We start from the raw sequence: 226,867 nt of genomic DNA, 5'->3' as shown, positions 1-226,867 counted from the left end.
GCTGGAGCGCGGTCTGCTGCTGAAGCTCCGGTTCGCCTTCGACCAGTACGTCAACCTGCGCCCGTCCCGGCTCTGGCCCGGCGTGGCCGGTCCGCTCGCGGCGGTCAAGCCCGGCGAGGTCGACCTCGTGGTGGTCCGCGAGGGCACCGAGGGGCTGTACGCGGGCGCCGGCGGCGCGCTGCACCGGGACACCCCGGCCGAGGTGGCCACCGAGGAGAGCCTGAACACCCGGCACGGCGTCGAGCGGGTGATCCGCGACGCGTTCGCCCGCGCCGGCCGCCGGGAGCGGCGCAAGGTCACGCTCGTGCACAAGACGAACGTGCTCACCCACGCCGGGTCGCTCTGGGCGCGCGCCTTCGCCGCGGTGGCCGCCGAGCACCCGGACGTGACCACGGAATACCAGCACATCGACGCCGCAGCGATGTTCCTGGTGACGAACCCGTCCCGGTACGACGTGGTGGTCACCGACAACCTGTTCGGCGACATCCTCACCGACATCGCCGCCGCCGTGACCGGTGGCATCGGGCTCGCGGCCAGCGGCTGCATCAACCCCGAGGGGCGCTACCCGTCGATGTTCGAGCCGGTGCACGGCTCGGCGCCGGACATCGCCGGCCAGGGCGTCGCCGACCCGGTCGCCGCGGTGCTGTCCGCCGCGCTGCTGCTGGACCAGCTCGGCCACGCCGACGCCGCCGCCCGGGTCACCGCCGCGGTCGGCACCGAGCTGGCCGGGCGTACGCCGGGGACGCCGCTGCGAACCGAGGAGGTCGGCGACCGGCTCGCCGCGTACGCCGTAGCCTGACCGGGCCGACCCTGCTGGCGGCCCGGTACCGGGCCGCCAGACCCGTCACCGGGCCCACCCGACCGTCCGGCGCGTCGCATCCGCCGGGGCGGAGCTATCCGCTGAACGACCGTTCGGGGTAAGTTTCTGGCACCAGTGACGTCGGCGTGCGATCCCGCATGCCGTGAACCCGCAGGGAGGTCAGCGCGATGAGCGGTGGTGACATGCTCGATTTCGAGATCCGTCCGAATCCCGCGCCGGTATCCGCCGCCGACCGGGCCGCCCTGCTGGCGAACCCGGGCTTCGGCCGGGTCTTCACCGATCACATGGTCACCATCCGCTACGCCGAGGGCAAGGGCTGGTACGACGCCCGCCTGGAGGCGCGCGCGCCGATCCCGATGGACCCGGCCGCGGCGGTGCTGCACTACGCGCAGGAGATCTTCGAGGGGCTGAAGGCGTACCGCACCGGTGACGCGGTGACGATGTTCCGTCCCGAGGCCAACGCGGCCCGGTTCGCCGCGTCGGCGCGCCGGCTGGCCATGCCGGAGCTGCCGGAGGCGACGTTCGTGGAGTCGCTGCGCCGGCTGGTCGAGGTCGACCAGGCGTGGATTCCCGAGCACGAGGACGCCAGCCTCTACCTGAGGCCGTTCATGTTCGCCAGCGAGGTCTTCCTCGGTGTGCGCCCGGCCAACGAATACCTCTACTGCGTGATCGCCTCGCCGGCCGGTGCGTACTTCGCCGGTGGCGTGAAGCCGGTGACGGTGTGGGTCTCGCCGGACTACACCCGGGCCGCGCCCGGCGGCACCGGCGCGGCCAAGTGCGGCGGCAACTACGCCGCCTCGCTGGCGGCCCAGGCCGAGGCGATCGAGGCGGGCTGCGACCAGGTGGTGTTCCTGGACGCGGTGCAGCGGCGGTACGTCGACGAGCTGGGCGGCATGAACGTCTTCTTCGTCTACGACGACGGCAGCATCGTCACCCCGCCGCTGGGCGGCACGATCCTGCCGGGCATCACCCGCGACGCGATCCTCACCCTCGCCGCCGAGGCCGGGCACGAGGTGCGGGAGGCGCCGGTCGCCTTCGACGACTGGCGGGCCGACGCGGCGAGCGGGCGGCTGCGCGAGGTCTTCGCCTGCGGCACCGCCGCCGTGATCACCCCGATCGGCGGCGTGCGCTTCCCCGACGGCGAGTTCCTCATCGGCGGCGGCGAGCCGGGCCGGGCCACCATGGCGCTGCGGCAGAAGCTCGTCGACATCCAGCGCGGGCGTGCCGCCGACCCGTACGGCTGGGTCACCCGGGTCCTCTGACGGCGCTTCGCGGTGATCGAGGGGTTCGCTCCTCGATCACCGCGAGGCCGGGTCAGTCCAGGAGATGGGTGCGGAGGGACTCCACCTGCGCCTCGGTGACGCCGGCGTGGGTCAGGTAGCCCTCGACGGACCCGTAGCCGGTGCGCAGTTCGGCGAGGAACAGCTCCATCGCCTCGGCCGGCGATTCCAGGAACGGCGGCGGCGGTTCCTCCGCGTCCGGCAGCGTGGCCCGGACCCAGGCGGTGAAGCGCTGCGACGCGGCGGTGCTGAGCGCGTAGTCGGCTACCACGTCCTCGTCGGGCACCCCGAGCACTGCCAGCGTGAGCGCGCAGACGATGCCGGTGCGGTCCTTGCCGGCGACGCAGTGCACCACCACCGGGGCGTTGGCGCTGTCCGCGATCAGCCCGACCGCCTCGGCGAGCCCGGCGGTTCCGGTACGCGCCAGGTCGGCGTACCGGTCGGCCAGGTAGCGGGCCAGGCTGACGCCGGAGGCGTCGAACCGGTTCGCACCCCAGTCGGCGTGCTCGGGGTGGATGTGCCGGTAGGTCAGCCCGTCGTAGTCGGGCACCCGCCCGTCGCGTTCCACCTCGGACGGCCGGCGCAGGTCGATGACGGTACGGATGCCGAGCGCGGTGAACGCGCTCCGGTCGGTCTCGTCGATGCGGTGCAGCGAGTCGGAGCGGTAGAGCCGGCCGCGGCGGACCGTGCGCCCGTCCCGAGCGGCGTATCCGCCGACGTCGCGGAAGTTGAACAGGGCGGGGAAGGGGCTCTGCGGGGCGTCCACATCCGACACGGTAACGGCCGGCGGGGCGTTCGTCCGTCCCCGCCGGCCGTCGCCGGGATGTCAGGCGCGCGGCGGCACGTCCGGCGGCAGCGCCGAGTGGTTCTCGCCGTAGTAGCCGCCCAGCCGGTCCCGGTAGCCCGGTTCGGCGTGGCTGGACTCGTCGTACTCCGGGGCGGCCTTGATCTGGTCCTTCTCCCGGTCGACGTGCACGGTGCGGGCGTCGTGGTCGACGTGGTTCACGGTCCCGGCCGGGAGCATCACCTTCTTGCCGAAGATCCACGGCCCGGTGTCCACGACCAGGTAGCTGTCGTCCACCTCGTGGCTCGCCCGGTCGATCTTGCCGATGGCGCCGTCGGTGGCCTCGACCTTGTAGCCGGTCAGGTCGGCGCTCGCCACACCCGCCTCGTCGCGGTAGCGCCACGGGTCGAAGGCGCCCGCCGGGGCGCCCCCGGCGACCGTGCCCCGGCCGTCGTCGAGGATCGGCTCGGTGCCGCCGTGCGTGGCGCGCGGGTCCAGTCCGTCCATGTGCCGCCTCCCGTCCCCAGGGCCGCGGCCGTCGCGGCGCCGTCGTCAGTCGGGAGGGTTACCCACCCTGTCCGGGCACCAACCCGCCGGCGGCCGGCCCGCCGACGCCGAGGGGCCGGCGCCACGGTGGTGACGCCGGCCCCTCGGGTCGTCGGCCCGTGCGGTGCCGGTCGGGCACGTGCGGGCCGGTCGATCAGGCCAGTGCGGCCTCCGCGTCCAGGGTCACCGCGGCGGCGTGTACGACGGCGGCGATCCGCAGCCCCTCGTGCACCTGCTCACGGCTGAACCCGGCCGCGCGCAGCGTCTTCTCGTGCGACTCCAGGCAGACGCCGCAGCCGGTGATCGCCGAGACGGCGAGGCACCACAGCTCGAAGTCGGTCTTCTCCACACCGGGGCGGGCGATGATCTGCATTCGCAGCCGGGCCGGCAGCGACGCGTACTGCTCGTCGCCGATCAGGTGCTTGGCCCGGTAGTAGACGTTGTTCATCGCCATGACCGCCGCCGCGCCCTTGGCCGCCTCGACCGCCTCGGGCGTGAGGTGACCGGCCGCCTCGGCGGCGATCTCCCGCAGCACCACCGGGTTGCGGGCCGCCACCGCGCAGGCCAGGGCGGTGCCCCACGCCTGCTCCGGCTTCAGCGTCGAGGTGGTGATGGTGGAGCCGAGGTTGAGCCGGATGTCCTTGGCGTACTCGGGCAGGCCCGCCTTGATCGCGTCCAGGCCCATGGTCAGGCCCCGGCGCCGGCGAGAAGAGCCTTGGCGTCGAGCGTCGCGCCGCCGGAGTTCCAGTTGCACGGGCACAGCTCGTCGGTCTGAAGGGCGTCGAGCACCCGCAGCACCTCGGAGACGTTGCGGCCGACCGAACCGGCGGTCACCATGACGAACTGGATCTCGTTGTTCGGGTCCACGATGAAGGTGGCCCGCTGCGCGACACCGTCGGCGCCGAGCACGCCGCAGGCGGAGGTCAGCTCACGCTTGATGTCGCTGAGCATCGGGAAGGGCAGCTCGCGCAGGTCCGGGTGGTCCTTGCGCCAGGCGTAGTGGACGAACTCGTTGTCGACGGAGACGCCGAGCACCTGGGCGTCGCGGTCGGCGAACTCGCCGTTGAGGCGACCGAACTCGGCGATCTCGGTGGGGCAGACGAAGGTGAAGTCCTTCGGCCAGAAGAACACGACGCGCCACTGGCCCTCGTGGGACTTGTGGTTGATCGTCTCGAACGCCTTGTCGGCGTCGAGCGACACGCAGGCGGTGAGTTCGTACTCGGGGAAGTGGTCACCGACAGTGAGCACGGGTCCTCCTTGAGCGTGACCCGGCAGCACCGCCGGGTCAGTAACTGGATCTGTTCAAGATTCTTCCGTAGCCCCGTTTGCGCTCGTGGCGGGCGGTGGCCGGGTGTGAAGACGATCACCGCACGCGCGATCGTCCCGGAATATGGGTTTCGCCTCCCAAAACCGGAGCCGGGGTGGCAGAGTACGGGTCGTGACCAGCTTCGTCCTGATCATTAGCAGCTAGCGCGCCGGCCCTTCCCCCGCCGAGCGCGCAGACCTCCCGCATCCGCGGGGGGTCTTTTTGTTTGCTCCCCAGGGCACGAGAAGAGGACTCCGATGACGTTCCAGGTGTACGACACGACGCTGCGCGACGGCGCGCAGCGCGAAGGGCTCACGTACTCGGTGGTCGACAAGCTGGCGGTGGCCCGCCTGCTCGACGACCTCGGAGTCGGCTTCATCGAGGGCGGCTGGCCGGGCGCGGTGCCGAAGGACACCGAGTTCTTCCGCCGCGCCCGTACCGAGCTGGAGCTGCGGCACGCGATCCTGGTCGCCTTCGGGGCCACCCGCAAGGCCGGCCTCGCGGTCGAGGACGACCCGCAGGTGCGCGGCCTGCTCGACGCCCGGACCCCGGCCGTGGCCCTGGTCGCCAAGGCGGACCTGCGGCACGTGGAGCGCGCGCTGCGCACCACCGCCGAGGAGAACCTCGCCATGATCCGCGACACCGTGTCGTACCTGGTGGCGCAGGGGCGGCGCGTCTTCGTCGACGGAGAGCACTGCTTCGACGGGTTCCGGTTCGACCCGGGCTACACCGCCGCCGTGGCGGAGACCGCGCTGGCCGCCGGCGCCGAGCGGTTCGTGCTCTGCGACACCAACGGAGGCATGCTGCCCTCCCAGGTCACCGCCGTGGTCGAGCAACTGGTGGCGCGGACCGGCATCGCGCCGGAACGGCTCGGCATGCACGCCCAGAACGACACCGCCTGCGCGGTCGCCAACACCATCGCCGCTGTCGAGGCGGGCGTCCGGCACGTGCAGGGCACCGCCAACGGGTACGGCGAGCGCCCCGGCAACGCCGACATCTTCGCGATCGTCGCCAACCTCCAGCTCAAGCTGGGCATGCCCGTCCTACCGGAGGGCTGCCTGGAACAGATGGTGCGGGTCTCGCACGCCATCTCCGAGATCGCCAACATCGCCCCCGACACCCACCAGGCCTACGTCGGGGCCGCCGCCTTCGCTCACAAGGCGGGGCTGCACGCGAGCGCGATCAAGGTCGACCCGTTGCTCTACAACCACGTGGAACCCGCTGTGGTGGGCAACGACATGCGGATCCTGGTGACCGAGATGGCCGGCCGGGCCAGCATCGAGCTCAAGAGCCGCGAGCTCGGTCTGGACCTGGCCGGCCATCCGGACGCCCTGTCCCGGGTCACCGGGCGGGTCAAGGAGCTGGAGGCCGACGGCTGGTCGTTCGAGGCCGCCGACGCCTCGTTCGAGCTGCTGGTCCGCTCCGAGCTGCCGGATGCCGCGCCGGCCCGGCCGTTCGCGCTGGAGTCGTACCGGGTGATCGTCGAGCACCGCGAGGACGGCGCGGTGGTCTCCGAGGCGACGGTGAAGATCCGGGTACGCGGCGAGCGGGTGATCGCCACCGCCGAAGGCAACGGCCCGGTCAACGCGCTGGACGAGGCGCTGCGGGTCGGCCTGGCCCGGCACTACCCGGAGCTGCGCGAGTTCGAGCTGGCCGACTACAAGGTGCGCATCCTGGAGGGCAGCCACGGCACCGGCGCTGTCACGCGCGTACTCGTGGAGACCGCCGGCGCCGGCCGCGACTGGACCACAGTGGGCGTGCACCCGAACGTGGTCGAGGCGAGCTGGCACGCCCTGGTCGACGCGCTCACCTACGGCCTGGACCGGGCCCGGGTGCCGGGCGGGAGCGCGGCCTGACTCACCCGGCCGGCAGGCGCAGCTCGGCCAGCAGCGCGCGGTGGTCGCTGCCCGGCACCGGGTAGGTGCGGGCGGCGCGCACCGCGATGCGCCGGTCCACGAGGACGTGGTCGATGGTGACCGGCGGGATCGGGTCGCCGTCGTACGGGCCCCAGGTGCCGCCGAACCCCGCCCCGGCCGCGTCCGCCGCGTCGGTGTAGCCGGTGGCGATCAGGTCCCGCAGCGCCGCGTGGTCGAGCGTGGCGTTGAAGTCGCCGGCCAGCACGCTCAGCCCGCCGTCCGGGGTGGCAGGCGGCTGGGCGCGCTGGTCGGTCCACCAGTCCGGCACCACGTGCGGGGCGTACGGCGCGGCCGGGTGCGCCGACTCCACCCGCACCGGTGGCGCCCCGGGCAGCGTCACCGTGGCGTACGCCTGGGTGAAGAAGAAGCCCTTGTTGCGCCGGTGGCCGGTGTCGCGCAGCGGGTGCCGGGCGTACACGCCGGAGCCGGTCGAGCCGACCTCGGGGGTCAGCGACCGGTGCGGCAACAGCTCGGCCAGGCCGAGCCGGTCCAGCTCCGCAGCCAGCGGCGGGGTGAGCTCCTGCACCGTGAGGACGTCGACCCGCCGAGTCCGGACCAGGTCCACGAGCGCCGCCGGGTCGGCCGAGCCGAGGCGCAGGTTGGCGGTGAGCAGCCGCAGCGTCGGCCCGTCGGCGGCGGGCCGGTCGCCGGGGACCGCACGGGGCGCCACCGCGCCGATCAGCGCCAGCGCGGCCAGGACCGCGACCACCGCCGGGGTGCGGCGCCGCAGGGCGAGTGCCGCCACCGCCACGACCGGGGCCACGGCGGCGGCGTACGGCGTGAACGCGACCGCCTGCACCAGCGGACCGCGTTCCAGCCCGGTCAGGCGTACCAGCGCCCATGCGGCGACCGGTGCGACGGCGAGCCAGCATGCGGCGGTGGCCGGGCGGCCGCCCCGGGTGCCGGCCCGGGCTGGTCGCGGCATGGTGATCACGACGGTGAGGCTACCCGGAGCCGGGTCGGCGCGATGCCCTCCGAAACAATTTCGTGAATTGTTCCTCGCAATTTTGCGGCCATCTTTGCCGATCGGTCGGACACGCAATAACGCTATTGACCGCCCACATTTTCCGGTGCTAGGTTCCACCTGGTTGAGACGTCGCGACTCTCTGTAGTAAGGCCAGCTCACGAGCGGTGCGCTCCCGAGCGGATACCCGATGATCCGCAATTTGACGCGCGCAGTCGCCGTATCACCACGGTCTACAAAGGGAGAACTCATGGCCACATTCTTCAAGCGGAAGGCGACGGTGGTGGCGCTTGCCGCGCTGTCGCTCAGCCTGGCCGGTGGCGGGATCGCCGCTGCCGCCCAGCCGGAGGCGAAGCCGCAGCCCGGCCCGCGGCACTCCACGGCGCAGCCGCCGGTGACCGCCGTCGAGCGGCAGGCCGCCCGGACCGCGATGCGGGCCACCCTGGCCCCGCCGGCGGCCGGCCAGGTCGCCTGGGCCGTCGTGGCGGCCAACGGCACGCTGTTGCAGCACTCCGGCAACGTGGTGTCCTCGTTCCGGTTCACCCCGGGCATCGGGGTGTCGCCGGGGCAGTACCAGGTGCTGCTGGACTACAACGTGTCCGCCAAGGCGTACGTGGCGACCATCGGCACGAACGACACGGCGAACGTGCCGCCGGCCGGTGAGGTGTCGGTCGCACCCCGCACGCTCACCCCGAACGCCGTCTTCGTGCAGACGCGCAGCTCCTCCGGCAGCGCCTCGGACCGGCCGTTCCACCTGGTCATCGCCAACTGATCCGTCCGGCCCCGCACCGGCCCCCGCTCCGGCGGGGGCCGGTGTCGTGTTCCGTACCCCTCCGGCCGGTGCCGCGCCGCTTCGTGTCGTTCCCGCCCGGCTGGGGAGAAGCTGCCGGTCCGGCCCGCCGACCACCGCCCAGGGGCCGATAATCCGACGTTTGTCGCCGGTCCGGCCCGGGAAGCAAGCACCGTGACGGACATCTCGGACACCCCGGCCAGCGTGCTCAGCCCGGTCGACGCCGACGCGAGCGGCGTCGAGCTGGAACAGACCCTCGTCGAGGTCAAACGCGTGATCGTCGGGCAGGATCGGCTCGTCGACCGCCTGCTCACCGCCCTGATCGCCGACGGGCACTGCCTGCTGGAGGGCGTACCGGGGGTGGCCAAGACGCTGGCGGCGCAGACACTCGCCACAGTGGTCGGTGGCACGTTCTCCCGGATCCAGTTCACCCCCGACCTGGTCCCCTCCGACATCGTCGGCACGCGCATCTACCGCGCCTCCACCGAACAGTTCGACGTGGAGCTGGGGCCGATCATGGCGAACCTGGTGCTCGCCGACGAGATCAACCGGGCCCCGGCCAAGGTGCAGTCGGCGCTGCTCGAGGCGATGGCCGAGCGGCAGGTCTCCATCGCCGGCCGGAGCTGGCCGGTGCCGGACCCGTTCCTGGTCCTGGCCACCCAGAACCCGATCGAGTCCGAGGGTGTCTACCAGCTCCCGGAGGCACAGCGCGACCGCTTCCTGATGAAGGTGGTGGTCGACTACCCGAGCGACGCCGACGAGCTGGCCATCCTCTACCGGATGAGCACCGACCGGCCCACCGCGCGCACCGTGCTCGACCCGGTCCGGCTGCGCGAACTCCAGCGCCGCGCCACCGACGTCTTCGTCCACCACGCGCTCGCCGAGTACGTGGTCCGCCTCATCCTCGCCACCCGCGACCCGGAGCGCTTCGGCCTGCCCGACGTCGCGCCCCTGCTGGCGTACGGGGCCAGCCCCCGGGCCACGCTCGGCCTGGTGGCCGCCGCCCGCGCCCAGGCGCTCATCCACGGCCGGGACTACGTGCTCCCCGAGGACATCCGGGAACTCGCGGTGGACGTGCTGGCGCACCGGCTCGTGCTCTCCTTCGACGCGATCGCCGACGGGATCTCCGGCGAGGACGTGGTGCGCCGCGTGATCGAGGCGGTGCCGCCGCCCCGGCTGGTGAACGGGCCCACCGAGACGGTGAACGACCTGGCGGCGGCATGACCGGCGAGGCCGGACCCGGGCTCGCCGATCTCGCCCCGGACCAGCGGCTGCGCCGGCTGGAGCTGACGGTGACCCGGCGGCTCGACGGGCTGCTGCACGGCCGGTACCGCGGCCTGCTCCCCGGACCGGGCAGCGAGGCGGCAGGCAGCCGCGAGTACCGCCCCGGCGAGGACGAGGTACGCCGGATGGACTGGGCGGTCACCGCCCGGACCACCGTCCCGCACGTCCGGGAGGTCGACGCGGACCGGGAACTGACCACCTGGCTGCTCGTCGACGCCAGCCCCAGCATGGAGTACGGGACGTCCACGCTGGACAAACGGGAACTGGCGGTGGCCGCCGTGGCGGCGATCGGCTTCCTCACCGCGGGAGTCGGCAACCGGCTCGGCGCCCAGGTGCTCACCCCGCGCGGGTTGCGCCGGTTCCCGGCCCGCAGCGGGCGTACCCATCTGCTCGGGCTGCTCCGCGCGCTGCTCGGCGCCCCGCGTACCGGCGACCTGCCGGACTCCGGCGGCGCGGGCGCGGCCGGCGCGGGCCGGACGGACGCGGCGCCGGGCCTGGCCGACGGGCTGGACGGCCTCCAGCGCGTCGCCACCCGGCGCGGGCTCGTGGTGATCGTCTCCGACTTCCTCGACGAGCTGCCCGACGACCCGGACGCGGCGCCGCCGCCGTGGGCCGCCGCGCTGCGCCGCCTCGCGGTACGGCACCAGGTGCTCGCCGTCGAGGTGACCGACCCGCGCGAGCTGGAACTGCCGGACGTCGGCCTGGTCACGCTCGTCGACCCGGAGAGCGGCCGGCACCGCGAGGTGTGGACCGGTGACCCGGGCCTGCGCGAGCGGTACGCGCGTGCCGCCGCCGAGCAGCGCGACCAGGTGCGCCGCACGCTGCGCCGGGCCGGCGCGACCCACCTGGCGCTGCGCACCGACCGGGACTGGTGCGCGGACGTCGTCCGGTACGTGCACGAGCAGCGCCGGCTGGCCACCGTACCGGCCGCGGCCCGCGGAGGTGTCGCATGACCTGGCAGTCACCCGCCCGCCTCTGGCTGCTGCTCGCCGTCGTCGCGCTGGTCGCCGGCTACCTGGTGCTGCAACGGCGGCAGAGCCGGTACGCGGTGCGCTTCACCAACCTGCGCCTGCTCGACCGGGTCGCCCCGCGCCGCCCGGCCTGGCGGCGGCACGTCCCGGCGGGCCTGTTCCTCGCCATGCTGGCGCTGCTCGTGGTCGGGTTCGCCCGGCCCGAGGCGGAGGTGCGGGTGCCCCGGGAGCGGGCCACGGTGATGGTCGCGGTGGACGTCTCCACCTCGATGCTCGCCGGTGACGTGGACCCGGACCGGCTGACAGCGGCCAAGGAGGCGGGCCGGCGGTTCGTCGACGGGCTGCCGGACGAGTTCAACGTCGGCCTCGTCGCGTTCGCCGGCAGCGCGGCGGTGCTGGTGCCGCCGAGCACCGACCGGGAGGCGCTGCACGACGGGATCGGGCGGCTGGCCGAGGGCATCACCGGCGTGCAGGGCACCGCCATCGGCGAGGCGATCAGCACCTCGCTCGGCGCGGTCAAGAGCCTGGACGCCACCGCCGCCAAGGATCCGCCGCCGGCCCGGATCATCATCCTCTCCGACGGTGCGAACACCTCCGGCATGGACCCGATGGAGGCCGCCGACCAGGCGGTCGCCGCGAAGGTGCCGGTGCACACCATCTCCTTCGGCACGCCGGGCGGCTCGGTCGACAGGGGTGGCCGGGCGATCCAGGTGCCGGTGGACGGCCAGACGCTGCGGGCGGTCGCCGAGCAGACCGGCGGGGGCTTCCACGAGGCGTCCACCACCGCCGAGCTGAAGGACGTCTACGAGGACATCGGCACCTCGGTCGGCTACCGCACCGAGCGGCAGGACATCTCGGCCCGCTTCATCGGCCTCGGGCTGGTCCTGGCGATGGGCGCCGCGGCCGGCTCGCTGCGGTGGTTCTCCCGGCTGCCCTGACCCGCACACCACTACCGCACGACATGTGAGGAGCCAGGCATGGCAGTGCAGACCGGACTCGGCGAGCCACGCGGACCGTGGTTCGTCTCGCCGGAGCTGGACCCGGACGGGCGCGGCTACCGGGACGTACCCGGGGGCGGGCCGGAGGCCGGGCGGCGTAGCCTGCGGCACCGGCTGCTGAGCGTGGCGGCGGTGGTGGCGCTCTCCACCGTCTCCGGCGCGGCGGCCGGCACCTGGGCGGCCGACCGGGGCGCGCCGGGACCGGCAGCGGCGTCCGCCGCGCCGGTGCCGGCGGAGCTGATCACCGCCGCCGGCAAGACGGTGCCCGGGGTGGTGTCGGTGATGGTCGGGGGCCGCTCCGGCGCGTCCGCGTCCGGCTCCGGGTTCGCCATCGACAACGAGCAGCACATCGTCACCAACGACCACATCCTGGCCCGGGGCGGTTCCGGCGTGGTGACTGTGGAGACGTCGGACGGGCGGCGCTTCCCGGCCGAGGTGGTGGGCCGGGAGCCGGCCAGCGACCTGGCCGTGCTGAAGGTGCCCGCGTCGGCCGGGTTGCCGCCGTTGCCGCTGGCAAAGGCGAACTCGACGAGAGTGGGGGAGCCGGTGCTCGCGGTCGGGTCGCCGCTCGGGCTCGCCGGGACGGTCACCGCCGGCATCGTCAGCGCGCTCAACCGGCAGGTACGGATCGGCAACGGCCGGCACACGGCGGTGCAGACCGACGCCTCGATCAACCCGGGCAACTCCGGTGGTCCGCTGGTGAACGCGCGCGGTGAGGTGGTCGGCGTGAACACGGCGATCGCCACCATCGACGGCAACGGCTCCATCGGTATCGGCTTCGCCATCCCGATCGACCAGGTCCAGCAGACCGCCGACACCATCATCGGCCGGGGCGGCTGAGTCGTCTGCGCGGCCACCCGCGCGGGCCCGGCCTGGCGCCCGCGCGGGGTTGCCCTGCCGCCCCTCCCGGCGCTGACCTGCACAAGCGTCGCAAGATCGGTGCGAAGTGTCGGATATCCGGCGTGGGATCATTGGGCCATAGAAATATTACGCTGAGTATGAATACTGGCGGAGGTGGAGCAAGCTGTCATTGCGGCCCTCCTCGTGGTGGGCCTGATCATCGGCGCCGGTGTCGGCGCGTCCTACGCGCGTGCGAAACGCGGCTGGACCGACTACCAGACCATCCGGACCAGCGTCCCCGGCGCCCGGCGCAACGCCTGGCTCGCGATCCGGGGCGTCGTCGTCAAGCTCGCGGTGATCGCCCTGCTGCTCGTCGGCGCGGCCGCGTACGCGGCGTCCGGCGGCGGCGAGGAACGGGCCGGTCCCACGCCGAGCGCCACCCCCACCCCGAGTCACCGCGCGGGGCGCTAGCCTCGGGGAGTGGACGACGGACTGCGGGTCACCGATCGGCTCACGGTGCCCGCCGCCGAGCTGCGGGAACGGTTCTCCCGCTCGTCCGGGCCCGGCGGCCAGGGAGTCAACACCACCGACTCCCGGGTGGAGCTGAGCTTCGACCTGGGCGGCTCGCCGAGCGTGCCGGAGACGCTGCGGGAACGGGCGCTGGCCCGGCTCGCCGGCCGCCTGGTCGGTGGCGTGCTGACGGTCACCGCCAGCGAGCACCGCGCCCAGCTGGCCAACCGGGAGGCGGCCCGCGAGCGGATGGCCGCGCTGCTGCGCGAGGCCGTCGCCCCGCCGCCGAAGACGCGCCGGCCGACCCGCCCCTCCCGTGGCGCCAAGGAGCGTCGCCTGGCCGAGAAGAAGCGTCAGTCGCAGCGCAAACGCGACCGCCGGGTGGACGGCGACTGACCGAAAACCTGTTGAGCCGCCGAGCGCGCCGCCCGGAGAATTCCGCCACGTGATCGACTTCTCCGTCAAGCCCACGCTCACCGGCGAGCGGGTGGTGCTGCGCCCGTTCCACGACGACGACCTGCCGGCGCTCGCCGAGATCCTGGCCGACCCGGAGGTGGCCCGGCTGACCGGCAGCCCGGCCGGCGAGGCGTTCGAGCCGTCCCGCCTGCGGGCCTGGTACGGCACCCGCAACAGCCAGGACGACCGGCTCGACCTCGCGGTCGTGGACCGGGCGAGCGGCACCTGCGTCGGCGAGGTGGTCCTCAACGAGTGGGACCGGGCCAACGCGAGCTGCAACTTCCGCACGCTGATCGGCCCCGGCGGCCGCGACCGCGGCCTCGGCACCGAGGCGGTCCGGCTGATCGTCGGGTACGGCTTCGAGCAACTCGGCCTGCACCGCATCGGCCTGGAGGTGTTCGCGTTCAACCCGCGTGCCCGGCGCGCCTACGAGAAGGTGGGCTTCGTCGCCGAGGGGACGCTGCGGCAGGTGCTGCGCGACGGCGACGACTGGGTGGACGCCACTGTCATGTCGATCCTCGCCCCGGAGTGGAACCGGCATCGGGGGCACCCGGAGGGTTGAGTCGGAGGCGTCGAAGCGCTTCAATGCGTACGGGAGCTTCAGGGCCGTCACCGACCACCACGTCACAGTGACAGGAGTCCCTTCCGCATGTCCCGTAACCCCCTGCGCGCCGCGCTGACCGCGCTCGCCGCGCTGCTACCGGTCCTCGCCCTCGGCCTCGCCCTCACCGCCACCACACCCCCGGCCGCCGCGGCGGCCACCCCGGTCCGCGTCATGCCGCTCGGCGACTCCATCACCGGGTCGCCCGGCTGCTGGCGGGCGCTGCTCTGGAACCGCCTCCAGTCCACCGGCCACACCGACGTCGACTTCGTCGGCACGCTCGGGCCGCAGGGCTGCGGTGTGCCGTACGACGGCGACAACGAGGGGCACGGCGGCTACCTCGCGACGAACGTGGCCAACCAGAACCTGCTGCCCGGCTGGCTGTCCGCCACCCGTCCGGACGTCGTGCTCATGCACTTCGGCACCAACGACGTGTGGAGCAACATCGCGCCCGCCACGATCCTGGCCGCGTACTCGAAGCTGGTGGACCAGATGCGGGCCGCCAACCCGGCCATGACCGTGCTGGTCGCGAAGATCATCCCGATGAACCCGGCGAGCTGTCCCGAGTGCGGCCAGCGGACGGTGGCGCTCAACTCGCTGATCGACGGCTGGGCGGCCGGGAAGACCACAGCCGCGTCGCCGATCGTGGTGGTCGACCAGTGGACCGGGTTCAGCACCGCCACCGACACGTACGACGGCGTGCACCCGAACGCCGCAGGCGACCAGAAGATGTCCGACAGGTGGTACCCGGCGCTGGTCGCCGCGCTGGGCCGCACCACGCCCGGCCCGACCACGTCCCCGACCGTCAGCCCCACGCCGTCGCCCACCGTCAGCCCGTCGCCCACGGCCAGCCCGTCGCCCACGGCCGGCGGCTGCACCGCCACCTGGCGGGTCGCCGGTCAGTGGCCTGGCGGCTTCCAGGGGGAGGTGACGGTCCGCAACGGCGGCGCCGCGCCGATCGCCGGCTGGACCGTGCGCTTCCCGCTCTCCGCCGGCCAGCGGATCAGCCAGGCGTGGAGCGCGGACGTGACGCAGAGCGGAACCACAGTGACCGCCCGGAACGCGAGCTGGAACGGCGCCCTGGCCCCTGCCGCCCAGACCACGTTCGGGTTCCTGGCCGACGGTGCCGTCCCGAGCCCGGTGCCGGCAGTGACCTGCGCCGCGAACTGACCCCCGCGCCGGCCGGCCCCGCGCTCAGCGGTGGTCGGCCGGCGCGGCCCGGTCCAGCGCGGCCAGCAGCCGGGCGCGCAGCCCGGCGGCCCGCTCGGCGAACCCGCGCTGGGCGGTGGCGTACTCGGCCCGGCCCTCCGGCGTCTCCACCCGCACCGGCGGGTAGCCCAGGTCGGCCAGGTCGTACGGGCTGGCCCGCATGTCCAGCGCCCGGATCTCCCGGGCCAGCGCGAAGCAGTCCGCCACCAGCTCCGACGGCACCAGCGGCGACAGCTTGTACGCCCACTTGTAGAGATCCATGTTGGCGTGCAGGCAGCCCGGCTGCTCCAGCGCGTGCTGACCCTCCCGGGTCGGCTGGAGCACGTTCAGCGGCCGGGCCGGAGCGGTGAAGAACCGGAACGCGTCGAAGTGGCTGCACCGCACGCCGCGCTCCTCGACCACAGCCGCCGTCGCCGCCGGGCTCAGCCGCAGCGGCCAGGCGTTGTGCCGTACCTGATCCTGGGTCTGCCGGTAGACCATCGCCCACTCGTGCATGCCGAAGCACCCGAACTGCGCGGGGCGTCCGGCGGTGGCGGCGAGCAGCGTACGGATCCAGGTGATCGACTCGGCGCGCCGCTCGCGTACCCGATCGGTGTCGAGGGTGAGCCCGGCGGCGCCCGCTGTGTAGTCCGGGCCGAAACCGGCCGGGTCGGCGTCGCGCAGCACCACGCCCGCGCCCGGGTGCCAGCGGCGCAACTGCGCCGGGCGGTGCGAGTAGTAGGTGAACAGGAAGTCCTCCACCGGGTGCTTCACCCCGGTGCGGCGGCGTTCCAGGTGCGGCGTCAGCCAGGCGTCCACCCGCGCCTCGTGGGCGTGCCGGCGCGCCTGCCAGTCGGCCAGGTCGAGCGCGGGGGCGAGGGCGGCGGTCACACACCCCAGGGTACGACCGCCGCCCGTGCCCGGATCACGCCACGTCCACCCGCACGCCCGCCGAGAAGACGCCGCTGCGCAGCTCCAGCCGTTTCGGCGGCTCGTCGCCGCGCATGGTGAACACCAGCGGCAGCAGCACCCGCCGCCCGGCGGCCACCGGCTGGGAGAAGACGTCCCGGCCGAGGTTCGCCACCCGGGTCGCGTCCTCGTCGGCTGCCACCCAGTTGCCGCTGGGCAGGTACGCCCGCTGCAACTGCCCGTGCCAGGTCTGGTCCTCGGTCGTGAGGTTGCGCACCCCGACCGTGGCCAGGCACGGCCGACCGCCGCCAGGCGCCGGTGGCAGGACGTCGGCGCCGCAGCTCAGCCGGTAGACGGTGAACTCGAACGCGGTCTCGCGCAGCGGCTGGCCCAGCGCGCCGGTGACGCTGCTGCCCACCCACGCGCCGCTCGTCGGCTGCTTCGTGGTGTCCATCGCGGCCACCCGCTGCGTGGCCGACCAGGCCGCCGCGCCCACCACACCGGCCAGCACGGCCGCCGCCACGCCGACCACGAGCCAGACCGGCGGCCTTCGGCGGCGGCTCGCGGGCGACGGCACGGCCGTACGCGGGTAGACCGTGCCGCGCTCGGCCGGCCCACCGGTCGCGCCTGGGCCCGGTCCGCCCTGGCCCGGTCCGGCTCCGCCGGGCATACCGCTTCCGGGGGCGCCGGTGTGCATGGTGCCGCCCGCGGGCGTACCGGTGGGCGTCGCGCCGCCTCCGGGGGCGCCCGTCCCGCCGCGGGCCATGCCGCCGGGTGCGGCGCTTCCCGCCGCGGTGCGCCGGCGGCGGCGCCACACCGCCCACCACACCACACCGGCGGTGACCACCAGCAGCGCCGTGAACGCGGCGAGCAGCACCGGCGGCCGCCGCCAGGCCGGGGCGGCGGTGACCTGCGCCGCCGGGGCCGTCGCGGCGCCCACCCAGGTCGCCGTGGCGCAGTCGAACGGGCGCGTGCCGTCCGAGCCGTAGACACAGGTGGGTGCCGTCACCGAGCGGCCCGGACCGGGGACCGACAGCGCGGTGTGCAGCGTGGTGGTGCTCTTCGCCGGCAGCCGCAGCCGCCAGGTCACCTCACCGGCGCTCATCCCGGCCGGACGGCTGGTCCGCCCACCGCCGGTCACCGTGGTGGCCCGCGACCCGTTCGGCAGCTCCTGCCGGACCATCGTGTCGACGGGTGCCGTGCCGGCGTTGCGGACCTCGATCCGGTAACCCGGCGCCGGGGTGCCCGCCGCGCCCACCGCCACGCTGACCGGGGGCATCGACGGGCGGACCGGTGCCGGGCCGGTGGTCGGCACCGCCGGGGGCACCGCCGGCACGCCGGTCGGGATCGGGGTGGCCGCGGCACCGGGGATGACAGCCGGTGGTGGGGCCGGATGGGCGGGGGCGGCGGCCGCGCGGGGCGTCGCCGGGGACAGCGCCGGTACGGCGGCGATGACGCCGAGGCAGTTCACGAACACTGCCAGGGCCCTGTGGTGTCGTCTCGATGCAGGCATACCAACGAACCTCCGGACCCGAAGCTATGGTCCGGGGCCCGCCGGGCGGGTACGAAGCCGCCATTCCCGCCCTGTCCGGCGCGATCGCGCGTACCCTGTCCGGCTCCTGGCGGTCCGGTGCCGCCGGCGGCCCGCGAGGTGTGGTGCGCGACCGCCGGGGCGTGCCGCCTGCCGGTGTCCGCCGGGCGGCCCGCGGGCGGGGATAGATTGGCCGGGTGCGTATCGCTCGTTTCGCTCATGCCAAGGGAATGTCGTTCGGGGTCGTCGAGGGCGAGCCGGAGGCCGGGCCGCAGGGCCTGACCATCGCCGAGATCGAGGGCCACCCGTTCGGGCAGATCCAGTTCTCCGGCGCCCGCTGGGCGCTCTCCGACGTCCGGCTGCTGTCGCCGATCCTGCCCAGCAAGGTGGTGTGTGTCGGCCGCAACTACGCCGAGCACGCCGCCGAGCACGGCAGCGAGGTGCCGAAGGAGCCGCTGCTCTTCCTCAAGCCGTCCACCTCGGTGATCGGCCCGCGCGACGCCATCCGGCTGCCGATCTTCTCCAAGCAGGTCGAGCACGAGGCGGAACTCGCCGTGGTGATCGGCGCCCCGGGCGCCCGCCGGGCCGACCGGGCCGCCGCCGAGCGGGCCATCTTCGGCTACACCTGCGCCAACGACGTGACCGCGCGGGACCTCCAGCGCTCCGACGGGCAGTGGACCCGCGCCAAGGGCTTCGACTCGTTCTGCCCGATCGGGCCGTGGATCACCACCGGGCTCGACGTCAGCGACCTGGAGATCCGGTGTGAGGTGGGCCGCAACCCGGAGGAGATGGAGGTGCGCCAGCTCGGCCGGACCAAGGACATGGTGTTCGACGTACCGGGCCTGGTGTCGTACATCTCGCACGTGATGACGCTGCTGCCCGGCGACGTGGTGCTGACCGGCACGCCGGCGGGGGTTAGTCCGCTCACCGAGGGGGATACGGTCACCGTGCGGATCCAGGGGATCGGGGAGCTGAGCAACCCGGTGGTCCCCGTCGCCTGATCCGCTCCGATGCCTCGTTTCCGCTGGTCAGGTGGGTTTCGAGGGGTTGGATTTGGCCTGTCGGCACCGGGAGGGTAAAGTTCATTCCCGGCGCCGCAAGGGGCCAATGGGGTATGGGGTAATTGGCAGCCCGACTGATTCTGGTTCAGTTAGTCTAGGTTCGAGTCCTGGTACCCCAGCGCAACCGAGGGTTCGCGAGAACTCTCGGACGCTGGATTCCGGCAGCTCACGCTGACGGAGTGCAATGAAGGTTCTGGCCCCGTCGTCTAGCGGCCCAGGACGCCGCCCTCTCAAGGCGGTAGCGCCGGTTCGAATCCGGTCGGGGCTACAGCACCGACAGCCCGTCCCGTTTCCGGGGCGGGCTTTCTGCTGTCCGGCCACGTGCGCAGGGGGTGACCCCCGGCGGTGGTGCCGGACGGGATGCCGCTAGACTACTGCCACACCGCCCGGCAGGGTGGTGAAGCAGGAAAAGTGCCTGGCCCCGTCGTCTAGCGGCCCAGGACGCCGCCCTCTCAAGGCGGTAGCGCCGGTTCGAATCCGGTCGGGGCTACATCCACGAACGGCCCGTCTCGCAACGCGAGGCGGGCCGTTCCGCATCCCCGCCCCTCCCGCCCCCCTCCCTTCCCACCCCCCCGGCCCTGCCGCGTTGATCATGAAGTTAGCGGCCGTCAGGGAGATCGAAAATGCCGCCAACTTCATGATCAACGCGAGGAGGGCTAGGGGTGAGGGGGGTGGGAGGGCGGGGGGTTAGAGGCCGGAGAGGCGCTGGCCGGCTCGGACGACGGCCATGGCGTGGCGTTCGCCGGGGCGGCGGCCGAGGCGCTCGATCGGGCCGGAGATGCTGATCGCGGCGATCACCCGCCCGGTGCGGTCCCGGATCGGCGCCGAGACGCTCGCCACACCCGCCTCCCGCTCGGCGACGCTCTGCGCCCAGCCGCGCCGCCGCACCTCGGCCAGCGTGCGGCCGGTGAACTTGGAGCGGGGGAGCAGCGGCATGACCGCCTCCGGCGGCTCCCAGGCGAGCAGGATCTGCGCCGCCGAACCGGCGGTCATCGGCAGCACCGAGCCGACCGGGACGGTGTCCCGGAGGCCGCTGGCACGCTCGGCGGCGGCCACGCAGATCCGCTCGTCGGCGCGGCGCAGGTAGAGCTGGGCGCTTTCGCCGGTGGCGTCCCGTAGCGCGGCGAGCAGCGGCTCGGCGGCGGTCAGGAGCACGTCCGGGGCCGCGTTGGCCAGCTCGCCCAGGCGTGGACCCGGGCGCCAGCGCCCCTGGGTGTCCCGGACGAGCATCCGGTGGATCTCCAGCGCCTGTGCCAGCCGGTGCGCGGTGGCCCGGGGCAGCTTGGTGCGTTCAACGAGTTCGGCCAGGCTGGCGCCGTCGACACAGGCGGCCAGGATGACCACCGCCTTGTCGAGAACGCCGACACCGCTCATACTGTGTCCCACAAGCCGAAATTTACCTCCCAGAATTTAGGATGTCCAGATGGTGGGAGTCACTCAACCGAGGACCCTGGCCGAGAAGGTCTGGGACGCACACGTGGTCCGCTCCGCCGCCGGCGAGCCGGACCTGCTCTTCATCGACCTGCACCTGCTGCACGAGGTGACCAGCCCGCAGGCGTTCGACGGGCTGCGTCTGGCCGGGCGCGGGGTCCGCCGTACCGACCTGACGATCGCGACCGAGGACCACAACACCCCGACCGGGTACGACGACCCGGCGTTCCGTTCCCGGCGCGGCGACCTGCTCACGATCGCGGACCCCACCTCCCGCACCCAGATCGAGACGCTGCGCCGCAACTGCGCCGAGTTCGGTGTCCGCCTGCACCCGCTGGGCGACGAGAACCAGGGCATCGTGCACGTCATCGGCCCGCAGCTCGGCCTCACCCAGCCCGGCATGACGATCGTGTGTGGCGACTCGCACACCGCCACCCACGGCGCGTTCGGGGCGCTGGCGTTCGGCATCGGCACCAGTGAGGTCGAACACGTGCTGGCCACGCAGACGCTGCCGCAGGCCCGCCCGAAGACCATGGCCGTGAACGTCGTCGGCGAGCTGGCGCCCGGCGTCACCGCCAAGGACCTGGTGCTCGCGCTGATCGCGCAGGTCGGCACCGGCGGTGGACGCGGTCACATCGTCGAGTACCGGGGCGAGGCGATCCGCGACCTCTCGATGGAGGGGCGGATGACGATCGCGAACATGTCCATCGAGTGGGGCGCCAAGGCCGGCATGATCGCGCCGGACGAGACCACGTTCGCGTACCTGAAGGGGCGGCCGAGCGCGCCCCAGGGCGACGACTGGGACGCGGCGCTGGAGTACTGGCGGACGCTGCCCACCGACGAGGGCGCGACCTTCGACACCGAGGTCACGCTCGACGCGAGCCGGATCACGCCGTTCGTCACCTGGGGCACCAACCCCGGGCAGGGCGTGCCGCTGGGCGCGACCGTGCCGGACCCGGAGGACTTCGTCACCGAGCCGGAGCGGGTCGCCGCCCGCCGCGCGCTGGAGTACATGGACCTCACCCCGGGCACCCCGATGCGCGACCTCGCCGTGGACGTGGTGTTCGTCGGCTCCTGCACCAACGGCCGCCTGGAGGACCTGCGGGCCGCCGCCGAGGTGCTGCGCGGGCATCGGGTCGCCGACGGCGTACGCATGCTCGTGGTCCCCGGCTCCGCCGCGGTCCGCGAGGCGGCCGAGATCGAAGGGCTGGACAAGGTCTTCACCGACGCCGGCGCCGAGTGGCGCTTCGCCGGCTGCTCCATGTGCCTGGGCATGAACCCGGACACGCTGAAGCCGGGCGAGCGCTCCGCCTCGACCTCCAACCGCAACTTCGAGGGCCGCCAGGGCCGGGGCGGGCGTACCCACCTGGTGTCCCCGCCGGTCGCCGCCGCCACCGCCGTGGTCGGCCGGCTGGCCGCCCCCGCCGACCTGTAGAAGGGCAGCCGACATGGACAAGTTCACCACCCACACCGGCACGGCCGTGCCGCTGCGCCGATCCAACGTGGACACCGACCAGATCATCCCCGCCGTGTACCTCAAGCGGGTGACCCGGACCGGATTCGCCGACGGTCTGTTCAACGCGTGGCGGGAGGACCCGTCATTCGTCCTCAACGATCCCGCCCATTCGGGTGCGTCGATTCTGATCGCCGGCCCCGAGTTCGGCACCGGATCCTCCCGGGAGCACGCCGTCTGGGCGCTGCGGGACTGGGGCTTCCGGGCCGTCATCTCGCCTCGCTTCGGCGACATCTTCCGCGGCAACGCGCTCAAGGAAGGTCTCCTTCCGGTCGAGCTGGAATTGAAAGCCGTGGAAGAACTGTGGGATCTCGTGGAATCCGAGCCGACCACGCCGATCACTGTCGACCTCGCCGCCCGTCAGGTCCACGCCGGTGACGCCACCTGGGCGTTCCCGCTGGACGACCACAGCCGTTGGCGGCTGATGGAGGGCTTGGACGACATTGGACTCACCCTCCGGCACGAGGCCGAGATCAGCGCGTACGAGGCCGCCCGGCCGGCGTTCCTGCCCTCGATCGCCTGATCTCCAGCGCTATTCGCCCCCACCGGCGCATCCGGTGGGGGCGAATCCGTTGCGACACAAGGGCTTTTTTCGACCGAATGTTTGTGTCCAGGCAGCACAGGGCATACCGTGCGCGCAGAATGGCTCGCGTCGAGTCAGTTGCACAATCGGGAGGAAGTCGTGAACAAGGCCGAGCTCATCGAGGCGCTCGCCGTTCGCCTGGGGGACCGGAAGACGGCGACGGCCGCGCTCGACGCGGTTCTCGCTGAGGTCCAGGCGGCGGTCACCAAGGGCGAGAAGGTGGCGATCACCGGTTTCGGAGCGTTCGAGAAGCGCGTCCGGGGAGCCCGAACAGCGCGCAATCCGCGGACCGGCGAGGCGGTGAAGGTCAAGAAGACCGCCGTCCCGACGTTCCGGGCGGGCGCGGGCTTCAAGGAGATGGTGGCCAGCGGCAAGGTGCCCAAGGACACCGCCGCCGCGAAGAAGACCACCGGTGCCGCCAAGGCCACCGGAGGCCGGACCACCGCCGCCGCCAAGAAGACCACGGCGGCGAAGGCCACCAAGGCCACCAAGACCACCGCGACCAAGAAGGCCGCGCCGGCGAAGAAGGCCGCCGCGACCAAGACCACGGCGGCGAAGAAGACGACCGCGGCGAAGTCCACCGCGGCGAAGAAGACCACCACCGCCAAGAAGACGACCGCGGCGAAGTCCACCGCGGCGAAGAAGACCACGGCGGCGAAGAAGGCGCCCGCGAAGAAGGCGCCGGCCAAGAAGGCCGCCACCCGGCGCTGACCGGACGGCCCACGAAAGGGCGCCCACCGTTCGCGGTGGGCGCCCTTTCGCATGGGTACGCGTTGACCGCCCGCCGTCGCGCCCCGCAGAATCGCCGTGCCGAAAACCCCCGTCGGTCACGAGAAGAGGCGCCCCGTGCGGCACCGTCACCTCTCCACCCTCACGCTCGCCCTCGGTATCGCGGTCCTGCTGGACGTGTTGCGGGTCTGGCTGCCGTCGGTCATCACCCTGTTCGGCCGGGCCGCCGAGACGCCTGCCGAGCTGCTCGGCGCGTTCGCGCTCGGCTGGTTCCTGCTCGCCCTCGCCGCGCCCACGCTCGTACGCCGCGTCGGCGCCGCCCCGGTCGGACTCGTCGCCGCCGGTGTGCTGGCGGTGGCCCGGCTGGCGCTCACCGCGCAACCCGGCGGCCCGGCCCAGCTCTGGCTGGCCTGCGCCGGACTGTTCGCCGGCCTGGTCTGGCTCGCCGCCGTCGCCGCGTCCGTGCCCCGCCCGGTCGCCGGGCTGGCGCTCGGCCTGGCCGGGAACGCGGTCGGGCACGCCCTGCTCGGCACCGAGGATCTGGTGTGGCGCGGCGGCGTGCTCGCCTGGAGCCTGAGCGCCCTGCTGGTGCTGGCGTTCCTGGCCGCCTCGGCGGCGGTACGGCGGGAGCGGGCCGCCGCTCCGGTACGCGGCGACGCGGCGCGGACGGCCGCCCCGGCGACGGATGCGGCGGACGGCCACGCCGGGCGGCGCGTGCCGACCCCGGGCCGCCGGGCCTGGTTGCTGTGCGGGCCGGCGCTGCTGCTGGCCGGTCAGGTGGCGCTCGCCCCGGCACTCTGGAGCGCCGCCGCCGGCACCGGATCGCCCGACTTCCCCGGCCTCGTCCGCCCCGGAAACGGTGCCCTGCCGGGTGCGCTCGCGGTGCTGCTGTTCCTCGCGGCGGCGTTGTTCCGGGCACCGGCGCTCGTGGCGCGGGTGCTGTGGCCGCTCGCGCTGCTCGCCGGGTCGGTGCTGTTCGTGACCGGGCTGCTCGTGCCGGCGTACCTGCTCACCGCCGCCGGTCTCGGCGGCTGCCTGGCCCTCACCGACACGACCGACGACGGGCGGGCGGGGGCGCGGCGGGGGTGGGCGGCGGTGCTCGGGATGCTGGTGTTCGCGGTGGCCACGGTGGCCTACTACGCCGCCTACGACCTGGGGTACCCCAACGGCTGGGCGCCGGTCGCCACGGCCGTTCTGGTGGCTCTGGTGGCGGCTACGGCACCTCTCCGCCCCGGGCCGACGCCGTCCGGTGCGGCATCAGCCGGCCCGGCGCTGCCCGCAACGGGCCGGGTCGCGGCCCTGGCCGGGCTGACCGCGCTGGCCGGGCTCGCCGCCGTGCTGCACGTGCCGCCCGCGCAGGCCCGGACCACCACGACACCGGCGGCGGTACGGGTGGCCGCGTACAACATCCGGATGGGATTCGGCCTGGACGGGCGGCTGGACGTGGACGCGGTGGCCCGGGAGCTGCGCGGCGCGGACGTGGTGCTGCTCAGCGAGGTCGACCGGGGCTGGTGGCTCAACGGCGGCCACGACACGCTGGCGTTGGCGGCCGGGCGGCTGGGGATGCCGTACGTCTTCGCGCCCGCCGCCGACCCGGTCTGGGGCGACGCGGTGCTCAGCCGTTTCCCGATGCGTTCCGGGCAGACCCGGCGGCTGACCGCACACGGCGCGCCGACCGGGGCGCAGGCCCTCGGCGTCACGCTCGACCTCGGCGGCCGGGAACTGGCGGTGGTCGCCACGCACCTGCAACCGCCGCCCGGCCGGGATCCGGTCGAGCAGGCGGGGGAGGTGGCCGCGTTCGCCGGCCGGTACGCGAACGGCCGTCCACTGGTGCTCGGCGGTGACCTGAACACCGAGCCGGACGACCCGGCGTTCGCCGAGTTCACCCGCTCCGGGCTGGTGGACGCGCTGGCCGCGGCCCGGCCGCTGCGGACCAGCCCGGCCGACGATCCGCGCACCCAGATCGACCACGTCTTCGTGTCGCCGGGCCTGACCGCCACCGAGGTACGCGCGCCGCGCACCGAGGCCAGCGACCACCTCCCGGTGACGCTCACCGTCACGCTGCCCTGAGCCGCCGGACAACCGGTACCCGCCGCGCGGCCGCGGCCCGCCTCACAACCGGTCGGGAAGGACCAGCCGGTCACCGGCGAACGGCAGCAGCCAGCCGCCGCCCTTGGCGGTGGTGAAGTCCTCGTCCACGCGGCCGGTGAGCCGTTCCAGCGCGCCCGGGATCACCTTGCCCTGGCTGCACACGGCCACCGTCCCGGCGGCCTGTGCCAGCGCGGTCAGCCGGGCCGCGGCAGCGAGCGCGCACTCCTCGACCTGCTGGCCCGGCGCCGGTTCGTCGAAGTCGCCGCAGACCTCGATCGGCAGGTCCAGCCGGGCCGCCGCCGGGTCCAGCGTCTGCACGCAGCGCCGGGCCGAGGCGGAGAACAGGCGGGCCGGGCGGACCAGCGCGACGAGCGGGACCAGCGCCCGTGCCTGCGCCCACCCCTGTTCGTCGAGCGGGCGGCCGTGGTCCGGGCCGGTCCAGGTGCCGCGCTTGCCGGCGTGCGCGTGCCGGACCAGCAGCACCGTGGCGGTGACCGGCGGCAGCGCCGCGAACGCGGCGATCACCTCGGCGTCGTGCGGGTAGCTGACCCGGCGTACCGCGTCGTCGACCGGGAACCAGGCCACGTCGTCGACCTCGGTGCCGGGCTGGAAACCGCCGGTGCCGGCCGCCCGCATGGACCAGTAGTCGACCGCCTTGGCGAGACCCTCGCTGCGGTAGCGGACGGTGGGCAGGCGTACCTGCGGCACGGCGCGTACGTCGGACTCCTCGGCCACCTCGCGGACGGCCGCCACGAGCGGGTGCTCGCCGCGGTCCAGCTTGCCCTTCGGCAGCGACCAGTCGCCGTACCGGGGGCGGTGCACGAGGCAGACCTCGACGCCGGCCGGACCCGGGCGCCACACCACGCCGCCCGCGGCCCGGATCCGTACCGGTTCGTCGTCGCTCACCCGCTCACCGTATGCCCGCCCGGCACGCGCCACGGTCAGTCCGCCCGGCCGCCGACCCGGCGCAGCAACAGATCCTGGAGGTGGGTCAGCCGCACGTCGCCGTCCCCGGTACGCCGGTGCCAGGTGCCGTCCGCGGCCAGCTCGAACGCGTCCACGTCGGGATCGAACGCGGCGGTGAGGACGTGGTCCAGTTCGGCCCGGGCCACCGGATCGCTCACCTGCACCAGCGCCTCGACCCGGCGGTCCAGGTTGCGGTGCATCAGGTCGGCCGAGCCCATCCAGAACTCGGCGTCGCCGTTGTTGCCGAACCGGAAGATCCGGGAGTGTTCCAGGAACCGGCCGAGGATCGAGCGGACCCGGATGTTCTCCGACAGCCCCGGCACGCCCGGCCGCAGCGTGCACATGCCCCGGATCAGCAGGTCCACGTGCACGCCGGCCCGCGACGCCCGGTAGAGCGCGTCGGTGATCTCCTCGTCCACCAGGGAGTTCACCTTGAACTGCACGAGCCCCGGCATGCCCAGCCGGACGTGCTCGATCTCCCGGTCGATGCGTTCGATCAGGCCGCTGCGGATGCCCTGCGGCGCCACCAGCAGCCGCCGGAACGCGGTCTGCCGGCTGTAGCCGGTGAGCACGTTGAACAGGTCGGTCAGGTCCGCGCCGATCTCCGGGTCGGCGGTGAGCATGCCGAAGTCCTCGTAGAGCCGGGCGGTCTTCGGGTGGTAGTTGCCGGTGCCGATGTGGCAGTAGCGCCGGATCTGGTTGCCCTCCTGGCGTACCACCAGCGCGGTCTTGCAGTGCGTCTTGAGCCCCACCAGGCCGTAGACCACATGGCAGCCGGCCCGTTCCAGCGTGCGCGCCCAGCCGATGTTCGCCACCTCGTCGAAGCGCGCCTTCAGCTCGACCAGCACCACCACCTGCTTGCCGGCGGCGGCCGCGTCGACCAGCGCGTCCACGATCGGGGAGTCGCCGCTGGTGCGGTAGAGCGTCTGCTTGATGGCGAGCACGTTCGGGTCGGCCGCGGCCTGCTCGACGAAGCGCTGCACGCTCGTCGCGAACGAGTGGTACGGGTGGTGCACCAGCACGTCGCCGTCGCGCAGCGTGGCGAAGACGCTGCGCGGCACCTCGCCCTCGGCCAGCCGCGGATGGGTGGCCGGCACGAACGACGGGTCCTTCAGGTCGGGCCGGTCGGCCTCGCCGTACACCTGCCACAGCGCGGACAGGTCGAGCAGGCCGCGGACCCGCAGCACGTCGTGGCCGTCCATGTCCAGCTCGCGGACCAGCAGCTCCAGCATGTGGTCGGAGATGGACGCGGCGACCTCCAGGCGTACCGGCGGGCCGAACCGGCGCCGGGCCAGCTCCCGTTCCAGCGCCTGGAGCAGGTCCTCGTCGCGGTCCTCGTCCACCTCCACCTCGGCGTTGCGGGTCACCCGGAACAGGTGGCACTCGACCACCTGCATGCCGGAGAACAGCTGGCCGAGGTGCACCGAGATGAGGTCCTCGACCGGCAGGAACCGCACGCCCTGCTGGTCGCGGTGCACTCGGACGAACCGGGGCACGTTGTTCGGCACCTTGACCCGGGCGAACAGCTCCGAGCCGCCGTCCGGGTCGCGCACCGACACGGCCAGGTTCAGCGACCGGCCCGAGATGTACGGGAACGGGTGCGCCGGGTCGACCGCCAGCGGGGTGAGCACCGGGAAGATGTGCTCCCGGAACCAGGTGCGCAGCCGCTCCCGCTCGGCGTCGTCCAGGTCGCTCCAGCGCAGGATGCGGATGTCCTCGGCGGCGAGCTTCGGCAGCACGTCGTCGACCAGGCAGGTGGCGTGCCGGGCGACCAGGCCGGCGGCCTTCTCGGTGATCAGGTCGAGCTGGGTGCGCAGCGGCAGCCGGTCGCCGCCGCGTACCGGCAGGCCGGCGGAGAGCCGCCGCTTCAACCCGGCGACCCGGACCATGTAGAACTCGTCCAGGTTGCTGGCGAAGATGGCCAGGAACTTCGCCCGTTCCAGCAGCGGGGTGCGCGGATCCTCGGCGAGCGCCAGCACCCGGGCGTTGAAGTCGAGCCACGACAGCTCCCGGTTGAGGAAGCGGTCCTCCGGCAGCGGCGGCGCGGTCGGCGGACCGGCGTCCGCGGCGGTCTCGCCGGCCGGGCCGGGGCCCTCCACCGGGTCGAGCGGCTCGTCCAGGCCGGTCGCGCCGGCCGCGTCCGGGTCGGCGCCGAGGCGCTCCTCCGGGGGCCGGGTCTGGCGGAACCGCCCGTCCGGGCCGCGGGTGGGGCGGCCGTTGCGGGGCGTGCCGGGGTTGAGGATCGGCGGCGGGCCGTCGGGGTGCTCGCGAGGGGTGCTCACCACCTCATGATTCCCCGATAAGGGTGAACGGAAAATGAACTCGGGCCAGGTTGTTCACGCCATCGTCGGCAAGGTCACCCGGACCACCTCGCCGTCGGCGTCCCGCTCGATCCGGACACGCTGCCCCAATCGGAGCAGCCGTAACCCGGAGGCGTCGAACGCGCGGGCCGGGAACGCCAGCTCGGTGCCGTCGTCGAGCAGCAGCACGCCGCTGCGGGTCGACGCGTCGTAGGTGGCCACCGTCCCCTGCATGCCAGCACCGTACCGGACCGCTCCGGCGACCCGGGCCAGCAGCGCGGCGGTGCGCGGCCCCACGCCCAGCCCGGCGGCGTCGGCCAGGTCCGCCGGGGTGTCCACGTCCCGGCGCAGGCTGGGCCACTCCCCGGCGAGCGGCAGCGCCCCGCTCGCCGCGTGGGCCGCGGCCGAGCCGGGCCCGAACTGCGGCGCCAGCGGCGCACCGGCCGGCGCGGCGAGCAGCACTGTGCCTCCGCCCGGGGCATCAGCCACGAACCCGCGTACCCCCTGGGTGGCCCGCAGCGCGGCGGCCAGGTCGGCCGGTCGCAGCGCGGGCAGGTCGGCGGTCAGGCCGGCCACGGCGGCGCGCGACCCGGCGACCGCCGCGCCGTGCCGGAACGCCGCGTTCAGGCCGCCACCGGGGTCGGCGGCGACGCGGGCGCCCGCCGCGCCGGCTGCCGCGGCCACCAGGGGGTCGTCGGTGACCACGAGCACCCCGGCCACCGCCGGGCACGCCCGCACCGCGCGCAGCGTGTCGGCCGCCAGGGCCAGTGCCAGCTCCTCGTGGGGTACGCCGGGCAGCGCGCCCCGCAGACGGCTCTTCGCCGCCCCCAGGCGCTTCACCGGCATCACCACGGTCCAGCGGGCCTCAGACACGCCGACCATCCTGCCAGCGGGAGCGCCGGTACCCGCACTGGCCGCAGCGGGGGCGAACAGGCATGATTCTGTGCCGGGGCGCGTGGGCGGATCGAGGAGGCACTGTGGCACGGCGGAGGCTGGGGTTCTGGCGACGACTCGCCGTGGTGCTGGTGAAGCCGCTGATGACGGTCTGGACCCGGCGCACCTGGCGGGGCATGGAGCACCTGCGCCGCGACGGCGGCGTGATCCTCGTGCCGAACCACATCTCGCACGCCGACCCGCTCGTGGTCGCGCACTACATCTACGACGCCGGGCGCTGGCCGCGCTTCCTCGGCAAGGCCAGCGTGTTCCGGGTGCCGGTTGTCGGCTGGATCCTGCACCGCTGCCAGCAGATCCCGGTCGAGCGGGGCACCGTCGAGGCGGTCAAGTCGCTCGACAAGCTCGTCGCCGCGCTGGCCGAGGGCGGCGCCGTGGTGATCTACCCGGAGGGCACCACCACCCGGGAGCCGGACCTGTGGCCGATGAAGGGCAAGACCGGCGCGGCCCGTCTGGCGCTGGCCACCGGCGCCCCGGTGGTCCCGATCGCCATGGTCGGCCCGGAACGGATGTTCGACCCGCGTACGGCCCGGTTCGGGCTGCGCCCGCGTACCCCGGTGACGGTGATCGCCGGGCCGCCGGTGGACCTGAGCCGCTGGGCCGGCGCCACGCCGACCCGGCCGATCCTGGAGGAGATGACGGACACCATCATGCTGCGCATCCGGGATCTGGTCGCGGAGATCCGCGGCGGCACACCACCGCCGCTCTGGCAGCGGCCCGCCCGCACCGGCACCCGGGAGGTCACCGAATGAGCGGGCACGTCGCCGTGCTGGGCGCCGGTTCCTGGGGGACCGCGTTCGCCAAGATCCTCGCCGACGCCGGGCGGGACGTGACGGTCCTGGCCCGCCGGGCCGCCGTGGCCGAGGCGATCCGGACCGGGCGGCACAACCCGGAGTACCTGCCGGGGATCCGCCTGCCCGAGCGGGTGACCGCCACCGGCGACGCCGCCGAGGCGATCGAGGGGGCCGAGGTGGTGGTGCTCTCGGTGCCCTCGCAGACGCTGCGCGGCAACCTCGCCGACTGGACGCCGTACCTGGCGCCGGACGCCACGCTCGTGTCGCTGATGAAGGGCATCGAGCTGGGCACCACCAAGCGGATGAGCCAGGTGATCACCGAGACCGCCGGGGTGCCCGCCGACCGGGTGGTGGTCGTCTCCGGGCCCAACCTGGCCCCGGAGATCGCCGCCGAGCAGCCGGCCGCCACTGTGGTCGCCGGCACCGACAGCCGCCGGACCGCGCTGGTGCAGGCGTCCATCCGGACGCCGTACTTCCGCCCGTACACGAACGACGACGTGATCGGCTGCGAGCTGGGCGGCGCGGTGAAGAACGTGATCGCGCTGGCGTACGGCATCGCCACCGCGATGGGCTTCGGCGACAACACCCGGGCCATGCTGATGACCCGCGGCCTGGCCGAGACCGCCCGGCTGGGCGTGGCGCTCGGTGCCGACCCGATCACGTTCGCCGGGCTGGCCGGCATGGGTGACCTGGTCGCCTCCTGCTCGTCGCCGATGGCCCGCAACCGCACCTTCGGCGAGCACCTGGGCCGGGGCGAGACGCTGGAGCAGGCCCAGGCGGCCACCCGGCAGACCGCCGAGGGCGTCAAGAGCTGCCTGGCCATCCGCGACCTGGCCCGGGCGCACGGCGTCGAGATGCCGATCACCGAGCAGATCGAGCGGATCTGCCACGAGGGGATGGATCCGCGCCTGGCGGTGGACGCGCTGATGAGCCGTACCGCCAAGCCCGAGTCGTACGAGTGAGCGGAGCCGGGATGACGAACGAGGACTGGGGCGACGGCACGCGCAGCGTGCACGCCGGCCTGCCGGACGCGGCACCCGGCCAGCCGTTCCTGCCCGGCCCGGTCTTCGCCGCGCCGTACCACCTGGACCCCGAGCGCGGCCCGTCGGCGGCGGTGGACGGGTACGGGCGGCCCGACAACCCCACCCGGCGGCTGCTGGAGACGGCGATCGGCGAGCTGGAGGGCGGCGACTGCCGGGTCTTCGCCAGCGGCCAGGCCGCCATCACCGGGCTGCTGCTGACAGTGCTGCGCCCCGGCGACACGGTGCTGCTGCCCGCCGACGGCTACTTCTCGGTGCGCTCGTTCGCCTCGGACACGCTGGAACAGCTCGGCGTACGTGTGGTGCTCGTGCCGACGGCCGGGCCGTACCCGTCGTTCGACGGCGTACGGCTGGTGCTGCTGGAGACCCCGGCGAACCCCGGCCTGGACGTCGCCGACGTTCCGGCGGTGGCCGCCGCCGCACGCGCCGCCGGTGCGCTGGTGGCGGTGGACAACACCACCGCCACGCCGCTCGGGCAGCGCCCGCTGGACCTCGGCGCGGACGTGGTGGTCGCCTCGGGCACCAAGGCGCTGACCGGCCACTCGGACCTGCTGCTGGGCTACCTGGCCACCCGGGACGCCGGGCTGTGCGACGCGGCGACCGCCTGGCGCAACGCCACCGGCGGGGTGCCGGGCGCGTTCGACTGCTGGCTCGCTCACCGCTCGCTGGCCACGCTCGACCTGCGGCTGGCCCGGCAGACCGCGAACGCGCGGGCGCTGGCCGACCTGCTCGCGGCACGCCCGGACGTCACCGGTGTGCGCTGGCCCGGCCGGCCGGACGACCCGGCGTACCCGGTCGCGTCGGTCCAGATGCGGCGCGTACCGGGCGTGCTCTCGTTCGACCTGGGCGACGAGCGCCGGGTGGCCCGGTTCCTCGGCGCCTCCCGGCTGGTGGCCGCCGCCACCTCGTTCGGCGGGCTGCACACCACGGCCGACCGGCGCGCTCAGTGGGGCGACGACACGACGCCGGGCTTCGTGCGGTTCTCCTGCGGCATCGAGGACACCGACGACCTGCTCGCCGACGTGACGGCGGCGCTCGACGCGGCGGGCTGACGGCGTGACGGCCACTGGGCTAAGGTGACGGGCAGCCACGGCCCGTGCGGCCCCGACCCGAGGAGGTGAGTCCGATCCACCAGCAGAGGACCGGCGCTCCCTCCGAGTCCGCGTCGCTTCGGGGCTGAGGCGACGCCGGGGGCGCCGACGAGCGCTTCCCGAAAGGCTTGCCATGGCATCCACCGTGTTCACCCCCGACCGTCAGGCCCTCGTCCGGCGGCTGCGCGCCGCCGGTTGCGTCTTCGCCGAGGACGAGGCGGAACTGCTGATCGCCGCCGCCGACTCCGCGCAGTCGCTGACCCGGCTCGTCGACCGTCGCGTCGCCGGCCTGCCGCTGGAACATCTGCTCGGCTGGGCCGAGTTCTGCGGGAGGCGGATCGCCGTCCACCCGGGGGTCTTCGTGCCGCGCGGTCGTACCGCCCTGCTGGTCGACGCGGCGGCGGCGCTGGCCGGGCCGGCACCGGTGGTGCTCGACCTGTGCTGCGGCTCCGGCGCCGCCGCCGTGGTGCTGCACGAACGGCTGACGCCCCGCTGGCTGGCCGCCGCCGACATCGACCCGGTGGCGGTGGCCTGCGCGCGGCGCAACCTCGAACCGCTCGGCGTGCCGGTCTACCAGGGCGACCTGTTCGACGCGCTGCCGGCCGGCCGCCGCGGAACGCTGGACCTGGTGGTGGCCAACGCGCCGTACGTGCCGACCGCCGCGGTGGCCTCGCTGCCGGCCGAGGCGCGCCTGTACGAGGCGCCGGTCGCACTGGACGGCGGCACTGACGGTCTGGCCGTGCTGCGCCGGGTCGCCTCCGGCGCGGCCGAGTGGCTCGCCCCGGGCGGGCACGTCGTGGTCGAGTCGAGCGTCGCGCAGGCCCCGGAGCTGTGCGCCGCGTTCACCGCCGTCGGGCTGGAGCCGACGGTGGTCCGCGACGAGGAGCGGGAGGCCACAGCGGTCACCGCCCGCCGCCCCGGCTGACCGCCGCGGGGGAGTCCTCGCGGTGACGTGGCGGGTGGGCCGGGCGGGAACTAGCCTCGGGTCAGGCGCGGCGGGAGGCGGTGGCGGTGGGCAGCGCAGGTGTGCCGGTGGTGGTGGGGCTGGACAACGGGGGCACGAGCGACAACGCCACAGTGCTGACCGTCGACGGCCGGTTCCTGGTGGACGGGCTGCTGGAGATCCCGAGCGAGGTCGGCGCCGGGCCGGAGGCGGCCGTGGAGGCGCTCGCGCGGGCGTTCGACGGCGTACTGGCGCACACCGGCGTACCGCGTGACCTGGTCCGCGCCGTCGGGCTGGACACGCCCGGCCCGGCCAGCGCCACCGGCGTGATCTCGTCCCGCGGCTCGACGAACTTCTCCCAGCCCGCCTGGCGGGGCTTCGACGTGCGCACCGCCCTGGAACGGCGGCTGGGTCTGCCCGTGGTGTACGCCAACGACGGCAACGCCGCCGCCCTCTACGCCCACCACGTGCACTTCGGCACCGAGGCGATGGCCCGGTCGTCGGTGTCCGCGATCGTCGGCACCGGGCTCGGCGGCGGCGTGGTGGAGTCCGGCCGGGTGGTCGGCGGCGCGGCCGGCATGGCCGGCGAGTTCGGGCACGTGCACATCCCGCTGGACGGACTGGTGGAGCCGGACCAGGCGGCGCCGGTCTGCGCCTGCGGCTTCACCGGGGACGCGGAGAGCGTCGCCTCGCTCACCGCGATCCGGCGCAACCTGCTGCCGTACTGGCTGGCCCGGCACCCGGAGCATCCGCTCGCGGCGGAGGAGCCGGACCGGGCGGCGAAGCTGCTGCGCGGCTACGGCGAACGCGGCGACCCGCTGGCCCGCCTGGTGTTCACCCAGCAGGCCAAGGCGCTGGGCCGGCTGTTCACCATCGCGGCGAACTTCACCGACCCGCACGCCTACTTCGTCGGCGGGGGTGTGGTGGAAGCGGCGCCGGAGTTCCGGGACTGGTTCCTCGCCGCGGTCGCCGAGCACACGGTGCTCCGGGAGGAGCAGCGGGCGGTGGCCACCTTCGCGCTGGTGCCGGACCGGGACATGGCCGGCGCGCGCGGGGTGGCCATCGCGGCGCTGGAGGCGGTGCGCGGCATCGTGACCGCCGCCGCCCCACTCGGCTGACGCCGCCGCCTGACGGGCCGCTCAGCCGGTCAGGCGCGCGGCGGTGCCGCGGTGAACGCGGCCCAGGCGTGCGGCGGGAACACCAGCACCGGGCCGGACGGGTCCTTCGAGTCGCGGACCGCCACCGCGCCGGTCAGCGGCGCCATCTCCACGCACGCGCCCTCGTCGCCGCTGTGGCTGCTCTTGCGCCAGCGGGCCGGTGTGGGGGTCGTGCGGTTCGTGCCGTTCATCTGGTCACCTCTCGTTCAGCAGGCGGAGGAGCTGGTCCCGACTGGCCGCCGGGCTCAGCGCCACGGTCCGCAGGTGCTCCATGATCTTGGCGCAGGTTCGCAGGTCACCCGGCCGGTCGAGGACCATCTGCCCGGCGACTGTCTCCACCGAGGCGATGATCGGGTCCTCCGGGTCGGCGAACTCCAGGATGTGCAGCGATCCCCGGGTGCCCCGGTGGTAGCCGGCGGCCAGTGGGATCACCTGCACCGTGACGTTCGGCAGCTCGGCCATCTTCAGCAGGTGCTGGAGCTGGCCGGACATGACCGAGCGGTCACCGACCGGGCGCAGCAGCGCGCCCTCGTCGATGATGGCGTCGAGGATCGGCGGCTCTGCGCCGGAGAGCCGCTGCTGGCGGTCCAGCCGTAGCTGGACCCGCTGCTCCACCTGCTCGTCGGTGAGCGTGTGCGGCCCGCCGCGCATCACCCCGCGGATGTAGTCGGCGGTCTGGAGCAGACCGGGCACCACCGACGGTTCGAAGTTCGCGATGCCGGTGGCCTCGGCCTCCAGCGCGATGAAGTCGATGGTGCGCTGGTCCAGCAGGTACGAATAGGACACCCACCAGCCCGGCTTGCGGGCGTCCTTCGCCAGCTGCACCGCCGCGGCGATGTCGGCCGGGCCCACGCCGTAGCTGGTGAGCAGCGCGCGCACGGTGGCGGGACTGACGAGCGTCTGCGCGTTCTCGTAACGGGACAGCGTGCTCCGGGTGCTGTTGATCTCGTCGGCCGCGGCCTCCAGGGTGAGGCCGGCGGCCTCCCGGTGGGTCCGCAGGGCGATGCCGAGCCGTCGGGCCCGGGCGGTCTTCGGCGCCATGCATCGATAGTCGCACATCCCGTGGGAACGTGGGCATGAGAGAAAGTCGATGAGAGTTGCATTCACGCCGGTGAACCTGTCAATGTGTGACGGCGTCCTCACCGCCGGTTGTCGTGGCGACGGTGGCGGTGAGCGACCGGAGGGGATGGGGCGCGCGGTGGTCGGATTCTTCACTCCCCCACGATCCGACCGCCGCGTGCCCCTGCCGGTCCACGAGACGGGAGGGGTTCCGCGGTGACCAGGTTCCTCGTGGTCCTGACCGACGTGCGTCCACCGGACGGTGCCCGCCGTGACGAACGGACCAGCCCGGAGCGCCGCCGTCAGGTGGTCGGCGCGAGCAGCCGGGAGGCCGCCGACCGGATCGCCGGCGCGTTCATGGCGCTGGGCATGGTGCGGGCCGGCCGGCAGCGGGTGAAGGTCATCGCGGTGGGCCGCCGGCCCCGGCACCCGGCCTTCTGACGCGCACCGTTCCGTTACTCCCCGTAGATGTCGCCTTGACCGTTTGCCACGCGACTCCGCGTCTCCCCGGGTAACGACCACCGCTTGCGGCAACGCACAGTAAGGTCAGTCGGGTGAGCGCCACCGGCGAGCACGGCCAGCCGCAGTCGCGAACGATGAGGTGACCATGACCACCCCAGGCAAGACCCGTGTGGCGATCGTCTTCGGCGGCCGCAGCCCCGAGCACGGCATCTCCTGCGTCAGCGCCGGCAGCGTGCTGGCCGCGCTCGACCCGGACGAGTTCGAGGTGGTCCCGGTCGGCATCACCCGGCAGGGCCAGTGGGTGCTCGCCAGCGGCGACCCGAGCCGGCTCGCCATCGCCGACCGCAAGCTGCCCGAGATCACCGCCGGCTCCGGCACCGAGCTGGTGCTGCGCGCCGATCCCGCCGTCGGCGGCCTGATGGTGCTCGACCCGGCCCAGGGGCCGGTCGCGCTGGCCGACGTGGACGTGGTCTTCCCGGTGCTGCACGGCGCGTACGGGGAGGACGGCACGATCCAGGGCATGCTGGAGATGGCCGACATCCCCTACGTCGGCGCGAACGTCTTCGCCTCCGCCGCGGCCATGGACAAGGAGTTCACCAAGAAGCTCTGCGCCGCCGAGGGCATCCCGGTCGGCCCGTACGCGGTGCTGCGCGCCGGGATGTCGCTGAGCGACGAGGACAAGGAGCGCCTCGGGCTGCCCGTCTTCGTCAAGCCGTCCCGGGCCGGCTCCTCGTTCGGCATCACCAAGGTCGACGACTGGGCGGACCTGGACGCCGCGCTCGTCACCGCCCGCGAGATCGACAGCAAGGTGCTCGTCGAAGGCGCCGTGGTCGGCCGCGAGATCGAGTGCGGCGTGCTGGAGGGCGAGGCCGGCGGCGCGCCGGAGGCCTCCGTGCTGGCCGAGGTGCGGATGATCGGCGACCGCGACTGGTACGACTTCGAGGCCAAGTACATCTTCGCCGACGAGGTCTGCGAGTACGACGTACCGGCCGACCTGCCCGAGCCGGTGGCCCGGCAGGTGCGCGACTACGCCACCCGGGCCTTCACCGCGCTCGACTGCTCCGGGCTGGCCCGGGTCGACTTCTTCGTGACCCCGCAGATGGACGTCTACCTCAACGAGATCAACACGATGCCGGGCTTCACCCCGACGTCGATGTTCCCGCGGATGTGGTCGGCCAGCGGGCTGGAGTACCCGAAGCTGGTCAACCGGCTGATCCGTACCGCCCTGCACCGCCGCGCCGGCCGCTGACCGCCCGTAGCGCCCCGTCGGCCGCTGGGCCGGCCGGGCGTCAGGCGGAGCAGCCCGAGGGGGCCTGCTTCGCCGAGGGGACCGAGCTGACGATCGTGTCGGAGATCGAGGTCACCCACTGCAACGGCGGCTCGTACGACTTCGGCACCCGCACCCGGATCGGGGTCTCCCGGTCGACCGTGGTCAGCACAGTGGCGTCGGCCTCCTGCGCCGCGTGCCAGCAGACCTGGTTGACCTTCCACACCTCGTCGGTGGGCGGGAACTGCGCCGGGCTGCCGCCGCAGGCCACAGTCAGCGCCGGGTCGCCGTACGCGGCGTTCTGCTCCGGGCCCGCGGTGACCGGGCGCTGCGTCAGGTCACGCACGCTGTCCGGGAGCTGCGACATCAGGGCCCGGCACAGGACGGTCGGGCGCTCGGCCAGCGCCGGGGCGGGCATCTCGACCGGCGCGCTCGACTGGGCCCGAGGGCTCGCCGACGCGCTCGGCCCGGCGTCCGGCGACTCCGGGGCCAGCTTGGCGAACGTGAACCCGGCGACCGCCACGGTCACCGGCACCGCGACGAGCGTCGCCCAGAGCGCGGCACGGCGGGTGGCGCCGTCCCGGCGGGGGGAGGTGTCCTTCTCGTCCACTTACAGCCGCACCACCGAACACGTGAGGGTGCGGGTGATGCCGGGCACCATCTGCACCTTGCTGACGATGAGTTTGCCGAGCTCGTCGACGGTGTTCGCCTCGGTGAGCACGACCACGTCGTACGGCCCGGTGACGGCGTCGACCCGTACCACGCCGGCCAGGTCCGCGATCAGACCGGCCACGTCACGCGCCCGGCCGACCTCGGTCTGGATGAGGATGTACGCCTGTACCACGACTCGACCTCCGTCCGTCGCCTCCGGGCGACCCGAAGGGTGAAACTACCGTACTGAGCGGCCGTGATCCCTATCGGTTGCCGGTCGGACGCGGTGAGCGAGCACACGCCGGTACGGACAGGGGTGGGACGTGCGGAACGACGCAGCGGAGCGAGGGGACGGAATGACTGTCACTGATGTCGGCGAGTTCGGCCTGATCGACCGGGTGACCGCCCGGCTGGCGCAGGGACAGAGCTGCCTGCTCGGCCCCGGCGACGACGGCGCGGTGGTGGCCGCACCGGACCGGCGGGTGGTCGCCTCGACCGACGTGCTGGTGGAGGGGCGGCACTTCCGCCGCGACTGGTCGTCGGCGCGGGACGTGGGACACCGGGCGGCGGCGGCCAACCTCGCCGACATCGCCGCCATGGGCGCCACCCCGACCGCACTGCTGGTCGCGCTCTGCATGCCGGCCGAGCTGGACCCGGCCTGGGCCGAGGAACTGGCCGACGGGCTCGGCGCGGAGGCGGCGCTGGTCGGCGCGAGCGTGGTCGGCGGGGACATGTCCGGCAGCCCGACGCTCACCGTCGCGGTGACGGCGCTCGGCGACCTGGCCGGCCGCGACCCGGTGGTGCGCTCCGGCGCCCGCCCCGGCGACGTGGTGGCGCTGGCCGGGCGCACCGGCTGGTCGGCGGCCGGCTACACCGTGCTGTCCCGGGGTTTCCGCACGCCCCGGCTGCTGGTCGAGGCGTTCCGCCGCCCCGAGGTGCCGTACGCCGCCGGACCCGCTGCCGCCGCGGCAGGGGCCACCGCCATGATCGACGTGTCGGACGGGCTGCTGGCCGACCTCGGGCACGTGGCGACCGCCAGCGGCGTGGCGATCGACGTGAGCCGCGACGCGTTCGAGGTGCCCCGGCAGATGCGGGACGCGGCGCAGGCGCTCGGCGTCGACCCGTACACCTGGATCCTGGCCGGCGGCGAGGACCACGCGCTGGCGGCGACGTTCCCGGCGGACGCCGCGCTGCCCGAGGGCTGGCGGCCGGTCGGGCGGGTGGCGGCCGGCACCGGGGTCACCGTCGACGGTGCCGCCTACAGCGGCCCGCGCGGCTGGGACCACTTCCGGCGGACGGCGGAATAACCGGCACAGCCGCCGGACGGCGGAATAGCCGGCACAGTCGCCGGACGGGGAGACCAGCGGGCCCGGAGTGATCTGCGTCCGACCCCGGGCCGCCGGGCCGGGCCGGGGCCGGCGGCGGTCGTAACCTGGCACGGTGAGCGAGATCGAGATCCGGGAGCGGCGCTTCGACGCGCCCGAGTCGCAGGCGCTGATCCGGGCGGCGCTGGCCGACCTCGGCGCCCGGTACGGCGGCAGCGGCGACGAGACCCCTGTCGACGCGGCCGAGTTCACCCCGCCGGACGGCGCGTTCCTCGTCGCCTACCTGGACGGGCGGCCGGTGGGCTGCGGCGGATGGCGCAGCCACGGCGAGGACGGCGACACGGCCGAGCTGAAGCGGATGTACACCGACCCGGCGGCCCGGGGCCGGGGCGTGGCCCGCGCGGTGCTCGGCGCGGTCGAGCGGTCCGCCCGCGACCACGGCCGCAAGCGGATCGTGCTGGAGTGCGGCGACAAGCAGCCCGAGGCGATCGCCATGTACACCTCGGCCGGCTACGAGCGGATCCCGAACTTCGGCTTCTACAAGGACGCCCCGGGCTGCCTGTCGTACGGCCGCACGCTCTAGCCGACCGAGATGCGGATCTCGCTCGCGGCGCGGCGGGCGGCGTTCGCGGCCTCGTCCGGGGTGGCGCCCCAGGCCATCAGGTGCCCGCTGCGGTGCGCCGAGGAGAGCAGCTCCGGCACTGTCTGACCGACCTTCGTCTCCACCTGCACGTCGAGCACGCCCGGCACGCGCAGCGCGTCGCGCCTGCCGTCCACGGCGGTGACCCGGCCGGGCGGCGCGATCAGGAACTCGATCGCCGCGGCGCCGGTCGCCCGCGCCGGCAGCGCCGGCCGTTCGCCGCGCAGGATCCGCAGGTACGCCTCGATGACGTCCCGCTCGTAGGCGATCGAGATGAGCGCGGTGATCATGTCGCCGGGCATCCGGGCCGCACACTCCACGAGCGTCGGCACGCCGTCGGCGAGGATCCATTCGCTGTGCAGCATGCCGCTGCGGAAGCCGGCCGCCTCGGCGAGACGTACCGCTGCGGCGCGCAGCGCGTCGTGCGCGTCGGCGGGCAGCGCGGACGGCACGGTGTGGCCGGTCTCCACCGGGTAGCGGCCGCCGGCGATCCGCTTGTCGGTGACGTTGGCGAAGACCACCTCGCCCTCGGCCACGAGCAGCTCCACGCTGTGCTCGGTGCCGACGAGCAGTTCCTCGACCAGCACACCCGTGGGCAGGCCGCGCTCGGTGGCCTCGGCCGGGTCGGGCGGGGCGGCGCTGGCCGCCCAGCGGGCCGGCACCTCGGCCGGGTCGGTGATCAGCTGCACGCCCAGGCTGCCCGAGCGGCGGGTGGGCTTGAGCACGCACCGCCCGCCGTGCGCCTGCGCGAACTCCACCGCCCGCGCCGGGTCGTCGACCAGCTCGTACGCCGGGTTCGCGAGTCCGATCCGGTCGGCGAGCAGCCGCATCCGGTGCTTGTCGGAGAAGACGTCGGCGGCCTCGACCCCGGCGCCGGGGAGGCCGAGCCGCTCGGCGAGCCGGGCGGTGGCGCCGACCGCGTACTCCAGGCCGGGCAGGACCAGCCGGGCGTCGGCGAGGCCCGGCTCACGGGCGAGCAGGGCGTCCGGGTCGAAGCCGGTCTGGTACTCGGCCGCGACGAGGCGCCCGATCATCGGCAGCCGCTCGGCGAACCGGGCCAGGTCGCGGCGGGCGATCACGTCCGGCTCCTCGACCAGCACCACGCTGCCGCGCGGCAGTTCCTGGTCGAACCAGCTCAGTGAGCCGAACGACGCGCCCACCACCACCAGTTGCTCGCGACCCAGATCGAGGTCCACCGGTCATCCTCCCCACGGCTCGCGCCGGAACCGGACGGCCGGCGCAGCAGCACCCTAACCGGCTCGTACCAGCGGGTCGCCGTACGGTCGGTCAGGGGTGCGGGGACGGTCGGTGGATACCGGGCGACGGACCGCCGGGACACGACAGAAGCCGGCGGACCCCGAAGGGATCCGCCGGCGACCGACGATGTTCCGGTGGCGCTACCGCGTCAGGCGCGGGTGACCTTGCCGGCCTTGATGCACGAGGTGCAGACCTGCAACTTCTTGGTGGTGCCACCACCGGCCGGGGTACGCACCGACTGGATGTTCGGGTTCCAGCGGCGGTTGGTCCGCCGGTGCGAGTGGGACACGTTGTGGCCGAAGCCCGGCCCCTTGCCACAGACGTCGCACACGCTAGCCACGGGATACTCCTGGGATTGAAACGTTCATGAGGTCGCCGCCAGGCGCTGCCCGGGCAACCTGGTCAGGTTACCCGATGACAGTCGGTACGCCCAACCGGCCCTTTCGCGAGCCCACCCAGCGTACCGGCGTCCCGGCCGGGCCGTCGGCCGGGGCGGACACGCGGCGGACGACCCCGGCGCGTGTCGGTGTGCGCCAGTAGGCTTCCCGACGTGCTGGAGACCCTCGACGCCGCAGCGGTACGCCGCTGGTGCGCGAGCGGGCTGACCGCTCTCCGGGCCCACCAGGGCGAGATCGACGACCTGAACGTCTATCCGGTGCCCGACGGCGACACCGGCACCAACCTGGTGCTCACGTTCACCTCGGCCCAGCAGGCCCTGGCCATGGATCTCGGCACCCTTCCCGACGACGGGCACACCCCGCACGGGCACGCCTTGCGGCTGATGGCCCGGGGCGCGCTGCTCGGGGCGCGCGGCAACTCCGGCGTGATCCTCTCGCAGATCCTGCGCGGCCTCGCCGACACGCTCGCCGCCGTGCCCGCGGTGCGCGGGCGGCAGCTCGCCGACGCGCTGGCCGACGCCACCACCGCCGCCTACGCCGCTGTCGCCCGGCCGGTCGAGGGCACGCTGCTGAGCGTGGTCGCCGCCGCGGCCCACGCGGCCCGCCGGGCGGACAGCGACGACCTGCGCGCCGTGGCCCGGGCCGCCGCCGAGGCGGCGGCGCACGCGCTGGCGCGTACCCCCGAGCAGTTGCCGGAGCTGGCCCGCGCGGGCGTGGTCGACGCCGGCGGGCGCGGCCTGTGCCTGCTGCTGGACGCGCTCGTCGAGGTGATCACGGGGGAGAGCCCGGGGCAGCCGGCGTCCGCGCCGCCCGCCCGCCGCGCGCCGGTCACCGCCGTGCGGGAGAGCGGCTCCGACGCGTACGCCTACGAGGTGCAGTACCTGCTCGACGCGACCGACGAGGCGGTGAACCGGCTGCGCGCCGAGCTGGACGCGCTCGGCGACTCCGTGGCGATCGTCGGCGACGGCGCCGGCACCTGGAACGTGCACGTGCACGTCAACGACATCGGGGCGGCGGTCGAGGCGGGCGTGGTCGCCGGCCGCCCGCACCGGATCGGCGTGACCCGCTTCGCCGACCAGACCGCCCCGGCACCGGGGCCGCAGGTGGCGCTGCCCGACGGGCGGGCCGCCGTGGTGGTGGCCACCGGCGCGGGCATCGCGGAGCTGTTCGCCGCCGAGGGCGCCGTGGTGGTGCCCGCCAACCCGTCCACCGGTGAGCTGCTCGACGCGATCCGGGCCACCGGCGCCGCCCGGGTGGTGGTGCTGCCGAACGACCCGAACACCCAGTCGGTGGCGAGCGCGGCGGCCAAGGAGGCGCACGGCCTCGGCATCAAGGTGAGCGTGGTGCCGACCCGCTCGCCGGTGCAGGCGCTCGCGGCGCTCGCCGTACGCGATCCGAAGCGGCGGTTCGAGGACGACGTCATCGCGATGGCCGAGGCGGCCGGCGCCTGCCGGTACGCCGAGGTCTGCCACGCCGCCCGGGAGGCGCTCACCGTCGCCGGCCCGGCCCGCCCGGGTGACGTGCTGGCCCTGGTCGAGGGCGAGGTGCACCTGATCGGGCAGGATCTGGTCGACACCTGCACCGCAGTGGTGGACCGGATGCTCGGCGGTGGCGGCGAGCTGGTCACGCTGCTCTGCGGCGCCGACGCGCCGGCCGGGCTGGCCGACCGGGTCCGCGCGCACGTCGAGGGGGCCTGGCCGTTCGTCGAGGTGCAGGCGTACGAGGGCGGGCAGCCGCACTATCCGCTCCTGGTGGGGGTCGAATGACTGGTGAAGCGGCCACTGTGGACACGCCGCTCAAGAAGCTGGTCGGCGAGCGCACCGCGAAGGCGCTGGCCGGGCATCTCGACCTGCACACCGCGGGCGACCTGATCTACCACTTCCCGCGCCGGTACGACGAGCGCGGCGAGCACACCGACATCCGCTCGCTCGACGTGGGGGAGCAGGTCACGGTGCTCGCCCAGGTGCAGCGCACAGCGGTGCGCCCGATGCGCCAGCGGCGCGGCAACCTGCTGGAGGTGACCGTCGGCGACGGCTCCGGCGGCGTGCTCACCTGCACGTTCTTCGGCAACCAGGCGTGGCGGGAGCGGGAGCTGCGGCCCGGCCGGTGGGGGCTGTTCGCCGGCAAGGTGACCGAGTTCCGGGGCAAGCGGCAGCTCAACGGCCCGGAGTACGTCCTGCTCGGCGAGGGCGGCGAGGGCGAGGCGGCCGCAAACGAGGAGGTCGAGGAGTTCGCCGGGGCGCTGATCCCGGTCTACCCGGCCGCGGCGGCGGTCCCGACCTGGGTGATCGCCCGCTGCGTCCGCGTCGTGCTCGACACGTTCACCCCGCCGGAGGACCCGCTGCCGGCCACCGTGCGGGCCACCCGCAACCTGGCCGACATCGGCACCGCGCTGCGCGAGATCCACCGTCCGACCAGCAAGGAGGCGCTCTACCGGGCCCGCCGCCGGCTGAAGTGGGACGAGGCGTTCGCCGTGCAGCTCACGCTGGTGCAGCGCAAGCAGCGGGCGGCGGCGTCGCCGGGGCGGGCCCGGCCGGCGAAGGCGGGCGGCCTGCTCGACGCGTTCGACGCCCGGCTGCCGTACGAGCTGACCTCCGGCCAGCAGGTCGTCGGGCGGGAGATCGCCGCCGACCTGGCCCGGCCGCACCCGATGCACCGGCTGCTCCAGGGCGAGGTGGGCTCCGGCAAGACGGTGGTGGCGCTGCGCGCCATGCTCCAGGTGGTCGACGCCGGTGGGCAGGCCGCGCTGCTGGCCCCGACCGAGGTGCTCGCCGCCCAGCACCACAGGGGCATCCTCGACCTGCTCGGCCCGCTCGGCCGGGCCGGTGAGCTGGGCGCCGCCGACGACGCCACGCGGGTGGAGCTGGTCACCGGCTCGCTCGGCGCGGCGGCCCGGCGCCGGGCGCTGGCCGAGGTGGCCGAGGGGCGCGCCGGCATCGTGCTCGGCACGCACGCCCTGCTCTACGAGGGCGTCGACTTCCACGACCTCGGCCTGGTCGTGGTGGACGAGCAGCACCGCTTCGGCGTGGAGCAGCGCGACGCGCTGCGCGCCAAGGCCGAGCAGCCGCCGCACGTGCTGGTGATGACCGCCACCCCGATCCCGCGCACCGTGGCCATGACCGTCTACGGCGACCTGGAGACCTCCACGCTGTCCCAGCTCCCGCAGGGCCGCTCGCCGATCGCCTCGCACGTGGTCCCGGCCGCCGAGAAGCCGGCGTTCCTCGACCGGGCCTGGCGCCGGCTGCGCGAGGAGGTCACGAAGGGCCACCAGGCGTACGTGGTGTGCCCGCGTATCGGTGAGGGGCCAGTGTCGGACGAGGAGCCGCCGCGGGAGGACGACAACGGCCGCCGCCCGCCGCTGGCGGTGACCGAGGTGGCCCCGCTGCTGGCCGAGGGGCCGCTGCACGGGCTGCGGATCGGGGTGCTGCACGGGCGGCTGCCTGCGGACGAGAAGGACGCGGTGATGCGCGCGTACGCCGACGGCGAGCTGGACGTGCTGGTCGCGACCACAGTGGTCGAGGTCGGCGTGAACGTGCCGAACGCAACAGTGATGATCGTGCTGGACGCCGACCGGTTCGGCGTCTCCCAGCTGCACCAGTTGCGCGGCCGGGTGGGCCGGGGCTCGGCCGCCGGTCTCTGCCTGCTGGTCACCGAGGCGGCCGAGGGTTCGTCCGCGCGGGAGAGGCTGGACGCGGTCGCCTCCACCACCGACGGCTTCAAGCTCGCCGAACTCGATCTGGAGCAGCGCCGGGAGGGCGACGTGCTGGGCGCGACCCAGTCCGGCCGGCGTTCGCACCTGCGGCTGCTGTCGCTGCTGCGCGACACCGAGCTGATCCGCGACGCGCGGGCCGAGGCGATCGAACTGGTCGAGGACGACCCGGATCTTTCCCGGCATCCGGCGCTGGCCGCGTCGGTCGCCGCGCTCGTCGACGAGGAGCGCGCCGAATACCTGGAGAAGGGCTGAGGCGCGGGCTCGCACGGCGTCCCGGTGCGGCCTCGCGGGACTGCGGCACGCGCGTCGCGTGCCTAGGCTCGCGCAGATGTCGACACCATCACTCGAACACGGCGTGCTGCTTCTGACCCGGGGCGACGAACTCGCTGTGGACCGGGTCGCCGGAGTCGCCGACGAGGCGTCCGGCCGGCTGTGCACGGCGGCGACGCGGTTCCAGATCGCGTCGATCAGCAAGCAGATGGCCGCAGTGGCGGTGCTGCTGCTCGCCGAGCGGGGGGCGCTGAGCCTGTCCGATCCGGTGGTACGCCGGCTGCCCGGCACGCCGCCGCCGGAGTGGTCCGGCATCACGCTGCACCACCTGCTCACCCACACCTCGGGCCTGGGCCACTGGGAGGACTACCCGGCGATCGACCTGCACGGGCCGGCCGAGCCGGACGAGCTGCTCGACCGGTTCGCGGCGCTGCCGCCGCTGTTCCGGCCCGGCGCGGGGTGGCACTACAGCAGCCCCGGCTACGTGCTGCTGGCCCGGACCGTCGAGCGCGTGGCCGACCGGCCGTACGCCGAGTTCCTCGCCGACGAGGTCTTCGCGCCGCTGGGCATGACCGGTAGCTTCGCCGGCGCGGGCGACGGACGGCCGGACGTGGCGGTCGGACACGTGGGCGGCCGTCCGGTGCCGTCGTGGGACCTGGCGACCGTCAGCATGGGCGCGGGTGACGTCTGGTGCACCGGCGCGGACCTGCTCACCTGGCTGGACGTACCGCGCCGGGGCCGGCTGCTCGCCCCGGACCCGGTGGCGGCGATGACCGCGCCGCACGCGCCCACCGGACGGTCCGACGAGGCGTACGGCTACGGCTTCTTCGTCGGCCCGCTGGCCGGCCGGCGGGCGTTGCACCACTCGGGGGACAACGGCGGCTACAAGGCGTTCGCCGCCTGGCTGCCCGACTCCGACCAGCGGCTCGTCCTGCTGACGAACCGGGCCGAGGTCGATCCGCGAACGATCACGTCGGCGCTCGACACCCCCGAGGCGCGGTGATCCACGCGAGGTTCGGCCGGGCGGGTGGCCGACGCGTCACCGGGCCGGGCGTCGCGTAGCGTCGGGGCATGCGCAGGGAGCGACGGTGACCCGGATCGTGGCCGGCACGCTCGGCGGCCGGCGGATCGCCGCGCCACCAGGCGCCGGCACCCGTCCCACCTCGGACCGGGTCCGTGAGGCGTTGTTCAGCGCCGTGCACTCCCACGTCGACCTGGACGGGGCGCGCTTCGCCGACCTGTACGCCGGTTCCGGCGCGGTCGGTCTGGAGGCGCTGTCCCGGGGCGCGGCCCACGTCCTGCTCGTCGAGTCCGACGCGCGGGCCGCCCGGGTGATCCGGGAGAACATCGCCGCGCTCCGGGCCGCGCCGGCCGCGCGCCTGGTAACCGGCAAGGTCGCCACCGTGCTGGCGGCCGGGCCCACCGACGGGCCGTACGACGTGGTCTTCGCCGATCCGCCGTACGCGGTGCCGGACGCCGAGATCACCGCGATGCTGTCCGCGCTGGTCGACGGCGCCTGGCTCGCCCCGGACGCCCTGGTGGTCGTCGAGCGGTCCAGCCGTACCGGACCGGTCACGTGGGTGGAAGGTGTCACTCCGGAGCGCAGCAGACGTTACGGCGAGACCACTCTTTGGTACGGTCGCCGATCATGAGACGTGCGGTCTGCCCGGGCTCGTTCGACCCGGTCACCAACGGACACCTCGACATCATCGGCCGGGCCAGCCGGTTGTTCGACGAGGTGATCGTCGGAGTGCTGGTCAACCAGTCGAAGCAGGGCCTGTTCACCGTCGAGGAGCGGATCGCCATGCTCCGCGAGGTGACCGCCTCGTACGACAACGTCCGGGTGGAGTCGTTCCGCGGCCTGCTCGTCGACTTCTGCCGCGCCCAGCAGGCGAGTGTGCTGATCAAGGGCCTGCGTGCGGTGAGCGACTTCGACTACGAGCTGCAGATGGCGCAGATGAACATCGGCCTGGCCGGCGTGGAGACGCTCTTCATGCCGACCAACCCGCTCTACTCGTTCATCTCGTCCAGCCTGATCAAGGACGTGGCGAAGTGGGGCGGCGACATCTCCGCCCACGTCCCCGACCTGGTCCGAGCCCAGCTCGCCACCCGCCTCCGCCCCTGACCCCCGCCCGCCCTCCCCCCACCCCCGCGATCTTGCACTTTCGGCCCGGACATTCCTCCCGCAAGGGACGAGTGCCGGGCCGCAAGTGCAAGATCGCCGAGTGGAGGGTGGGGGAGGGCGACGCGCCGGGTGGGGCGGGTGGGGTGCTTGTGGCCCGGGCGCGACATGATGTCTGCAGCGCCGAGACGGGGCGTAGGCCGCATGATGGAGGGCGGCCGACGAAGACAGGAGTGAGGTACCGGTGGACCCGCTCGATCGCATCGACGAACTCATCGCCATGGTGGAGCAGGCCCGCTCCGTCCCGATGTCGCGCAACAACTGCATGGTCGACCGGGGCGAGATGATCGCCACGCTCGACGAGCTGCGCGCGGAGCTTCCCGCGGACCTGCGCCGGGCCGCCGCGCTGCTGGAGGAGCGGGACAAGATCATGGAGGCCGGCAAGCGCGAGGCCGACCGGATCATCAGCGAGGGTGAGGCGGAACACGCCCGGCTGGTCTCGGTCAACGAGATCACCGTCTCGGCCGAGCACGAGGGCGCCCGGATCATCGCCGAGGCGCGGGCCGAGGCGCAGCGCCTCCGCGAGGAGGTGGACGACTACGTCGACACCGCGCTGGCGAACTTCGAGCAGTTCCTCACCCGGGCGCTGGCCTCGATAGAGCGCGGCCGGGACAAGATGCACGCGCTGCGCGAGATCGGCACCTTCGCCGGGGACGAGCCGGACCGCCCGCTACCCTTCTGAGCGGCGCGCAGGCCGGTCGCCGACAGCCGGCTGCCGTCGAGCCGGAGGTGAGCCCCGGTTCGACGGTCCGCCCACCTGGCAGGTAACCTTCTTTGTCGGCCTCTCAACGGCCGGAGTCTGACTATGCCCAAACACTCGCCAAGCACACTCGACCCCAGGTCGCCGCTGGTTCTCGACACGAGGGAACTGCCGCGCCGACCTGGCGCGTTGCGTACGCACAAGCGGGTCGTGCCGGCACCGGCGGACCTCGGCGTGGAGTTGATCGGTGTGCCGGAGGGCGCGGACCTCGACCTCGACCTGAGGTTGGAGTCGGTGTCCGAGGGCGTGCTCGTCTCCGGGACCGTCTCCGGTCCCGTCAAGGGCGAGTGCGGCCGCTGCCTGCGCGAGATCGACGACTCGTTGGCCGTGACGATCCAGGAGCTGTACGCGTACGAGAACAGCGCCACGGACGACACGACCGACACCGACGAGGTGGGCCGGATGCAGGGCGATCTGATCGACCTGGAGCCGGCGTTGCGGGACGCGGTGGTGCTGGCGCTGCCGACGAATCCGCTCTGCCGGGAGGACTGCCCAGGCCTGTGCCCCGAGTGTGGGGTGCACTGGGACGATCTGCCGGCCGACCACAGCCATCAGCAGGTCGACCCGCGTTGGGCGAGCCTGACGCAACTGACCCGTACAGAGGAGTAAGAACCGTGGCCGTCCCCAAGCGCAAGATGTCGCGCAGCAACACCCGCGCCCGCCGGGCGAACTGGAAGGCCTCGGCGGTGGCGACCGTGGCCTGCCCGCAGTGCAAGTCGGCCAAGCTGCCGCACGCCGCCTGCTCCGTCTGCGGCACCTACAACGGCCGTCAGGTCCTCGAGGTCTGACCCGGCCGCCGAGTGACGTCCCCGACCACCGGTCGGGTGACGCGCGCACCAAGGCTCTCGCCCGGTGCCCCGGCTCCCGCCACCGCCGACCGGCTCACGGCCGGCGGACCGTCGGAGCCGGGCACCGCGCGGATCGCCGTCGACCTCCTCGGCGGGGACGATGCTCCCGCCGTCGTGGTTGACGGCGCTCTGCGAGCGGTACGCACGGATCCCGCCCTGCACCTGATGCTCGTCGGCCCGATCGAGGTGGCCGACGAGCTGATCGGTGCGCTCGACCCGGCTCAGCGCGCACGGGTCACGGTCCGCCCGGTGCGGACCGCCGTCGGCATGGCCGACCATCCCACCGCCGCCCGCGGCGAGAGCACGGTACGCACCGCCGTGCAGGCGGTCCGCGACGGGCTCGCCGACGCGGTCGTCTCCGCCGGCTCGACCGGTGCCACAGTCACCGCCGCCGCGCTCGGCCTCGGCCGCTGGACCGGGATCCGCCGCCCGGCGCTCGCCGCCACGCTGCCCGCCGTCGAGGGGCCGGTGGTGCTGCTCGACGTCGGCGGCACGCTCGAACCCGGCCCGGCCACGCTGGCCCGGCACGCCCTCCTCGGCGCCGCCTACGCGTCGGTGGCCCACGCCGTCACCGCACCCCGCGTCGGGCTGCTCTCCGTCGGCCTGGAGACCGGCAAGGGCGACCGGCTGCGCCGCGTAGCCGCGCCCGCGCTCGCCGCCGCGCCGCTGCCTTGCGACGGCCGCTACGTCGGCCTGGTCGAGGGGTACGACATCTCGCTCGGCACCCGCGCCGACGTCGTGGTGACCGACGGCTTCACCGGAAACGTCCTGCTGAAGGCCATCGAGGGCGCGTACGCCATGGCCGGCGGCCCACCGTCACGCGGCGGCGCCCCACGTGCCGCCGCGCTGCTCGGGGTGGGCGGCACCGTGGTGGTGTGCCACGGCGCGGCCGGCTCCGAGGACGTCGCCTCCGGTATCGCGCTCGCGGCCCACCTGTGGCGCCGCGACGCCGCCGGAACGGTCCGCGCCCTGCTCGCCGACATCCCGCACGATCTCGCACCTGACCGACACGACACCGAGGTAGCACCATGACCAACGACAAGCGGCGGCGTGCTCCCGTCGGCCACCTGGAGGCGGCCTTCGGGGTGTCGCTCGACCCGGAACTGCTGGAGCGCGCGCTGACCCACCGCTCGTACGCGTACGAGAACGGCGGCCTGCCCACGAACGAGCGGCTGGAGTTCCTGGGCGACTCGGTCCTCGGCGTGGTGATCACCACAGCGCTGTTCCACAACCACCCCGACCTGCCCGAGGGGCAGCTGGCGAAGCTGCGCGCCAGCGTGGTCAACATGCGGGCGCTCGCCGACGTGGCGCGTGGTCTCGGCCCGGACGGGCTGGGCGCGTACCTGCTGCTCGGCAAGGGTGAGGAGGCCACCGGCGGGCGGGACAAGGCGAGCATCCTGGCCGACACGCTGGAGGCGCTGCTGGGCGCGATCTATCTCCAGTACGGCCTGGACACCGCCGCCATCGTCATCCACCGGCTGTTCGACCCGCTGATGGCCGAGTCGGCGGGCCGGGGCGCGGCCCTGGACTGGAAGACCAGCCTCCAGGAGCTGACCGCCGCGCTCGGGCTCGGCGTGCCCGAGTACCGGATCGAGGGCACCGGGCCGGATCACCTCAAGACGTTCACCGCGTGGGTGGTGGTGGCCGGCAACCGCTACGGCGGCGCGGAGGGACGCAGCAAGAAGGAGGCCGAGCAGCGCGCGGCCGAGTCGGCCTGGCGGACGCTCACCGAGCAGGCCGAGGCGGAGGCGGCGGCACAGGCCGAGGCGGAGACGAGCCCGCAGGTCCAGGACGACGCGACGGACGTCGAGGCGGGCGCGGGCCGTGCCTGAGCTGCCCGAGGTCGAGACCGTCCGGGTGGGACTCGCCCAGTGGGTGATCGGCCGGCGGATCGCCGCCGTCGAGGTACGCCACCCCCGGGCCGTACGCCGGCATGCGCCCGGTGGCGCGCACTTCGCCGACGTGCTCGCCGGCCGGACGGTCACCGGCGTGCAGCGCCGGGGCAAGTACCTCTGGCTGCCGCTGGACAGCGGCGACGCGGTGATCGGCCACCTCGGCATGTCCGGCCAGCTGCTGCTGCAGCCGGTCGGGGCGGCCGACGAACTGCACCTGCGGGTCCGGTTCCGATTCGCCGACGACGGGCCGGAGCTGCGCTTCGTCGACCAGCGCACGTTCGGCGGGCTGTCCGTGTCCGAAGGTGGGGCGGAGTTGCCCGCCGAGATCGCCCACATCGCGCGCGACCCGATGGACCCGGAGTTCTCCGACGAGGCGTTCGTGGCGGCGCTGCGGCGCAAGCGTACGGAGATCAAACGCGCGCTGCTCGACCAGACGCTGATCTCCGGAGTGGGCAACATCTACGCCGACGAGGCACTGTGGCGGGCGAAGCTGCACGGCACCCGCCCGGCCGACGCGCTCACCCGTCCCGCCGCGCTGCGGCTGCTCGGGCACGTGCGGGACGTGCTCGCCGAGGCGATCAAGCAGGGTGGCACCAGCTTCGACGAGCTGTACGTCAACGTCAACGGCGAGAGCGGCTACTTCGACCGGTCGCTGAACGCGTACGGCCGGGAGGGGGAGCCCTGCCCGCGCTGCGGCGCGCCGATCCGGCGGGAGGCGTTCATGAACCGGTCCTCCTACAGCTGCCCGCGATGCCAGCCGCGGCCCCGGGGCACCCTCCGGGGATGACCCCGAGCCGGTTCGGGGTTGCGCCCGTGTGCTTCGCCCGACGGTCCCCGGAGACGCGCCGGAGCGTACCCGGAGATGCCCTTTTCCGCCCGGTCCGCGCGGCCGGTTCCGGCCGCGTGGACCTCGTCCGCCGGATCGGGGACGAGCGGGGGCCGTTCCCCGATGTCGGGGCCCCGCCTGCTGCCTAGCGTCATCTGGGGTCGGCACAGGGCCGGCATCAGGAGGGTGGAACCCGGGACATGGGCAGGCGACCGGTGACCGTGCGGCTGGCACGGTGGAGTGCGGAGCATCCGTGGCGCGCGATCGCGTTGTGGGTGGTCTTCGTGGCGGTGTGTTTCGTGGGCGGCAGCGCCGCCGGGCTGAACGAGGCGACCGACGAGGATCAGGCGATCGGTGAGTTCGGACAGGCACAGCTGATCGTCGACAGTGGCGGGTTCGACCGGCCGGCGACCGAGAACGTGCTGATCACCGCCCGCTCGGGTTCGCTCGACCAGGCCGCGGCGAAGGCCGCCGCGCAGGACGCGGCGGACCGGCTGCGGCAGGTCGACGGCGTGGCCTCGATCGGTACGCCGATGCCGTCGCGCGACGGCAGCGCGCTGCTGGTGCCGATCACCATGTCGGGCGACCCGGGCACCGCCGGTGACCGGGTGCAGCCGCTGCGGGACACCACCGCGAAGGTGCAGGACGCGCACCCGCAGCTACGGGTGGAGCAGGTCGGCGGCCCGTCGATCGACAAGGCGCTCGACGACACGCTCGGCAAGGACTTCAAGCGCGCCGAGCTGCTCAGCCTGCCGGTGACGCTGGCCATCCTGATCATCGCGTTCGGCGCGCTGATCGCCGCCGGGGTGCCGGTGCTGCTGGCGCTCTCCTCGGTGGCCGCCGCGATGGGCCTCTCCACACTCGCCTCGCACCTGGTGCCGGCCACCGACACCACCGCCAGCGTCATCCTGCTGATCGGCATGGCGGTCGGCGTTGACTACTCGCTGTTCTACGTGCGGCGGGAACGGGAGGAACGGGCCAAGGGCCGATCCGGACTGGACGCGGTGGAGATCGCGGCGGAGACCTCCGGGCACGCCGTGGTGGTCTCCGGCACCGCTGTGATCATCTCGATGGGCGGTCTGCTGCTCGCCCAGGACGCGATCTTCTCGTCGCTGGCGGTCGGCTCGATCCTGGTGGTCGCGGTCGCCGTGATCGGCTCGCTCACAGTGCTGCCGGCGCTGCTGGCGAAGCTGGGCCGCTGGGTGGACCGGCCGCGGGTGCCGCTGCTGTGGCGCCTCACCGCGCCGCGTGACGGGCAGCCGGCCCGGCCCCGGTTCTGGCCGGCGGTGCTCAAGCCGGCGCTGCGCGCGCCGGTGGCCACGCTGCTGATCTCGGTCGCGCTGCTGCTCGCGCTCGCCGCGCCCGCGCTCGGTATGAAGCTGAAGTTCCCTGGCCCGGAGGACGTGCCGCGCACCACGGCGGCCATGCAGGCGTACGACCGGCTCACCGCGGCCTTCCCGAGCAACGGCACCAGCCACACGGTCGCCGTGCGGGCACCGGCCGAGCAGGCCGACCGGGTGCGGGCCGCGCTCACCGACCTGGCCGGCCGTACCGCCGCCGACCCGCTCTTCGCGCCGGCCGAGGGGGACGGCCCGGAGATCCAGGTGTCGGCGGACCGGCGGGTGTCGGTCCTGGAGGTGGCCACGCCGCACGCCAGCCGCTCCGACGAGGCGTCCCGGTCGCTGCACGAGCTGCGCGAGGACCTGGTCCCGGCCACGCTCGGCGGCATCCCGGGCGTGGAGTACGCGGTCGGCGGCGGCGTGGCCGCCAGCGAGGACTACGCCGCCCACATCTGGGCGAAGCTGCCGATCGTCGCGGCGTTCGTGCTGGCGCTGACGTTCCTGGTGATGGCGTGGACGTTCCGGTCGATGGTGGTGGCGCTGACCTCGATCGTGCTGAACCTGCTCTCGGCCGGCGCCGCGTACGGGCTGCTGGTGCTGGTCTTCCAGAGCACCTGGGCGGAAGGGCTGCTCGGCTTCACCTCGATGGACGCGATCGTCACCTGGCTGCCGCTGTTCCTGTTCGTGGTGCTGTTCGGACTGTCGATGGACTACCACGTCTTCGTGGTCAGCCGGATCCGCGAGGCGGTCGACCGGGGGATGCCGACCCGGGAGGCGGTGGCGCACGGGATCACCTCGTCGGCCGGGGTGGTGACCAGTGCGGCGGTGGTGATGGTGGCGGTGTTCTCCATCTTCGCCACGCTCAGCATGATCGACTTCAAGCAGCTCGGCATCGGCCTGGCGGCGGCGATCCTGCTGGACGCCACGATCATCCGCGCGGTCGTGCTGCCCTCGGTGATGACGCTGCTGGGTGACGCGAACTGGTGGGCGCCGCGGTTCATGCGCCGCCGTACGCCCACCCCGGCGGTCGAGCCGCCGCCCGCCCCGGCGCCGGAGCTGGTCGGCGCCCGCTGAGCCCGAGCGGACCCGCCCCGGCGCCCAACCGGAAGTGCCGAACAGCTTGACATCTGTTCCGGCTCGTGCCGGCCGCTGAGAAGGCATTCGTGTTCGCGCGGTATACCTGAGAGTCATAAGTATGACTCTCAGGTATACCGCCTTCCGTGCATCTGTTCGCCGCTGAGGGTGACGGAGAGTGTTGGCAGCTTTCGTACCGGATGATCGTCATCGGCGCCCCGCTCCCCGGCGAGCGGGGCCGCCGGGGTTGTCACGGCAGGGCGCACGGCTCCCGCCAGGCGTCCAACTGGCGGTCCTTGCGGATCGAGGCGAAGCCGTAGCCGACCGAGGTGACGCAGAAGTCCGCCGGCTCGCCGGTGTACTCGACGTGGAAGACCGGCTTGCCGGCGTCGACGAACGGCAGCAGCTTCGCGCACTCGCGGCGGCGTACGCACTCCTGGTTGACCGCGAAGTCGAAGTCGGGGGCCAGCGCGGCCACCTGCGGCACGTCGTCGACCAGGCCGGGGGAGAGGTCCAGCTTGCGGGCCAGCCCGGCCAGCCGGCGGTTGAACAGCAACTGGTCGTCGAAGTCCAGCGGGAAGCCGGAGCGGTGCCGGTAGCCGTCCGCGTCGGCGAGCGCCACCGCGCCGAAGCCCTTGCCCCGGCACAGCCGGAACCGGTCGGCCAGCACCGGCGCGAGCGCGTCCCAGCCCCGTACGTCCAGGAAACGGCTCCCCGGCCGTCCCGGCACCGCCGCGCCGCGTACGGCGGCGGGGAAGCGGGTGGCGTCCGGGTCGTCGGCGGCGTACGTGCCGACCCGGACGTGGCAGACCAGCCGGCGGCTCTGCTCGCGCAGCTCGGCGGTCTCGGCCGAGGTGGTCGCCACCGCGTCGAGGAGGAAGACGTCGGCGTCGACCGCCACGTCCACCGGGGTGGTGAGCTGCCACTGCCACCGCCAGCGGTCGGCCTGCGCGGCCGGCCAGGGCGTGGGCGCGCCGGGCGGCGTGATCGGCCGGCGGCAGGCCGGCACCGGGGCGAGCAGCAGCGCGGTCAGCGCGAGCGCCACGCCCCGGCGCGGGCCACGTCGGCGGACGTGGGCCGGCCGGGAGCGCGGCGCGGCCCACACCGGTCGGATCCGCATCGACAGCTCCCCGGACGCGGGCGGCCCGACGCCGCCCCCGACCGGTCAACGAACGCCGGGCCGGTCACGACGCGCGGTCAGCTCGGGGTGGCGAAGACCTGCGTCCAGTACGGCCCGTTGCTGCGCGCCACGCCCACCCCGATCTGGGTGTACGAGCAGTTGAGGATGTTCTTCCGGTGGCCTTCGGAGTTCATCCAGCCCTCCATGACCGCCGCCGGGGTCTGGTAGTTCCAGGCCACGTTCTCGCCCACCATGCGGTAGCTGTAGCCGGCGGCCTTGACCCGGTCCCAGGGCTGGCTGCCGTCGCTGCCCGTGTGGTCCATCTTCTTGTGGTCGGCCTGGTCCTGGCTGTGCCGCTGGGCGGCCAGGTTCAGCTTGGCGTTGACCGTGAGCGCCTTGCAGCCGGCCTTCGCCCGCTCCTGGTTCACGATCGTGACGACCTTCTGGAGTTCGGCGCTGAGCCCGGTCGTGGCGGTGGCCTTGGTGCTCGTGGAGCCGCCGCCCGACGTGCCGCCGCTCGGGGCGCTGCTGCGCTCCTGCTGCCGCGACGGGGCGGTGCTGCGGCTCGGCTTCGGGGTGGCCTTCTTCGTCGGGCTCGGCACGACGGTGGTCGGTACGGCGGACGGGCTCGCCGACTCGGGCGCGAGCGCGTCGGCGGGCGCCTCATCGGTCCCGTCGGGCGCCTGCGGCGCGGCGGCCACCGGCGCGTCTGCGGAGGTGCGCTTCGTGCCCTGGTCGTCGCCGGGCAGCAGGACGGCGCCCACGCCGAGGCTCACCACGAGCGTCGCCGCGGCGGCGGCCCCGCCGATCACGAGTGGCCGGGACAGGCGCCGCTTCGGGCGCTGCCGGTCGTCGGCCGGGGTGTCGGTCGCCGGCTGCCAGGTCGCGGTGGGCTGTTCCCAGCCACCGGCCGGCTGCTCGTGCCCCTGCCAGGCGGTGGGCTGGTCCTGGCCCTGCCACGCCGCGGGCTGCTCGTGGCCCCGCCACGCGGGCTCCTGGCCGTGCCACGCGTCGGTCGGCTGCTCCTCGCCGTTCCACCTGTCCCGGGCCGGCGGGTACGAGCCGGCGGGTCCGTAGGCCGGGGGTGCGCTCTCGGGGCGGAAGCCCCCGGCGGCCGGCTCGACGCCGTGACCGGCGGGCCGCTGCTGCGCTTCGTCCCCGAACAGGTACGACGACCGCGGCTCGGGCCGGTCGCTGAGCCACGCCGGACCCTCGTCGGTCGGCGGCTCGGGACGCCGGCGGGCGCCCTCCGGTTCGATCGGGTCGTTCCAGCGGTACACGCCTGTCCCCTCCACGGGTCGGTTGCGGGCCGGGGTGACGCTACGGGCGCACTCCGAGCTGCGGCAACGTGGCTAAGAAAGAGTTAAGGCGAAGCCGGCGGCAAGGATGAGTCGTTCACACATTCCCGGCGTACAGTAAAGGCGTCCGGACAGAGCGTGTCCGCGCCTTGTGGCAGCCCCCCGGCGAGTGGACCGGCCGACGTGGAGATGATCTACGGCCTTGGTCAACTTGACGAAGGAGGGGGTTTCGGCTCAATATGTAGGTGTCGCCAGTCGCGCCCAGCCATGCCCCGATGCAGTGGGAATGGCAGCCGCGAACATCATGGGCGCGCGTTGGCCGGCCTTTCCGGCAGCGCACATCAAGGAGTCAGCATGGCGAAGGCCCTCTACGGCCACGTAAGTGCAGCGCCCGACCGGCGTCTGCTCGACGAGGTCACCCGACTGCGTGCCAGGGTTCAGGCACTGGAGTTCGAGATCACGCGTCTGCGCGCCGACAACGATCGGCTTGCGGCGGCAGCGGCGGAGGCCGATGACCTCCTCCGTCTGGCCGAGCCCGCACTGACCTGATCTCCAGTTGTCGGAAAACTGAATCGCACCACACCGAAAAGCGCGCCGACACTCAAGTGCCGGCGCGCAGCCATGTGCGGACCCCTTTTCGTCGCCGGCGTCGCAATTCTCGATCTTGCGGAACCGTCCGGAATTGCGCCCGGTAATTGTGATCATGCATTTCCGTTCCGCCCGCGACCGCGGGGCGGAGAGCGGACAGCCGGTCCGGCGGGTGGGTCGCGTGGCGGCGGCGCCCCGGTCCCGGGTTAGTCTGCGGGTTCACCAGGTCCGCGCAGCCGGCGACGGTACGGCGGCCACCGGACGAGGATCGAGAAGGTGCATCTCAAGAGCCTGACGGTGAAGGGCTTCAAATCCTTCGCCTCCGCCACGACGTTGAAGCTGGAGCCCGGGATCACCTGCGTGGTGGGCCCGAACGGCTCCGGCAAGTCCAACGTCGTCGACGCCATCGCCTGGGTGCTCGGCGAGCAGGGCGCCAAGGCGCTGCGCGGCGGCAAGATGGAGGACGTCATCTTCGCCGGCACCGCCGGACGGGCGCCGCTGGGCCGGGCCGAGGTCACCCTCACCATCGACAACACCGACGGCGCGCTGCCGATCGAGTACACCGAGGTCTCCATCACCCGCCGGATGTTCCGCTCCGGCGAGAGCGAGTACGAGATCAACGGCGACTCCTGCCGCCTGCTCGACATCCAGGAGCTGCTGTCCGACTCGGGCATCGGCCGCGAGATGCACATCATCGTCGGGCAGGGCCGGCTCGACGGCATGCTGCACGCCAAGCCGGAGGACCGGCGGGCGTTCATCGAGGAGGCGGCGGGCGTCCTCAAGCACCGCAAGCGCAAGGAGAAGGCGCTGCGGAAGCTCGACGCGATGCAGACCAACCTCAACCGCCTGACCGACCTCACCGCCGAGCTGCGCCGCCAGCTCAAGCCGCTGGGCCGGCAGGCCGAGGTGGCCCGCCGCGCCGCCGGCATCCAGGCCAACCTGCGCGACGCCCGGCTGCGGCTGCTCGCCGACGACCTGCACACGCTGCGGACCACACTCGACAAGGAGATCGCCGACGAGACCGCGCTGCGCGAGCGGCGCGAGCTGATCGAGGCCGAGCACGGCGAGGTGCAGGGCCGCCTCGGCGAGCTGGAGGCGGCGCTGGCCGAGGACGCGCCGCTGCTCGCCGCGGCGCAGGACACCTGGTACCGCCTCTCCGCGCTCCAGGAGCGGTTCCGCTCGATCGAGCAACTGGCCCGGGAGCGGCTGCGTCACCTCAGCGCCGCCGGCGACGACGAGCGCCCCGGGCGCGACCCCGAGCAGCTGGAGGCGGAGTCGCGGCGGGTCCGCGAGCAGGAGGAGGAACTGCGCGCGGCGCTCACCGAGGACCAGATCCGGCTGGCCGAGGCGGTCGAGCACCGCCAGGAGCTGGAACGGCAGCTCGCCGCCGCCGAACGGGAACTGGTCGCTGCGGCCAAGGCGATCGCCGACCGGCGGGAGGGGCTGGCCCGCCTGACCGGCCAGGTCAACTCCGCCCGGGCGCGGACCACGAGCGCCGGCGAGGAGATCGAACGGCTCGCCGCCGCGCACACCGACGCGATGGGCCGCGCCGAGAAGGCGCAGGCGGACCTGGACGCGGTCGCCGAGCAGTCGACCGAAGCGGACCGGGACAACGCCGACCTGGACGCCCGGCACGACGAGGCGGTGGCCGTCCACGAGCGGGCCCAGGCGGCGGTGCGCAGCCTGGCCGACGGGGAGCGCGCCGCCGAGAAGGACGCCGCCACCTGGAAGGCCCGCGAGGAGGCGCTCGCCATGGGGCTGCGCCGCAAGGACGGCGCAGGGGAGCTGCTGGCCCGCGCCGACCAGGTGCCGGGGCTGCTCGGCAGCCTCGCCGGGCTGCTCACCGTCGCCCCCGGTGACGAGGCGGCGCTCGCCGCCGCGCTGGGCGGCCTGGCCGACGCGGTGGCGGTCAGCGGTGTGGACGAAGCGGTCGAGGCGATGCGGCTGCTCAAGATCTCCGACGCCGGCCGGGCCGGGCTGCTGGTCGGCAGCCCCGCCGGGCCGGGCATGGACGGGCCCGCCGACGCGTTGCGCCCGAAGCTGCCCGAGGGCGCCCGCTGGGCCCCCGACCTGGTGGAGTGCTCGCCCGCGATCCGCCCGGCCGTGCACCGGGCGTTGCGCGACGTGGCGCTCGTCGACGACCTGGCCGCCGCGTCCGCGCTCGTCGCCGCGAATCCGGAGCTGCGCGCTGTCACGCCCGACGGCGACGTGGTCGGGGCGTACGCGGCGGCGGGCGGGTCGGCCAAGGCGCCCAGCTTCATCGAGGTGCAGGCTGCCGTCGAGGAGGCGCGGGCCAACCGGGCCACCGCCGAACGCACCGCCGCCGAGCTGCGCGAACAGCTCGCCGAGGCGCGCGCCGAGGTGGCCGCCGCCAAGGAGGCGGTGCAGCACGCCGCCGCCGCCAAGCGGGAGGCGGAGAGCCACCGCAACGCCGCCGCGCGCCGCCTCGCCGAACTGGGCGCCGCAGCCCGCTCGGCCAAGGCGGAGACCGACCGGCTCGGCGAGTCCCGGGCACGCGCCGAGGCGGCCCGGGAGCGGGACCTCGCGGCGCTCGCCGAGCTGGAGGAACGACTGCGGCTGGCCGAGGCCACCCCGCTCGACGCCGAACCCTCCACCGAGGAGCGCGACCAGCTCGCCGCCATGGTGCCGCAGGCACGGCAGAACGAGATGGAGGTCCGGCTCGCGGTGCGTACCGCCGAGGAGCGGGTGGCCTCGATCGCCGGGCGGGCCGACTCGCTGGCCCGGCAGGCCACCGCCGAACGGGCGGCGCGGGAGCGCGCCGCGGCCCGGCGCGCGGCCCGCACCCGCGGCGCCCAGATCGCCCGGGCCGTGGTCGGCGGCGCCCGGGAGGCGCTCACCCGGCTCACCGTCTCCATCGCCCGGGCCGAGGAGCACCGCGACGCCGTCGCCCGCGAGCGCGCCGCCCGCGAGGCCGAGCTGTCCGAGGTACGCGGCGCGGCCAAGCGCCTCGCCGCCGAGCTGGAACGGCTCACCAGCCAGGTGCACCGCGACGAGGTGGCCCGCGCCGAGCAGCGGATGCGCATCGAGCAGCTGGAGGCCAAGGCCGCCGAGGACTTCGGGCTGGACGTGCCCACGCTCGTCGCCGAGTACGGCCCGGACCGGCTGGTCCCGCCCACCGACGCGGACGTGGCGCTCGCCGAGAAGGAGGGCCGGCCGGTGCCCGAGCCGGTCCGCTACGAGCGGCCGGTGCAGGAGAAGCGGGCCGCCAAGGCGGAGCGGGAGCTGGCCCTGCTGGGCAAGGTGAACCCGCTCGCGCTGGAGGAGTTCGCGGCGCTGGAGGAGCGCTTCAAGTTCCTCTCCGAGCAGCTGGAGGACCTCAAGGCGACCCGGCGTGACCTGCTCACCGTGGTCAAGGACGTGGACGACCGGATCCTGGAGGTCTTCGCCAGCGCGTTCGAAGACACCGCACGGGAGTTCGAGCAGGTCTTCACCGTGCTGTTCCCCGGCGGCGAGGGCCGGCTCGTGCTCACCGACCCGGAGGACCTGCTCACCACCGGTGTCGAGGTCGAGGCCCGCCCGCCGGGCAAGAAGATCAAGCGGCTCTCGCTGCTCTCCGGCGGGGAGCGGTCGCTGACCGCGGTGGCGATGCTCGTGGCGATCTTCCGCGCCCGGCCCAGCCCGTTCTACATCATGGACGAGGTGGAGGCGGCGCTCGACGACGTGAACCTGGGCCGCCTGATCACACTGCTGGCGCAGTTGCGGGAGAAGAGCCAGCTCATCGTGATCACGCACCAGAAGCGGACCATGGAGATCGCCGATGCGCTCTACGGAGTGACAATGCGCGCCGGTGTGACCCAGGTGATCAGCCAGCGGCTCAACCGGGCCGACGACGAGGAACAGGTGACAGACGAGTGAGTCGGGAACGCGCCACGGCGCTCCTGGTGGACTTCGACGGCGTGCTGCGCCGCTGGGATCCGGCGGTGGCCGCCGGTGTCGAGCGGGAGTACGGGCTGCCCGAGGGCGTCCTCGGTGAGATCGCGATGTCCTGGGGGCTGCTCCAGCCGGTGCTCACCGGCCAGGTCAGCCACGCGAAGTGGATGGCGAGCGTGGCCGACGCGCTGACCCCGACGATCGGCGACCCGGAGCGGGCCCGGGCGGCGGTGGACCAGTGGCAGAGCTACCGCGGCGAGGTCGACCCGGACGTGCTGGCGTTCGTCCGCGAGGTGCGGGCCGCGGGCGTACGGGTGGGGCTGGGCACCAACGCGACCGACCTGCTCGACGCCGACCTGGCCGCGCTGGGTCTGACCGGAGAGCTGGACGTGATCGTCAACTCCTCGGTCGTCGGGGTGCACAAGCCGGCGAAGGAGTACTTCCAGGCCGCCTGCGAGGCGCTGGAGACGCCGCCGGGGCGGGTGCTGTTCGTCGACGACGAGGACCGCGCGGTGGCCGGCGCCCGGGTGGCTGGTCTGTCCGCGCACCGCTGGAGCAGCCCGGCCGACCTGCGGTACCTGCGGGCGGCGCTGGCGTACTGAGCCGGACGGGCCCCGTGTACCGCCCGGCTCGTGCGCCGCTCACCGCAGGCCCGGCACCTCGGTGACCGTGAACGGCGGGGCGGGCGTGGTCGCGAAGAGCTGACTGTCCACCCAGAGCAGTCGGCCGGCGTCGCGCGCCACCGAGGTGGGCGACCGCTGGATGCCGACCGGGCGGGACCGGTCGACCACCTGGGCGGTACGTAGTTCCTGGTCGAGCCGGGCCAGGTTCACCAGGAACCGGGTGCCGCCGGCGCCGTCCGGTTCGTTGACCACGCCGTAGAGCCGGTCCCCCTCCAGCAGCAGGCCGTCCGCGCCCATCCGGCCACCGCTCACCTCGACCTCGGTCACGGACCGGTCGGCGAGGTCGACCCGGAACAGGCGCTCGCCGCCCTGCTCCGCGACGAGGGCGACCCGGCCCGACGGGTCGACCACGATGCCGTTGAGGAAGACCGGGACGGCCGGGAAGTCGTCCGGACCCACCCAGGGGGCCAGGGCGCCGACGCGCCCGCCGGTGAGCCCGGCCCGCCACACGGTGCCGGTGGCGGAGTCCGTGACGTAGACGGCGTCTTCGGTGACCGCCAGGTCGTTGAGGGCCGCGCCGGGTGCGGCGGCGCGGCGGGCCAGCAGGGTGCCGTCCGGCGCGTACACGAAGAGCGTGCCGGTCGTCCAGCCGGCGACGAGGACGCGGCCCCGGCGGTCCACCCGGACCCCTGCGGCGCTGGTCCGGCCGTCGGCGCCGGGGGCGAGGAACGGGCGCAGCCCGGCCCGGCGGGTGTCGCCCCGGTAGACCGCGCCGGTGGCCGAACTCGTGACGTACATCGTGCCGCTGACGGTTACCGCGAGCCCTTCGGGCAGCACGCCGGGCGCGCGGGAGACGACGTAGGTGTCGGGACGGACGTCGGTGGGGGCGGGCCGGGGTACGCCGACGGTCACCGCCGTCAGGACCGCGGCGGCCGCCGCAGGGAGTGTCTTCACGCCACGCAGCGTCCGGCGGCGCCGGCCCGCCCGGAAGCCCCTTTCGGCACGGGCCGAAAGGTGGCTACCGTTCGCCGGTGACCACCCTGCGACTCAACGCCGCCGACCTGAGCCGCACCGTCCTGCGGTCCGAACCGGCGGTGCTGGTCGAGCTGGCGATGGCCGCCCAGCGGCTGGTCCTGGCCGACGTGCCGGAGCACCTCGCCGGGTGGCGGACCCGGACCCGGGCGGCGTTACGCCCGGAGATGCGTTCCTACCTGGACCTGTGCCGGACGCCGTACCTGGTGCCGGACCTGGTGACCCCGCCGGTGTTCGACGGCGGCCTCGACGCCCTGCTGGACCGGGTCGCCGGCACCCCGGACGAGGTGCTCGCCGCAGAGCTGGGCCCGCTGGTGGCGTCCGGCGCGCTGCCCGCCCGGGTGGCGCCGCTGGCCGCCGGGGAGCCCGCCGCCCGGGCCCGGCTGCGGGCCGCGATGCGCGCCTTCCACGGCGTGGCGCTCGCGCCCTACTGGTCGGAGATCGAGGGCGCGGTACGGGCCGACCGGGCGGTACGCGGCCACACGCTGGCGGCCGGCGGCCTCGACCGGGTGTTGCGCGATCTCAGCCCGTACCTGGCCTGGGCCGAGACGGGGGAGCACTACGCGCTGTCCTACCGGTGCGCGGTCGCCGACGACGTCGAGGTGGCCGCGGGCGGCCGGGGCCTGACCCTGCTGCCCTGTCATCTCGCCCCGCAGCCCTACCTGCTGGCGGACCCGGGCGGCCCGCTGGTGCTGGTCTACCCGATCCGGCCGGGGCGGCGTGAGCTGGGGGCCGGGGCGCCACTGGCCGACCTGCTCGGGCGGACCCGGGCGGCCGTGCTGGCGGCGACCGCCGACGCTCCCGGCACCTCCCAGCTGGCCCGCCGGGTCGGCGTCTCCGCGGCCACCGCCAGCGAGCACGCGGCGACCCTGCGGGCCGCCGGGTTGATCACCACGCGGCGGGACGGCGCGGGGGTGCGGCACTGCCTCACCCCGCTGGGCGAGCAGGTGCTGCGGGCGGGCGGCCCGGCAGGGGTCAGGCCCCGGTGACGCCGTCGATACGCTCGCGGATCAGGTCGGCGTGGCCGTTGTGCCGGGCGTACTCCTCGATCATGTGCATGTAGACCCAGCGGACGCTCATCGTCCGAGTCTCGGCGGTGCCGTCCCGGCGGGGGCGCCGGAAGGTCTGATCCAGGGAGAGGGCGGCGGCGGCCTGCCGGGCGGCGACCTCGGCGAGGTAGGTGGCGAAGGTCTGCTCCGGGTCGGCGTCGGCGACCGCGTTCAGGTCGGCGTCCGGGTCTTCCTGGTCGTCGTAGAGGCCGGGTGCACCAGGGTGTCGCGGTGGTGGTCGAGCCAGCCTTCGAGCATGGTGCGCTCGTCGGCGACGTAGGGCTCGTGGCGGCGGTCGATCTCGGGTGCGGTCCAGGTCATGGGCGCAGATGTTAAGAGGGGCCCCCTGTACAACGCGAGGCGTTAACAGGGGGCCCTTCCTTACACCCTCAGGGGACCACGACGACCGGCCAGCGGCCGGTGCGCACGAGCCGGGTGGCGACCGAGCCGACCAGCTTGTGCCCGGCCTGCTCCGAGGAGCCGACCACCACCATGTCGGCCCGGTGCTCGTCGGCGGCCCGGCACAGCTCGGTGTAGGCGTCGCCGCGCCGGCACAGGAACGTCACCGGCAGGTCCAGTTCCTCGGCCCCGCGCCGGCACTCGGCACGCAGCTCGTCGGCCAGCTCGTCGTGGGTCTGCTGGACCGCCCCGGCCACCACGCCGGAGAGCATCGAGCTGTACGAGGCCGGCGAGCTGACGAACACCGCCACCAGCGTGGCGCCCTGCCGCCGGGCCAGGCCGGCGGCGTACGCGGCGGCGCGCATCGAGGTGCGGCTGCCGTCCACGCCGACGAGCACCACCCGTGGCCCGTCCGTACCCCGTTCGTAGGGGAGCGGCCGGGTCCGCGGGCCGTACCGCTCGCGCTCCGCGGCGTCCATCGTCAGTCCTTCGTTCCGGCGGGGATCGCCTCGGCCGTCTCCCGCCCGGCGGGGACCGGCTCGGCGTTGGAGCGGCGCAGCGGCACCTCGCGGATGAGGACCACCGCGACGAGGGCGAGCAGCCCGAACGGGGCGGCGGCCAGGAAGATGTCACCCGCGGCGTGCCCGTACGCGGCCTCGACCACTGTGCGGATCGGGCCGGGGAGCGTGTGCACGTCCGGCAGACCGCCGCCGCCCGGCCCGGAGGCCGGGATGCCGAGGCGGCTCAGGCCGTCGGCCATGTAGCCGGTGACCCGGTGGCCGAGCACCGCGCCGAGCGCGCTCACGCCGATCGCGCCGCCGAGGCTGCGGAAGAACGCCACCACCGAGCTGGCCGCGCCGAGCTCGTCCGGGCGGACCGTGTTCTGCACGGCCAGCACCAGGTTCTGCATGGACATGCCGACGCCGAGGCCGATCAGCGCCATGAAGACGGCGAGGCGCCAGTACGGGGTGTCGGCGCGCATGGTGCCCATCAGCGCGAAGCCGGCGGTGAGCAGCACCGAGCCGATGACCAGCCAGCTCTTCCAGCGGCCGGTGCTGGTGATGATCCGGCCGACCACTGTCGAGGAGACCAGCAGGCCGCCGATCATGGGCAGCGTCATCAGGCCGGACATGGTCGGGCTGGCGCCGCGGCTGATCTGGAAGTACTGCCCGAGGAACACCGAGGCGCCGAACATGCCGACGCCGACCGCGATGCTGGCGATCACGGCGAGCGTGATGGTGCGGTTGCGGAACAGGTGCGGCGGGATCATCGGGTCGGCGGCACGCTTCTCGACCCGGGCCGCGAGCGCGCCGAGCAGCGCCGCGCCGGCCACCATCACACCGCTCTGCCAGGAGATCCAGTCGTACCGGTCACCGGCCAGGGTGATCCAGACCAGCAGCAGCGAGACGGCGGCGGTGATGAGCGTGGCGCCCCACCAGTCGATCTTCACCTCGCGCTTGACCACTGGTAGCCGCAGCGTCCGCTGGAGCACGATCAGGGCGAGCACGGCGAACGGCACGCCGACGTAGAAGCACCAGCGCCAGCCGAGCCAGGAGGTGTCCACGATGACGCCGCCGATGAGCGGGCCGCCGATGGTGCCGACGGCCATGACCGCGCCGAGGTAGCCGCTGTACCGGCCGCGCTCGCGCGGCGCGATCATCGTCGCCATGATCACCTGGGCGAGGGCGGTGAGGCCGCCCGCGCCGACGCCCTGCACCACCCGGCAGGCGATCAGCTCGCCGGTGGTCTGGGCCTGCCCGGCGAGCACCGAGCCCAGCACGAAGACCACCAGGGAGAGCTGGACCAGCAGCTTCTTGCTGAACAGGTCGGAGAGCTTGCCCCAGATGGGCGTGGTCGCGGTGGTCGCCAGCAGCGTCGAGGTGACCACCCAGGTGTACGCGGACTGACCGCCGCGCAGGTCGGTGATGATCCGCGGCAGCGCGTTGGAGACGACCGTGGAGGAAAGGATCGCGACGAACATGCCCAGCAGCAGGCCGGAGAGCGCCTCCAGGATCTGCCGGTGGGACATGTCGACGGCGGTCGCCCGTGCGGGCGCAGTCGCCTGAGTCATCGTGGAGTGCCTCCGGAGCGGGGGAGAAAGGTTGCCTCGGGCAACCGTAGAAGCCGTTGCCTTGAGCAACAACTCGGGCCGGGCGCTGATTGTTCCCCCTGCCGGCGGGCTCAGAACGACTCGTTGAAGCGGTGCATCAGCCGGGCGAGGTCCGCCACGTCCTCTTTCGGCCAGCTTTCGAGCGAACGCCTTATCTGTCCGAGTCGCGCCGCCCGGGCCGCGTCGAACCGCCGGGTGCCCTCCTCGGTGAGGCTGAGCTGGGCCGCCCGCCGATCGGTCGGGTCCGGGTCGCGGCGGACCAGACCCAGCGCCTCCAGCCCGCCGATCTGGCGGCTCAGCGTGCCCTTGCCGATCCCCAGCTTCGCGGCCAGGTCGGTGAGCCGGATCGACCCGGAGCGGCGCAGCCAGAGCAGCAGGCCGTACGCGTTGGGCTCCAGGTTCGGGTGGACCTCGCGGGCGATCTCCCAGGACAGCGCCCGGCCGCGGCGCAGCAACGCGGTCAACTCGTGCTCCACGGCGCGCAGCGTCTCGTCCACGCTCAGAGGGTACTCAGTCCTCGTCGCTGAGTTGCTGTCGCGCCACCGGCCGCAGCTCGCCCTCGCTCGTCGTCCCCTCGATCACCACGGCGGCCCTGCGGCCCTGGTGCGTGAGCGTGGCCACCGCGTTCCCGAAGTAGGGCCCGGCCAGCTTCCGCCAGCGCACCGGCGGGCGGCGTACGCCGGCCGAGCGCGCCAGCGCCCGGGTCGCCCCGGCCGGGCCGGGATTCCAGCCCAGCGTCATCAGCGGGCGCATCGCGGCCGGCACCTGGTTGTGGATCGGCGAACACGTGAGCTGGTGCACGGGCGTACGGACGTTACGGTCGGCGAACCGGGCCCGGGCCACGTACGAGTGGTGCACGTCACCGGAGAGCACGCTGATCGACGCCGGTCGCGCGTACGCCGGCCCGGCGCCCACCCGTGCCCCGGTGCGCGGCGCGGTGCCGCTGCCCAGCCGCGCGAACAGCTCGCCCAGCGCCTCGAACGAGCGCCGGAACGCCCCCCAGTGCTCCAGGTCCAGTGCCCGGCGGATCTGCTCGGAGAGCCGGGCCACCCAGGGGCGGCCGGAGTCGGCCAGGCGCTCGTTCCACGCCTCGACGTGGTGGATGCCCGGCGGCAGCAGCCACGGCAGCGAGCTGCCCACCACCAGATGGTCGTAGGTGCCGTGCGCCTGATCGAGGAACCACGACCACTCGCCCGGCGGCAGCATCGCCCGGTTGCCCGGCAGGAGCACCCGGCTGGACCGGTTGTCCAGCATGACCAGGCGGGTGCGGCCCAGGTCCAGCGCGTAGCTCCACTGGTACTGCACGGCCCGCCAGCGCTCGGTGTCGTGCGCCAGGTCGGCCTCCTTGTCGACCCGCTCGCCGAACTCGTGCAGCACGCCGGTGGCGTCCTCGGCGGCGACCACCTTCGCGTACACCGGGTCGGCGGCGATCTCGTCCGGGCTGAGGTTGCCCAGGTGCTGGTAGACCCAGTAGGAGGCGAGGCCGCTGCGGATCCGCTCGGCCCACCACGGCTGCTCGCGCATGTCCGCGCGCCACGACTGCGAGGTGTTCCAGTCGTCGATCACCTCGTGGTCGTCGAAGATCATCACGCTCGGCACGGTGGAGAACAGCCAGCGGATCTCCGGGTCGCGCCACGACTCCAGGTAGAGCTTGGTGTACTCGTCGAAGCTCACCACCTGCGTCGCCGGGGCGTCCTTCGGCCGCCGCCGGCGCCGCTTGAGCAGCCGCCGCACGGTCGGCGAGGTCTCGTCCGCGTACACCTGGTCGCCGAGCAGCACCAGCAGGTCGGGCAGCACGGCCTCGTCGGGTGCGGCCATCACCCGGCGGGCGTACGCGTCCAGCGCATCAGGCGGCAGCTTCCGCGCGGTGGAGTGCTGGGTGGTCTCCCGGCAGGAGCCGAACAGCAGCCGCACCGGCTGGTCGGCGTCGTCGAGCGCGCGGGTGCGGATCACGCTGGGCGGGAACGACGAGTCGGGCAGCGGCCACGCCACCTCGTCGTCGATCAGCACCTCGTACGTCGTGGCGCTGTCCGGGGTGAGCCCGCTCACCACGACGATCGCGTAGTGGTGGTCGTAAGCGGAGAAGGTGGGTGCACTGCCGGTGGCGCCGTCCGCGGTGCGGACGGTGACCACGGCGGGCGAACTGGTCTCCACCCAGACGGTCGCCCGCGTGTCGACGACCCGGCGCAGCAACGGGCCGATGAGCAGGCGGGAACCGGGCACGACACACCTCCGACAAGATCGTTTCGGCTGTTCCCTACCCGGCCGGCGGTTGCGGTACGCCTTCCGGTGCGAGCGTACCCGCAGGTTGTTCGCGTGCCGAGGCGGTGAGTGGGACGCGGTCGTCGGCATCTGACAGGATTTCGGGCATGACGGAATACCTCCTCGTCGCTCTCGCCCTGCTCGGCGTGCTGATCATCGGCGGCCTGAGCCTCGTGGTGCCCCGGCTGCGCCGGCGCCCGCAGCCGCCGCTGCCGCGCACGGAGGTCGACACCCGGACGGAGGAGGACCTGGCCGGCCCGCCGGTCGAGGCCCCCGAGGCGGAACTCACCACCGGTGTGGTGGTGGAGGCGCCGCCGGCCCCTCCGGTCGAGGTGCCGCAGGTCGAGGTGCCGGAGCCGACCGCCGGCCGGCTGGTCCGGCTGCGCTCCCGGCTGTCCCGCTCGCAGAACGTCTTCGGCAAGGGCCTGCTCGGCCTGCTCAGCCGCGACCGGCTGGACGAGGACACCTGGGAGGAGATCGAGGACAGCCTGATCACCGCCGACGTCGGCATCGACGCCACCCGGGAGATCGTCGACCGGCTGCGCGAGCGGACCCGGGTGCTCGGCACCCGCACCGGGGAGGAGCTGCGGGCGCTGCTCGCCGCCGAGCTGGTGAACGCGCTCGACCCGGGCCTGGACCGCTCGCTGCGCACCGCGCCGAAGGAGGGCGTCCCGGCGGTGGTGCTCGTGGTCGGCGTCAACGGCGCCGGCAAGACCACCACCTGCGGCAAGATCGCCCGGGTGCTCGTCGCGGACGGCCGCAGCGTGCTGCTCGGCGCGGCCGACACGTTCCGGGCCGCCGCCGCCGACCAGCTGGAGACCTGGGGCGGCCGGGTGGGCGCCGAGACGGTCCGCGGGCCCGAGGCCGCCGACCCGGCCAGCGTCGCGTTCGACGCGGTCAAGCGCGGCATCGACACCGGCGTCGACACCGTGCTCATCGACACCGCCGGCCGGCTCCAGAACAAGATCGGCCTGATGGACGAGCTGGGCAAGGTCAAGCGGGTCGTGGAGAAGCACGGCCCGATCGACGAGACGCTGCTGATCCTCGACGCCACCACCGGCCAGAACGGGCTGGAGCAGGCACGGGTCTTCACCGAGGCGGTCAACGTCACCGGCGTGGTGCTGACCAAGCTCGACGGCACCGCCAAGGGCGGCATCGTGATCGCCGTGCAGCGCAAGCTCGGCATCCCGGTCAAGCTCGTCGGCCTCGGCGAGGGCAAGGACGACCTGGCCCCGTTCGACCCGGCACAGTTCGTCGACGCGTTGCTCGGCACCGAGCCGCTCGCCCGGGACGCGTAGCCTCTCCCGTGACGACTGACGATCGCGCCTACGCGGGGTGGCGCGACCCCAGCCACCCGTCGCCACGCCTCGGGAGACCGTACGTGACTTCGCAGGAGATCCCGCTGCACGGCGGGAACGTGAGCACCGTGGTCCGTGTGGGAGACACGGTCCGGCGCAACGCCGGCCCGTGGACGCCCTCCGTGCACGCGCTGCTGCGCCACCTGGAGTACGTCGGATTCACCGGCGCGCCCCGGGCGCTCGGCATGGACGAGCGCAACCGGGAGGTCCTGTCGTACCTGGAGGGGGAGTGCGGGGAGTACCCGCTCGCCCCGCACTGGGTCACCGACGAGGCCCTGGTCACGGTGGCCACCATGCTGCGGATGTTCCACGACGCGCAGTACGGCTTCACCCCGCCGCCCGGCGCGGTCTGGCGCTCGTTCGGGCCGCCCCCGCCGGACACCGAGGTCATCTGCCACCACGACGCCGCGCCGCACAACGTGATCTGGCGGCCGGACGGCACGCTCGGGCTGATCGACTTCGACCTCGCCTCACCCGGCGCCCGCATCTACGACGTGGCGTACGCCGCCTGGACCTGGGTGCCGATCTTCTCCGACCGGGACTCGATCACGCTCGGCTGGAAGCACCCGGACCGGCCGCGCCGGCTGCGGCTGTTCGCCGACGCGTACGGGCTGATCCCGCGCGACCGGCACCGGCTCATCCGGACCATCCGCAAGCGCATCGTCGACCACGTCGAGGGCATCCGGCGGATGGCCGCCGCCGGTGAGCCGGCGTTCGTCCGGATCGTCCACAAGGGCCACCTGCGTCGGCCTATGCGTGACCTGCGGCTGCTCGACTACGAGCGGCACCAGCTGGAGTACGCGCTGCGCTGAGTAAGATCGGCGTTCTTCACACGCCGGAAACAACCCGTCACGCGTCGGAAATCGCGCGGTGTCGCTGAAGGAAACAGCCGGCGACCAAGCTTCCGCGCAACCGGCTGACGGGCGATGCTGCCAGGTCTCAGTCGGAGGGAGGAATACGACAACGAGAGGAGGCAGCGTGGAGATCGACACCGGGAACACTGCCTGGTTGCTTGTCTCGACTGCCCTCGTGCTGCTCATGACCCCCGGTCTCGCGCTGTTCTACGGCGGCCTGAACCGGTCCAAGGGCGTTCTGAACATGATGATGATGAGCTTCTCGTCCATCGGGCTCGTCAGCATCCTGTGGCTTTTCTACGGCTTCACCGTCGCCTTCGGCGAGGGCGGCAGGTTCTGGGGTGACCTGGGCCAGTACCTGGGCACCAAGACCTTCGTCGGCGAGAACGACCTGTGGGGCGAGACCGGCATCCCGATCTACGTCTTCATCGCCTTCCAGATGATGTTCGCGATCATCACCGTGGCGCTGATCAGCGGCGCGCTGTCCGACCGGGTGAAGTTCGCCGGCTGGCTGCTGTTCGCGTTCGGCTGGGCCACCCTGGTCTACTTCCCGGTCGCCCACATGGTCTGGGGCGGCGGGCTGATCGGCGGCGACATCGGCGCGCTGGACTTCGCCGGTGGTACCGCTGTGCACATCAACGCCGGTGCGGCGGCGCTCGCGCTGGTGCTCGTGCTCGGCAAGCGGGTCGGCTGGCCGCGCGAGAGCATGAAGCCGCACAACGTCCCGATGGTCGCCCTCGGCGCCGCGCTGCTGTGGTTCGGCTGGTTCGGCTTCAACGCCGGTTCCGAGCTGACCGCCGACGGGGTCACCGCGCTGGCGTTCATCAACACCCAGGTCGCCACCGCCGCCGCGCTGCTCGGCTGGATCGTGGTGGAGTGGCTGCGCGACGGCAAGCCGACCCTGGTCGGCGCCTCGTCCGGCGCCATCGCCGGCCTGGTCGCGATCACCCCGGCCTGTGCGTTCATCACCCCGGCCGCAGCGGTGCTGCTGGGCGTGGTGGCCGGTGCGGTCTGCGCCCTCGCGGTCGGCCTGAAGTACCGGCTCGGCTACGACGACTCGCTCGACGTGGTGGGCGTGCACTTCGTCGGCGGCTGGATCGGCTGCCTCTGGATCGGCCTGTTCGGCACCGCCTCGGTCAGCTCGCTGGTGGAGACCGACGGCCTGTTCGTCGGCGGCGACGCGTCGCTGCTCGGCAAGCAGGCGATCAGCGCGCTGATCGTCAGCGTCTACTCCTTCGTGGTCGCCTTCGCTCTGGGCTTCGTGATCGACAAGACGATCGGCCTGCGGGTCTCCGCCGAGGCCGAGGTCGACGGCATCGACATCGCCGAGCACGCGGAGAGCGGCTACGACCTGTCGCCCACCACGGGCAGCAGCGGTGGCGCGTTCGCGATGGCCGGGATCGGCGCCGGCAAGCCGGCCGCGGAGCCCGCTGTCGAGACCGACGAGTCCGCGCCGGTCAGCGAGAAGGTCGCCGGTTAACGTTCCTGGGATGGAGGGGTTGGACATGAAGCTGGTGACCGCGGTCATCAAGCCGTACCAGCTGGACGCGGTGAAGGAGGCTCTGCACGCGCTCGGCGTGGCCGGGCTGACCGTCAGCGAGGTCCAGGGCTACGGCCGGCAGAAGGGGCACACCGAGGTCTACCGGGGTGCCGAGTACACGGTCGAGTTCCTGCCCAAGATCCGGGTCGAGGTGCTCACCGACGAGATGGACGTCGACAAGATCGTGGACGCGATCGTCGGCGCCGCCCGGACCGGCAAGATCGGCGACGGCAAGGTCTGGGTGACCGGCGTCGAGGAGGTCGTCCGGGTGCGTACCGGCGAGCGCGGGCTCGACGCCCTCTGATCGCCGGACCCGCCGACGTGACCTCGTTGACCACGGCCGCCGCCCCCACCGGGGACGGCGCGCCCGTGGTCAACGAGGTCGCCGGCGTACCCGCAGGGATCGGCGCGGCGGCCCGGTCCGCGCGGGCCGACGCGCTCGACGCCTGGCTGTGCCGGGCCTTCCCGGACCGGGACGGGGTGGCGCTCGTCGCGGTGGGCGGGCTGGGCCGCCGCCAGTGCGCCCCCTACGGCGACCTCGACCTGGTGCTGCTGCACGCCGGGGTGCCCGGCATCGACGAGCTGGCCGCCTCGCTCTGGTATCCGATCTGGGACGCCGGACTGCGGCTGGACCACTCGGTGCGCACCGTCGCCGAGGCGCTGTCGGTGGCCCAGGACGACGTCAAGGTCGCCCTCGGCCTGCTCGACGCCCGGCACGTGGCGGGCGACCCGGCGCTCACCGACCAGCTCTCCCGTACCGCCACCGACCACTGGCGGCGGACCGCGATCCGCCAGCTCCCCGGCCTGCGCGAGATCACCTCCGCCCGCTGGGAGGCGCACGGCGAACTGGCGTTCCTGCTCGAAGGCGACCTCAAGGAGGCGTCCGGCGGGCTGCGCGACGTGGGCATCCTGCGCGCCATCGCCACCGCCGGGGTCACCGACGCGCTCCGCCCCGCCGTGCACGCGGCACACCGGCGGCTGCTGGACACCCGCGACGCGCTGCACCAGCAGGTGGGCCGCCGGGTCGACCGCCTGGTCGCCCAGGAACGCGACGGCGTGGCGCGCCTGCTCGGCGTCGAGGACGGCGACGCGCTGCTGCGGCTGGTGGCCGGCGACGCCCGCACGGTGAGCCACGCCCTCGACGACGCCTGGCGGGCCGCCGACCGGCTCCGCTCCGGCCGGCACCGCGCCGCGCCGGGCCGGCCGCTGCGCCGCCCGGTCGCCCGGGACGTGGTGGAGCAGGACGGCGAACTGGTGCTCGCCCGTACCGCCATCGGGGCCCGCCCCGACCCGAGCCTGTCGCTGCGCGTGGCCGCCGCTGCCGCCACCACCCGGCTGCCGATCGCGCGGGCCACCTGCGAGTGGCTGGCCGCGTACTGTCCGCCGCTGCCCGCGCCCTGGCCACCGGCGGCCCGCGCCGCGCTGATCACCCTGCTCGGCGCCGGTCCCGGCCTGGTGCCCGCCTGGGAGACCTGCGACAGGTACGGGCTGATCGACCGCTGGCTGCCCGAGTGGACCCGGATGCGCAGCCTGCCCCAGCACAACCCGGTGCACCGGTTCACGCTCGACCGGCACCTGGTGCAGACCGCGTACGAGGCAAGCCGGCACACCCGCGACGTGGAACGACCTGACCTGCTGCTGATCGGCGCGTTCCTGCACGACATCGGCAAAGGGCTGGACGGTGACCACTCGGTGGTCGGCGCGCCGCCGGCCGAGGCGGTCGCCACCCGGATCGGGCTGCCGCCGGCCGAGGCGGCGCTGATCGGCACGCTGGTCCGGCTGCACCTGCTGCTGCCCGACGTGGCCACCCGGCGCGACCTGTCCGATCCGAAGACCGTCGCCGGGGTCGCCGAGCGCGTCGGCGACACCGGCACGCTGGAACTGCTGCACGCCCTGGTCCGCGCAGACGCCGCCGCCACCGGCCCGGCGGCCTGGTCCGGCTGGAAGGGCCGGCTGATCGCCGAGCTGGTGAGCCGGGTGCGCACCACGCTGGACACCGGCGTGGTGCCCGCCCCGCCGGCCCCCGACCCGGCGCTCGTGGCCGGGCCGCTGCCTGTCGTACACCTGGGGGAGGACCGGGTGTCGGTGGCCGCCGCCGACCGGCGCGGACTGCTCGCGACTGTCGCCGGGTGCCTGGCGCTGCACCGCCTGGAGGTGATCTCCGCGGACGCCGCCACCGTCGACGGCCGCGCCCTGGTCGAGTGCCGGGTGCAGCCGCGTTACGGGCTGGCCCCGGACCCGATCGCGCTCAGCGCCGACCTGCGCCGCGCGGTCGGCGGCGACGTCTCGGTCATCCAGCGGCTGCGCGGCCGGGCCCTGGCCGCGCGCAGCCAGGGCGCCGCCCCACGGGTGGTCTGGCACCGGGAGGCGGCCACCGACGCGGTCCTGCTGGAGCTGCGGGCCGCCGACGCGGCCGGACTGCTGTACCGGGTCACCTGCGCGCTGGACGACGCGGGCGCCCAGGTGCGGGCGGCCCGGATCTCGACGCTGGGCGGCGACGTGGTGGACGCGTTCTACCTGGTCGGCGGCTGGCCGTCGGACGAGGAACGGGCCCGGATCGAGGCCGCCGTGCTGGCCGCCGTGTAGTGGAACGGGCCGCCGGGCCGGAGCGGGCGGATGAGCGGCGGGCTACCCTAACGGTGGGCTGGACCACCGGCCCGGCAGCATGTGCCCGCCGAAAACGACAAACGGGATGTTCGCGTGTTTGACACCTTGAGTGACCGCCTGTCCGGGATCTTCACCAAGCTCCGCGGCAAGGGCCGGCTCACCGACGCCGACATCGACGCCACCGCGCGCGAGATCCGGATGGCGTTGCTGGAGGCCGACGTCGCCCTGCCGGTGGTCAAGGGCTTCATCGCGAACGTCAAGGAGCGGGCGCGCGGCGCCGAGGTCTCCCAGGCGCTCAACCCGGCGCAGCAGATCGTCAAGATCGTCAACGAGGAGCTGATCAACATCCTCGGCGGCGAGGGGCGGCGGCTCCAGTTCGCCAAGCACCCGCCGACCGTGATCATGCTGGCCGGCCTTCAGGGTTCCGGCAAGACGACGCTCGCCGGCAAGCTGGCCCGCTGGCTCAAGAGCCAGGGCCACCAGCCGCTGCTCGTCGCCGCCGACCTCCAGCGTCCCAACGCCGTCGGGCAGCTCCAGGTGCTCGGTGGCCGGGCCGGCGTCGAGGTGTACGCCCCGGCGCCCGGCAACGGCGTCGGCGACCCGGTGCAGGTGGCCCGCGACTCGATCGAGCACGCCCGCCGCGCCGCCCGGGACATCGTCATCGTCGACACCGCCGGCCGCCTCGGTATCGACACCGAGATGATGCAGCAGGCCGCGAACATCCGCGACGCGGTCCAGCCCGACGAGGTCATCTTCGTCATCGACGCCATGGTCGGCCAGGACGCGGTGCGCACCGCCGAGGCGTTCCGCGACGGCGTCGGCATCACCGGCGTGGTGCTGTCCAAGCTCGACGGCGACGCCCGCGGTGGCGCCGCGCTCTCCGTCCGCGAGGTGACCGGCCAGCCGATCCTGTTCGCCTCCACCGGCGAGAAGCTGGAGGACTTCGACGTCTTCCACCCGGACCGGATGGCCAGCCGGATCCTCGGCATGGGCGACGTCCTCACTCTGATCGAGCAGGCCGAGGCGGCCTTCGACACCGATCAGAAGGAGAAGATGACCGCCAAGCTGATGGGCGGGGAGACCTTCACGCTGGAGGACTTCCTCGATCAGCTCATCGCGGTCCGGCGGATGGGCCCGATCGCCAACGTGCTGGCCATGATGCCCGGCATGGGGCAGATGAAGGACCAGCTCGCCGAGTTGGACGACAAGCACTTCGACCGGGTCACCGCGATCATCCGGTCGATGACCCCGGCCGAGCGCACCACCCCGAAGATCATCAACGGCTCCCGCCGGGCCCGTATCGCCAGCGGTTCCGGCGTCACCGTCATGGACGTCAACCAGCTGCTCAACCGCTTCGCCGACGCGCAGAAGATGATGAAGCAGATGGGCGGCATGATGGGCCTGCCCGGCGGTGGCCGGCGCAAGGCGACCAAGTCGCCGAAGAACAAGCGCAAGGGCACGAAGGGCGGCGGGCGGCCGCGTACCGGCGCCGGCATGCCGGGCGGCTTCCCGGGCGGGATGCCGCAGCTCCCGCCGGGCCTGGACCCGGGTGACCTGGCCGGTGGGCAGGGCCTGCCGCCGGGCTTCAAGCTGCCGAAGATCGACTTCAACAAGCTCGGCAAGGGCGGCGACAAGGGCCCCCGCTAGCGTGTCGGTGACGGTGGGCGACGTCGCTCTCTCTTAGGGTGATGTCGCCCCCTGGAAGGAGATGTCAATGACCGCGGCCCCGATCCTGCCGGAGCGGCACGAGTGGACGGTCGACGACCTGGGCGAACTGCCCAAGGACCTTCCGTACGAACTGATCAACGGAAGGTTGATCGTGCCGTCACCCACCGCCCTGCACCAGGAGATCTGCGTCGAGTTGCTGCTCGCGCTGCGCGTCAACTGCCCGCCGGAGTTCCTGGTGAGCATCGACCTGTCCATGCGCGTGGACCGCCGCAACGAGCCGCGCCCCGATGTGGTGGTGATCCGGCGCAAGCACGCCGGCCGGTCGCCCGTCCCGGTCGAGGACGCGTTGCTCGCCGTCGAGGTCGTCTCGCCGACGTCGCACTTCCGCGATTTGTACGACAAGGCGAAGGTCTACTCCCGCTCCGGGGTCCGCTCCTACTGGGTGGTGGATCCGCAGCACGAGCGGATCGCACTCACCGAGTACACGCTCGACGGCGCCGCCCGCGAGTACGAGCAACTGGCCCACACCGAGGACCTGTTCGTCACCGAGCGGCCGTGGAAGGTCTCGGTCGATCTGCCGGCGCTGACCGCGCGCCGTAACGACCTGCTCGCCGTCGAGGAGGACTGATCGGGTAGGACTGTGCACATGGCTCTGCACGTGCGCGGTGTGTTCCTTCCCGACGACGAGGTCCGGGACGTCTGGCTGGTCGGCGACCGGGTCACCTTCGAACCGGTGCCCGGCGCCGAGACGGTGGCCGACGGCGGCTTCGTGCTGCCCGGCCTGACCGACGCGCACTGCCACATCGGCATCGCCCGCGGCGGCAGCCCGATCACCTCTCTCGACCAGGCGCGGGAACTGGCCCGGATCGACCGGGACGCCGGTGTGCTGGCGATCCGGGACGCCGGGTCGCCGTACCCGTACCCCGAACTGGAGGACGAGCCGGACCTGCCGCGGCTGGCCCGCGCGGGCCGGCACGTCGCACCGCCCAAGCGCTACCTGCGCGACATCGGCGTGGAGGTCGGCGCGGCGGAGGTCGCCGCGACGGTGGCCGCGCAGGCCGCGGCCGGCAACGGCTGGGTCAAGCTGGTCGGCGACTGGATCGACAGGGGCGTCGGCGACCTGGCGCCGGCCTGGGACGCCGACACCATGACCGCGGCGGTCGCCGCCGCGCACGCCGCCGGGGTACGCGCCGCGGTGCACACGTTCTCCGAGTCGGCCGTGGAGATCATGGTGCGGGCCGGTGTCGACTCGGTGGAGCACGGCACCGGGCTGAGCCTCGACCTGATCGACCTGATGGCCCGGCAGGGCACCGCGCTGGTCCCCACGATGATCAACATCCGGACGTTCGGCCACATCGCCGAGCAGGCCCGCCCCAAGTTCCCCGGGTACGCCGACCACATGCTCGCCCTGCGCGACCGCTTCCCCGAGGTGGTGCGCGCCGCGCACGAGGCGGGCGTGCCGATCTACGTCGGCACCGACGCGGGCGGCGGCATCGACCACGGCCTGGCGGCCGAGGAGATGCTGCTGCTGCACGAGCAGGCCGGCATGTCGGCCACGGACGTGCTCGCCGCCGCCTCCTGGCGGGCCCGGGAGTGGCTCGGCTTCCCCGGGCTCGTCGAGGGCGGCCTCGCCGACCTGGTGGTCTACCCCGAGGACCCGCGCCGCGACCTGCGTGTGGTCCGGACGCCCAGCCGGATCGTGCTGCGCGGCCGGGTCGTCCGCTGACCGGCCGACGGCGACGGGTCTAGCGGGCGGTCGCCGCCATCAGGAACAGGCGCACCGCCAGGTCGGCCAGCCGGTCGGCGGTCTCGTCGACCGGGCCCCCGGGCAGCACGATGTGGCTCACCACCAGACGTACGACGCTGTCCGCGGCGAACGCGAGGGCCGCCGGATCGGCGTCCGGCAGGCGCTCGCCGGTCCACTCCAGCAGCGCCGCCGCGGCCTCGGCGAGCACCAGCTCGGACCGGGTGGTCAGGTACGGCAGAAGCTCCTCCGAGCCGCCCCGGGTACTGGTCAGCACCGCCCGGACCAGCGGGTTCTCGGCGGCCGAGGCGAGCGTGCGGTGGATCGCCGCGTACGCTGCCGCGCGGACGTCGGAGTCGTGCTCGTCGAGCGCCGACCGGACCTGGCCGACGAACCGGTCCACCTCGTGCCGGGCCAGCGCCTCGCCCAGGCCCGCCTTGGTGCCGAACTCGTTGTAGACCGTCTGCCGGCTCACCCCTGCGGCGCTGGCGACGGCACCCATCCGGACCCCGGCCCAGCCGGTCGTGACGGTCAGCGAACGGGCGGCGTCGACGATCGTCTCGCGCACCGGAGTGACGTTCCTCGGCTTAGACATGGTGATCGAAGTCTACGGGCGCTGCTCAGCGCACCTCGAGGTCGTACTCCGCCTCGGCCCGGAACCGCCCGCCGTCGTGGCCGGCGAAGGTCAGGTGGTGCGTCCCCGGCGCCGGGGTGGTGGAGAGCATGACGGCAGACGGTAGTGCGGGCGCGCCCGGCTGCGCCCACCCGTGACGGGACGCATAGGATGCGTGGTCATGGCACGCGTGCTCACTCCCCGTGCGGAGGACTTTCCCCGCTGGTACCAGGACCTGATCGCCAAGGCGAAGCTGGCCGACAACGGCCCGGTCCGGGGGACCATGGTGATCCGACCGGCCGGCTACGCCATCTGGGAGCGGATGCAGGCCGAGATGGACGCCCGGATCAAGGCGGCCGGCGCGGAGAACGCGTACTTCCCGCTGTTCATCCCGGAGAGCTACCTCAAGCGGGAGGCCGAGCACGTCGAGGGCTTCTCGCCGGAGCTGGCAGTCGTCACGCACGGTGGCGGCAAGCAGCTCGCCGAGCCGGTGGTGGTGCGCCCCACGAGCGAGACGGTCATCGGCGAGTTCATGGCCAAGTGGATCGACTCGTACCGTGACCTGCCGCTGCTGCTCAACCAGTGGGCGAACGTGGTCCGGTGGGAGCTGCGCCCGCGGATCTTCCTGCGTACCAGCGAGTTCCTCTGGCAGGAGGGGCACACCGCGCACGCGACCCGTGAGGACGCCCGCGCCTACGCGCGGCGAATCCTGCACGAGGCGTACGAGGACCTGATGGTCAACGTGCTCGGCATCCCGGTGGTGGTCGGCCTGAAGACCGCCCGGGAGCGCTTCGCCGGCGCCACCGCCACGTACACGTGCGAAGGCATGATGGGCGACGGCAAGGCACTCCAGCTGGGCACCAGCCACGAGCTGGGCCAGAACTTCGCCAAGGCGTTCGACATCAGCTACTCCTCGGCCGAGGGCGGCCGGGAGCACGCGTGGACCACCTCCTGGGGCACCTCCACCCGGATGCTCGGCGGTCTGATCATGTGCCACGGCGACGACAACGGGCTGCGGGTGCCGCCGAAGCTGGCGCCGGTCCAGGCGTACGTGATGATCGTCAAGGACGGCGAGGGCGTGGCGGAGGCGGCGCGAAAGCTTCACGACGCGCTGCGTGACGCCGGGGTGCGGGTGGCGCTCGACGACCGGACCGACACCGCGTTCGGCCGCCGCGCCGTCGACGCCGAGCTGCGCGGCTACCCGGTACGCGTCGAGGTAGGCCCGCGTGACCTGGCCGCCGGCAACGCGGTGGTGGTCCGGCGTACGGACGGCTCGAAGGCCCCGACGCCGGTGGCCGACGTGGTCGGCGCGGTCCTGGCCGCGCTGGAGGCCGACCAGCAGGCGCTGCACGACCAGGCGCTGGAGTTCCGCCGGTCCCGCACCGTCGAGGTGTCGACGCTGGCCGAGGCGATCGAGGCGTCCGCCACCGGCTGGGCGCGGGTGCCGTGGTCGGCGGTCGGCGTCGAGGGCGAGGCCGAGGCGAACGCTCAGGGCGTGACGGTCCGCTGCCTGGTACGCGCCGACGGCTCGGTGCCGGACTCGGAGGACGAGCCCGACCTGGTGGCGATCCTCGCCCGCGCCTACTGAGGGTGTAAGGAAGGGCCCCTTCTTAACGCATTCCGCAGAGGAGGGGCCCCTTGTTAACAGGACGGCGGGGGTGAGCGTGCGGTTCGAGCCGGGGCGGCTGATCATGCACCGGAACGTGCGCAACGGCCGGATCGGCTGGGTCCGGTCGGCCCGGGTGGTCTCCGACGACGAGCGCGGCCTGGTGCTCTGGGTGGCGCGCGAGGCGCCCGTCGCGCACGAGGTGAACGCCGCCGGCCTGGGCATGCGGGCGGTGCCGTTCGCCGAGTGGGTGACGTCGTCCTACCGGCTCGCGCAGGGGCTGTGGAACGGCCCGCCGGTGCTGAAGTTCCTGCCCACCGGCGCGGCCCACTCGGTCTGGTGGTTCCGCGACGCCGCCGGCCGCTTCCAGAACTGGTACGTGAACCTGGAGGAGCCCGGCGTCCGCTGGGACGACGGCACGGTGGCCGGGGTCGACATGGTCGACCAGGATCTCGACGTCGTGGTCCACCCGGACCTGAGCTGGGAGTGGAAGGACGAGGACGAGTTCGCCGAGCGGCTGGCGTTCCCGGAGCACTACTGGGTGGCCGACGAGAAGGCGGTACGCGCCGAGGGCGAGCGGGTGATCCGGATCGCCGAGGCGGGGGAGTTTCCGTTCGACGGCACCTGGTGCGACTTCACCCCACCCGTGGGATGGGACGTACCGGACGAACTTCCGCCGGGGTGGGACCGCCCGCCGGTGCGCTGAACGAGTGTCCTCGGTCACGGCCCGGGCCGCCCCGGGCGTGGTGTCCGGGTCCGGTGTGAGAGTTCCGGTTCGGATCTGGCAGAATGGTTCGCTGGTATCCGGCACGCGTCCGGCGCCCTCTAACCCGGGCGCGTCGCCAGTTCACCGAGCAGTCTCCGGCCCAAACCCCACTGTGCCGGTCGGCGCTCACCCGCCACACCGCCCGTACGGGCCGGTGAGATCGCAACAGGAGCGAAACAACTGTGGCCGTAAAGATCCGGCTCCTGCGGATGGGCAAGATCCGCAACCCGCAGTACCGCATCGTCATCGCCGACTCGCGCACCAAGCGTGACGGTCGTGCGATCGAGTTCGTCGGTGTGTACCAGCCGAAGGAAGACCCTTCGGTGATCGAGGTCAAGTCGGAGCGGGTCCAGTACTGGCTCTCGGTCGGCGCCCAGCCGAGCGAGGCCGTGCAGCGCCTGCTGGAGCTGACCGGTGACTGGCAGAAGTTCAAGGGCCTGCCGGCCCCGCCGCCGCTGAAGGTCGCCCCCGAGCGGGCCGACCGCAAGGCGGCGTACGAGGCCGAGGCGAAGGCCGCCGCCGGCGTGGCCGACACCCCGGCGAAGCCGGCCAAGAAGGCCGCCGCCAAGGCGGAGGAGCCGAAGGCCGAGGCCAAGGCCGAGGAGCAGACCGGTGCCGAGTCCGGCGAGCAGGCCTGACATGCCGCTGCGTCCCGCTCTGGAGCACCTGGTCAAGGGCATCGTCGACCACCCGGACGACGTCCGGGTGCGCATGGTCGACTCCCGTCGGGGCAAGCGCCTCGAAGTCCGCGTGCACCCCGAGGACCTCGGCACGGTGATCGGGCGGTCCGGCCGGACCGCCAAGGCGCTGCGCCAGGTGATCGGCTCCATCGGCGGGCGTGGGGTACGCGTCGACATCGTCGACTCGTACTGATGCTTCTCGTCGTCGGCCGGATCGGTAAGCCGCACGGCATCCGCGGTGAGGTCACCGTGGAGGTGCGTACCGACGAGCCCGAAGCACGGTTCGCCCCCGGTTCGGTGTTGACCACCGAGCCGGGGGTCACCCCGTCGGAGCCCGGCGCCTGGCGGGTGCCCCCGACGCTCACCGTCGAGTCGGCCCGCTGGCATCAGGGCCGTCTGCTCGTCGCCTTCGAGGGCGTGCTGGAGCGCGACGTCGCCGAGGCGCTGCGCAACACGCTGCTCGGGGTGGACAGCGCCGACGTCGCCCCGCCGGAGGACCCGGAGGAGTTCCACGACCACCAGCTGGTCGGGCTCACAGTGGTCACCCGCGACGGCGAGCACGTGGGCGAGGTGGCCCGCATCGACCACGCGCCCGCGTCCGACATGCTGGTGCTGCGGCGCCCCGAGGGGCGTACCGCGCTGGTCCCGTTCGTCAAGGCGATCGTGCCCGAGGTGGATCTGGCCGGCGGTCGCGTCGTCGTCGACCTGCCCGGCGGCCTGCTCGACCTCTAGCTGGAGCCCACCGCATGCGCGTCGACATCGTGTCGATCTTCCCCGAGTACTTCGCCCCGCTGGACCTCTCGCTCATCGGCAAGGCCCGCGCGAACGGCACGCTGCGGCTGGCCGTACACGATCTGCGGACCTGGACCCGCGACGTGCACCGCACCGTCGACGACACGCCCTACGGCGGCGGTCCGGGCATGGTCATGCGTCCGGAGCCGTGGGGTGAGGCGCTGGACGCGCTGGCGCCGGGCGAGCTGAGCCCGGACGGGCACACGCTGCCCCGGCTGCTCGTGCCGTCGCCCGCGGGCGTCCCGTTCACCCAGGCCCTGGCGCACGAGCTGGCCGCCGAGTCGCACCTGCTGTTCGCCTGCGGCCGGTACGAGGGCATCGACCAGCGGGTGCTGGACCACGCCGCGACCCGGATGCCGGTGACCGAGGTCTCCCTCGGCGACTACGTGCTGTTCGGCGGCGAGGTGGCCGTGCTGGTGATCCTGGAGGCGGTCACCCGGCTGCTGCCCGGCGTGCTCGGCAACGCCGGGTCGCTGGACGAGGAGTCGCACGCGCACGGGCTGCTGGAGGCCCCGCTCTACACCAAGCCGGCGAGCTGGCGCGGGCTGGACGTGCCCGAGGTGCTGCGCTCCGGCGACCACGCCCGGATCGACCGCTGGCGGCGGGACGAGTCGCTGCTGCGGACGGCGGCCCGGCGCCCCGACATGATCGGCGCGCTGGCACCGGAGACGCTCGACAAGCGGGACCGGGCGACGCTGGACCGGGGCGGATTTTCCCCGCCACCGGGGCATGTGGCAAAGTAGAGGGGTTGCCGCATCCGTCCACGCCGTGGGCGGTTGCGAGGACCCTCGACCGGGGCCGGTCTCGCCGGTCACCACCCGGGGGTCAGAATCACCCATCCGCGCATCGACTGACGATGCGCCGTGAGCCTCACGAGGACGCAGCGATGAACATCCTGGACGCCCTTGACGCCCAGTCGAAGCGTACCGACCTGCCCGACTTCCGTGCCGGTGACACCGTCAAGGTGCACGCGCGGGTCGTCGAGGGCAACCGCTCCCGGGTCCAGATCTTCCAGGGCGTCGTCATCCGCCGCCAGGGTGACGGTCTGCGCGAGACCTTCTCGGTCCGCAAGGTCAGCTTCGGCGTCGGCGTGGAGCGGACCTACCCGCTCAACGGCCCGGGCATCGACCGGATCGAGGTCGTGACCCGCGGTGACGTGCGTCGCGCCAAGCTCTACTACCTGCGTGAGCTGCGCGGCAAGAAGGCCAAGATCAAGGAGCTGCGGGAGAAGCAGCCGGCGAACTGATCCACGTTCGCCACGCCGCCCGGCCTGCGCGGATGTCGTATCGACCAGACCGCATTACCCTGGTCGGTACGGGCGCAGCCGGACGGTGCGAAACGGTCCACTACCGCCCGTGGGGTCTCCGAGGGGACTCCCGGGCGGTAGTGTCGTTTCCGCGGACCGGAGAGTGGCATGGTGCAGATGGTTGACGAGGACGGCGCCGTCGATCCCTGGCGCCGGCGGGCCCGCCGTGGCCGCCGTCAGATGCCGCTCTGGCAGGAGCTGCCGCTGCTGCTGATCGTGGCGTTCTGCCTCGCGGTGCTGATCCGTACGTTCCTGCTCCAGGCGTTCTTCATCCCCTCCGGGTCGATGGAGAACACGCTGCTCGTCGGTGACCGGGTGCTCGTCAACAAGGTCGTCTACGACGTACGCGACCCGGTCCGCGGCGAGGTGGTGGTGTTCCGGGGCACCGACCGCTGGGTCGCCCAGGAGGCGCCCGCGCCGCCGGCCAACTTCGCCGGCCGGGTCGGCCGTACGCTCGGTGACCTGGTGGGCGTCAGCCGCCCCGGCGAGAAGGACTTCATCAAGCGCGTCATCGGCGTACCGGGCGACAAGGTCTGGTGCTGCGACGACGGCCGGGTGGTGGTCAACGGGGTGCCGCTGGACGAGACGGCGTACGTCTCCGAGGACTCCCCGGTCGAGCTGCCGCCCAATCCGAAGGAGTGCCGGTCCCGGCAGTTCACCGAGGTGGTGGTGCCGCCGGGGCAGATCTTCGTGATGGGTGACCACCGGCTCGTCTCGCAGGACGCCCGATGTCAGGGGCCGGTGCCGATCGAGAACGTGGTCGGCCGCGCCTTCATGATCGTATGGCCGTCGCAGCGGTGGACCGGTCTGCCCGTACCGGAGACGTTCGCGAGCGTGCCGCGCGCGGACGCCGCGGCGGCGCCCGGGCCGGTGCCGGTGGAACCCGACCCGGTCGGCGGCGTCGTCCTGATCCTCCCGCTCGCGGCGACGCTCACCGTTCTGGCGGGTTCGGGGCGACCGCTCCGTACCCGGCGACGTAGGCTCCTCCCGTGATCGACGAGCAGACCGAGAAGCCCCGCAGCTCCTTCTGGAAGGAGCTGCCCATCCTCCTGGGCGTGGCGATCCTGGTCGCGGTGCTGGTGCGTGCCTTCGTGCTGCAGACCTTCTTCATCCCGTCGCCGTCCATGGAGAACACCCTCAAGATCGACGATCGGGTGCTTGTCAACAAGCTGGTCTACGACTTCCGCTCGCCGCACCGGGGTGAGGTGATCGTCTTCAAGGCGCCCACCGAGTGGAGCGGCAACCCCGACGGTGAGGACTTCATCAAGCGGGTCATCGGCGTCGGCGGCGATCACGTGGTCTGCTGCGACCGCACGGGCGGCCAGGAGCGGCTGGTCATCAACGGCAAGCCGATCGACGAGCCGTTCATCTTCCCCGGCAACAAGCCCGCCGACCAGGACTTCGACATCACCGTGCCGAAGGGGCGCCTGTGGGTCATGGGTGACCACCGGGAGGCTTCCGGCGACTCGCTGGAGCACTGGCAGCAGTCGGGCGAGGACATCAACGTCGCCACCATCCCCGAGGGCGAGGTCGTCGGCCGGGCCTTCACCATCTTCTGGCCGGTCAGCCGTGCGACCTGGCTCAGCGTCCCCGAGCAGTTCGACGGGATCCCCAATCCCTGAGCCGGCCCGCGCCAGGCTCCGGCACGCCTGCCACGCCTCGACGGCGGGAGGGCGTGGTCGTTCGTCGCAGGCGTCTGGCAGGCTGGTGCGGTGACCGTCTACACCCCTCGTCGCGCGGCCCGGGTGCTGCTGGTCGACGCGTCCGACCGGGTGCTGCTCTTCGAGGGCAGTGATCCGGCCCGGCCGGGTCACCGCTACTGGTTCACCCCCGGCGGCGGGCTCGACCCGGGGGAGTCCCCGGCCGACGGCGCCGCCCGGGAGCTGGCCGAGGAGACCGGCCTGCGGCTGGCCCCGGCCGAACTGGGCGCGCCGGTCTGGTCGGAGACCGTCGAGTTCCCGTTCGACGGCGTGTGGTACCGCCAGGACCAGCAGTTCTACCTGGTCCGGGTGACGGGCTGGGACGTCGACACGACCGGCTTCAACGACGTCGAATGGGCGAGCGTGCACGGGCACCGCTGGTGGCCGGTCGCCGAGCTGGCCGCCACCGCCGAGCGCTACTACCCGCCGGACCTGCCCGGCCGGCTCGGCGCCGTGCTGGCCGGAGGCGGCGCATGCTGACCCCGCCGCGCACCGTGGTCCGCCGCGACGGCGGCCTCTACGCGCTGGAGCGCGCCCTGCAACGGCGTGGCTTCCGGCACGTGGCGGGCGCCGACGAGGCCGGCCGGGGCGCCTGCGCCGGGCCGCTGGTGGCCGCCGCCGCGATCCTGCCCGAGGGCCGGCGCGGCGAGATCGACGAGCTGGCCGACTCGAAGCTGCTCACCCCCGCCGCACGCGAGCGCGTCCACGACGAGGTGGTGGCGCGGGCCCTGGCGTACGCCGTGGTGGTCATCCCGGCCGAGGAGGTCGACGCCCGCGGGCTGCACGTGTGCAATCTCGCTGCGATGCGCCGGGCGCTCGCCTCGCTCACCACCCGCCCCGAGTACGTGCTGACCGACGGCTTCGGCGTCGACGGGCTGGACGTGCCGGGCCTGGCGGTCTGGAAGGGCGACCGGGTGGCCGCGTGTGTGGCGGCGGCGAGCGTGCTCGCGAAGGTCACCCGGGACCGGATCATGGTGGAACTGGACGGGCGGTTCCCCGGCTACGGCTTCGCCGAGCACAAGGGCTACATCACCGCCGAGCACAGCGCCGCCCTGCGCGCGCTCGGGCCCTGCCGGGAACACCGCTTCTCGTACGTGAACGTGGCCGCCGTCTCCGGACGGGACGGCCGGCCTCCCCGCGCCCGCCGCCCGGCGGGCGCCGACGCGGCGCGGCCCGAGCCCGCGGCCGGGCTGCCGGGTCTCGGGCCCGGAGCGTTCGCCGGCCGCCCGGACGAGCCGATGGGGCACTGCGGCGCGTCAGGGGGTACCGTCGGCGTGGCGTTGGGCGAGCAGCCGCGACCTCCGGCGTCGGTGGGGGAAGATGTGGTCATGGAAGGCGGAGTGCGATGAGCGCGGAAGATCTCGAGAAGTACGAGACCGAGATGGAGCTGCAGCTCTACCGGGAGTACCGGGACATCGTCCGCCAGTTCTCCTACGTGGTGGAGACCGAGCGCCGTTTCTACCTGGCCAACCAGGTCGACCTGCACGTGCGCAACTCCGACGGCGAGGTCTACTTCGAGGTCGAGATGCACGACGCCTGGGTGTGGGACATGTACCGGCCTGCCCGTTTCGTCAAGAATGTTCGAGTGATGACGTTCAAGGACGTCAATGTGGAAGAGCTCGAAAAGCCCGACATCTCGCTTCCCGCAGATTCCGGATTCGGGAGCTGACCACGGGCGGCTGAACGCCCTCGGATCACTCCGCCGGCACGACCACCTCGACCCGCTGCACCAGGTTGTTCGCGAACCCGCCCCGGTTCCACGGCTGCTCGACCGGCTGGGTACGCCCCGACGCGTCGGTCGCCCGGGCGCCGAGCACGTACCGCCCCGGCGTCGCCGTCCAACTGACCGACCACCGGCGCCACGCCCACTCGCCCCCGGCCGGCTCGTCCAGGACCGCCGGTGTCCACGTCTCACCGCCGTCCACCGTCACCTCGACCGAGGTCACCGGCGCGTGGCCGGACCAGGCCCGGCCGTCCAGAGTGCACGGTCCGGGCCGCAGCACCCGGGTGCGGGACATGAAGTCCGGGAACCCGGGCGGACGCACCAGTGCACGCGGCTCGATCCGGGTCACCGGCACGCCCGGGTCGTCGGCGTCGCGCCGCAGCCGGTAGGCCACCGCGTTCTGGTAGCCGTCGAACGGCTCGGTCGTCACAGTGATGTCGCGCAGCCACTTCACGTGCGCCATGCCGTACCAGCCGGGCACGATCAGGCGCAGCGGCGCGCCGTGCTGCGGCAGCAGGGGAGCGCCGTTCATCTCGTACGCCAGCAGCACCTCCTCGCGCAGCGCGTCGGCCACCGGCAGCGCCCGCTGGTAGTCCTGCTCGACACCGCGATCCACCCCGTGGTCCGCGCCGGTGAACACCACGTCCACCGCGTCGCCGGACAGGCCGGCCTCGCGCAGCAGCGGCGCCAGCGGCGTACCGGTCCACTCGGCGTTGCCCACCGCCTCCACCAGCCACGGCTGGCTGACCGGCCGGGGATGCAGCAGCGCCCGGCCGTTGCCGGCGCACTCCAGCGTGACGCTGTGGGTCACCCGGGGCCGGTCGCGCAGCGCCGCCAGGTCCAAGCGAAGTGGACGCTCGACCGCGCCGGACACGCTCAGCGCGTACGCGGCCGGGTCGACGTCCGGGATGTCGTAGTGGATGAGCAGATAGTGCAGGCCCGCCGGGGTCACGTCGTACCGCAGCGCCTCCAGCGGGATGCCGTGGTTACGCGCGGCGAGCTGAAGCTCCTCGGCACTGATCGCCTCGTCCGGCCCGGCCACCCGGGAGGGCCGGCTGACGTCGTCCACAGTGGTCATGACTGCTCCGTCCGCTCCAGCACGTCGTAGCCCACGAACGTGAACATCCGCGCCCCCGCCGCCAGCGGGCGGGGCGTGCCGGTGAAGCGGTGCGCGCCGACGCCCACACCGTCGGCCGGGCTGTTCACCGCCACCGGCTCGAAGCCCTCCTCGGCGAACCACTCGCAGATGACCGGCACCAGGTCCGGCTCGCGCCGGTGCCGCGTCCACAGCACCGTGCCGCCTGTGGCGCAGAGCGAGGCGCAGTGCCGCACAGTGGCCCGGATGTCGTCGTCGGTGATGTTGCCGAAGATGCCGCAGGCCAGCACCAGATCCGCCGGGGCCAGGTCAGCGTAGCGGTCGGTCAGCGAGGCGTCCCCGGTCACCACCTCCACGCCGGTGAGCCCCGCGTCGGCGGCCGCCCGGCGGGCCAGGTCGGCGTTGCGTGGATCCAGTTCGACCAGGCGGGCGGTCACGTCGCCGCCCCGGGGATGGGCGGCCAGCACCGGGATCAGGTCGCGGCCCTGACCCGCGCAGAGGCTCAACGCGCGCAGCGGGCCGGGCGGCGCCGCGTCCAGCGCGTCGGCCACACGCTGCCGCACCTCGGCGAGTCGCCGGGCCAGTGCGGACTCGGGCTGGTCGTAGTCGCTGTGCCAGGCGTACCAGTCCTTCGTCACCCGGCCAGCATAGGCGTCCGGGCCGTAGCAGATCGGCCCCGATTTCGGCGCTCGTCCACAGTCGGAGCGTCGTCCACAGGGCCGGCGGGTGGGGTGCGCGGGAGGGTGCCCGGGGTGGGCAGGGTGGTCGGCGTGCGTTCCTCGATCTCTTACGCCGTGGTGTTGTTCCTCGTCGTCTGCCTGCCGGGCGCCCTCGCGCCGCCCCGGGCCATGGTGCCGTCGTCCTCGGCCGGGCCGTCGCCGTTGTCGTCCCGGGTCGGGGTCTACTCGCTCGCGGTCGGGCCGTCTCCGGCTGCACCCGCGCGTGGGCCGGATGGTTCCGCATCAGCGGGTGCCCCGGCTCCTGGTGCTTCGGCGGCGGGCGGCTCGGCTGCGGGACTTCGGGGTGCGCCTGCCGGGCCGTTCCGGTGGCCGCTGCCGGGCGCGCCCCGGGTGGTGCGGCGCTTCGACCCGCCGCCGCAGCCCTGGCTGTCCGGGCACCGGGGCGTCGACCTCGCCGCCGAGCCGGGTGTGCCGGTGCTGGCGGCCGGCGCCGGGACCGTCCTGTTCGCCGGCACCGTCGCCGGCCGGCCGGTGCTCACCGTCGGCCATTCCGACGGGCTGCGCACCACATACGAACCGGTCCGCTCCCGGCTCACCGCCGGTACCCCTGTGGACGCCGGCACGCCGGTCGGCGACCTGCTCGCCGGGCATCGGGGCTGCGCCGAGGCGGCCTGCCTGCACTGGGGACTGCGACGCGACGCGGAGTACCTCGATCCGCTGGCCCTGCTCGGGCTCGGTCGCGTTCGGTTGCTGCCGCTGCACCCCGTCCCCGCCGGGTGATCGGGTGTGTTGCTCAGCCCTGGGCGAGCAGCGTGGGCAGCCGGACGGCCAGCCGGTCGTACTCGTCGGGGGTGTTGTAGACCTGGCCGCACAACCGCAGGTAGCCGCGCCCGTTCCAGCCGGCGATCGACACCTCGGCGGAGAGCCGGTCCGCGATCCGGGCCCGCAGCTCCCGGGCCGCGTCCAGCGTCGTCGCGACACCGGGCGGCAGCGGCACGAGCCGCATGGCGACCGCCGGTCCGCCGGGCTCCGGCAGCCGCTCGGGCGCCACACCGAGCGCGTCCCCGACGACCCGTTGCCCGTACGCGGCCAGCGCCGCGTTGTGCGCGCGTACCCGGTCCACGCCGAGGCTGCGCAACGTGAACAGGCCCACCGGGGCGGCCAGCCAACCGGTGTAGTCGAGCGTCGCCTGCCACTCGACACGAACCGGGAAGCCGCTGTCCTGCTCCCACGAGACGACGAGCGGCTGGATCTTCTCCCGCCACTGCGGGGCCACCACGAGCACGGCGGTGCCCCGCGGCGCGTACGCCCATTTGTGCAGGTTGCCGACCCAGAAGTCGGCGCCGACCGAGGCGACGGTGGCCGGCAGCATGCCCGGTGCGTGCGCGGCGTCCACCAGCACCGGCACGCCCTGCTCCCGGGCCACCGCGACGATCGCCGCGGTGGGGAACAGCCGGGCGGTCGGGGAGGTGAGCTGGTCCACGATCAGCAGCCTGGTACGCCCGGGGCGCAGCCCGTTGCGGAGGATCTCCACCACCTCCTCGTCGGTGGCGGTCAACGGCACCGGCAGGGTGCGGTGCACCGCCCCGGTGCGGCCGCACTCCCTGGCGATCGACAGCGCCACCGCCCCGTACCCGTGGTCGGTGGTCACGATCTCGTCGCCCGGGCGCAGCGCCAGCGACTGCAACACCACGGCCGCGCCAGTGGTGGCGTTGCCGACGAGCGTGGTGCCCTCCGGGTCGGCGCCGAGGAACGTGGCCAGGTGCCGCCGGGCGTGGGCGATCCGGTCGACCAGGCCCTGCGTGAAGAACCGCAGCGGGTTGGCCTCCATCTCGTCGCGCAGGCGCTGCTGGGCGCGTTGCACGGCGATCGGTACGGCGCCGAACGATCCGTGGTTGAGGTGACTGACGGAGGGATCGAGGGAGAAGAGCAGCCGAGCCCCGGGAATCGGCTCGGGTGGCTGCGGCACCGTCATCAGTCGATCCTAGCCCGAGATGGATCATGCGCCGGCCGGATTCCGCCCGCTGACCGGTGCCACCGACGCTGCCTGCGCGCTCTCGGCGGTCAGGCGCGGGGGTGCGCCTGCCGGTACGCGGCGCGGAGCCGCTCGACCGAGACGTGCGTGTAGATCTGGGTGCTGGCGAGCGACGAGTGCCCTAGCAACTCCTGCACGGCGCGCAGGTCCGCGCCCCCTTCGAGCAGGTGCGTCGCTGCCGAGTGGCGCAGCCCGTGCGGCGTCACCCGCGGTACCCCGGCGGCACCGGCCCAGCCGGACACGATCCGTCGCGCGGTGGTCGGGTTGAGCCGTCCACCCCGCGCCCCGAGCAGAAGCGCCCGGCCCGAGCCCGGGGCCAGCAGTGCGGGCCGGCCGTCGCGCAGCCAGGCGTCAAGGGCCCGCTGGGCCGGCACCCCGTAGGGCACCGCCCGCTCCCGCCCGCCCTTGCCCAGCACGCGTACCACCCGGCGAGCCTGGTCGACGTCGCTGACGTCCAGGCCGCACGCCTCGCTGATGCGTACCCCGGTGCCGTAGAGCAGTTCCAGCAGCAGCCGGTCGCGCAGCAGCACCGCGTCGGGCGGTCCGTCGCCGGCCGGTTCGCCGGATGCCGGTTCGGCGGCCGTTCCGTGGTCGCGTCCGAGCCCGGTGCCCTCGGGGTGGACCGTCGAGCGGTCGGCCCCGGGCGGGCTCCGGCGCTGCCGCGACGGGGCCTCCACCAGAGCGGCGGCCTGGTCGGCCCGCAGCACGGTGGGCAGTTCCCGCCGGGCCCGAGGGCTGGCCAGCGGCGCGGCCACGTCGTCGGCGAGCAGGCCGGTCCGGTGCGCCCAGGCGCTGAACGTCCGGGCCGCGGCGGCGCGCCGCGCCATCGTCGTCCGGGCCGCGCCCATGGTCCGCTGCTTCGCCAGCCAGCTGCGCACCACGGCGAGGTCCAGCTCCGGCAGTTCGGCGCAGCCCATCCGGACGGCGTGGTCCAGCAGCGACACCAGATCCGTGACGTAGGCCCGGACGGTGTGGACGGAGCGGTTGCGCACCCGCGACAGGTGGTCGGCGAAGTCGTCCACCGCCTCGCGCATCGAGGCGGGCAGTTCCTCGTGCGCCTCCCGGGTGCCGCGCTGCCGCTTGCTCACTGCGGCACCCGACCCAGGCGTACGGGGTCGCGGCGGGGGAGGCGGCCGGCGATCACCGCCCCAGCGTAAGGCCGGAGCGCTGCCGTGCGCCGTGCCGCCCGACGCCACACCGCCCTCGCCGTTCAGTCGCCCGGCCGCCCCACCCCGCCCCGTTCCCCGCCGTGGAGTCGCCTGGCCGCCGTGCCGGTCCGGCCGTCGCTTCGGCCTTCGCGGTGCCGGCCCGTCGCCCGTGGGTTGTGCCGTCCGCCACGTCGGCCGGGTCCTTCCGGCGTGGGATAGGTGCCGACGCGCTGAGCGGGGTGGCAGAAGCCGGTCTGGACAGGGGAAACTCATGCTGCGGCACACTCCGGTGCGGCGACCGGCGGGCAGCGTGGCCGAGCCGGCCCCGACGGAGGGTCGATCCGGCCGCGATCAGGCGAACGCGTCCCCGTGACGGTGGCGCCGGTACGAGGAGGCCGAGAGTGGGAGTGGACGCCGTCCTCTACCGGCAGATATCGGCGGGCAACGGTCGTAGGCGGCCCGCGTACGTCTCGATCGAAGTCGTGGCGGACCCGCAGGACGTGCTGCTCGACCTGCTCAAGCGTGTCCGCGGCGGTGGCCGGACCCCGCTGCTGGATCGCGTCGACCCGCTCGGCGAGCTGACCGTGAGCGCCGAGCGGATGCCGCAACTGCTCGCCGAGCTGCGGTGCCTCGCCGAGGTGGCCGGGGCGCCGGCCGAGGTCGACCACGTCCACCGGCTGGCCCGGCTCGTCCGCCGATGTGCGGAGCGCCTTGACGCCGAGATCCGGTTCGAGGGCGACTGACCCGCTCACGAGCGGGCGACCGGTGGTGGCGGTGCGAGCGCGTAGCCGTCGTCACGGCGTACCACCATCGCCAGTTCCTCCAGCATGGACAGCTTGCGCATGGCGGTGCGCAGGTCCACCCCTGCGCGCGCCGCGACGCTCTCCAGGTCGAGCGTTCGGCGGCGGGGTAGCGCCTCCAGCACCTGGGTGGCCTCCTCGTCGAGCCGGTCCCGAGGACGCTCGGGGGCCCGGGCGGGCGGCGCCAGGTCGTACCCGATCCGCCCCACCTCCTCCAGCACGTGCGCGACGTTGGTGACCAGCCGCGCCTCCGGCCGCTCCCGCAGCACCTCGTGCCCGCCGACCGACATCGCTGAGGTCACCGGCCCCGGCACCACCATCGCCGGCCGGCGCAGGCCGAGCGCCCGGTTGAGCGTCTGGGTCGCGCCGCTGCGCGCGGCGGCCTCGACGAGGACAGTGCCGTTCGTCGCCGCCGCTATGACCCGGTTGCGGATGAGGAACCGTGGCCGCAACGGCTCCGCCCCGGGAATCCACTCGCTCACCAGCAGGCCGGTCTCGGCGATCCGGTCGAACAGCGCGGCGTTGCCCATCGGGTACGGGCGGTCCACGCCGCAGGCGAGCACGGCGACGGTGCGCCCGCCCGCTGTCAGCGCCCCGCGATGTGCGGCGGCGTCGATGCCGAACGCCCCACCGGACACGACTGTCCACTCCCGGTCGGCCAGGCCGTAGCCCAGCTCGGTGGCGATGTGCGCGCCGTAGGGGGTGGCCGCCCGGGCGCCGACCACCGCCACCGAGCGCGCCAGCACCTCGCCGAGCGGCCACGCTCCGCGTACCCAGAAACAGAGCGGCGGATCGGTCTCCACGTCGACCCGCCGGGTGGCACCGGAGAGCGCCAGCCGGCGCAGGTCGCCGACCTGAGCCGGCCACTCGTCGTCCTCCGGGGTGACCAGGCGGGCGCCGAGCCGTTCGCCGCGGGCCAGCGCGTCGGCGGCGACCGTCCGGGCGTCACCGGCGGCGCCGCGCGCCGCGACGGCCGACCGCAGTGTCCGCTCCGGCGCCCCGCCGGACAGCAGCAGGTCGAGTGCGGCGACCGGGCCGAGCCGCTCGACCAGTGCGTACACCGACCGGGTGCCGGGCTCGGCGAGCCAGGTGAGCGCGACCCGCGCCAGCCGGCGGTCGTCGGCGCTCACGCGACCTCCCCGGTCCTGAGCTGGATGGCCTCCGCCACGTCGTCGTGGCCGGGCCGGTCCCGCCCGTCCAGGTCCGCGATGGTCCAGGCGAGACGGAGTACGCGGTCGTAGCCGCGCGCGGACAGCGATCCGGTGTCGAGCCGGCGGCGCAGATCCGTGGTGACCCGGGCCGGCAGGTGCCACGGCGGCCGGCGCAGGTACGGGCCGGGGACGTCGGCGTTCACCCGATGCCCGGTGGCCGCCCAGCGATCGGCGGCGGCGTGCCGCGCGGCGACGACCCGGGCGGCGACGGTGGCCGAGGACTCGTGCGCGGCGTCGGTGCTCAGCAGCTCCGCCGCGCGTACCGCAGTCAACCGGACCTGTACGTCCACCCGGTCGAGCAGCGGACCCGACAACCGTCCCAGGTAGCGTCGCCGGGCCAGGGGCGGGCACTCGCAGTCGACGTCGCCGGAGGGCTTCGCGCACGGACAGGGGTTGGCCGCCAGCACCAGTTGGGTGCGGGCCGGGTACTCGGTGGCGCCCCGGGTACGCGCCACCCGCACCCGGCCGCTCTCCAGCGGCTGCCGCAACGCCTCCAGCGCACCCTTGCTGAACTCGGGCGCCTCGTCCAGGAACAGGACCCCACGGTGGGCGAGCGACACCGCGCCGGGCCGGGCCAGCCCGGAACCGCCTCCGACGAGCGCGGGCACCGTGGCGATTGGTCCGTGGGTGGTGCGTCGGATAAAGCCCGTGTTTCGCTGATGATCATGGAGACTATGCGGCCATACCTGAGGGTGTCCGACAACCAGCGGGGCAAGTCCGAGTCGGTGAAGGAGCAGCTTGCCGAGCTGGACGACGACGCAGACAACCGAGGCTGGCAACTCGGGACGGCGTACGCCGACGACGGGATCTCGGCCAGCCAGTACGCGACCAAGGTCCGGGGTGACTTTGGGAAGCTGCTGGCCGACCTGCGGGCCGGTAGCTTCGGGGCGGACATCCTCGGTCTGTGGGAGCTGTCCAGGTTCAGCCGCCAAGTCGATGAGTGGACCCCCGCCCTGCGCCTGCTGGAGGCGGCCAGAGTGCGAGTCTGGGTGTCCGATGTCGGGAAGCTGTATGACCCGAGAGATCCGGACGACCGCGCGACGCTGCTCAGCGGCGCGGTCCGGGCCGAGTACGAGTCGGCGCAGACCAGCCGTCGGGTGAAGCGGACCGTCCGCCAGAAGGCCCGAGCTGGGTGGATGCACGGACAAGCCCCGTTCGGATACCGACGCGAGTACGACCCCGAGACAGGGAAGCTGCTGCGGCAGGTGATCGTGCCCGAGGAAGCCAAGGTGATTCGGGAGATCTTCGACCGGATCGAGGCAGGGCACTCGCTGCGTCAGGTCACGGCCAGCCTGAACGCGGCCGGGGTCCGGTCCCGCGCTGGCCGCTTGCTGTCGGAGCAGGTCGTACGCGGGATGGCGACCCGAGACACCTACGCCGGTCGCCGTCGGCACTCCAACAAGGCCTCCCACGGCAGGGGCGGGCAGGTCTACGAGGCGGTATGGCCGAAGATCGTTGAGCCGGAGCAGTTCGACCGGGTGGCGGCCATCCTGAACAACCCCGCACGGCGCGTGAACCGCGACGGGCAGGGGCGTCACTTCCTGTCGATGATCGCGGCATGCGACCTGTGCGACGCCCCGATGACGACTTCGCAGCGTGGCGGCGAGCCTTGGCACTACCGCTGCCACGCCAACTGCGGGATTCAGGTAAACGAGGAACTGCTCGACCGGATCGCGTTCGACGTCATCGTTGCCTACCTCAGCCGAGACGACGTGTACCGGGAGCTGACCCGGAAGCGCGGCGACAGCCCGGAGGTCACGCAGGTACGGGCTCGGCTGGCAGCAGTGCGGCGCAACCTGGTCGACCTTGAGAACGAGCTTGCCGCCGAGCTGATAAGCCCGAGGATGGCCGGCGCAGCCGAACGAAAGTGGCTCGCCGAGGAGCAGTCGTTGCAGCAGCGGGAGCGGGAGCTGCTCACTCCGCCAGCTCTGGCCGCCTTCATCGGTGCCGGGGGCGACGTCCGGGCCCGGCTGGAAGCGGCACCGATGCCCGCCCGGCGCGCGGTCGCCCGTGAGGTGTTGTCGCCGGGGCTGGTCGGTCAGCTCCGAGTGGGCCGGGTGAAGACGAACCGTTGGTGCGCCGAGTGCCGCAAACCGACGTGCGTTCACCGCGTTGCGGATCGACTCGTCTGGGGTCGTGCGGTTTAACCCGCTTTGCGCCCTGCGCAGATCTCGTGCTTTCCTGGGGATGCGGTTGGGACAGGAGCACCGGGACGGACGAGCCCGGCGACAGCCGCCGGATCGCGGGGCGGGCACCAGACCTGCCCCGGGGCCGGTAAGCGCCTTGGGTGGTAGCACCGAGCCTTGGTCGGTTGGGGACCGGCGTCCGTGAGCCTAGCCCGCTCGCCCCGAGCACAGACCTCGCTTCTGTGCAGGAGAGCCGCAATGGGCAGGCACACCATTCCTTGGACCACCGACCCCCGCCTCATGGCGGCCGGGGGCCGGATCGGCAACCTGAGCCGCTGCCACGGGGGCGACGCCCCAGAGACGCTGGCGGCCAAGACTGAAGTGCGGGCGGTCCGCGCCGAGCTGGCGATCGAAGACCTGATCAGCTCGGCCCCGGCCCCGACCCCGGAGCAGGTCGAGCGGCTGCGTCGGCTGCTGCCGCCCGTCGACGGCACCGGATCGGCGGTGGCCGCCTGATGGGCCAGCGGACGAAACCCCGCACGAAGCGGGGCACCGGACGCGGCAAGGGGCAGCAGCCGAGCCGCGTGGTCAGCATCCGACCTGACGACTTCGACTTCCTAGCTCGGACTCTCGGCCCGGACTGCTTCACCGACTTGCGCCCTCCGACAAGGACCAAGCGTGGAGGCCGTCGATGACCGCCGGATACAGGTCCGGGCCCGGAACTGGCGAGGGCCGAGGGGGAGCAATGCAACACCTGATCGTGACGAGTCCACCGACGGAGGTGGAGCCCACCGGGCCCTGCCCGGAAGTGACGACCCCGGTTGGCGTGATGAGCGGCCAGGCCCTGCGGGAGGCGGTGGGTACCGCATTCCGGCTCGCCTTGCAGTACGGGACCCCGGTGACGATCGCGGGTCTGTGCGGTCGGGCGGTGCTGTTCTGCGCCGACCGCACCTGCGAGCACGCGGCGGGTCCGCTGAGGGTCCTACCCGACCTGCACGTTGCCGAGCTGGCCGCCAACGGCGTGACCCCGGAAGGCACCCGGCTGCGCGCGGGGGCGCGTTCGGCCCTCGTGGTCGGGGCCCCCGCGCGGGCCTGGAAGTAACCGAGATAAGCGGCGGGCCCCGGGTGACGACCGGGGCCCGTCCTAGCAACCAGTGCCTCTGAGCAGGGGCGAGACAGGAGTTATCCGATCATGCAGCTTGACGCCGTAGCAAGTCCGCCGACCGAGGACGAGCGGGTCTGGGCCGACGAGTGGGTCTACCCGTTCATCTGGGACAACCTTGAACCCGACGAGCAGGCGACGCTGCTCGGGAAGCTGCGAGCCCACCCGGACGCGGCCGACCTGATCGAGATCGCGATGGCGGCCAAGCAGACCCGAGAGCGGGACCTCGAACTGGCGTGGGTGGATCCGTTCGCGTTCGAGTGCGAGGACCTGACGCTGGCCCGGAAGATGGCCCCGGCCGACGCTGCGCGGCTGGTAGGCCGAGAGTGCACCCACCGGGTGCCGCTGCTGCTGCGTACTGACGACGACGTGACCGACGACGAGTACGAGCACCTGAACGAGCACGCCAGGCGGTTCGGGGGGCGGGTGGTGCCGCTGCGGCGCGGGTTCGCCTACTGGTGGAACAGCGAGATCGACGAGCGAGAGGCGGTCGCGAGGGTGCGAGCAGAGCAGGCCCAGCAGGACGGGATCGGCCCGACGACGGCCCTCGTGGCGTCTCCGTCGCCCTCGCTGGCCCTCCCGGGTATGCCGGTGGGGGTGCAGGTCCCGCAGGCGACGGGAAGCCTGTACGAATCGCCTGCCTACCTCGCACTCAAGGCGTCGCTGTTCAGCGAGGACGAGTTCGACCAGCGGCCCCCGGTCGACTGGCTGGTTCAGGGGGTGCTGCCCCGGGGCGCGCTGGGCTACCTGATCGGCGAACCCGGCAACGGCAAGACGTTCGTCGCGCTCGACCTCGCCTACAGCCTCGCCACCGGGCGCGACTGGTGGGGACACGAAGTCGCCGAGACGGGCCCGGTGCTGTACGTCGCGGCCGAGGACGACCGAGGGGTTCAGGCTCGGGCGCGGGCCTGGCGGTCCCGGTTCTGTGGCGGCCAGACCACCGGGAAGGTTCACTTCCTGACCCACGCCCCGCAGGTCGGGGAGCCGGGCAGCTTCGACGCCCTGCGGCTGCTGGTTGGGGTGCTGCAACCGGTGCTGGTCATCCTCGACACCCAGGCCCGGGTCACGCGAGGGCTGGACGAGAACGACAGCAAGGCGATGGGCGAACTGATTCACCAGGCGAACCAGATCCAGAAGCTCGGGGCGGCAGTCCTGTCGGTTCACCACCCGGCCCGGGGCGGGACGGTGCCCCGAGGCTCGTCCGCACAGGAGGGGGCGGCAGATGTAGTGGTCCTGTGCACGATGGACGACGACAAGGTTCTCAAGGTGAAGAACACGAAGCAGAAGAACGCGGCCGAGTTCGAGCCCCTGACGCTGGGCCTCGACCCCGAGGGCGAGTCCGCCGTGTTGAAGACCGCCCAGCCGCTGCGATGGGAAGGCCAAGAGCAGATCGTTGCCTGGCTGGACGAGCTGGGCCTGCCGCAGAGCGCCGGGTACCCGACAGCCAACAAGGCCCTCACCGAGGCGGGACGCACCGTGACCAAGCGAGCTTTGGAGGACGCGCTCCGGCTGCGCAAGAGCCGGGTCCCGCTGCCGAAGGTGGTCGGCCCTCGGTAGGAGGCAGCCAGGCACGACGGACGGGCCTCACGCCTGCGGGCGGGGGCCCGTCTCCGTGCCCGAGCCGCCACCGGAAGTCAGCGCGAGGACACGACGAGTGGCTGTAAGGGGTGAGGCGCTCCCCGTTCCTTGCGGGGAGTCGGCTCCTCCCCGCTTGCCACCCCGACTCCCCACCCTCCCCGGGGAGTCGTGGGGAGTCCGAGCCCAGCAACCACCCCGTGCCCGGTCAGAGGGGATGCGGCGACTCCCCGGGGAGGGCGGGGAGCGACGGGGAGGAGGCGGCCAGGCAACAGACCAGGCTCCCCGCCCCGCCCCCTACCCCCGGAGGGGGCGGGGCGGGGAGTCGGGTCGCGTGGATGAGAAAAGGGGGAGAAGTAAGACGCCCCTGCCGTGTCTGGCCGCCTGCCTGACCTTCGGCTGCGTGGGTTTACGCCTCTCGTCTCAGCACAAAGTTGATCGCGCTGAGCAGTACAACCAAGGTCGCCCCGAAGGCGCCGCCCCCGGCGAGCAGAGCCTTGCCCACGCTCGGATCGAGTGCCCAAGAGATCCACCCGGTGACGAGGCCGAACAGGCTGGCCGCCATGACAGCGACAAGCAGCAGCAGCACGCGGGTGGCGACATTGTTACCCATCCGTACAACCCTTCGTCAGACACAGTGATCACTTCGGATCAGCCGTGCCCTCCCTTGGGCTCCGGGGCTTCGCCTTGCTTCGCAAGATGTCAGGCGAGAGGGCGTGAAGTCAAGAGTTGGGCTCCATTGGTAGTACGGTCTAATTCAGACTGTATGTACAGACCAATGGCCGGAGCAGCGAAAACATCAGTTTTTGACGACGAGCCCAAGGAAGACCCCGCCACTCTTCCTGGCCTCTCTCCCTCCTCGCCTATTGGGGGAATAGGGCGAAAAACGCCACTGGTCCGCGTGTTTTCGTTGAGGGATGACGTGCGAGTGCGCCTGCCTGGTCTGCGGCGGGCAGATGGACCGGGCCAAGGCCCACCGGGGCGATCGGACCTGTTCGCCGGTCTGTGCCGAGCTGGTGCGCTGGCTGCCTTGCGAATCCTGCGGGTGGCCGGCTCGGTCGAACAACGCCAGCCGCAGGGGTCACCGGCCCGGTCACTGCGTCCCGGAGTCGTTCGGACCCCCGCCGGAGTTGGCTGCCTGGCGTCAGGCTAGGGCGACGCAGGAGCAGGCCCGGGAGGGGTGCTCGGAGGCCCGTCGTCGGGCTCGGGAGCAGCGGACGGCCCGGCGTAGGGCCCTGGTCGATCAGGCGTCAGTCAAACGGGACCCGTACGCCGAGAGCCACCGGGACTACACCCGCCGAGTGCGTGGCCAGAAGGCGGCCAGGCTGCGGGCAGAAGGCAAGTCATGGTTGGAGGTGGCGACCGAGGTGAAGCTCAAGTCGGAGGGCGCGGCGTACAACGCGGCCAAGCGGTACGGGGACCCGGCCGACGTTGACCGCTGGCCGCCGGGTCGAAAGTCGGTTCAGGTAGAAGGCGGGGTACGGGATCAACCCATCGCCACACCGGTGGCGATGGGTTCGTGTCGGTGATGCCGGTCTTGAGGATGAACTTCTTGTGCAGGGGGAGGTCCTTCTCCTCCATCTCCTCGTTCGAGTTGCGCAGCACGTCGTTCAACTTGTTGGCGAACTGCGTGAGGCCGAGGGCGCGGGGGTTGATGAAACCCGCCTTACCCTCGGCCTCACTGGTGTCTCAGGACCGGCTGTTCTTGCTGCCCCTCCGCCCCAGCACGAGGGAGAAGGTGCCGATCGCTCCAGCAGCCACCGTGCTAATCGCCGCGATGGCCGCCTGGGCGACGTTGGACATGTTTTCGCTGGCCAGGACGATCCAGAGCAGCGAGCCGATGGCCAGCGACGTGACCAGCACCAACCCCATGATCAGGGGCGTTTCCGTGTTGCCTCGACCCCGGGGCTGGCTCTGCCTGGGCGTCCTCGTTACCGTTGTCACCTGGTCTTCGTTCCTCCCTCGTAGTTGTCCATCACCGGACACCGGCGGACGTGACCGCCTTGGCAGCCTCTGGGGTCCGATCCCAGGGGCTGCCTGCTTTCACAGGCGAACCACCTCAACCGATGTGTGACTGTATCGAGCGGGGTAGACAAAGGAGCGGCACCGCTGTTCCGGTCCACCCGCGACAGTCGGGTCTTGGATCACTTAACGTCTGGTTTGCTTCTAGGGTTCCCTGCCCGATGGGCGTGGACGCGAAGTACAACGGTCTGGCCCAGCGGCTGTTGCTTCTTGGTTAGAAAAATCATGAGAGGTCTCGGTATCCGGCCGCTTGCGGCTCCCCAAGCCTCCCCAGGGCTCCCCATATTGCCGTCTGCCTCGGTAAACCGACGTGTTCCGATGGGTGGAGCAACCAAGATCGACCGAGGGGGAAGCGGTGACTAAGACGGGACCTTGGTACGCCAAGCGCACCTGCGTGACCGGTTGGTCGGGCGGAATAGCCGCTCTGGTGAAGGGCGGGGAGTATTGGGATCCGAGGCTGCCAGCTGAGCGACCCGAACTGTTCGTGACCAGCAAGGCCGAGGCGATGCGACCGGACCCGCAGACCCGGGCCTGCCGTCACTGCGGCGCGGTGTTCGAGGTGCCGACCGGTCCCGCCTCGGAGCAGGTCTATTGCGGCCGGAAGTGCCGCAAGGCCCGCGAGGTGATGCTCAGGCGGGCTGGCCGCATCGTCGGCCGTCCGATTGACTCCTACCCGAGCAACAGCCTCGACGCCCTCGAACGGTGGATGGCGCGGCACGCGGAGAACCGGGCGGTGGTGGAACACCTTCGTGGACACCTCACCGAGTACACGGTGGGCCTGACCCGGTACGAGAACGACGACCTGAACCTGCGCAACGAGGTCGAGCAGCGGGGCCTTCTGATCGCCAAGGTCAACGAGTGGTCGGCCAAGGCCGAGCAGATCGCGCACGAGGCGGAGAGTCTGACGAACACGCTGCGGTCGACCGAGGAGCAGCGGCGGCTGATGCACGGCTACGCCCAGAAGGCCCGAGAACGGGAAGGGTTCCGAGAGCGGCTGCAACAAAGCTGGGACCGGTTCTTCTCCGAGGACGGGGGCGAGGGTCCGAAGCGCCAGGCGGTCACGCCCAGCGGCGAGCCGGGCCCGGTGGGCGACTTCGTGTACCCCGACGACCCGGGGGTGTACTGAGATGCCGACCATGACCAAGAAGGGCCGGTCGGGCAAGGACCCGGCCCCGAAGTGTGGCCGGGCTGGCTGCTCCGGCCGCATCCCGCGAGCTGCCTACCGGGCCGGCAACCGGTTCTGTTCTGGAACCTGCCGCACGAGTCGGGCCAAGCCACTGCCGCCGCAGCAGCGTCGGTGCGAGGGCGCGGGGTGCAAGGCGGTCCTCGGCCGATATGACGGCAAGGCCCCTGACCAGTTCTGCCGAGAGCACCGACCGCTGCCGCCCCGACCGCCCCGGGTGATCGGTCGGCGGGCGACCAAGCAGGAACGCCGACGCCAGGTGGAGTACCTCAAGGCGAAGTACGGCGCGTAGAGGCTCCCGACCGTCCTGGGCCCGGAGAACCCGGGGCGGTCGGGTGAAGCGAGGCGGCCAGGGGAAGGCGTCGAACACCGGACTCCCTGGCCGCCTCGCCGTATCCAGGGTCGGGCGCGTGTCGAGACAGGGTGAACACGCCCGGAGTGCACGGGGGGATTGTGCCGTTTTGAGCCGGATGTTTTCCTGGGAGGCAAGCACCAAGATCATCTATCCCAGGGAGTGGCGAAATGGCGAAGCGCACGAAGGTCGGGAAGCTCGGCCCCTGCACCTGCTCGAAGTTCGAAGTCGGCATCACCACCGACGGGCCCGACGGCAGCGAGCCGGACGTCACCATCGAGACGACCGGCTGCGACCGGCAGACGCCCCGGCTGTTCGCCCAGGGCCACGACGCGAAACTGGTCAGCTTCCTGGTCCGGGCTGAGATCGACGGCAAGGAAGTTCGGTACGGCCGGGGTGAGGGCACCGTCATCGCCTCCGACGCGGTGACCGCGCTCAGGTCGGTCAGCGAGGCCCTCGCGGTGAAGGCGTCAGCCATGCTGACCAAGGCCCAGGAGCGGGCGGCCAAGAAGGCGGCCAGCAAGAAGACCGAACCGAGCCCGGAGCCGCAGCCCGAGCCGGAGACGACCCCGGACAACCCGCACGGGCACGGGCAGCGGATCAAGGTCGGCCGGTGGATCTACCCGGCGACCGTCATGCCCCAGGGCTCGGCGGTCTACCACACCCCAAAGGGTGAGCGCCGGGTCGCCGAGGCCGGCAAATGGAGCCTGGTGGAGGAGGGCAAGTGACTCCCGTGGACCTGCTGGCCGAGGCGGAGATCTGCCTCGGCTTGGCCGCCGACGAGGCTGCGGCGGTCGTGCGGCACCGGCTCGCCACCGGGCATCCCGAGCCGTTGGAGCCGTTCACCCGGCCGAGCTGGGTGCCGACGGTCGCGATGAACCTGGCGGCGGTGAGGGCCGCCGGTTGGCTGCTGGACGCGGGCACCGAGGACGAGCGCGACGAGTGGGAGCACCTGCTGAATATGGCGGTGTGGGAGGTCGTGGGGGAGGCTGCCGACGAGTACGCGGGCTGATTCACGGGAGCCACGAGACGGGCCCGGGGTGCGACGACAGTGCCCCGGGCCTCTCCGTGTCTCCGTGGGGCTCCGAGATGCCTCGTCGGGCCTACTCGTCGTCGTCCGCTGGCCGGGGCTGCCTGTGCTCAGCGATCCAAGCTTCGACGTCGGCCTTGAGCCAAACCTTTGTGGCTCGCAGCTCCTGGTACGGCTTCGGGAACGAGGGGCGCATGGCGATCTGCTGGAACCGCGATCGGGAGACGTTGAGCCGCTCGCAGATCTCCCAGGGCCCCATCAGTTCGCCCGGTCCCTCCGTCATAAACCGAACCTAGGCACGGCTGGGGCTCCCCGGGTGGGGGTCCCCGATCGGGGACACGCGAACAGGGGTCCCCAGATGATTGACGGAGGGGTAACCGCTGGGGTGCGATGGCGGAAGGCCCCCCGCCCGGTGGCGAGTTTCGCGGCGGGCGGGGGAGCCACCTGCAAGCCGACCCACCCAGGAGGCCCGAAGGTGACCCAACGCCACGCCCCGCTCAAGCCCCTGTGGGTCTGCACCGCAGACCTGCTCAACTGGCCATGCGAGAACGCCAAGGTCGAGTTGGTCGCGGACTACAAGCACGACCGGCGCAACCTCGCCGTCGACCTGGCCGCCCTGATGCGGCAGGCGACCGACGACCTGACCAGGCTCTACTCCGAACCACCGGACCCCGCCGAGATGCACACGCGGTTCCTCGGCTGGCTGCGGTCGGTGCGCAATGTCTGACCCGATCGGCACAGGTCTGCTGCTGGCCGCCGTCATCGCCCAAGGCATCGGCTGCTGGGTCGCCTGGTCGTGGGGCCGGTCCGCTCGGCGCAGCCTCCGGCAGACCATCGACCAGGCCACCCCGACACCTCCGCCTGGCTGGCAGCCGCGACACCGCCTGTCCGCGCTGAACGCCCCGACCCGGCGGTACCCTGCCCTCACCCCGCGCCAGTAAGTAAGGCCCCCGAGCCCTCGGCCCTTCCGGTCGAGGGCTCAGGCGTACCCCGGAGTAGGCACCACCCACGTGCACACTGCCGCAACCGTGGCGGTGTGGTGCGGCGCCTGGAGCGGGGGACGGCGCAGCAGCCCGCCACCGGGTGGCAGCAGGCCGGCGATCGAGTGCAGCGCCGTCACCTCCAGGGCTGCCTCGTCGTCCAGTTCGGGCAGGATCGACGGCAGCCGTTCGGCGAGCATGGTCTTGCCGGCGCCGGGTGGACCGAACAGTGCGAGGTGGTGGCCCCCCGCGGCGGCGATCTCCAGGGCACGCCGCCCGAGCGGCTGCCCGGCCACGTCGACCAGGTCGGGCCCGGCCGGGCCGCAGGCCGGGACGTGGGCGGGTGGGGCGAGCAGCGGACTGCCGTCGCGGACGTGGGCGACGAGCCGGTGCAGCGTGTCGACCGCGTGCACGCGTACGCCCGGGATGACTGCCGCCTCGGCGGCGTTGCCGGCGGGTACGACGACGCGGGTGTGCCCGGCGCGGGCGGCGGCGGCGACCATCGGCAGCGTGCCGCGGACGGGGCGTACCGCGCCGTCGAGGCCGAGTTCGCCGAGCACGACTGTGGCGTCCAGGGCGACCGGTGGCAGTTCGCCCGAGCCGGCCAGGACGGCGAGCGCGATGGCGAGGTCGAACGCCGAGCCGTACTTCGGCAGGGTGGCGGGGAGCAGGTTGAGCGTGATGCGGCGGTTGGGCCACTTCTGGCCTGAGTTGACGATCGCGGCGCGGACCCGGTCGCGCGCCTCGTGCAACGCGGTGTCCGGCAGACCGGAGATGATCACCGCGGGCAGTCCGGGAGCCAGGTCGGCCTCGACCTCGACGAGATGCCCGGCGACTCCGGCCAGGCCGACGCTCAGCACCTTCGCGTACCCCATGTCAGAACGCGCCGCGGAGGTGCTCGACGCGGGCGGGGCCGGTGAGCGGGAGCCGGACGGAGAGCACGTCGAAGCGGACCTCGGCGGCGGTGGTGCCGGTCTCGGCGAGCCAGCGGGCGGCCAGGCCGCGCAGCCGGCGGGCCTTGGCCCGCACGACGGCCTCGGCGGGGGAGCCGAACTGCTCGCTCCGGCGGGTCTTGACCTCGCAGATGGCGAGGACCGGACCCTCCCAGGCGATGATGTCGATCTCTCCCTCGGGGCAGCGCCAGTTTCGGGCGACCGGGCGCAGGCCCGTCTCGATCAGGTGCCGTAGCGCGCACCGCTCGCCGTACGCCCCGACGGCTCGGTTCCGGTTCGTCATGCCGGCCAGGATGCGACCGGAGGCCACTGTCGCGGGGGACGCGGATCGGTTGCCTGTGGACAGGGGTGGGCTTGTGGACGGAACGACGATCATGGGCCCGATCTGCTACGGAGCCTGGTCGCCGTGCTGAACCGCGAGTGGGTGGTGCCCGCCTTCCCCGACGACTTCCCGTACCCGGACGTCGCGCCGACGTTCACGCCCTACGGCTACTGACCGTGTCTCGTTGGCGACCCGGCGACATCGGTGCTGACCTGGGCCGATCCCCAGGAGACCCGAATGGCGCGGCTGGTGCCCGTCGCATACCGTGCCGGTCGTGGACGGACGACGGAGCTACTCCGAGGATGAGCAGGGGTCGCGATGGGGCGACCGGGGATACGAGTCGGACTGGCGCGCCGCGGGCGAGCCCCGCTACCGCGACGACGACTACCGCACGCCCGAGCAGCGCGCCGGTGAGAACCGGTACGCCGAGCCGGGCCGGTACTCCGCCGCCGATCCGCTGGTGGACGACACGAGCAGCTGGCGGTCGCAGCGTCCGGACGACCCGGAGGTCTCCGGTGAGCTGCCCGGATCGCGCGCCGGCCGTCGCGCGGCACGCGAGTCGGCGGCCGACCCGCTCGGCGCGGTGTCCCGCAGCGGCGTCGACGCGCTCGGCACCGCCGCGCACGGCAACCCGCTGTCGAGCACGCTCGGTACGCCGGCGACCGCCCCGCTGACCGGCGCGGCCCCGGCGGGCACCGACCCGTACGGCCTCATCGCCCACGGCAGCGACCCGGCCGGTGGCGCCGGCGTCGACGCCCGCAGCGCTGTCGGCGGCGTCGACAAACCCCGACTCAGCCCGATCGGCGGCTACCCGGTCGTCGAGGCGGCGCCTGGTACCGCGGGCGCGGACGGCGGAGCCGAGGCGACCGCCGCGGCGCGGCTGAACCCCGGTGAGGCCACCCCGCTGCGGATCGGTGAGCGTCCGGGCGGCCCGGCCCAGCCGGCCGCGACCCCGAATCCGCTGGAGATGCCGACCGGCCCGATGCCCGCGGTGCTGCCGCGTCCGGACGGGCCGCCGCCCGGTGACGGCGTCTACCGGACCCGGCGCCCCGCGCTGGCGGTGCTGCTGGCGGTGATGGTGCTGGTGCTGGAGGTGCCGGCGGTACGGGTGTTGCTGCACGGCCTGTTCGGCGACCCGGTGTCGACGTCGCACGTGGTGGTGGGCATCTTCCTGGTGGTCGGCCTGCCGATCTTCGGCACCGGCCTGTACGGGCTGCGCACCGGCGGGCTGGCGCTGGCCGACGGCAGCCGGGGCTGGCTGCGCCCGCCGACGGCGTACCTGACCGTCGGGCTGGTGCTGTTCCTCGCCGCCGCCCTCGCGGCGGGCTGAGACGCGGCCCGACCCCGGTACGCCGGAGTGGCGGTGTCACCGACAGGGTGACGCCGCCACTTCGCCGTCCTGGAGTCGATCAAGGCGCTCCTGGGGCCGATCAAGGCGCACCTGGAGTCGATCAGGCCGGCCTCCGCACCCGGAGGTCGTACAGCGGAGAGGGCGCGTACACTGGTCGACTGGCGACCGCCTCGTGCGGTCGACCTCGCGTGCCCTCTCCACGGTCTCCTCCGTGGGGCGACGGCCTCCCTGGTCCCGGTCTGACGTATCGGGCCCACCCTGGCCGGCGATCGGGCGCCAGGCGTCCGGCCGCCGGCTGGACGGACAACCAGGGACAACGTAGGAGTAACCCACCATGGCCGTCGTGACCATGCGTCAGCTGCTGGAAAGCGGTGTGCACTTCGGGCACCAGACCCGCCGCTGGAACCCGAAGATGAAGCGCTTCATCTTCACCGAGCGCAACGGTATCTACATCATCGACCTGCGCCAGACGCTCGACTACATCGAGAAGGCGTACGAGTTCGTCCGCACCACCGTCGCCGGTGGCGGCAGCATCCTGTTCGTCGGCACCAAGAAGCAGGCCCAGGAGGCCATCGCCGAGCAGGCGACCCGGGTCGGCCAGCCGTACGTCAACCACCGCTGGCTCGGTGGCATGCTGACCAACTTCCAGACCGTGTACAAGCGGCTGCAGCGGATGAAGGAGCTGGAGGCCCTGGGTGACCTGAGCGGCACCGCCGCCGGTTACACCAAGAAGGAGACGCTCCAGCTCTCCCGCGAGAAGATCAAGCTCACCAAGACCCTCGGTGGTCTGCGGGACATGCAGAAGCTCCCGGCCGCGGTGTGGATCGTCGACACCAAGAAGGAGCACATCGCCGTCGACGAGGCCCGCAAGCTGGGCATCCCGGTGATCGCGGTGCTCGACACCAACTGCGACCCGGACGAGGTCGACTTCCCGATCCCGGGCAACGACGACGCCATCCGCTCGGCCGAGCTGCTGACCAAGGTCGTGGCCGCCGCCGTCGCCGACGGTCTGATCGCCCGTTCCGGCCGCAACCGGGGCGCGGACGAGAAGCCTGAGGCCGGCCAGGTCGGCGCGGACGAGCCGCTGGCCGAGTGGGAGCGCGAGCTGCTCGAGGAGCCGAAGAAGGCCGACGAGCAGCCCGCCGCCGCCGCCGAGCCGGCCGCGCCTGCCGCCGAGCAGCCGGCGACCGCCTCCGCGGAGTGATCTCGCCGTCGCGTCCCCACCGTCGGCGATTCCCGGCGGTGGGGGCGTGACGGGTACGCCGGGCAGAACCGGCCCGGAACCGGGTAACCAGCACCCCAGACCACCTCACTGACACCGAAGAGAGAGTCATGTCCAACTTCACCGCCGCGGACGTCAAGAAGCTCCGCGACCTCACCGGCGCCGGCATGATGGACTCCAAGAAGGCGCTGACCGAGGCCGAGGGCGACTTCGACAAGGCCGTCGAGATCCTGCGCGTCAAGGGCGCCAAGGACGTCGGCAAGCGGGCCGGGCGCACCGCCGCCAACGGCCTGATCGCCCACTCCGGCCAGGCGCTGCTCGAGCTCAACTGCGAGACCGACTTCGTCGCCAAGAACGACGCCTTCATCGCGCTGGCCCAGCAGCTGGTCGAGCACGGCGTGGCCAGCGGCGCCACCAACGCCGAGGAGCTGCTCGCCAGCAGCATCGACGGCAAGAGCGTGGCCGACCTGATCCAGGAGCAGTCCGCCAAGATCGGCGAGAAGCTGGTGCTCAACCGCTTCGCCAAGCTGGACGGCACCACCGCGGTCTACATGCACCGCAAGAGCCAGGATCTGCCCCCGGCGGTCGGCGTGCTGGTCGAGTTCACCGGCAAGTCGGACGAGGCGGCGGACGCCGACGCGCGCGCCGTGGCCATGCAGATCGCCGCGATGCGGCCGAAGTACCTCACCCGCGACGAGGTGCCGGCCGAGACCGTCGAGTCCGAGCGGCGCATCGCCGAGCAGACCGCCCGCGAGGAGAACAAGCCCGAGGCGGCGCTGCCGAAGATCGTCGAGGGCCGGGTCAACGCCTTCTTCAAGGACTTCGTCCTGCTGGAGCAGTCGTCGGTCGCCGACAACAAGAAGACCGTCAAGCAGGTGCTGGCCGACGCCGGCATCGAGGTGACCCGCTTCCTGCGGTTCGAGGTCGGCCAGGCCTGAGCCGCCGCACCGGGCCGTCCGGCCCGGGCACAGGGGACAACGTCGACGAGGAGGCCGCCGGTGTACGCGACAGGCACCGCGGCCTCCTCGTCACATAGGGTCGGCAGGGGCACGTACGCGACGCTCGCGCGATGCGCGGGGAGAAGGGGCGGGGCGGATGACGCAGGTTGTGAGTGACCGGAGCCTGGCGGCGGAGGACCCGACCGCCCCTCCGCCCGGTCGGTCCCGCCGGGTGGTGCTGAAGCTCTCCGGTGAGGTCTTCGGCGGCGGCGCGATCGGCGTCGACCCCGACGTCGTGCAGGGCATCGCCCGCCAGATCGCCACAGTGGTACGCCGCGGCGTGCAGGTGTCGGTGGTGGTCGGCGGCGGCAACTTCTTCCGCGGCGCCGAGCTGCAGAAGCGCGGCATGGACCGCGCCCGCGCCGACTACATGGGCATGCTCGGCACGGTCATGAACTGCCTGGCCCTCCAGGACTTCCTGGAGAAGGAGGGCATCGAGACCCGGGTGCAGAGCGCCATCACGATGGCCCAGGTCGCCGAGCCGTACATCCCGCTGCGCGCGATCCGCCACCTGGAGAAGGGCCGCGTGGTCATCTTCGGTGCCGGCGCCGGCATGCCGTACTTCTCCACCGACACGGTGGCCGCCCAGCGGGCGCTGGAGATCCGCGCGGACGTGGTGCTGATGAGCAAGAACGGCGTGGACGCGGTCTACACCGCCGACCCCCGGATCGACCCGACCGCGAGCAAGCTCGACTCCATCACCTTCTCCGAGGTGCTGCGCCGTAACCTGCGGGTGGCCGACGCCGCCGCGTTCAGCCTCTGCATGGAGAACGGCCTGCCGATGCTGGTCTTCGGCGCCCAGGGCGACGACACCATCGTCCGGGCCGTCGGCGGCGAGAAGATCGGCACCCTGATCACCGCCTGACCGGCCCGCCGGCCGGCAGCGGTCCCTCTGCCACGGCAGCACCCGCACCACACACGACGAGCGACAGAAGGAGGCGAGGAGACCGGTGATCGACGACACCCTCCTCGAGGCGGAGGAGAAGATGGAGCGTGCCATCGAGCACGCCAAGGAGGAGTTCGGCGGCATCCGTACCGGACGCGCCAACGCCGCCATGTTCTCCCGGATCGTCATCGACTACTACGGCAGCCCGACCCCGCTGCCGCAGATGGCGTCCATCGCGGTGCCCGAGCCGCGCATGGTGATCATCAAGCCGTACGACAACTCGCAGCTGGGCGCCATGGAGAAGGCGATCCGCGACTCGGACCTCGGGGCCAACCCGAACAACGAGGGCAACCAGCTCCGCATCGTCCTGCCGCAGATGACCGAGGAACGGCGCCGCGACATGATCAAGGTCGCCCGGCAGAAGGGCGAGGAGGCCAAGGTCGCCGTCCGCAACATCCGCCGCAAGGCCAAGGAGGAGCTGGACCGCCTGGTCAAGGACGGCGAGGTCGGCGAGGACGAGGGCCGGCGCGCGGAGAAGGAGCTGGACGACCTGACCCAGCGCTTCGTCGCAGGAGTCGACGAGCTGGTCAAGCACAAGGAGAGCGAGCTGCTCGAAGTCTGAGCACCCGCGTACCTCGCACGGCACCGCGCCGCCGTCGCCCGCCCGGGCGGCGGCCCGGTGCCGTCGTCGTGCCCGGCGGCGCACACCCTCGGGGCCGCGGCGGGTGCAGTAGGCTCGGCACGATTCCCGACCACCACGGGGTGAACGGCGGGAGTCGCCCGGCCGTCGGTCGGTCAACAGGAAGTCTCACGCCGGTAGGGGATGGTCTTGGTCTTGCGTCATGTGGTGGCTCTCGTACCGGCTGCCGGTGCGTGATGTCCCACCCCGACCCCTACGGCAACACCGAGTCGCGTGGCTGGGACCGCCCGGCCGCCCCGGCCCTGCCCTGGCCGGACACCGATCTGGAGCCCGGCCCCTGGCGGCCCGGCCCGGCCGCGCACACCCACCCCGCCGAGCCGGACACCTACGCGCGTCCCGGAGCAGCCCCGGACCCGTATGCCGGTCCGGACACGTACACCGGATCCGACACCTACGCCGGGCCGTACCCGACGACCTCGCGGCACCACGACGGCCCGGGCCGGTACGACGGACCGCCGGCCGGCGACCGTGGGCGGCCCGCCGGGCCGGACCACGACGGCCCGTGGGGTGAGACCGCCCGAGACGACGAGTACCCGACCGCGCAGATCGCGCCGGTGCGCGACGAGCCCACCGAGCAGATCCCGGCGGTACGCGACGAGCCCGCCTCGGAGCCGCCGGCCGGGCGCCGCGGGCCGGGACGCCGGCGGGCGAGCGCCGAGCGTCCGCCGACCACCGTGCCGAAGACGTCCCGGGCGGGGCGCAACCTGCCGGCCGCGATCGGCGTCGGGGTGGCCCTCGGCGCGGCGGTCGTGGTGCCGCTGTTCTTCTTCATGCCGGCGTTCCTCGCCGTGCTGGCGACCGCTGTGGGGATCGGCATCTGGGAGATGGCCCGCGCGGTACGCCGCAGCGGCGCCCACCCGCCGCTGGCGCCGCTCGTCGCCGGTGGCGTGATCACAGTGGGCCTGGCCTGGTACGCGGGCCCCGACGCGCTCTGCCTCGGCCTGCTGGTCACGGTGCTGGGCACGATGATCTGGCGGCTGGGCGACGGGCCCGGCAACTACCAGCGCGACCTGACCGCGGCCACCCTGATCGCGGTGTACGTGCCGTTCCTCGCCGGGTTCGCGGCCATGCTCGCGGCGGCGCCTGGTGACGGGCACCTGCGGGTGCTGGTGACATTGGCTGCGGTGGTGCTCTCCGACACCGGCGGGTACGCCGCGGGCGTGTCGTTCGGCAAGCACCCGATGGCGCCCACGATCAGCCCGAAGAAGTCCTGGGAGGGCTTCGCCGGCTCGGTGACGGCCGCGGCGGCGGGCAGCGCGGCGCTGCTGTGGGCGTTGTTCGACGTGGCGCCCTGGTGGGGCGCATTGTTCGGGATGGCGATCTCGGTCTCGGCGGTGCTCGGTGACCTCGCCGAGTCGATGATCAAGCGGGATCTCGGCGTCAAGGACATGAGCAACCTGCTGCCCGGGCACGGCGGCCTGATGGACCGGCTCGACTCGATCCTGTTCGCCGTGCCGGTGGCCTACCTGCTGCTCGCCGTCTTCGTCCCGGTGGTGAACTGAGGCATGCGTCACGGCGGCGACCCGCTGCGGGCCGGGTGGCCGGGGGCGATTCGACACGTACGGACGGGTGCGTCCGGGCGGGAGCGTGTCAGACTGGACGCGCCATGACGAGTCTTCCGCTGATCTCCGTAGACCCCGACGCCCGCGGCCGCCGGCCCTCGATGCCTCCCCGCCACCTCGCCGACCTGGACCTGCCGGGCCGGCAGGCGCTCGTCGCCGAGCTGGGTGAGCCCGCGTTCCGCGCCAAGCAGGTCTCCAACCACTACTTCGGCCGCCTGGTACGCGACCCGGAGCGGATGACCGACCTGCCGGCGGCGACCCGGGAGCGGCTGGCGGGCGAGCTGCTGCCCACGCTGCTGACCCCGGTCCGCGAGCTGGCCTGCGACGACGGCGCGACCCGCAAGGCGCTCTGGCGGCTGCACGACGGCTCGCTGGTGGAGAGCGTGCTGATGGGCTACCCGGACCGGGTGACCGTCTGCATCTCCAGCCAGGCCGGCTGCGGCATGGCCTGCCCGTTCTGCGCCACCGGCCAGGCCGGGCTGACCCGCAACCTGTCCACCGCCGAGATCGTCGACCAGGCGGTCTACCTGGCCGGGGTGGCCGCGTCCGGCGTCGTGGCCGGTTCGCCGCCGCGGCTGTCGCACGTGGTGTTCATGGGCATGGGCGAGCCGCTCGCGAACTACTCGCGGGTGGTGGCGGCGATCCGCCGGCTGGTGGCCCCGGCGCCGGAGGGGCTGGGCCTGTCGCAGCGGCACATCACCGTCTCGACCGTCGGTCTGGTGCCGGCGATCCGCCGACTGGCCAGCGAAGACCTCTCGGTGACCCTTGCGTTGTCGCTGCACGCCCCCGATGATGAGCTGCGCGACGAACTCGTCCCGGTCAACCAGCGCTGGAAGGTGTCCGAGGTGCTGGACGCGGCGTGGGACTACGCGGCCACGACGGGGCGTCGCGTGTCCATCGAATACGCGATGATCAAGGACGTGAACGATCAGCCGTGGAGAGCCGATCTGCTCGGGCGGCTACTGGCCGGCAAGCTGGCCCACGTGAACCTGATCCCGCTCAACCCGACTCCGGGCAGCCGCTGGGACGCCAGCCCGAAGCCGGTCGAGCGGGAGTTCGTCCGGCGGTTGCGCGACGCCGGGGTGTCGACCACGGTGCGCGACACCCGGGGACGCGAGATCGACGGGGCCTGTGGGCAGCTCGCCGCCGCCGGGGACACGGACGGCGACTCACGCGCGGCAACGGCGTAGCGGTACGAGACCAGGAGACATAGTGGCGAGTCAGGGTCAGCGTTTCCGGCGTAAGGCGCTCCGCCGGGGCTACAAGGTCGACGAGGTCGATGCCTTCCTGGACCGGGTCGAGGCGACACTCGACGGCCAGCCGATCGGCGCGCCCGTGGCCTCCCAGGAGGTCCACGACGTCGTCTTCCGGGTCCGGTTCAACGGCTACGACGAGTGGCAGGTCGACCTGCACCTCGACCGGGTCGAGCGCCAGCTCGCCGAGCTGGAGGAGCGCGGTGGCGCACCGGCCGGGCGTGGTGGCGACCCGCGGATGGCCGACCGGCTCGGCCCGCCGATGCGCGACGACCGGGGCATGTCGCCGGTGCCGCAGCCGCCGATGCCGCCCCGGCAGATGCCCGCCCAGCCCGGCCCGCCCGCCGACCGCTACGGCAACCGCTACGACGAGCCGACCGGCGCGTTCGCCGGTGGCTACGACGGCCCGCGCGGTGGCTACGACGGCCCCCGCGGCCCGGGTGGCCCCGGCCCGATGGGCCCGGGCGCGCCGATGGGGCACGGCGGCCCGCCCTCGCGCGGCCTGCCGCCCGGCCCTGGTGGCTACGGGCCGCCGGACAACGGCCCCGGCGGCTACGGGCCGCCGGACAACGGTCCCGGTGGGTACGGCCCGCCGGACAGCGGCCCGGGCGGCTACGGGCCGCCGGACAGCGGCCCCGGTGGGTACGGCCAGGAGGAGCGCTTCGACGGGTTCGAGGCCGGCCGGCGTGCCCGTGCCGACATGACCGCCGAGATCCGCATGCCCGAGCGTGAGCTGCGCGGTCGTGGCCCCGGTGGCCCGCCGGCGCTGCCGCAGCAGGGTTACGGCGCACCGGAGCCCGGCTACGGCCCGCCGGACCCGGGTTACGGGCCGCCGGACCAGGGCTACGGCCCGGGCCCCTCGATGACCGGCCCGCCGCTCGTGAGCCCGCCGGTCGCCGGTCCGCCGATGGTGGGGCCGCCGATGGCCGGCCCGCCCGGCAGCGACCTGCACCGGGTCGACCAGATCCGGCGCAGCTTCCAGGTCCGGCGGTTCGGCAGCGGGTACGACCCGGACCAGGTCGACCGGTTCTTCGAGACGCTGCTCGGCGGCATGCAGGGGCGCAACCCGATGCCGGTGAACCCCAAGGAACTCGACACGCTGCGCTTCGGGCTGGTGCCCGGTGGCTACTTCGAGGCCGAGGTCGACGCCGCGCTCAAGGACGTGCAGGACATCCTGCTCGGCCGCTGACCCCGCCTCCCGAGACGACGAAGGGCCCGCCCCCCGGTGAGGGGGCGGGCCCTTCGCGCACTACCGTGGGCGCCGCGCGTCAGGACCGCAGGCCGTTGCGGCGCAGCACGGCGTCGCCGATGACGATGGCGATCAGCAGTCCGGCGATCCCGAACAGCCAGATGTGCTCCACCCGGCCCTCCTCGATCCCGCAGAGCGCCATCAGTACCAAAGCCACCGCCGACAGCACCGCACCGATCCGTCCGGACTTGCGGTGTCCGGGCTTGTGCTGATCTGGCGCGGTTACCGGCTCGTCTCCTGCCACTGTCGGTCCTTCCCTCGCGATCGGATCTCCGATCAGTCTGGCACGGCCCGAACCGGGCCCGGCGCAGGGTCCGACCTCCTGTGCCGGGGATGACCCGGGCGGGCGACAGCGGGCGGGCGGCACGGCCCGGGTCGTTGGTCCCGTACCGGTGGGGGCGGTTGGCCACTACCGGCGTCGCGGGACGGCGAGCACACTGCCTCCGGTAGCGTCTTGACGTACACCTTGATGCCTTTTTGAGGAGGACTGCGGTGCGAGTGACCGGTACGGGGCATGCCAGCATGCGGATCGACACGGCCGCGGGCAGCATCCTGTGCGACCCGTGGGTCAACCCCGCCTACTTCGCCTCGTGGTTCCCCTTCCCGGACAACTCCCTGCTCGACTGGGCGACCCTCGGCCAGGTCGACTACCTGTACGTGTCGCACCTGCACCGGGACCACTTCGACGCGAAGCACCTGCGTGACTTCGTGTCGAAGGACGCCACCGTCCTGCTGCCCGAGTTCCCCACCTCGGAGATGGAGGACGAGTTCCGGGAGCTGGGCTTCACCAAGTTCCTCAAGGCCCCGAACGAGCAGGTCGTGGAGCTGCCCGGCGGCCTGAAGATCATGATCCAGGCGCTGACCAGCCCGACCGACGGCCCGATCGGCGACTCCTCGCTCTGGGTCGAGTACGACGGCGTCCGGCTGCTCAACCAGAACGACGCCCGTCCGACCGACCTCAGCGTGTTCGCCGAGCTGGGCCACGTGCACGCGCACATGCTCCAGTTCTCCGGCGCGATCTGGTACCCGATGGTCTACGAGCTGCCGCAGGCGGCGAAGACCGCGTTCGGCAAGCAGAAGCGGGACCGGCAGTTCGACCGCACCTGGCGCTACATCGACGACCTGAAGGCCGACCACGTCTTCCCGATCGCCGGCCCGCCGTGCTTCCTCGACGACGAGCTGTGGCAGTTCAACGACATCTTCGGCGACGAGGGCAACATCTTCCCCGACCAGTCGGTGTTCCTCGCCGAGTACGCCAAGGTCGGCGGCACCAACGGCATCGTGTTGCTGCCGGGCAGCGTCTCGGAGATCACCACCGAGGGCGCGACCACCACCCACCCGGTGCCGGTGGAGGAGTTCTTCGCGAACAAGGTCGCCCACCTGGAGGAGATGCGGGAGCGCAAGCGCGGCGTCATCGAGGCCGAGAAGGCGTCCTGGCGGCACCCCGAGGTCGACGTGCTCGGCGAGATGAAGCGCCGGGTCGAGCCGCTGCTCGACGAGTCGATCTACCTGGCCAAGGGCGTCGGCGGGCCGGTCCGCTTCGACCTGGTCGGCTACGACGGCGAGAGCGTCGAATCCATCGTGGTGGACTTCCCCGGCAAGGAGGTCCGGCCGTACGCGGACGAGAAGGTCCGCTACCGGTTCCGTACCGAGCGGGCGCTGATCGAGCACCTGCTGCACATCGGCGAGGTGGACTGGGTCAACTCCCTCTTCCTGTCCTGCCGTTTCTCCGCGGCCCGCATCGGCCAGTACAACGAGTTCGTCTACGCCTTCTTCAAGTGCCTGTCCGAGGAGCGCCTCCAGTACGCCGAGGGCTGGTACGACGAGCACGAGCGGGCGGTCGACGCCGAGGACATCACGCTCGACGGCTGGGTGGTGCAGCGGCGCTGCCCGCACCTGAAGGCGGACCTGAGCCGGTTCGGCATCGTCGACGGCGACCAGCTCACCTGCCAGCTGCACGGCTGGAAGTTCGACCTGGCCAGCGGGCGCTGCCTGACCAGCGTCGGGCACAAGATCCGCGCGCACCGCGCCGACGCGGAGACCCCGGCGCCGGCCGGGGAAGCGGCCATCTGACGAGTTCCGCCCCGTCCGCCGTCCCCGGCACGCGACCATCTGTCGTGAGGGGGCGGCGTGACGGGTGCGGACAGGGAACCGGCGTACCGGTTCGGGCGCGGCAACGAGATGGCGCGCGACGCCTCCCGGGTGGAGGCGTTCAGCGACGCGGTGATCGCCATCGTGCTCACCCTGATGGCCGTCGAGCTGCTGTCGTTCGACCCGGACACGCCGCAGGACGACGGGCTGCCGGCCGCCCTGCTGCACGAGTGGCGCGCCTACCTGGCGTACGTGATCACGTTCGCCATCGTCGGCCAGGTCTGGCTGACCCACCACAACATGTGGCGTTACGTCCGCCGGGTCGACCAGATGCTGCTGGTGCTGAACCTGCTGCTGCTGATGTTCGTGGCGGCGATCCCGTTCACCGCGGACCTGCTCGCGGACAACCTGCGCGGCACCGTCGGCGACCAGCGGCTGACCGCCGCGCTGTACGCGGGCGTGGTGCTCGGTGAGGCGCTGTTCTTCAACCTGAGCTGGTGGTGGGCGCGCCGCCGCGGGCTGCTGCAACCGGGCCTGGACCCGAGGCTGGCGCGGGCGGTGGCCCGCCGGTTCCGCCTCGGTCCGCTGCTCTACCTCATCGCGTTCGCGATCGTGTTCGTCGACCCGGTGCTGAGCCTGCTGGCGTACCTGCTGCTGGTCGGCGTCTACCTGGTGCGCGGGCCGGGCGACCTCCCGCCCGCCGGCCAGGAGGCGCCCGAGACGCCGTGAGCGGTGTTGAGGCGGTTGTTAAGAAGGGGCCCTTCCTCTACCGGAGGCGTTAATAAGGGGCCCTTCCTTACATCTCGGCGAGGATGCGGCGGGCCGCGTTGTGCCCGGCCGCGCCGATCACGCTGCCCGCCGGATGGCAGCCGGCGCTGCCCGCGTACACGCCGTCCACCCCCGTGGCGTACGGCATCCGGTCGGTGAACGACACCGTGTTGTCGACGTGGTGGATGTGCCCGCCGGTGATGCCGAAGTGCGCCTCGATGCCGGGCGGCGGCAGCGGCACCGCGTCCGCGACCAGGTCACCGGCGCCCGGGGCGTACCGCTCGCAGATCGCGATCAGCCGCTCCACGTAGCCGGGCAGCGCCGCCTCCCAGGTGGTGCCGGCCAGCTCGTAGGGGACCGACTGCACGAACAGGGCCGACGAGTGGTGCCCCGCGTCGTCGGACAGCGACGGGTCGACTGTGGTGTGCAGGTACCACTCGATCGTCGGCTCCTCCGGCAGCCGCCCGGCCCGCACGTCCGCCCACATGCCGCGCAGCGCCGCCATCGGCGACTCGCCGCCGTCGCCGACGAGTGAGGCCGAGCCGGGCAGCAGGTGGATGGTCGACCCGAACGGGCTCGGCGCGTCGTCCGGCAGGCAGGAGAAGCGCGGCAGCCCGGTCAGCGCCAGGTTGAGCTTGAGCGTGGTGCCGGTGCGGCGGACCGCCGCCATCCGCGCGTCGAGTTCCGCCGGGAGCGCGCCGTCGGGCAGCAGCTCCATCAGCCGGTACGGGTCACAGGCGCCGAGCACCACGGAGGCGTCCACCTCCCGCCCGTCGGCGAGCGTCACCCCGGCGGCGGCGCCTCCGGCCAGCCGGATCGCTGTGACCGGCGCGTCGGCCACGATCCGCGCCCCGGCGCGCACGGCGGCCTCGGCGAACGTGCGGGACACCGTGCCCATGCCGCCCCGGGTGATCATCCAGGTGCCGTCCGCGCCCGGCAGCCGGCACATGTTGTGCACCAGGAAGTTGTGACCCGTTCCGGGATCGTCCGGGCCGGCGTTGAGCCCGGACAGGCCGTCGGTGACCGCGTACATGCCGACCAGCAGCTCGGAGCGGAAATCGAAGCGGGCCAGGTGGTCGGCGACAGAGCCGCGTACCAGGTCGACGAAGACCTGCCGCAGCGCGGGCCGCACGTAGCGTTCGGCGGTCTCCTCGACCGGCAGCGGCTCGGCCAGCCACGCCGGGGCGAGATCCTCCCGCAGCTGGGCCAGCTCGGCGTGCAGCGCGTCGTCGGCTGCGACGTCGGCGGGGGAGAACATCTCCGCGAGCTGCCGCCGGCTCGCCGCCACGTCGCTGCCGGCCAGCAGGTACGGCGAGCCGAGCCCGCCCGGCGTGGGCAGGAAGTAGTGCGGGTCGCGGCGCAGCACCGGGATGGTCACGTCGAGCGTGGCCAGCAGCTCCGGCGGCATCAGCCCGAGCAGGTACGACCCGGTGGAGTGACGCAGCCCCGGCACCTTCGGGAACGGGTTCTCGGTGCGGGTCGCCCCGCCGATCACCGCTGACGCCTCCAGCACCAGCACGTCCAGGCCGGCGCGGGCCAGCAGGATCGCCGAGACCAGGCCGTTGTGTCCGGCGCCGACCACCACGACGTCGGCGCGGGACGGCAGCTCACTGGCGTCGCTCATGGAGTGCGGGCTGGGCATGCGCTCACGGCCCTCGCTTCGCTCGGTGCGTTCGCTCATGCCGCGGAGCGTAGCGGCGGCCCGTCCCGGACGGGAGGGTTCGCGGCGGGGCGCTACCGTTCCGGGCATGTCCCCGGCTGTTCAGATCGCGCTCGCGGTGGCGCTCGTCGTGGTGGTGCTCCTGCTCCTGCTCGTGCTGCGGCGCGACCGTCCCCGGGACCTGGTCGCCCCTGATCGCCCGGCCGGCGACGGGCAGGCCGAGGTGCTCCGGCTGGCCCGCGCGGGGCGTACGGTCGAGGCGGTCAAGGTGCTGCGCGAGCAGACCGGGCTGTCGCTGCTGGACGCGAAGCGGGCGGTGGACGCGCTGGCGGCCGGCGGATCCTGGCCGCCCGGCCCTCCGGCGCCCGGAAAGGGCGTCGACGAGGCGGTGCGGGCCGAGGCCGCGCGGCTGCTGTACCGGGGCAAGAAGATCCAGGCGATCAAGGTGGTACGGGAGCACACGCACATGTCGCTCGCCGACGCGAAGCGGTACGTCGAGGGCCTCTGACGGCCGGACGGCAGTCACCGGGCGTTCACCCTATAGTGGCAGTTGTCGATGCATTTCCGTCCTACCGTCGACGGGACACCCACCGCCTCCGGGAGGTAATCCCCGATGGATCGTCGTACCGTCCTGCGCGCCACAGCCGCCGGTGGCGCCGCCGCTCTCGCCGGTGGTCTCTGGGCCGCCGCTGCCGCCCCGGCCCAGCCCGCCCAGCCCGGCCCCGGCCCGTACGGCGACCTCCTGGCCGCCGACGCCAACGGCCTCCAGTTGCCGGCCGGCTTCACCGGCCGGGTGATCGCGCGTTCCGGGCAGCGCGTCGCCGGCACCTCGTACACCTGGCACCCGGCGCCCGACGGCGGCGCCTGCTTCCCGTCCGGCGACGGCTGGATCTACGTCTCCAACTCGGAGGTCCCGCTCGTCGGCGGCGCCTCAGCGGTGCGGTTCGCCGCCGACGGCGCGATCGCCGCCGCGTACCGGATCCTCGGCGGCACGAACGTCAACTGCGCCGGTGGCCCGACCCCGTGGGGGACGTGGCTGTCCTGCGAGGAGGTGCCGCTGGGCCGGGTCTTCGAGACCTGGCCGGAGGGCGGCCGGTCCGGCGAGGGGCGGACCCGGATGGGCCGCTTCAAGCACGAGGCGGCGGCCTGCGACCCGGTGCGGCGGGTGGTCTACCTGACCGAGGACGAGGGGGACGGCTGCTTCTACCGGTTCGTCCCGGACACCTGGGGCGACCTGCGCACCGGCCGGGTGCAGGTGCTCTGCGCCCCGGACGGCCAGGTGACCGGGCCGGTGACCTGGCGGGACCTGCCGGACCGCGACGGGTTCCCGGTGCCCACCCGCTACCAGGTGGGCGCGGCGCAGACGTTCGACGGCGGCGAGGGCTGCTGGTACGCCGACGACACCTGCTGGTTCACCACCAAGGGCGACAACCGGGTGTGGGCGTACGACGCGGTGAACCAGCGGCTCGACCTCGCGTACGACGACTCGCTGGTGCCGGCCGGGGCCGCGCCGCTGACCGGCGTCGACAACATCACCGGCACCGCGGGAGGCGACCTCTACGTGGCCGAGGACGGCGGCAACATGGAGATCAACGTGATCACGCCGGCCGGTGTGGTGACCCCGTTCCTGCGGCTGCTCGGGCAGTCCGGGTCGGAGCTGACCGGGCCGGCGTTCTCGCCGGACGGCAGCCGCCTCTACTTCTCCTCGCAGCGCGGCACCAGCGGCGCCCGGGCCGGGACCGGCGGCATCACGTACGAGGTGCGCGGCCCGTTCCGGCGCTGACCCGCAGCCGTCAGGCGCGGGCCGCCACCCGGGCGGCCCGCCATCGGCTCGCCGCCAGCGTCGCGGAGTAGCCGGACAACACGATCACGTGGAACAGGTACAGCCAGAGCAGCACCGCCACGCCGCCGCCGATCTCGTCGAAGCCGCCGAACGGCACGCCCAGGTCCAGCGGCAGCGAGCAGAACAGCACGAAGCCGTGCAGGAAGCCGGACAGGTTCGCCGCGGTGAACGAGCCCAGGGCCACTGTGGCGAGCCAGTCCGGGGAAGCCGGGCCGACCACCCGGAACACCCAGATCAGCACCGGTGTGAGCACCAGCCACACCGCCAGGAACGACAGCACCACGCCGAGCGCGCCGACCCAGCCGCCCTGGCGTACCAGCCGGGTGGTCAGCGGCAGCCCGAGCAGGATCGACAGCAGCAGCGCCGGGGCCGGCGCCAGCAGCGGGAGCAGCAGCAGGCGGCCCCGCCAGCCGACCAGCGCGCCGGACTCGGCGCGCGGCTCGGCCACCGAGACGAACGCGCGGCGCAGCCCTTCCCCGTAGAGCGAAGCCGGCAGCAGCGAGGCCAGCGCCAGCAGCGGGGTCAGCCCCAGACCGGCCTCGACGAGCGCGTCCGCCGCCCGGTGGGCGCCGATCTCGGTGGGCAGCGTGTCGATCGCGTACCCGGTCAGCCGCCGTACCCGGTCCGCCCCGGCGAGCAGCCCGGTCAGCCAGATCGCCAGCAGCGCCACCGGCACCACGGCGATCGCGCCGTAGAAGGTGATCGCGGCGGCGTGCAGCGACAGGTCGCGACCGCGGACCGGCCGGAACGCCGCCGCCGTGATCCGCTTGGTCCGTTCCCACCCGTCGCCCATCGCCCTCTCGTTCCCCGTACGCCCCCGCGCCACGCATTACGATCCGGCGGCATGACGATCGCCACGACCGACCGGCTGGTGCTCCGGGACTGGACCGAGTCGCCGGACGACCTGGCCCGGATCTACGACATCTACTCCCGGGACGAGGTGATGCGCTGGCTGGGCGGCGGCAAAGGGCGGATGACCGACCCGTCCGAGGCGCGCGAGCGGGTCCGGATGTGGCACGAACGCTGGGCGCCGTACGGCGGTCGCTGGGGCCTGTGGGCGATCGAGCCGCGCGACGGCGGGCCGGTGGCGGGGAGCATCCTGCTCAAACCGCTACTGGGACGCGACGGCGTCACCCTGACCGACGACATCGAGGTCGGCTGGCACCTGCACCCCGACGCCCAGGGCCGCGGCTACGCCACCGAGGCGGCCCGCGCGGTGCTGGAGCGCGAGTTCGCCGCCGGCACCCCGAGGGTGTACGCGGTGGTGATGGCCGGGAACGACCCGTCGATGGCGGTGGCCCGGCGCCTCGGCATGACGCACGCGGGTGTGCGCACCGACTGGTACGGCGGCGTCGAGCTGGAGACCTTCGTCCTGGAGCGCCCCGCCTGACCGTTCGGCGGAACTGCTCCCGCCCCGGCGATCATGAGGTTGGCGGCGACAAATCGGACCGCCGACGCCGCCAACCTCATGATCAACGGGAGTGGCGGTGGGGACGGACAACGTGTGCGAGCAGGGCGGATCGGGGCAGCGCCGCTAGGTGAGGGGTAGCACGACTACCCGCTGAGGGGGTGAGCCCGATGGCCCAGGCCGCATTCGCGCCCGAGCCGGCACCGCAGCCCGCCGAGCCGTCGTTCGACGTGCTCCGCTGGCACGACGAGCCCTGGACCGCGCAGCTCGCTCTCGATCTCCTGCCGGAGACCAACGGCCCGAAGGTCGAGTTCAGCGTCGACCCGGCCGACCTGCTCGACGAGGAGGCGCCGCAGGCGTGATCGACACCGGTTCGCCGAAGTGGTGGCATCGCGGCGACCCTGATGCCGCCACCTCGGCGAAGTGGAGTCGATCATGCCGCCGGGCACTCCGGGACGAACCGGGGTGAGGCGCTGGGGAACAATGGTCCGGTGACCACTCCCCGAGATCTCGTGCTGCTCGGCTCGACCGGCTCGATCGGCACCCAGGCCATCGACATCGTCAAGCGCAACCCGGACCGCTTCCGGGTGGTGGCCCTCGGCGCGGGTGGCGGCAACGTGGAGTTGCTCGCCGCGCAGGCGCTGGAGCTGGGCGTGGAGGCGGTCGGTGTGGCCCGCGCGTCCGCCGCGCAGGATCTTCAGCTCGCGTTCTACGCCGAGGCGAGCCGGCGTGGCTGGGCCACCGGCGACTTCAAGCTGCCCAAGATCGTGGCCGGGCCGGACGCGATGACCGAGCTGGCGCAGTGGCCGTGCGACGTGGTGCTCAACGGCGTGGTCGGCTCGCTGGGCCTGCCGCCGACGCTGGCCGCGCTGCACGCCGGTCGTACCCTCGCGCTCGCCAACAAGGAGTCCCTGGTGGCCGGCGGCCCGCTGGTCAAGGCCGCGGTGACGCACCCGGGGCAGATCGTTCCGGTGGACTCCGAACACTCGGCGCTGGCGCAGTGCCTGCGCGGCGGCGCCCGGGGCGAGGTGCGGCGGCTGGTGGTCACCGCCAGCGGCGGCCCGTTCCGGGGGCGGCGGCGTGACGAGCTGACCGCCGTCACGCCGGAGCAGGCGCTGGCACACCCGACCTGGAACATGGGCCCGGTCGTCACGATCAACTCCGCCACGATGGTCAACAAGGCGCTGGAGGTGATCGAGGCGCACGAGCTGTTCGACGTGCCGTACGCCGACATCGAGGTGATGGTCCACCCGCAGTCGGTGATCCACTCGATGGTCGAGTTCACCGATGGGTCCACGCTCGCCCAGGCCAGCCCGCCGGACATGCGACTGCCCATCGCGCTCGGCATCGGCTGGCCGGACCGCGTACCCGGCGCCGCCGCGGCTGTCGACTGGACCACTGCCCACACGTGGGAGTTCTTCCCGCTCGACGACGCGGCGTTCCCGGCTGTCGCGCTGGCCAAGGCGGCGGGGGAGGCCGGGCGCTGCCGCCCGGCGATCTACAACGCGGCGAACGAGGAGTGCGTGGCCGCGTTCGTCGCGGGCCGGCTGCCGTTCCTCGGCATCGTCGACACCCTCCAGCGGGTGCTGGAGGACGCTCCCGATTTCGACGAACCAGGTACCGTCGAGGACGTGCTCGCCGCCGAGTCGTGGGCACGGGCGCACGCCCAGGAGATCATCGTCGGGTCGGTGGAAGGAGCTCGATGAGCTATCTGCTCGGGGTGGTGCTGTTCGCCCTGGCGATCCTCATCTCGGTGAGCCTGCACGAGGCGGGGCACATGCTCACCGCCAAGGCGTTCGGGATGAAGGTCACCCGCTACTTCGTCGGCTTCGGCCCGACGCTCTGGTCGTTCAAGCGGGGCGAGACCGAGTACGGCATCAAGGGCATCCCGCTCGGCGGCTTCTGCAAGATCGTCGGCATGACACCGCAGGACGACGACGTCGAGCCGGGGGACGAGAAGCGCGCCATGTGGCGCTACCCGGTGTGGAAGCGGACGATCGTGATGTCCGCGGGCTCGATCACCCACTTCGCCCTGGCCCTGATCGCGCTCTGGATCATCGCGGTGTCGGTGGGGCTGCCGAACCCGAAGTTCCCCAGCACCGAGGCCGGCTTCCGGGCCGAGCCGGCGGTGATCGCCATCGCGCCGTGCGTGGTGGTGGAGAACGCGGCCCGCGCCTGCGAGTCCGGCGACCCCGCCAGCCCGGCCGAGAAGGCCCAGCTCAAGGACGGCGACCGGATCACCGCGGTGAACGGCAAGCCGGTCTCCACCTGGGGCGACATGCTCGACGTGGTCCGGGCCACCCCGCCCGGCACGGCCACCGTCGCCTACGTCCGTGACGGCAAGCCGGCCGAGGCGCGGGTCGACCTGGCCTCGGTGCAGCGTCCGCCGCTGGGCGACCCGAAGGGCGCCGCCTCGGCGGTCTCCGCGCTCGGCGTGGCGCTCTCGCCCAGCACCCCGACCCGGGTCGAGTACGGCCCGGTCGCCGCGTTCGGCGCCACCGCCGACTTCACCGGCACCATGGCCGTGCAGACCGCGCACGCCATGCAGCGCATCCCGCAGAAGGTGCCCGCGTTGTGGAACGCGATCACCGGCGGCGAGCGCGACGTGGACACCCCGATCAGCGTGGTCGGCGCCAGCCGGCTCGGCGGCGAGGCCGTGGAGAACAACGCCTGGCTGGTGTTCTTCATGCTGTTCGTGTCGCTGAACTTCTTCATCGGCGTGTTCAACCTGCTGCCGCTGCTCCCGCTGGACGGCGGCCACATCGCCATCGCCTGGTTCGAACGGGCGCGGTCCTGGCTCTACGCACGCATCGGCCGCGCCGATCCGGGCCGCGTCGACTACCTCAAACTCATGCCGTTCACGTACGCGGTGATCCTGATCGGCGGCGCGTTCACGCTGCTCACAGTCACCGCTGATGTCATCAACCCCATCACGCTCTTCTCAAGGTGAGTGCCTGAAGTGACCGCTGTCAGTCTCGGTATGCCCCCCGTACCGCCGCCGCCGCTGGCCCCGCGCCGGGCCAGCCGCCAGATCATGGTCGGTTCGGTGCCGGTCGGTGGTGGCGCGCCGGTCTCGGTGCAGTCCATGACCACCACCCTCACCGCCGACGTCAACGCCACGCTCCAGCAGATCGCCGAGCTGACCGCGTCCGGCTGCCAGATCGTCCGGGTCGCCGTGCCGTCGCAGGACGACGTGGAGGCGCTGCCCGCGATCGCCAAGAAGTCGCAGATCCCGGTGATCGCCGACATCCACTTCCAGCCGAAGTACGTCTTCGCGGCGATCGACGCCGGCTGCGCCGCGGTCCGGGTGAACCCGGGCAACATCCGGCAGTTCGACGACAAGGTCAAGGAGATCGCGCGGGCCGCCGGCGACGCGGGCGTGCCGATCCGGATCGGCGTCAACGCCGGCTCGCTGGACAAGCGCCTGCTGGCCAAGTACGGCAAGGCCACCGCCGAGGCGCTGGTGGAGTCGGCGCTGTGGGAGTGCTCGCTGTTCGAGGAGCACGGCTTCCGGGACATCAAGATCTCGGTGAAGCACAACGATCCGGTGGTGATGATCCGCGCGTACCGGCTGCTGGCCGAGAAGTGCGACTACCCGCTGCACCTCGGTGTCACCGAGGCCGGCCCGGCGTTCCAGGGCACGATCAAGTCGGCGGTGGCGTTCGGCGCGCTGCTGGCCGAGGGGATCGGCGACACCATCCGGGTCTCGCTGTCCGCCCCGCCGGTCGAGGAGATCAAGGTCGGCAACGCGATCCTGGAGTCGCTGGGCCTGCGCGAGCGCGGCCTGGAGATCGTCTCCTGCCCGTCCTGCGGGCGGGCGCAGGTCGACGTCTACAAGCTGGCCGAGGAGGTCACCGCCGGGCTGGAGGGCCTGCCGGTGCCGCTGCGTGTCGCGGTCATGGGCTGCGTGGTGAATGGTCCGGGCGAGGCCCGCGAGGCCGACCTGGGTGTGGCCTCGGGCAACGGCAAGGGCCAGATCTTCGTCAAGGGCAAGGTCGTCAAGACCGTGCCCGAGGCGCAGATCGTGGAGACGCTGATCGAGGAGGCGCTGCGGATCGCCGACGAGATGGGCGCCGAGATTCCCGAGGAGCTGCGTGACCTGGTGCCGGGCGGCGCCACTGTCACAGTGCACTGATCCGCATTCCCGCGTCGTCGTGCGGCCGTCCCCGGCAGGGGGCGGCCGCACGCGCCGTCTCAGGGCCGGGGCACGGCGGCGAAGGGGGAGAGGGTGAACCAGCCGGGCGCGGCGCGCCGCAACGCCTCCGGTCCGGCCACCTCCACCGCGCCGCCGCGCAGCGCCGCGGCCCACTCCAGGTCGCCCATCCAGACCTGGACCAGGGCGCGCAGGTCCGCCGTGACGGTCACCGTCACGTCGTGCCCGGGGTCGCTGTCGCAGACGTCGGCCTCGCCCGCGGCGATCACCATCCACCAGTCGCGCTGCGTCGTGGGCACGTCCCGGAAGCGGAACCGCACGACGGTACGCCCCGGCGGAACAGCGTCGTGGTCGACGTGGCGGTGCATGTCCCACAGCAGCAGCTTCGGGTCCAGGTCGGCGTCGCCCAGCTCGCCGATCCAGCGCACGCCCCAGGCGCCGAGCGCCTCCACCACGGGCCGCAGTTCGCGTCCGGCGGCGGTCGGGACGTAGCGCACGTCGGCGCCGTCGACCCGCCGCTCCACCACCCCGGCGCGGACGAGCTGGTGCAGCCGGCGGGACAGCAGCGTGGGCGACATCCGGGGCAGGCCCCGGCGCAGCTCGTTGAAGCGTTCCGAGCCGCTGACCAGCTCCCGGACCACGAGCAGCGTCCACCGCTCGTCGAGCAGTTCCATGGCCTTCGCCACGGGGCAGAACTGGTGGTAGGAGGCCCCCATGGCGGGCACGCTACGCCCGGCCCGCCACCCCGGCCAGCCGCCTGTCGGGAGCGGTACAGATCTCGTACTGGGGGCCGGGTCGTCCGCTGCCTAGCGTCCTGTGCAGGGACGACAGGTGAGGAGCGACCGATGATCGAGGAACGGGAACAGGACGCCGCGGTGAAGGCCCGGCACCGCGCGATGTGGGCGATGGGGGACTACGCCGCCGTGGCCGCGCAGGTGATCCCGGAGCTGGGGGCGACGCTGGTCCGGGCCGCCGGGGTGGCGCCGGGCATGCGGGTGCTGGACGTGGCGGCCGGGACCGGCAACGCGGCTCTGCCCGCGGCCCGGGCCGGTGCGGAGGTGGTGGCCGGCGACCTCACCCCGGAGTTGCTGGCGATCGGGCGGGCGGAGGCCGAGCGGGAGGGCTTGACGCTGACCTGGGAGGAGGCGGACGCGGAGGCGCTGCCGTACGCGGACGCCGCGTTCGACGCGGTGCTGTCGTGTGTGGGCGTGATGTTCGCGCCCCGGCACCGGGCCGCAGCCGACGAGGTGCTGCGGGTGTGCCGGCCGGGCGGGACGATCGGGCTGGTCAACTGGACTCCGGAGGGCTTCGTGGGCCAGTTGTTCGCGGCCATGCGGCCGTACGCGCCGCCACCGCCGCCGGGCGCGCAGCCGCCCCCGCTCTGGGGCGACGAGGACCATGTCCGGGAGTTGTTCGGCGACCGGGTCGACGCGTTCACGTCGGCGCGTGACGCCGTGGTGGTGGACCGGTTCGCCACGCCGGGGGAGTTCCGGGAGTTCTTCGCGACCCGTTACGGGCCCACTGTGGCGGTCTACCGGGCGAACGCCGGCGATCCGGAGCGTACGGCCGGGCTCGACCGGGCTCTGACCGACCTGGCCGCCCGGCACCTGGACGGTGGCGTGATGCGCTGGGAGTACCTGCTCGTCACCGCGCGCCGCGCCTGACGGCACGCCGGTCGTCGTCCGGCCGGCGTGCCGTTCCGGCGGCGGTGCTCACTCGGACTCGGCGAGGATGGCGTAGAGCTTGCGCCGGGTCTCGTCGAGCACCTGGGCGGCACGGGCGCGCTGGTCGTCGGTGCCGGTGGTCATGACCTGCCGCAGCGCCTGCATGGCCTGCGCCCCGGCGTCGCGGATGTCGTGCCAGCTGTTGACGGTCTGCTCGGCGAACTCCGCCCAGGGCGGGGCCTGCGCCGCGCCGGCCGCCTCGGCCTGGCCCGCCTCGGTCAGCGCGAACCGCTTGCGCCCGCCCTCGGAGTCGGGGGCCGTCGCGATGAGCCCCTCGTCCTCCAGCAGTTGCAGCGTCGGGTAGATCGAGCCGGGGCTGGGCCGCCAGGCCCCGCCGGTGCGGGAGTCGATCTCCTGGATCATCTCGTAGCCGTGCATCGGCCGTTCGGTGAGCAGGGCCAGCACGGCCCCGCGCACGTTCGGCCGCCGGCCGCGTCCGCGCCCGCCCCGGCCCCGCCCGTGGCCGTGGGGTCCGGGGGAGAAGGGCGGCGGACCCGGGGGTACGGGCGGGAAGCCGAAACCGCCACGGCGGCGCATCTCGTCGTGCATGGCGTGCATGCGTCGATGGAAACCCATCAGGGCTCTCCTTCTGTCGTCGTATCACTGATGCATCAACGATATATCGGCAATGCATCGCCGACAAGACGTCACGTAACCGGGCTGAAAACCGTACGTACGTACTGTTAGGGTGCCGGTGTGCGCCTGCTTCCCGAACCGGGCCCGTCCCGGACCCTCGCCCTCTCCACGCTCGTCAACACCGTCGGGCGGGGCACCTGGCTCACCGCCAGCGCGCTGTTCCTCACCCGGTCGGTCGGGCTCTCGGTGACCCAGGTCGGTGTGGCGCTCACGCTCACCGCGCTGGTCAGCCTGGTGGCGAGCACGCCGATGGGCTACCTCGCCGACCGCCTCGGCCCGCGCGGGCTCCAGATGGCCGCGTTGCTCGCCTCGGCCGGGTGCACGGCCGCGCTGGTCACGGTGCGCTCGTTCACCGGCTTCCTGGTCGTCGGCGTGCTGATGGCGGTCGCCGACGCGGGCACCCGGGGCGCCCGCGGTGCGCTGATCGCCGGCGCCGTCCCGCCCGACCAGCGGGTCCGCACCCGCGCCTACCTGCGCGCTGTCACCAACGTCGGGATCTCGGTGGGCACGGTGCTGGCCGGGTTCGCGCTCGCCGCCGACACCCGCGCCGCGTACGTCACGCTGATCCTGCTCGACGCCGCCACCTACGTGCTGGCGGCGGCGGTGCTGCTGCGGCTCCCGCCGGTGCCGCCGATGCCCGCCCCGGCGCACGGGCCGCGGCTGATCGCGCTGCGGGACCGCCCGTTCCTCGCCTTCACCGTCCTGGACGGGCTCATGTCCATGCACTTCTCGCTGATCAACATCGCCCTGCCGCTGTGGATCGCCGGGCACACCAGCGCGCCGAACTGGCTGATCTCCGTCTGCCTGCTCGTCAACACCGTGGTGGTGATCCTGTTCCAGGTCCGCGCCTCGCGGGGCACCGAGGACCTGACCGGCGCGGGCCGGGCCGCCCGCCGGGCCGGTGTCCTGCTCGCTGCCGCCTGCGCGCTGTTCGCCGCAGGGGGCGGTGTACCGGTGGCGGTGGCGGTGCCGCTGCTGCTGGCCGGAGCGCTGGTGCACGTCGTGGGGGAGTTGTGGCACGCGGCGGCCGGCTGGGGCATCTCCTTCGGCCTGGCCCCGGCGCACGCACACGGGCAGTACCAGGGCGCGTACGGGATGGGCATGCAACTCGGCTCGATGGTCGCCCCGGTGGTCGTGACCACGCTCGCGATCGGCTGGGGCGTGCCCGGTTGGCTGGTGCTCGGCGTGGTGTTCCTGCTGCTCGGCGCAATGGTGCCGCCTGTGGTGCGATGGGCCGCCCGGACCCGGCCGCCCGCACCCGAACCGGTGCCGGTGCCGGCCGGCTGAGCGCCGTGCGGCAGGTGCCCGGTCGGCCCGCGCACGCCGGGGTGGATCTGGCAGGCTGGTAGCCGTGCTCACCATGCCGGTACGCCAACTGGGGGAGTCGGAGCGCCGCGCGGTCGAGCGGCTGCTCGACCTCGACCCGTACGCCGGTGCGCAGGTCGCCGAGCGGGTGGCGGCGCGCGGGCTGGCCTGGTGGCGGGCCGAGGCGCGGATCCTCGGGTACGGCTCCCGCCGGCACCTGGAGTCGATCTGCTGGCTGGGCGGCAACCTGACCCCGGTGCTCGCGTCCGAGTCGGCGGTGACCGCGTTCGCCGACCAGTTGAGCGCCGAGGAGCGGCTCTGTTCCTCGATCGTCGGCCGCGCCGACGCGGTGCTCGGGCTCTGGGACCGCCTCTCCGCGCACTGGGGGCCGGCTCGGGACGTACGCCCGAACCAGCCGCTGCTGGCGACGGACGCGCTGCCCGCCGTGGCGCCCGACCCGCACGTGCGGCGGGTGCGCGGCAGCGAGGTCGACCTGCTGTTCCCGGCGGCGGTGGCGATGTACACCGAGGAGGTCGGGGTGTCGCCGCTGGCCGAGGACGGCGGGCGCGGCTACCGGCGGCGGGTGACCGAGCTGGTGCGCGCCGGCCGCGCCTACGCCCGTTTCGTCGACGGGCGGGTGGTCTTCAAGGCGGAGCTGGCAGTGGTGACCCGCCGGACCGCGCAGGTGCAGGGCGTCTGGGTGGCGCCCGAGTGGCGTGGCCGGGGCATCGCCGCCGCCGCGATGGCAGCAGTGGTCCGCGACGCGCTGGAACGGGTCGCGCCCACAGTGAGCCTGTACGTCAACGACTTCAACCTGCCCGCCCGCCGGGTCTACGAGCGCTGCGGCTTCCGCCCGGTCGGCACGCTCGCCACAGTGCTGTTCTGAGGATCACTCCCGCCAGACGTCCCGAACCGGACACCCGGCGCTATGCTGGGCATGTTTTTATACTGACCAGTCAGTTCGGAATTCGGGGTCCTGATGAACATCGTCGAGGCCGTCGGCCTGGGTCTGCGCACCCGCCGGGGCTGGGTCTACCGGGACGTCGACCTCACCGCCGCGAGCGGTGAGCTGCACGCCGTCACCGGCCCGCCCGGCAGCGGACGCACCTCGCTGCTGCTCGCGCTGGCCGGGCGCTTCCCGCACAACCACGGCGAGCTGCGCCGCCGCGGCCCGGCCGCGCTCGGCCAGGTCGCGGGCGTGCACGAACCCGACCCGACGCTCACCGTCGCCGAACACATCACCGAACGCCTGCTGCTGCTCGGCCCGGTGCCCCGCCGCCGGCGCCGGCTGGTCCCGGTGGCAGCGGTCCGGGCCCGCCGGGCCTACCGCCGCGACGCCTACGCCGCAGCCATCGCCGGCGCCGGACTCACCGACGCGCCCCTGGACCCCGACCGGTACGGCCGCGACCTCACCCCGGTCGAGCGGCAGGTGCTCGGGCTCGTGCTCGCCAGCCTCGGTGGCCCCAGCCTGATCGTCGCCGACGACGTGGACGCCGGCGCCGACCGGCCCGAGCGGGAGTGGATGTGGGGCGCGCTGGAACGCCTCGCCGACCAGGGGTACGCGGTGGTCGCCAGCGCCCGCGCCGTCGAACCCGGGGTGACCGCCACCGTGCACCGCATCGGCGACCCGGCCCTGCCCGTCCCCGCCCTGACCGTGCCCACCGAGGTGTCCGCATGAGCGTCCTGCGACTGGCCCTGTTCGAGCTGCGCCGGATGACCCGGGGCCGGCTGCCGCGCGCCGCCCTGGCAGTGCTCACCATCGTCCCGCTGCTCTACGGCGCGCTCTACCTGTACGCGTTCTGGGATCCCTACGGGAAGATGGACCGGATCCCGGTCGCGCTTGTCAACGCCGACCGCCCGGCCACCGCCGGCGACGGCAGCGAGGTGCACGCCGGCCGCGACCTCACCGAGAAGCTGCTCGACCGCAAGGTGTTCGGCTGGACCGTGACCGACCAGGCCGACGCCACCAAAGGGCTGCGCGACGGGCGCTACCACCTGGTCTTCTCCATCCCGGAGGACTTCTCCGCCACCCTCGCCGCCGGCCCGGAACCGGACCGCCCGGCCCGGCAGGGCGAGCTGAAGGTCGTCAACGACGACGCCACCAACTACCTCTCCGGGCTGCTCGCCCGGTCGGCGTTCAGCGAGATCCGGGCGGCCGCCGCGCAGAGCACCGCTGCCACGTACTTCGACAAGATGCTGATCGGCTTCACCGACGCCAAGGCCGAGACCGGCCGCGCCGCCGACGGCGCCGGGAAGATCGCCGACGGGCTCGGCAGCTCCCAGCAGGGTGCGGGAAAGATCGCCGACGGGCTCGGTGACGCCGAGGACGGCGCCGGTCAGCTCGCCGGTGGACTCAACCAGACGGTCCAGGGCGCGGACAAGCTCGCCAAGGGCCTCGACCAGCTGCGGACCGGCGCCGCCCAGCTCGCCGACGGCGCCGGGCGCGCCGCCACCGAGACCAAGGCCGCGGCCGCGACCGTGAACGCCGCCGCCGACAGGTACGAGCCGGTGCTGCGCCGCAACGCCGACAAGATCGAGAAGGCGGCCACGCTCGTCGCCGACGGCGCGCAGCAGCTCGCCGCCGGGCTGGACGCGCTACCCGGCAAGGCCGCCGAGGTGGTCGCGACCGCCGAGGAGGTCAGCGGCCGGCTCGACGCGGTCGCGAAGGAACACCCCGAACTGGCCGACGACCCGGACTTCGCCGCCGCCCGCAAGGCCGCCGACCGGGCCGTCACGCAGGCCCGCTCAGTGGTGGCCGCGCTGGACAAGACCGACATGGCCACGTTGCGCAAGCAGATGACCGACGTGGCGAAGACCGCCCGCGAGGTGGCCGCCGCCGCGCCGCACCTGGCCGACGACGTCGCCTCCGCCCGCGCGAAGGTCAACGAGCTGGCCGGTGGGCTCACCACGCTGGCGCAGGGCAGCGCCAAGCTCCGCGACGGGCTGGGCGACGCGTCGACCGGCGCCGACCAGTTGCGCGGCGGCCTCTACCGGCTCGCCACCGGCGCCCGCCAGCTCGACGGCGGCCTGGCCCAGCTCGGCAGCGGCAGCAACCGCCTGGTCGACGGGCTGACCCGGCTGGAGGGCGGCGCCGGCGACCTCGCCGACGGGCTCGCCGCCGGGGAGCGGAAACTACCCGGGTACGACGACGCGGCCACCCGCGCCGGCGTGCTCGGCGACCCGGTCGGCCTGATCCGCGACTCGCAGAACCCGGCCGGCTCGTACGGCGTCGGCTTCGCCCCGTACTTCCTGTCGCTGGCGCTCTGGGTCGGCGCGATGATCACGTACATGCTGTTGCGGCCGGTCAACCGGCGGCACGTGATGTCCGGCGCCCCCGGCTGGCGGGTCGTGCTCGCCGGGTGGCTCCCGGCCGCGGGCATCGGCCTGGCCCAGGTCACTGTGCTCTACACGGTGGTGACGCTCGGGCTCGGGCTCGACCCGCGGCACGGACCGGCCACGTTCGGTCTGCTCGCCCTCACCTCGCTGGCGTTCACCGCGATCATGCAACTGCTCGGCGTGGCGCTCGGCCCGGCCGGGCGGCTGGCCGCGCTGGCGCTGCTGATGCTCCAGCTCACCTCGTCCGGCGGCACCTACCCGGTGCAGACCTCGCCCGGCTTCTTCCAGGCGATCCACCCCTGGCTGCCGATGACGTACGTGGTGGACGGCCTGCGGCACACCGTCAACGGCGGTACGACCGCCCCGGTGGTCACCGCCGCGCTGGTGCTGCTCGCGTTCGGGCTGGGCGCCATGGCGCTCACCGTCGGCGCGACCCGCCGGTCCCGCCGCCTGACCCCGGCCAAGCTGCACCCCGAACTGACCATGTGAGGATGAGCCGGTGACGGACGGACGGACGCGCCGGCGCGAGGACACCCGCCAGCGGCTCTTCGTGGCGGCGGTGGACCTCATCGCCGAGCAGGGCTTCTCGGCCACCACTGTGGACGACATCGCGGCCCGCGCCGGTGTGGCGAAGGGGACCGTCTACTACAACTTCGAGTCCAAGACCGTCCTGTTCGAGGAGCTGCTGCGGCACGGCATCGGCCTGCTCACCGCCGAGTTCCGGGCCGCCGTCGATGGGCTGCCGCCGCTGGAGGCGCTCGGCGCGCTGGTCCGCGCCCAGCTGGAGTACATCCGCCGCTACCGCGCCTTCGCCCAGCTCCTGCTCTCGGAGATGTGGCGGACCAACAGGGAGTGGCAGCAGACGCTGCGGCTGCTGCGCGGCGAGGCCGTCGCGGTGATCGCCGACACGGTGAAGGCCGGCGTGGACAGCGGCGACCTGCCCGCCGACCTGGACGTGCGTACCGCCAGTTCGGCGCTGTTCGGCGTCGGGCTGGTGGTAGCAGTGGACTGGCTGGTCTTCTCGCCGGAGCGGCCGATCGACGAGGTGCAGGAGTCGCTGCTCGGCATCGTCCGGCGGGTCGCCCGGACCTGACCAGCGGTCGGTAATTCGGTTGATTCCGGGCCGCCGGAAGGGTGAGGGTGAGGGCACCGCCCCCACCGATCCGAGTCCGGAGGACCTTCCATGCGCCTGCTCCGAGATCTCTGGGCCACGGCGCCCCGGCGGATGACGGCGGTCCTGCTGCTGATCGTGCTCGGCGCCGCCGGCCAGGCGGCCGCCTCCGCGCTGGCCGGGCCGGTGCTGGTGCACCGCTCGTCCGGGTGGTTCGTCGCGCTCGCGGTGGCGCTCGTCGCCGCTGTCGTCACCGACCTGCTGATCGGCCTGATCATGGCCCGGCTCACCGCCGACTGGTCGGCCGACGTGCGGCGGCGGCTCTGCCGGGTCGCGCTCGGCCAGGACCTGCCCACCCTGGAGACCACGCCGGTCGGCGAACTGCTCGACCGGATCGACAACGACGTCTACCAGGTCGCCGCCGAGATGCGGAACACCGGCGTACGGCTGGCGCAGGGCCTCGCGGTCTGTGTCCTCGCGACGGTGAGCGCGCTGATCGTCTGGTGGCCCGCCGGTGTCGGCATGATCGTGCTCACCTCCCTGCTCGCGGTGACGCTGCGCCGCCCGACCGCCCGGATCGCCCCGGCCCGGATGGCCGAGGAGGAGGCGTGGTCCGACCTCGCCGCAGTGATGGAGGAGGCGGTGCACGGGCAGGACGACGTGCGCACCAGCCTCGCCCGGCCGTACGTGCTGCGCCTCTACGCCCGCCGCGCGGCCGAGGTGATCGCCCGGTGCGGCCGGGTCTTCCGGCTCTCCGCGCGGGTCACCGCGGTCGCCGCCGGCGCGGTCGGGCTCGGCGTCGCGGGCGTGGTGCTGGGCGGCGCGTGGGCGCTGTCCACCGGCCGGGTGGACGCCGCGCGGCTCACCGCGATCTGGCTGCTGGCCGTCGCGTTCGGCGCGACCGTCGAGCAGATCGCCCGCTGGGTGCCGCACCTGCAACAGGCGTTCGGCGCCTGGGGCCGGGTGCAACTGCTCGCCGGATCGCCGCAGGAGCCGGACGGCGGCGACACCCCGGTCGACGGCGACCTGACCGTGCGCGGGCTCACCTACCGCTACCCGTCCGGCGGGGACGACCGCGGTCCGGCGCTGCGCGACGTCCACCTCGACTTCGTCCGCGGGCGCTCGTACGCGCTCGTCGGGCGGACCGGCTCGGGCAAGTCGACGCTGGCCAAGGTGCTGACCCGGGCGGTGGAGGTACCGCGCGGCACGGTGTTCCTCGGCGGCACCGACCTGGTCGACCTGGACGTGGAGGAACTGCGCCGGTGGATCGCCGTGGTGCCGCAGCGCACCGAGATCCTGGCCGGCACGCTCGCCGAGAACGTGGCGCTGTTCGATCCGGAGCTGCTGGACGCGGCCGAGCGGGCGCTGGCCGAACTGGGCCTGGCCGGCTGGATCGCCGAACTGCCCGACGGCGTGCACACCCGGCTCGGCGACGGCGGCTACGTGCTCTCCGCCGGGCAGGAACAACTCGTCGCGTTCGCCCGCATCCTGGTCCGCGACCCGCACGTGGTGATCCTCGACGAGGCCACCGCGCGGCTCGACCCGGTCACCGAGAACCGCGTACGAGAGGCCACCGAACGGCTGCTCACCGACCGGATCGGCATCGTCATCGCGCACCGGCTCTCCTCGGTGCGCCGCTGCGACGAGGTGGTCGTGATGGCCGACGGCGCGGTGCTGGAGGCCGGCCCGCTGCGCGAGTCGGCCCGCTTCGCCGAGCTGCTCGCCACCAGCCACGCCGGGGCGTACGCCGGGGTGGGTTCCCGGCGCGGCGGCGTGGACCTGCTCGACGCGCCCGCCTGGGACGACGCGCCCGCCACACCGGCCGCGCCCTCGACGCGGCCGGCCGCCGTGCCGCGCACCGATCCGCCACCGGCGCCGCCCTCGCCGCCCGCGCGGACCATGCGGGAGATCTTCCGGCTGGGCACCAACGATCCGCGGTACGGCCTGCTCTCGGTCGGCCTGTTCGTCGTGATGACGGTGCTCGGCCTGGACGGCGCGGTGCTGCCCTGGCTCTGGGCCGACCTGGTCGGCGGCGGCGACCCGTGGCTGCCGGCGCTGGGCATCGTGGCCGCGCTGCTGGTGGTGCTGCCGCTGCCGTACCTGACGAACCTGTGGTTCCCGCAGTGGTGGATCCGGCAGATGCTGCGGATCAGCGCCCGGCTGGTGCACGGGCAGACCGGCGCGCGCCGGGTCAGCGGGCACACCCCGGCCGAGGTGGTGGCCCAGGGCGGCGACACCGACCGGGTGGTGCACCTGGCCGACAACCTGATGGACCAGTTCATCTCGCTGGTCATCGTGGTCGCCATGACGCTGGTGACGGGCAGTCTCGTACCGGCGATGTTCTTCGTCGGCACGATGGTGGTGTCCGGGCTGGCGGCGACGCTGTTCGGGCCGCGGCTGGAACGCACCGCGGCAGGGACGGTGAAGGCGCGCGCCGCGTTCGCCACCGCGCTGGTGTCCGCGTTGTCCGCCGCCCGTACGGTCAAGCTGGCCGGCGCCACCCGCCCGGTGCTGCGCCACCTCGCCCGGCTGGACGAGGTACGCAGCGAGCGGCAGCGACGCGAGATCGCCATGCAGGTGTGGGCCCGGTCCACCCCGTCGGTCGCCAGCGGCCTGCTGCCGATCGGCGCGTGGGCGCTCTACCTGGCCGGTGAGCTGTCGGCGGGTGCCACACTGGTGGCCGTGTCCACCCTGGGCGCGGCCCGCTGGTTCGCGTGGACCACCGCGTCACTGGTGTCGCAGCACCCGTCGGCGCGGGTGTGGACCAAGCGGACGGTGGCGATGACCGGCGAGGCCGTGTACGCGGCGCCGGTGCCCGGCCTCGATCTGGTCGCGGGCACCGCGCCCGCGCCCGAGCCGCCGCCCCGGCATCCGCTGTGCCGCCTGGAGCTGTCCGGCTTCGGCGCGCTGCACTCCGACGGCATGCTCGCCGTCCGTGACGTCGATCTGGTGGTCGAGCGCGGGCAACTGGTGCTGGTCGTCGGCCCGGTCGGGTCCGGCAAGTCGTCGCTGCTGCGCGCGCTCGCCGGGATCGTGCACCACGTCGGCGAGCTGCGCTGGAACGGTGACCCGGTCACCGAGCCGGAGATGTTCCTGCGCCCCAACCAGGTCGGGTACGTGGGCCAGCTACCCCGGGTGCTCTCCGGCACGGTGGCCGACAACATCGCGCTCGGCCACCAGGTGGACGCCGCCGGAGCGGTCTCGACCGCCCAGCTCGAACACGACCTGGCCGCGGCCGGGGGCGGGCTCGGGCTGCTGATCGGGCACAAGGGAACCCGGTTGTCCGGCGGTCAGCTCCAGCGGCTGGCGCTGGCCCGGGCGCTCGCGCCGCGTACCGAGCTGCTGGTGGCCGACGACGTGTCGTCGGCGCTGGACGTCAGCACGGAGCTGGCGCTGTGGGCGGCGCTGCGCGAGCACGGGGTGACTGTAGTCGGCTCGACCGCGAAGCGGGCCGCCCTGGTCCGGGCCGACCACGTGGTGGTGCTGATCGACGGCACTGTCGCCGACCAGGGCACCTGGACCGACCTGGAACCCCGCTGGAACCACCTGGCCGGCTGACCGCCCCCACCCCACCGGGCGGGGCGGGGTGGGTCAGAAGGCTCGGGTGTACTGGTCGGGCCAGGCCGGGGTGGCGCCGAGCTTGGCGGCGGCGCGGCGCGGCCAGTACGGGTCGCGCAGCAGTTCCCGCCCCAGCAGCACCAGGTCCGCCTCGCCGCCGGCCACGATCTGCTCGGCCTGCTCGGGCTCGACGATCAGGCCCACGGCGCCGGTCGACACGCCGGCGTCGCGGCGGATCCGGGCGGCCAGCGGCACCTGGTAGCCGGGGCCGACCGGGATGGACGCCTGGACGGCCGCGCCGCCCGAGGACGTGTCGATCAGGTCGACTCCGGTGGCGGCCAGTTCCCCGGCGAGCACCACGCTGTCGTCGACGGTCCAGCCGTCGTCGGTCCAGTCGGTGGCGGAGATCCGGGTCAGCACCGGCACGGACTCGCCGACGGCGGCGCGTACCGCGCGGGCCACCTCCAGGGTGAGCCGCATCCGGGCGGCCCGGTCACCGCCGTAGCCGTCGGTGCGCCGGTTGGTCAGCGGGGACAGGAACTCGTGCAGCAGGTAGCCGTGCGCGGCGTGGATCTCCACGGCGGCGAACCCGGCGTCGAGCGCCCGTCCGGCGGCGGTGGCGAACGCGTCCACCACGGCCGCGATGCCCGCCTCGTCCAGCGCGGTCGGTGTGCGGTACTCCGGCACGAACGGCTGGTCGCCGGGGCCGACAGGGGTCCAGCCGCCCTCGGCGTCCGGCACGCCGCCGCGCCGCGGGGCCCACGGCCGGTACGTGGACGCCTTGAACCCGGCGTGCGCGAGCTGCACGGCCGGGACCGCGCCGTGGGCGGCGACGAACGCGGTGATCGGCCGCCACGCGTCGACGTGCGCGCCGGACCAGAGCCCGATGTCCTGCGGGCTGATCCGGCCCTCGGGCACCACAGCCGTCGCCTCGGTGATCACCAGTCCGGCCCCGCCGACCGCGCGGGAGCCGAGGTGGACCCGGTGCCAGTCGGTGGGCAGGCCGTCGGGCCCGGCGCTGTACTGGCACATGGGCGCCAGCGCGATCCGGTTGGGCAGCGTGACGCCGCGCAGGGCGAGCGGGGTGAACAGGGCGCTCATTCTCGGATCCTCCGGTCGTGGCAACGGGTGCGCCTCCTTCTCAGGAGACGCACCCGAAGGGGTGTGGATCAGGCGGGTACGGGGTCGAGCCGCTCGGTCTCGGCGGGCTCGATCAGGTCGCGCTTGCCGGCCGAGTCGTACGCGGCCCGGTCGAGCGTGCCCTCCCGGGCGGCCACGATGGTCGGCACCACGGCCTGCCCGGCCACGTTGGTGGCGGTACGGATCATGTCCAGGATCGGGTCGATGGCCAGCAGCAGGCCGGCCCCGGCCAGAGGCAGGCCCAGCGTGCTCAGGGTCAGCGTCAGCATGACGATCGCGCCGGTCAGGCCGGCGGTCGCGGCCGAGCCCACCACCGAGACGAACGCGATCAGCAGGTAGTCGGTGACGCCCAGGTTCACGCCGAAGACCTGCGCCACGAAGATCGCGGCGAGCGCCGGGTAGATGGCGGCGCAGCCGTCCATCTTCGTGGTGGCGCCGAACGGCACCGCGAAGGAGGCGTACTCGCGGGGGACGCCGAGGCGCTCGACCGAGCGCTGGGTCACCGGCATGGTGCCCACCGAGGAGCGGGAGACGAACGCCAGCTCGATGGCGGGCCAGGCGCCGGCGAAGAAGCGCAGCGGGTTGAGCTTGCCGGCCACCGCGAGCAGCACCGGGTAGACCACGAACAGCACCAGCGCGCAGCCGACGTAGACGGCTGTGGTGAACTTCGCGAGCGGGGCGAGCAGGTCCCAGCCGTACGAGGCGACGGCGTTGCCGATCAGGCCGAGCGTGCCGATCGGGGCGAGCCGGATGACCCACCAGAGCGCCTTCTGCACGATCGAGAGCAGCGAGCGGTTGAGCGCCACGAACGGTTCGGCGGCGTCGCCGACCAGCAGCGCGGCGGCGCCCACCACCAGGGCGAGGAAGACGATCTGCAGGACGTTGCCCTCGACGAACGCGCCGACCGGGTTGGTCGGGACGATGCCGGTGAGGAAGTCGATCCAGGAGCCGGTGGTCTTCGGCGCGGTGGCGCCGGCCGGGTCCAGGTTGACGCCCCGGCCGGGGTCGGTGAGCAGGCCGAGGCCGATGCCGATGCTCACCGCGATGAGCGCTGTGACGCCGAACCAGAGCAGCGTCTTGACTGCCAGCCGGGCGGCGTTGGCGACGCCGCGCAGGCTGACCACGCTGACCACGATGGCGGTGAAGACCAGCGGCGGCACGGCGAGCTTGAGGAGCTGGACGAAGAGGCCGCCGACGGTGTCGAGCGTGCTGGTCAGCCAGGCGAGGTCGGCGGCGCGGGCGAGGAAACCGAGCGCCACGCCGAGCACGAGGCCGAGCAGGATCTGGACGGAGAAGGGGATTCTGCGCAGGGCGGAAGTCATGAGGACGGATCCAAGGTCTGGAGAGGGAAGGCGGGCGTCGGGGCGTGGAGCTACGCCGGACAGACGCCGCTGGCCTGCCGTCGCAGATCGACGTACAGGCGCTCGGTGAGGCACCAGACATTGGTCATCGTCGCGACACGTTACTCCCGCCCCGGGCCGGAACGGAAGGACCGTCGCCGGTGAGGCTCCTTACAGCCAGGTAGCCGGAGGTGACCAGTCCCCAGGCGGCGACCACGACCAGCAGCACCCGCTCCGACACCCCGAGCAGCGCGCTGCGCCCGACCAGGAGCAGCGCCGCCGCTACTACGGCGGCCACCGGCAGCGCCACCGCCGCGCCGACCGCGGCGATCCGCCGCAGCCCCTGGTCCGCCGCCGGGGAGAACAGCAGTACGAGCATGGCGAGCACCACCGCGGCGGTCGCCGCGATGCTCGCACCGCCGTGCACCAGGTCGGCCACCGTTGTGGCCTCGAACGGCGGCAGCGGGCAGCCCTCGCTGCACGTGACGGCGCCGGAGAGCACCGTGGCGACCGCGCCGACGCCGAGCAGCCCGGCCGCCGCCCGCAACCCCGGTGGCAGCGCCCCGGCGAGCAGCAGCAGCGACGCGGCCACCGAGAAGATCCCGATCCGGTACGCCCCGGCGTACCCGCTGTCGGTGATGCCCGCCTCACTCACGTACGCGATGGGGCCCGGGCCGGGACCGGCGATCACCGCGACAGTCACCGCTGCCGCGCCGGCTGCCAGGCAGACGGCGGCGAACGCGGCGGCGATCCGGCGGCCGGTGTCCTCAGCCACGTCCGTGCGGGGTGGTCCAGCCGGACAGGTCCGGCCCCAGCGGCACGATCCGGGTCGGGTTGATCATGTCGTGGGTGGCGTAGTAGTGCCGCTTGATGTGGTCGAAGTCCACCGTCTCGCCGAAGCCCGGCGTCTGGAACAGGTCCCGCGCGTACGCCCACAGCACCGGCATCTCGGTGAGCTTGCGCTCGTTGCACTTGAAGTGGCCGTGGTACGCCACGTCGAAGCGCACCAGCGTGGTGAACAGGCGCACGTCCGCCTCGGTGATCGCGTCGCCCATCAGGTAGCGCCGCCCGGCCAGCCGCTCGCTCAGCGCGTCGAGGCGGGCGAACAGCGCGGTGAACGCCTCGTCGTACGCCTCCTGGGAGGTGGCGAAGCCGCACCGGTAGACGCCGTTGTTGACGTCCCGGTGGATCTCCGCCATCAGCGCGTCCATCTCCGGGCGCAGCTCGACCGGGTACAGATCCGGCGCGTCCGGCGCGTGGAACCGCCGCCACTCGGTCGAGAAGTCCAGCGTGAGCTGCGGATAGTCGTTCGTCACGACTCGTCCGGTGAGCGTGTCCACGAGCGCCGGCACCGTCACCCGGCCGGTGTAGTCCCTGTCGGTGGACAGATACGCCTCGGACAGGAAGCCGATGCCGAGCACCGGGTCGAAGCCGTCCGGGTCGAGCGCGAACCGCCAGCCCCGCTCGTCCCGGATCGGGTCGACGGTGCCCAGCGAGATCACCTCGTCCAGCCCGAGCAGGCCGCGCACGATCCGGGCCCGGTGCGCCCACGGGCAGGCCCGGCACCAGATCAGCCGGTAGCGGCCCGCCTCCAGCGGCCAGCGTCCCTGCTCGTCCGGCCCGCCCCCCTCGGGTGACGTGGAGTGCGGAGTGACCCGGCCGGTGAACCGGTTGGGCTGGCGGACGAACGCGCCGCCACCGCTGGTCTCTGCGCTGAACTGGGCCCCGGACATGCGGCAAACCTATCCGCTCCGGTCACGGATATCCTGGCGCCGGGTACCCCCGCGACCCGCCGACCGACCCCTTCCCACCCCCGAAGGACGTACGCGCGATGACAGTGGCCTATCTCGTTGCCGGAGTCCGCACCCCGATCGGCCGGTACGCCGGCGCGCTGGCAGGGGTCCGCCCCGACGACCTGGCCGCGCACGTCGTCCGCGAGCTGGTGGCCCGCCACCCCTCGGTCGACTGGGCCCGCACCGACGACGTGATCCTGGGCTGCGCCAACCAGGCCGGCGAGGACAACCGCAACGTGGCCCGGATGGCCGCGCTGCTCGGCGGCCTGCCGGAGGAGGTGCCGGGCAGCGCCGTCAACCGGCTCTGCGGCTCCGGCCTGGACGCGCTCGCCTCCGCCGCCCGCGCGATCGTCGCCGGGGAGGCCGACCTGGTGGTGGCCGGCGGCGTGGAGAGCATGAGCCGCGCGCCGTTCGTCATGCCGAAGGCGGCCACGCCGTTCGCCCGCACCGCCGAGGTGTACGACACCACGATCGGCTGGCGGCTGGTGAACCCGCTGATGCGCAAGGGGTGGGGCATCGACTCGATGCCGGAGACGGCGGAGAACGTGGCAGCGGAGTTCGGCGTGGACCGGGCCGCGCAGGACGCCTTCGCGTACCGGTCGCAGCAGCGGGCCGCCAAGGCGCAGGCCGACGGCCGGCTGGCCGAGGAGATCGTCCCGGTGACGGTGCCCGCGGGCAAGCGCGAGACGAAGCTGGTCGAGGCCGACGAGCACCCGCGCGAGACGTCGCTGGAGAAGCTCGCGGCGCTGCCCACCCCGTTCCGCGAGGGCGGCACTGTGACCGCCGGCAACTCCTCCGGCGTCAACGACGGCGCCGTCGCGCTGCTGGTCGCCTCCGCGGCCGCCGTCGAGCGCTACGGCCTCACCCCGCTGGCCCGGGTACGCGGTGCCGCGTCGGCGGGCGTACCGCCACGGATCATGGGCATCGGCCCGGTCCCGGCGACCCGCAAGCTGCTCGACCGGACGGGCCTGTCGCTCACCGACGTGGACGTGATCGAGCTGAACGAGGCGTTCGCCGCACAGTCCGTGGCGGTGCTGCGCGAGCTGGGCCTGCCGGAGGACGCCGAGCACGTCAACCCGGGCGGCGGGGCGATCGCGCTGGGTCACCCGCTCGGCGCCAGCGGCGCCCGGCTGGCGTTGACCGCCGCGCTGGAACTGCGCCGCCGGGGCGGCCGGCGGGCGCTCGCCACCATGTGCATCGGTGTCGGCCAGGGCATCTCGCTGCTGCTGGAGTCGGCTGCCTGACCCGGGCCGCCGGCATCGCCTCCAGTGGATCTCCCGAACCCGGCCGTACCGGCCTAGAGTGGTCTGGACCACATGATCCGCCATCGACGGCGGACGACGACCTGGGGGACCGAGCGATGCAGACGCCGGAGAGCCTGCCCACCGAGATCGACCTGACCCGGCCGAGCGCCGCCCGGGTCTACGACTACTTCCTCGGTGGGGCGCACAACTTCGAGATCGACCGGCAGCTCGCCGAACAGATCGCGGCGATGACGCCGAACCTGGCCGCCACCATGCGCTCCGGGCGGGAGTTCCTGCGCCGGGCCGTACGGGTGCTGCTCGACGCCGGCATCGACCAGTTCCTCGACGTCGGCTCCGGCATCCCCACCGTCGGCAACGTGCACGAGGTCGCCCAGGCCGCCGACCCGGACGCCCGCATCGTGTACGTGGACATCGACCCGGTTGCCGTGGCGCACAGCCACGAACTGCTCGCCGGCAACGACCGGGCCACGGCGATCCTGGCCGACCTGCGCGAGCCGAAGCTGATCCTGGACCACGCCCGCGCCAGCGGCCTGATCGACTTCGACCGGCCGCTGGGCATCCTGCTCGCCGGCGTGGTGCACTTCGTGCCCGACGCCGACCGCCCGGCCGACATCCTGGCCACGCTGCGCGCCGCCGCCGCACCCGGCAGCTACCTGGTCATCTCCCACTCCACGTTCGAGGACCAGCCGCAGGAGATGCTGGACGCGCAGCGGCTGTCGGCGCGTACCGCCACCGAGATCACGCTGCGCTCGCGGGCCGAGATCACCGGCTTCTTCGGCGACTGGACGATCCTCGAACCGGGCGTCGTGCACATGCCGCTGTGGCGGCCCGACTCCCCGTCGGACGTGGACGAGCACCCGGAGCGGTTCGGGGCCTTCGGCGGCGTCGCCCGGCACGACCGCGCCGACGGCTGAGCCCCATGCGCGCCCCGGACAGCGACGGGGGAGACGTCAGCCGGCCCGGCGCCGCCGCGTACGCCGCCGAGTGGGCTCGCGCGGTGCGCCGTATCGGGTTCGTGCCGCTGAGCGCGGCCGAGACCGAGCGCCTGCTGGTGCCGCTCACCGAGCGACTCGGCGAGGCCCTGCTCGCCCCCACCTTCTCCGCCCGCCCGGCGGAGGAGGTGGGGCGTGCCCTGGTCCAGGCGCACCTCACCGAGCCCGGCGTGCTCGACTGGTCGGTGCAGGCGCTCGGCGACCGGTTCCTGCCCTGGGTGCTGCCGTCGCGCACCGAGTCGCCGGAGCTGCGTGAGCGGGTCGCGCTGCTCCAGGGCGCGTTCGCCGCCGGGTTCGCCCGCGCGCTGCGCGACCGGGTCTTCAGCCAGCAGGAGCGGATCGCCCGGTCCGCGTGGCAGGCCCGGGACACCGTCGAGCAGGCGCTGCGGGACAGCGAGGCGCGGTTCCGGGCGGTCTTCACCGGCGCCGCCATCGGCATCGGCATCGCCGGGGTGGACGGGCAGATCATCGAGGTCAACCAGTCGTTCGCGGACATGCTCGGCTACGCCGTCGCGGAGATGCGGCGGATGAACGTCTCGGCGTTGTTCCACCCCGACGACGCGGCCGGGATGTGGGAGCTGTACCAGGAGCTGATCGAGGGCAAGCGGGACAGCGCGCGGGTGGAGAAGCGCTACTACCGCAAGGACGGCAGCGTGGTCTGGACCGACCTCGCGGTCTCGCTCATCCGGCACGACGACGGCCGGCCCCGGTTCACCGTGGCGATGGTGGAGGACATCACCCAGCGGTACGAGTTGCAGCAGCGGCTGCGCTTCCAGGCGCTGCACGACCCGCTGACCGGCCTGCCCAACCGGACGCTGTTCTTCGAGACGCTCGGCGACGTCTTCGACGGCGCCGGTCCGGAGCAGCGCGTCGGGCTGTGCTTCATCGACCTGGACGGCTTCAAGGCGGTGAACGACAGCCTCGGCCACGACCTGGGCGACCGGCTGCTCAAGGTGATCGCCCGCCGGCTCAGCGACTGCGTGGCCGGGCGCGGCCACCTGGTGGCCCGGATGGGTGGCGACGAGTTCGTCATCCTGGTCGACTCCGACGGCGGCATCGACGACGCGGTGGAGGTCGCCGAGCTGGCGCTGGCCGCGGTGTCCGCGCCGGTGCACGTCGGTGACCAGCAGCTCGCCGTGTCGGCGAGCATCGGCATCGTGGAGTGCCCGGCGGCGGAGACGAGCGTCGGCGACCTGATGAAGGCCGCCGACACCACGCTCTACTGGGCCAAGGCGGAGGGCCGGGGCCGCTGGGCGGTGTACGACCCGGAGCGCAGCGCCGCCGACATCGCCCGCTCCGCGCTGGCCGCGAACCTGCCCGCCGCGCTGGACCGGGGCGAGTTCGTGCTGCACTACCAGCCGATCGTGTCGCTGCTGGACGGCACGATGGTGGCGGTCGAGGCGCTGGTGCGCTGGCAGCACCCGGAGCTGGGGCTGATCGGGCCGGACCGGTTCATCGGGCTGGCCGAGGAGACCGGCCTGATCGTCCGGCTCGGCGCCTGGGTGCTGCGTCAGGCGTGCCGCGACGCCGAGTCGTGGCGGCGCGCGTACCCGGACACCACGCCGGTGGTGAGCGTCAACCTGGCCGCCCGGCAGGCCGACGACCCGGCCATCGTGGAGACGGTGGCGGAGGCGTTGCAGCACACCGGCCTGCCGGCCGAGCTGTTGCAGCTGGAGCTGACCGAGAGCGCCGTCATGGGCAGCGCCGGCGAGCCGCTGCGGACGCTGCACCAGCTCGCCGGCCTCGGGCTGCGGCTGGCCATCGACGACTTCGGCACCGGCTACTCGAACCTCGCGTACCTGCGGCGGCTGCCGATCCACTGCGTGAAGCTGGCCGGCCCGTTCGTCGAGGGGATCCGGGGTGACGGCGGGGACGCGGTCGCCGACCATCGGGACGAGCGGATCGTGGACGCGCTGGTCCGGCTGGCGCACGCGCTGGAGCTGTCGGTGACGGCCGAGGCGGTGGAGACCGAGGTGCAGGCCGAACGGCTGCGGGCGCTGCGCTGCGACACCGGGCAGGGCCGGCTGTTCGGGGCCCCGATGCCCGCCGACGGCATCCGCGCCCGCCTGGGCGGGTAAGGAAGGGCCCCCTCTTAACGCCTCCGGTAGAGGAGGGGGCCCCGCTTAGCACCTCCCGCGCACGCGGCAGGCGAGGAAGGGAGAACCGGTGAGCCTCACCGATTCGCAGGCCGTGGTGTCGGTGGTCGCCGCGCTGGCGATCGTCGCCGGACTGGCCGGGGTGGTGGTGCCCGGGTTACCGGCGCTGCCGCTGTGCTGGGGCGGCGTACTGGTGTGGACGCTGTTCGGCGACGCCGGGCCGGGCCGCTGGGCGGTGCTCGCCGCCGCCACGGCGATCGCCGCCGGTGGCACCGTGCTCAAGTACCTCTGGCCGGGGCGCAACCTGAAGCGGACCGGCGTGCCCACCACCTCGCTGCTGGCGGGCGGCCTGCTCGGCGTGGTCGGGTTCTTCGTGATCCCGGTGGTCGGGCTGCCGATCGGCTTCGTCGGCGGGATCTTCGGCGCCGAACGGCTGCGGCTCGGCGACACCCGCCTCGCCTGGCCGGCCACGGTGCAGGCGCTCAAGGCCGCCGGGTTGTCGATGGTCCTGGAGTTCACCGCCGGCCTGATGATCGCCGCGCTGTGGGTCGCGGGGCTGCTGTTCGTCTGACCGTCGCCGGACCACCCGGCGGCTACCCCACCGGTACGGTCGACCGGATGCGGACAACAGTCCTGGGCGGCCTCGGCGCCTTCCCCACCGCCCACCAGGCCTGCGCCGGCTTCCTCGTCGAACACGACGGCTTCCGGCTGCTGATCGACCCCGGCTACGCGACGCTGCAACCGTTGCTGGCGCTCACGAGGGCGGAGCACGTCGACGCCGTCTACGTCAGCCACGGCCACCCCGACCACTGCGCCGACCTGCAACCGCTGGTCCGCGCCCGGGTGCTCGCGAACCGGTCCGGGCCGCCCCTGCCGGTGTACGCCCCCACCGGCAGCCTCGCCGGACTGCTCGCGATCGACGAGCCGGGCCTGCTCGAACCCGGGTACCGGCTGACCGGGTTCACCCCGGGGGAGACGCTGCGTCTCGGGCCGTACGAGGTGCGGACGTTCGCGTTGCCGCACTGGGTGCCGAACGCCGGGGCCCGGTTCTCGGCGGCGGGCCTGGTGCTCGCCTACACCGGGGACACCGGACCCAGCCCGGCGCTGGTGGAGCTGGCCCGCGACGCGGACCTGCTGATCGCGGAGGCGACCTATCCGGACGACATCCCGCAGCGGCACGAGGGGAACCTGTCCAGCGCCGTCGAGGTCGGCCGGTACGCCGCCGAGGCCGGGGTGCGGCGCCTGCTGCTCACCCATCTCTGGCCGGGGACGGAGCCGCGGGAGGCGCTGGCCGCCGTACGGCGCGGGTTCGCCGGCCCGGTGGAGGTGGCTGCGCCCGGCTTGACCGTGACCGTCGGCCGGTAGGGAGCGGCGGCGCGGGGCGTCCGGAGGGTACGGCCGATCGCCGTACTTCAGTGAGAGAGAGGTGGACGCCGCGCGCCGCCGCGGACCGGGCGTTGCCGAGCGCCCGGTGCCGGCCCGTCGGGTCGGGCCTGGTCACGCCCACAATGATGCCCCCGGTGGGATCCGGCGACAACGCAATTACCGGCGCGCGTATTGACCACCTTGATCGGCCGGGAGCACACTGCGAGCACTCGCACGAGGATCGCCTCGAGGAGGTGTGCAGTGGCCACGACGCCCGCGCCGACCGCCGAGCAGCCGATGGACGACGACGCCCGACGACTGGCCGAACTCGGCTACAAACAGGAGCTGCGCCGCAAGTGGAGCGGCTTCTCCAACTTCGCGATCTCGTTCTCCATCATCTCGATCCTGGCCGGCTGCTTCACCACGTTCGGCCAGGCGTGGAACAACGGCGGCCCGGTGGCGATCTCCTGGGGCTGGCCGCTGATCTCGCTGTTCATCCTGATCATCGGCTTCTGCCTGGCCGAGCTGGTGTCCGCGTACCCGACCGCGGGCGGGATCTACTGGTGGGCGGCGACCATGGGCCGGCCGGTGCACGGCTGGTTCACCGGCTGGCTCAACCTGATCGGGCTGGTCGCGGTGACCGCGTCGGTCGACTACGGCTGCGCCACGTTCCTCAACCTGACGCTGTCGGCGCTGTTCGACGGCTGGGCCGGCACCGGGCACCAGACGTTCGGGCTGTTCGTGGTGATCCTCGCGCTGCACGGGCTGATCAACATCTACGGGCACCGGATCATCGACGTACTCCAGAACGTCTCGGTCTGGTGGCACGTGGCAGGCGCGGCCGCCGTGGTGCTGATCCTGGTCCTCGTCCCGGACAACCACCAGAGCTTCCAGTTCGTGTTCACCGAGCGGTTCAACAACTCCGGCTTCGGTGACGGCGACACCGGCGGGCTGGCGTTCTGGTTCTACGTGCTGCCGCTGGGCTTCCTGCTCACGCAGTACACGATCACCGGCTTCGACGCCTGCGCGCACGTCTCCGAGGAGACCCGGGGCGCGTCCAAGGCCGCCGCGCAGGGGCTGTGGCGGTCGATCTTCTACTCGGCGGTGGGCGGCTGGATCCTGCTGCTGGCGTTCCTGTTCGCGGCCACCGACGTGGACGCGATCAACGAGGCGGGCGGCTTCTCCGGGGCGATCTTCGAGAGCGCGCTGACGCCGTTCTTCTTCAAGGCCGTCATCATCATCTCCACCATCGGGCAGTTCTTCTGCGGCATGAGCTGCGTGACGTCGATGTCGCGGATGGCGTACGCGTTCAGCCGGGACCGCGCTGTGCCCGGCTGGCGCCTCTGGTCGAGGGTGAACCGCAACGGCACGCCGGTGAACGCCATCATCGGCGCGACGCTCGCCGGGCTGGTGCTCACGCTGCCCGCGCTCTACCAGCGCGGCGGCATCCCGGTCGCGTTCTACGCGGTGGTCTCGGTCGCGGTGATCGGGCTGTACCTGTCCTTCATCATCCCGATCTTCCTGCGGCTGCGGATGGGCGACCGGTTCACCCCGGGCCCGTGGACGCTCGGCCGCCGCTACAAGCTGCTCGGCTGGATCGCGGTGGTCGAGATCGCCGTCATCTCGGTCTACTTCGTGCTGCCGATCGTCCCGGCGGGTGTGCCCGGCAACCCCGACTTCAGCTGGACGGCTGTCAACTACGCGCCGATCGCGATCGGTGGCGTGCTGCTCGGCGTCGCCATCTGGTGGTACGCCTCGGCCCGCAAGTGGTTCACCGGCCCGCGCCGCACCGTCGACCAGGCCGATCCGGAGCCGGAGCCCGCCGAGCCGTCGTAGCTGTCGGTGGGGCCTGCCATGATCCGGCGATGGACTCGGAAGCGGTGGTACGCGCGTTGTGGGATCGCATGCAGGCCCGGGACTGGACCGGCGTCGGCGACCTGCTGGCCGACGACGTGGTCGTCGAGTGGCCGGTCAGCGCCGAGCGGATCGTGGGCCGCGACAACTACGTGAAGGTCAACGCCGAGTACCCGGAGGGCTGGTCGATCCGGGTGCTGCGGGTGGTGGCGTCGGGCGACACGGTGGTGTCCGAGGTGGAGGTGCCGCACGAGGAGATCGGCGTGCACCGCGTCGCGTCGTTCTGGACCGTGTGCGACGGGCGGATCGTCGACGGCCGGGAGTACTGGACGAGCCTCGGCGCGGACCCGTCACCGCAGTGGCGATCCGCCTGGGTCCAGCCGATCTGACGCCGCCGGCTGTCCGCGTACCTCCGGGGTCACATCGTGGGGCGGCGGTGGGTGAGCGGGAAGCGGAGGATGCGGTCGTCGCCGGCCGCCGGGGTGCCGCGGCCGTCGCGGTTGCTGGTCGCCACCCACAGCGCGCCGTCCGGCGCCGCCTCGACGGTACGCAGGCGGCCGTAGGTGCCGGCCAGCTCCGCCACCGGTACGCCCACGCGGCCGGCGGGGTCGACGGGCACCGCCCAGAGCCGGGCGCCCCGCAGCGCGGCGACGTAGAGCGTGCCCCTGGTGAACGCGGCGCCGCTCGGGGACGCCTGCGCGGGCGGCCAGACGACGACCGGGTCGCGGAACCGGGGGTCACCGGCGACGCCCTCGACGAGCGGCCAGCCGTAGTTGCCGCCGGGCACGATCCGGTTCACCTCGTCCCAGGTGCTCTGCCCGAACTCGGTGGCGAACAGCCGCCCCTGCCGGTCCCAGGCGAGGCCCTGCACGTTGCGGTGGCCGTAGCTGTAGACGAGCGAGCCGGGGAACGGGTTGCCCGGCGGCACGCCGCCGTCCGGGCGGATGCGCAGGATCTTGCCGTTGCGGCTGGTCAAGTCCTGTGCGCGGGCGGCCACCCCGGCGTCGCCGATCCCGGCGTAGAGCATGCCGTCGGGGCCGAACGCGATCCGGCCGCCGTCGTGCACGGCGCTGCGGGCGATGCCGCTCACCAGCACCTGCGGCGCCCGGGACGAGCCGAGTCGGAACCGGACGATCCGGATGTCGGTCGCGGTGGTGTAGGCGGCGTAGACCCACCGGTCCCGGCGGTACCCGGGGGAGACCGCGAGCCCGAGCAGGCCCGCCTCGCCGCCCGCGGCCACGTCGGCGATCCGGGCCACCTGCCGGGCCGGGCGTCCCGGGCGTACGCGCAGGATCGTCCCCCGGTCCCGCTGCGCGACCAGGGCGCTGCCGTCGGGCAGGAAGTCAAGCCCCCACGGCGCCTCCAGCCCGGTCGTGACGACGCGGGGGCGGGTCAGGTCGTAGCCGGACCAGCCGGCACGTCCGTCGAAGCCGCGCAGGTCGAGCACGACCGGGCGCTGCTGCGCGCCCGCGGGGACCGGCCGGTCCGGGCCGTCCGCGGGTCGCTCGCCGGTGGGCCGGTCGCCCGCGTGGGCGTCGGTCACGGCGAGCACGATGGCGAGGACGGCGGCGACGACGGCGACGGTACGACGACGCATGTGTGCTCCTCGGTTTCGCCACCGGCCCCGCCGGGGCATTGACGGTGATCCGGTTTGCCAGTAGACCTTGGTGATGGAGGCCCCTGATGAAGCAAACGCCGCTCTCGCTGGAACAGTTGCGGGTCGCCGTCACCGAGGGTGAGATCGACACGGTGGTGCTCGCCCTCACCGACATGCAGGGCCGACTGCAGGGCAAGCGGTTCCACGCGCCCTACTTCCTCGACCAGGTGGTCACGCACGGCAGCGAGGGCTGCAACTACCTGCTCGCCGTGGACGTCGACATGAACACCGTCGACGGATACGCGATGTCGAGCTGGGAACGCGGCTACGGCGACTTCGCCATGCGCCCCGACCTGGACACGCTGCGCCGGACGCCCTGGCAGCCCGGGTCCGCGCTGCTGCTGGCCGACCTGGAGTGGCTGGACGGCTCCGGCCCGGTGGTCGCCTCTCCCCGGCAGATCCTGCGTAGGCAGCTCGACCGGCTGGCCGCGCACGGGCTGACCGCGTACGCCGGCACCGAGTTGGAGTTCGTGCTCTACCGCGACTCGTACGAGGAGGCGTGGCAGCGCGGCTACCGCGACCTGACCCCGGCCAACCAGTACAACGTGGACTACTCGCTGCTCGGCACCGCCCGGGTCGAGCCGCTGCTGCGCCGCATCCGCACCGAGATGGCCGGCGCGGGGCTCACCCCGGAGAGCGCGAAGGGCGAGTGCAACCTCGGCCAGCACGAGATCGCCTTCCGGTACGACGAGGCGGTGCGCTGCGCCGACCACCACGTCATCTACAAGAACGGCGCGAAGGAGATCGCCGCCCAGGAGGGCATGGCGATCACGTTCATGGCGAAGCCGAACGAGCGGGAGGGCAACTCCTGCCACATCCACTTCTCGCTGCGCGACGCCTCCGGAGCGTCGGCGATGCTGGGTGACGGGCCGGCGCACCTGAGCGTCACCGGGCAGCGGGTGCTGGCCGGGCTGCTCGCCACCATGCGCGAGTTCAGCCTGTTCTTCGCGCCGAACATCAACTCCTACAAGCGCTACCAGCCCGGCTCGTTCGCGCCGACCGCGCTGCGCTGGGGCACCGACAACCGCACCTGCGCGCTGCGGCTGGTCGGGCACGGGCAGGGGATGCGGGTGGAGAACCGGGTGCCGGGGGCCGACGTCAACCCGTACCTGGCGATCGCCGCGCTGGTGGCCGGGGCGGTGCACGGCATCGAGAACGAGCTGGAGCTGGCGGAGGAGTGCACCGGCAACGCGTACGACGACCCGGACGCCGAGCGGGTGCCCACCACGCTGCGCGACGCGCTGGAGCTGTGGCAGCGCTCGGAGGTGGCCCGGGCGGCGTTCGGCGACGAGGTGGCGGCCCACTACGCCAACCAGGCGAAGGTCGAGCTGACCGCCTTCGACGCCGCGGTGACCGACTGGGAGCTGACCCGTGGCTTCGAACGCCTCTGACCTCGCCGCACTCCCCGCCGCCGCGCCCGCCCTCGCGCCCCGCTCTCGACGTCGATCTTGCACTTGCGGCCCTCGGCGCGGGTGTTGTGCGGCTTTCGCCGGGGCAGCAACTGCAAGATCGCCGAGGTGAGGGGAGGGGACCGCGTGGGTGAGGTGATCTCGCCGGTTGACGGGGCGGGGATCGGGGTCGTTCCGGGGTGCTCCGTTGCGGACGTGGATGAGGCTGTCTCGCGGGCGGCTGCCGCGTTCGAGTCGTGGCGTCGGGTGGCGCCGGGGGATCGGGGGCGGCTGCTGCGGCGGTTCGCGGCCCAGGTCGACGCGCACCTGGAGGAGCTGGCCCAGCTGGAGGTGCGCAACGCCGGGCACACCGTCGGCAACGCGCGCTGGGAGGCGGGCAACGTCCGCGACGTGCTCGACTACTACGCGGGCGCGCCGGAACGGCTGACCGGGCACCAGATCCCGGTGCCCGGCGGGCTCGACGTCACGTTCCACGAGCCGCTGGGCGTGGTCGGCGTGATCGTGCCGTGGAACTTCCCGATGCCGATCGCCGGCTGGGGATTCGCCCCGGCGCTCGCCGCCGGCAACACGGTGGTGCTCAAGCCCGCCGAGCTGACCCCGCTGACCGCGCTGCGCCTGGCCGAACTGGCCCGCGACGCCGGCCTGCCCGACGGCGTGTTCACAGTGCTGCCCGGCCGGGGCAGCGTGGTCGGCGAACGGTTCGTCACCCACCCGGCGGTCCGCAAGATCTGCTTCACCGGCTCGACCGAGGTCGGCACCCGGATCATGGCCGGCTGCGCGGCCCAGGTGAAGCGGGTGACGCTGGAGCTGGGCGGCAAGTCGGCGAACATCGTCTTCGCCGACGCGGACCTGGAGAAGGCGGCGGCCACCGCGCCGTACGCCGTCTTCGACAACGCCGGCCAGGACTGCTGCGCCCGCTCCCGGATCCTGGTCCAGCGCCGGGTGTACGACAGGTTCCTGGAACTGCTCGAACCGGCCGTGCGGGCGTTCCGGGTGGAGGACCCGGCCCGGGAGAGCGCCGAGATGGGCCCGCTGATCTCCGCCGCGCACCGGGACCGGGTCGCCGGGTACGTCGACGGCGCGGACGTCGCATTCACCGGCTCGTGCCCCGACGGCCCCGGCTTCTGGTACGCCCCGACTGTGCTGCTCGCCGGCTCCCCGGCTGACCGGCACTGGCGGGAGGAGGTCTTCGGCCCGGTCGTCTCGGTGCTCCCGTTCGACGACGAGGCCGACGCGATCCGGCTCGCCAACGACACCGAGTACGGGCTCTCCGGCTCGATCTGGACCCGGGACGTCGGGCGCGCGGTGCGGGTGGCCCGCGCCGTCGAGTCGGGCAACCTCAGCGTCAACTCGCACTCCTCGGTGCGCTACTGGACCCCGTTCGGCGGGATGAAGCGTTCCGGCCTGGGCCGGGAGCTGGGTCCGGACGCGCTGCACGCCTTCACCGACGTCAAGAACGTGTTCATCGGCACCGAGGAGTGATCACAGTGCAGGGACGGCTTTCCGACCGGGTGGCAGTGGTGACCGGCGCGGGCAGCGGCATCGGGCTGGCCACCGTACGCCGCTTCGCCGCCGAGGGCGCCCGGGTGGTCTGCGTGGACATCGACGCCGACGCCGGCACCCGGGCCGCGCAGGAGGTGGGTGGCGAGTTCGTCGCCGCCGACGTGGCCGACGAGACGGCGGTGCGTGACCTGTTCGACGGGGTGGTGCAGCGGCACGGCCGGGTGGACGTGTCGTTCCACAACGCGGGCATCTCGCCGCCTGAGGACGACTCGATCCTGGAGACCGGCCTGGACGCCTGGGAACGGGTGCTGCGGGTGAACACCACGAGCGTGTACCTGTGCTGCAAGTACGTCATCCCGCACATGCGCCGCCAGGGCAAGGGCTCGATCATCAACACCGCCTCGTTCGTGGCGCTGATGGGCGCTGCCACGTCGCAGATCGCGTACACGGCGAGCAAGGGCGGGGTGCTGGCGATGACCCGGGAGCTGGGCGTGCAGTTCGCCCGCGAGGGCATCCGGGTCAACGCGCTGTGCCCCGGGCCGGTGGCCACGCCGCTGCTGCTGGAGCTGTTCGCCAATGACCCGGAGCGGGCCGCCCGGCGGCTGGTGCACGTGCCGATGGGCCGGTTCGGCGACCCGGCCGAGATCGCCGCCGCTGTGGCGTTCCTCGCCAGCGACGACGCCTCGTTCATGACCGCAGCGCAGTTCGTCGTCGACGGCGGCATCACCGGCGCGTACGTCACCCCCCTGTGAGCGCGAGGAGTGAGCCGGTCTTGCGAGCCCCGCAGTCGCGAACCAGGTCGGCATTGTGAGCGCGAGGAGTGAGCCGGTCTTGCGAGCCCCGCAGTCGCGAACCAGGTCGGCATTGTGAGCGTGAGGAGTGAGCCGGTCTTGCGAGCCCCGCAGTCGCGAACCAGGCTGGCACTGTGAGCGCGAGAAGGCCGGTCATCGGCATCACCGCGTACGTCGAGCCGGCCGGCTGGGCGGTGTGGCGACGCTTGTGCCGCACGCGTACGTCCGCTCGGTCACCGCGGCGGGCGGCCGGGCCGTCGTGCTGCCCCCGGACGACGCCGACGCGGACGTGCTGGGGCTGCTGGACGGGCTGCTGCTGGCCGGCGGCGCCGACGTCGGGCCGGAGCGGTACGGCGAGCCGCCGGACCCGCGTACCGAGAGCCGGCCGGAGCGCGACGCGGGGGAGACGACGCTGCTGACCGCCGCGCTCGCCGCGGACCTGCCGGTGCTGGGTGTGTGCCGGGGGATGCAACTGCTGGCGGTGGCGTACGGCGGCCTGCTGCACCAGCACCTGCCGGACGTGGTCGGGCACGACGGGCACCGTCCCGCGCCGGGCGTCTACGGGTCGCATCCGGTGCGCTTCGCCGCCGGCAGCCGGGCCGCCGAGGTGATGGCCGGGGTGGACCGGGTCAACTCGTACCACCATCAGGCGGTGGCCGACCCCGGCGGCCTGGCGGTGACCGGCTGGGCCGACGACGGGGTGATCGAGGCGGTGGAGGATCCGGCGCGGCGGTTCGTGCTCGGGGTGCAGTGGCATCCGGAGAACGAGGCCGAGCCGCGGCCGGTGGCCGCGCTGGTCCGGGCCGCGATGTCGGCCAGATCACACACCCGCGTTTCGTAGGTGCGGACAGCCGAATCGGCGGCCCGCCGACCAGGCGAGGACCGCCCGAGTCGCCCCGGAGCGTCGGTTACGCCAGGATGAGGCGGAGGTAAGCAGCGTCGAACGGTGCGGGTGCGTTACGTTGCTCGTCCGTCGGGGTAGTAGGCGGGGACGGTCGGCGGAGAATCGCCGGCCGTCATGATCATGGCCGGAGCGGGAGGCTGCATGAGCTCGGCCCACGGGGGCGGGGAGGACGGTCGTTCGTCCCCGGCGGCCGGCGAGGCGTCCCTACCGCCACTGCTCGCCGCGGCGTTCGCCGCCGGCGGTGAGATGGGCGGCCGGCTGCGCGGCTTCGACTGGTCCACCACCGCTCTCGGCAGCCCGGACCGCTGGCCCGCGGCGCTGTGCCACGCCGTGAGCACGATGCTGTCGTCCCGCGCCCAGATGGTCGTCTTCTGGGGCGAGGAGCACCTGGCCTTCTACAACGACGCCTACCGGCCGACCATCGGCGACAAGCACCCGGCCGTGATCGGGCAGCCCGCCCGGCTGCACTGGGCGGAGACCTGGGACGTGCTCGGCCCGCTGCTGGACGGCGTGCGCCGCACCGGCGTGCCGTACCGGGGCGAGAACCACCCCTTCGTGCTCGACCGCCACGGTTTCCTGGAGGACGTCTACTTCGACGTCTCGTACGACCCGATCCGCAGCGCCGACGGCACCGTCGGCGGTCTGTTCTGCTTCGTCAACGAGACCACCGGCCGGGTGCTCGGCGAGCGCCGGCTGCGCGCCCTCGCCGAGCTGGGCAACGAGCTGGGCGATGTACCCGGCATGCTCGAACTGGGCCAGGCCGTCACCCGGGTGCTCGACGCCCACCGCGCCGACGTGCCGTTCAGCGCGCTGTGGTTCGCCGACGAGCGCGGCACACTCGTGCCGGGCGGCTGCTCCGGCGTGGATCCGGCCACCGTCGCCGATCCGCCGCCCGGCCTGCCCGAGGGCGAGCCGTTCACCGAGCCGCGCTGGATCGCCACCGCCGACCTGCCGGGCGCGGTGCCGCCGGACGCCGCCGGCCAGGCGCTCCTGCTGCCGCTGACCGCCACGAACGAGCCGGCCGGCGCGCTGCTGCTCGGGGTGTCGCGCCGGCTGCCGTTCACCGACGACTACCGCGACTTCGCCGACCTGGTCGCCGCACAGGTGTCCCGGGCCGTGGGCAAGCAGCGGGCGTACGAGCAGGAACGCGCCCGCGCCGCCGAGCTGGCCGCGCTGGACCGTGCCAAGACCAACTTCTTCGCCAACGTCAGCCACGAGTTCCGTACCCCGCTCACGCTGGTCCTCGGGCCGATGGAGGAGATGCTCGCCGACCGGGAGCTGCCCGAGCGGTACCTGGACCGGCTCACCGTCATGCACCGCAACGGGCTGCGCCTGCTCAAGCTGGTCAACACGGTGCTCGACTTCTCCCGGCTGGAGTCCGGCCGGCTGGCCGCCCGCTACCAGCCCACCGACCTGTCCGACTACACCTCCCGGCTGGCCAGCACGTTCCGCTCGGCCACCGAGCGGGCCGGGCTGCGCCTGGTGGTGGACTGCCCGCCGCTGCCCGCGCCGGTCTACGTCGACCGGGACATGTGGGAGAAGATCGTCCTCAACCTGCTGTCGAACGCGGTCAAGTTCACGTTCGACGGCGAGATCCGGGTCCGGGTCCGCGCGGACGACGGCGCCGCCGTCCTGGAGGTGACCGACACCGGCGTCGGCATCGCGCCGGAGGAACTGCCGCAGGTCTTCGAGCGGTTCCACCGGGTGGCCGGCGCCCGCTCGCGTACCCACGAGGGCACCGGCATCGGGCTCGCCCTGGTCCGCGAGCTGGTCGAGATGCACGGCGGCACGGTGACCGCGCACAGCGTCGTGGACCGGGGCACCACGTTCACCGTGACCATGCCCTTCGGGTACGCGCACCTGCCCGCCGACCGGGTGGCCGCCCTGTCGCCGGTCCCGCTGACCGAACCGGAGCAGGCCCGCCTGTACGTCGCCGAGACGGCGCTCTGGACCGACGAGGTGGCCCGCCCCACCGGGCTGCCGGAGGCGTCCGGCGCGCCGGGTGGGTCCGGTCGCATCCTGTTCGCCGACGACAACTCCGACCTGCGCGAGCACGTCGTCCGGCTGCTGTCCCCGGCGTACGAGGTGGTGGCCGTGCCGGACGGCGTGGAGGCGCTGCGGCTGGCCGTCGAGACCCCGTTCGACCTGGTGCTGACCGACGTGATGATGCCCCGGCTGGACGGCTTCGGGCTGGTCGCCGCGCTGCGGGCCGAGCCGGCCACCCGGCACGTGCCGATCGTGCTGCTCTCCGCACGGGCCGGCGCCGCCGAGGAGGTCGCGGGTCTGTCCACCGGCGCCGACGACTACCTGACCAAGCCCTTCTCCAGCCAGGAGCTGGTGGCCCGGGTGCGGGCCAACGTCGAGCTGGGCCAGTTGCGCGGGCAGATCATCCGCCGGCTGCGGGCACTCGCCGACGCCGCCGTGGAGATCAACACCGCCCGGTCCACCGCCGAGGTGGTCCGGGTGGCCGCCCGGCACGCGCTGCGCCTGGCCGAGGCCGGACGGGTCCGGGTCACCGCCACCGGGGTCCGCCACGAGGAGGACGCCGGCGGTGACCTGCCCGCCGAGCCGACAGTGGTGCTGCCGCTCACCGGCACCGCCGGCGAGCAGCTCGGCGAGCTGCGGGTGTGGCGCCGCGAGGGCGGCGGCACCGAGGAGGCGGCGCTCACCGAACTGGCCCGGCTGATCGGCGTGCGGCTGGAGAACGCCCAGCTCTACGAGGCCGAGCACCACATCGCGACCACACTCCAGCACAGCCTGCTGCCGCGTACGCTGCCGCAGTTGCCCGGCGCGGTGGTGGCCAGCCGCTACCTGCCAGGCAGCGCCGACGTGGAGGTCGGCGGCGACTGGTACGACGTGATGGCCACCGCCGACGACGACCTGGTGCTGGTCATCGGCGACGTGGTGGGCAAGGGCGTGCGGGCCGCCGCGGCGATGGGCCAGCTCCGCAACGCGCTTCGGGCGTACGTCCTGGAGGGCTACGACCCGGGCGAGGCGCTGACCCGGCTCAACCGGCTGGTCCACTCCGCCGGCAGCGGCTCCTTCGCCACTGTGGTCTGCCTCGGCTTCTCCCCGCGCACGGGCAGGATCCGGTACGCGAGCGCGGGTCATCCGTCACCCCTGCTGATCCGAGGAGACGACGTGGCGTTCCTGCACGATCGGGCTCTCGGACCGCCGATCGGGGCGATCCCCGGCGCCGTCTACCCGGCCGCCGAAGGCGAACTCGCGCCGGGCAACCGGCTCCTGCTCTACACCGACGGCCTGATCGAGGACCGGTCCGCGGGCATCGACGCCGGGCTGGGCCAGTTGCGGGCCGACGCGACGGCGCGCGCCGGGCACGTGGCGGACCTGGTCGACGCCGTCATGGCCCGGGTGGCCGAGCGGTCCCGGCACGACGACGTGGCGGTGCTCGCGCTGGAGGCGGCCGAACTGAACCGGTTCGCGCTGCGCCTGCCCGCCGACCCGACCCGGCTCAGCGTGCTCCGCAAGCGGCTGGAGGACTTCCTCGTCGCCCACCAGGTCGGCGAGACCGACCTGTTCGACCTGACCGTGGCGGTCTCCGAGGCGGCGGCGAACGCGATCGAGCACCCGGTCGACCCGGTGGACCCGACGATCGAGGTCGAGGTGACGATCGCCGACCGGACGGTCACCGCGACCATCCGGGACAGCGGACGCTGGCGGGAGTCGAGCGGGTCGACCTTCCGGGGGCGCGGGCTGGCGCTGATCCAGGCGCTGGGGGAGATGAACGTGACCCGTTCCGCGAACGGCACCGAGCTGACGCTGCGCCGCCGGCTGGCCGACCAGGCGCCGCCCTCGGGACGCTGAGGCGGCCGGTCACAGCGGCGACGGGTCGTCGCGCAGCCGGCTGTAGAGCCACCCGTCGCGCCAGGCGCCGGCCCGGAACTCGCAGGACCGCAGAACTCCCTCCAGTTGGAAGCCGGCCTTCTCCAGCGACCGCTGCTCGGCGGCGTTCTCGGGATGGGTGCCGGCCTGGATGCGCTGCGCCGGGGTGTGGCTGAACAGGTAGTCGCAGAGCAGCGCCTGCGCTCGCCAGCCGAGACCCCGGCCGCGCCACTCGGGCAGCAGCACGATCCCGATCTCCCAGTACGGTGCCCGCCCGCTCTCGCGCTGCAGGTAGCTGAGGTAACCGACCGGCGCGTCCGGGGGCTCGACCTGGACGATCAGGCCACCGCTCCGGTCGCCGAGATAGCCGTCCTCGGCGAAGCGGCGGGCCGGCGCGGCGGCGTCCTGGAAGCCGGCCCAGTCGAGGCCGATCAGCCCGGGTTCGACAGCGAACCGGCGCAGCATCGCGAGATCGTCCTCGGCCACCGGGCGCAGTCGTACGGTCGAGCCGGGCGCCTCGTGCACGACGCCGGCCATCGACGGATGGGAGCTGTCCATCCTTTGCACCGTAGTGACGGGCCGGGCCGCCCGCTGTCCCGCGTCGACGGCGTTCACGCGGGGAGCAGCCCTCGATCTAGCCGGCGAGCCAGTCCTGGTCGCCGAGGCCGGAGATGTCCAGCACACGCCGGACCTGCGGCGACGGCAGCACGGTCAACGCGTCCGGGAACCGCTGGGCGAGCCGGACCACCGCGTGGATGGCGGCCGAGTCGAAGAAGGTGACCGCCCGCAGGTCGAGCGTGAGCCGCTTGGTGGGCTCGCGGAGCGCCGTCTGGAACATGGTGTCGGCGGTCGCCATGTCGACCTCGCCGGTCACCTGGACGCGCAGTTGGTCGCCGTCGGCCTGCGCCGTCACGGAGAAGACGGGCGCCGCGCCCCCTTGATCCACGGAGCAACAATGGCACAGCGTTTGCGGCACGGCAACAACCTGCCCGGCGGGGCTGTGGCGAGGGGCACACCGGTCCCGGCGATAGGCTTGCGTCATGACCGTCCGTGCGCCGCTGACCCCCGGCACGCTCTCCCCGTGGCGAGCGGTCCCCGCCCACATCCCGCGCCCGGAGTACGTGGGTAAGAAGCGCCCCCAGGAGTGGCGCGGATCGCACGTGCAGACGCCGGAGACCATCGAGAAGATGCGCGTCGCGGGGCGTCTCGCCGCCCAGGCCACCCAGCTCGCCGGTGAGCACTGCAAGCCCGGGGTGACCACCGACGAGATCGACAAGGTGGTGCACGAGTTCCTCTGCGACCACGGCGCCTACCCGTCGACGCTCGGCTACCGGGGCTTCCCCAAGTCGTGCTGCACCAGCCTCAACGAGGTGATCTGCCACGGCATCCCGGACACCACGGTGCTCCAGGACGGCGACATCATCAACGTCGACGTCACCGCGTACCTGAACGGCGTGCACGGCGACACCGACGCCACGTTCTGCGTGGGCGAGGTGAGCGAGGAGGCCCGCCTGCTGGTCGAGCGGACCCACACGGCGATGATGCGCGGCATCAAGGCCATCGCGCCGGGGCGGCAGATCAACGTCATCGGCCGGGTGATCGAGTCGTACGCCAAGCGCTTCGGCTACGGCGTGGTCCGCGACTTCACCGGGCACGGCATCGGCGAGGCGTTCCACAGTGGCCTCTACGTGCCGCACTACGACAGCCCGCGCCCCACCGACGTGATGGAGCCCGGCATGACGTTCACCGTCGAGCCGATGATCACGCTCGGCACCTACCAGTACGACATGTGGGACGACGGCTGGACGGTGGTCACCAAGGACCGCCGGTGGACGGCCCAGTTCGAGCACACCATCGTCGTGACCGACGACGGCTACGAGATCCTGACGCTGCCGTGACCGACACCCCTGCGGCACTGCGCGAGGCGCACCACGCGGACGTCTCCGGCGGCTGGCTGCGTCCGGCCGTCTTCGGCGCGATGGACGGGCTGGTCACCAACATCGCGCTGATCGCCGGCGTGGGCGGCGGCGGGGTGTCGCCGCGCAGCGTGGTGCTGACCGGCACGGCCGGCCTGGTGGCCGGCGCCATCTCGATGGGCCTCGGCGAGTACACGAGTGTCCGGTCCGCGAACGAGCAGGTCGCCGCCGAGGTGGCCAAGGAGCGGCGCGAGCTGGAACGCCACCCGGAGGCCGAGGCCCGGGAACTGGCCGACGCCTGGGTCGCCCGTGGACTGCCCCGCGAGCTGGCGACGCAGGTCGCCGAGGCGGTACGCGCCAACCCGGAGGAGGCGCTGCGGGTGCACGTACGGGAGGAGCTGGGCGTCGACCCCGACGACCAGCCCAGCCCGTGGGCCGCCGCGATCTCGTCGTTCATCTGTTTCTCGATCGGCGCGCTGGTGCCGCTGCTGCCGTACCTGCTCGGTTTCACCAGCCTCTGGCTGGCGCTCGGCGTCGGCGGCGTCGGCCTCTTCGTCGCCGGTGCGATCGTGGCCCGGTTCACCAACCGCGCCTGGTGGCGTGCCGGTCTGCGGCAGTTGCTGCTCGGCGCGCTGGCGGCCGGCGCCACCTACCTGATCGGCGCGCTGATCGGCGTCGGCGGCGGCATCGGCTGACGGTCGGCCGTCGGCGGGCCGTCAGCCGGACAGCAGGTCGTCGACGGTGCCGTCGACCGGCCGCCCCCGGGCGGCCAGTTCCTCGGCCTGGCGGGTCAGCGCCGCACCGACCTCGGTCATGTCCGCCCCGGCCAGCCCGGTACGCCGCACCGCGTCACCGGGGTCGCGGAAGTAGGTGCGGCTGAACAGTCCCTGCACTGTGGCGGCGGCCAGCCGCGCCTCGCCGAGCATGAGCAGCGCCTGGTCCGTCTCGTACCACTCGGCCAGCCGCAACGCGCGGGCGTGCGCCGCGCTGCCCCGGTACCACGCCTGCCGCGCGGCGCCGGTGAACTCCGCCGGCCGGGCGCGTGCCAGGCACGCCAGGTGCTCGTCGCGCAGTTTTCGCAGCCAGCCGGTCGGATCGTGCAGGGCGCGGGTGGTGACGTACCGGTCCGCGGCCAGGGGCCAGCGGGACGTGATCGTCGTCGCCCGGCGCAGGTAGTCGTCCGCCCCGGCCACTGTCAGGTCGACGAGCACCCCGTCCACCCGCCGGGTGGCGGGTGGCGGTCCGGCGCCGGGCCGGTAGGTGACGACCAGCAGTCCGACCTCGCGGTCCCCGCCGCCGTCGTCGTCGCCGTGCGCGAGCGGACCGTGTACGGCGACCGCCAGCACATCGGCCGGGAACCGCCGCAGGACGGCGTCACCGACGCGCTCGGCCACCTGCCACCGCGGGTCGTCCAGACGCCGCTCGGCGTCTCGTTCGCCGACCATGGCCCACCTCCATTCCGCACGCCTGTCGCTTTCCGGTTGTACGACTCGTGCGAGCTGTATGCGCTGCGGTTGGTTGCCATTGTTCCGGTGGATCGCCGAGGCGGTCGAACGTGACGAGGTCCCCGGGCCGCACCGGCCGCTTGGACTGGGTAGAAGCGACTATCTCCCCCTGACCTGCGTAGGGGGTCGCGTCTATGAGCAGGCAGGTGTCACCCCGTCTACACCGCCGAGATCGATCGGGCAGCAGTCAAGATCCTCTAGCATGTCGCTTCCGGAAACCCCTTGCGCTGTGTCGTTGAAGGCCGCCCGCAGGGCCGGACCGCAGCGGGGCCAGGACTCGCGTTGACGACACAATCAGAGCAGCCCTGAGCAGTCCTGGCGTTCGGCTTGGTGACGATGAGCATGCGTGCGCTACTTGATCTCACCCTCGCAATTAGTCAGCAAGGGGGCTGGCTGCCCTCCGTCTGGAGAATGGAGGGTTGGATCAGGCTCGGTTGGAACACCGCGTACTCCACCAAAGGAGACCCAGCCCTTGTTGTCAGTCAAGTGGAACCAGATATCGCTGTTCCACGGCTCGGGATTTGTCGGGTGTGCGACAGCTCCGTGCATCCAGCCGTCGACCATGATCGATTGATTGCCGGAGAATTCGCCGATTTTCTCCGACTCGACAGCCGGCTTGGCGCGAATGGCAGTTCCGAGTGGAGTCCAGCGGTTTTGCGCGTAGACCCGATATGGCGAGCAGTCACCTTTGGTGACGAACCCCTCGCTCAGCCATTTCGTCCACATGGGGGGATCGGCCATAAAGATGAGGCCAAGAAGCGCTGGCACCACGACTGCGCTGGTGAGCCAGATTGCCGCTCTTCGGCCTGCGGAACGCTCCATTGAATCATCCATGTCACCCTCACAGCGCTCGGTGCACGACGATAGCGTGGCCACGCGCGCAGCGCCTCGGGCTTCCAGCCCTGGTGACTAGCCCAAAGATCTAACATGGATCGTGCTACCGGACGTCTTTCGTTCTCGCCCGGGACTATCGCTCCGCCGAGCATCGCGGCATGGTGGTCAGCGCATCGCCGAACTGCGGAGCGAGTCGCTGCTGTCAGGTGTCTATGGATCCTAGGCAGTGTTTTTGAGGGCCCTGATGGCAAATGGCGCATGGGTCGTCGCCTTGGGTTGTCCTAGTTGGAGTGAAATGCCCTGTCGCGTTACCTGCCATCGGTGGTGACCGTGGTCGGCATCTGATCGTTGACCGGCGGGTGCTCAACTGGATCGTATGAAAGGGGCGCGGCTGAGCCAGAATGCGGCAGTCATCGCCGCTGATCCGGCCGGGGCGTTCCAGCCCGCGCCTCCTCCACGATCCGCAGATCGCGGACCAGCAGTTCCATCGACGGACCCCATGGCAGCTCGGAGTGCCCGGCAACTATCCAGCCGTTGCGGCGATAGATGCCGTTCGCCCGGCTTCGCGGATCGGAGGCGAGGGTCGCCCAGCTCTCCTGGCGCCCCTGAAGAAGCCGACGCATCAACTCCGCGCCGACGCCACGAGATCGATGCCGCGGATGCACGATCCATTCCAGTACGGCGAACTTGTCGCGGTCCCGTACCTCGGCCGGGGGTTCATCCTTCGCCCGAGACCACCAGGTGCCGGCGGCCATGGTCCACCCGTACGCCGCTCCGATCAGTTCCTCGCCTTCCCAGGCCAGGACGAGGCGGAATCCCGGCCGCGCCGCCTCGTCGGGCAGCCCGGTCCGGAACCGGGCGACCTGTGCCGGGCCTTCGAGGTAGGGCGGCTCGGCGTAGACCCGCGCGTACAGGTCGGCGAGAGCGTCGACGACAGACGTCAGCTCGTCCGGACGGCGTCGGTCGAAGGTGACGGACGGCGGAGGCGTCACCGCTGGACTCGGTCCATGGCTACGTTCCTGCTCGCCGCGATTCCGGCCACGGTGAGCCGGCGCTCAGGCGTTCGGGACCAGCCGGAACACGCGGATCTCGCGGCCACCGGCCCGCTCGACGTACGTGCGGTACGCGGGCCACTCCTGCACCAGCCGCTGGAACAGCCGTTCCCGTTCCTCGCCGGTGACCTGCTCGGCGGTGACCGGGATCCGGCGTCCCTTGACGTCCACCTCGGCGGCCGGGTCGGCCATCAGGTTGAACGTCCAGGACGGCTGGTGCTGCTGCCCCCAGTTCGAGCCGATCACCACGTAGGCGTCGCCGTCGGGGACGTACACCAGGGGGTTGCTGCGGGGCTTGCCGGAGCGGCGGCCGGTGGAGGTGAGCACCAGCGTGGGCACGAGCCCGAAGGCGACCACGCGGCCCTTCGTCATCCGGCCGACCAGCCGGTCGGCCGGGACGAGCAGGCGCATGGTGGCGCCGAACCAACGCTGGTGACCGAGACGGCGGGTGAGGGTTCCCAGGGCTGACATCCGACAAGTGTGCCGTCCGCGGGGTGCCCCGTCATCCCTCGGACGGTCAGTCCGCCCAAGGTCGACTCCATCTCGCCGAAGTGGTGGCATCCACCCCACCGCGATACCGCCACTCCGGCGGAATGGTGTCGATCAGGGCCGGAAGTGGTGTCGATCATGGCCGGACACGGTGTCGATCATGGGCGGGCGGGCCGGCTCAGTTGAGCCGGCGTTCGATCGGCAGGCGGGACCGGGTGAACAGCGCTGCGCCACCCATCGCCACGAGCGGCACCACGACCAGCGCGGCGAGCGTCACGCCGGGCACTGTCACCGGGTACGGCGGCTGCACCGGCCAGGACTCCGCGTACCGCTGGTTGAGCGCGGACAGGACGACCACGGCGGAGCCGAGCCCGGCGACGATGCCCAGCGCGGAGCCGAGCACCGCGATGACTCCGGCCTGGCAGAGCGACAGCAGGCGGCGTACCCGGGGATCGGCGCCCACCGCCGCGAGCGTGGACAGGTCCCGGCGGCCCTCGGCCGCGGCGAGGCCGGTGGCGACAGCGGCGGCGCCCAGCGTGATCACCCCGGAGGCCACTGCCAGCAGGAGCAGCATCGAGCGCTGGTCCGACGGCGGCTCGGCGGTCGCCACCTGCGCGGACATGGGCCCGATGTCGAACAGCTCGTCGGTCAGCATCTCGACCTGCCGGTCGGTGGGCGAGCCGGCGGTGTCCAGCAGGTAACCCATCGGCACGGCGGACAGGCCGAGCGCGTCCGCGGCGGCGGGGGAGAGCACCAGCCGGTCGACTGTGAGACCGCCGCGCAGCGCGTACGCGGGCAGGAGACGCCCGGTGGGCGGGCCGCCGGAGTTGTAGTTGACCTCCACGCGGACCTGCCCGTCCACCACCCGCCGGGCGTCGGTGACCACCACGCCCCCGGCGGCGAGCGTCCGGCGCGCGGCGGCCAGCTCGTCGTCCGGCGCGCCGGTGAGCGCGGGCAGCGCGGCGCCGTCGTCCACGAGCGCCGGCAGGTAGACGTCGACGGGCTCCTGGAAGGGGCTCACGCAGCGCGGATCCCGCCGGGCCGAATCGGGGATGACCGGGTCGGAGGAGCTGTACGGGCACTGCTGCGCCTGCGGCATGAGCGCGTAGGGGCTGCAGTCGTCCTTCTCCCGGACGTCGCCGGCGCAGCCGGGGATCGCGACCGACACCACTGTGGCGTCGGACAGGACCGCGCGGGCCCGGCCGGCCACTACCTCGGCCGACGGTGGGTCCGCCGGGGTCTCACCGGAGTGGGTGAGCAGCACGTTCCCCGGCGGCAGGCCGGGTTGCCAGAGCGCCCGTGAGCGGGTCTCGTCGCTCGCCACGTAGACGCCGAGCGCGACGCTTCCGGCCACCGCCGCCATCACCGCCGAGATGGCGGGCGCGGCCGAGGACCGGTTGCGGCTGGCGTCGCGCAACGCGAGCCGGGGGGTCAGCGGCAGCAGCCGGCCGGCCCGGCCCAGCACGCCGACGAGCGACGGGGTGCAGAACACCAGCCCCAGCTCGCCCAGCGCGACACCGGCCAGCACTCCGGTCTGCGAGGTGCGGCCGGCGGCGAACGCGGCGATCGCGGTCCCGGCGACGGTGAGCGCCACCCCGACCAGCAGCCAGCGGCGGCGTGGCCGGGTCGCGTCGCGCCGGCCTGCCAGGCCGGTCGCCACGTCCTGCCGGGCCGCCGCCCAGGCCGGCGCCATCGCCGCGAGCACCCCGGCCAGCACCGCCGTCGCGGCGATCGCCACCAGCGCGGCCGGGAAGATCCGGTACGCCCCGAGGCGCTCCCCGAGCAGGTACTGCTCGACGATCGGCCGGCCGGCGAACGCCGCCCCGATCCCGAGCAGCATGCCCAGGGCGGCTCCGCCGGCGCCGAGCACCACCCCGTCGGCGAGCACGATCCGGCGCAGGTGGGAGGCGTCGCCACCGGCCACCGCGACGAGTGCGAGGTCCCGCCGCCGGCGCCGGACGCTCACCGCGAAGGCCGGGCCGACCAGCAGCACCACCTCCAGCAGGCCCAGCCCGCCGACGACTCCGACGACGCCCGCCTCGTCGGCGTCCGGTACGGACATGCCGCGGGTGAACTCCTGCCGTCCCGGCAGCGGGCTGCGCGCGACGACCTGGATGCCCTGCGCGTTCAGCCGGTCCACGAGCCCCGGTTCCAGCGGGCCGGGCAGGTCCACCAGCCAGGTGTCGCTGCCGGCCATGCCCTCCGAGGTCACAGCGGGCAGCGTGATCACGTCCCGGAGGTTGTCCGGATACTCCACCACCCCGACCACCCGGTACGTGGCGCCGTCGATGGTGCGTACCGGGTCGCCGATGCGGGTCTCCAGCCGGCGCAGCGCCGTCGGGCTGACCGCGATCTCGTCGGGGCGTACCGGTGGCCGGCCGTCGCGTACCCGTGCCAGCGGCCGGGTGAGCGGGTCGGTCAGGTCGACGGCGCGCGCCTCGAGCGACTCGACGTGCCGGTCCACCCGTGTCGAGAACGTCATCCACCAGCGGGTGCGAGCCAGCCGGCTGCCCTCGGGCAGCAGCGCGCGCACCTCCTCGGCGGTCGCCGGGCGGGTCCGGGACACCCATTCGCCCTGGACCGGCCAGGCCGACTCGCCCCAGGCGTCCTGCGTCACCGGCGTCAGGCTGTCCCAGCGCAGGGCGACGTCGCCGCCGCCGAGCTGGCGCTCGATGCGCTCGGCGCGGGTCAGATCCCCCATGTCGTAGCTGACCGCGGCGAAGCTGAGGCCGAACACCGGCAGCGCGATCATCACCAGCACCAGCAGCGTGCGCCGCCGGGACCGCCGGGCCTCCCGGCGGGCGATCCGCAGCGCGGTCCGCCACGACCCGCGTACGGCGGCGAGGCGGCCGCCGGTCACCGGGTGCTGCCGCTGAGCAGGTGGTCGACGCCGATCAGCGGGGCGGTCGAGTCGACCATCACCCCGTCGCGCAGGAAGACCACCCGGTCCGCCCAGCCGGCGTGCCGGGCCTCGTGGGTGACCAGCACCCCGGCCGCTCCGGCGTCCACCCGGCGGCGCAGCAGATGCAGCACCGCCTCGCCGGTCTGGGAGTCCAGCGCGCCGGTCGGCTCGTCGGCGAGGACCAGGCGGCGTTCGCCGACGAGGGCCCGGGCGATCGCCACCCGCTGCTGCTGGCCACCCGACATCTGGTCCGGGAAGCGGTCGGCCAGGTCCTCCAGGTCGACCTCGCGCAGCGCGGCCAGCGCCAGCTGGCGGGCCGCCCGTACGCCGGTGCCGTCCAGTTCCAGTGGCAGCGCCACGTTCTCCACGGCGGTCAGGCTGCCGAGCAGGTTCAGGTCCTGGAAGACGTACCCGATCCGGCGGCGCCGCAGCCGGGCCAGCTCGCGGGCGGACAGCCCGACCAGGGTCTCGCCCTCGACCACCACCTCGCCGCCGGTGGGCCGGTCCAGGCCGCCGGCGAGCGCCAGCAGCGTGGACTTGCCGGACCCGGAGGGGCCCATCACCGCCACCAGCTCACCGGCCCGCACGGTCAGGCTCACGCCGCGCAGCGCGTGCACGGCGGCCTCACCGGCGCCGTGGGTCCGGCGTACGTCACGCAGTTCCAGCACCCCGTCGATCGGGTCCATCAGCGCCTCCCGTGCCGGGTCACCGGCGGGCTTCGTCGCCGGCCCGGTCCACCGCCTCGGGGTGGTCGACCGCCCGGATCGGCGCCGGGCGGTGCCGGACCAGGCTCGTCTCGCAGTGGTCGAGCCACCGCACCTCGGCCTCGGTCTGGAAGATCATCGCGTCCAGCACCAGCCGCCAGGGTAGATCCTCCGGCTTGTCGCTCGTGTACTTCAACCGGGTGAACTCCTGGAGCGCGCGCATGGTGGCGGTGCGCTGGGTCTGCACCACCGACCGCACGTCGACGCCGGGGGTGGTCAGCGCCAGCGCCAGTTTGATGGACAGCTCGTCGCGCGGCCGGTCGGCGCGGCTGATCGGCGTGGCGAACCACAGGGCCAGGTCCGCCCGTCCGGCGTCGGTGATCTCGTACGGCCGCTGCCCGCTCTCGTTCTCCGGCAGCGGGCGGACCAGGCCGTCACGTTCCAGCCGCGCCAGCGTGGTGTAGACCTGTCCGATGTTCAGCGGCCAGGTCGACCCGGTGGACTCCTCGAACGCGGCACGGAGCTGGTAGCCGTACATCTGGCCGCGTTCGAGCAGGGCGAGCAGGCCGTGACGGATGGACATGACCGCGAGTATGCATACCTGGTATGCGCTACGCAACCGGAGGGTTCCGCCGGGTGACCGGCGTCGCGCTCAGGCCGGGCGGCCCGGGAACGGAACGGTGACCGGCGTCACGCCTGCCGTACGCCGCCAGCGGGTGGCGCGCAACGCGCAGTCGGTGAGCGCGGCGAGCGCGGTGTTCCGGTCCGCGCCGGTGGTGTGCGGCAGCGCGGCCCGCCAGTGCCCGGCCGTCCGCTCCTCGATCTCCACCGCCAGGCGCAGCGCGCTCGCCCGGTCCGTCACCGGGTAGGGCAGCGCGTACCCGGCCCGGTCGGCGGGCACCTGCCCGGAGCCCTCGGCGAGCTGGAGCAGCAGCGCGTCGCGGCGGGACCGGTGGGCCGCCTCGGCGGCACGGGCCGCCGTACGCGCCGCCTCGGTCAGGTGCACACCGATCACCCCGTACGCCCAGATCGCCGCGTACTCGGCGGCGAGCGCGTCGGCGAGCGCCGAGGCCGGGCCGGTCGTCGGGCTGTTCACTTGAGCGCCTCCACGTGTGTGGCCCGCGCCGCGGCGATCGAGCCGAGCAGCGCGGCCCGCTCGGCCGGCGCTGCCGCGCACGCCTTGGCCGCGTTCGTCCGGCCCTCCTGCTCGGCCCGGCGCAGCTCGGTGAGCACGGCGTCGGGCGCGGGCGCGCTCGCCGAGCCGGCGGCCGGTGTGCCGGAGGGCGCCGGCCGGCCGATCACGCGGCGTAGCTCCTCGGCGTGCGCCCGGTGCGCGTCGGCGATCGGGGTGAGCCGCCCGGCCAGCGCCGGGTCGGCGGTGGCGGCGGCCCGGTAGCGGGCCTCCAGCGCGAGCGCCTCGGCGACGAGCGGCTCCAGCGCGTCCGGCTCCGGTGGCTCCTCGTCGCGGTCGAAAAGATCACAACCGGTCAGCGGCGCGGTCGCGCCGCCGAGCGCCACGAGCCCGCCGGCGCGCAGCAGCCAGCGCCGGGAATGCCCCGCTCTGACCTGGTCGGATGGTGTTCTGCCGATCCCCACCTGACAGAGTCAACACCATTCGCGCCGTCTCGTGGGTCAGGGTCTCGGTGCGCCGCCGGGTCCGTCGGCGGTCGTTAGCGTTACGCTCTGCGCAACCACCGGGCGCGGACGCCCCGGTGGCGCGCCGGTATGGCGGGCCGATCGCCCGCACCGGCCAGGGACAACACGGCCCGCGGGTCGTGGCAACAGCAGGAGAGGTGCGCGCAATGACGCAGCGTGGCCGTGCCACCCGGTCGACGGGGCCCGCCGGGCGGCCCCGCCGCTCCGACGGGCCCCGCGGCACGGACCGGAGCGGCGCACCCCGCGGCGATCTCGCCGCCCGCCGCAACCGGCTGCGCGAGGTGATCGAACCGGTCGTCACGGCGGCCGGTTACGACCTGGAGGACCTCTCCGTCTCCCGCGCCGGCCGGCGGCACGTGGTCCGGGTGATCGTGGACGCCGACGGCGGGATCAACCTGGACGGCGTGGCGGACGTCTCCCGCGCGGTCTCGGCGGCGCTGGACGCGGCCGAGGAGGCCGGCGGCGACATCGTGGCCGGCGAGTACCAGCTGGAGGTCAGCTCGCCCGGCGTGGACCGCCCGCTCACCCTGCCCCGGCACTGGCGGCGCAACGCCGGGCGGCTGGTCAAGGTCACCGTCCGCGGCGACGCGGGGGACCGCCAGCTCACCGGCCGGATCACGGCCGCCGACGACGAACGCGTGGTGCTGGAGACCGACGCCGGCCCCGCCGAACACCCGTACGCCGAACTCGGGCCCGGCCGGGTCCAGGTGGAGTTCAACCGCCTGGACGACCTGGCCGACGAGGACTTCGGTGACGACACCGACGACGACGAAGATCTGGAGGACGAGGAGAGGTGAACATCGACCTCGCGGCGCTGCGCGCCCTGGAGCGCGAGCGGGAGATCCCGTTCGACACGATCCTCGCGGCGATCGAGACCGCGCTGCTGACCGCCTACCGGCACACCGACGGCGCCGAGCCGCACGCCCGGGTGGAGATCGACCGTAAGAGCGGGGCCGCCTCGGTCTACGCGCAGGAACTGGACGCCGACGGCACTGTGACCCGGGAGTGGGACGACACTCCGCACGACTTCGGGCGGATCGCCGCCATGACCGCCAAGCAGGTGATCCTCCAGCGGCTGCGGGAGGCCACCGACGAGGTGCACTTCGGCGAGTACGTCGGCCGCGACGGTGACCTGGTCACCGGCGTGGTGCAGGCGCACGAGACCCGCCGGGAGAAGGGCATCGTCAGCGTCGACCTGGGCAAGCTGGAGGGCGTCCTGCCGCAGTCCGAGCAGGTCCCCGGCGAGCGGTACGAGCACGGCGAGCGGATCCGCTGCGTGGTCGTGCACGTCGCCAAGGGAATGCGCGGCCCGCAGATCACGCTGTCCCGGTCGCATCCCGCGCTGGTGAAGAAGCTGTTCGCGCTGGAGGTGCCGGAGATCGCCGACGGCACCGTGGAGATCGGCGCGATCGCGCGTGAGGCAGGTCACCGTACGAAGATCGCTGTGCGCTCGACCACGTCCGGCGTCAACGCCAAGGGCGCCTGCATCGGCCCGATGGGCCAGCGGGTCCGGGCCGTGATGAGCGAGCTGCACGGCGAGAAGATCGACATTATCGACTGGTCGGACGACCCGGCCACCTTCGTCGGCAACGCGTTGTCGCCGGCCAAGGCGCTGCGGGTCGAGGTGGTCGACCTGGCCTCCCGTACCGCCCGGGTGACCGTGCCGGACTTCCAGCTCTCGCTCGCGATCGGCCGGGAAGGGCAGAACGCCCGCCTCGCGGCCCGTCTGACCGGTTGGCGCATCGACATCCGGTCCGACGCGGAGACCGCAGCCCCGCAGAGCCGGGGCGGAGCTGATCACGTCCCGGAGCCGGGCGGCGCGATCTCCGGCGGCTAGGGGTAGACTTACTCAGTGGCACGACGCGCGATTCCGGAGCGCACCTGTGTGGGCTGCCGGAAACGAGCGCCGGCCAGCGAGTTGTTGCGGGTCGTCGCGATCGGTGACGAGGCTGGTCACACCAGTCTCCGGCCCGATCCGGCCCGCAGACTGCCGGGTCGGGGAGCGAACATGCACCCTGATCCGGCCTGCTTCGCGCAGGCGGTGCGACGCCGCGCCTTCGGGCGGGCACTGCGCCTCACCGGGGTCCCCGACCACGGTGCGCTTGCGGAGCACGTCGACGCGCAACCCCCGACGACCGGTCAAGCCCGACCGGTCGAGGGTCGCTAGCAAGGTAGGACGACCGACATGAGCACACGATGAAGTCCCTGAAATGACCAGGCTTCAAGTGCAGGAGTGAGGTCGCTGCGGGTGCTGCCCGCACGACCTCGGAGTGAGGAGTGCAGTGGCAGGAAAGGCCCGCGTACACGAGCTTGCCAAGGAGCTCGGGGTCGAAAGCAAGACCGTTCTCGCCAAGCTCAAGGAAATGGGCGAGTTCGTGAAGTCCGCGTCCAGCACCGTCGAGGCGCCTGTCGCCCGGCGGCTGCGTAGCGCGTTCGTAGCCGGTTCGTCGGCGCCTGCCGGCCCGCCGGCTGCCGCGCCCAGTGGCCCGGCACCGACCCCGACGCCCACCCCGACCCCGGGTGCCCCCCGGGTCTCGGCCAAGCCGATGCCGCCCCGGCGTCCGGCCGCGCCGACCCCTGGACCGAAGCCCAAGGGCCCGGTCCCCGGCCCGCCGCAGCCGGCGACTCCGGTCGCCAAGCCGGCGAGCGCGCACGACATCGAAGTGGCGGCCGCCGAGGCGCGTGCCGCTGCGCTCAAGGCTGAGCAGGAGGCCGCGGTCAAGGCCGCCCAGGCCGCCCGTCAGCAGCAGCGCGAGACCGTACGCCGGGAGCCTCCGGCCGAGGGCGGTGCTCGCCCGGGTCCGCGTCCCGGCCCGAACGCCATGCCGCCGCGTCCGGGTTCCCCGGCCGCCGGTCGTCCCGGCGGTCCGGGTCAGGGTCAGGGCCCCGGTGCCCGGCCCGGCGGTCGTCCGCCGGCGCGTGGCGCCGGTAACAACCCGTTCGGCATCCAGGGCGGCCAGCAGCAGCGGCCCCCGGCCGCCGGTGCGGGCGGTCCCCGTCCCAGCCCGGCCGGCATGCCGCCGCGGCCCAGCCCGGCGTCGATGCCGCCGCGGCCGAGCCCGGCCTCGATGCCGAGCCAGCGCCCGACCACCGGCCGCCCCGGCGGCCCCGGTGGCGGTCGTGGCGGACCCGGTGGAGGCGCCGGTCGTCCGGGCGGTCCCGGCGGCGGTGGCGGTGGCTACCGTGGTGGACCCGGTGGCGGCGGCGGTGGCGGTGGCTACCGCGGCGGTCCCGGCGGCGGTGGCGGTGGCGGTGGCTACCGCGGCGGTCCCGGCGGCGGTGGCGGTGCTCCCGGCGGTGGTTTCCGTCCGGGTGGCCCGGTCGGCGGCGGTGGCCGTCCCGGCGGCGGTGGCCGTGGCCGTGGCGGTGGCGCGGCGGGTGCCTTCGGGCGTCCCGGCGGCCGGCCGACCCGCGGTCGCAAGTCCAAGAAGCAGCGCAGACAGGAGTTCGACAACCTGTCGGCCCCGACCATGTCCTCGGGTGCGCCCCGCGGTCAGGGTCAGGTCGTCCGGTTGTCCCGTGGCGCCTCGCTGTCGGACTTCGCCGACAAGATCAACGCCAACCCGGGTTCGCTGGTCCAGGAGATGTTCAACCTGGGCGAGATGGTGACGGCGACCCAGTCGTGCTCCGACGAGACCCTGCAGCTGCTGGGTGAGCACCTCGGCTTCGACGTGCAGATCGTCAGCCCGGAGGACGAGGACCGCGAGCTGCTCGCGCAGTTCAACATCGACCTCGACGCCGAGGTCGCGGCGGACCGCCTGGTCAGCCGTGCGCCGGTGGTGACCGTCATGGGTCACGTCGACCACGGTAAGACCAAGCTGCTCGACGCGATCCGCAAGGCGAACGTGGTGGCCGGCGAGGCGGGTGGCATCACCCAGCACATCGGCGCCTACCAGGTCCACGTCCCGCACGAGGGCGAGGACCGCGCGGTGACGTTCATCGACACCCCGGGTCACGAGGCGTTCACCGCCATGCGTGCCCGTGGTGCCCAGGTCACGGACATCGTGATCCTGGTGGTCGCGGCCGACGACGGCGTCATGCCGCAGACCATCGAGGCGCTCAACCACGCCAAGGCGGCGGACGTGCCGATCGTGGTCGCGGTCAACAAGGTCGACAAGCCCGAGGCGAACCCGGACAAGGTCCGCCAGCAGCTGACCGAGTACGGCCTGGTCGCCGAGGAGTACGGCGGCGACACCATGTTCGTCAACGTGGCGGCCAAGCCCGGCATCGGCATCGAGGAACTGCTCGAGGCCGTGCTGCTGACCGCCGACGCGTCGCTGGAGCTGACCGCTCCGATCGACGGGCCGGCGCAGGGTGTCGCGATCGAGGCGCACCTGGACAAGGGCCGGGGCGCGGTGGCGACCGTGCTGGTGCAGAAGGGCACCCTGCGTGCCGGTGACTCGATCGTCGCCGGTGGGGCGCACGGCCGGGTCCGGGCCATGCTCGACGAGAACGGCAAGCCGGTCGATTCGGCTGGTCCGGCCCGTCCGGTCATGGTGCTGGGTCTGACCACGGTGCCGGGTGCGGGTGACACCTTCCTGGCCGCCGAGGACGACCGCACCGTGCGGCAGATCGCCGAGCAGCGTCAGGCACGGCGGCGGGCGGCGTCGTTCGCCAACTCCCGTGGCCGGGCCACTCTCGAGACGCTCATGGAGCAGCTCAAGGAGGGCGAGAAGACCTCGCTCAACCTGGTGCTCAAGGGCGACGTCTCCGGTTCCGTGGAGGCGCTCGAGGACGCGCTGTTCAACCTCGACATCCCGGAGGAGGTCCAGCTTCGGATCATCCACCGGGGCGTGGGCGCGATCACCGAGAGCGACGTCATGCTCGCGAGCGCCTCGTCCGAGGCGGTCACGATCATCGGCTTCAACGTGCGGGCCTCGAACAAGGTCCGCGAGATGGCCGACCGCGAGGGCGTGGAGATCCGGTACTACACCGTCATCTACCAGGCCATCGAGGAGATCGACGCCGCGCTCAAGGGTCTGCTCAAGCCGGAGTACGAGGAGGTCGAGCTGGGCACCGCGGAGATCCGCGACGTCTTCCGCTCGTCCAAGATCGGCAACATCTCCGGCTGTATCGTCCGGTCCGGCCTCATCCGCCGCAACGCCAAGGCGCGGCTGCTGCGGGACGGGGCGGTCGTGGCGGACAACCTCACGATCAGCTCCTTGAAGCGGTTCAAGGACGACGCGACCGAGGTCCGCGAGGGCTTCGAGTGTGGTCTGACGCTGGGCGGCTACAACAACGTCCAGGTCGGCGACGTCATCGAGACGTTCGAGATGCGCGAGAAGCCGCGCGCCTGACGACCACGCGTACGACCGGCCGGCGGCCGGGGCCTTCGGGCCCCGGCCGTCGCCGTCTGTGCAGGCTGCGACAATCTGCGGCGTGATCCGGTACGCGCTGCTCCTCGCCCCCTCCGCCAACCGCGTCTACGCCGACGCGGCGGCCCGGCTGGCCCGCGCCGAACTGGCCGTGTTCGCCGGTTCCGGCGTGCTCGACGTCGTGCCGGCCGCCGCGGAGGTGACCGGGATCGGCGGGGTGGAGTACCTGACGTTCACCACCGCCGAACCGGGGCTGGGCGAGCGGGACCTGGCCCACCTGGCGAACCTGTCGGCCGCGTACGCGCTGTTCGAGCGGGTCGGCGACGACCTGCTGCGGCCGGTGCCGCTGCGCCCGCTGGCCCGGTACGACTCCGACCTGATCACCATCCCCAAGTACGCCGGAAAGACCAACGAGCAGTTCACCCGGCTGCTGCTCAACGTCACAGTGCTCGCCTCCGCCGCCGCGCCGCGGATGCTGGACGGGCCGGTGGTGGTGCTGGACCCGCTCTGCGGCCGGGGCACGACGCTCAACCAGGCGCTGATGTACGGCTACGACGGCATCGGCATCGAGCGCGACGGCAAGGACGTGGACGCGTACGCCGCGTTCCTGCGCACCTGGCTGCGCCGCAAGCGGCTCAAGCACACCGCCGAGTCGACGTCGGTGCGCCGGGACCGCAAGCTGGTCGCCCGCCGCTTCGAGGCCGTCGTCGCACCGTCGCGGGACGAGCACCGGGCCGGGGCCACCCAGCGCGTCATTGTGCTGAACACCGACACCACCCGGGCCCGCGAGGCGTTGCGCGCCCGCTGTGCGGACGTGATCGTCACCGACGCGCCGTACGGCGTGGCGCACGGCAGCCGTACCGACCACGGGTTGTCCCGCAGTCCGCTGGAGCTGCTCACCGCCGCCGTGCCCGTGTGGCGGGAGCTGCTGCGCCCGGGCGGGGCGCTCGGCCTGTCCTGGAACACGCACGTGGCCCCGCGGGCGCAGGCGGAGGCGGTGCTGGCCGACGCCGGGCTGCGCGTGCTCGACGGCCCGGGCTTCGGTGACTTCGCCCACCGGGTCGACCAGGCGATCGAGCGGGACGTGCTGGTGGCTGTCGCGCCTTAATCGCGTGCCGGGGTGCGCCGCCCGGCGTACCGTTGCTCGCCGTGTATACCGGAACCGCACTGTTCGACCTGTTGCTCCCGGGTGACTCCCGGTCCCTGAAGGCCAAGCGGTCCTACGTCCGGCCGATCGTCGCCGCGTTGCGCAAGTTCGAGGTCTCCGCCGCCGAGGTGGGGGCGCTGGACCTGCACGGCCGGGCCGAGATCGGGGTGGCGGTGGTGGCCGCCGAGCCGGCCCACGTCCGTGAGGTGCTCGACTCCTGCGAGCGGCTGGTCGCCGCCCGCCCGGAGACCGAGCTGCTGTCGGTGCGCCGTCGTCTGCACGGCGCGGACGACTGACGGCGCGTCGCGCGGCACTCCGGCCGTGCCGCGCGACGTCCGGCGGGGCGCGGGTAGTGTTCTTCAGCGTTGGGCGGTCGGACCCGGCGGCGCCCACGCGCCCGCCGTCTCCGGCCGACGGCCCGGATCGCCTGGTGATCCGGCGCCGTCATTGGTACAGGTGATCCCGGAGGTGGGGGACATGACGGATCAGGCAAAGGTTCGCCGGCACGCGGAGCGCATCCGGGAACTTGTCGCGTCGGTGGTGCGCAGCCAGATCAAGGACCCCCGGCTCGGCATGATCACGATCACCGACGCCCGGATCACCGCCGACCTGCGCGACGCCACTGTCTTCTACACGGTGCTCGGCGACGCGGCGGCCCAGGCGAGCACCGCCGCCGCGCTGGAGAGCGCCAAGGGCATGCTGCGCAGCACCGTCGGCAAGGCGCTCGGGCTGCGGCACTCGCCGACGCTCACGTTCGTCCTCGACGACGTGCAGGACCAGGTCAAGCACATCGACGACCTGCTCGCCGCCGCACGTACCGCCGACGCCGAGGTGCAGCGCCTCGCCGCCCAGGCCTCGTACGCGGGTGACGCCCAGCCGTACCGGGTCGAGGAGGAGGACGAGGACGGCGAGGACGCCCCGGCCGAGGACGAGGGCGACGACGAGCCGCGCGCCGGCGACCGCCGGTGACCGAGGCCGCCGCGGGTGGCGCGCCGGCCGGGCCCACCGAGACCGCATGGGCGGCCGCCGTCGCGGCGGTACGCGATCTCCCCGCCGACGCGCGGGTGCTGCTGATCTGCCACGTGAACCCGGACGGGGACGCGCTGGGCAGCATGCTCGGCTTCGGGCTGGGTCTGCGCCGGCTCGGCGTACGCGATCTCCAGGCCACCTTCCCCGGCCCGCCGGAGGTGCCGGAGCCGTTCCGGTGGATGCCCGGCGTGGACCTGCTGGTGCCGCAGGACGACGCGTACCCGGCTCCGGACCTGGTGATCTGCTTCGACGCGGCGAGCGAGTCCCGGCTGGGCGACCTGGCCGACCGGCTGGACACGGCCGGCACGTCGCTCGTGCTCGACCACCACGCCTCGAACAGCGGGTTCGGCCGGATCAGCCTGGTCGACCCGCACGCCGCCGCCACCTCCGTGGTCGCGCTGGAGCTGCTGGACCGGCTCGGCGTGACGCTGGACGCGGATATCGCGACCGGGCTGTACGTCGCGCTGACCACCGACACCGGCTCGTTCCGCTTCGAGGCGACCACACCGGCCGTACACGAGACGGCCGCCCGCCTGATCGCCACGGGCATCAGGCCCGGTGACATCTCCCGGCGGATCTTCGACACCCGCCCGTTCGGCGCCGTCCGCCTCTTCGGCGAGGTGCTGGGCCGGGCCGCGCTGGAACCGGCGGCCGCCGCCGGGCACGGCCTCGTCTGGACGTACGCCACCCGCGACGACCTGGTCCGCCACGACCAGCCCGCCTACGTGCTGGAGGCGCTGATCGACTCGGTGCGCTGCACCGCCGAGGCGGACGTGAGCTGCGTGGTGAAGCAGTCGGGCGAGGCGGAGTGGGCGGTGTCGCTGCGCAGCAAGGGCGCGGTGGACGTGAGCCGGGTGGCGGTGGCGCTCGGCGGCGGCGGGCACCGGTTCGCCGCCGGTTTCACCGGCCGGGGAGCGCTCGACGAGGTGGTCGGACGGATCCGCGCCGAGTTGGCCACCGGCGCGGTGACCCCCGTGGCGTGAGGCGCCCGGCTGGAGCGATATGTCCTTCTGGTCCGGTCGATCCGGTGCGGCGGCGATCGGAAGTGTGAGCTGATCGGCGCGTTTTCGGGGGATCACGACGCGTGCCGGGCTTTCCGCGGTGCGTCACGCTGGGGACAATCGGGTGATGGATCATCCCCGTGAGCTCACCGTCGAGGCGCCCCGGGCCTGGGACCGGCCGGTCGTCTCCGTGCCGGTGCTGATCTGCCTCTCTCTGGTCGGCGGCCAGATGCCGTCCTTCTCGACCGCGGCGAACCTCTACATCCTCACCACCGGCGGGGGGTTGATCTGGGTCGGCCTGAGCAACCGGGTGCCCCGGCGTCCGGCGCCGCGCCGGTTGCCGTCGGTCGCGCTCTGGTGGCTGGTCCCGGTGACCGTCTTCGGGGTCTTCGAGGGGGCGACGTTCGTGATGGCGGTGGGTGACGACTTCCCCACCTTCTCCCGGCTGGCCGATCCGCTGCTGGAGGACAACCTGGCCCGCTCGGCGGCCTGGTTCGCGTGGCTGTCCGCGTTCTGGGGACTGGTGCGCCGATGATGCGGGCACTGGCGATCGGCGGGTTTCTGGTCTCGATCGTGCTGTTCGCCGTGGTCGAGTGGGCCGCGCGCCGCGAGGGGTCGCGGATCCCGTCGCTGGCCGACGTCTGCGCGTTCGTGATGCGGTACGAGGTGGGCCCGGTGCCGGTCGGCCGGATCGGGCTGTTCGGCTTCTGGTGGTGGCTGGGCTGGCACTTCCTGGCCCGCTGACCGCCCTCGCCGGACCGGACGACGACGTTGATCTTTCCGCATTTCGGGAACAGCGGGCAGCATCTGGAAAGTGAACGTTAATTTGGGTGCGGGACCGGCGCTTCGCGGCGCTGGTCACGGGCGGTGGTGCCGCACCCGGCTTCGCCTCCCTCCAGGGTCAGACCGACCCGGGCTCCCGCTGCCAGGCGAGCCGCTCCGGTGATCCCGGACCGCTGCCGGGCGCTCAGCCGCCGACGACTTCCGGTCGCGGCGCGATTCGCTGTCGCGCCGATCCGGAGCGCCGGGCGCCCGTAGGACCGCCACGTCCCGGCGGTCCGCACCCTGGAAGGACCTTCAGATGCCGAGCAAGCGCAAGCCGCAGACCGAGACCACCACCGACGAGGCGCGCGAGCAGATGCGCCGCGCGCTGCAGACCTCGATGGACACCCGTCAGTGACATACGCCGTCCGGCGGTGACGCCGGCCGGGCCCGAGGACCACACCCCGGCCCGACGCCGACGTCACCGCCGCTCGGGAGCCCGCCCGCTTCCCGGCCGCTGTGGGTAAGTAGTCGCCTGCCTTGCGTGCCTTACTGGGGGCGTGCCAGGATCGGCGGCGATGAGCACCACCGCCACCTCCGTCACCGCCTCGCCGCGGCGGATCGCCGCGCTCGCGCTGCCCGCCCTCGTGGTGCTGGCCGCCGAGCCGCTCTACGTCCTGGTCGACACCGCAGTGGTCGGTCACCTCGGCCGGGTGCCGCTGGCCGCGCTCGCCGTCGGTGGCACGGTCATGACGCTCACCGCCTGGGTCGGGACCGTCGTCGCGTACGGCACAACGGGCCGCTCGGCCCGCCGCTTCGGGGCGGGGGACCGGGCCGCCGCGGTGGCCGAGGGCGTCCAGGCGTCCTGGCTCGCGCTCGCCACCGGAGTGCTGGTGGCGGTCGCCATCGGCATCGGTGGGGGCGCGCTGGCGCGTACCCTCGTCGGCAGCCCCGGCGAGGTGGCCGACGCCGCCGCCGGGTGGCTGCGGATCGCGGCGCTCGGCGCGCCCGGCCTGCTGCTCGCCGCCGCCGGCAACGGCTGGCTGCGCGGCATCCAGGACACCCGCCGCCCGCTGCTGTTCGTGCTCGGCCCGAACCTGCTCTCCGCGGTGCTCTGCCCGCTGCTCGTCTACCCGGCCGGGCTCGGCCTGGTCGGCTCGGCGGTGGCGAACGCGATCGCGCAGACGCTGTCCGGGGTGCTGTTCGCGGCGGCGCTGGTGCGGGAGCGGGTCTCGCTGCGCCCCCGGCCGCGGGTGATCGGTCAGCAGCTCGTGCTCAGCCGGGACCTGCTCGTGCGGGGCGTCGCGTTCCAGGCCAGCTTCCTGTCCGCCACAGCCGTCGCGGCCCGCTTCGGCGCCGCCGCGGTCGGCGCGCACCAGATCGCCGTACAGCTGTGGTTCTTCACCGCGCTGGTGCTCGACGCGCTGGCCATCGCCGCGCAGTCGCTGGTCGGCGCCGCGCTCGGCGGCGGCGACGCGGCGTCCGCGCGGTTCCTGGCCCGCCGCATCGCGCTGCTCGGCGGGCTGTGCGGCGTGGCCTTCGCGGTGCTCATCGCCGCCGGCGCCGGCGTCGTGCCGTCGTGGTTCAGCTCCGATCCGCAGGTACGTGAGCAGGCCATGACGGCCTGGCCGTGGTTCGTGGCGCTCCAGCCGATCGGCGGCGTGGTGTTCGCGCTCGACGGGGTGCTGATCGGCGCGGGCGACGTGCGCTACCTGCGCAACCTCACCATCGTGTGTGCGTTCGGCGGGTTCCTGCCGGCGATCTGGCTGGCCTACGGGTTCGACCTCGGGCTGGGCGGGATCTGGGCCGGACTGACGCTGTTCGTGGTGCTGCGGCTGGCCGGCCTGCTGCTGCGGATGCGCTCGGGTGCGTGGGCGGTGGTCGGCGCGGTGCGCTGACGCCGGTCAGCAGGTGTCCGGCAGATCGACCGTCTTGTCCGGGTCGAAGACCGCGTCCGGGTCCGGGTCGGCCGGCCCGCCGAACGACTGCTTGCCGAGCGCGAGCAGCCCCTTGTCCAGCGCGGCGCAGTCGATGTTGGAGGCGTACGAGTCGGCCCGCTCGATCCACAGCCCGGCGGAGGCAGTGGTCACGTCGGCCGGGTGCGGGATGCTCCACTTCACCGTGTCGTGGACCACCACGACGCCGTCGCCCGGCGTGGGGCTGGTGGTGGGGAACGCGTACGCCCAGACGAAGTTCGTGGTCACCTCCAGGATGCGGATGCCGTCCCGGTCCTTCGTCGCCCGGTAGCTGATCCGGCCCTTGACCCGGGGCTGGTCGGCGGTGAGCCGGGCGCCGGGGGCGAGCCGGGTCGCGTAGGTGCTCGCCTCGCCGGTGGGGAAGTCGTCGCGCACGCCGGCCCGCGCGTCCGGGGCGAACTGGCGCACCAGCCGCTCCGGGTCCTTCGCGGTGAAGAAGGTGCGGTCCAGCCGGGCGGTGACCAGCGCCTTGCGTACCTTGGCCAGCGTGTCGGCCACCTGCTTCTCGGTGAACGGGCCGGTGCGCTTGGCGCGGGGCAGCGCGATTCCCGCCGCGCCCTCCGGGAAGGCCGCCGCCGGGGTGCCGTCGAACGGGCCGGCGGCCGGCGGGGTCGAGGCCGACGAGGACGCCTGCTCACCGACCGGCAGGCTCACCGTGGGGTGTTCGGCGGCCGGTTCCCGCCAGCGCTGGAAGCCCTGGTAGCCGAGGCCCCCGACGAGCCCGAAGAACGCGAGCAGCACCAGCGCGAGTACGCCGCCGAGCAGCTTGCCGGAGTGCCCGCCGAGCGCGATCCGCAGGCGGTCCGCGCGGCCGGGCGGCACCTCGGGCTCGGGCCGGCGCAGCCACTCGGGCGCCCGTCCCAGCTCGTCCTCCGGCGGGCCGGCGGAGAAGGAGGGGTCGGGGGCGGAGCGGTGATCGGTCATCGGACTTCCCGGGCAGACGGGGCGCTGGCGCACGATCTTGACACCCCGCCGAAGCTGGGCGGTATCCCCCGCAGGGCCGATCACCGACGTCTGGCAGGCTTGGCGGTCGTGAGCACAGACGGTCTGATCGTGGTCGACAAGCCCGGCGGCATGACGTCGCACGACGTCGTGGCCCGCATCCGGCGGCTGGCGCGTACCCGCCGTGTCGGTCACGGCGGCACGCTCGACCCGATGGCCACCGGCGTCCTGGTGATCGGGGTGGGCCGGGCGACCCGGCTGCTCACGTACGTGATCGGCGCCGGCAAGAGCTACGCCGCGACGATCCGGCTGGGACAGGCCACGGTCACCGACGACGCCGAGGGCGAGGTGGTCGCGACCACCCCGGCCGGAGCGGTCACCGACGACGGGGTACGCGCCGCGCTGGCCGCCCTCACCGGCGAGATCGACCAGGTGCCGAGCGCGGTGAGCGCCATCAAGATCGACGGGCAGCGGGCGTACAAGCGGGTCCGCGACGGGGAGGCGGTCGAGCTGCCCGCCCGCCGGGTGACCGTGTCGCGGCTGGACGTGCTGGCGATCCGCCGGGACGTCCCGGACGTGGTGGACGTGGACGTGGACGTGACCTGCTCGTCCGGGACGTACATCAGGGCGCTGGCCCGCGACGCGGGCGCGGCGCTCGGCGTCGGCGGTCACCTCACCGCGCTGCGCCGGACCGCTGTGGGCGGGTTCACGCTCGCCGAGGCGGCCACGCTCGACCAGCTCGAGGAGCGCGCGCCGGACGTGGTGAACCTGCCGCTGGACGCCGCCGCCGCGCGGTTCTTCCCGCGCCGGGACGCCACCGCCGACGAGACCCGGGTGCTGTCCCACGGCGGGCCGCTCGCGCCCGCCGGGATCACCGGGCCGTACGCGGTCTTCGACCCGGCGGGCGGGCTGATCGCTATCGTCAGCGAGCGGGACGGTCGGGCCCGCGCGGAGATCGTGCTGGCCCCGGCCTGAACGGCGCGCGGGCGGACAGGGGGAGGAACGGCATGCAGCGGTGGCGGGGGTACGAGGCAGCGCCCGGCGGCTGGGGACGCTCGGTGGTCACCATCGGCGTCTTCGACGGCGTGCACCGGGGGCACCAGGCCACCATCGGTCACGCCGTGGCGCGCGCCCGGGAGCTGGGCGTCAAGTCGGTGGTGGTGACGTTCGACCCGCACCCGGCCGAGGTGGTACGCCCCGGCTCGCACCCGGCGGTCCTGACCGAGCCGGCCCGCAAGGCCGAGCTGATCGAGGCGCTCGGCGTGGACGTGCTCTGCGTGGTGCCGTTCACAGTCGAGTTCTCCCGGCTGCCACCCGAGGCGTTCGTGCACGACGTCCTGGTCGCGCACCTGCACGCCGCGCTGGTGGTGGTCGGTGACAACTTCCGGTTCGGGCACCGGGCCGCCGGTGACGTGCCGCTGCTGGAGCGGCTGGGCCGTACCTTCGGGTTCGCCGTCGAGGGGGCGCCGCTGGTCGCCGAGGCGGGGACCGTCTTCTCCTCCACGTACATCCGGTCCTGCGTCGACGCGGGGGACGTGGGCGCGGCGGCGGCGGCGCTCGGCCGCCCGCACCGCGTCGAGGGCGTGGTGGTCCGCGGCGACCAGCGCGGACGTGAGCTGGGTTACCCCACCGCCAACCTGCTGACCCACAGGTACGCGGCGGTGCCGGCCGACGGGGTGTACGCGGCCCGCCTGGTGCGCCGCGACGGCGAACCGCTGGCGGCGGCCGTGTCGATCGGCACCAACCCGACGTTCTCCGGCCGGGAGCGGCGGGTGGAGGCGTACGCGCTGGACTTCAGCGGCGACCTGTACGGCGAGCGGCTGGCCCTGGACTTCGTGGCGCACCTGCGTGAGCAGCGGACATACGACGCGATCGAACCGCTGGTGGCCCAGATCGCCGAGGACGTGGAACGCACCCGCCGGGCGGTGCTCTGACCGGCGCGGGGCCACCTTGACCGGCCGTCCGTCCCGAGGGCTGGTAGGCTGACGGAGACGTCGGCTGACCGACGGGGGCCTCGCGTGCCTGCACGACGCCGCGGGTGCGAGGAACCGGTCCGTTGCACCGGTCACCACGACCGCTCCGGACCTCATCGAATGACCCACGAAACAGGGAGAACATGGCGCTCGACCAGGAAGCCAAGGCCAAGATCCGCCAGGAGTACGCGACCGCCGAGGGCGACACCGGCTCGCCCGAGGTGCAGGTCGCGGTCCTGACCAAGCGGATCGCGGAGCTCACCGAGCACCTGAAGGTGCACAAGCACGACCACCACAGCCGCCGTGGGCTGCTGCTGCTGGTCGGCCGGCGCCGCCGGCTGCTGAACTACGTCCAGAAGAAGGACATCAACCGCTACCGGTCGCTCATCGAGCGGCTCGGCCTGCGCCGATGACCTGACGGGGGAGTGGCCGCCTGGCCGCTCCCCCGTTGCAGTACCACCGAAGAACCCGGCCGCGCGACACCCGAAGAGGGAGCCGGTCAGCACCGGTCTCCGGTAGTGGCCCCCGGGAATCCCGGCACGACGCCGGCCACCCCGGGCGCTTCGATCGAAGACCGGCCGCCTGAGCAGTTCCCGTGTCGTCGGCCGACGACGCGAAGGAGCACCACAGCACATGACCGAGACCAACCTCGGCACCGAATCCCGCACCGCGGTGATCGACAACGGGTCCTTCGGCACCCGTGAGATCACCTTCTCCACCGGCCGCCTGGCCCGTCAGGCCGCCGGCTCCGTCGTCGCCCAGCTCGGCGAGACGGTCGTCCTCTCCGCCACCACCGCCGGCAAGCAGCCGCGCGAGTCGTTCGACTTCTTCCCGCTGACGGTGGACGTCGAGGAGCGGATGTACGCCGCGGGCCGCATCCCCGGCTCGTTCTTCCGCCGCGAGGGCCGGCCCAGCGAGGACGCCATCCTCACCTGCCGGCTGATCGACCGGCCGCTGCGCCCGTCGTTCGTCAAGGGCCTGCGCAACGAGGTCCAGGTCGTCGAGACCGTGCTGGCGCTCGACCCGCAGCACCCGTACGACGTGGTGGCCATCAACGCCGCCTCGATGTCGACCAAGCTCTCCGGCCTGCCGTTCTCCGGCCCGATCGGCGCGACCCGGGTCGCGCACGTGGACGGCCAGTGGGTCGCCTTCCCGACCCTGGAGGAGCTGGCCCGGGCCACCTTCGACATGGTCGTGGCCGGCCGCACCCTCGCCGACGGCGAGGTCGCGATCATGATGGTCGAGGCCGAGGCCACCCCGAACGCGGTGGCCCTGATCTCCGACGGCGCCACCGCGCCGACCGAGGAGATCGTGGCCAGCGGCCTGGAGGCCGCCAAGCCGGCCATCCGTGAGCTGTGCCGGGCGCAGAGCGAGCTGGCCGAGGTCGCCGCCAAGCCGGTCAGCGAGTTCCCGGTCTTCCTGGACTACCAGGACGACGTCTACGACGCGGTGGCCGACGTGGCCCGCGCCGACGTCACCGAGGCCCTGAAGATCGCCGGCAAGGCCGACCGCGAGGAGGCCCTGGACCGGATCAAGGCCAAGGTCGCCGAGGAGCTGACCGGCCGGTTCGAGGGCCGCGAGAAGGAGCTGTCCGCCGCGTTCCGCTCGCTGACCAAGTCCGAGGTCCGCAACCGGGTGCTGCGCGAGCAGGTCCGCATCGACGGCCGCGGCCCGCGTGACATCCGTCCGCTGAGCGCCGAGGTCGGCGTGCTGCCGCGGGTGCACGGCTCGGCGCTGTTCGAGCGCGGCGAGACCCAGATCCTGGGCGTCACCACGCTGAACATGCTGCGCATGGAGCAGATGGTGGACACGCTGTCCCCGGAGAACCGCAAGCGCTACATGCACAACTACAACTTCCCGCCGTACTCGACCGGTGAGACCGGCCGGGTCGGCTCGCCGAAGCGTCGCGAGATCGGTCACGGCGCGCTGGCCGAGCGGGCGCTGATCCCGGTGCTGCCGTCGCGCGAGGAGTTCCCGTACGCCATCCGGCAGGTCTCCGAGGCGCTCGGCTCCAACGGCTCCACCTCGATGGGTTCGGTCTGCGCCTCGACGCTGGGCCTGCTCTCGGCCGGTGTGCCGCTGAAGGCGCCGGTCGCCGGCATCGCCATGGGCCTCATCTCCGACGAGGTCGACGGCAAGACCCAGTACGTGACGCTGACCGACATCCTCGGCGCCGAGGACGCGTTCGGCGACATGGACTTCAAGGTCGCCGGCACCCGTGACTTCGTCACCGCGCTGCAGCTCGACACCAAGCTCGACGGCATCCCGTCGGACGTGCTGGCCGCCGCGCTCCAGCAGGCGCACGAGGCCCGGCAGACCATCCTCGACGTGATGCAGCGGGCCATCGAGGCGCCGGCCGAGATGTCGGACTACGCGCCGCGGGTGACCACCGTGAAGATCCCGGTCGACAAGATCGGCATGGTGATCGGCCCGAAGGGCCAGACCATCAACGCCATCCAGGACGAGACCGGCGCCGAGATCTCCATCGAGGACGACGGCACCATCTACGTCGGCGCGACCAACGGGCCGTCGGCCCAGGCCGCGGTGGACCGGATCAACGGCATCGCGAACCCGACCCTGCCGAAGGTGGGCGAGCGGTTCCTCGGCACGGTGGTGAAGACCGCCGCGTTCGGCGCCTTCATCTCGCTCCTGCCGGGCCGTGACGGCCTGCTGCACATCTCCAAGGTGGGCGACGGCAAGCGGGTCGAGAAGGTCGAGGACTTCCTCAACGTCGGCGACAAGGTCGAGGTGGAGATCGCGGACATCGACGCCCGCGGCAAGATCTACCTGGACAAGATCCGTCCGGAGGGCGCCGAGGCGCCGGCCGCCGGTGAGGCAGCCGGTGGCGACCGTCCGTCGGGCCGGGACCGCGGCGGCGACCGTGGCCCGCGTGACCGCGGTGACCGGGGTGGCGAGCGCCGCTCCGAGGGTGGCGAGCGCCGCTCCGAGGGTGGCGAGGGCGGCGGCGAGTCCCGTCCGCGTCGCCGGACCCGGCACAGCTGATCCACCGACCGGCCCGGGTGACGTCCGCGTCGCCCGGGCCGGCCCACGGCTCCAGGTCGCCTGCGCGAGCTGGAGCCGTCGTACGTCCCGCCGTTCCTCGTCATCCGGAGAGCAGGTTCTCGTGAGTTCGTCAGTCGCCTCGACGGGACGGGGGGTGGCGTCGACCGGTTCGGCGGCCCGCGCGGTCACCCGGACGCTCAGCGACGACCCGCTCGGCGGCACCGTCCGCCGTACCGTGCTGCCCAGCGGGCTGCGGGTGCTCACCGAGGCGATCCCGGCGATGCGCAGCGTGTCGTTCGGCATCTGGGTGGCGGTCGGCTCGCGCGACGAGACCGGCTCGCAGGCCGGTGCCGCGCACTTCCTGGAGCACCTGCTGTTCAAGGGCACCAACAAGCGCAGCGCGCTGGAGATCTCGTCGCAGATCGAGGCCGTGGGCGGCGAGACGAACGCCTTCACCACGAAGGAATACACCTGCTACTACGCGCGGGTGCTGGACGAGGACCTGCCGCTGGCCATCGACGTCATGTGCGACCTGGTCGCCGACTCGGTGCTGACCGCCGCCGACGTGGAGACCGAACGCGGCGTCATCCTCGAAGAGATCGCCATGCACGACGACGAGCCCGGCGACGAGGTGCACGACCTGTTCGCCCGCGCCGTCTACGGCGACCACCCGCTGGGCCGGCTCATCTCCGGCACCGAGGAGACGGTCACGCCGATGACCCGGCGGCAGATCCAGGGCTTCTACCGCCGCCGCTACACCGCGCCGCAGATCGTGATCGCCGCCGCCGGCAACCTCGACCACGCCGCAGTGGTCAAGCTGGTCCGGCAGGCGCTGCGCGGCACCCCGCTGGACACCGACCCGGCGTCGCCGGCGCCGCACCGCGCGGCCACCCCGACGGTACGCACCAAGCCGGCCACCACGCTCGTCGAGCCGAAGGAGACCGAGCAGGCGCACGTCATCCTCGGCTGCCCGGGGATCGACCGCACCGACGACAGGCGGTTCGCGCTCGGCGTGCTCAACAACGTGCTCGGCGGCGGCATGTCCAGCCGGCTGTTCCAGGAGATCCGGGAGCAGCGTGGCCTGGCGTACTCGGTCTACTCCTACGCCAGCCAGTACGCCGACAGCGGCGTGTTCGCCGTCTACGCCGGGTGCGCGCCGGGCAAGGTGGACGAGGTGCTGGACCTGACCCGCGCGGAGCTGGCGCGGGTGGCAGCCGAGGGGATCACCGAGGCGGAACTGGCCCGGGGCAAGGGGATGAGCAAGGGCTCGTTCGTGCTCGGGCTGGAGGACACCGGCTCGCGGATGAGCCGGCTCGCCAAGGGGGAGCTGCTCTACGGCAACCTGATGCCGGTGGACGACCTGCTGGCCCGGGTGGACGCGGTGACGCTCGACGACGTGAACACGCTCGCCGCCGACCTGCTCGGCCGGCCCATGTCGCTTGCCGTGGTGGGTCCGTTCGACTCCGGCAGCTTCACGGCCACGAGCTGAGCGCCCCACCGGTCCTGAGCGCCGCGCCGGTCCGCCGGATCCCGTGCCGGGCGCTGGGATAGGTTGTGGCCCGTGACTGAGCAGCAGAAGACGGCGGCCCGGGTCGGTGTGCTCGGTGCCCGGGGCCGGATGGGCATGGAGGTCTGCAAGGCGGTCGGCTCCGCCGCCGACCTGGAGCTGGTCGCGGCCGTCGACCAGGGCGACGATCTGGACGCGGTGGCGCAGGCGGGTGCCGAAGTGGTCGTCGACTTCACCACCCCCGACGCGGTCATGGACAACCTGCGCTGGTGCGTCGAGCACGGCGTGCACGCGGTGGTCGGCACCACCGGCTTCACCGGGCAGCGGCTCGCCGAGGTGCGGGGCTGGCTCGCCGGCCGGCCCGGCGTGGGCATGGTGATCGCTCCCAACTTCGGCATCGGCGCGGTGCTGATGATGCAGTTCGCGGCGCGCGCCGCCCGCTACTTCGAGTCGGTCGAGATCGTCGAGCAGCACCACCCGCGCAAGCTGGACGCGCCGAGCGGCACCGCCACCCACACGGCCCGGCTGATCGCCGCCGCCCGCGCCGACGCCGGCCTGGGTCCCGCGCCGGACGCGACCCGCGACGAGGTGGCCGGCGCCCGCGGTGCCGACATCGACGGGGTACGCGTTCACGCCGTACGCGCCACCGGCCTGGTCGCCCATCAGGAGGTGCTGTTCGGCACCACCGGCGAGACGCTCACCATCCGGCACGACTCGTACGACCGGGTGTCGTTCATGCCCGGCGTGCTGCTCGCGGTCCGGGAGGTGGGTCGCCGGCCCGGTCTCACAGTCGGCCTGGACGCCCTGCTCGACTGATCCGTCGCGCGGCGTGCTCCGGCCTGCTGCGGGAAACCGTTTTGCCTGGTCGGCGGCGTGGACCTAGGCTGCTTTCATGATCGATTCCGGACACTCCGACCGCACCGGCCGCCGGGTGACGCTGCGCCCGGTGGACGACGACAACTGGCGGGCCGTGGCGGACGTCGCGCCGCACGACGGCCAGCGCGCCTTCGTGGCCGCGCTGGCCGCCCGTTACCTGCTTCTCACCGAGCGCTCGGACGTCTGGAACTCGCTGGCCGTCTACGCCGACGAGACGGTCGTCGGCCACGTCATGTGGGGCGTGGACGACGACGAGTCGCGCTGGATCGGCGGCATGGTGATCGACGCCGCCGAGCAGGGCCGGGGCCTGGGCCGCGCCACAGTGCGGACGCTCGCCGACTGGCTCGCCGAGGCGGGCCGGCCGATCCGCCTGAGCTACCACCCCGACAACAAGCCCGCCGCCGCCCTCTACACGTCCCTGGGCTTCCACCCCACAGGCGCGATGGAGGACGAAGAACTGGTAGCCGAACTCCCCCCAGCCTGACCCCCACCCTCACCCTCACCCTCACCCCCCGGCCTGTACCTGGCCGATCATGAGGTTGGCGGCAGTTGGGGAGATCGAAAAGGCCGCCAACTTCATGATCGACTGGATCGGGGCGGGGTGCGGCGGGTGGGGTGGCGGTCCTGCCCCGTGCCGGGACCGCCGGCCCACCCACGCGAGGGTGGACCGGCGAGACGAGCGGAACTCATCGCTGCGGCGGAAGATTTTCCTCCGGGACTGCCACGTGCAGGCGGATCTGGGGGACCAGCATGTCGTCCACGTCCAGCGCGCGGGCCGCTCCGTCCGGCTCCCAGCCGGTCGAGCCGAGGAACTTCCGGGTCGCGGCGTCGGCGTCGAACGCCCACGCCACCGCCCGGGTCAGACCGTCGGCGCGCCAGTGGTCGACGGCCGCGGCGAGCAGCCGGCTGCCGTGCCCGCGCCGCCCCCACCGGGGCTCGACCAGCAGATCCGTGACCGCGGCGACGTCCGAGCCGAGCGCCTCGGCCGGCTCGTCGGGGGCGAGCGCGTCGGCGTCGGCCGGACCGGAGGCGACGAACCCCACCAGATAGGATTGCGCCGCCTGTTCGACGGCGACCAGCACCCGGTGCGCGCCCGAGGGCGGCTCCTGCACCGCCGCACTCCACCGCCGCGCGAGGTACGCCTCGTCGAGGTTGTCGAGCACGTGCCGTGGCAGGATCCGGCGGTACGCGACCCGCCAGGTCGCGAGCTGGATGCGTGCGATCTCGCCGGCGTCCTCGGGACGCGCGGGCCGGACGTAGCCTGCAGCCATGGCACGTGAGCCTACGCAGGGCGAGGAGGGTGACGGTGGCGCAGGGTGCCGGGCGGACGATCACGCAGGTCGTCGCCGTGGTGGCGCTCGCCGCGGCGGTCACCGTGTTCCTCTCCGTGGCGGCGGTGCGGCACGGCTTCTTCGACCTCCAGGTCTACTACGGCGCGCTGACGTACTGGGCGCGTGACGGCGGGGAGATCTACGACTTCCTGCGCCCCGGCACGCAGTACGGCTTCACCTATCCGCCGTTCGCCGCACTGGTGATGCTGCCGATGGCGTACCTGCCGTGGGGCGCGGCGATCGTGGTGAGCGTGACCGCGACGGTGCTGGCGAGCGCCGTGGTGATCTGGCGGCTGCTGGACCCGGTGGCCCGCCGGTCCGGCTGGACCCGCTGGTTCGCGCTCGCTGTGGCGCTCTGCCTGGCCGCCGCGTACGAGCCGATGCGCGAGACGGTCAACTTCGGCCAGGTCAACATGCTGCTGCTGTTCCTGGTGGCGGTGGACCTGCTGTGGCTGCTGCCGGCGCGCAGCCGCTGGGCGGGCGTGGGCATCGGCCTGGCCACCGCGATCAAGCTGACGCCCGGCATCTTCATCGTCTACCTGCTGGTCACCGGCCGCTGGCGGGCCGCGCTGACCACAGTCGGCACGGCCGCCGTCGCCACGCTGGTGGCCGCCGGTCTCTTCCCGGACGCCTCCCGGGAGTTCTGGACCGAGGCGCTGTGGAACACCGACCGGGTCGGCGAGCTGGCGTTCGTCTCCAACCAGTCGCTGCGCGGGGTGGTCGCCCGGCTCGACCCGCAGCACCCGAGCACGATCGCCTGGCTGGTGCTCGTACTCCTGACGCTCGTGGTGTGGGCGTGGCGTTCGCGGGCGGCGGTGGCCGCCGGCGACGAGGCCACCGGCCTGGCCCTCACCGGCGCCGTGATGTGCCTGGTCAGCCCGGTCACCTGGGTGCACCACCTGGTCTGGCTGCTGCCCGGCCTGATCCTGCTCGTCGACAACGGCATGGCGGCGCCCGCGCGCAGCCGCCGGCGCCGTCTGCTGCTGGCCGCCGCGTTGATCGGGTACGCGCTGCTGTGCAGCCGGATCGTCTGGTCCTGGGAGAAGGACTTCACTGGCGTGGACGGCTTCCTCGGCAGCAACACGTACGTGTGGATCAGCCTGGCGCTGCTGCTCGGGCTGCCGGTCCGGCGCTGGCTCACGCCGGCCGGCGGTGAGCGTCCCGGCGACGGCGTCCCGGCCGGGTCAGCCTCCGGTGGTGTACCGCAGCTCGCGGAGCAGGATCGGGGTGCGGCCACCGGACAGCGGCACCGGGTAGGCGGACTCCTCACCGTCCGGTGAGTGCCCGGCCCGCTCGTAGAAGCGGCGGGCCCGGGCGTTGTCGGCGAGCACCCAGAGCCGGTACCCGGTCCAGCCCCGCTCGGCCAGGCCGTCCCGGGCCGCCGCGAGCAGCGTCCGGCCGGCGCCCGAACCCCAGTGCGCCGGTTCCAGGTAGATCGCCAGCAGCTCGCCGTGCGCCGGGTCGAGGTCGCCGCGGTCCTGGTTGTTCCGGTACGGCCCGAACGTGGTGAACCCGACGATCGTGCCGCCGTCCACGGCGACGAGCGTGGTGAACGGGTGCTCCGGGTCGGCGGTGCCGAGGTCGCGGCGGCGCTGCGCCCAGGCGCGCGGGTTCAGCCGGCTCAGCACCTCCTCGGGCATGATCCCGGCGTACCCGGCCTGCCAGCCGTGGACGTGCACCCGGGCGATGGCCTCGGCGTCGTCCGGTTCCTCCCGGCGAATGGTGAGCACCTGTCCGTTCTATGCCCCGACGGGCGATCGGTCCAGCCGCCGCTCCCGATGTCGTACCGCTGGATTAGGGTCGCCGACGATGGCCGTACCGGAATCGCTCTCCCTCGCCCAGGCCCGCCGGATCGCCCTGGCCGCCCAGGGCTTCGCCGACCCGGCGCCTTCAGGCGTGCCCACCCGCCGCCACCTGCGCCGGGTGCTCGACCGGGTCGGGCTGATCCAGATGGACTCGGTGAACGTGCTCCAGCGCGCGCACTACCTGCCGCTCTACAGCCGGCTCGGGCCGTACCCGACCGCCCTGCTGGACACCGCCGCCTACCGCCGCCCGCGTGAGCTGTTCGAATACTGGGCGCACGAGGCGTCGCTGGTCCCGGTGGGGCTGCACCCGGCGTTGCGCTGGCGGATGGCCAAGGCCCGCGACGAGGCGTGGGGCGGCATGCGCCGGATCGCCGAGGAGCAGCCCGAGCTGGTCGCCTGGGTCCGCGACGAGGTGGCCGCCCGGGGGCCGCTGACCGCGGCCGAGATCGAGCACGACGCCCCGCGGGAGACCGGCAACTGGGGCTGGAACTGGTCGGCCGTGAAGCGGGCGCTGGAGTTCCTGTTCTGGGCCGGCGAGGTCACCGCCGCCGACCGCACCAACTCGTTCGCCCGCCGCTACGACCTGCCCGAGCGGGTGCTCCCGGCCGCCGTGCTGGACGCGCCCACCCCGGGCGACGCCGAGGCGCACCGGTCGCTCGTGTCGATCGCCGCCCGCTCGCTCGGCGTCGCCGCCGAGACGGACCTGCGCGACTACTTCCGGCTGCCGGTCGCCGGGGCGCGGCGGGCGGTGGCCGAGCTGGTCGAGGCGGGCGAACTGACCCCGGTCACGGTGCAGGGCTGGCGGCAGCCGGCCTACCTGCACGCCGACGCGCGGCTGCCCCGCTGGGTACGCGGCAACACGCTGGTCAGCCCGTTCGACCCGCTGGTCTGGGAGCGGGCGCGCACCGAGCGGCTGTTCGGCTTCACCTACCGGATCGAGATCTACGTGCCAGCGCCCCAGCGGGTCTACGGCTACTACGTGCTGCCGTTCCGACAGGGCGAGCGCTTCACCGCCCGCGTCGACCTGAAGGCCGACCGGAAGGCCGGGGCGCTGCTGGTGCCGGCCGCCTGGGTCGAGCCGGGCGCCGACCCGGGGGAGACGGCAGTGGCGCTCGCCGCCGAGCTCTACCGGCTGGCCGGCTGGCTCGGCCTGGACGCGGTCGCCCCGCCCGCCGCGGGCGACCTCGCGGGGCCGCTGGCCGCCGCGCTGGTGGGCGTGGCCGGTGTACGGTGAGCGCGTGACGAGCGTTGACCGGCCTGCCACCGCGCCCGACCCGCACACCGAGCCGCACGGGCACGTGCAGCCGGAGTCCGGATCACCGTCGCACGCGCACGATCACACCCTGGCGCCCGCGTTCGCGCACGCCGGAGCGCACACCCCTGCCGGAGCGCCGGGAGCGCCCGGAGCGCCGTGGCCGGGTTACCCGGTGGCGTACCAGCCGGTCGAGGCCGACCGGTTCACCCGGATGGTGCTGCGCCTGCACGCCCGCGCCCCGCGCTGGGCGGTGCCGCTGGCCGCGCTCGGCTGCGTCGGCCTCGGCATCGCGTACGCCCTGATCAGCGACCCGACCCGCAGCGACCCGGACGCCGCGCCGACCTGCCTGCTCAAGCTGACCACGGGGCTGGACTGCCCGGGCTGCGGCGGCACCCGCGCGCTCTGGTACGTGCTGCACGGCGACCTGCCCGCCGCCGCCCGGCACCACTTCCTGTTCGTCTTCGCGCTGCCGTTCCTGGCCTGGCTCTTCGTGGCCTGGGCCGGCAACCGGGCGTTCGGCTGGAAGCTGCCCGAGGTCCAGTTCAGCCCCAAGGTCATCGGCATGTTCCTGGCCGCGTGGGGGGTCTTCTCGGTCGTCCGCAACCTGCCCTGGGCACCCTTCACCTCGCTCTACGTCTAGCGCTCTCCGCCCTCTCCGCCGGAGCGCTCCCGCTATCCGGGTTCGATGTTCCGCAAAGCGGGATCGGAGAAGATCTTGGAAGCGCAGCGCCCCCATGGGGGCCATTTCCTACCAAGATCTTGAGAGCCGGAGCGGCGATATCGGACGCCTCAGGCCGAGACACCTGGGCGGAGCGCCCGCTGGCCGGCCGCGTGCCCGATTTCCACGCCGGGCGCGGGCCAACTACAGTCGCAGGAATGCCGGAGATGGTTCAGCCCCAGGTCAAGTTGATCGCGTGGACCCAGTTCCAGGCGCCCGAAGAGGTGCCCTGGTCCACCGACGCCGACGGTGGGCAGGCGCTCGCCGAGTTCGCCGGTCGGGCCTGCTACCAGAGCTGGAAGAAGCCGAACCCGGCCACCGCCACCAACGCCGGTTACCTGGCGCACATCCTGGAGGTCGGCCACCTGAGCGTGCTGGAGCACGGCTCGGTGAGCTTCTACTTCAGCGGCGTCTCCCGCTCGTTCACCCACGAGCTGATCCGGCACCGGCACTTCTCCTACTCCCAGCTCTCCCAGCGCTACGTGCCCGAGCGGGACGCGGCGATGGTCGAGCCGTCGGTGATCGCCGACGACCCGGAGCTGCACAAGAAGTTCGTCGAGGCCACCGACGCGGCGGTGCGGGCGTACACCGAGTTGCTGGAAGGGCTGGAGGCCCGCTTCACCGACGAGCCCAACCCGACGCTGCGCCGCAAGCAGGCCCGCCAGGCGGCCCGGGCGGTGCTGCCGAACGCCACCGAGACCCGGATCGTGGTGACCGGCAACTACCGGGCCTGGCGGCACTTCGTGAAGATGCGCGCCACCGAGCACGCCGACGTGGAGATCCGCGAGCTGGCGGTGGAGTGCCTGCGCCAGCTCAAGGGTGTCGCGCCGAACGTCTTCGCCGACTTCGTGATCTCCACCCTGCCCGACGGCTCCGAGGTGGCTGCGTCGCCGCACGCGGAGTGACTCGTCGCCCTTCGCCGCCGGGCCACCGGCGGCCGTCCGCTAGGTTGTGAGCATGACGCACGACCACTCCGCCGCCCCGAGCCGGGGCGCGTCGCGCCCGTTCGGGCGAGTGATGACGGCCATGGTGACCCCGTTCACGCCGGACGGCCTGGATCTCGACGGCGCCGCCCGGCTGGCCGAATATCTCGTCGACGAGCAGGGCAACGACGCGCTGGTGCTCAACGGCACCACCGGCGAGTCCCCGACCACCACGGAGGCGGAGAAGGAGTCGCTGATCCGCACCGTGGTCGAGGCGGTCGGCGACCGGGCCCGCATCGTCGCCGGTGTGGGCACCAACGACACCCGGCACACAGTCGAGCTGGCCACGCAGGCCGAGAAGGCCGGTGCGCACGGCCTGCTGGTGGTCACGCCGTACTACAACAAGCCGCCGCAGGCCGGGCTGCTGCGACACTTCACCACAGTCGCGGACGCCACCGGCCTGCCGGTCATGCTCTACGACATCCCGCACCGCGCGGGCGTGGCGATCGCCACCGAGACGCTCGTCAAGCTGGCCGAGCACGGCCGGATCGTCGCGGTGAAGGACGCCAAGGGCGACCTGTTCGCCACGTCGGAGGTGCTCAGCCGCACCGACCTGGCCTACTACAGCGGCGAGGACGCGCTCACCCTGCCGATGCTGTCGATCGGCGCGGTCGGCGTGGTCGGCACCTCCACCCACTTCACCGGCGCGCTGACCAAGCAGATGATCGAGGCGTTCGAGGCGGGCGACAACGCCGGTGCGCTCGCCCTGCACCGGCGGTTGCTGCCGCTCTACACCGGCATCTTCCGCACCCAGGGCACGATCCTGGTCAAGGCCGGCCTGGGGGCGCAGGGTCGCCCGGCCGGCCCGGTGCGGCCGCCGCTCGTCGACGCCACCGGTGACGAACTGGCCCAGCTGCGCGCCGACTGCGCCGCGGCGGGCCTGCCCCTGCCCGAATGAATCAACGACACGACGGACGCCGCGCGACGGCGTCGCAGAATGAGGTGACGCGTGACCGAGGCGCACATCGAGGGTGAACTGCCCCCGCCGCTGCCCGAGGGCGGCCTGCGGATCATCCCGCTCGGCGGACTCGGCGCCATCGGCCGGAACATGACCGTCTTCGAGTACGACGGCAAGCTGCTGATCGTCGACTGCGGGGTGCTGTTCCCCGACGTCGAGCAGCCGGGCGTGGACCTGATCCTGCCCGACTTCGGCCCGATCCTGGACCGGCTGGCCGACGTGCAGGCGATCGTGCTCACGCACGGCCACGAGGACCACATCGGCGCGGTGCCGTACCTGCTCGCGCACAAGCCGGACATCCCGCTGGTGGGCTCGCAGTTCACGCTCGCGCTCGTCGAGGCGAAGCTGGCCGAGCGGCGGATCCAGCCGTACACGCTGACCGTGCGGGAGGGCGGCCGGGAACGGCTGGGCCCGTTCGAGTGCGAGTTCTTCGCGGTGAACCACTCGATCCCGGACGCGCTGGCGGTGGCCATCCGTACGCCGGCCGGCCTGGTGCTGCACACCGGCGACTTCAAGATGGACCAGCTTCCGCTCGACGGGCGGATCACCGACCTGGCCGGGTTCGCCCGGCTCGGCGCCGAGGGCGTCGACCTGCTGCTGTCCGACTCGACGAACGCGGAGATCCCCGGGTTCGTTACGCCGGAGCGGGAGATCGGCCCGGTCCTCGACTCGATCTTCGCGAAGGCCAAGGGGCGGATCATCGTCGCCTCGTTCGCCTCGCACGTGCACCGGGTGCAGCAGGTCTTCGACTCGGCCGTCGAGCACGGCCGCAAGGTGGCGCTGATCGGCCGGTCCATGGTCCGCAACATGGGCATCGCCCGCGACCTGGGCCTGCTCAACATCCCGCCCGGCCTGGTGGTCGGGATCGAGGAGGCCACGAACCTGCCGCCCGAGCAGATCGTGCTGATGTCCACCGGTTCGCAGGGCGAGCCGATGAGCGCGCTGGGCCGGATGGCCAGCGGCGACCACCGGCACATCACCATCGCCCCTGGCGACACGGTGGTGCTGGCGTCCTCGCTGGTGCCCGGCAACGAGACCTCGGTCTACCGGGTGATCAACCGGCTGGCCCGGGCCGGCGCCGTGGTGGTGCACAAGGACGTCGCGAAGGTGCACGTCTCCGGCCACGCCCCGGCCGGTGAGCTGCTCTACCTGCTCAACGTGGTACGCCCGAGCAACCTGATGCCGGTGCACGGCGAGTGGCGGCACCTGCGGGCGCACGCCCGGCTCGGCATCGAGTCCGGCGTCGCGCCGGACCGGGTCGTGCTCTGCGAGGACGGCGACGTGGTCGACCTGGTCGAGGGCCGCGCCAGCCTGGTCGGGCGGGTCAAGAGCCGGTACGTCTACGTCGACGGTCTCGCCGTCGGCGACGTCAGCGAGTCGCTGCTCACCGAACGCCGGATCCTGGGCGACGGCGGGTTCATCGCCGCGACAGTCGTGGTCGACTCGGTCACCGGCAAGGTGGTCGCCGGCCCGACCGTCTCGGCGAAGGGCTTCTCCGAGGACCCGGAGGCGTTCAACGCGGTGGTCCCGCTGGTCACCGAGGCGCTGAACCGGGCCGCCGCGGACGGCATCACCGACCCGCACCAGCTCCAGCAGATCGTCCGCCGCACGGTGGGCCGCTGGGTCAACGACGCGTACCGCCGTCGGCCCATGATCGTCCCGACCGTCGTCGAGGTCTGACCCGACCGCGCCGCGCGCCGGTCCACCGTCCGCGGTGGGCCGGCGCCGTCGCTTTCCGGGTACGTCCCGACACGCGGTGTCGAAACGTGGTGACCGCACTCATCCGATCGGCGTCCGTCTCCGTACCTCCCGATGGCCGGCGTGCCCCTGCGCCGGTCGGGAGGAGCGTGGCGGATGGACCGCAGACGGATGACAGCCATCGGCGTACTGGTGGCGGCGGCCGGGTTGACGGCGGCGGTTACCGTACCGTCGTTCGCCGGTGAGGAACCCCGGCGGGCCGCGCCGGCGGCCGACGGCGTCGCCCCGGAGGTCCTGGACGCGATGGGCCGCGACCTCGCGCTGACCCGCGACCAGGCGGTGAAGCGGCTGCGGACCGAGCGGTGGGCGGCCGGCACCGTCACCCGGCTGCGCGGCGAACTCGGCGCCGGTTACGGCGGAAGCTGGCTCAGCGCGGACGGCGCCACGCTCACCGTGGCGGTGGCCGACCCGGCCGGCGAGGCGCGGGTACGGGCCGCGGGCGCGGTCCCGAAGCGGGTGGCCCGCGGCGTCGCCGAGCTGGACGCGGTGAAGAGCCGGCTGGACGCGGCGGGCGCCGACGCCAGCCCGGACGTGGCCGGCTGGTACGTCGACGTGGCAGACAACGCGGTGGTCGTGATCGCCCGGCCGGGCGCGGAGGCCGACGGCCGACGGCTCGCCGCCGCCGCCGGGTCGAAGGCCGCGATGGTCCGGGTGCGGACCGCCGACGAGGCCCCGCGCCCGCTGTTCGACGTGCGGGGCGGCGACGCCTACCTGATCAACAACGCGGGGCGCTGCTCGGTCGGCTTCTCAGTGGTCGGCGGGTTCGTCACCGCCGGGCACTGCGGCCGGCCGGGGGACCGCACCACCGGATCCAACCGGGTCGCCCAGGGCACGTTCGCCGCGTCCTCGTTCCCCGGTGACGACTGGGCGTTCGTGCGGGTGAACGCCGACTGGACGCCGCAGGGCGTGGTGACCGACTTCAACGGCGGCGGCACGGTGGCGGTGAACGGCTCCACCGAGGCGCCGGTGGGCGCGTCGATCTGCCGGTCCGGCTCCACCACCGGCACCCGCTGCGGCCTGATCCAGGCGAAGAACGCCACAGTCAACTACCCGGAGGGCACCGTCACCGGGCTGACCCGGACGAACGTCTGCGCCGAGCCGGGTGACTCCGGCGGCGCGTGGCTCTCCGGCGACCAGGCGCAGGGCGTCACGTCCGGCGGATCCGGTGACTGCACCCGGGGCGGCACCACGTTCTTCCAGCCGGTCAACGAGATCCTCCAGCGCAACAACCTGACGCTCGTCACCGCCGGCGACCAGCCCGCGCCCACGCAGCCGCCTGCGGGCGGCGGCGAGACCACCCCGCCCGTGACCGCCGAGCCCACCCCGCCGGCGGACGACACCGAGTGCTCCGGCCAGGTGAGCCGGACCGGCCGGATCGCCGCCGGACGGACCCAGGTCCAGCCGGACGGGCGCTTCTACCGGGTGCCCGACGGCACCCAGGAGGCGTGCCTGTCCGCGCCGGACGGCGCCCGGGTGGTGCTGGAGCTGCAACGCTTCACCGGCGGCGCGTTCCGCACCGTGGCCCGCGCGGCCACCGCCGACGGCACGGCCCGCCTGACCGCCGAGACCCAGGCCGGTGCGTACCGGTACCGCGTCGTCGGGTTGTCCGGCTCCGGCGAGTACACGCTGGCGTTCTCCGCCCGCTGACCGCCGCACCCAGACCGCGGCCCCCGATCACCACCGCCCGGTGATCGGGGGCCGCGCCTCGTCTGCGGCACTGTCGGTCGGTGCGGCTCAGGGCAGCGCGGCGACCGCTTCGGCGTACGCGGTGCCGGTGCGGACCGCGGCGGCCACCAGCACCGCGAGCTGCGCCGGGGCCACCCCGCAGGACAGGTCGGTGGAGATGCCCGCGGCCAGCACCAGCGTCCCGTCGCCGGGCTCGTGCACGTACGCGGCGGGCAGCAGCCGGTCGTGGTTCCAGGCGTTGCAGAACGCGTACGCCTCGGCGCGCCGACCGGCCGGCAGCCGCCGCTCCGCCACCACCCGGGCGTGCAGCACGTCGCCGTCTCGGCCGAGCAGGCGGAACTGGATCGTGGCCTCGCCCCACCGTCCGGCGAGCGTGCCGTCCGGCTCAGGCGTGTACGGCTCGCCCCGGGCGTCGAGCGCGGCGGCGAGCAGCGCCGCGTCCAGCGGGGCCGGTTCCTCCGGCCCGGGCAGCAGGGGTTCGGCCGGATCATCGGCGTCCGGCTCCTCGTCGAACTCGCTCTCGGCAGCCAGCGACACCGGCGCGGCGAGCGGCCGTTCGGCCAGCCAGGAGGCGATCCGGCCGGACTGGTGCCCGGTGCCGTTGCGGGCGTCGAAGCTGCCGGCGAGCGCCGTCGCCAGCGCCTGCAACTGCGTACCGAGCGTCGCCACGTCCACCTCGGCCGCCGGCCGGGAACCGTGCCCCGGGCGGTGGATGCGCCGCCCGCCCAGCCCGGCCTCGGCGGCCAGTCCGCACAGCAGCGCGCCCGCCGCGGCGAACTCCATCGCGGCCAGGTCGTCGGAGGGGCGGTCCAGCTCGGGCAGCTGCTCGGTGAGGATCTCCAGCCCACGATGCAGGTAGCCGCCCAGCGCGCAGAAGCGCAGATGTGCGGCGAGCAGCGGGAACGCCGTCTTCTCGCTGCGGTGCCGGCGGTACGCGCGCACGTGCGCCCGGGCCGCCCGCGTCACCGCGCCGGTACGCAGCCACGGCAGCAGCCCCACGGCGAGCGCCCGTTCCGGCTGGTCGGTGCAGGCCGTCGCGCCGGCGGCTGCCGCCTGCCGCTCGCCGCGCCGGGTCGGTACCGACTGCGGCTCGACCCAGCCGGCCAGCGCCGGTGCCAGCGCCGCCAGTGCCGCCTCCGGCTCGCCCCAGCCGGCCAGCAGGTCGGCCCGCCGCGCCGGGGCGCACCCCGCACAGCCACCCACCGGGTCGTTCGCGTCCGCCGCCGACCAGCGCTCGTACGCCCGCCGGGCGGCCGGCTCGTCGCCGAGGTGGTCGGCGAGCCGGCAGCGCAGCTCCGCCACCGGCGCGGCGTCCTCGCCCAGTTCCGCGGCGAGCGCGTCCAACAGGGACCGGGCCTGGTCCAGACCCACCCGGGGCGTGCCGAACGACGCCTCCACCGCCTGCCGCTGATGCCGGCGCAACCGGGTCAGCTCGTCCGGGCGGGCGTCCAGCAGCCCGGGTTGCCCGTCCAGCGTGGTCCGCATCCGCCGGACCGGCTCCACCGCCCGCCACCGCTCGCCCCGGTGCAGGTACGCCTCGACCAGCGCGAACCGTGCCGACAGGGCGGTACGCGGGTCGCCTGTGGCGTCCGCCCGCGACGCGATCCGCTCCAGCTCGGCGCAGCGCTCCGCGCCGTCGGGCCGGTCCCGGGCGTCGGCGAGCGCGGCGGCCAGCCCCCGGTCGCGTGCCGTGGTCACCGGAGCGTCCCGCCGGCCAGCTCGTCGACGGCGGCGGCGAGCTGGCACCCGGTGGTCACGCCACAGTCGACGAGCCGGTCGAGCTGGTGCGGCGTCACCCCGCGCTCCAGGTCGGTGGTGACCTCGCCGCACACCTGGGCCGACCCGTCGTCGGCGACGTGCACGTACGCCTTGGGCCAGAGCCGGTCGTGGTTCCACGTGTTGCAGAAGGCGTGCAGCTCGGGCACGCGTTCGATGCCGAAGTGGTCCGCGACGACTGTGCGTACCTGGAGCAGCTCACCGGCCACGCCCCGGCGGTGGAACCAGATCAGGTTCCGCTCCCAGCGGCCCACCAGCGCGCCGTCGGGTTCCTCGACCACCGCGTACCCCCGGTGGCCGAGGACGGCGGCGATCAGCTCGCCGGTCAGCGGGCGCAGTTCCTGCGGGTGTCCGGCCAGCGGACCGTCCGGACCGTCCTCGATCTCCGGCGACGCCATCGGGCATCCCTTCTGAGGCGAATAACACAAACGACGGTCCGACCCGTGCTGCGACGCGCGGACACGACCCGGAAAAGCGGCGATCCACCGGGTGCCGCCGTTACCGTGACTCTATGGCGGGCCGTACCTCTCAGGCGAGCCGGCGGCGCGGCGCGTCGCCGCGTGGCACCACGAACAACCGCGCCCGGCAACCGGCGAAGAAGGCGGCGGCGCGGAAACCGGCGCGTCGGCGCCCGGCTCCCGGGCCGAGCCCGGCCGCGTTCGTCGGTCGGGCCGTCGGTGCCGTCTGGATGGGACTTGCGCACACGGTCGGCTGGACGTTCCGGGCGGCCGGGCGGCAGGCCGCGTCCACCCGGGAGCTGGATCCGGAGCACCGCCGCGACGGCGCCGGGCTGCTGCTGTTCGGCCTGGCCATCCTCAGCGCGGTGGGCATCTGGGGCGGCGGCGCCGGGCCGGTGGGCCGGCACCTGGCCGACACCGTACGGCTGTTCATCGGCGCCATCTCGATAATCCTTCCGGTGCTGTTCATGGTCGGCGCGTGGCGGCTGATGCGGACCCCCGCCGACCCCGAGCACCGCGGTCGCGGCCTGGTCGGCTGGGGCTCGATGATGCTGGCGACCGCCGCGATGCTGCACATCGGGCAGAACCCGGTCGACGAGGTCCAGCGCGACTTCGCCGGCGGCCTGATCGGCGCGGGCGTGGGCGACCTGCTGAAGTCCGCGGTGACCGCCTGGGTGGCCATGCCGCTGCTGCTCCTGCTGCTGGTGTTCGGCCTGCTCGTGGTCACCGCGACGCCGATCAACAAGATCCCGGAGCGGCTCGGCCTGCGCGCCGACCCGGCCGGGGCGGACGCCGACGAGGAGTCCGCCGAGGACGAGGCGCCGGCGAAGCCCGCCCGCAAGCGGCCCGCGAAGCGGATGCCGCCGCCGCTGGAGCCGCTGGACCCGGACGACGAGCTGGCAGGCGTCGACCTCCAGGAGACGCTGGTGCTGCCGCGCAAGCCGCCGAAGGTGCCGGCGAACCGCAAGCCGGTCGAGCCGCCGGAGCACTCGCCGCTGCCCACCCGCGCCGAGCAGCTCGCGCTGACCGGGCTCGCCGGCGACTACACGCTGCCGCCGGCGAACCTGCTCGGCAGCGGCGCCAAGCCGAAGAGCCGCAGCAAGGCCAACGACGAGGTGATCGCGGCGCTCACAGGCGTCTTCGAGCAGTTCGACGTGGACGCCGCCGTCACCGGCTTCACCCGCGGCCCGACAGTCACCCGGTACGAGGTGGAGCTGGGCCCGGGCGTCAAGGTCGAGCGGATCACCCAGCTGTCCCGCAACATCGCGTACGCGGTGAAGTCGCCGGACGTCCGCATCCTCAGCCCGATCCCGGGCAAGAGCGCGGTCGGTGTGGAGATCCCGAACACCGACCCGGAGAACGTGTCGCTCGGCGACGTGCTGCGCTCCCGCGAGGCGACGAGCGACCACCACCCGATGGTGGTGGCGCTCGGCAAGGACATCGAGGGCGGCTACGTGGTGGCCAACCTCGCGAAGATGCCTCACATTCTCATTGCGGGAGCCACCGGCGCGGGCAAGTCGTCCTGCCTCAACTCGCTGCTGGTGTCCGTCCTGACCCGGGCCACGCCGGACGAGGTGCGGCTGCTGCTGATCGACCCGAAGCGGGTCGAGATGACCGGCTACGAGGGCATCCCGCACCTGGTCACGCCGATCGTGACCAACCCGAAGAAGGCGGCCGACTCGCTGGAGTGGGTCGTCCGCGAGATGGACATGCGCTACGACGACCTCGCCGCCAACGGGGTCCGGCACATCGACGACTTCAACCGCAAGGTGCGCAACGGCGAGATCAAGGCGCCGCCGGGCAGCGAGCGGGAGATGCGGCCGTACCCGTACCTGCTGGTGATCGTGGACGAGCTGGCCGACCTGATGATGGTCGCGCCGCGCGACGTGGAGGACTCCATCGTCCGGATCACCCAGCTCGCCCGGGCCGCCGGCATCCACCTGGTGCTCGCGACCCAGCGGCCCTCGGTCGACGTGGTCACCGGCCTGATCAAGGCTAACGTGCCGTCCCGGCTCGCGTTCGCCACGTCCTCGCTGGCCGACTCCCGGGTCATCCTGGACCAGCCGGGCGCGGAGAAGCTGCTCGGCCGTGGCGACGGCCTGTTCCTGCCGATGGGCGCGTCGAAGCCGCAGCGCATCCAGGGCGCCTGGGTCACCGAGCGCGAGATCGCCGACGTGGTGAAGTTCTGCAAGGACCAGCGCGAGCCGGAGTTCCGCCCGGACGTGCTCGCCCCGGCGCAGGACAGCAAGAAGAAGATCGACGAGGACATCGGCGACGACCTGGACCTGCTCGTGCAGGCCGTCGAGCTGGTGGTCACCTCGCAGTTCGGGTCGACCTCGATGCTCCAGCGCAAGCTGCGGGTCGGCTTCGCCAAGGCGGGCCGGCTGATGGACCTGATGGAGACCCGGGGCGTGGTCGGCCCGTCCGAGGGCTCCAAGGCCCGCGACGTGCTGGTCAAGCCGGACGAGCTGGAGGAGGTCCTGGCCGGCCTGCGTGGCGGCGAGGACTGACCCGTACACGCGAACGGGCCCGCCGGTCGTCCCGGCGGGCCCGTTCGCGGTTCGGCGGTCTCAGTTGGTGAGGACCACGTAGCTGATGATCATGCCGATCACGGCGCCGGCGACGCTCGCGGCAGCGGCGTACCAGCCCAGCGGCTTGTCACCGAGGACCGCGCCGACGATGCCGAGCACGAGGCCGACCAGGCCGAACAGCGGCGGCAGGATGAAGATCGCGATGGCCGCGAAGACGAACGCGATGATCGTGCAGATCCGGGCGGCGCTGCTGCGCGGACGGGCGGTGGCGTGGATGTCGGCCATGGTTTCCTCCGTGGGTGATCTCGCTACGTGTCGACGGGAGATCGGGTACCCCGGCCGCCGTACCGTCCAAACCGGAGGCGGCATCGATCAGGCGAACAGCTTCAGTCCGATCACACCGGCCACCACCAGCAGCAGGCAGGCCACGCGCGGCAGGTTGACCGGCTCGCCGAGCGCGAGCATGCCGACCAGCGCGGTACCCACGGCGCCGATGCCGACCCACACCGCGTAGCCGGTGCCGACCGGGATGTCGCGCAGCGCGTACGCCAGGCCGGCCATGCTGCCGACCAGGGTGACGGCGAAGACGGCGGAGGGGAGCGGACGGGTGAAGCCGGCGCTGCGGTCCAGCGCGATCGCCCACGCGGTCTCCAGGAGTCCGGAGATCACCAGCACGATCCAGGCCATGGGACATCACCTCTGACGGGCGGGCCCGGCGCGGAGCGGGCCGGGCGACGGTTAGGTCACGCGGGGCGTCTTGGCCTGACCGGGTACGCCCACCACTCGTCCGGGACGGCCCGCGGGCCGTCGTGGCCGACGGTAGCACCGGGCGGGCCGGGTCGGCGGCGGGGTGAGAAAGCCCACCATGAGTGGAGTTGACGTCAACTTCAGGTTGCACGATGGAACGCATGACCGTGCTCTTCTCCGACGACGACGTCGCGGCCGCCGTGGACGCCCCGCTCACCGTCGCGGCCATGCGCGACGCGCTGCTGGCCGCGCACGCCGGGCGGCTCATCGCCCCGCCCCGGGCGTCCGCGCCGCTGGGCGGGGGCCGGATGGTGCTCACCGCCGGGCACCTCACCGGGCAGTGGTACGGCTTCCGCTCGTACGACACGTTCGGCCACCCGGAGAGCGGTCAGCTCGTCGTGCTGCACGACGCGGCCACCGGCGCGGTACGCGCCATCGCCGTCGGCGAGGAACTCGGCTCCCGGCGTACCGGAGGACTCGGTGGCGTGGCGGTGGACGCCCTGGCCCGCGCGGACGCCGCCACGATCGGCGTGGTGGGGTCCGGCCGGCAGGCGTGGACCCAGGTCTGGGCCGCGGCGGCGGTCCGGCCGCTGCGCGAGGTGACGGTGTTCAGCCGCTCGGCGGCCCGGCGGGACGCGTTCGCCGCGCGGGTCCGCGCCGAGCTGGGTGTGCCGGCCCGCGCCGTCGGCTCGGCCGCCGCCGCGGTACGCGACCGCGACGTCGTGGTGCTCGCCACCACCAGCACCGTCCCGGTGCTCGACGCCGCCGACCTGGCCCCCGGCACCCACGTCAACACGGTTGGCTTCAAGCAGGTCGACAGGCACGAGTTCGGCCCCGACCTGCTCGACGCCGCCGACCTGCTGGTCACCGACTCACCCGGGCAGGCAGCCGCGTACGTCCCGCCGATGCTCGCCGCCGTCGAGCCGTACGCCGGGCGGCTGCGCGACCTGGGCGCGGTGCTGGCCGGCGCGGCTCCCGGCCGGACCACCGCGGACCAGATCTCGGTCTTCTGCTCCACCGGCCTGGCCGGCACGGAGGTGTTCCTCCTCGATCGGCTGGCCCGGGTGGCCGTGTCCGCGCGCTGACCCTGGCCGGACGGGTGCGCGGCGCACCGGAACCGGCCCGGTACCCTCGGATGGTGTCTGCCTCCTCCTCCACCCCGCGATCCGACGGGCGCCGCGTCGCCCTGCTGACCCTCGGCTGCGCCCGCAACGAGGTCGACTCGGAGGAGCTGGCCGCCCGGCTAAACGCCGACGGATGGCAGGTCACCACCGACGGCGAGGGCGCCGACGTGGTGGTGGTGAACACGTGCGGGTTCGTCGAGAAGGCCAAGCAGGACTCGATCCAGACGCTGCTGGCCGCCGCCGACACCGGCGCGAAGGTCGTCGCCGCCGGGTGCATGGCCGAGCGGTACGGCCGTGAGCTGGCCGACAGTCTCCCCGAGGCGCAGGCCGTGCTCAGCTTCGACGACTACCCGGACATCGCCGCCCGCCTCGACTCGGTGCTCGCCGGCGAGGCGATCGGCGCCCACACCCCCCGCGACCGGCGGGAACTGCTGCCGCTGACCCCGGTGAAGCGCCGCGACGCGGCGGTGTCGCTACCAGGGCACGGCACCCCGGCCCGGGTCGCACCGGAGACCGACGCGCACACCCCGGCCCACCTGCGGCAGGTGCTGCGGCACCGGCTCGACACCGGCCCGGTGGCCTCGCTGAAGCTCGCCAGCGGCTGCGACCGGCGGTGCGCGTTCTGCGCCATCCCTGCCTTCCGCGGCGCTTTCGTCTCGCGTACCCCGGACGAGCTGCTCGCCGAGGCCGAGTGGCTGGCCAAGACCGGCGTCCGCGAGCTGGTGCTGGTCAGCGAGAACTCCACCTCGTACGGCAAGGACCTGGGCGACCCCCGCGCGCTGGAGAAGCTGCTGCCGCAGCTCGCCGCGATCGACGGGATCGTGCGGGTCCGCGCCAGCTACCTCCAGCCGGCCGAGACCCGGCCCGGCCTGGTCGAGGTGATCGCCACCACGCCGGGCGTGGCCGCGTACTTCGACCTGTCGTTCCAGCACTCCAGTGAGCCGGTGCTGCGCCGGATGCGGCGCTTCGGCTCCACCGACCGGTTCCTGGAACTGCTCGCCTCCGCCCGCGCGCTGGCGCCGGACGCGGGCGCGCGCAGCAACTTCATCGTCGGCTTCCCCGGCGAGACGAAGCAGGACGTGGCCGAGCTGGTCCGGTTCCTGACCGAGGCGCGGCTGGACGCGATCGGCATGTTCGACTACAGCGACGAGGACGGCACCGAGGCCGCCGGCCTGACCGGCAAGGTCTCCGCCGCCACGATCAAGCGGCGGTACGACAAGCTCAGCGCGCTGGCCGACGAACTCTGCTCGCAGCGCGCCGAGGAACGCCTCGGCGCGACGGTGGAGGTGCTCGTGGACTCGACCGCCGACGGGGTGGTGGAGGGGCGGGCCGCCCACCAGGCGCCCGAGGTCGACGGCTCGACCACACTCGTCGCGCCCGTCGGCGGCGGCGTCGATCTGGCCGCGCTGCGCCCCGGTGACCTGGTCCGGGCCACGGTGACGGCGACCGAGGGCGTGGACCTGGTCGCCGTACCGGATGAGATGATCTCGGCGGCGCCCGGCGCGGTACGGTGACGGCGGGCCCTGATGGAGCGGGGAAGCCACGTGGGGCGATGCGGGACATGACGGGAGCGGAGTCGACGGCGGCTGCCCCCGTACCGCTGCTCAACGCGGCGAACCTGCTCACCGGCGCGCGCCTGGTACTGGTGCCGGTCTTCGTGGCCACCGTGATCGCCTCCGGCATGAGCAACGCGGGCTGGCGGACGGCCGCCTGCGTGATCTTCGTGGTGGCCTCCGCGACCGACCTGGTCGACGGCTGGATCGCCCGCCGGTACGAACTGGTCACCTCGCTCGGCAAGGTGGCCGACCCGATCGCCGACAAGGCGCTCACCGGCGCCGCCCTGGTGCTGCTCTCCTTCTACGACCGGCTGCCCTGGTGGGTGACCGTGGTGATCCTGGTCCGCGAGCTGGGCATCACCGGGCTGCGCTTCTGGGTGATCCGGCACGGGGTGATCGCCGCCAGTCGTGGTGGCAAGGTCAAGACCGCGCTGCAGATCCTGGCCATCACCTGGTATCTCTGGCCGATGCCGGAGGCGCTCGCCGCGATCGGACCGTGGATCATGGGGGCGGCCGTCGTGGTCACCGTGGTCACCGGGTTCGACTACATCGCCCAGGCGTTGCGACTGCGCCGCCCGGCCCGTTGAGCCGGTCGGCGGGTCAGTCGGTCCGGGCGGCGGGTCAGTCGGTCCGGGTCGAGGGTCCGTCGGCCCGGACGGCGGACGAGTAAGCCGGCGTGGGGCGGGAAATGGGGGCGGGCATGGACACCGACGCGAGTAACCAGCGGCCCGCCGGCAGCCCGGCGGCCGCCGTGGTGCACCGCCTGCACGAGTGCGGCGAGACGCTGGCCACCGTCGAGTCGCTGACCGGCGGCCTGCTCGCCGCCGCGATCGTGGAGATCGCCGGGGTCAGCTCGATCTACCGGGGCGGCATGGTGGTCTACGCCACCGAACTCAAGGCGACGCTCGCCGGCGTACCGGAGGACCTGCTGGCCGACCGCGGCCCGGTCGACCCGGACGTGGCGGCGGCGCTGGCCGAGGGCGGACGGCAGCGCTGCGGCGCCGACTGGGGCCTGGCCACCACCGGTGTGGCCGGTCCGGAGCCGCAGGGCGACAAGCCCGTCGGCCTGGTCTACGTGGCGGTCGCCGGGCCGGACGGCACCGAGGTGCGCCGGCTCGACCTCGACGGCGGCCGCGACCACATCCGCTCGGCTGCCGTGATCGAGGCGCTGCGGCTGCTCGCCGACCGCATCGAACTCCCCGCCGACACCGACGCCGCCGAGGCGGCGGGGGCGGGCCGCCGGTGAGCCCGCGCGGCGCCGACACGCCCGGCGGCGGGATCGCCGGACCTGTCGATCCGCCCGGATTTTCAGAGGCGGGGTGGGATGTCGTCGTGGCGACCAACGGGTACGGTTGCGGGAAGGCTCCGGCGGTCGCCGTCGGCGCCGGGGCGGTCCGCCGCGTCCGGCGCGACGTGTTCCGGCCGGAGATGGTGGTCCCGTTCAGGGGGAGGTGCGATGGTCCTGCTACGCCGGGTGATCGGTGACGCGCTGCGAGCACGCAGGCAAGGGCAGCACCGCACCCTCCGCGAGGTCTCCTCCGCCGCCAACGTCAGCCTCGGCTACCTCTCCGAGATCGAACGCGGCCAGAAGGAACCCTCCAGCGAGCTGCTGGCCGCGATCTGCGACGCGCTCGGCGCCCGCCTGTCCGAGCTGCTGCGCGAGGTGAGCGACACGGTCGCCCTGGCCGAGCAGATGCCCGGCGTGCTGGTGCCGGTGACCGACGAGCGGGTCGAGCCGGCCCCGGTGGGCCCGTCCGCCGTGCGCAAGGCCACCAACCGCGGTGTCCGGCAGGTCACCTCCGACGGCGGGGTCGCCGTCCAGGTCCGGCAGGACTCGCCGCTCAAGGCCACGCTGCGCAGCACCCGCGTACGCCCCGCCGAGCGGGATGTGGTCTGCGCCGCCTGACCCCGGCTGTCACGTCGTGGGCAGTGCTGGCGTTCGCGTCGTACTGTTGATCAGGAGCGTACGGGTGCCGGAGTGGCGTCCGGCTGGGACGATGTAGGCGCGACGCTACTGAGGGGACGAGGCGGAGATGGCGAACCCGTTCGTCAAGGGTTGGAAGTACCTGATGGCGCTCTTCGGCGCGAAGATCGACGAGCACGCCGATCCGAAGGTGCAGATCCAGCAGGCCGTCGAGGAGGCACAGCGCCAGCACCAGGCGCTGGTGCAGCAGGCGGCAGCGGTGATCGGCAACCAGCGCCAGCTGGAGATGAAGCTGTCCCGGCAGATGACCGAGGTGGAACAGCTCCAGGGCAACGCGCGGCAGGCGCTGGCGGTGGCCGACCAGGCGCGGGGCCGGGGCGACGAGGCCGAGGCCGGGCGCTACGAGCAGACCGCCCAGATGCTGGCCACCCAGCTGGTCTCCGCAGAGCAGGCGCTGGAAGACCTCAAGACGCTGCACGACCAGGCGCTCGGCGCGGCCGCACAGGCCCGCAAGGCGGTCGAGAACAACTCGATGATCCTCCAGCAGAAGCTGGCCGAGCGCACCAAGCTGCTCAGCCAGCTGGAGCAGGCCAAGATGCAGGAGAGCGTGGCCCGCTCGCTGGAGTCGATGTCGTCGCTCACCGCGCCCGCCAACACCCCCTCGCTGGACGAGGTCCGTGATCGGATCGAACGCCGCTACGCCACCGCGATGGGCCGGGCCGAGCTGGCCGGCAACTCGGTCGAGGGCCGGATGCTGGAGATCCAGAAGGCCACGCTCGACTCGGCCGGATCGGCGAGACTGGAGCAGATCCGGTCGAGCATGGCCGGCGAGCAGCTCGGCAGCCGGTCCGAGACCCCCGCCGTGGGGCAGCCGGCCGATCCGGCAGCCGCAGCCCGTCTCGACGAGATCCGGGCCAGCATGAGCCGGGAACGCGGCACCGGGGAGACCACGACCGGCTGACGGAGGGGCGGACACGATGGCGGACGAACGGGCCCGGCACTTCCGCAGGCTGCGCAGGCTACGCAACTCGGCGCGGCGGTGGAGCGTGCTGGCCGGAGGGCTCGGCGGCGCCGCCGCGGTGCTGACCCCGTACGCCGGACTGGGTCTGGCGGACGCGGCCTGGGCCGGCGCCGCGGGCAGCGCGATCGCGGTGGCCGCCTGGCGCTGGGTCGACCACCGGGCGCTGGCCGCCGTGCCGCCCCCGCCCGCCCTCGACCCGGCGGAGGCCGCCGCCCGCTCCCGCGCCCGGCTGGTCGCCGCCGTCGAGCGGCTGCCCGTCGGCCCGGGCGTCGTGGCCGAGGTACGCCGGGTCCGCTCCCGCCTCGCGCTGCGCGGCACCGCCGCGGCCGAGCCGTGGGCCCGGCTGGACCGGGCCGCGCTCACCCTGGCCGGGCTGGCCGGGCGCTTGACCGGGCTGGCCGAGCCGGCGGTCCGGGAGGCGGCCGAGGCCGACCGGTCACTGCGTGAGCTGGCGACCCGGGTGGCGAGCGTGGAACGCGCGGCGAAGCTGACCCCGCAGAGCACGCTGAACGAGGTGCACGCCACGCTGGTGGCCCAGTTGGAGGACGGGGTGGCCGCGTACGAGCGGCTGGTGGTGGCCGCCGCCGGTTACGTGGCCGAGGACGCCCGTCCGGACACCGAGCACCCGGCCGCCGCGCGGCTGACCGAGGCCACCGACCTGCTGCACGGCGTAGCCTCCGCCCTGGCCGAACTCCGCACCCCTCTCCGCGCCCCCTGACAGTTCCCCTCCCCGCCCCGCCCCTCCCGCCCCGGTCTCCCCGTTGATCAAGGAGTTTGTGTCCTCCCCGCAGCCGGATCCCGACACAAACCCCTTGATCACCGTCCAAGCGCGGCGCCCGACCAGCGCGATCGATCATGAGGTTGACGGCAGTTTCGATCTCCATTTCGGCCGTCAACTTCATGATCGCCGGGCTCCGGCACTCCGGGGCGGCGTTCCGCCCGGCACCCTGCCCTCTCGCGCCCCGGGCTTGCCGGTCCTCCCGCCATCCGCGCCACCCACCCCACCCACCCCACCCACCCCACCCGCGCCGCTCACTCCGGTGATCAAGGAGTTTGTGTCCTGATGCGCGCCTGATCCGGACACAAACTCCTTGATCACGGGGGAGGGAGGGGGCGGTGGCGGGCCGACCCACGGGCTCGATCATGAAGTTGGCGGTGGTGTTGATCTCTGAAACTGCCGCTAAGTTCATGATCAACGGGGAGGGAAGGGGGCGCGGGGAGAGGGGGCGGGGTCAGGTGGGGGTTGTGGTTCGGGCTGGGGGGGTCCAGGGGGACGTGCCCACGACGTTTGTCGCTCGTACCCGGTAGTGGTAGGTCATGCCTCGGGCCAGGCCGGTGTTGGTGAAGCCTCGGCCGGTCACGTGGAACGTCGCCGGTTCACGGGTGAAGGCGGCGTCGGTGGCGCGCTGCACGACGAAACCGGCGCCCGGTCCGGCCGGCGTCGGCGCCGACCAGGTCACCGTCACGCTGGCGGTGTCCGGCCCGGACACGCTCGCGGTGACGCTCACGCCGGTGGGCGCGACCGGCCGGGCCGGCGTGGTCACGGTGGCCACAGTCGACCAGGGCGAGGCGGCGCCCAGGTACGTCGTGCGTACCCGGTAGTAGTACGTGGTGTCCGGCGCGACGGCCGGGTCCACGTGGGACTCGCCCACGGCGATGGCCGTGGTGCCCGGACCGCTGGTGAACGTCGGGTTCGTGGCCCGCTGCACGTCCACGCCTGTGGCGAAGGAGTGGTTGGCCCAGCGCAGCGCCACCCGCAGCGGCCCGGTCGGCGGCAGCACCGCTGTCACCCGGGTCGGCGCGGACAGGTGCACCGCCGCCGGTACGGCGTTGGACCAGGATGAGCAGCTCACCGCGTTCTCGGCACGGATCCGGTAGTGGTAGGTGACGCCGGGGGTGACTGTGGCGTCGGTGTACCGGGTGGCGGTGGCGGCCACCGTGATCTCGGTCAGTCCGGTGGTGAAGGTGCTGTCGGTGGCGCGTTGCAGCCGGTGGCTGGTGGGTACGGGCCGGCTGCCGTTGCCGGTCCAGGTCAGCGCGATGGCGGGGAGCGCGGTGGCGCTGCCGGGTGCCGGGGTGGCGGTGAGGCCGGTCGGCGCCTTGGGTGCCACGCGCACCACCAGCGGCCGGCTCATGCCCTGGTCGCGGAGTCCGGCCGAGCGGGTCTGCCAGCGGTACTCCCAGCCGAGGTTGACCAGCTGGTTGACCACGACCGCGGGGCGGCCGTCGACCGGGCTGACCGGACCGGCGTCCAGCCGTGCGCCGGCCGGGCGGGTCGGGTCGAGCAGCCGTACGCTGTCGCCGATCTTGAACGGCAGGGCTGGTGGGACGGGACGCAGCGCCACCACGACGTCCTCCCGGGGGTTGACCCGGACGGTGTCCTTCCAGCCCAGCTCGCCCGGGTCGGGCGGGCGGACCGTGCCGTCCCAGCCGACCCGGTTGACGAGCTGTACGTCGCAGCCCTCGATGTGGACGGCATGGGTGCGCGGGGCGTCGCCGACGATCCGCCAGAGCTGGGTGCCGTCGCCGGGTGCGCCGACCGCGACCGCCGGGTCGGTGGCGTGCAGGACCTCGGTGGCCGGGTCGGCCGGTCCCAGCGGCAGGGTGGCCGGGGCGAGCGGTCCGGCGACCGGGTGGCCGACGCCGAGGCGTCCCACGGCGCGGCCGTGCCGGGCCTCGAACACCTGCCCGACCGACTTCACGGCCAGCGGCAACGTGACCGGGGCGGTCGCGCCCGCCGGGGTGAACGTGACCGAGGTGGCCCGCGCGGCGACGAGCGTCGGGCGCGGGGTGGAGGTGCCGATCGCGGTGTCGTAAGCGGGTTGCGGCACGATCGGCGGCGGCTGGCTGCGGGCGTACGCCCCGGGTAGCCGCTCGGCGAGCCGCCGGGTGTCGTACGGCTGCGCGGGGGTGCCGGTGACCCGGATCTGGAGCAGCGTGCGGGTGTTCGGGCCGTACCCGGGGCGGGTCGGCGGCAGACCACCGGCGGCGGTCCGGTCGGGCGCGCCGGTGTGGTGGTCGTAGCGGGTGTCGAACCGGGGCAGCGGCGCGGGGCAGTCGTTGTAGAGGATGAGCGTGCTGCCCGGCGGCACTGTGGAGAAGTCCACCACCACGTCGGCCCGTTCGCCGGGGGCGAGCAGCAGCGCGTGCCCGTCCACGTTGAGCACTGTCGGGTCCTGCCTGTCGTACCGGTAGTCCACCGGCCGGTTGGTCAGCACCACAGGGGCGGGGAGCAGGCCGCCCTCGTTGCCGATCTGGATCATCTCGGGTCCGGCGGCGGCCGGGTCGGGCACGCCGCCGTCGCGTCCGTCCGCGGGCCAGTACGCGGGCCGGCCGGGCGCGCGTACCGCCTCGACCATCGGCACCTCACCGGCGTCCGGGTCGGCCGGGCTGCCGTCCTCGGCCCACATCGGCGCGTCGGAGGCGGCCCGGTAGAGCTGGAGGTTGAGCGCGCGGTCCGCGCAGGCGTTGAGGATCCGGAACCGGTACGCCCGCGGCGCGACCTCCAGGTACGGGTATGCGACGCCGTTGACGAGCGGAGTGTCGCCGTACGCGTCGGGGACCGCCGACGGGTGCGGCACGCCCGGTACCAGCGGCGGCTCGTCCGGGTCGGTGTCGGGGTCGTGGTGCGGGTTCGGCACCGGGGCGACCCACGGGCTGGCGCCGCCGTCCGGGTCGTGGGTCCACGGTCCGTAGTCCCAGCGCCCGGTCGGGTTGGTGCCGGTGAGCCGGTACGGGTTCTGCCGCGGCTGGTAGACGTGCGGGTGCCACAGGCTGCCCTTGGCGCCCCAGCGGTCCCGGTCCCAGGTGGGGTCCTGGGCGGCGAGCTGCGCGTCGTCGGGTACGAACGTCTTGTCCTCGATCACCAGCGGGAGTTGGTCGGCGGGCAGCACGCCGTCGTCGACGAGCCGTTCCTCGGCCGGGTCGGTGAGCAGGTAGAGCGCGATCTGCCCGGAGTAGACGGTGAGCCGGGACAGGCCGAGCGTGTTGTCGTGCAGCCACATGAGCCGGCCGCTCTGGCCGTTCGGGAAGTACAGCGTGGTGGCGCCCGCGCCGGGCGGCGGCATGTCCGGCACCGGCGTCACACCCACACCCGTCGGGTACGGGGTGATCTCGCCGGCCGGGGTCAACCACTGCCACGGGTTGCCGGCGCTGATCCACCCGGTCTGCGCGCCGGACAGGTGCGGTACGGCGCGGTTCTGCGGGTACGGGGCGGGACCGTCGAGCGGCCCGGCACCCGCGCCGTCGACCGTCTCGTCCACGGGCAGGAACAGCTCCCCGGCCCGTCCGGTGGGGAGCTGGTTGATGAACTTGATCCGCACCGGGCGGCCCCGCCGGGCCACGATCATCGGGCCGAGGTGCCAGGGGCGGTCGGGCGGGCCGACAGTGTTGTGCCCGGAGGCGTCGGTGCCCAGGTTGAGCTGGCGGTAGCCGCGCAGCCGGGTGGCGGGCAGGTCGCGGTGCAGGCGCTGCGCGTACTCCTGGAGGCCGATCTCGTAGTAGTCGCAGCCCGGCCAGGTGATGGTGTCCGGGACGGCGACGGGCAGGCGGGCGCCGAGCCCGGCGGTGGCCGGCTGCCCGGGGAGCGGCAGCGGGTCGACGAACTTGCGGATGCCGGTGCCGGGTACCGGGCGGCCGTCCGGGTCGAGCGTGGGCAGCGGGCTGGCGGCGGTGTTGGGCACCGGGCCGAACAGGCGCGGGACGGCGGCCGGGTCCAGGCTCGCAGGCGCCGGGCCGCCGCCGGGTTCCTCGTCACTGCCGCGAGCGGCCGGAACGGCGGGCGCGACGGAACCGGGCGGCGTCGGGTCACCGGTGGGCGCGGTCTCCTCGGCGATGGCGACGACGGCGGCGCGGTCCGGGCGTCCGGGCCGGCTGCGGCGGAACAGCACCATGGCTCTCCCCGGGGTCGGGGCGCGCCGGCCGACACCCCGGCGTGGCGGGCGTACGCGCTGCTGACGATCCGTGAGCGGTCCACCGCAGCATGCGACGTCACAGGGGTGAGGCGGAAGTACCCAATCGTCCCTATCTCGGCCGATCTTGGGCGTTTCGTGGAAGTTCCACGGCGGGTTGGCAGGCCGGACACCAGTAGGTGACCCGTTCGCCCAGTTCCTCCTTGCGGATGGCCGTCCCGCAGCGGCGGCACGGCTGCGCCCGCCTGCCGTAGACGTAGCTGGTGCCGCCCCGGTGCAGCACTCCTGTGGTGCTCTGCGTCCAGCGGCCCCGGTTGGCCGCGAGCAGCCGCTGGGCCAGCGCGACGGTGCCGGTCAGGTCCGGCACCGCGCCCACCGGCGTCCACGGCGACACGCCGCGCAGGAACAGCACCTCACACTTGTAGAGGTTGCCCACCCCGGCCAGGTTGCGCTGGTCGAGCAGCGCCTCACCGATGGTGCGGTCCGGGTCGGCCGCGAGCCGGCGGACCGCCTCGTCGGCGTCCCAGTCCGGGCCGAGCAGGTCCGGGCCGAGGTGGCCGACGAGCGACTCCTCCTCGGCGGTCGGCACCAGCGCCAGCTCGTGCAGGTGGTAGCCGACGGCGACAGCGGCGGGGGAGCGCAGCACCACCCGGATCAGGTGCGCGGGCCGTCCGCTCCAGCGCTCACCCGGGGCGTACGCCCGCCAGGCGCCGTCCATCCGCAGATGCGAGTGCAGCGTCCACGGCTCGGCGTCGGTGCGGGTGAGGCGCAGCAGCAGGTGTTTGCCCCGGCTGGCCGACTCGCGCACGGTCCAGCCGGTCAGGTCGGTGGTGGCGAGTTGCGGCACGCGGAAGTCGGACCCGGTGAGCCGGGCCCCGGCGAGCGCGCGTTGCAGGACGCGTGCGGTGTTCCAGACGGTGTCGCCTTCGGGCACCCGACCATTGTCCCCCGGCCGAGCAGAATTCGCATGTGTCGCTATTTGTACTGAGGTTCCACTTGATCTGCGGAAACGCAACGATCAGGGGGTTCTGAGGAGAATGCTGATGGCACCTTCACGACGTCGTACCGTCGTCGCCCTGACCGCCCTGCTCACCGTGGCCGCCGGACTGCCCGGCACGCCCGCGTCGGCCGCGCCCCCGCCCACCGCCGTACCGGCCCGCGCCGCCGCGCCCGGCCCCGAACGCTGGTCCGTCGACCTCGCCGTCGCCGGAGGCGACGACGTCAACGTCGCCTGGCGGTCCGGCCGCCTGCGGCTCGCCGACCCCCGGCCCAACGCCCGCACCCGCCCGGCCGCCGTCGGCGGACCGGTCGCCGAGGGCATCCTGCTGTCCGCGCCGCGCACCCTGGACCGGCCCGCGACCCGGGTACGCGCACAGTTCGCCGCCCGCACCGGCGACGGGGGTACGGCGGTGGCACAGGTACGCGGATGGCGTGGCCGAGGCTGGACCGAGTGGCGCGACGCCACCGAGGCGGTGTTCGACGCACCGGTCAGCCGGGTGCAGGCGCGCGTCGTGATGACCACCAGCGGCAGCGCGTCGGAGGCCACCGTCACCGGCCTGACCCTGGCCGCCGACAAGGTCGCCACCACGGCGGTCCAGCCGGCCGCCGCGCTCAAGTACCGGGTGTACGCGACCCGGATCGGCCTGGTCGGCGGCATCACCGCCAATGGGCACACGGTGCGTACCCGGGACCACTTCGCGGCGCTGCCCACCCGGCGCGGCCTGTCCCCGCGCAACACCGGCGACTACACCGTCAAGGTCTGCACGACGAACGGCAGCCGCTGCGAGTACGCCCCGGTGTGGGACGTCGGCCCGTGGAACACCCGCGACGACTGGTGGAACCCGGCGTCCATCAGGGAGAACTGGAAGGACCTGCCGCGCGGGCTGCCCGAGGCGCAGGCGGCGTACCAGAACGGCTACAACGGCGGGCGCGACCAGTTCGGCCGTACCGTCCGCAACCCGGCCGGGCTGGACCTGGCCGACGGGACGTTCTGGGACGGGCTGCGGCTCACCGACAACGCCTGGGTGGACGTGACGCTGCTGTGGACCGGCGGCGGGGCGCGGGCGGTGGTCGGTTCCGGGCCGCTGAACCTGCGCGCCGGGGCGAGCACCTCGTACGCGAGCCGGGGCCTGGCCGCCACGTACGCCCACGTGCCGGTGCAGTGCTACGTGACAGGGCAGCGGATCGCCGGCACGTACCGCACGACGACGAGGTGGTACCGCCTCGTGGGCGGCAACTACGTCAGCCACGCGTACCTGTCCTCGATCTACGGCGGCACAGTCCCCCGCTGCTGACGCCCCCGTCCCCGCCCGTCCCCGCCCGTCCCCGCTCTCCTCCGCGATCTTGCAGTTTCGGCCCTGCCCCGGGGGCATTCGCCCCGTTATGCCGGGGCACCAAGTGCAAGATCGCGGGGGAGACGGGTGATGGTGACCAGGGCGCCTGGGGTGGCCCGGAGGATGTCGGCGGCTCGGCCGGTGTTCACCGCTATCGCGACCTGGGCGGCGGAGTCGACGTAGACCACCAGGGCGCCGGGTTCCGCGTCGCCGAAGGTACGGCCGTGGACCGCCTCGTGGCCGTTCACCAGCACCCGGGACGGCAGGCCGTCGAGCAGCGTGCCCGGCGCGGCGAGCTGGACGTTGCCGAAGTGGTCGACGGTCAGCACCTCCGCGCTGAAGCCGCCGGGCTCGGTGCGTACCACCGGTTCCGGCAGCCGGACCAGCGTGCCCGGGTCCACTGCCGGCCCGGCCTCGGCCGGCGGCGCGCCGAGCGCCAGCCGGGCGGCCACCGGCGCGAACACGTCCCGCCCGTGGAACGTGCGGGACACGACCGGGCCGAGCCAGTCCGGGTTGGTCAGTTCCACCACCTCGGTCACTCCGCCGAGCGCCTCCGCGGCCGGGACCAGCAGCCCGTTGTCCGGCCCGACCAGCAGCCCGCCGGGCGCGGCGAGCGCGATCCCGCGCCGCGTCGTGCCGACACCCGGGTCGACCACCGCCACGTGCACGCCCCACGGCAGGTACGGCACCGTCTGTGCGAGTACCGCCGCGCCCCGGCGTACGTCGGCCGCCGGGATCAGGTGCGTCACGTCGATCACCCGCACGGCCGGGGCGAGCCGGGCCAGCACGCCGTGGCACGCCGCCACGAACCCGTCGGCCAGGCCGTAGTCGGTGGTCAGCGAGACACACCGCGGGATGCCGTTCACTCGTCGCCCGCCCTGGTGACCTGCCGCGCCAGGCGCAGCTCGTGGACCACCACGATCGGTCCGCCCCCACTCCCGCTCGTGCAGCGCCGTCAGCGCGGCACGGTCCTCGTCGCGCGCCTGGCGTACCCGGATCGAGGCCACCGGCCCACCCTACGTGCCCGCTCCCCGTAACGCCGGCGGTCAGCCGCGCAGACGCAGCCCGCGCGGGGTGGCGCGGAAACCGGCGGCGGTCAGCGCGTCGCGCAGCGGGGACGCGTGCACGGCCTCGCCGTCGGCGCGTTCCACCGAGATCGCGCCGAGCGCACCGGAGTGCACCGCGTCGGCGAGCGCCTTGCCGGCCGCGGCGAGCGTGTCGGTGTCGTCGGTGAACGACAGGATCGTCCGGCCGCCCCGCTCCACGTAGAGCACCAGGTCGCCGCCGACGAGCACGACAAGCGCGCCCGCCTTGCGCCCGGCCCGGTGGCCGGTGGCCGGTGCCGCGCCGTCGCCGGAGTCGACCACGCGCTCCGGCCAGGGCAGCGCCGCGCCGTACGGGTTCGCCGGGTCGGTGGCCGCGAGCACGACTGTCGGACCGCCCCGGCCCTGGGTGCCGTCGGCGAGCGCGCGGATGCGGTCCACCGCGCCGGGCACCGCGAACTGCGCCGCGCCGAGCCCTTCGACGAAGTAGCCGCGCCGGGCCGCCCCGCGTTCCTCCATCGCGGACAGCACCGGGTAGACCCCGGCGAAGCCGCCGGTGACCTGCTCGGCCACGACCGCGCCCCGGGTCACCACGCCGTGCCGCTCCAGCAGCAGGTCGGCGAGGGCGGCGGCGCGGCGGGTGGGGTCGAGGTCGCGGTCGGGCAGCCGGGACCAGCGACCGGCCATCGTGGGCGGACCGCCCCGGCTGGGCAGCGCCACCCGGCCCGGACGGCGGTAGCGGGTGCGCGGCGCCGACGGCCGGGACCGGTGTGCCCCACCGGCGCCGAGCGCGGCGCGCAGCGGCGCGAGCGTGTCGTTGGTGAGGTGACCGGCCCACACCAGATCCCACACCGCGCCCGACAGCGCGGCGTCGTCTGTGGCGCCGACCCGGTCGGACAGCGAGCGGAAGAACAGCGCCTGCCCGTCGGCGAGCGCGTCGAGCACCGACTCGTGCAGCGGGGTCAGCGTCAGTGCCTCCTCCGGCGGCGGGAGCAGCAGCGGCGCCACGTCGGCGTACGCGAGCGTCACCCACCCGTCGCCGCCGGAGATCGCGCCCGCGCCGGCCCACACCACCTCGCCGCCGGCGCACAGCTCGTCGAGCTGGGCGGGGGAGTAGTCGGCGACCCGGGCCGGGAGCACCAGGCGTTCCAGCGCGGACGCGGGCACGCTCACGCCCTGCAACTGCTCGACGGCAGCGGCGACCGCCTCGACGCCCCGGGCCGACGAGCCGACCTGCTGCCAGCGGGGCAGGAACGCGGCGAGCGCGCGCGGCGGCACCGGCTCGATCTCCCGGCGCAGGGCCGCGAGCGAGCGACGGCGCAGCATGCGCAGCACCTCCGCGTCGCACCACTGGGTGCCCACCGTGTCCGGGGCGAACTCCCCGGAGACCACCCGGCCGCCCGAGGCGAGCCGTCGCAGCGCCTGCTCCACCACGAACACGCCGAGCCCGAACCGGGCCGCGCAGGTGGCGGCCGCGAACGGGCCGTGCGTGCGGGCGTACCGGGCGACCAGGTCGGCGAGCGGATCGGCCACCGGCGCGAGGTACGCCTCCGCCACCCCGACGGGCAGCGCCACCCCGAGCGCGTCACGCAGCCGGGCGGCGTCCTCGACGACCACCCAGCGGTCCTCGCCGGCGATGCGGACCCGCAGCACCCGCCGGGCCGCCGCCAGCTCGTCGGTCCACGACTCCGGCACTCCCCGTTCGGCCAGCTCGGCGCTGCTCAGGTCACCGACCACGCGCAGCAGCTCGACCACGTCCTCCGGGTCGCGGGGACGTCGCTGCTCGGTGAGCCAGCGCAGTTGGCGTGCCGTCTCGGTGAGCACCTCCGGGTCGAGCAGCTCCCGCAGGTCGACCCGGCCGAGCAGCTCGCCGAGCAGCCCGGAGTCGAGCGCCAGCGCGGCGGCCCGCCGCTCGGCCAGCGGGGCGTCGCCCTCGTAGAGGAACGCGCCGACGTACCCGAACAGCAGCGACCTCGCGAACGGCGACGGGCGTTCGGACTCCACCTCGACCAGGCGTACCTTGCGGGCGGCCAGGTCGCGCATCAGCTCGCCGAGGGCGGGCTGGTCGAAGACGTCCTGGAGGCACTCGCGGGCGGCTTCCAGCGTGACCGGGAAGTCGGCGTACTCGCGGGCCACGTCGAGCAGTTGCGCGGCGCGCTGGCGTTGCTGCCACAGCGGCTGCCGCCGCCGGGGGTCACGCCGGGGCAGCAGCAGCGACCGGGCCGCGCACTCGCGGAACCGGGACGCGAACAGCGCCGACGTGCCCACCGACTCCTCGACGAGCTGGGCGATCTCGTCCGGCTCGAACACGACCACGTCGGCGCCGGGCGGCGTCTCCGCGGTGTCCGGCAGGCGCACCACGATGCCGTCGTCGGAGGGCATGACCTGGGCGTCCACGCCGTACCGCTCGGCCAGCCGGCGACCGATCGCCAGCGCCCACGGCCCGTTGACCCGCGCGCCGAGCACCGAGTGCACGGCGAGCCGCCAGTCACCCAGCTCGTCGCGGAACCGTTCGACCACCACCGTCCGGTCGTCCGGCAGCGACCGGGTGGCCGCCTTCTGCTCGCGCAGGTAGTTCATCAGGTTGCCGGCGGCCCAGTCGTCGAGCCCGCCGGCCCGCAGCGCCGCCACCGCGTCGGCGTCGGACTGCCGCAGCAGCGCCCGGACCCGGGCGCCGATCGCCCGCCCCAGCTCGACCGGGCGGCCGAGCTGGTCGCCCTTCCAGAACGGCATCCGGGCCGCCTGCCCGGGTGCGGGGGAGACGAGCACCCGGTCGGGGGTGATCTCCTCGATCCGCCAGGAGGACGAGCCGAGCAGGAACACGTCACCCACCCGGGACTCGTAGACCATCTCCTCGTCCAGCTCACCGACCCGCGCGGCCCGCTCGGCGCCGGCCAGGAACACGCCGAACAGGCCCCGGTCGGGGATGGTGCCGCCGCTGGTCACGGCGAGCCGCTGGGCGCCGGGCCGGCCGGTCAGGACGTCGGTGGCGCGGTCCCAGACCAGGCGGGGCCGCAGCTCGGCGAACGCGGTGGACGGATAACGCCCGGAGAGCATGTCGAGCACCGCGTGCAGCGCCGAGTCGGGCAGCTCCGCGAACGGCGCCGCCCGCCGGACCAGCACCGCCAGGTCGCCGAGCCGCCACGGCTCCAGCGCCACCATCGCCACGATCTGCTGGGCCAGCACGTCCAGCGGGTTGCGCGGGTAGTGCAGCTCCTCGATCGCCCCGGCGCCCATCCGCTCGGCCACCACAGTGCAGGAGAGCAGGTCGCCCCGGTGCTTGGGGAAGACGACGCCGCGCGAGACCGCGCCGACCTGGTGCCCGGCCCGGCCGACCCGTTGCAGCCCGGCCGCCACGCTCGGCGGCGCCTCGATCTGCACCACCAGGTCGACAGCGCCCATGTCGATGCCCAGCTCCAGGCTGGACGTGGCGACCACGGCGGGCAGCCGGCCGGACTTGAGCGCCTCCTCGATCTGCTTGCGCTCCTCCCGGGACACGCTGCCGTGGTGCGCCCGCGCGATCACCGCCGGCGCCCCGGCCGCCGCGCCGGACTGCGCCATCACCTCCGCCGGCTGCCGAGGCGCACGCACCGGCCCGGCGCCGTCGCCGGCCGGCGGGCCGTCGCCGGCCAGCAGATCGGATACGCGCACCGGCTCCCCGCCCCGGGCCACGCGGCTGCCCTCCGGGGCGGACGCCGCCTCGACCTCGTCGGCGGCCAGCTCGTTGAGGCGGGCGCAGAGGCGTTCGGCGCTGCGCCGGGAGTTGGTGAACACGATCGTGGACCGGTGCGCGCGGATCAGCGCGAACACGCGTTCCTCGACCGCCGGCCAGATCGAGGGGCGGCGGGGCGCGAGGCCGCCCAGGTCGTCCTCGGGTGGCTCCTGCTCGTCGAGGCGCGTCATGTCCTCCACCGGAACCTGGACGCTGACCTCGATGGTCTTGTTCGCCGGCGGCTGCACCACGTCGACCGGGCGTGCGCCGCCGAGGAAGCGGGCGCACACGTCGATCGGCCGGACGGTGGCGGACAGTCCGATCCGTTGCGCGGGCCGCTCCAGCAGCGCGTCGAGCCGTTCCAGGGACAGCGCCAGGTGCGCGCCGCGCTTGGTGCCGGCGACCGCGTGCACCTCGTCCACGATCACCGTGTCGACGCCGCGCAGCGAGTCGCGGGCGGCGGAGGTGAGCAGCAGGAACAGCGACTCGGGTGTGGTGATGAGGATGTCCGGCGGGGTGCGGGCGAAGGCGCGGCGCTCGTCGGCCGGGGTGTCGCCGGTCCGCATGCCGACGGTGACGTCCGGCGGGACCAGGCCGAGCCGGGAGGCGGCCTGGCGGATGCCGGTGAGCGGGGCGCGCAGGTTGCGTTCCACGTCGACGGCGAGTGCCTTGAGCGGGCTGACGTAGAGCACCCGGCAGCGGCGCCGGGGATCGGCCGGCGGCGGCTCCTTGGCGAGCCGGTCGAGCGACCAGAGGAACGCCGCGAGCGTCTTGCCGGAGCCGGTCGGCGCGACGACGAGCGCGTTGCGGGCGGCGGCCACCGAGCGCCAGGCGCCCTCCTGGGCCGGGGTGGGCGCGGCGAAGGCCGCGGTGAACCACTCCCGGGTCGCCGCGCCGAACTCCGCCAGCACCCCGTCTGACCCGTCTGACCCGCCTGACCCGCCCGACCCGCCTGACGGGGTCACCTCGTCCGCCACGCTCCCATCCTGCCGCGCGGGTGTGACATCCGGCCCGCCGCCGGACCGTTCCGTCCCGCCCGCAGCAGCCCAAGAATGGAATGGGCGATTATTCCGTTAAGTCTTACTTAACTGCTTGCTTGTGGGCTGCAACATAAAGTAACTTCACTCGCGATGCGGCGTGGGGTGGAGGCGTGGATGACCGTCGAGGAACGAGGCCTGGGCTCCGGAACCGACGTGCTCATCCGCAAGGTCGACAGTCGACTGGCCGCGCTCCGCGCCGCGCTGCACGGTCCCGATCTGGAGCTGGCCGAGGAGCTGGCCGCGCGGCTGCGCGAGATGATCCTCGCGACCGCCCGGTCGAGTGCCGCCGACCGCGCCCGGGTCCGGGCCGCTGTGCACTACTTCGTCCAGCGCCGGGAGAGCCGGGACGCCCGGCTGCCGCTGCGCTCCCTGGTCGCCGCCCAGCGCGCGGTAGACCGCGCCGCCCGCCAGCTGGCCACCCCCAACGCCACCCCCTGACAGTGATGATGTGGGAGCGGGTCACCCGGCCGGTCTGACTCACCCTCTGACTGACCTTGGGTGTCTTCTAGGGGATTCGTCGGCTTGTCCG

The 226,867-nt window shown here is 73.5% G+C and carries 209 protein-coding genes, 3 tRNA genes, 6 pseudogenes and 1 riboswitch (1 of these 219 cut by a window edge); of the genes and pseudogenes, 149 read left to right on the top strand and 69 right to left on the bottom strand.

Annotation, left to right across the window (positions count from 1 at the left end; genetic code table 11):
• Window positions 1-799, top strand: the 3' portion of a protein-coding gene (locus FB455_RS11270) for a 3-isopropylmalate dehydrogenase (RefSeq protein ID WP_013284509.1). Its footprint begins 233 nt before the window's first position; 799 of the gene's 1,032 nt are visible here — the last part of the coding sequence; its start codon lies off the left edge, out of view; the stop codon is at window positions 797-799.
• 188 nt (window positions 800-987) lie between these two features.
• Entirely contained in the window at window positions 988-2,082 is a 1,095-nt protein-coding gene (locus FB455_RS11265) for a branched-chain amino acid aminotransferase (protein WP_114919627.1), read from the top strand.
• Window positions 2,083-2,134: 52 nt separating this feature from the next.
• On the opposite strand, the gene FB455_RS11260 is transcribed toward FB455_RS11265, so the two are convergent.
• From FB455_RS11260 to FB455_RS11245, 4 genes are all read right to left on the bottom strand, one after another.
• Window positions 2,135-2,875 (bottom strand): tyrosine-protein phosphatase, encoded by a 741-nt coding sequence (locus FB455_RS11260; protein WP_114919628.1) that lies wholly within the window; start codon window positions 2,873-2,875, stop codon window positions 2,135-2,137.
• 51 nt (window positions 2,876-2,926) lie between these two features.
• A complete protein-coding gene (locus FB455_RS11255) occupies window positions 2,927-3,391 on the bottom strand; it encodes a hypothetical protein (protein WP_013284512.1) in 465 nt (154 codons plus the stop codon).
• A gap of 193 nt (window positions 3,392-3,584) precedes the next feature.
• Window positions 3,585-4,115 (bottom strand): alkylhydroperoxidase, AhpD family, encoded by a 531-nt coding sequence (gene ahpD / locus FB455_RS11250; RefSeq protein WP_013284513.1) that lies wholly within the window; start codon window positions 4,113-4,115, stop codon window positions 3,585-3,587.
• A 2-nt stretch (window positions 4,116-4,117) separates the two neighbouring features.
• Window positions 4,118-4,678: a peroxiredoxin gene (locus tag FB455_RS11245; protein WP_013474324.1), complete on the bottom strand. Its 561-nt coding sequence runs from the start codon at window positions 4,676-4,678 to the stop codon at window positions 4,118-4,120.
• Between the two features lie 315 nt (window positions 4,679-4,993).
• Between FB455_RS11245 and cimA the strand changes: the two genes are divergently transcribed.
• Window positions 4,994-6,592, top strand: coding sequence for a citramalate synthase (cimA, locus tag FB455_RS11240; protein WP_013284515.1), 1,599 nt, complete (start codon window positions 4,994-4,996; stop codon window positions 6,590-6,592).
• Between the two features lies 1 nt (window position 6,593).
• Here cimA and FB455_RS11235 read toward each other — a convergent pair whose 3' ends face one another.
• Entirely contained in the window at window positions 6,594-7,577 is a 984-nt protein-coding gene (locus tag FB455_RS11235; protein ID WP_145753357.1) for an endonuclease/exonuclease/phosphatase family protein, read from the bottom strand.
• A 289-nt stretch (window positions 7,578-7,866) separates the two neighbouring features.
• On the opposite strand from FB455_RS11235, the gene FB455_RS11230 reads away from it, so the two are divergent.
• The 9 genes from FB455_RS11230 (at window position 7,867) to FB455_RS11190 (ending at window position 15,236) form a co-directional block, all read left to right on the top strand.
• Window positions 7,867-8,388: a hypothetical protein gene (locus FB455_RS11230; RefSeq protein ID WP_013284517.1), complete on the top strand. Its 522-nt coding sequence runs from the start codon at window positions 7,867-7,869 to the stop codon at window positions 8,386-8,388.
• 192 nt (window positions 8,389-8,580) lie between these two features.
• The gene (locus tag FB455_RS11225) at window positions 8,581-9,630 is read left to right on the top strand and encodes an AAA family ATPase (protein WP_013284518.1); all 1,050 of its coding nucleotides are present in this window, start codon (window positions 8,581-8,583) and stop codon (window positions 9,628-9,630) included.
• On the top strand, window positions 9,627-10,643 hold the full coding sequence (locus FB455_RS11220) for a DUF58 domain-containing protein (protein WP_145753236.1): 1,017 nt from the start codon (window positions 9,627-9,629) through the stop codon (window positions 10,641-10,643). The genes FB455_RS11225 and FB455_RS11220 overlap by 4 nt, the downstream gene beginning before the upstream one ends.
• Complete coding sequence (locus FB455_RS11215) at window positions 10,640-11,599, top strand: VWA domain-containing protein (RefSeq protein ID WP_013284520.1); 960 nt, start codon at window positions 10,640-10,642, stop codon at window positions 11,597-11,599. The genes FB455_RS11220 and FB455_RS11215 overlap by 4 nt, the downstream gene beginning before the upstream one ends.
• A gap of 39 nt (window positions 11,600-11,638) precedes the next feature.
• The gene (locus FB455_RS11210) at window positions 11,639-12,499 is read left to right on the top strand and encodes a S1C family serine protease (RefSeq protein WP_145753234.1); all 861 of its coding nucleotides are present in this window, start codon (window positions 11,639-11,641) and stop codon (window positions 12,497-12,499) included.
• A 174-nt stretch (window positions 12,500-12,673) separates the two neighbouring features.
• Window positions 12,674-12,970: a hypothetical protein gene (locus tag FB455_RS11205; protein ID WP_013284522.1), complete on the top strand. Its 297-nt coding sequence runs from the start codon at window positions 12,674-12,676 to the stop codon at window positions 12,968-12,970.
• Between the two features lie 9 nt (window positions 12,971-12,979).
• Window positions 12,980-13,405: an alternative ribosome rescue aminoacyl-tRNA hydrolase ArfB gene (arfB, locus tag FB455_RS11200; protein WP_013284523.1), complete on the top strand. Its 426-nt coding sequence runs from the start codon at window positions 12,980-12,982 to the stop codon at window positions 13,403-13,405.
• A 49-nt stretch (window positions 13,406-13,454) separates the two neighbouring features.
• Entirely contained in the window at window positions 13,455-14,027 is a 573-nt protein-coding gene (locus FB455_RS11195) for a GNAT family N-acetyltransferase (protein ID WP_013284524.1), read from the top strand.
• A gap of 87 nt (window positions 14,028-14,114) precedes the next feature.
• Window positions 14,115-15,236, top strand: a complete 1,122-nt coding sequence (locus FB455_RS11190) for a cellulose binding domain-containing protein (RefSeq protein ID WP_145753232.1) — start codon at window positions 14,115-14,117, stop codon at window positions 15,234-15,236.
• Window positions 15,237-15,260: 24 nt separating this feature from the next.
• On the opposite strand, the gene FB455_RS11185 is transcribed toward FB455_RS11190, so the two are convergent.
• Window positions 15,261-16,145, bottom strand: a complete 885-nt coding sequence (locus FB455_RS11185; protein WP_145753230.1) for a 3-methyladenine DNA glycosylase — start codon at window positions 16,143-16,145, stop codon at window positions 15,261-15,263.
• 34 nt (window positions 16,146-16,179) lie between these two features.
• Window positions 16,180-17,676, bottom strand: a complete 1,497-nt coding sequence (locus FB455_RS11180; protein ID WP_145753228.1) for a DUF4352 domain-containing protein — start codon at window positions 17,674-17,676, stop codon at window positions 16,180-16,182.
• 215 nt (window positions 17,677-17,891) lie between these two features.
• Here FB455_RS11180 and FB455_RS11175 point away from each other — a divergent pair, with 215 nt between their 5' ends.
• The 4 genes from FB455_RS11175 (at window position 17,892) to FB455_RS11160 (ending at window position 19,245) form a co-directional block, all read left to right on the top strand.
• A complete protein-coding gene (locus FB455_RS11175) occupies window positions 17,892-18,695 on the top strand; it encodes a fumarylacetoacetate hydrolase family protein (protein ID WP_013284528.1) in 804 nt (267 codons plus the stop codon).
• Window positions 18,696-18,802: 107 nt separating this feature from the next.
• Window positions 18,803-18,874: transfer RNA gene (locus FB455_RS11170), tRNA-Gln, on the top strand.
• Between the two features lie 76 nt (window positions 18,875-18,950).
• A tRNA-Glu gene (locus tag FB455_RS11165) sits at window positions 18,951-19,023 on the top strand.
• Between the two features lie 149 nt (window positions 19,024-19,172).
• A tRNA-Glu gene (locus FB455_RS11160) sits at window positions 19,173-19,245 on the top strand.
• A 197-nt stretch (window positions 19,246-19,442) separates the two neighbouring features.
• Here the strand turns inward: FB455_RS11160 and FB455_RS11155 are convergent.
• Window positions 19,443-20,129 (bottom strand): IclR family transcriptional regulator, encoded by a 687-nt coding sequence (locus tag FB455_RS11155; RefSeq protein ID WP_013284529.1) that lies wholly within the window; start codon window positions 20,127-20,129, stop codon window positions 19,443-19,445.
• Window positions 20,130-20,178: 49 nt separating this feature from the next.
• Here FB455_RS11155 and leuC point away from each other — a divergent pair, with 49 nt between their 5' ends.
• From leuC to FB455_RS11135, 4 genes are all read left to right on the top strand, one after another.
• Entirely contained in the window at window positions 20,179-21,621 is a 1,443-nt protein-coding gene (leuC, locus tag FB455_RS11150) for a 3-isopropylmalate dehydratase large subunit (protein ID WP_145753227.1), read from the top strand.
• A gap of 13 nt (window positions 21,622-21,634) precedes the next feature.
• Window positions 21,635-22,222: a 3-isopropylmalate dehydratase small subunit gene (gene leuD / locus FB455_RS11145; RefSeq protein WP_013284531.1), complete on the top strand. Its 588-nt coding sequence runs from the start codon at window positions 21,635-21,637 to the stop codon at window positions 22,220-22,222.
• Window positions 22,223-22,381: 159 nt separating this feature from the next.
• Entirely contained in the window at window positions 22,382-22,993 is a 612-nt protein-coding gene (locus tag FB455_RS11140) for an HU family DNA-binding protein (protein ID WP_145753225.1), read from the top strand.
• A 135-nt stretch (window positions 22,994-23,128) separates the two neighbouring features.
• On the top strand, window positions 23,129-25,081 hold the full coding sequence (locus FB455_RS11135) for an endonuclease/exonuclease/phosphatase family protein (protein WP_145753223.1): 1,953 nt from the start codon (window positions 23,129-23,131) through the stop codon (window positions 25,079-25,081).
• 42 nt (window positions 25,082-25,123) lie between these two features.
• Here FB455_RS11135 and FB455_RS11130 read toward each other — a convergent pair whose 3' ends face one another.
• The 3 genes and pseudogenes from FB455_RS11130 to cofC form a co-directional block, all read right to left on the bottom strand.
• Entirely contained in the window at window positions 25,124-26,041 is a 918-nt protein-coding gene (locus FB455_RS11130; RefSeq protein WP_013284534.1) for an NUDIX hydrolase, read from the bottom strand.
• 2 nt (window positions 26,042-26,043) lie between these two features.
• Entirely contained in the window at window positions 26,044-28,350 is a 2,307-nt protein-coding gene (locus FB455_RS11125) for an RNA degradosome polyphosphate kinase (RefSeq protein WP_435817919.1), read from the bottom strand.
• A 276-nt stretch (window positions 28,351-28,626) separates the two neighbouring features.
• Window positions 28,627-29,250: pseudogene (gene cofC, locus FB455_RS11120) on the bottom strand (2-phospho-L-lactate guanylyltransferase); the annotation flags it as partial.
• 95 nt (window positions 29,251-29,345) lie between these two features.
• On the opposite strand from cofC, the gene FB455_RS11115 reads away from it, so the two are divergent.
• From FB455_RS11115 to FB455_RS11095, 5 genes are all read left to right on the top strand, one after another.
• Window positions 29,346-30,071 carry a lysophospholipid acyltransferase family protein gene (locus FB455_RS11115; protein WP_013284537.1) on the top strand — a complete coding sequence of 242 codons (726 nt, stop codon included), beginning with the start codon at window positions 29,346-29,348 and terminating at the stop codon, window positions 30,069-30,071.
• Window positions 30,068-31,075, top strand: a complete 1,008-nt coding sequence (locus FB455_RS11110; protein WP_013284538.1) for an NAD(P)H-dependent glycerol-3-phosphate dehydrogenase — start codon at window positions 30,068-30,070, stop codon at window positions 31,073-31,075. Before FB455_RS11115 ends, FB455_RS11110 begins: the two co-directional genes overlap by 4 nt.
• An 11-nt stretch (window positions 31,076-31,086) precedes the next feature.
• Window positions 31,087-32,205: a cystathionine gamma-lyase gene (locus FB455_RS11105; RefSeq protein WP_145753216.1), complete on the top strand. Its 1,119-nt coding sequence runs from the start codon at window positions 31,087-31,089 to the stop codon at window positions 32,203-32,205.
• Window positions 32,206-32,377: 172 nt separating this feature from the next.
• Window positions 32,378-33,169: a putative protein N(5)-glutamine methyltransferase gene (locus FB455_RS11100; protein WP_013284540.1), complete on the top strand. Its 792-nt coding sequence runs from the start codon at window positions 32,378-32,380 to the stop codon at window positions 33,167-33,169.
• Window positions 33,170-33,255: 86 nt separating this feature from the next.
• The gene (locus FB455_RS11095) at window positions 33,256-34,305 is read left to right on the top strand and encodes an ROK family protein (protein ID WP_013284541.1); all 1,050 of its coding nucleotides are present in this window, start codon (window positions 33,256-33,258) and stop codon (window positions 34,303-34,305) included.
• Window positions 34,306-34,334: 29 nt separating this feature from the next.
• Here the strand turns inward: FB455_RS11095 and FB455_RS11090 are convergent, their stop codons facing one another.
• A complete protein-coding gene (locus FB455_RS11090) occupies window positions 34,335-34,535 on the bottom strand; it encodes a DUF397 domain-containing protein (protein ID WP_145753214.1) in 201 nt (66 codons plus the stop codon).
• Between the two features lie 4 nt (window positions 34,536-34,539).
• On the bottom strand, window positions 34,540-35,385 hold the full coding sequence (locus tag FB455_RS11085) for a helix-turn-helix domain-containing protein (protein WP_013474343.1): 846 nt from the start codon (window positions 35,383-35,385) through the stop codon (window positions 34,540-34,542).
• Between the two features lie 234 nt (window positions 35,386-35,619).
• Between FB455_RS11085 and FB455_RS11080 the strand changes: the two genes are divergently transcribed.
• Both FB455_RS11080 and FB455_RS11075 read left to right on the top strand, forming a co-directional pair.
• Window positions 35,620-35,844, top strand: a complete 225-nt coding sequence (locus tag FB455_RS11080) for a hypothetical protein (RefSeq protein WP_013284544.1) — start codon at window positions 35,620-35,622, stop codon at window positions 35,842-35,844.
• A gap of 166 nt (window positions 35,845-36,010) precedes the next feature.
• The gene (locus FB455_RS11075) at window positions 36,011-37,114 is read left to right on the top strand and encodes a D-alanine--D-alanine ligase family protein (protein ID WP_145753212.1); all 1,104 of its coding nucleotides are present in this window, start codon (window positions 36,011-36,013) and stop codon (window positions 37,112-37,114) included.
• Between the two features lie 40 nt (window positions 37,115-37,154).
• Here the strand turns inward: FB455_RS11075 and FB455_RS11070 are convergent, their stop codons facing one another.
• Window positions 37,155-37,742, bottom strand: coding sequence for a DUF3515 family protein (locus FB455_RS11070; RefSeq protein WP_013284546.1), 588 nt, complete (start codon window positions 37,740-37,742; stop codon window positions 37,155-37,157).
• Window positions 37,743-37,976, bottom strand: coding sequence for an Lrp/AsnC ligand binding domain-containing protein (locus FB455_RS11065; RefSeq protein WP_013284547.1), 234 nt, complete (start codon window positions 37,974-37,976; stop codon window positions 37,743-37,745).
• A gap of 163 nt (window positions 37,977-38,139) precedes the next feature.
• Between FB455_RS11065 and FB455_RS11060 the strand changes: the two genes are divergently transcribed.
• On the top strand, window positions 38,140-39,090 hold the full coding sequence (locus tag FB455_RS11060) for a thiamine-phosphate kinase (protein WP_013284548.1): 951 nt from the start codon (window positions 38,140-38,142) through the stop codon (window positions 39,088-39,090).
• 133 nt (window positions 39,091-39,223) lie between these two features.
• Entirely contained in the window at window positions 39,224-39,691 is a 468-nt protein-coding gene (locus FB455_RS11055; RefSeq protein WP_013474345.1) for a GNAT family N-acetyltransferase, read from the top strand.
• On the opposite strand, the gene FB455_RS11050 is transcribed toward FB455_RS11055, so the two are convergent.
• Both FB455_RS11050 and rpmB read right to left on the bottom strand, forming a co-directional pair.
• Window positions 39,688-40,944 carry an ATP-grasp domain-containing protein gene (locus tag FB455_RS11050; RefSeq protein WP_145753210.1) on the bottom strand — a complete coding sequence of 419 codons (1,257 nt, stop codon included), beginning with the start codon at window positions 40,942-40,944 and terminating at the stop codon, window positions 39,688-39,690. The genes FB455_RS11055 and FB455_RS11050 overlap by 4 nt on opposite strands.
• A 209-nt stretch (window positions 40,945-41,153) precedes the next feature.
• Complete coding sequence (gene rpmB / locus FB455_RS11045; protein WP_013284551.1) at window positions 41,154-41,345, bottom strand: 50S ribosomal protein L28; 192 nt, start codon at window positions 41,343-41,345, stop codon at window positions 41,154-41,156.
• A gap of 210 nt (window positions 41,346-41,555) precedes the next feature.
• Between rpmB and FB455_RS11040 the strand changes: the two genes are divergently transcribed.
• The 12 genes from FB455_RS11040 (at window position 41,556) to FB455_RS10985 (ending at window position 54,310) form a co-directional block, all read left to right on the top strand.
• Window positions 41,556-43,169, top strand: a complete 1,614-nt coding sequence (locus tag FB455_RS11040; RefSeq protein ID WP_013474347.1) for a DAK2 domain-containing protein — start codon at window positions 41,556-41,558, stop codon at window positions 43,167-43,169.
• On the top strand, window positions 43,166-45,367 hold the full coding sequence (gene recG, locus FB455_RS11035) for an ATP-dependent DNA helicase RecG (RefSeq protein ID WP_013474348.1): 2,202 nt from the start codon (window positions 43,166-43,168) through the stop codon (window positions 45,365-45,367). Before FB455_RS11040 ends, recG begins: the two co-directional genes overlap by 4 nt.
• Before the next feature lie 76 nt (window positions 45,368-45,443).
• Window positions 45,444-46,388, top strand: coding sequence for a serine hydrolase domain-containing protein (locus tag FB455_RS11030; RefSeq protein ID WP_145753208.1), 945 nt, complete (start codon window positions 45,444-45,446; stop codon window positions 46,386-46,388).
• 85 nt (window positions 46,389-46,473) lie between these two features.
• Entirely contained in the window at window positions 46,474-47,037 is a 564-nt protein-coding gene (gene rsmD / locus FB455_RS11025; RefSeq protein ID WP_013284555.1) for a 16S rRNA (guanine(966)-N(2))-methyltransferase RsmD, read from the top strand.
• Window positions 47,034-47,510, top strand: a complete 477-nt coding sequence (gene coaD / locus FB455_RS11020; protein ID WP_013284556.1) for a pantetheine-phosphate adenylyltransferase — start codon at window positions 47,034-47,036, stop codon at window positions 47,508-47,510. Before rsmD ends, coaD begins: the two co-directional genes overlap by 4 nt.
• 241 nt (window positions 47,511-47,751) lie before the next feature.
• Window positions 47,752-48,249 carry an SPFH domain-containing protein gene (locus FB455_RS11015; protein ID WP_013284557.1) on the top strand — a complete coding sequence of 166 codons (498 nt, stop codon included), beginning with the start codon at window positions 47,752-47,754 and terminating at the stop codon, window positions 48,247-48,249.
• Between the two features lie 123 nt (window positions 48,250-48,372).
• A complete protein-coding gene (locus FB455_RS11010) occupies window positions 48,373-48,936 on the top strand; it encodes a YceD family protein (protein ID WP_145753206.1) in 564 nt (187 codons plus the stop codon).
• A gap of 5 nt (window positions 48,937-48,941) precedes the next feature.
• The gene (rpmF, locus tag FB455_RS11005) at window positions 48,942-49,115 is read left to right on the top strand and encodes a 50S ribosomal protein L32 (RefSeq protein ID WP_030500827.1); all 174 of its coding nucleotides are present in this window, start codon (window positions 48,942-48,944) and stop codon (window positions 49,113-49,115) included.
• A gap of 132 nt (window positions 49,116-49,247) precedes the next feature.
• Complete coding sequence (locus tag FB455_RS11000) at window positions 49,248-50,207, top strand: fatty acid synthesis plsX protein (protein WP_030269999.1); 960 nt, start codon at window positions 49,248-49,250, stop codon at window positions 50,205-50,207.
• Window positions 50,204-51,007 carry a ribonuclease III gene (gene rnc, locus FB455_RS10995; protein ID WP_145753204.1) on the top strand — a complete coding sequence of 268 codons (804 nt, stop codon included), beginning with the start codon at window positions 50,204-50,206 and terminating at the stop codon, window positions 51,005-51,007. Before FB455_RS11000 ends, rnc begins: the two co-directional genes overlap by 4 nt.
• Window positions 51,000-51,857 (top strand): bifunctional DNA-formamidopyrimidine glycosylase/DNA-(apurinic or apyrimidinic site) lyase, encoded by an 858-nt coding sequence (gene mutM, locus FB455_RS10990; RefSeq protein WP_013284562.1) that lies wholly within the window; start codon window positions 51,000-51,002, stop codon window positions 51,855-51,857. Before rnc ends, mutM begins: the two co-directional genes overlap by 8 nt.
• 239 nt (window positions 51,858-52,096) lie before the next feature.
• Window positions 52,097-54,310: an MMPL family transporter gene (locus FB455_RS10985; RefSeq protein WP_013284563.1), complete on the top strand. Its 2,214-nt coding sequence runs from the start codon at window positions 52,097-52,099 to the stop codon at window positions 54,308-54,310.
• A gap of 250 nt (window positions 54,311-54,560) precedes the next feature.
• On the opposite strand, the gene FB455_RS10980 is transcribed toward FB455_RS10985, so the two are convergent.
• Window positions 54,561-55,430 carry an endo alpha-1,4 polygalactosaminidase gene (locus tag FB455_RS10980; protein ID WP_145753202.1) on the bottom strand — a complete coding sequence of 290 codons (870 nt, stop codon included), beginning with the start codon at window positions 55,428-55,430 and terminating at the stop codon, window positions 54,561-54,563.
• 77 nt (window positions 55,431-55,507) lie between these two features.
• Window positions 55,508-56,710: a CAP domain-containing protein gene (locus FB455_RS10975; RefSeq protein WP_145753200.1), complete on the bottom strand. Its 1,203-nt coding sequence runs from the start codon at window positions 56,708-56,710 to the stop codon at window positions 55,508-55,510.
• A gap of 372 nt (window positions 56,711-57,082) precedes the next feature.
• Here FB455_RS10975 and FB455_RS10970 point away from each other — a divergent pair, with 372 nt between their 5' ends.
• From FB455_RS10970 to FB455_RS10960, 3 genes are all read left to right on the top strand, one after another.
• A complete protein-coding gene (locus FB455_RS10970; protein WP_013284566.1) occupies window positions 57,083-57,277 on the top strand; it encodes a hypothetical protein in 195 nt (64 codons plus the stop codon).
• Window positions 57,278-57,592: 315 nt separating this feature from the next.
• Window positions 57,593-61,192, top strand: coding sequence for a chromosome segregation protein SMC (gene smc / locus FB455_RS10965; RefSeq protein WP_013284567.1), 3,600 nt, complete (start codon window positions 57,593-57,595; stop codon window positions 61,190-61,192).
• Window positions 61,189-61,809 (top strand): HAD-IA family hydrolase, encoded by a 621-nt coding sequence (locus FB455_RS10960; protein ID WP_145753198.1) that lies wholly within the window; start codon window positions 61,189-61,191, stop codon window positions 61,807-61,809. Before smc ends, FB455_RS10960 begins: the two co-directional genes overlap by 4 nt.
• 39 nt (window positions 61,810-61,848) lie before the next feature.
• On the opposite strand, the gene FB455_RS10955 is transcribed toward FB455_RS10960, so the two are convergent.
• Window positions 61,849-62,784: an SMP-30/gluconolactonase/LRE family protein gene (locus FB455_RS10955; RefSeq protein ID WP_145753197.1), complete on the bottom strand. Its 936-nt coding sequence runs from the start codon at window positions 62,782-62,784 to the stop codon at window positions 61,849-61,851.
• Window positions 62,785-62,861: 77 nt separating this feature from the next.
• Between FB455_RS10955 and FB455_RS10950 the strand changes: the two genes are divergently transcribed.
• The gene (locus tag FB455_RS10950; RefSeq protein ID WP_013474359.1) at window positions 62,862-63,851 is read left to right on the top strand and encodes a helix-turn-helix domain-containing protein; all 990 of its coding nucleotides are present in this window, start codon (window positions 62,862-62,864) and stop codon (window positions 63,849-63,851) included.
• On the opposite strand, the pseudogene FB455_RS10945 reads toward FB455_RS10950, so the two are convergent.
• From FB455_RS10945 to FB455_RS10925, 5 genes and pseudogenes are all read right to left on the bottom strand, one after another.
• Window positions 63,838-64,232, bottom strand: a pseudogene (locus tag FB455_RS10945) (mycothiol transferase). The gene FB455_RS10950 and the pseudogene FB455_RS10945 sit on opposite strands and share 14 nt — an antisense overlap.
• 68 nt (window positions 64,233-64,300) lie before the next feature.
• Window positions 64,301-64,789 carry a universal stress protein gene (locus FB455_RS10940; RefSeq protein ID WP_145753195.1) on the bottom strand — a complete coding sequence of 163 codons (489 nt, stop codon included), beginning with the start codon at window positions 64,787-64,789 and terminating at the stop codon, window positions 64,301-64,303.
• Window positions 64,790-64,791: 2 nt separating this feature from the next.
• Window positions 64,792-66,381: an MDR family MFS transporter gene (locus tag FB455_RS10935; protein WP_145753192.1), complete on the bottom strand. Its 1,590-nt coding sequence runs from the start codon at window positions 66,379-66,381 to the stop codon at window positions 64,792-64,794.
• 110 nt (window positions 66,382-66,491) lie between these two features.
• Window positions 66,492-66,917, bottom strand: a complete 426-nt coding sequence (locus tag FB455_RS10930) for a MarR family winged helix-turn-helix transcriptional regulator (RefSeq protein ID WP_013284573.1) — start codon at window positions 66,915-66,917, stop codon at window positions 66,492-66,494.
• A gap of 13 nt (window positions 66,918-66,930) precedes the next feature.
• On the bottom strand, window positions 66,931-68,643 hold the full coding sequence (locus tag FB455_RS10925; RefSeq protein WP_013284574.1) for an alkaline phosphatase D family protein: 1,713 nt from the start codon (window positions 68,641-68,643) through the stop codon (window positions 66,931-66,933).
• Between the two features lie 146 nt (window positions 68,644-68,789).
• Here FB455_RS10925 and ftsY point away from each other — a divergent pair, with 146 nt between their 5' ends.
• The 8 genes from ftsY (at window position 68,790) to FB455_RS10885 (ending at window position 78,435) form a co-directional block, all read left to right on the top strand.
• On the top strand, window positions 68,790-69,980 hold the full coding sequence (gene ftsY / locus FB455_RS10920; protein ID WP_013284575.1) for a signal recognition particle-docking protein FtsY: 1,191 nt from the start codon (window positions 68,790-68,792) through the stop codon (window positions 69,978-69,980).
• 8 nt (window positions 69,981-69,988) lie between these two features.
• Complete coding sequence (locus FB455_RS10915; protein ID WP_174361701.1) at window positions 69,989-70,852, top strand: phosphotransferase; 864 nt, start codon at window positions 69,989-69,991, stop codon at window positions 70,850-70,852.
• 166 nt (window positions 70,853-71,018) lie between these two features.
• Window positions 71,019-72,374, top strand: a complete 1,356-nt coding sequence (locus FB455_RS10910) for an ammonium transporter (protein ID WP_013284577.1) — start codon at window positions 71,019-71,021, stop codon at window positions 72,372-72,374.
• Window positions 72,375-72,399: 25 nt separating this feature from the next.
• On the top strand, window positions 72,400-72,738 hold the full coding sequence (locus tag FB455_RS10905; RefSeq protein WP_013284578.1) for a P-II family nitrogen regulator: 339 nt from the start codon (window positions 72,400-72,402) through the stop codon (window positions 72,736-72,738).
• Window positions 72,739-72,755: 17 nt separating this feature from the next.
• Window positions 72,756-75,020 carry a [protein-PII] uridylyltransferase gene (locus FB455_RS10900; protein WP_145753190.1) on the top strand — a complete coding sequence of 755 codons (2,265 nt, stop codon included), beginning with the start codon at window positions 72,756-72,758 and terminating at the stop codon, window positions 75,018-75,020.
• Window positions 75,021-75,134: 114 nt separating this feature from the next.
• The gene (gene ffh / locus FB455_RS10895) at window positions 75,135-76,688 is read left to right on the top strand and encodes a signal recognition particle protein (protein WP_013284580.1); all 1,554 of its coding nucleotides are present in this window, start codon (window positions 75,135-75,137) and stop codon (window positions 76,686-76,688) included.
• Between the two features lie 67 nt (window positions 76,689-76,755).
• The gene (locus FB455_RS10890) at window positions 76,756-77,337 is read left to right on the top strand and encodes a Uma2 family endonuclease (protein ID WP_013284581.1); all 582 of its coding nucleotides are present in this window, start codon (window positions 76,756-76,758) and stop codon (window positions 77,335-77,337) included.
• 18 nt (window positions 77,338-77,355) lie between these two features.
• Window positions 77,356-78,435 carry an amidohydrolase family protein gene (locus FB455_RS10885; RefSeq protein ID WP_013284582.1) on the top strand — a complete coding sequence of 360 codons (1,080 nt, stop codon included), beginning with the start codon at window positions 77,356-77,358 and terminating at the stop codon, window positions 78,433-78,435.
• 19 nt (window positions 78,436-78,454) lie between these two features.
• Here FB455_RS10885 and FB455_RS10880 read toward each other — a convergent pair whose 3' ends face one another.
• The gene (locus FB455_RS10880; RefSeq protein ID WP_013284583.1) at window positions 78,455-79,048 is read right to left on the bottom strand and encodes a TetR/AcrR family transcriptional regulator; all 594 of its coding nucleotides are present in this window, start codon (window positions 79,046-79,048) and stop codon (window positions 78,455-78,457) included.
• Window positions 79,049-79,247: 199 nt separating this feature from the next.
• On the opposite strand from FB455_RS10880, the gene proS reads away from it, so the two are divergent.
• The 12 genes from proS (at window position 79,248) to FB455_RS10820 (ending at window position 87,585) form a co-directional block, all read left to right on the top strand.
• Window positions 79,248-80,654: a proline--tRNA ligase gene (gene proS, locus FB455_RS10875; RefSeq protein ID WP_013284585.1), complete on the top strand. Its 1,407-nt coding sequence runs from the start codon at window positions 79,248-79,250 to the stop codon at window positions 80,652-80,654.
• A 76-nt stretch (window positions 80,655-80,730) separates the two neighbouring features.
• Window positions 80,731-81,378, top strand: coding sequence for a ribonuclease FAU-1 family protein (locus FB455_RS10870; protein WP_145753353.1), 648 nt, complete (start codon window positions 80,731-80,733; stop codon window positions 81,376-81,378).
• 242 nt (window positions 81,379-81,620) lie between these two features.
• Window positions 81,621-82,076: a 30S ribosomal protein S16 gene (gene rpsP / locus FB455_RS10865; protein ID WP_013284587.1), complete on the top strand. Its 456-nt coding sequence runs from the start codon at window positions 81,621-81,623 to the stop codon at window positions 82,074-82,076.
• Window positions 82,051-82,311: an RNA-binding protein gene (locus FB455_RS10860; protein ID WP_026268109.1), complete on the top strand. Its 261-nt coding sequence runs from the start codon at window positions 82,051-82,053 to the stop codon at window positions 82,309-82,311. The genes rpsP and FB455_RS10860 overlap by 26 nt, the downstream gene beginning before the upstream one ends.
• Complete coding sequence (gene rimM, locus FB455_RS10855; protein ID WP_030269963.1) at window positions 82,311-82,850, top strand: ribosome maturation factor RimM; 540 nt, start codon at window positions 82,311-82,313, stop codon at window positions 82,848-82,850. Before FB455_RS10860 ends, rimM begins: the two co-directional genes overlap by 1 nt.
• 14 nt (window positions 82,851-82,864) lie before the next feature.
• Window positions 82,865-83,653: a tRNA (guanosine(37)-N1)-methyltransferase TrmD gene (gene trmD, locus FB455_RS10850; protein ID WP_145753188.1), complete on the top strand. Its 789-nt coding sequence runs from the start codon at window positions 82,865-82,867 to the stop codon at window positions 83,651-83,653.
• Window positions 83,654-83,796: 143 nt separating this feature from the next.
• Window positions 83,797-84,156, top strand: coding sequence for a 50S ribosomal protein L19 (rplS, locus tag FB455_RS10845; protein WP_013284591.1), 360 nt, complete (start codon window positions 83,797-83,799; stop codon window positions 84,154-84,156).
• A gap of 168 nt (window positions 84,157-84,324) precedes the next feature.
• A complete protein-coding gene (gene lepB / locus FB455_RS10840) occupies window positions 84,325-85,209 on the top strand; it encodes a signal peptidase I (protein ID WP_145753186.1) in 885 nt (294 codons plus the stop codon).
• Window positions 85,206-85,838 (top strand): signal peptidase I, encoded by a 633-nt coding sequence (lepB, locus tag FB455_RS10835; protein ID WP_114919649.1) that lies wholly within the window; start codon window positions 85,206-85,208, stop codon window positions 85,836-85,838. Before lepB (FB455_RS10840) ends, lepB (FB455_RS10835) begins: the two co-directional genes overlap by 4 nt.
• 90 nt (window positions 85,839-85,928) lie before the next feature.
• The gene (locus FB455_RS10830) at window positions 85,929-86,396 is read left to right on the top strand and encodes an NUDIX hydrolase (RefSeq protein WP_145753184.1); all 468 of its coding nucleotides are present in this window, start codon (window positions 85,929-85,931) and stop codon (window positions 86,394-86,396) included.
• Complete coding sequence (locus FB455_RS10825) at window positions 86,390-87,265, top strand: ribonuclease HII (protein ID WP_047894129.1); 876 nt, start codon at window positions 86,390-86,392, stop codon at window positions 87,263-87,265. Before FB455_RS10830 ends, FB455_RS10825 begins: the two co-directional genes overlap by 7 nt.
• Window positions 87,262-87,585 carry a DUF2469 domain-containing protein gene (locus FB455_RS10820; RefSeq protein WP_011905215.1) on the top strand — a complete coding sequence of 108 codons (324 nt, stop codon included), beginning with the start codon at window positions 87,262-87,264 and terminating at the stop codon, window positions 87,583-87,585. Before FB455_RS10825 ends, FB455_RS10820 begins: the two co-directional genes overlap by 4 nt.
• 25 nt (window positions 87,586-87,610) lie before the next feature.
• Here FB455_RS10820 and FB455_RS10815 read toward each other — a convergent pair whose 3' ends face one another.
• Window positions 87,611-88,717 carry a sulfite oxidase gene (locus FB455_RS10815; RefSeq protein ID WP_145753182.1) on the bottom strand — a complete coding sequence of 369 codons (1,107 nt, stop codon included), beginning with the start codon at window positions 88,715-88,717 and terminating at the stop codon, window positions 87,611-87,613.
• Window positions 88,714-89,373, bottom strand: coding sequence for a methyltransferase domain-containing protein (locus FB455_RS10810; RefSeq protein ID WP_145753180.1), 660 nt, complete (start codon window positions 89,371-89,373; stop codon window positions 88,714-88,716). Before FB455_RS10810 ends, FB455_RS10815 begins: the two co-directional genes overlap by 4 nt.
• 210 nt (window positions 89,374-89,583) lie before the next feature.
• On the opposite strand from FB455_RS10810, the gene FB455_RS10805 reads away from it, so the two are divergent.
• A complete protein-coding gene (locus tag FB455_RS10805; RefSeq protein WP_145753351.1) occupies window positions 89,584-90,195 on the top strand; it encodes a M23 family metallopeptidase in 612 nt (203 codons plus the stop codon).
• Window positions 90,196-90,208: 13 nt separating this feature from the next.
• Here the strand turns inward: FB455_RS10805 and FB455_RS10800 are convergent, their stop codons facing one another.
• Together FB455_RS10800 and FB455_RS10795 are read right to left on the bottom strand one after the other, a co-directional pair.
• Window positions 90,209-91,390 carry an aminotransferase class V-fold PLP-dependent enzyme gene (locus tag FB455_RS10800; protein WP_145753178.1) on the bottom strand — a complete coding sequence of 394 codons (1,182 nt, stop codon included), beginning with the start codon at window positions 91,388-91,390 and terminating at the stop codon, window positions 90,209-90,211.
• Between the two features lie 89 nt (window positions 91,391-91,479).
• On the bottom strand, window positions 91,480-92,484 hold the full coding sequence (locus tag FB455_RS10795; protein ID WP_184977848.1) for a tyrosine recombinase XerC: 1,005 nt from the start codon (window positions 92,482-92,484) through the stop codon (window positions 91,480-91,482).
• A 515-nt stretch (window positions 92,485-92,999) separates the two neighbouring features.
• Here FB455_RS10795 and FB455_RS10790 point away from each other — a divergent pair.
• Entirely contained in the window at window positions 93,000-93,341 is a 342-nt protein-coding gene (locus FB455_RS10790; protein WP_013284600.1) for a hypothetical protein, read from the top strand.
• Window positions 93,342-93,346: 5 nt separating this feature from the next.
• Here the strand turns inward: FB455_RS10790 and FB455_RS10785 are convergent, their stop codons facing one another.
• Together FB455_RS10785 and FB455_RS10780 are read right to left on the bottom strand one after the other, a co-directional pair.
• The gene (locus tag FB455_RS10785) at window positions 93,347-94,528 is read right to left on the bottom strand and encodes a DNA-processing protein DprA (protein WP_145753174.1); all 1,182 of its coding nucleotides are present in this window, start codon (window positions 94,526-94,528) and stop codon (window positions 93,347-93,349) included.
• Window positions 94,525-95,223 (bottom strand): annotated as a pseudogene (locus tag FB455_RS10780) (ATP-binding protein); the annotation flags it as partial. The pseudogene FB455_RS10780 and the gene FB455_RS10785, both read right to left, overlap by 4 nt.
• Window positions 95,224-95,301: 78 nt before the next feature.
• Between FB455_RS10780 and FB455_RS10775 the strand changes: the two are divergent.
• The 4 genes from FB455_RS10775 to FB455_RS10760 all read left to right on the top strand — a co-directional run bounded on the left by FB455_RS10775 (window position 95,302) and on the right by FB455_RS10760 (window position 99,454).
• Complete coding sequence (locus FB455_RS10775) at window positions 95,302-96,756, top strand: recombinase family protein (RefSeq protein WP_186466392.1); 1,455 nt, start codon at window positions 95,302-95,304, stop codon at window positions 96,754-96,756.
• Window positions 96,757-96,993: 237 nt separating this feature from the next.
• A complete protein-coding gene (locus FB455_RS10770) occupies window positions 96,994-97,251 on the top strand; it encodes a hypothetical protein (protein WP_145753168.1) in 258 nt (85 codons plus the stop codon).
• Between the two features lie 229 nt (window positions 97,252-97,480).
• A complete protein-coding gene (locus FB455_RS10765; RefSeq protein WP_145753166.1) occupies window positions 97,481-97,837 on the top strand; it encodes a hypothetical protein in 357 nt (118 codons plus the stop codon).
• Window positions 97,838-97,927: 90 nt separating this feature from the next.
• Entirely contained in the window at window positions 97,928-99,454 is a 1,527-nt protein-coding gene (locus FB455_RS10760) for an AAA family ATPase (RefSeq protein WP_145753164.1), read from the top strand.
• Window positions 99,455-99,881: 427 nt separating this feature from the next.
• Here FB455_RS10760 and FB455_RS10755 read toward each other — a convergent pair whose 3' ends face one another.
• Both FB455_RS10755 and FB455_RS34250 read right to left on the bottom strand, forming a co-directional pair.
• Window positions 99,882-100,085, bottom strand: coding sequence for a hypothetical protein (locus FB455_RS10755; protein ID WP_145753162.1), 204 nt, complete (start codon window positions 100,083-100,085; stop codon window positions 99,882-99,884).
• Between the two features lie 1,076 nt (window positions 100,086-101,161).
• Window positions 101,162-101,335: a hypothetical protein gene (locus tag FB455_RS34250; RefSeq protein WP_186466391.1), complete on the bottom strand. Its 174-nt coding sequence runs from the start codon at window positions 101,333-101,335 to the stop codon at window positions 101,162-101,164.
• A 643-nt stretch (window positions 101,336-101,978) separates the two neighbouring features.
• Here FB455_RS34250 and FB455_RS10750 point away from each other — a divergent pair.
• The 3 genes from FB455_RS10750 (at window position 101,979) to FB455_RS10740 (ending at window position 104,041) form a co-directional block, all read left to right on the top strand.
• Entirely contained in the window at window positions 101,979-102,620 is a 642-nt protein-coding gene (locus FB455_RS10750) for a hypothetical protein (protein WP_145753160.1), read from the top strand.
• Window positions 102,621-103,199: 579 nt separating this feature from the next.
• Window positions 103,200-103,757, top strand: coding sequence for a hypothetical protein (locus FB455_RS10745; protein ID WP_145753158.1), 558 nt, complete (start codon window positions 103,200-103,202; stop codon window positions 103,755-103,757).
• Window positions 103,754-104,041: a hypothetical protein gene (locus FB455_RS10740; RefSeq protein ID WP_145753156.1), complete on the top strand. Its 288-nt coding sequence runs from the start codon at window positions 103,754-103,756 to the stop codon at window positions 104,039-104,041. The genes FB455_RS10745 and FB455_RS10740 overlap by 4 nt, the downstream gene beginning before the upstream one ends.
• A gap of 91 nt (window positions 104,042-104,132) precedes the next feature.
• On the opposite strand, the gene FB455_RS10735 is transcribed toward FB455_RS10740, so the two are convergent.
• A complete protein-coding gene (locus tag FB455_RS10735) occupies window positions 104,133-104,342 on the bottom strand; it encodes a helix-turn-helix transcriptional regulator (RefSeq protein WP_222434133.1) in 210 nt (69 codons plus the stop codon).
• A 192-nt stretch (window positions 104,343-104,534) separates the two neighbouring features.
• Between FB455_RS10735 and FB455_RS10730 the strand changes: the two genes are divergently transcribed.
• Both FB455_RS10730 and FB455_RS10725 read left to right on the top strand, forming a co-directional pair.
• Window positions 104,535-104,786 (top strand): flavin reductase, encoded by a 252-nt coding sequence (locus tag FB455_RS10730; protein WP_145753154.1) that lies wholly within the window; start codon window positions 104,535-104,537, stop codon window positions 104,784-104,786.
• Window positions 104,779-105,000, top strand: coding sequence for a hypothetical protein (locus tag FB455_RS10725; protein ID WP_145753152.1), 222 nt, complete (start codon window positions 104,779-104,781; stop codon window positions 104,998-105,000). The genes FB455_RS10730 and FB455_RS10725 overlap by 8 nt, the downstream gene beginning before the upstream one ends.
• Window positions 105,001-105,074: 74 nt before the next feature.
• On the opposite strand, the pseudogene FB455_RS10720 reads toward FB455_RS10725, so the two are convergent.
• Both FB455_RS10720 and FB455_RS10715 read right to left on the bottom strand, forming a co-directional pair.
• Window positions 105,075-105,914 (bottom strand): annotated as a pseudogene (locus FB455_RS10720) (magnesium chelatase domain-containing protein); the annotation flags it as partial.
• A 1-nt stretch (window position 105,915) separates the two neighbouring features.
• Window positions 105,916-106,275: a YraN family protein gene (locus tag FB455_RS10715; protein WP_030269908.1), complete on the bottom strand. Its 360-nt coding sequence runs from the start codon at window positions 106,273-106,275 to the stop codon at window positions 105,916-105,918.
• Between the two features lie 304 nt (window positions 106,276-106,579).
• Between FB455_RS10715 and FB455_RS10710 the strand changes: the two genes are divergently transcribed.
• From FB455_RS10710 to FB455_RS10675, 8 genes are all read left to right on the top strand, one after another.
• A complete protein-coding gene (locus tag FB455_RS10710; protein WP_013284604.1) occupies window positions 106,580-107,644 on the top strand; it encodes a hypothetical protein in 1,065 nt (354 codons plus the stop codon).
• A gap of 355 nt (window positions 107,645-107,999) precedes the next feature.
• Window positions 108,000-108,869: a 30S ribosomal protein S2 gene (gene rpsB, locus FB455_RS10705; RefSeq protein ID WP_013284605.1), complete on the top strand. Its 870-nt coding sequence runs from the start codon at window positions 108,000-108,002 to the stop codon at window positions 108,867-108,869.
• A gap of 128 nt (window positions 108,870-108,997) precedes the next feature.
• The gene (gene tsf / locus FB455_RS10700) at window positions 108,998-109,825 is read left to right on the top strand and encodes a translation elongation factor Ts (RefSeq protein WP_013284606.1); all 828 of its coding nucleotides are present in this window, start codon (window positions 108,998-109,000) and stop codon (window positions 109,823-109,825) included.
• Window positions 109,826-109,982: 157 nt separating this feature from the next.
• On the top strand, window positions 109,983-110,750 hold the full coding sequence (pyrH, locus tag FB455_RS10695; protein WP_013284607.1) for a UMP kinase: 768 nt from the start codon (window positions 109,983-109,985) through the stop codon (window positions 110,748-110,750).
• Between the two features lie 85 nt (window positions 110,751-110,835).
• Entirely contained in the window at window positions 110,836-111,393 is a 558-nt protein-coding gene (gene frr, locus FB455_RS10690; RefSeq protein WP_013284608.1) for a ribosome recycling factor, read from the top strand.
• A gap of 254 nt (window positions 111,394-111,647) precedes the next feature.
• Complete coding sequence (locus FB455_RS10685; protein WP_145753150.1) at window positions 111,648-112,973, top strand: phosphatidate cytidylyltransferase; 1,326 nt, start codon at window positions 111,648-111,650, stop codon at window positions 112,971-112,973.
• A 104-nt stretch (window positions 112,974-113,077) separates the two neighbouring features.
• On the top strand, window positions 113,078-114,223 hold the full coding sequence (gene rlmN / locus FB455_RS10680) for a dual-specificity RNA methyltransferase RlmN (RefSeq protein ID WP_013284610.1): 1,146 nt from the start codon (window positions 113,078-113,080) through the stop codon (window positions 114,221-114,223).
• Window positions 114,224-114,245: 22 nt separating this feature from the next.
• Window positions 114,246-115,475 carry a DivIVA domain-containing protein gene (locus FB455_RS10675; RefSeq protein WP_145753148.1) on the top strand — a complete coding sequence of 410 codons (1,230 nt, stop codon included), beginning with the start codon at window positions 114,246-114,248 and terminating at the stop codon, window positions 115,473-115,475.
• Between the two features lie 79 nt (window positions 115,476-115,554).
• Here the strand turns inward: FB455_RS10675 and FB455_RS10670 are convergent, their stop codons facing one another.
• Entirely contained in the window at window positions 115,555-115,779 is a 225-nt protein-coding gene (locus tag FB455_RS10670) for a hypothetical protein (RefSeq protein WP_013284612.1), read from the bottom strand.
• A 248-nt stretch (window positions 115,780-116,027) separates the two neighbouring features.
• Here FB455_RS10670 and FB455_RS10665 point away from each other — a divergent pair, with 248 nt between their 5' ends.
• Both FB455_RS10665 and FB455_RS10660 read left to right on the top strand, forming a co-directional pair.
• Window positions 116,028-117,608 (top strand): Rieske 2Fe-2S domain-containing protein, encoded by a 1,581-nt coding sequence (locus FB455_RS10665; RefSeq protein WP_145753146.1) that lies wholly within the window; start codon window positions 116,028-116,030, stop codon window positions 117,606-117,608.
• A gap of 108 nt (window positions 117,609-117,716) precedes the next feature.
• Complete coding sequence (locus FB455_RS10660; protein ID WP_049794868.1) at window positions 117,717-118,355, top strand: TMEM175 family protein; 639 nt, start codon at window positions 117,717-117,719, stop codon at window positions 118,353-118,355.
• A gap of 67 nt (window positions 118,356-118,422) precedes the next feature.
• Here the strand turns inward: FB455_RS10660 and FB455_RS10655 are convergent, their stop codons facing one another.
• Complete coding sequence (locus FB455_RS10655; protein ID WP_145753346.1) at window positions 118,423-120,018, bottom strand: phytoene desaturase family protein; 1,596 nt, start codon at window positions 120,016-120,018, stop codon at window positions 118,423-118,425.
• 124 nt (window positions 120,019-120,142) lie between these two features.
• On the opposite strand from FB455_RS10655, the gene FB455_RS10650 reads away from it, so the two are divergent.
• Window positions 120,143-120,562 (top strand): hypothetical protein, encoded by a 420-nt coding sequence (locus FB455_RS10650; RefSeq protein WP_047894158.1) that lies wholly within the window; start codon window positions 120,143-120,145, stop codon window positions 120,560-120,562.
• Between the two features lie 105 nt (window positions 120,563-120,667).
• Entirely contained in the window at window positions 120,668-121,837 is a 1,170-nt protein-coding gene (locus FB455_RS10645; RefSeq protein WP_145753144.1) for an alkaline phosphatase PhoX, read from the top strand.
• A gap of 10 nt (window positions 121,838-121,847) precedes the next feature.
• On the opposite strand, the gene FB455_RS10640 is transcribed toward FB455_RS10645, so the two are convergent.
• Complete coding sequence (locus FB455_RS10640; RefSeq protein WP_114919662.1) at window positions 121,848-122,690, bottom strand: YhjD/YihY/BrkB family envelope integrity protein; 843 nt, start codon at window positions 122,688-122,690, stop codon at window positions 121,848-121,850.
• A gap of 51 nt (window positions 122,691-122,741) precedes the next feature.
• Here FB455_RS10640 and FB455_RS10635 point away from each other — a divergent pair, with 51 nt between their 5' ends.
• The 5 genes from FB455_RS10635 to ispG all read left to right on the top strand — a co-directional run bounded on the left by FB455_RS10635 (window position 122,742) and on the right by ispG (window position 127,440).
• Window positions 122,742-123,287: a GNAT family N-acetyltransferase gene (locus FB455_RS10635; RefSeq protein ID WP_145753142.1), complete on the top strand. Its 546-nt coding sequence runs from the start codon at window positions 122,742-122,744 to the stop codon at window positions 123,285-123,287.
• A gap of 188 nt (window positions 123,288-123,475) precedes the next feature.
• A complete protein-coding gene (locus FB455_RS10630) occupies window positions 123,476-123,667 on the top strand; it encodes a hypothetical protein (RefSeq protein WP_013474401.1) in 192 nt (63 codons plus the stop codon).
• Between the two features lie 129 nt (window positions 123,668-123,796).
• Window positions 123,797-125,011 carry a 1-deoxy-D-xylulose-5-phosphate reductoisomerase gene (gene dxr / locus FB455_RS10625; protein ID WP_013474402.1) on the top strand — a complete coding sequence of 405 codons (1,215 nt, stop codon included), beginning with the start codon at window positions 123,797-123,799 and terminating at the stop codon, window positions 125,009-125,011.
• A complete protein-coding gene (locus FB455_RS10620; RefSeq protein ID WP_013284622.1) occupies window positions 125,008-126,255 on the top strand; it encodes a M50 family metallopeptidase in 1,248 nt (415 codons plus the stop codon). The genes dxr and FB455_RS10620 overlap by 4 nt, the downstream gene beginning before the upstream one ends.
• 9 nt (window positions 126,256-126,264) lie before the next feature.
• A complete protein-coding gene (gene ispG, locus FB455_RS10615; RefSeq protein WP_013474403.1) occupies window positions 126,265-127,440 on the top strand; it encodes a flavodoxin-dependent (E)-4-hydroxy-3-methylbut-2-enyl-diphosphate synthase in 1,176 nt (391 codons plus the stop codon).
• Between the two features lie 59 nt (window positions 127,441-127,499).
• Here the strand turns inward: ispG and FB455_RS10610 are convergent, their stop codons facing one another.
• Entirely contained in the window at window positions 127,500-128,174 is a 675-nt protein-coding gene (locus FB455_RS10610) for a winged helix-turn-helix transcriptional regulator (protein WP_013474404.1), read from the bottom strand.
• A 129-nt stretch (window positions 128,175-128,303) separates the two neighbouring features.
• Between FB455_RS10610 and FB455_RS10605 the strand changes: the two genes are divergently transcribed.
• Complete coding sequence (locus FB455_RS10605) at window positions 128,304-129,122, top strand: class I SAM-dependent methyltransferase (protein WP_145753140.1); 819 nt, start codon at window positions 128,304-128,306, stop codon at window positions 129,120-129,122.
• A gap of 48 nt (window positions 129,123-129,170) precedes the next feature.
• Here the strand turns inward: FB455_RS10605 and FB455_RS10600 are convergent, their stop codons facing one another.
• A complete protein-coding gene (locus tag FB455_RS10600) occupies window positions 129,171-129,758 on the bottom strand; it encodes a PadR family transcriptional regulator (RefSeq protein ID WP_013474406.1) in 588 nt (195 codons plus the stop codon).
• Window positions 129,759-129,878: 120 nt separating this feature from the next.
• On the opposite strand from FB455_RS10600, the gene FB455_RS10595 reads away from it, so the two are divergent.
• From FB455_RS10595 to FB455_RS10570, 6 genes are all read left to right on the top strand, one after another.
• Window positions 129,879-131,105, top strand: coding sequence for an MFS transporter (locus FB455_RS10595; protein ID WP_145753138.1), 1,227 nt, complete (start codon window positions 129,879-129,881; stop codon window positions 131,103-131,105).
• A 64-nt stretch (window positions 131,106-131,169) separates the two neighbouring features.
• Window positions 131,170-132,009 (top strand): GNAT family N-acetyltransferase, encoded by an 840-nt coding sequence (locus FB455_RS10590; protein ID WP_030269880.1) that lies wholly within the window; start codon window positions 131,170-131,172, stop codon window positions 132,007-132,009.
• Window positions 132,010-132,102: 93 nt separating this feature from the next.
• Window positions 132,103-132,801 (top strand): ATP-binding cassette domain-containing protein, encoded by a 699-nt coding sequence (locus tag FB455_RS10585; RefSeq protein ID WP_013284629.1) that lies wholly within the window; start codon window positions 132,103-132,105, stop codon window positions 132,799-132,801.
• Window positions 132,798-134,948 (top strand): YhgE/Pip family protein, encoded by a 2,151-nt coding sequence (locus FB455_RS10580; protein ID WP_145753136.1) that lies wholly within the window; start codon window positions 132,798-132,800, stop codon window positions 134,946-134,948. Before FB455_RS10585 ends, FB455_RS10580 begins: the two co-directional genes overlap by 4 nt.
• A 10-nt stretch (window positions 134,949-134,958) precedes the next feature.
• Window positions 134,959-135,552, top strand: coding sequence for a TetR/AcrR family transcriptional regulator (locus tag FB455_RS10575; RefSeq protein WP_013284631.1), 594 nt, complete (start codon window positions 134,959-134,961; stop codon window positions 135,550-135,552).
• 90 nt (window positions 135,553-135,642) lie between these two features.
• Complete coding sequence (locus FB455_RS10570) at window positions 135,643-139,128, top strand: ABC transporter ATP-binding protein (protein ID WP_145753134.1); 3,486 nt, start codon at window positions 135,643-135,645, stop codon at window positions 139,126-139,128.
• Window positions 139,129-139,161: 33 nt separating this feature from the next.
• Here the strand turns inward: FB455_RS10570 and FB455_RS10565 are convergent, their stop codons facing one another.
• The 4 genes from FB455_RS10565 to FB455_RS10550 form a co-directional block, all read right to left on the bottom strand.
• A complete protein-coding gene (locus FB455_RS10565) occupies window positions 139,162-140,229 on the bottom strand; it encodes an NADH:flavin oxidoreductase/NADH oxidase (protein ID WP_145753132.1) in 1,068 nt (355 codons plus the stop codon).
• A gap of 68 nt (window positions 140,230-140,297) precedes the next feature.
• The gene (locus FB455_RS10560; protein WP_186461575.1) at window positions 140,298-141,578 is read right to left on the bottom strand and encodes a dicarboxylate/amino acid:cation symporter; all 1,281 of its coding nucleotides are present in this window, start codon (window positions 141,576-141,578) and stop codon (window positions 140,298-140,300) included.
• 136 nt (window positions 141,579-141,714) lie between these two features.
• Window positions 141,715-142,383, bottom strand: a complete 669-nt coding sequence (locus FB455_RS10555) for a DUF998 domain-containing protein (RefSeq protein ID WP_145753130.1) — start codon at window positions 142,381-142,383, stop codon at window positions 141,715-141,717.
• Window positions 142,376-143,341: a glutathione S-transferase family protein gene (locus FB455_RS10550; RefSeq protein WP_013284636.1), complete on the bottom strand. Its 966-nt coding sequence runs from the start codon at window positions 143,339-143,341 to the stop codon at window positions 142,376-142,378. The genes FB455_RS10555 and FB455_RS10550 overlap by 8 nt, the downstream gene beginning before the upstream one ends.
• A 98-nt stretch (window positions 143,342-143,439) precedes the next feature.
• Between FB455_RS10550 and pcaF the strand changes: the two genes are divergently transcribed.
• The 7 genes from pcaF (at window position 143,440) to FB455_RS10515 (ending at window position 151,362) form a co-directional block, all read left to right on the top strand.
• Window positions 143,440-144,645, top strand: coding sequence for a 3-oxoadipyl-CoA thiolase (gene pcaF, locus FB455_RS10545; protein WP_145753128.1), 1,206 nt, complete (start codon window positions 143,440-143,442; stop codon window positions 144,643-144,645).
• 116 nt (window positions 144,646-144,761) lie between these two features.
• A complete protein-coding gene (locus FB455_RS10540) occupies window positions 144,762-145,580 on the top strand; it encodes an SAM-dependent methyltransferase (RefSeq protein WP_013284638.1) in 819 nt (272 codons plus the stop codon).
• Window positions 145,581-145,585: 5 nt separating this feature from the next.
• The gene (locus FB455_RS10535; RefSeq protein ID WP_013284639.1) at window positions 145,586-147,736 is read left to right on the top strand and encodes a putative bifunctional diguanylate cyclase/phosphodiesterase; all 2,151 of its coding nucleotides are present in this window, start codon (window positions 145,586-145,588) and stop codon (window positions 147,734-147,736) included.
• 88 nt (window positions 147,737-147,824) lie between these two features.
• On the top strand, window positions 147,825-148,325 hold the full coding sequence (locus FB455_RS10530) for a DUF456 domain-containing protein (RefSeq protein ID WP_013284640.1): 501 nt from the start codon (window positions 147,825-147,827) through the stop codon (window positions 148,323-148,325).
• A 47-nt stretch (window positions 148,326-148,372) separates the two neighbouring features.
• The gene (locus FB455_RS10525; RefSeq protein WP_013284641.1) at window positions 148,373-149,119 is read left to right on the top strand and encodes an MBL fold metallo-hydrolase; all 747 of its coding nucleotides are present in this window, start codon (window positions 148,373-148,375) and stop codon (window positions 149,117-149,119) included.
• A gap of 261 nt (window positions 149,120-149,380) precedes the next feature.
• Window positions 149,381-150,955 carry an amino acid permease gene (locus FB455_RS10520; RefSeq protein WP_145753126.1) on the top strand — a complete coding sequence of 525 codons (1,575 nt, stop codon included), beginning with the start codon at window positions 149,381-149,383 and terminating at the stop codon, window positions 150,953-150,955.
• A gap of 29 nt (window positions 150,956-150,984) precedes the next feature.
• Window positions 150,985-151,362, top strand: coding sequence for a nuclear transport factor 2 family protein (locus FB455_RS10515; RefSeq protein WP_145753123.1), 378 nt, complete (start codon window positions 150,985-150,987; stop codon window positions 151,360-151,362).
• A gap of 29 nt (window positions 151,363-151,391) precedes the next feature.
• Here FB455_RS10515 and FB455_RS10510 read toward each other — a convergent pair whose 3' ends face one another.
• Window positions 151,392-152,570, bottom strand: coding sequence for a PQQ-dependent sugar dehydrogenase (locus FB455_RS10510; protein WP_145753121.1), 1,179 nt, complete (start codon window positions 152,568-152,570; stop codon window positions 151,392-151,394).
• An 86-nt stretch (window positions 152,571-152,656) separates the two neighbouring features.
• Here FB455_RS10510 and FB455_RS10505 point away from each other — a divergent pair, with 86 nt between their 5' ends.
• From FB455_RS10505 to FB455_RS10485, 5 genes and pseudogenes are all read left to right on the top strand, one after another.
• Window positions 152,657-154,021, top strand: a complete 1,365-nt coding sequence (locus tag FB455_RS10505) for a glutamine synthetase family protein (protein WP_145753119.1) — start codon at window positions 152,657-152,659, stop codon at window positions 154,019-154,021.
• A 144-nt stretch (window positions 154,022-154,165) separates the two neighbouring features.
• Entirely contained in the window at window positions 154,166-155,521 is a 1,356-nt protein-coding gene (locus FB455_RS10500) for an aldehyde dehydrogenase family protein (RefSeq protein ID WP_145753117.1), read from the top strand.
• Window positions 155,522-155,526: 5 nt separating this feature from the next.
• A complete protein-coding gene (locus tag FB455_RS10495; protein WP_145753114.1) occupies window positions 155,527-156,294 on the top strand; it encodes a 3-oxoacyl-ACP reductase in 768 nt (255 codons plus the stop codon).
• A gap of 173 nt (window positions 156,295-156,467) precedes the next feature.
• A pseudogene (locus FB455_RS10490) lies at window positions 156,468-157,174 on the top strand (gamma-glutamyl-gamma-aminobutyrate hydrolase family protein).
• A 204-nt stretch (window positions 157,175-157,378) separates the two neighbouring features.
• Entirely contained in the window at window positions 157,379-161,062 is a 3,684-nt protein-coding gene (locus FB455_RS10485; RefSeq protein ID WP_145753111.1) for a SpoIIE family protein phosphatase, read from the top strand.
• Between the two features lie 9 nt (window positions 161,063-161,071).
• Here FB455_RS10485 and FB455_RS10480 read toward each other — a convergent pair whose 3' ends face one another.
• Window positions 161,072-161,638: a GNAT family N-acetyltransferase gene (locus FB455_RS10480; RefSeq protein ID WP_013474428.1), complete on the bottom strand. Its 567-nt coding sequence runs from the start codon at window positions 161,636-161,638 to the stop codon at window positions 161,072-161,074.
• Between the two features lie 76 nt (window positions 161,639-161,714).
• The gene (locus FB455_RS10475; protein ID WP_225319649.1) at window positions 161,715-162,026 is read right to left on the bottom strand and encodes an STAS domain-containing protein; all 312 of its coding nucleotides are present in this window, start codon (window positions 162,024-162,026) and stop codon (window positions 161,715-161,717) included.
• Between the two features lie 94 nt (window positions 162,027-162,120).
• On the opposite strand from FB455_RS10475, the gene map reads away from it, so the two are divergent.
• Window positions 162,121-162,978: a type I methionyl aminopeptidase gene (map, locus tag FB455_RS10470; RefSeq protein WP_013284652.1), complete on the top strand. Its 858-nt coding sequence runs from the start codon at window positions 162,121-162,123 to the stop codon at window positions 162,976-162,978.
• On the top strand, window positions 162,975-163,691 hold the full coding sequence (locus FB455_RS10465) for a VIT1/CCC1 transporter family protein (RefSeq protein ID WP_013284653.1): 717 nt from the start codon (window positions 162,975-162,977) through the stop codon (window positions 163,689-163,691). The genes map and FB455_RS10465 overlap by 4 nt, the downstream gene beginning before the upstream one ends.
• A 21-nt stretch (window positions 163,692-163,712) precedes the next feature.
• On the opposite strand, the gene FB455_RS10460 is transcribed toward FB455_RS10465, so the two are convergent.
• The 9 genes from FB455_RS10460 to FB455_RS10420 form a co-directional block, all read right to left on the bottom strand.
• Window positions 163,713-164,441, bottom strand: a complete 729-nt coding sequence (locus FB455_RS10460; protein ID WP_145753108.1) for a nucleotidyltransferase domain-containing protein — start codon at window positions 164,439-164,441, stop codon at window positions 163,713-163,715.
• 411 nt (window positions 164,442-164,852) lie between these two features.
• Window positions 164,853-165,323, bottom strand: coding sequence for a hypothetical protein (locus FB455_RS10455; RefSeq protein ID WP_143025327.1), 471 nt, complete (start codon window positions 165,321-165,323; stop codon window positions 164,853-164,855).
• A gap of 422 nt (window positions 165,324-165,745) precedes the next feature.
• Window positions 165,746-166,327: a GNAT family N-acetyltransferase gene (locus FB455_RS10450; protein WP_071096348.1), complete on the bottom strand. Its 582-nt coding sequence runs from the start codon at window positions 166,325-166,327 to the stop codon at window positions 165,746-165,748.
• 63 nt (window positions 166,328-166,390) lie between these two features.
• Window positions 166,391-166,858: a nitroreductase family deazaflavin-dependent oxidoreductase gene (locus FB455_RS10445; RefSeq protein WP_071096346.1), complete on the bottom strand. Its 468-nt coding sequence runs from the start codon at window positions 166,856-166,858 to the stop codon at window positions 166,391-166,393.
• Window positions 166,859-167,054: 196 nt separating this feature from the next.
• Window positions 167,055-169,736, bottom strand: a complete 2,682-nt coding sequence (locus tag FB455_RS10440; protein WP_145753106.1) for an ABC transporter permease — start codon at window positions 169,734-169,736, stop codon at window positions 167,055-167,057.
• Entirely contained in the window at window positions 169,733-170,464 is a 732-nt protein-coding gene (locus tag FB455_RS10435) for an ABC transporter ATP-binding protein (RefSeq protein ID WP_013284660.1), read from the bottom strand. Before FB455_RS10435 ends, FB455_RS10440 begins: the two co-directional genes overlap by 4 nt.
• 19 nt (window positions 170,465-170,483) lie before the next feature.
• Window positions 170,484-171,065, bottom strand: a complete 582-nt coding sequence (locus FB455_RS10430) for a PadR family transcriptional regulator (RefSeq protein WP_013284661.1) — start codon at window positions 171,063-171,065, stop codon at window positions 170,484-170,486.
• Window positions 171,066-171,134: 69 nt separating this feature from the next.
• On the bottom strand, window positions 171,135-171,578 hold the full coding sequence (locus FB455_RS10425) for a ferritin-like domain-containing protein (RefSeq protein WP_013474432.1): 444 nt from the start codon (window positions 171,576-171,578) through the stop codon (window positions 171,135-171,137).
• Window positions 171,575-172,021, bottom strand: a complete 447-nt coding sequence (locus FB455_RS10420; RefSeq protein WP_030269842.1) for a hypothetical protein — start codon at window positions 172,019-172,021, stop codon at window positions 171,575-171,577. Before FB455_RS10420 ends, FB455_RS10425 begins: the two co-directional genes overlap by 4 nt.
• 263 nt (window positions 172,022-172,284) lie before the next feature.
• Between FB455_RS10420 and rimP the strand changes: the two genes are divergently transcribed.
• The 11 genes and pseudogenes from rimP to FB455_RS10365 all read left to right on the top strand — a co-directional run bounded on the left by rimP (window position 172,285) and on the right by FB455_RS10365 (window position 183,290).
• Window positions 172,285-172,935 (top strand): ribosome maturation factor RimP, encoded by a 651-nt coding sequence (rimP, locus tag FB455_RS10415; RefSeq protein ID WP_071096342.1) that lies wholly within the window; start codon window positions 172,285-172,287, stop codon window positions 172,933-172,935.
• Entirely contained in the window at window positions 172,932-173,975 is a 1,044-nt protein-coding gene (gene nusA / locus FB455_RS10410) for a transcription termination factor NusA (RefSeq protein WP_013284665.1), read from the top strand. Before rimP ends, nusA begins: the two co-directional genes overlap by 4 nt.
• A gap of 15 nt (window positions 173,976-173,990) precedes the next feature.
• Window positions 173,991-174,327 (top strand): annotated as a pseudogene (locus FB455_RS10405) (YlxR family protein).
• Between the two features lie 93 nt (window positions 174,328-174,420).
• On the top strand, window positions 174,421-177,435 hold the full coding sequence (gene infB / locus FB455_RS10400) for a translation initiation factor IF-2 (protein ID WP_030269840.1): 3,015 nt from the start codon (window positions 174,421-174,423) through the stop codon (window positions 177,433-177,435).
• 82 nt (window positions 177,436-177,517) lie between these two features.
• Entirely contained in the window at window positions 177,518-178,561 is a 1,044-nt protein-coding gene (locus FB455_RS10395; RefSeq protein ID WP_145753104.1) for a TRM11 family SAM-dependent methyltransferase, read from the top strand.
• A 41-nt stretch (window positions 178,562-178,602) separates the two neighbouring features.
• Window positions 178,603-178,896 (top strand): DUF503 domain-containing protein, encoded by a 294-nt coding sequence (locus tag FB455_RS10390; RefSeq protein WP_013284668.1) that lies wholly within the window; start codon window positions 178,603-178,605, stop codon window positions 178,894-178,896.
• Window positions 178,897-179,077: 181 nt separating this feature from the next.
• Window positions 179,078-179,569, top strand: coding sequence for a 30S ribosome-binding factor RbfA (rbfA, locus tag FB455_RS10385; RefSeq protein ID WP_013474438.1), 492 nt, complete (start codon window positions 179,078-179,080; stop codon window positions 179,567-179,569).
• A complete protein-coding gene (locus FB455_RS10380; RefSeq protein ID WP_013284670.1) occupies window positions 179,566-180,612 on the top strand; it encodes a DHH family phosphoesterase in 1,047 nt (348 codons plus the stop codon). The genes rbfA and FB455_RS10380 overlap by 4 nt, the downstream gene beginning before the upstream one ends.
• A gap of 145 nt (window positions 180,613-180,757) precedes the next feature.
• The gene (locus tag FB455_RS10375; protein ID WP_013284671.1) at window positions 180,758-181,165 is read left to right on the top strand and encodes a hypothetical protein; all 408 of its coding nucleotides are present in this window, start codon (window positions 180,758-180,760) and stop codon (window positions 181,163-181,165) included.
• On the top strand, window positions 181,165-181,374 hold the full coding sequence (locus FB455_RS10370; RefSeq protein WP_030269837.1) for a DUF6186 family protein: 210 nt from the start codon (window positions 181,165-181,167) through the stop codon (window positions 181,372-181,374). The genes FB455_RS10375 and FB455_RS10370 overlap by 1 nt, the downstream gene beginning before the upstream one ends.
• 596 nt (window positions 181,375-181,970) lie before the next feature.
• A complete protein-coding gene (locus FB455_RS10365; RefSeq protein ID WP_145753101.1) occupies window positions 181,971-183,290 on the top strand; it encodes an MATE family efflux transporter in 1,320 nt (439 codons plus the stop codon).
• A 6-nt stretch (window positions 183,291-183,296) separates the two neighbouring features.
• Here FB455_RS10365 and FB455_RS10360 read toward each other — a convergent pair whose 3' ends face one another.
• The gene (locus FB455_RS10360) at window positions 183,297-184,292 is read right to left on the bottom strand and encodes a hypothetical protein (protein WP_145753098.1); all 996 of its coding nucleotides are present in this window, start codon (window positions 184,290-184,292) and stop codon (window positions 183,297-183,299) included.
• Window positions 184,293-184,400: 108 nt separating this feature from the next.
• On the opposite strand from FB455_RS10360, the gene truB reads away from it, so the two are divergent.
• The 7 genes from truB (at window position 184,401) to FB455_RS10325 (ending at window position 192,153) form a co-directional block, all read left to right on the top strand.
• Window positions 184,401-185,285, top strand: a complete 885-nt coding sequence (truB, locus tag FB455_RS10355) for a tRNA pseudouridine(55) synthase TruB (protein WP_013284676.1) — start codon at window positions 184,401-184,403, stop codon at window positions 185,283-185,285.
• A 32-nt stretch (window positions 185,286-185,317) separates the two neighbouring features.
• The gene (locus FB455_RS10350) at window positions 185,318-186,244 is read left to right on the top strand and encodes a bifunctional riboflavin kinase/FAD synthetase (protein ID WP_013284677.1); all 927 of its coding nucleotides are present in this window, start codon (window positions 185,318-185,320) and stop codon (window positions 186,242-186,244) included.
• A 182-nt stretch (window positions 186,245-186,426) separates the two neighbouring features.
• Window positions 186,427-186,696 (top strand): 30S ribosomal protein S15, encoded by a 270-nt coding sequence (gene rpsO / locus FB455_RS10345; RefSeq protein WP_013284678.1) that lies wholly within the window; start codon window positions 186,427-186,429, stop codon window positions 186,694-186,696.
• 220 nt (window positions 186,697-186,916) lie between these two features.
• Window positions 186,917-189,286 (top strand): polyribonucleotide nucleotidyltransferase, encoded by a 2,370-nt coding sequence (locus FB455_RS10340; RefSeq protein WP_013474443.1) that lies wholly within the window; start codon window positions 186,917-186,919, stop codon window positions 189,284-189,286.
• A gap of 121 nt (window positions 189,287-189,407) precedes the next feature.
• Window positions 189,408-190,775 (top strand): M16 family metallopeptidase, encoded by a 1,368-nt coding sequence (locus tag FB455_RS10335; RefSeq protein WP_041784159.1) that lies wholly within the window; start codon window positions 189,408-189,410, stop codon window positions 190,773-190,775.
• Window positions 190,776-190,847: 72 nt separating this feature from the next.
• Window positions 190,848-191,609: a 4-hydroxy-tetrahydrodipicolinate reductase gene (gene dapB, locus FB455_RS10330; RefSeq protein WP_145753095.1), complete on the top strand. Its 762-nt coding sequence runs from the start codon at window positions 190,848-190,850 to the stop codon at window positions 191,607-191,609.
• A gap of 76 nt (window positions 191,610-191,685) precedes the next feature.
• Complete coding sequence (locus tag FB455_RS10325; protein ID WP_013474446.1) at window positions 191,686-192,153, top strand: GNAT family N-acetyltransferase; 468 nt, start codon at window positions 191,686-191,688, stop codon at window positions 192,151-192,153.
• 202 nt (window positions 192,154-192,355) lie between these two features.
• Here FB455_RS10325 and FB455_RS10320 read toward each other — a convergent pair whose 3' ends face one another.
• Window positions 192,356-192,940, bottom strand: a complete 585-nt coding sequence (locus tag FB455_RS10320) for a GNAT family N-acetyltransferase (RefSeq protein ID WP_013474447.1) — start codon at window positions 192,938-192,940, stop codon at window positions 192,356-192,358.
• Window positions 192,941-192,975: 35 nt separating this feature from the next.
• On the opposite strand from FB455_RS10320, the gene FB455_RS10315 reads away from it, so the two are divergent.
• Window positions 192,976-194,280, top strand: a complete 1,305-nt coding sequence (locus FB455_RS10315; RefSeq protein WP_145753093.1) for a glycosyltransferase family 87 protein — start codon at window positions 192,976-192,978, stop codon at window positions 194,278-194,280.
• On the opposite strand, the gene FB455_RS10310 is transcribed toward FB455_RS10315, so the two are convergent.
• Window positions 194,185-194,730 carry a GNAT family N-acetyltransferase gene (locus FB455_RS10310; RefSeq protein ID WP_013284685.1) on the bottom strand — a complete coding sequence of 182 codons (546 nt, stop codon included), beginning with the start codon at window positions 194,728-194,730 and terminating at the stop codon, window positions 194,185-194,187. The genes FB455_RS10315 and FB455_RS10310 overlap by 96 nt on opposite strands.
• A 79-nt stretch (window positions 194,731-194,809) precedes the next feature.
• Between FB455_RS10310 and FB455_RS10305 the strand changes: the two genes are divergently transcribed.
• The 6 genes from FB455_RS10305 to FB455_RS10280 all read left to right on the top strand — a co-directional run bounded on the left by FB455_RS10305 (window position 194,810) and on the right by FB455_RS10280 (window position 202,124).
• Window positions 194,810-196,039 carry a winged helix-turn-helix domain-containing protein gene (locus tag FB455_RS10305; protein WP_013284686.1) on the top strand — a complete coding sequence of 410 codons (1,230 nt, stop codon included), beginning with the start codon at window positions 194,810-194,812 and terminating at the stop codon, window positions 196,037-196,039.
• The gene (locus tag FB455_RS10300; protein ID WP_186466390.1) at window positions 196,029-196,700 is read left to right on the top strand and encodes a DUF2752 domain-containing protein; all 672 of its coding nucleotides are present in this window, start codon (window positions 196,029-196,031) and stop codon (window positions 196,698-196,700) included. Before FB455_RS10305 ends, FB455_RS10300 begins: the two co-directional genes overlap by 11 nt.
• Before the next feature lie 245 nt (window positions 196,701-196,945).
• A complete protein-coding gene (gene thyX / locus FB455_RS10295; protein ID WP_013284688.1) occupies window positions 196,946-197,683 on the top strand; it encodes an FAD-dependent thymidylate synthase in 738 nt (245 codons plus the stop codon).
• A 52-nt stretch (window positions 197,684-197,735) separates the two neighbouring features.
• Window positions 197,736-198,659 (top strand): 4-hydroxy-tetrahydrodipicolinate synthase, encoded by a 924-nt coding sequence (gene dapA, locus FB455_RS10290; RefSeq protein ID WP_145753091.1) that lies wholly within the window; start codon window positions 197,736-197,738, stop codon window positions 198,657-198,659.
• Window positions 198,660-198,710: 51 nt separating this feature from the next.
• A complete protein-coding gene (locus FB455_RS10285; protein ID WP_013284690.1) occupies window positions 198,711-200,399 on the top strand; it encodes a ribonuclease J in 1,689 nt (562 codons plus the stop codon).
• 174 nt (window positions 200,400-200,573) lie between these two features.
• On the top strand, window positions 200,574-202,124 hold the full coding sequence (locus FB455_RS10280) for a S1 family peptidase (RefSeq protein ID WP_013284691.1): 1,551 nt from the start codon (window positions 200,574-200,576) through the stop codon (window positions 202,122-202,124).
• A gap of 87 nt (window positions 202,125-202,211) precedes the next feature.
• Here the strand turns inward: FB455_RS10280 and FB455_RS10275 are convergent, their stop codons facing one another.
• Together FB455_RS10275 and FB455_RS10270 are read right to left on the bottom strand one after the other, a co-directional pair.
• On the bottom strand, window positions 202,212-203,861 hold the full coding sequence (locus FB455_RS10275; protein ID WP_145753088.1) for a type III secretion system chaperone family protein: 1,650 nt from the start codon (window positions 203,859-203,861) through the stop codon (window positions 202,212-202,214).
• Window positions 203,858-204,337, bottom strand: a complete 480-nt coding sequence (locus FB455_RS10270; RefSeq protein ID WP_013284693.1) for a type III secretion system chaperone family protein — start codon at window positions 204,335-204,337, stop codon at window positions 203,858-203,860. The genes FB455_RS10275 and FB455_RS10270 overlap by 4 nt, the downstream gene beginning before the upstream one ends.
• Window positions 204,338-204,450: 113 nt before the next feature.
• On the opposite strand from FB455_RS10270, the gene FB455_RS10265 reads away from it, so the two are divergent.
• Window positions 204,451-206,907: an FtsK/SpoIIIE family DNA translocase gene (locus FB455_RS10265; protein ID WP_013284694.1), complete on the top strand. Its 2,457-nt coding sequence runs from the start codon at window positions 204,451-204,453 to the stop codon at window positions 206,905-206,907.
• A 60-nt stretch (window positions 206,908-206,967) separates the two neighbouring features.
• Here FB455_RS10265 and FB455_RS10260 read toward each other — a convergent pair whose 3' ends face one another.
• Entirely contained in the window at window positions 206,968-207,213 is a 246-nt protein-coding gene (locus FB455_RS10260; RefSeq protein WP_013284695.1) for a hypothetical protein, read from the bottom strand.
• 87 nt (window positions 207,214-207,300) lie between these two features.
• Window positions 207,301-207,615 (bottom strand): DMT family transporter, encoded by a 315-nt coding sequence (locus FB455_RS10255; RefSeq protein ID WP_013284696.1) that lies wholly within the window; start codon window positions 207,613-207,615, stop codon window positions 207,301-207,303.
• 59 nt (window positions 207,616-207,674) lie between these two features.
• Window positions 207,675-207,740, bottom strand: a riboswitch (guanidine-III (ykkC-III) riboswitch).
• Between the two features lie 96 nt (window positions 207,741-207,836).
• Here FB455_RS10255 and FB455_RS10250 point away from each other — a divergent pair.
• From FB455_RS10250 to pspM, 7 genes are all read left to right on the top strand, one after another.
• Window positions 207,837-208,760, top strand: coding sequence for an ornithine cyclodeaminase family protein (locus tag FB455_RS10250; RefSeq protein ID WP_030269818.1), 924 nt, complete (start codon window positions 207,837-207,839; stop codon window positions 208,758-208,760).
• Between the two features lie 50 nt (window positions 208,761-208,810).
• The gene (gene rimO / locus FB455_RS10245; protein WP_013284698.1) at window positions 208,811-210,313 is read left to right on the top strand and encodes a 30S ribosomal protein S12 methylthiotransferase RimO; all 1,503 of its coding nucleotides are present in this window, start codon (window positions 208,811-208,813) and stop codon (window positions 210,311-210,313) included.
• A gap of 47 nt (window positions 210,314-210,360) precedes the next feature.
• A complete protein-coding gene (gene pgsA / locus FB455_RS10240; protein WP_030269816.1) occupies window positions 210,361-210,942 on the top strand; it encodes a CDP-diacylglycerol--glycerol-3-phosphate 3-phosphatidyltransferase in 582 nt (193 codons plus the stop codon).
• A gap of 113 nt (window positions 210,943-211,055) precedes the next feature.
• Window positions 211,056-211,601: a CinA family protein gene (locus FB455_RS10235; protein ID WP_085985938.1), complete on the top strand. Its 546-nt coding sequence runs from the start codon at window positions 211,056-211,058 to the stop codon at window positions 211,599-211,601.
• A gap of 210 nt (window positions 211,602-211,811) precedes the next feature.
• The gene (locus FB455_RS10230) at window positions 211,812-212,261 is read left to right on the top strand and encodes a helix-turn-helix domain-containing protein (RefSeq protein WP_013284701.1); all 450 of its coding nucleotides are present in this window, start codon (window positions 211,812-211,814) and stop codon (window positions 212,259-212,261) included.
• 127 nt (window positions 212,262-212,388) lie between these two features.
• A complete protein-coding gene (locus tag FB455_RS10225) occupies window positions 212,389-213,240 on the top strand; it encodes a PspA/IM30 family protein (protein WP_013284702.1) in 852 nt (283 codons plus the stop codon).
• Between the two features lie 16 nt (window positions 213,241-213,256).
• Window positions 213,257-214,018 carry a phage shock envelope stress response protein PspM gene (gene pspM, locus FB455_RS10220; protein ID WP_145753086.1) on the top strand — a complete coding sequence of 254 codons (762 nt, stop codon included), beginning with the start codon at window positions 213,257-213,259 and terminating at the stop codon, window positions 214,016-214,018.
• Between the two features lie 514 nt (window positions 214,019-214,532).
• Here the strand turns inward: pspM and FB455_RS10215 are convergent.
• Window positions 214,533-218,192: a fibronectin type III domain-containing protein gene (locus FB455_RS10215; RefSeq protein WP_145753084.1), complete on the bottom strand. Its 3,660-nt coding sequence runs from the start codon at window positions 218,190-218,192 to the stop codon at window positions 214,533-214,535.
• 130 nt (window positions 218,193-218,322) lie between these two features.
• A complete protein-coding gene (locus FB455_RS10210) occupies window positions 218,323-219,144 on the bottom strand; it encodes a DNA-formamidopyrimidine glycosylase family protein (RefSeq protein WP_071096306.1) in 822 nt (273 codons plus the stop codon).
• Window positions 219,145-219,253: 109 nt separating this feature from the next.
• Here FB455_RS10210 and FB455_RS10205 point away from each other — a divergent pair, with 109 nt between their 5' ends.
• Window positions 219,254-220,504 (top strand): hypothetical protein, encoded by a 1,251-nt coding sequence (locus tag FB455_RS10205; protein WP_013474459.1) that lies wholly within the window; start codon window positions 219,254-219,256, stop codon window positions 220,502-220,504.
• Between the two features lie 86 nt (window positions 220,505-220,590).
• On the opposite strand, the gene FB455_RS10200 is transcribed toward FB455_RS10205, so the two are convergent.
• Entirely contained in the window at window positions 220,591-221,409 is an 819-nt protein-coding gene (locus tag FB455_RS10200) for an SAM-dependent chlorinase/fluorinase (protein ID WP_145753082.1), read from the bottom strand.
• Between the two features lie 180 nt (window positions 221,410-221,589).
• Window positions 221,590-226,263, bottom strand: a complete 4,674-nt coding sequence (locus FB455_RS10195) for an ATP-dependent helicase (RefSeq protein ID WP_486481524.1) — start codon at window positions 226,261-226,263, stop codon at window positions 221,590-221,592.
• Window positions 226,264-226,452: 189 nt separating this feature from the next.
• Here FB455_RS10195 and FB455_RS10190 point away from each other — a divergent pair, with 189 nt between their 5' ends.
• Window positions 226,453-226,776, top strand: a complete 324-nt coding sequence (locus FB455_RS10190) for a hypothetical protein (protein WP_013284710.1) — start codon at window positions 226,453-226,455, stop codon at window positions 226,774-226,776.
• The last annotated feature ends 91 nt before the right edge of the window (window positions 226,777-226,867 follow it).

It is taken from the genome of Micromonospora sp. CNZ296, assembly GCF_007827635.1.
The sequence above is the reverse complement of the archived record's forward strand: the minus strand, read 5'-3'. Positions and strand labels throughout refer to the sequence as shown.

What these genes read in the sequence shown, in the direction of transcription:
- FB455_RS10225 (WP_013284702.1), top strand. Translation starts at nt 212,389, where the DNA reads ATGGCGAACCCGTTCGTCAAGGGTTGGAAGTACCTGATGGCGCTCTTC.
- lepB (WP_145753186.1), top strand. Translation starts at nt 84,325, where the DNA reads ATGGTGCAGATGGTTGACGAGGACGGCGCCGTCGATCCCTGGCGCCGG.
- FB455_RS10215 (WP_145753084.1), bottom strand. Translation starts at nt 218,192, where the DNA reads ATGGTGCTGTTCCGCCGCAGCCGGCCCGGACGCCCGGACCGCGCCGCC.
- FB455_RS10435 (WP_013284660.1), bottom strand. Translation starts at nt 170,464, where the DNA reads ATGGACCCGATCGACGGGGTGCTGGAACTGCGTGACGTACGCCGGACC.
- rlmN (WP_013284610.1), top strand. Translation starts at nt 113,078, where the DNA reads ATGACGAGTCTTCCGCTGATCTCCGTAGACCCCGACGCCCGCGGCCGC.
- FB455_RS10630 (WP_013474401.1), top strand. Translation starts at nt 123,476, where the DNA reads ATGGCCCAGGCCGCATTCGCGCCCGAGCCGGCACCGCAGCCCGCCGAG.
- FB455_RS10715 (WP_030269908.1), bottom strand. Translation starts at nt 106,275, where the DNA reads ATGACGAACCGGAACCGAGCCGTCGGGGCGTACGGCGAGCGGTGCGCG.
- pcaF (WP_145753128.1), top strand. Translation starts at nt 143,440, where the DNA reads ATGACAGTGGCCTATCTCGTTGCCGGAGTCCGCACCCCGATCGGCCGG.
- FB455_RS10650 (WP_047894158.1), top strand. Translation starts at nt 120,143, where the DNA reads ATGTCCCCGGCTGTTCAGATCGCGCTCGCGGTGGCGCTCGTCGTGGTG.
- FB455_RS10570 (WP_145753134.1), top strand. Translation starts at nt 135,643, where the DNA reads ATGCGCCTGCTCCGAGATCTCTGGGCCACGGCGCCCCGGCGGATGACG.
- thyX (WP_013284688.1), top strand. Translation starts at nt 196,946, where the DNA reads ATGGTTCAGCCCCAGGTCAAGTTGATCGCGTGGACCCAGTTCCAGGCG.
- FB455_RS10890 (WP_013284581.1), top strand. Translation starts at nt 76,756, where the DNA reads ATGACCGCGGCCCCGATCCTGCCGGAGCGGCACGAGTGGACGGTCGAC.
- FB455_RS10580 (WP_145753136.1), top strand. Translation starts at nt 132,798, where the DNA reads ATGAGCGTCCTGCGACTGGCCCTGTTCGAGCTGCGCCGGATGACCCGG.
- map (WP_013284652.1), top strand. Translation starts at nt 162,121, where the DNA reads ATGACCGTCCGTGCGCCGCTGACCCCCGGCACGCTCTCCCCGTGGCGA.
- FB455_RS10795 (WP_184977848.1), bottom strand. Translation starts at nt 92,484, where the DNA reads ATGCGCGAGGCGGTGGACGACTTCGCCGACCACCTGTCGCGGGTGCGC.
- FB455_RS10270 (WP_013284693.1), bottom strand. Translation starts at nt 204,337, where the DNA reads ATGGCGTCGCCGGAGATCGAGGACGGTCCGGACGGTCCGCTGGCCGGA.
- FB455_RS11100 (WP_013284540.1), top strand. Translation starts at nt 32,378, where the DNA reads ATGGCATCCACCGTGTTCACCCCCGACCGTCAGGCCCTCGTCCGGCGG.
- FB455_RS10755 (WP_145753162.1), bottom strand. Translation starts at nt 100,085, where the DNA reads ATGGGTAACAATGTCGCCACCCGCGTGCTGCTGCTGCTTGTCGCTGTC.
- FB455_RS11010 (WP_145753206.1), top strand. Translation starts at nt 48,373, where the DNA reads ATGCCCAAACACTCGCCAAGCACACTCGACCCCAGGTCGCCGCTGGTT.
- FB455_RS10535 (WP_013284639.1), top strand. Translation starts at nt 145,586, where the DNA reads ATGCGCGCCCCGGACAGCGACGGGGGAGACGTCAGCCGGCCCGGCGCC.
- FB455_RS10880 (WP_013284583.1), bottom strand. Translation starts at nt 79,048, where the DNA reads ATGTCTAAGCCGAGGAACGTCACTCCGGTGCGCGAGACGATCGTCGAC.
- FB455_RS10620 (WP_013284622.1), top strand. Translation starts at nt 125,008, where the DNA reads ATGAGCTATCTGCTCGGGGTGGTGCTGTTCGCCCTGGCGATCCTCATC.
- FB455_RS10430 (WP_013284661.1), bottom strand. Translation starts at nt 171,065, where the DNA reads ATGTCCATCCGTCACGGCCTGCTCGCCCTGCTCGAACGCGGCCAGATG.
- FB455_RS11030 (WP_145753208.1), top strand. Translation starts at nt 45,444, where the DNA reads ATGTCGACACCATCACTCGAACACGGCGTGCTGCTTCTGACCCGGGGC.
- rimP (WP_071096342.1), top strand. Translation starts at nt 172,285, where the DNA reads ATGACGCAGCGTGGCCGTGCCACCCGGTCGACGGGGCCCGCCGGGCGG.
- FB455_RS10325 (WP_013474446.1), top strand. Translation starts at nt 191,686, where the DNA reads ATGATCGATTCCGGACACTCCGACCGCACCGGCCGCCGGGTGACGCTG.
- FB455_RS10525 (WP_013284641.1), top strand. Translation starts at nt 148,373, where the DNA reads ATGCGGACAACAGTCCTGGGCGGCCTCGGCGCCTTCCCCACCGCCCAC.
- ftsY (WP_013284575.1), top strand. Translation starts at nt 68,790, where the DNA reads ATGACGGAATACCTCCTCGTCGCTCTCGCCCTGCTCGGCGTGCTGATC.
- tsf (WP_013284606.1), top strand. Translation starts at nt 108,998, where the DNA reads ATGTCCAACTTCACCGCCGCGGACGTCAAGAAGCTCCGCGACCTCACC.
- FB455_RS10340 (WP_013474443.1), top strand. Translation starts at nt 186,917, where the DNA reads ATGACCGAGACCAACCTCGGCACCGAATCCCGCACCGCGGTGATCGAC.
- FB455_RS10905 (WP_013284578.1), top strand. Translation starts at nt 72,400, where the DNA reads ATGAAGCTGGTGACCGCGGTCATCAAGCCGTACCAGCTGGACGCGGTG.
- FB455_RS10230 (WP_013284701.1), top strand. Translation starts at nt 211,812, where the DNA reads ATGGTCCTGCTACGCCGGGTGATCGGTGACGCGCTGCGAGCACGCAGG.
- ahpD (WP_013284513.1), bottom strand. Translation starts at nt 4,115, where the DNA reads ATGGGCCTGGACGCGATCAAGGCGGGCCTGCCCGAGTACGCCAAGGAC.
- rbfA (WP_013474438.1), top strand. Translation starts at nt 179,078, where the DNA reads ATGACGGATCAGGCAAAGGTTCGCCGGCACGCGGAGCGCATCCGGGAA.
- FB455_RS10610 (WP_013474404.1), bottom strand. Translation starts at nt 128,174, where the DNA reads ATGGGGGCCTCCTACCACCAGTTCTGCCCCGTGGCGAAGGCCATGGAA.
- leuD (WP_013284531.1), top strand. Translation starts at nt 21,635, where the DNA reads ATGGACAAGTTCACCACCCACACCGGCACGGCCGTGCCGCTGCGCCGA.
- FB455_RS10540 (WP_013284638.1), top strand. Translation starts at nt 144,762, where the DNA reads ATGCAGACGCCGGAGAGCCTGCCCACCGAGATCGACCTGACCCGGCCG.
- FB455_RS11155 (WP_013284529.1), bottom strand. Translation starts at nt 20,129, where the DNA reads ATGAGCGGTGTCGGCGTTCTCGACAAGGCGGTGGTCATCCTGGCCGCC.
- rimO (WP_013284698.1), top strand. Translation starts at nt 208,811, where the DNA reads ATGGTGTCTGCCTCCTCCTCCACCCCGCGATCCGACGGGCGCCGCGTC.
- FB455_RS10320 (WP_013474447.1), bottom strand. Translation starts at nt 192,940, where the DNA reads ATGGCTGCAGGCTACGTCCGGCCCGCGCGTCCCGAGGACGCCGGCGAG.
- rimM (WP_030269963.1), top strand. Translation starts at nt 82,311, where the DNA reads ATGCTTCTCGTCGTCGGCCGGATCGGTAAGCCGCACGGCATCCGCGGT.
- FB455_RS11105 (WP_145753216.1), top strand. Translation starts at nt 31,087, where the DNA reads ATGACGAACGAGGACTGGGGCGACGGCACGCGCAGCGTGCACGCCGGC.
- FB455_RS10445 (WP_071096346.1), bottom strand. Translation starts at nt 166,858, where the DNA reads ATGTCAGCCCTGGGAACCCTCACCCGCCGTCTCGGTCACCAGCGTTGG.
- FB455_RS11090 (WP_145753214.1), bottom strand. Translation starts at nt 34,535, where the DNA reads ATGAACGGCACGAACCGCACGACCCCCACACCGGCCCGCTGGCGCAAG.
- FB455_RS10760 (WP_145753164.1), top strand. Translation starts at nt 97,928, where the DNA reads ATGCAGCTTGACGCCGTAGCAAGTCCGCCGACCGAGGACGAGCGGGTC.
- FB455_RS10265 (WP_013284694.1), top strand. Translation starts at nt 204,451, where the DNA reads ATGGCGGGCCGTACCTCTCAGGCGAGCCGGCGGCGCGGCGCGTCGCCG.
- FB455_RS10765 (WP_145753166.1), top strand. Translation starts at nt 97,481, where the DNA reads ATGCAACACCTGATCGTGACGAGTCCACCGACGGAGGTGGAGCCCACC.
- FB455_RS10815 (WP_145753182.1), bottom strand. Translation starts at nt 88,717, where the DNA reads ATGACCACTGTGGACGACGTCAGCCGGCCCTCCCGGGTGGCCGGGCCG.
- trmD (WP_145753188.1), top strand. Translation starts at nt 82,865, where the DNA reads ATGCGCGTCGACATCGTGTCGATCTTCCCCGAGTACTTCGCCCCGCTG.
- FB455_RS10190 (WP_013284710.1), top strand. Translation starts at nt 226,453, where the DNA reads ATGACCGTCGAGGAACGAGGCCTGGGCTCCGGAACCGACGTGCTCATC.
- FB455_RS10550 (WP_013284636.1), bottom strand. Translation starts at nt 143,341, where the DNA reads ATGTCCGGGGCCCAGTTCAGCGCAGAGACCAGCGGTGGCGGCGCGTTC.
- FB455_RS10460 (WP_145753108.1), bottom strand. Translation starts at nt 164,441, where the DNA reads ATGGTCGGCGAACGAGACGCCGAGCGGCGTCTGGACGACCCGCGGTGG.
- FB455_RS11235 (WP_145753357.1), bottom strand. Translation starts at nt 7,577, where the DNA reads ATGCCGCGACCAGCCCGGGCCGGCACCCGGGGCGGCCGCCCGGCCACC.
- FB455_RS10365 (WP_145753101.1), top strand. Translation starts at nt 181,971, where the DNA reads ATGAGCACCACCGCCACCTCCGTCACCGCCTCGCCGCGGCGGATCGCC.
- proS (WP_013284585.1), top strand. Translation starts at nt 79,248, where the DNA reads ATGGCACGCGTGCTCACTCCCCGTGCGGAGGACTTTCCCCGCTGGTAC.
- FB455_RS10485 (WP_145753111.1), top strand. Translation starts at nt 157,379, where the DNA reads ATGAGCTCGGCCCACGGGGGCGGGGAGGACGGTCGTTCGTCCCCGGCG.
- FB455_RS10800 (WP_145753178.1), bottom strand. Translation starts at nt 91,390, where the DNA reads ATGACGGTGCCGCAGCCACCCGAGCCGATTCCCGGGGCTCGGCTGCTC.
- FB455_RS11110 (WP_013284538.1), top strand. Translation starts at nt 30,068, where the DNA reads ATGAGCGGGCACGTCGCCGTGCTGGGCGCCGGTTCCTGGGGGACCGCG.
- FB455_RS10255 (WP_013284696.1), bottom strand. Translation starts at nt 207,615, where the DNA reads ATGGCCTGGATCGTGCTGGTGATCTCCGGACTCCTGGAGACCGCGTGG.
- FB455_RS10585 (WP_013284629.1), top strand. Translation starts at nt 132,103, where the DNA reads ATGAACATCGTCGAGGCCGTCGGCCTGGGTCTGCGCACCCGCCGGGGC.
- FB455_RS11190 (WP_145753232.1), top strand. Translation starts at nt 14,115, where the DNA reads ATGTCCCGTAACCCCCTGCGCGCCGCGCTGACCGCGCTCGCCGCGCTG.
- FB455_RS10360 (WP_145753098.1), bottom strand. Translation starts at nt 184,292, where the DNA reads ATGACCGATCACCGCTCCGCCCCCGACCCCTCCTTCTCCGCCGGCCCG.
- FB455_RS10305 (WP_013284686.1), top strand. Translation starts at nt 194,810, where the DNA reads ATGGCCGTACCGGAATCGCTCTCCCTCGCCCAGGCCCGCCGGATCGCC.
- FB455_RS10820 (WP_011905215.1), top strand. Translation starts at nt 87,262, where the DNA reads ATGAGCGCGGAAGATCTCGAGAAGTACGAGACCGAGATGGAGCTGCAG.
- FB455_RS10600 (WP_013474406.1), bottom strand. Translation starts at nt 129,758, where the DNA reads ATGGGTTTCCATCGACGCATGCACGCCATGCACGACGAGATGCGCCGC.
- FB455_RS10685 (WP_145753150.1), top strand. Translation starts at nt 111,648, where the DNA reads ATGTCCCACCCCGACCCCTACGGCAACACCGAGTCGCGTGGCTGGGAC.
- FB455_RS10735 (WP_222434133.1), bottom strand. Translation starts at nt 104,342, where the DNA reads ATGACGGAGGGACCGGGCGAACTGATGGGGCCCTGGGAGATCTGCGAG.
- FB455_RS11210 (WP_145753234.1), top strand. Translation starts at nt 11,639, where the DNA reads ATGGCAGTGCAGACCGGACTCGGCGAGCCACGCGGACCGTGGTTCGTC.
- FB455_RS10805 (WP_145753351.1), top strand. Translation starts at nt 89,584, where the DNA reads ATGGTGCCGTCGTCCTCGGCCGGGCCGTCGCCGTTGTCGTCCCGGGTC.
- FB455_RS10375 (WP_013284671.1), top strand. Translation starts at nt 180,758, where the DNA reads ATGGATCATCCCCGTGAGCTCACCGTCGAGGCGCCCCGGGCCTGGGAC.
- FB455_RS10660 (WP_049794868.1), top strand. Translation starts at nt 117,717, where the DNA reads ATGGCGCGCGACGCCTCCCGGGTGGAGGCGTTCAGCGACGCGGTGATC.
- FB455_RS10515 (WP_145753123.1), top strand. Translation starts at nt 150,985, where the DNA reads ATGGACTCGGAAGCGGTGGTACGCGCGTTGTGGGATCGCATGCAGGCC.
- FB455_RS10350 (WP_013284677.1), top strand. Translation starts at nt 185,318, where the DNA reads ATGCAGCGGTGGCGGGGGTACGAGGCAGCGCCCGGCGGCTGGGGACGC.
- FB455_RS11215 (WP_013284520.1), top strand. Translation starts at nt 10,640, where the DNA reads ATGACCTGGCAGTCACCCGCCCGCCTCTGGCTGCTGCTCGCCGTCGTC.
- FB455_RS10370 (WP_030269837.1), top strand. Translation starts at nt 181,165, where the DNA reads ATGCGGGCACTGGCGATCGGCGGGTTTCTGGTCTCGATCGTGCTGTTC.
- rpsO (WP_013284678.1), top strand. Translation starts at nt 186,427, where the DNA reads ATGGCGCTCGACCAGGAAGCCAAGGCCAAGATCCGCCAGGAGTACGCG.
- FB455_RS10885 (WP_013284582.1), top strand. Translation starts at nt 77,356, where the DNA reads ATGGCTCTGCACGTGCGCGGTGTGTTCCTTCCCGACGACGAGGTCCGG.
- FB455_RS11075 (WP_145753212.1), top strand. Translation starts at nt 36,011, where the DNA reads ATGACCACCCCAGGCAAGACCCGTGTGGCGATCGTCTTCGGCGGCCGC.
- FB455_RS10280 (WP_013284691.1), top strand. Translation starts at nt 200,574, where the DNA reads ATGGACCGCAGACGGATGACAGCCATCGGCGTACTGGTGGCGGCGGCC.
- FB455_RS10260 (WP_013284695.1), bottom strand. Translation starts at nt 207,213, where the DNA reads ATGGCCGACATCCACGCCACCGCCCGTCCGCGCAGCAGCGCCGCCCGG.
- FB455_RS10985 (WP_013284563.1), top strand. Translation starts at nt 52,097, where the DNA reads ATGGGCAGGCGACCGGTGACCGTGCGGCTGGCACGGTGGAGTGCGGAG.
- pspM (WP_145753086.1), top strand. Translation starts at nt 213,257, where the DNA reads ATGGCGGACGAACGGGCCCGGCACTTCCGCAGGCTGCGCAGGCTACGC.
- FB455_RS11220 (WP_145753236.1), top strand. Translation starts at nt 9,627, where the DNA reads ATGACCGGCGAGGCCGGACCCGGGCTCGCCGATCTCGCCCCGGACCAG.
- FB455_RS10250 (WP_030269818.1), top strand. Translation starts at nt 207,837, where the DNA reads ATGACCGTGCTCTTCTCCGACGACGACGTCGCGGCCGCCGTGGACGCC.
- FB455_RS10770 (WP_145753168.1), top strand. Translation starts at nt 96,994, where the DNA reads ATGGGCAGGCACACCATTCCTTGGACCACCGACCCCCGCCTCATGGCG.
- FB455_RS10825 (WP_047894129.1), top strand. Translation starts at nt 86,390, where the DNA reads ATGCTGACCCCGCCGCGCACCGTGGTCCGCCGCGACGGCGGCCTCTAC.
- FB455_RS10510 (WP_145753121.1), bottom strand. Translation starts at nt 152,570, where the DNA reads ATGCGTCGTCGTACCGTCGCCGTCGTCGCCGCCGTCCTCGCCATCGTG.
- FB455_RS11265 (WP_114919627.1), top strand. Translation starts at nt 988, where the DNA reads ATGAGCGGTGGTGACATGCTCGATTTCGAGATCCGTCCGAATCCCGCG.
- FB455_RS10645 (WP_145753144.1), top strand. Translation starts at nt 120,668, where the DNA reads ATGGATCGTCGTACCGTCCTGCGCGCCACAGCCGCCGGTGGCGCCGCC.
- dapA (WP_145753091.1), top strand. Translation starts at nt 197,736, where the DNA reads ATGACGCACGACCACTCCGCCGCCCCGAGCCGGGGCGCGTCGCGCCCG.
- FB455_RS11255 (WP_013284512.1), bottom strand. Translation starts at nt 3,391, where the DNA reads ATGGACGGACTGGACCCGCGCGCCACGCACGGCGGCACCGAGCCGATC.
- FB455_RS10235 (WP_085985938.1), top strand. Translation starts at nt 211,056, where the DNA reads ATGGACACCGACGCGAGTAACCAGCGGCCCGCCGGCAGCCCGGCGGCC.
- FB455_RS10745 (WP_145753158.1), top strand. Translation starts at nt 103,200, where the DNA reads ATGGCGAAGCGCACGAAGGTCGGGAAGCTCGGCCCCTGCACCTGCTCG.
- cimA (WP_013284515.1), top strand. Translation starts at nt 4,994, where the DNA reads ATGACGTTCCAGGTGTACGACACGACGCTGCGCGACGGCGCGCAGCGC.
- FB455_RS10935 (WP_145753192.1), bottom strand. Translation starts at nt 66,381, where the DNA reads ATGACTCAGGCGACTGCGCCCGCACGGGCGACCGCCGTCGACATGTCC.
- FB455_RS10940 (WP_145753195.1), bottom strand. Translation starts at nt 64,789, where the DNA reads ATGGACGCCGCGGAGCGCGAGCGGTACGGCCCGCGGACCCGGCCGCTC.
- pyrH (WP_013284607.1), top strand. Translation starts at nt 109,983, where the DNA reads ATGACGCAGGTTGTGAGTGACCGGAGCCTGGCGGCGGAGGACCCGACC.
- FB455_RS10565 (WP_145753132.1), bottom strand. Translation starts at nt 140,229, where the DNA reads ATGAGCGCCCTGTTCACCCCGCTCGCCCTGCGCGGCGTCACGCTGCCC.
- FB455_RS10725 (WP_145753152.1), top strand. Translation starts at nt 104,779, where the DNA reads ATGTCTGACCCGATCGGCACAGGTCTGCTGCTGGCCGCCGTCATCGCC.
- FB455_RS10605 (WP_145753140.1), top strand. Translation starts at nt 128,304, where the DNA reads ATGATCGAGGAACGGGAACAGGACGCCGCGGTGAAGGCCCGGCACCGC.
- FB455_RS10655 (WP_145753346.1), bottom strand. Translation starts at nt 120,018, where the DNA reads ATGAGCGACGCCAGTGAGCTGCCGTCCCGCGCCGACGTCGTGGTGGTC.
- FB455_RS10970 (WP_013284566.1), top strand. Translation starts at nt 57,083, where the DNA reads ATGGCGAAGGCCCTCTACGGCCACGTAAGTGCAGCGCCCGACCGGCGT.
- FB455_RS10480 (WP_013474428.1), bottom strand. Translation starts at nt 161,638, where the DNA reads ATGGACAGCTCCCATCCGTCGATGGCCGGCGTCGTGCACGAGGCGCCC.
- FB455_RS11180 (WP_145753228.1), bottom strand. Translation starts at nt 17,676, where the DNA reads ATGCCTGCATCGAGACGACACCACAGGGCCCTGGCAGTGTTCGTGAAC.
- leuC (WP_145753227.1), top strand. Translation starts at nt 20,179, where the DNA reads ATGGTGGGAGTCACTCAACCGAGGACCCTGGCCGAGAAGGTCTGGGAC.
- recG (WP_013474348.1), top strand. Translation starts at nt 43,166, where the DNA reads ATGACTGGTGAAGCGGCCACTGTGGACACGCCGCTCAAGAAGCTGGTC.
- rplS (WP_013284591.1), top strand. Translation starts at nt 83,797, where the DNA reads ATGAACATCCTGGACGCCCTTGACGCCCAGTCGAAGCGTACCGACCTG.
- rnc (WP_145753204.1), top strand. Translation starts at nt 50,204, where the DNA reads ATGACCAACGACAAGCGGCGGCGTGCTCCCGTCGGCCACCTGGAGGCG.
- coaD (WP_013284556.1), top strand. Translation starts at nt 47,034, where the DNA reads ATGAGACGTGCGGTCTGCCCGGGCTCGTTCGACCCGGTCACCAACGGA.
- FB455_RS10980 (WP_145753202.1), bottom strand. Translation starts at nt 55,430, where the DNA reads ATGCGGATCCGACCGGTGTGGGCCGCGCCGCGCTCCCGGCCGGCCCAC.
- FB455_RS10455 (WP_143025327.1), bottom strand. Translation starts at nt 165,323, where the DNA reads ATGGAGCGTTCCGCAGGCCGAAGAGCGGCAATCTGGCTCACCAGCGCA.
- FB455_RS11085 (WP_013474343.1), bottom strand. Translation starts at nt 35,385, where the DNA reads ATGGCGCCGAAGACCGCCCGGGCCCGACGGCTCGGCATCGCCCTGCGG.
- FB455_RS11230 (WP_013284517.1), top strand. Translation starts at nt 7,867, where the DNA reads ATGGCCACATTCTTCAAGCGGAAGGCGACGGTGGTGGCGCTTGCCGCG.
- FB455_RS11060 (WP_013284548.1), top strand. Translation starts at nt 38,140, where the DNA reads ATGACTGTCACTGATGTCGGCGAGTTCGGCCTGATCGACCGGGTGACC.
- FB455_RS10635 (WP_145753142.1), top strand. Translation starts at nt 122,742, where the DNA reads ATGACGATCGCCACGACCGACCGGCTGGTGCTCCGGGACTGGACCGAG.
- FB455_RS10640 (WP_114919662.1), bottom strand. Translation starts at nt 122,690, where the DNA reads ATGGGCGACGGGTGGGAACGGACCAAGCGGATCACGGCGGCGGCGTTC.
- pgsA (WP_030269816.1), top strand. Translation starts at nt 210,361, where the DNA reads ATGACGGGAGCGGAGTCGACGGCGGCTGCCCCCGTACCGCTGCTCAAC.
- rpsB (WP_013284605.1), top strand. Translation starts at nt 108,000, where the DNA reads ATGGCCGTCGTGACCATGCGTCAGCTGCTGGAAAGCGGTGTGCACTTC.
- FB455_RS10505 (WP_145753119.1), top strand. Translation starts at nt 152,657, where the DNA reads ATGAAGCAAACGCCGCTCTCGCTGGAACAGTTGCGGGTCGCCGTCACC.
- FB455_RS10205 (WP_013474459.1), top strand. Translation starts at nt 219,254, where the DNA reads ATGGCACCTTCACGACGTCGTACCGTCGTCGCCCTGACCGCCCTGCTC.